The sequence below is a fragment of the Lysobacter enzymogenes genome (assembly GCF_017355525.1).
Lineage (GTDB): Bacteria > Pseudomonadota > Gammaproteobacteria > Xanthomonadales > Xanthomonadaceae > Lysobacter > Lysobacter enzymogenes_C.
Window position 1 is genome coordinate 3141108 of the sequence record NZ_CP067395.1, and the last position, 229080, is coordinate 3370187.

Sequence of the window (229080 nt, forward strand, 5' to 3'; positions counted from 1 at the left end):
CGCGCAGGTCGCCGGAGGATTCCAGGATGTGGCTGGCGAAGGAATGCCGCAGCAGATGCGGATGCACGCGCTTGAACAGGCCCTGGCGCTGGGCCAGATGGCGCACCCGCAGCTGCACCGCGCGCGAGCTGATCTGGGCGCCGCCGCGGCCGGGAAACACGAACGCGTCGTTGGCCGCGCCGGTCGACGCGCGCCATTCGGCCAACGCCGCGCGCGCGTGCGAACCCAGCGGCACGCTGCGTTGCTTGTTGCCCTTGCCGAGCACGGTGACCAGGGCGTCGTCGATGTCCAGGTCGCGCCAGCGCAGCGCGCACAACTCGCTCAGGCGCAGGCCGGAGGAATAGAACAGTTCCAGCAGCGCGCGGTCGCGCAGGCCCAGCGGCGCGTCGGTGTCGACTTCGACCAGGGCCTTGGCTTCGTCGGGATCGAGCACCTGCGGCAGCTTGCGCGGCGCCTTCGGCGCGCGGATCGGCGCGGCCGGGCTGGCCTCCAGCGCGCCTTGTTTGACTTGCCAGGCGTAGAAGCTGCGGCAGGCCGACAGGCGCCGTTGCAGGCTCTTGGCGGTGAGGCCGCGGCGGTGTTCGGCAGCGATGAAGCTGCGAACGTCCTCGACCTGCAAGGCGAGCACGTCGCCGCCGGCGTATTGCAGGGTCCACACGGTCAGCGCGTCGAGATCGCGCCGGTAGGCGTCGAGGGTATGCGCGGACATGCGCCTTTCCACGCGCAGGTGATCGAGGAAGGCGTCGACCGGATTCATGCCGCGCATCCTACTCCGCCGCGCGCGGATGCGGCGTGGCGGCGGCGAAGCCGCAGCCGCCCGGCCGCGGCCTCAATCGAAGCGACGCAGCGCCACCGCCAGCGACTCGCCCATCATGCGCAGGAACAAGGTGCCCATGCCGGGGAAGAAGCGGTTGGGGTCGCGGCTGCCGACCGCGATCAGGCCCACGCCCGGCAGCGGCAGCAGCGCGGTGGACTGCACGTCGGCGGCGCGGTCGCGGTACAGCACTTCGTGCTTTTCCGGCTGCAGGCGGCCGCACAGCGGTTCGCCGTCGGCGAGCGCGTCGCGGAACGGTTGCAGGCGCGCGTCGCCGTCCTCGATGGTCTGCAGCCATTCGCCGTCGGCGATGCCGTCGTAGCGGCGCAGCATGACCAGCCGGACCAAGTCGCCGTTGAAATCCTCGGCCAGGCTCGCGGCCATCGCGCGCAGGGTGTCGGCGGCGTTGCCCTGGCGCATCAGCGCCAGGGTCAGTTGATGGGTGCGCACGGCCAGACGTTCGTTCTCCTGGGCGTTGCCGAACAGCTCGTGCAGGCGGCGCGAGAGTTCGCGGTTCTTGTCGCGCAGCACTTCCAGCTGATAGCTGGCCAGCGAGGCGGCCGAGCCTTCCTCGCGCGGCACCACCAGGCTCATCGACAGATCGGGAAACTGCTGCAGGAAACGCGGATGGCGGCGCAGCCACGCGGCGATCTCGTGCGCGCCGGGCTCGGCCGGCTTGTCGCCGGATCGTTCGCTCATCGGTTCCACTCTCCTTCGAACACGAATGCGGTCGGCCCGGACATCGACAGCGGCGCGTCGGGGTCGGGCCAGGCGATGCGCAGTTCGCCGCCGGGCAGTTGCACGGCGACTTCGCGCTGGATGCGGCCGCGCTGCATCAGCACCGCCGCGGCGGCGCAGGCGCCGGAGCCGCAGGCCAGGGTTTCGCCGACGCCGCGCTCGTACACGCGCAGGCGGATGCGGTCGGGCGCCAGCACCTGGGCGAAGCCGACGTTGGCCGACTCGGGAAATTCGTGGCTGGACTGCAGCATCGGGCCGATGGTCTCGACCGGCGCGGCGTCGACGTCGTCGACTTCGATGACCGCGTGCGGGTTGCCCATCGACACCGCGCCGAAGCCGATCACGGTGTCGTGCACGTCGAGCACGTACTGGTCCTGGCGGCCGGAATAGCCGCGCAGCGGAATGCGTTCGGGGTCGAACTCGGGCCGGCCCATGTCGATGCGGAACGCGCCCGCGCCGAGCGGCGTGACCGCGTGGCGGCCGGTCGGGCTGTCGACGGCGAAGCCGCCGTCGGCCGCCGCGGCGCCGTCGCGCACCAGCCAGGCAGCGATGCAGCGCGCGCCGTTGCCGCATTGCTGCGAGGCCGAGCCGTCGGAATTCCAGATCCGGTACGACGCCACCGCGCCGGCGCTGAGCGGCGCTTCGATGGTGAGGATCTGATCGCAGCCGACGCCGATGTGGCGGTCGGCCAGGCGCCGGCACAGGTCCGGATCCGGCGGCGCGACGCCGCCGCGCAGGTCGAGCACGACGAAGTCGTTGCCGGCGCCGTGCATCTTGCTGAAACGCAGCGGCGCGCTCGCGGCGGCGGCCTCAGCCATCGCCTTGGCCGCTGGCGGGCACCGGCTCGGCCGGCTGGTCCGCGCCGTCGGACGAGTCGCTCTTGTCCGATTTCTTCTTGTTGGGATCTTGCTTGGCCGGGTCCTGCTTGGCGGGATCCTGCTGGGCCGGATCGGCGTTCTGCGCCGGCTGTCCATCGGTCGGCGGCGTCAGCATCTTGTCCAGCGACGGCACCGCCGAGGCTTTCTTTTTCGGATCGGTCGCCACCGGCGGCGCGTTGACGGTGGAGATGGTCACCGGCACCTCGCCGGGCTTGGCCTTCGGCGGCTCGGGCGGCGGCGGCGCGGTCGGCAGGACCAGCGGGCCCTTGTTGCCGCAGGCGGCCAGGGCCAGGGTCAACGCGGTCGGGATCAGGAACGAGGCGAGGCGTGCATTCATGGCTCGAAGTGTAGCCCGCGGGGGTGACCGAAACGAACCCTGCGCGAGGGACTGGGAACAGCGTCGGGGTACGGGTTCAGTCTGGGCCGCGGCCGGCGCCGCAGGCCGAATATGCGGCCGATCGCGGGCCCGGCCGAGTCGGCGACAGGCTGTCGTCAGCCCGGCGGCTCGGGCCGGCGCCACAGCCAGATCGCGACGACGCACATGATCGCGGTGCCGCTCGCGGCCATCCACCACTTCGGCGAAGTCAGGAACATGATCGCCGCGCACAGCGCCATCATCGACACCGCCAGGCGCTTGGCGCGGCGGCTGACCGCGCCGTGCGCCTGCCAGTCGCGGATCATCGGGCCGAACTGGCGATGCGCCAGCAGCCACGCATGCAGCCGCTGCGAGCCGCGCGAGGCGGCGAAGGCCGACAGCAGCACGAACGGCACGGTCGGCAGCCCGGGCACGACGATGCCGACGATGCCCAGGGCCAGGCTGGCGTAGGCCAGCAGCCACCAGGCCCAGCGCAGGCGGACGGGCCGCGCGGGCGGAGTCGGCTCGGCCTCGGTCGCGGCGGGCGGCGCCGGTGCGTGAACCGTGCTGTCCTCGGGCGGTGGGGATGCGGACATGGCGGCAGTATGCGCGGCGAGGGCCGCGGACGGTTCGGGCGATCGGAGAGGACAGCGTCGGGGCTGAAAGCCCCTCCCACAAGAGCGCCCGGCTGCAAGCGGCATCCAGCGGACGCTATGCGCAAGGTTGCGGGCCGGTGTCGGGCGATGGTCGGGAAAGAACTTCCGCCCCGACTCGAGCGGCGGTGTCGCAGGACCTTCAGCCCCGGCCGCATTCGGCTCCGACTCGAGCGGCGGTTGCAGCAGGGGCTTGCGCCCCGACGCCTTCGGCTCCGCCGCCGACGCCTGCCCACAAACGAACGGGCCCGGCTCGCGCCGGGCCCGTCGCTACGCTGCGATGCGGCGGCTTACTTCGCCGCGACCTCGTGGCTCACCTGCAACTGGTCGATCATGAACGCGAACATCTCCGACTGCTCGCGATAGCGGCGGAAACGCCCCGACTTGCCGCCGTGGCCGGCGTCCATGTTGGTGCGGAACAGCACCGGGAACTTGCCGGTGTCGAGCGTGCGCAGGCGCGCGACGTACTTGGCCGGCTCCCAGTACTGCACCTGCGAATCCCACAGGCCGGTGCCGACGAACATCGCCGGATAGGCCTGCTTCTTCAGGTTGTCGTACGGCGAGTACGACAGCATGTACTCGTAGTAATCCTTCTTCTCCGGATTGCCCCACTCGTCGTACTCGTTGGTGGTCAGCGGAATGCTGGCGTCGAGCATCGTCGTCACCACGTCCACGAACGGCACCTGCGACAGGATCACCCGGTACTTGTCCGCGGCCATGTTGGTGATCGCGCCCATCAGCAGGCCGCCGGCGCTGCCGCCGTACGCGGCGACGCGGTCCGGCGCGGCGTAGCCGGCCTTGACCAGCGCATCGGTCACGTCGACGAAGTCGTTGAAGGTGTTCTGCTTCTTGAACAGCTTGCCGTTGTCGTACCACTGCCGGCCCATTTCCTGGCCGCCGCGGATGTGCGCGATGGCGTAGACCATGCCGCGGTCGAGCAGGCTGACGTTGGTGCCGGAGAAGCTCGGATCCATCGACATGCCGTAGCTGCCGTAGGCGTATTGCAGCAGCGCCGCCTTGCCGTTCTTCTCGAAGCCCTTCTTGTAGACCAGCGACACCGGAATCTTGACGCCGTCGCGCGCGGTCGCCCAGAAGCGCTCGGTGACGTACTTCTCCGGGTCGTAGCCGATCACCGGCTGGCGCTTGAGCAGCTTGCGCTCGCCGGTGACGGTGTTGAGCTCGTAGGTGGTCGCCGGCGTGGTCAGCGAGGTGTAGCTGTAGCGCAGCCACGGCGTGTCGTGTTCGGAATTGATCGACAGGCCCATCGAGAACGCCGGCTCGTCGGCCTTGACGAATTCGTCCTTGCCGTCCTTCTTGATCAGGCGCAGGCGCTCGAGCGCGTCGGCGCGTTCGGACACGACGGTGAAGCCGTCGAACAGTTCGAAGCCCTCGATGAAGACGTCGTCGCGGTGGGCGATCCAGTCCTTCCATTCCTTGCGCGAACGCGCGCCGTCGGGCGCGGTGACGAGCTTGAAGTTCGGCGCCGGCTTGCCGTCGGCGCCGGGCGCGTTGGTGCGGATCACCCAGCGGCCGTCGAGGCGGTCGGCGTGGTATTCCACGTCGCGCTCGCGCGGCGCCAGCACCGCGAATTCCTTGGGATCGGCGGCCGGCGCGCAGCGCATTTCGCTGGACACGGTGCTGTGCACGTCGATGCACAGGTAGGCGTCGTCGCGGGTGCGGCCCAGGCCCATGTAGAAGCTGTCGTCCTTCTCCTCGTAGACCAGCGCGTCGCTGGCCGCCGGGGTGCCGAGCACGTGCTTCTTGACCCGCACCGTCAGCAGCGTTTCCGGATCGTTCTCGATGTAGAACAGGGTCTGGTTGTCGTCGGCCCAGACGATGTCGGTCGACGCGCCCTCGACGACGTCGGGATAGATCTCGCCGGTGTCGAGGTTCTTGAAGCGGATCGTGTACTGGCGGCGGCCGACCGCGTCGTCGGCCCAGGCCAGGATGCGGTTGTCCTGGCTGACTTCCATCGCGCCGACGCTGAAGTAGTCCTTGCCCTTGGCCATGACGTTGACGTCGAGCATGACCTGCTCGGCGGCGTCCATGTCGCCCTTGCGGCGGGCGTGGATCGGGTAGTCCTGGCCGGTTTCGAAGCGGGTGTAGTACCAGTAGCCGCGCTCGCGGTACGGCACCGAGCTGTCGTCTTGCTTGATGCGGCCGACGATTTCGCCGTAGAGCGTGTCCTCCAGCGGCTTGAGCGGCTTCATCGCCGCGTCGACGTAGGCGTTCTCGGCGTTGAGATACGCCAGCATCTCGGGATTCTTGCGCTTGTCGTCGCGCAGCCAGTAGTACTCGTCCTGGCGCTGCGCGCCGTGCGGCGCCTTGACGGTGTGCGGCTTCTTGGCCGCTTCGGGCGGCGCGGGCAGGCCGGCGGCGGTGGCGTTGAGGGTGGTGGTCATCAGAAGCGTGGCCGCTAAGGTGAAGAAAGTGGTTTTCATATGGGGTCCGCCGGATTATTCCTCAATGTCGCAGGGTGGAGCGCCGGGAAAACGCGAACGGCGGCGTGGATCGTGCGGCTCGGGGCCGCAGGCTGCGGATCCGCGCAGCGCGGCCGCAACGGCCGGCGCGCGGGAGCCGCCGCGCCGATGCGCGAACGGGCGCCCGAAGGCGCCCGTCCGAGGGTGGATCCACAGGCGCGCGGCCGGCCGGATCACTTGGCCAGCTGTTCCCACAGGAAGGTGTAGGCCAGCGCGTTCATGTGCGCGGCCTGGGCGTTGTTGGCCGCGCCGCCGTGGCCGCCTTCGATGTTCTCGTAGTAGCGCACGTTGCTCTTGCCGGCATCGAGCATCTTCGCCGCCATCTTGCGCGCATGGCCCGGATGGACGCGGTCGTCCTTGGTCGAGGTCATGAAGATCACCGGCGGATACTCGCGCTTGGCGTCGAACAGGTGGTACGGCGAGAAGGTCTGGATGAACGACCAGTCGGCGGTGTCCGGATTGCCGTACTCGGCCATCCACGAGGCGCCGGCGAGCAGATGGTTGTAGCGCTTCATGTCGAGCAGCGGCACCTGCACCACGATCGCGCCGAACAGGTCGGGGTACTGGGTCAGCATGTTGCCGGTCAGCAGGCCGCCGTTGCTGCCGCCCTGCGCGCCCAGGTGCGGGGTCGAGGTGATCTTGCGCGCGATCAGGTCCTGGCCGACCGCGGCGAAGTCCTCATACGCCTTGTGCCGGTTGGCCTTGAGCGCGGCCTGGTGCCAGCGCGGGCCGTACTCGCCGCCGCCGCGGATGTTGGCGACCGCGTACACGCCGCCCTTCTCCAGCCAGCCCTTGCCGATGCCGCCGGAATAATTCGGGGTCAGCGAGATTTCGAAACCGCCGTAGCCGTACAGCAGGGTCGGCGCCTTGCCGTCGAACTTGAGGTCCTTCGGCCGGACCACGAAATACGGCACGCGGGTGCCGTCCTTGCTGGTCGCGAAGTGCTGCTCGATCGTGTCCTTGGACGCGTCGAAGAAGCTCGGGTTGGTCTTCAGGGTTTCGGGCTTGCGGCCGATCTGCGCCAGCGCCAGCGTGGTCGGGGTCAGGTAGTCCGACGCCGACAGCCACACCGCATCGCTGTCGTCGGTATCCACCGGGGCGACCGAGACGGTGCCGAACGCCGGCGCGCCGACGAAGTCGCTGCGCTTCCACTCGCCCTTGCCCGGCGCCAGCACGCTGAGCTTGTACTTGACGTCGTCGAGCACGTTCAGCACGAGATGGTTGCGGGTCCAGATCGCGCTCGCCAGCGAGGTGGTCGCGGTCGGCGCGAACAAGGTCACGAAGTCGCGCTTGCCGGCCATGAAATCGTCGAAGCCGATCGCGATCAGGCTGCCGGCCGCGTACTGCTTGCCGCCGGCTTCGTAAGGATCGCGCAGTTCGGCCATCAGCCATTCGCGGTGGACGAACTTGCTGGCCGAGTTCGGCAGATCGATCTTGCTGAGCTTGCCGTCCTTGCCGCGCAGGTACAGTTCTTCGTTGTAGAACGCCAGCGCGCGGCTGACGAAGTCGCGTTCGAAGCCCGGGGTCGGGTCGCGGTAGGCGGCCACCGACATGTCGGTGTCCTTGCCCTCGTACACCGGCGTGGCCTGCGCCATCGGCGTGCCGCGCGTCCACAGGCGCACGGTGCGGGCGTAGCCCGAGGTCGTCATCGTGTCCTTGCCGAAATCGGTGGCGACGTAGACGTGGTCCTTGTCGATCCAGCTCAGGCTGCCCTTGGCCTCGGGACGGAAGAAGCCGTCCTTGATCCAGGTCTTGGAGCCCAGGTCGAACTCGCGGGTCACGTCGGCGTCGGAGCCGCCGCGCGACAGCGCGATCAGGCAGCGCTGGTAGTCGGGCTTGAGGCATTCGGCGCCGTGCCAGACCCACTGCTCGTTCTCCTCGCGGTTCAGCGCGTCAAGATCGATCACGGTTTCCCAGGCCGGCTTGGCCTTGCGGTATTCCTCGAGCGTGGTGCGGCGCCACAGGCCGCGCTGGTGCTGCGCGTCCTTCCAGAAGTTGTAGTAGTACCCGCCGATCTTCTCCACGCCGGGGATCTTGGCGTCGGAGTCGAGGATGGCGAGGATGCTCGATTCGAGCTGCTTGAACTGCGGGGTGGCGGCCAGTTCGGCCTCGGTCTTGGCGTTGCGCTGCTTGACCCAATCCAGGGCGCGCTTGCCGTCGACGTCTTCGAGCCAGGCATAGGGGTCGTCGGTCACTTTGTTCTCCTGGGCGGACGCCACGCCGGCGCTGGCGGCGATGGCCAGTCCGGCCGCGAGCAACAGGGACTGACGGGTCTGGGACATCGAAGGCATGGCGGTTCCGGGACATAGGAAGGCCGTCACGCTAACACAGGGCCACCGGGGGTCCGCCCTGTCCTTGGTCATGTAGGGAGTTGCCGGTTCTGGCGCGTTGGAGGCGCCCGGCGGCGGGCCTGCGGCGAGACCCGGCCGGAGCCGGTGCAGGCCGCGGCAGCGCGGCCGCGTTGCGCCCGCAGAGACAGCCACGCCGGCCTGTGCGGCCGGCGTGGCCGGAACAACGGCGGGCCGGCCGGTCGCGCCGGCCCGACCGCTCAGGCCACCCGCGGCAGCGGGCGCGCCGGATGCGCCGGGCGCAGCCGCCGCCGCGCCTGCATCGCCCCGCGCCGACGGCGCCGCGCCGGTGCCGCGGCCGCCGCTTCGGCGGCGTCGCGCGACCACGGCAAACGGAACCGGTGCAGCGCCCACCACGCCAGCGCCGGCATCGCCACCAGCCACAGCGGCAGCCAGCCCAGCACCGCATGGTGGCCGCGCGCGGCCGGCAGCATCAGCACCAGCAGCGCGCCGACGGCGACGGCGTAGCCGAGCGCGGTGTCGAGGTCGCCGCGCAGGTCGGTGGTTTCGGCGATGTCGCCGTCGAACTCGGGATCGACGCGGCGGGTGGTTTCGAGGACGCTCATGGCCGGACTCCGGAAGCGCAGAAGAAGGTGGAAAGAAGGCGACTCGTGGTGAGTCCAACTTCCCGCCGCGGCGTCTCAGAGGTTGCGATACCGGCGACCGCCCGTCGGGACCGGGTCGCGGCCGGCTCAGTAGCCGGCTTTGTCCAGCGCGATCTCGGCCTGCTCGCGGCCCAGTTCGATCAGTTCCTTGGCGCGCCAGAATTCATAGAACTGGCAGGCGTCGCGCGGAATGCGGATGACCAGTTCGGGCGGGTCCAGCGCCAGTTGCACGCGCGCGATCTGCGCCTGCATGGTGTCGAGCGAACGCGCCATCAGTTCGCTGAAGCTCAGCTCGTGCGGCGGCTGATCTTCGGGCCGGTCGACCGGCACCGGTTGGTTGCGGCGGAACCAGCGCATCAGCGGCGGCGGCTTGACCGACACCAGTTGCTCGGCCGGCACCGGTGCGTGCCGCGGCAGGTCGGCGTCGGCGTGGCGGCCGAGCGTGCCGGTCGGCTGGTCGGGCCAGCCGTGCATGTCGACCGCGATCAGCCGGTGCGCGTCGGACAATCGCGTGGCGGTGATCGGCAACGGCGCCAGCAGGCCGCCGTCGACCAGTTCGCGGCCGTGCAATTCGTAAGGGGTGAACACGCCCGGGATCGCGATCGACGCGCGGATCGCGTCCCACAGGTCGCCTTCGCGCAGCCACACCTCGCGCTGGCGCAGCAGGTCGACCGCGACCGCGGTGAACTGCACCGGCAGGTCTTCGATGCGCGGCTCGCCGATCAGCTCGCGCAGTGCGTGCATGAGCCGGTCGCCGCGGAACAGCGCCGGCTGGCCGAACACCGGGTCGAGCAGGCGCAGCATGTCGGTGCGGCTCATGCTGTAGAGCCAGTCGCGGTACACCGCCATCTTGCCGGCGGCGAACAAGCCGCCGACCAGGGCGCCGCTGGACGAACCGGCGACCGCGACGATGCGCAGCTTGCGCGCCTGCAAGGCCTCGATGACCCCGATCTGGGCCAGCCCGCGCGCGCCGCCCGCGCCGAGCACCAGCGCGACCGGCTCGCCGGGTTCGGCGTGGCCGGGAGAATCGCTGGCGGGTAGGTCGGCGCCTGCCATCAACGGCCGTAGTTGCTCAGCGCCAGTTCCAGCATGGTCTTGGCCTGTTCGCGCAGCACCACCGGCTCGACGATTTCGGCGTCGTTGCCGTAATGCATCACGTCCATCAGCAATTCGCGGCCGGCGCTGTAAGGCACCTTGAGCTCATAGCGGCCGTCCGGCAGGAACCGGCCCTGCTGCTGCGAGTGCCAGTGCTCGTCGGCGACCCAGCGCGCCGCCTTGGCGCTGAACAGGATCGTCGCCCAGCCCTTCGGCGCGCCGGAGAAGATGCCGTAGCTCGACGCCAGATGCTGGTCGAGCTCGTCGTCGGCGACGTCGCGCGCCGCCTCCTCGCCGATCTTGGCCGCGCTGATGCGGTCGACCGAGAAGCTGCGCAGCGCATCGCGTTCGTGGTCCCAGGCGTCCAGGTACCAGTTCTCGCGGTAGTGCGTCAGCCGCTGCGGCGAGACGCTGCGGCGGGTGCGCTCGTCGGTGGAGCGGGCGCGGTACTCGAAGGTCAGGCGCTTGCGGTCGAGCACGGCGGTGGCGACCGCGCGGAACGCGGTTTCGTCCTGGCGGCGGGTGCGGTGCGGGATCACCCGCACCCGCTCCACCGGCAGGCGGCGGCCGCCGGCGTGCTCGTCGAGCAGCTTCTCGATGCGCTGCTGCAACGGCGCCAGCGCGTTCGACAACACGCCCCCGCCGCTGCGCATCAGCAATTGCTGCGCGGCCAGCAGCGCGTGCAACTCCTCCGAGCTCAGCCACAGGCCGGGCAGTTCGAAGCGGTCGCCTTCGCTGGTGTCGTAGCGGAAACCGGCTTCGCCGTTGCCGACCACCGGTGCCATCAGGTAGTCGCGCAGGTAAGCCAGGTCCCGATAAACGGTCGCGCGCGAGCATTCCAGGTCCTCCTGGAGCCGCTGAACTGTGACCGGGTACCTGGCCGCAGTGAGAATCCGGTGCAACGCGTGAATGCGTTCGATACGTTCCATGTCGGCCGAGATGTGGTGGAGTCGGTAGGGACACAACTAGCATGGCATCGGCCGCTGTCCGGCCGCCACCATCGAACCTGAGGATCCTACGTGATCAAGCCCTCAATATCCGCAACACTGACCCCCGCGGTGCTGCTGCTCGGCCTGACCGCCTCCAGCCTGGCCTGCGCCGGGCCGAAGGAAGAAGTCGTCGCCGCGGTGGACAAGTTCCTGGCCGCCAAGAGCTACCACGCCACGATGAGCATGGGCCCCGGGCCCGCCACCGAGACCGACTTCGTCGCGCCGGACCGCATGCGCGTGAAGCTGGGCGCGGTCGGCGACCAGATCATGATCGGCAACACCCTGTACATGACCCTGCAAGGCAAGACCCGCAAGCAACCCGCGCCGAACGGCGGCGTCGCCGCCACGCGCAGTCGCGAGAAAGTGCTGGGCAACCTGCAGACGCTGAAGGTGGCCGCGCTGGGCGACGAGACCCTCGCCGGCGTGGCGACCAAGAAGTACAAGGTGGAGAACAGCCAACCGAACAAGACCTCCTCGACCTTCTGGGTGGCCGCCGCCACCGGTTACCCGGTGCAGGCGGTGAACGTGGCCGAGGTCGGCGGCAAATCCTACACCTCGACTTTGAAGTACTCGCGTTACAACGACCCCAGCATCAAGATCGAAGCGCCGGCGGTGAAGTGATATTTGACACCTGATGCGTCGCATCGACTGCGACCGCAAGGCCGGGCCGACGAGGCCCGGCCTTTTCGTTGGCGCCGAAGATCGGACGCGATTTTTCCCGAACGGTCCTTTCGCGCGTTGTCGCAGTGCGACAACGCGGCGGCGCGGCCGCACCGGCCAGCTTCGCCGGCGGATTTTGTGTTTTTTTGTCAGCCCTTGGCGACGGCCGCGGCGCGCGCCCACAGATGCGCGGCCGGCGCAAGCTCGCTCTCGCCGGGCGGGGTGGGCACAATGCCCCGCATGCCAGGCTCTCCTTCACGCCCAGCCGCCTCCGGCCCGCCCGCTCCGGTTGCGCCGGGCTCCGCCCGGTCCGGCGCGGACCGTTCCGCCGATGCGGCCCGCGGGCCGGCGCCGTCGGAACCGGCGATCGACCTGTCGCCCTCGCCCGGCGACGAGGTCAAGACCACGACCTGTTACATGTGCGCCTGCCGCTGCGGCATCAAGGTGTGGCTCAGCGACGGGCGCATCCGCTACATCCAGGGCAACCCCGAGCATCCGGTCAACCAGGGCGTGCTGTGCGCCAAGGGGTCGGCCGGGATCATGCAGCACTACTCGCCGGCGCGGCTCAGCAAGCCGCTGCTGCGGGTCGGCGAGCGCGGGCGCGGCGAGTTCCGCGAGATCGAATGGGACCAGGCGCTGGACATCGCCGCCGGCTGGCTCGGCGACATCCGCGCGCGCAATCCCGACGAACTGGCGTTCTTCACCGGCCGCGACCAGTCGCAGGCGCTGACCGGCTGGTGGGCGCAGCAGTTCGGCACGGTCAACTACGCCGCGCACGGCGGGTTCTGCTCGGTCAACATGGCCGCCGGCGGCTTGTACAGCCTCGGCGGTTCGTTCTGGGAATTCGGCGAGCCCGACTGGGAGCATTCGCGCTATCTGATGCTGTGGGGCGTGGCCGAAGACCACGACTCCAATCCGATCAAGCTCGGCCTCGGCAAGCTCAAGGCGCGCGGGGCCAAGATCGTCGCGGTCAATCCGGTGCGCAGCGGCTACGGCGCGATCGCCGACGAGTGGATCGGGATCCGGCCCGGCACGGACGGGCTGTTCGCGTTCGCGTTGATCCACGAATTGCTGAAGGCCGACCGCATCGACCTGGATTACCTGGTGCGCTACACCAATGCGCATTGGCTGGTGGTGCGCAATCCGGGCGGTGCGGACGATGGTTTGTTCGCGCGCGATGGCGAAGGGCGCGCGCTGTGTTGGGTGCGCGGTGGCCCTCACCCCAACCCTCTCCCGCAAGCGGGAGAGGGGGCTGAACCGTCCCCGCAAGCGGCAGAACCACACGCACCATCGCCCTCGCCCGAAGAACACCCTCTCCCGCTTGCGGGAGAGGGCCGGGGTGAGGGCAGCGCGCAACCCGCCGACACCATCGACATTTCCCCCGCAGTCGTCGGCGAATACCGACTCCCCGACGGCCGCCGCGCCGTCCCGGTGTTCCACCTCGTCGCCGAACGCTACCTCGACCCGCAGTACGCGCCCGACGCCGTCGCCGAACGCTGCGGCATTCCCGCCGACACCATCCGCCGCATCGCCCGCGAACTCGCCGAGGCCGCGTTCGAACATCCGGTGCGCCTGCCGATCGCCTGGACCGATGCGCACGGCCGCGAGCACGCCGAGATGCTCGGCCGCCCGGTCAGCCTGCATGCGATGCGCGGCATCAGCGCGCACAGCAACGGCTTCCACACCTGCCGCGCGCTGCACTTGCTGCAACTGCTGCTCGGCGCGGTCGATACGCCGGGCTCGTTCCGCTACCAGCCGCCCTACCCCAAGCCGATCCCGCCGCCGAACCGGCCCGGCAAGCAAAGCCAGGCCAACGGCGCGCTCGACGCCGCGCCGCTGGGTTTCGTCCACGGCCCCGAAGACCTCGTCGTCGACGAACACGGCAGGCCGCGCCGCATCGACCACGCGTTTTCCTGGGCCTATCCGCTGTCCGCGCACGGCATGATGCATAGCGTGATCCGCAACGCCTGGGCCGGCGATCCGTACAAGATCGACACGCTGATGATGTTCATGGCCAACATGAGCTGGAATTCGGCGATGAACACCCGCCAGACCATCGGCTGGCTGACCGACAAGGACGACAACGGCGACTACCGCATCCCGCACATCGTCTACGCCGACGCCTACGCGTCGGAGATGACCGCCTACGCCGACCTGGTGCTGCCGGACACGACCTACCTGGAACGCTTCGATGCGATCAGCCTGCTCGACCGGCCGATCTCCGATGCGGATTCGGCTTGCGATGCGATCCGCCATCCGATCGTCGACGCCGCCGAACAACGCCTGCGCGACGACGAAAAACCGCGCGACGTGCGCGGTTTCCAATCCGTCCTGCTCGACCTCGGCGCGCGCATCGGCCTGCCCGGCATGACCCTCGAAGACGGCAGCCCGCGCTACCGCGACTACGCCGACTACATCGTCCGCCACGAGCGCGCGCCCGGCGTCGGCCTGCTCGCCGGCTGGCGCGGCGAGCGCGGCGAACTCGAGGCCAAGGGCCCGCCGAATCCCGAGCAGTTGCAGCGCTACATCGACAACGGCGGGTTCTGGCGCGGCCACGTGCCCGAGGCGGCGCGCTACTACAAGATGTGCAACCGCGCGTACCTCGACTGGGCGCAGAAGCTCGGCTTCCTCGGCCATGCCGAACCGATCGCGTTGCAGCTGTATTCGGAGACCTTGCAGAAGTTCCGCCTCGCCGCGCAGGGCCACGGCGCGCAGCAGCCGCCGGATCGACACCGCGAGCGCGTGGCGACCTATTTCGACCCGCTACCGATCTGGTACGAGCCGTTCGAAGGCGCGCAGGTCGAAGACGGCGCGACCCGCTTCCCGCTCAGCGCGGTGACCCAGCGGCCGATGTTCATGTACCACGCATGGGGTTCGCAGAACGCTTGGCTGCGCCAGATCGCCGCGCGCAATTACCTGTACCTGCATCCGGACACCGGCGCGCGCCACGGCATCGCCGACGAGGACTGGATCGAGGTCGAATCGCACCTCGGCCGGATCCGCGTGCAGGCCAAGTTCGCCGGCAACGTCCAGCCCGACACGGTCTGGACCTGGAACGCCATCGGCAAGCGCCGCGGCGCCTGGAAGCTCGACAAGAACGCGCCGGAAGGCCGCGAAGGCTTCCTGTTGAACCACCTCATCAGCGACATCACCCCGCGCGGCGATTACGCCAACGCCGATCCGGTCACCGGCCAGGCCGCGTGGTTCGACCTGCGCGTGGCGATCCGCAAGGCCGACGGCGGCGAAGACGCGCTGTCGCAGCCGCAGTTCGATCCGCTGCCGGGCCCGGCCGCCGACGACCGGCCGCTGCGTTACGGCGTAGAGTTCCGGCGACGGCGATGACGCCGGGCACCACCGCACCAACGCCAGGGAGGCGAACGAACATGAGCGCATACCAGTCCGCAACGACGAGGACCGGCCGATGAGGGCGGCGCGCGTATTCGCCGGCATGCTCTGCATCCTGGCCAGCGTCGCGGTGACCGCGCTGCTGGGCTTCGGCACGCTGGACCCGGCCGCGCCGGCATCGGCGACGCCGGCGCTGGCGGCGCTGCTGCCGAGCGTCGCGCTGGGATTGTCGGTGTTCGCGCTCGGCCTGTGGCTGCTGTTCGGAGGACGCAAGCGATGACCGCGCTGCCGTCGCCGTCGAAGAAGAAACTCGGGCTGGTGATCGATCTGGACACCTGCGTGGGCTGCCACGCCTGCGCGGTCAGCTGCAAGGAATGGAACGCCGGCGGCTTCGCCGCGCCGTTGACCGACGAGCGGCCGTACGGCGACGATCCCAGCGGCGTGTGGTTCAACCGCGTGCACAGCTACGAGTTGGCGGCCGAACCCGCGAGCGCGGACGTCGCGAGCGCAAGCGCGGGCTGCGGCAGCGCCGCGGGCGCTGGCGCGGGTTGCGGCAGCGCAGCGGCGACCGGCGCGGCGCAACCGGCGATGACCCTGCACTTCCCGCGCTCGTGCCTGCACTGCGAGCAGCCGGCCTGCGTTACCGTGTGCCCGACCGGCGCCAGCTACAAGCGCGCCGAGGACGGCATCGTGCTGGTCGACGAAGACAAGTGCATCGGCTGCAAGCTGTGTTCGTGGGCCTGCCCGTACGGCGCGCGCGAGTACAGCGCGGTCGAAGGCGTGATGAAGAAATGTACGCTGTGCATCGACCGCATCTACAACGAGAACCTGTCCGAAGCCGAACGCCAGCCGGCCTGCGTGCAGGCCTGCCCGACCCGCGCGCGCCACTTCGGCGATCTCGGCGATCCCGAGTCGGCGGTGTCGAAGCTGGTCGCCGAACGCGGCGGCGTCGACCTGATGGCGCAGTTGGGCTACCAGCCGACCAACAAATACCTGCCGCCGCGGCCGCGCCGCGCCGAACCGGCGGCCGCGCCGGCGCCGCAGGAAACGCTGGACCCGCAGGCGCTGCCGACGGTGCTGCGCTGGCTCGACAAGGTGCTTTCGCGATGACGCCGGCCTGCCGCCGTCGCGCCGCACCGATGCGCGCGTTCGCCCGCAAATTCGGGTGTGTCTGACCGATGCATCCTGCGTTCTCGGTCATTTTCTTCACCGTCCTGTCCGGGGCCGGCTACGGCCTGATGGCCTGGCTCGGCGCGCTGGCGCTGCTCCAGCACGGCGGCGTCGACGGCGCGCCGGAACTGCCGCTGCGCGCGCTCGGTTTGGGCTTGCTGATCGCGCTGCTGGCGGCCAGCGCCGGCCTGCTCAGTTCGACCGCGCACTTGGGCAAGCCGCTGCGCGCGTGGCGCGCGTTCTCGCAATGGCGCACCTCATGGCTGTCGCGCGAAGGGGTGATGGCGGTGCTGACCTACGCACCGGCGCTGGCGCTGCTGGCGTGGTTGCTCGCCGCGAGCCCCGAACGCGCGCTGCCGCCGGCATGGCCAGCGCTCGCCGGCGCTGCGCTGACGCTGTGCGCGCTGCTGACGGTCGCGTGCACGGCGATGATCTACGCCAGCCTGCCGCCGATTCCGGCGTGGCGGCATCCGCTGGTGGTGCCGGTGTACCTCGCGTTCGCCCTGCTCAGCGGCGCGGCCCTGCTCGGCGCGCTGCCGGGCGCGTTCGCGGCCGGACACGCCGCGGCCTGGGCGGTGGCGCTGCTGGCGCCGCTGACCGGGCTGTTGAAGTGGCGCTACTGGCTCGCGATCGACCGCGATCCGCTGCCGTTCAGCCACGGCGATGCGCTCGGCCTGCCGGGCCGGCGGCCTTCGGTGTTCGAACGTCCGCATACGCAGGACAACTATCTGACCCGCGAGATGGGCTATGTGCTGGCGCGCAAGCATGCAGCGAAGCTGCGCTGGATCGGCGCGGTGTTGTTCGCCGCGGTGCCGCTGGCGTTGGCGCTGGCCGCGATAGCGCTGCCGGTGGCGAACGCGCCGCTGATGGCCGCGGCGGCGCTGTCGGTGCTGCTCGGCGCGGTGGTCGAGCGCTGGCTGTTTTTTGCGCAGGCGCGGCATTTGGTGACGCTGTATTACTGAGGCTTCGAGGTGCGGGCGAGACCTCGGGGGCGCGTCGTCGGTGAGGGTTCGCGGTCGCAGCTTGCGCAGCTCCTACAGGGGCTGACGTGCAGGGACGCGGAGGCTGAACGACCTGAATTTGTGATGATCTTCACACTAATCGATGCATAGTCGAAAAACCGCCGGGACCCACCGGCGGTTTTTTTTGTCCATCGATTCGGAGCCGTTCCATGCACAAGTTGTTCGCCGCCGCCGCGCTGTGCGCCGCGTTCTCGCCCCTCGTCCACGCCCAGGAAACCGCCCGCAAGGACGGCTGGAGCGGCAACGGCGAACTGGGCCTGGCCGTTTCCAAGGGCAATACCGACAGCCAGACCCTGATCGGCAAGCTCAACATCGCCAAGGAAGACGCCCGCTGGAAGCACTCGGCCGGCGCCTCGTTCCTGTACGGCAAGCAGGACGACAAGGAAAGCGCGCGCCGCTACGAAATCTTCGGCAGCAGCGGCTACCGCCTGGGCCAGCGCAGCTACGTGTTCGGTTCCGCGCGCAACGAGCGCGACCACTTCACCGCCAACGAATACCAGTGGACCGCCGCGGTCGGCTACGGCTTCGAGGCGATCAAGAACAAGGACACCCACCTGACCTTCGAGATCGGCCCCGGCTACCGCTGGGCCAAGCTGCAGGACCTGCGCGAGCACAACAACGAAGCCATCGCCCGCGGCTACATGGACTTCGGCCACAAGCTCACCGAGACCACCTCGCTGTACAACACCCTGCTGATCGAAGCCGGCAGCGACAACACCTACGCCCGCAACGACCTCGGCCTGCTGGTCAAGATGACCGACGCGCTGGCGCTCAAGGCCGGCCTGGAAGTGCGCCACAACACCGACGTGCTGCCGGGCACCAAGAAGACCGACACCCTGACCACGCTCAACGTGGTCTACGGGTTCTGAGTCCGGCGCGCCGTCGCGGTTTCGCACCGCGGCGGCGCGTTGTGTGGGTTGCGCGCGGTTCGCGGCGCGTTGTCCGGCGATTGCGCTTCGAAGCCGTCCATCGCCGCGTCGGTCGCGGGCCTGCCAGCGTGCGCGCGGCTCGAAGCGTGACCGCAGGCTGTCCGCCGGGTGCCGCGTCGCATACCTGTAATCGGTTTCATGGCATTATCCTGGGCCGTCCTTACAGCCCCAACCCAGACGATGCTCGGTGCAATCGGGCTCGCCCTGCTCGGCGCGCCCCTGGTCACATTGCCGACGCCCGCCTACGGCGGCGATCCCACGCTGATCGCGATCGCGAGCGATCCGGCGCAGATGCGTCTGTACTGTTTTTCGACCCGCTGCGGCGACGAGGAATGGCGCACCGCGATGGCGCGCACCCAGCGCCTGCCCGATATCGATCCGGCCGAGCTGCCGCCGCTGCGGCCCAACGTCGCCCTGCCCGGGCAGCAGCGCGTCGGCATCGGCGGCGTCAGCGCGCCGGCCAGCTCGCGCGAGAGCCGGGCGATGTATTCCAACGACTACCGCATCGGCACCCGCTACGGCGTCCAGGCCGTGCGCGACGGCCCGACCCAGATCGGCCTGAGCTTCGGCGCCGGCTACCGCCTGGCGCCGCTGTACGACGACGGCATCAACCGCACCGGCGCGGTGTTCCGCGGCGAACTCAACCTCGGCCAGCGCATCACCGACCGCGCCCGCTGGACCCAGCGCGTGCAGGTCGAAAGCGGCGGCGGCGACACCTTCGTCAAGCAGTCGGTGCGGCTGGACGTGGACGTGTATCCGAACTGGAAACTGGAAACCGACTTCGCCATCCGCCACGACAACAAGGGCGGCGGCGGCAGCGAGAGCGCGGAAAGTTCGATCGAGCTGATCCGGCGGTTTTGAGCCGCGGTCAAGCGCGGGTCGCAGGCGTCGCGTGGCGCCCAAAAGCGTCGGGCCTGAAGGCCCTCACACGCAGCGCTTCAGTCGTCCTCGCCACCACCGCCCAGCAACGACGCAGCGATGAACTCGCCCGCGCCCTGCTCCAGCAGCTTCTGCGCGACCTCGATGCCGAGGCACTGCGGCGCGTCGCCGCGGCCTTCGCCGTGCGCGCGCACGCTGCGGCCGTCGCCGGCGGAACCGACCTGCCCGTCCAGGCGCAGGTGTTCGCCGTCGAGCCAGGCGTAGGCGGCGACCGGCACGTGGCAGCTGCCGTGCAGGCTGCGGTTCATTGCCCGCTCGGCCTCCACGCAGGTGCGGGTGGCGGCGTGGTCGAGCGCGGCGCACAGCTCGCGGGTGGCGACGTCGTCCTCGCGGCATTCCACCGCGATCGCGCCCTGCGCCGGCGCCGGCAGCCAATGCGGCGCCTCTAGGCGGCGGCGGATGCGCGCATCCAGGCCGAGCCGCTGCAGGCCGGCGCAAGCCAGGACGATGGCGTCGTAGTCGCCGGCATCGAGCTTGGCCAGGCGGGTGTTGACGTTGCCGCGCAGGTCCAGCAATTGCAGGTCCGGCCGCAGCGCGCGCAACTGCGCCTGCCGGCGCAGCGAGGAGGTGCCCACGCGCGCGCCGGGCGGCAGGTTCTCGATGCCGTCGTGGTCGTTGCTGACGAAGGCGTCGGCGTAGTCGGCGCGCTCGAGCACGGCCGGCAGGGCGAACCCGGGTTCCAGCTCCATCGGGACGTCCTTGAGCGAGTGCACGGCGCAATCGGCCTCAAAGCGCTGCATCGCCAGTTCCAGTTCCTTGAGGAACAGGCCCTTGCCGCCGATCGCGGCCAGCGAACGGTCCAGCACCTCGTCGCCGCGGGTGCTCATCGGCACCAGGGTCACGGCGAGGCCGGGATGCGCGGCGCGCAGGCGGTCGGCGACGTGCTCGCTCTGCCACAGGGCGAGCGGGCTTTTGCGGGTGGCGATGCGCAGGGTCTTCATCCGGGCATTATCGCCGCTGCGGCGGGTTGGGGCCAAAGGGCGGGGCGATGCGTCCGGCGATGACCTGGGGCGCGGCTCCGCGCGGCCCCGCGTACGGCCGGGGAACGGCTGCGCCCCTGCCGCCGTCATCCCCGCGAACGCAGGGATCCAGGGCGTTATCCAGGCAGGACTCTGAAGCCTCTGGATTCCCGCGTCCGCGGGAATGACCGAGGACAGGGTGACGTCGAAGCATTCCGACTACACGAAAGCCCGCGTGACCACCCGCCGTCATCCCCGCGAACGCGGGGATCCAGGGCCTCATCCAGGCATGGCTCTGAAGTCTCTGGATTCCCGCGTTCGCGGGAATGACGCAGTGGGAGATGGCACTGAAGTCTCTGAATTCCCGCGTTCGCGGGAATGACGCAGGACAGATGGCGCGTTGCATCCGCCCGCGCCGCGGTCACAGATGCTTCAAGGTCTCGCGCAACGACGCCACGCAGCGGCGGCTCACTTCCAGCGGCTGCTTGCCGTGGCGCAGGATCGCCTGCACATGCCCTTCGGCGTTGCGCTTGAGTTCGACGATCTCGTGGCGCGCGACCAGGCAGTTGCGGTGGATGCGCACGAAGCGTTCGCCGAACTCGTCTTCCAGCGACTTCAGCGATTCCTCGATCAGGTCCTCGCCGCGGGCGTGGTGCACGATCACGTACTTTTCTTCGGCGTGCAGGTAATGCACGTCCTCGATCGGGATCAGCCGCAGGCTGCCGCGCAGGCGCGCGCACAGGTGGCTGCGCACTTGCCCGGGCGCGGTCTGGCCGTCGCCGGCGCGCTCGCGGCCGGCGGCGAAGGTGCGCACGCGCTCGAGCGCGGCGTCCAGGCGCTCGGGGCGCACCGGCTTGACCAGGTAGTCGATCGCTTCGGCTTCGAACGCCGACAGCGCGTGGGCGTCGTAGGCGGTGCAGAACACCACCGCCGGGCGCGGCTCGAACGCGGCCAGGTGGCGCGCGGCCTCCAGGCCGTCGATGCCGGGCATGGCGATGTCGAGCAGGACCAGGTCCGGCCGGTGTTCGGCGCAGGCGTGCAGGGCGTGATGGCCGTCGGCCGCCTCGGCCACGACCTCCACGTCCGGACGTTGCGCCAGCAAGCCGCGCAGGCGCTCGCGCGCCAACGGTTCGTCGTCAGCGATCACCACTCTCATGGCCAGCCTCGCACCCTTCATCGGCTCTGCGCCTCCACCCCGGTCGGCACGTGCAGTTCGCACAGATAGTAGCCCCCGTCCCATCCTGCGGTCATTCGCGCCGTGGGTCCATAGGCATAACGCAGGCGCTGGCCGATGCTGTGCTGGGCGTGGCGGGCGCCGCCGCGGCCGTCGGCGGGGGCCGGGGCGGGGTTGCGGATGCGCAGCAGCAGGTGGTCGCTGAGCTGGGTCAGCTCGATTTCGATCTCGCCGCCGCCGGGCAGGCGCGAGACCCCGTGCAGGACCGCGTTCTCCACCAGCGGCTGCAGCACCAGCCGCGGCAGCGGCATTTTCCACGGCAGCGGCTCGCGCTTGCGCCAGACCACCCGCAGGCGGTCGCCCAGGCGCAGTTGCTCGATCGCCAGGTAGCGCTCGGCCAGCTCGACCTCCTCGGCCAGGCTGGAGTCGCTCTTGGACGCGCCCAGCGCGGCCCGGAACAGATCCGACAGGTCCAGCACCGCGCGCTCGGCCACCGCCGGGTCGCTGCGCACCAGCCCGGCGATGGTGTTCATGCTGTTGAACAGGAAATGCGGCTTGATCCGCGCCTGCAGCGCCTCGACCTCGGCGCGGGCGTTGGCCCGCACCTGCGCCTTCCAGCTGTCGTTGACGTACAGGTAGCGCAGCACCACGCCGACCGCGAGGATGGCGATCGCGGCGGTGCCGCCGACGAAGCGGCCGAAGCCGGTGCCGGCCGGGATCAGGCCGATCCCGGTGATCGTGACGATGGAATGGGTCGCCGCGGCGACCGCGGCGGCGATCGCCGCGGCGGTGGCGGTGGCGATGAAGCCGCCGACCCCGGGCGGCAGCCGCGACAGTTGCCGGCGCGAGACGCACAGCAGCACCGAGATCGCCAGCGCCAGCCACAGGGCGAAGGCGCTGGAGGAGACGAAGCGGCCGAGGTTCCAGGAACTGCCGTCCGGCGCCAGCGCCAGCACGATCACGATCAGCTCGGCCATGCTCAGCATGACCACCAGCCGCGGCAGCCGGCACAGGTCCGGCAGCCAGGGCTCGGGTTCGCTGGCGGCGGCGCCGGTGCGCGGGTCGGCCATGGGCGCGCGGCTCGGGGCGGTCAGGCCGCGGCGAAGCGCCGGGCGATCCAGTCGCCGGCGGCGGCCAGTTCGGCGTCGCTGGCTTCGTGCTGGATCGGGTAGTCGCGCCAGTCCACCGCGAAGCCGCGCTCGCGCAGCTGCGCGGCGGCGGTTTCGCCGTAGCGGTACAGCACCAGCGGGTCGTGCAGGCCGTGGGCCATGAACACCGGCTGCGCGGCCGCGGCCGCGGACACCTGGGCGAGCTGCCGTTCCGGCGCGGGCAGGTAGCTCGACAGCGCCACCAGCCCGGCCAGCGGCGCGGTGCGGCGCGCGCCGACCGCCAGGGTCATCACCGCGCCCTGGGAGAAGCCGCCGAGCACGATGCGCTGCGGCGGCACCCCGCGTTCGGCTTCGCGCGCGATCAACGCTTCGATCAACGCCACCGATTCGTCGATGCCGCCCTGGTCGGCGCGGTTGTCGATGCCGCTGAAATCGGCGATGTCGTACCAGGCGCGCATGCGCATGCCCTGGTTGCCGGTGACCGCGCGCACCGGCGCGTGCGGCAGCACCACCCGCAGGGTCGGCCAGTTCGGCCGCGCCATCAGTCGTATCGCCGGTTCCCAGCCGTCGCCGCTGTCGCCCAGGCCGTGCAGCCAGAGCAGGGTGTGGGTCGGCTCGGCGCCGTTTTGCAGTTCCAGGGCGTCGAGGATGGGAGCGGAGGCGGTCGTCATGCGCGGCATTGTGGCCGCTCGCGCCGACCGCGCCAACCGCGCGGCCGGCGCCGCCGCCGCGCTCAGCGCTGCGGCAGCTTGAAGTTCAAGGTGCGGCGCGCGGCGTGGCTGTCGCCGCTGGGCTCGAAGCGCAGCCGCGCCACCGCGGCCAGCGCGGCGTCTTCGAACACCCCGGCCGGCTCGGCCGAGACCACTCGCGCCGCGCCGGTGCGGCCGTCGGGCTGGATGGTGAAGGCGACTTCGACGCTGCCTTCGAGCTTGCGGTTCATCGCGACCAGCGGATAGCGCGGGCTGGCGTCGGCGATCAGCCGCGGCATGGCCTTGGCCGCAATCTGCTTCGGCGGCGGCAGCGGCGCGGCGGCCTGCGCGGGCGGCGCAGGGATCGGCGCGGCCGGGGTCGAGGCGCGCGCGGCGGCTTCGTCGGCCGCGCCGGCGTTGGCGTTGGCCTGGGCCTTGAGCGCGGCATTGGCGGCGGCGCTGCGCTGCGCGGCCTGGGTGCGGGCCAGGGTCGCGGCGTCGTTGCGCGCGGCCGCGGCCCGCTCGGTGTCCTCGCGCGTGCGCTGGTCCTGCGCGGCCTGCGCCGTGCGCAGGCCGGCGCGCAGGCGCGGCAGCGCCGGCGCCTGCGGGTCCATGCGCGCGAGCAGGCCGGTCAGGCGCTGGGATTCGCTGAGGTCGGCGTCGGCCAGCGCCTGTTCGCCGGCGATCACCACGTACGGCTGCAACTCGGTCAGCGCGGCGGCGACATCGGCCTGGCCGGGGTCTTTGTCGCGCAGGGCCAGGTAGTAATCGACCGCACTGTCGCCGGCCGGGGTGTGGATGCGTTGCTCGCGCAAGGCCCGCGCCGCGCGTTCGCGCAGGCCGCCGGCATCGAGTTCGTCCAGCGCCGGCGGCAGCGGCGCGGCGGCGGGCGTTTCGGCGGGTGGGGCTTCGGCCGCTGCCGACGCCTGGGTGGCGGCGGGATCCGCCGGCGGTTGCCTGGAACCGCAGCCGGCCATCATCAGACTCAGCCCCAGCGCCGCGCCCCATCCGGCGACCGTCCGCTTCTTCGCGCCGCTTCGGCGCGCACCCGGGCCTTGGCCGGCGGCGGCGATGCGCCCCGGCTCGATCACAAACTTCACTGCAACCCCCTGTACCGCCGAACTGCGAAATGCGCGCGCAGATTAGGCCGGGGATGTGACGCGGTTACTGCATCGCCCTGTCCTGTCCTGCCGGATCGAGAGACTCCAGCGGCGCCTTCGGGCGTCCTGCCGCGCGGCGCGGATTATGGCGACGGCGCCGCGGCGGCGCGATGCGCAATCGGTCCACTGGGCCGCGAGCGACGGTGCCGCGCGACGACGCGGCGCGCGAGGTCCGCGTCGCATCCGCGACGATGCGACGCATGCGCGAGCTTGCAAGACTGAACGAAATACGCCCCGGTGAAATTGTATTGCGAGCGCACGGGCTCCTATGATCGCGCCATGCCCGGCCCGTCCGCCCTCACGAATCTGCTGCGCCACCTCGTCTTCGGGGTGCTCATCGTCGTGATGCTGGTCAAGCCGGTGCTGGCGTTCGCCGGCGAGATCGGCGAACTCGCCGACCTGCATCCGCAGGCCGCGCACGTGGTCGGCAACGACGCCGGCGCCGGCATTCCCGACCAGGACGGCTGCGGCGCCCGCCAGTGCCACGTCACCCATTGCTGCGCCATGCAGGCCGCCTTGCTGCCGCGCATCGAGCTGGGGCTGCTCGCCCCCTCCCCCGCGAGCCCCCTGCCGGCGCGCGCCGCGGCCTTGGCCGCAGCCGATCCCGTGCAACCGCTGCGCCCACCGATCCACGCCTGATTCGCCGCCGGCCCTGGCCGGCAGACACGACGTGCCCGGCATCCGTCCGGCACGCCACGCCGTGCGCGCAGCGCGCGACGGCTATCGCGATTCAGGAGACACCCCATGCGTTTGCGTCCGACGGCCCTGGCCGTCCTGACGGCTGCGCTGTGCTTTTCCGCACAGGCGCAGCCGCCCGTTGCTGCACCCCCGCCGCCCGGTTCGCCGCCCGGCGCGCAGGCCGGCACCCATGCCGAAGCCGGCGCCGCCGCGAGCGGCGGTTCGAAGCGCGCCGATTTAAAGCGTTCCGATTCCAAGCGCGCCGATTCCAAGCGCATTGATTCGACGCGGTCCGCTTCGGCCCGCATCGATTCGTCGCGCACCGCCTCGTTCTTCAGCCTCGACGACGCCTTCGGCCGGATCCAGGACAGCCACCCGGACCTGCGCCTGTTCGGCAACCAGCGCAGCGTGCTCGAAGCCGAGCGCGACATCGCCGCGCAGAAACCCGCCTACGTCGCCGGCGCGGCGATCGACAACGCGCTCGGCACCGGCGCGCTCAGCGGCACCAAGGCGGCTGAAGTCACCTTGAGCCTGGCCTCGGTGTTCGAACGCGGCGGCAAGCTCGACGCGCGCCGCGCGTTCGCCCAGAGCCGCATCGACGCGCTCGCGGTGGACCGCGAAGGCCGCCGCCTCGACCTGCTGGCCGAAGCCGCGCGCCGTTATCTGGCGGTGGTCGCCGAACAGCGCCGGATCGATCTGGCCGAGTTCGACATCGCCCAGCGCAAGCGCGCGGTGGCCGCCGCGCGCGTGCGCCTGGAAGCCGGCGCCTCGCCCGAGTCGGGCCTGTTGACCGCGCAGGCGCAGCTGGCCCGCGCCGAGCTCGACCGCAGCCGCGCCGAGCGCGGCCTGCTGGCCGCGCGCCAGTTCCTCGCCGCGCTGTGGGGCGAACGCGATCCGGGCTTCGCCGCCGTCGCCGGCGATCCGTACGCGCTGCCGCCGATCCAGGACGCGAGCGCGCTAGCGAACCTGCTGGAACGCAATCCGGAACTGACCCGCTTCGTCGACCAGCGCCGCATCGCCGAGTCGCGCGTGCGGCTGGCGCAAAGCCAGCAGCAGGCCGACATCGGTTGGCAGGTCGGCTTGCGCCGGCAGCAGGAGAACGGCGATTTCGGCTTCGTCGCCAGCGTGTCGATGCCGCTCGGCGCGGCCGCGCGCGCGCAGCCCGCAATCCGCGGCGCGCAAGCCGAACTGGCGATGCTCGAAACCGAGCGCGAGGCCAAAGGCTTGTCGCTGTATTCCACCCTGGTCGAAGCGCAAGGCCGCTACCGCCTCGGCGCGCTCGAAGCCGAGCGCCTGAAGCAGGACGTGCTGCCGCGCCTGGAACGCGCCGAAAAAGCCGCCGAGTACGCCTACCGCGCCGGCGCGATCAGTTATCTGGAACTGGCCCTGTTGCAGGCCGAAAGCGTCGCGGTGCGGCGCCAACGCCTGGACGCCGCGCTGGACGCGCAACTGGCGCTGATCGAAATCCAGCGTCTGACCGGCGAGCCCTTTCTCGCCGCACCCAATGCCCCCGCAGGAGCCACGCCATGAAGCCCGAACTGTTGATCGCCGCGGGCCTGCTGGCCCTGAGCCTGAGCGCCTGCGGCGGCGCGTCCGACAAGAACAAGGCCGCCCCGGCCGCAGCCGCGCAGGGCAAGGACGATCACGCCGACGAAGGCCATGCCGACGAAGGCAAGAGCGGCCACGCGCACAAGGAAGCCGCCGGCGCAGCCGGCCACGGCGAAAATGCCGGCGAAGAAAAGCCCGAAGCCACCACGATCCCGAACGAGATCGCGCGCCGCTCCGGCATCGTCGCCGCCGCGGTCGGCGCCGGCACCATCGCCGACGAGCACGACGTACAAGGCCTGATCACCCCGCTGGAAGGCCGCGTGGCGCGCATCACCGCGCGCTATCCCGGCCCGGTGCGTTCGCTGCGCGCCAACATCGGCGACCAAGTCAAGGCCGGACAGGCCCTGGCCACCATCGACAGCAACCTCAGCCTCACCACGTATTCGATTTCCACGCCGATCTCCGGCGTGGTGCTGGCGCGCAACGCCTCGGTCGGCGAAGTCGCGGTCGAAGGCACCGCGCTGTTCGAGATCGCCGACCTGTCGACGCTGTGGGTCGACCTGCACGTGTTCGGCGCCGACGCCTCGCACCTGCGCCCGGGCCTGCCGGTGACGGTGATGCGCATGGGCGAGGACAAGGGCGTGGACACCGTCATCGACCGGATCCTGCCCGGCACCGCCACCGCCAGCCAGAGCACGGTCGCGCGCGCTTCGATCAAGAACCCCGACGGCCTGTGGCGTCCCGGCTCGGCCGTGCACGCGCGGGTGACGGTGGAACAGCAGCCGGTGCCGCTGGCGGTGCCGCTGACCGCGTTGCAGCGCATGGACGACGGCGATGTGGTGTTCGTGCGCGACGGCGAGCGCTACAGCGCGCGTGCGGTCAAGCTCGGCCGCCGCGACGCGCAGCGCGCCGAAGTGCTGTCCGGGCTCAAGGCCGGCGAGCAGGTCGTGGTCGAGCAGAGCTTCCTGATCAAGGCGGACATCGAAAAGTCGGGGGCCTCGCATGAACACTGAACCCCTGCCGCAAGACCAGGCCGGGGTGCTGGAACGCATCATCGGCTTCGCCATCCGCCACCGCTGGCTGATGCTGGCGCTGACCGTGGCGCTGATCGGCGTGGGCGTGTGGAGCTTCACCAAGCTGCCGATCGACGCCACCCCCGACATCACCAACGTGCAGGTGCAGATCAACACCCAGGCGCCCGGCTATTCGCCGCTGGAGGCCGAACAGCGGGTCACCTTTCCGATCGAGACCGCATTGGCGGGCCTGCCGAAACTCGACTACACGCGCTCGCTTTCGCGTTATGGGCTGTCGCAGGTCACCGTGGTGTTCAAGGACGGCACCGACCTGTACTTCGCCCGGCAGCAAGTCGCCGAACGCCTGCAACAGGTGAAGTCGCAGATTCCCGCGGGGCTGGAACCGGAACTCGGACCGACCGCGACGGGCCTGGGCGAGATCTTCATGTACACGGTCGACGCCGACCCGAAGGCGCGCAAGCCCGACGGCCAAGCCTACACCGCGACCGACCTGCGCACGCTGCAGGACTGGGTGATCCGCCCGCAGCTGCGCAACACGCCCGGCGTCACCGAGGTCAACACCATCGGCGGCTTCGCCCGGCAGATCCACATCACCCCCGATCCGGCGCGGCTGATGGCGCTTAACCTGAGCCAGCGCGACATCGTCGCCGCGCTGTCGGCCAACAACCAGAACGTCGGCGCCGGTTACATCGAGCGCAACGGCGAGCAGTTCCTGGTGCGGGTGCCGGGGCAGATCGTCGACATCGAGCAGATCGGCGACATCGTGCTCGACCGCCGCGACGGCGTACCGATCCGCATCCGCGACGTCGCCACGGTCGGCGAAGGCCCGGAACTGCGCAACGGCGCGGCCACCCAGAACGGCCACGAAGTCGTGCTCGGCACGGTGTTCATGCTGGTCGGTTCCAACAGCCGCGACGTGTCGCTGGCATCGGCCGAGAAGCTCAAGGCCGCCAACGCCAGCCTGCCCAAGGGCGTCAGCGCGAGCCCGGTCTACGACCGCACCTCGCTGGTCGACCGCACCATCGCGACCGTGTCGAAGAACCTGGTCGAAGGCGCGCTGCTAGTGGTGGTGGTGCTGTTCCTGCTGCTCGGCAACTTCCGCGCCGCGTTGATCACCGCGCTGGTGATTCCGCTGGCGATGTTGTTCACCATCACCGGCATGGTCCGCGGCGGCGTCTCCGGCAATCTGATGAGCCTGGGCGCGCTCGACTTCGGCCTGATCGTCGACGGCGCGGTCATCATCATCGAGAACTGCCTGCGCCGCTTCGGCGACGCCCAGCACGCGCTCGGCCGGCAGATGACCCGCGCCGAACGCTACGACCTGACCGCGAAAGCCACCGCCGAGGTGATCCGCCCGAGCCTGTTCGGCCTGGGCATCATCACCGCGGTGTACCTGCCGATCTTCGCGCTCAGCGGCATCGAAGGAAAAATGTTCCACCCGATGGCGATCACCGTGGTGCTGGCGCTGACCGGCGCGATGCTGCTGTCGCTGACTTTCGTGCCGGCGGCGGTCGCGATCTTCCTCGGCGGCAAGGTCGACGAGAAGGAGAACAAGGCGATGGCCTGGCTCAAGCGCCGCTACGAGCCGATGCTGGCCTGGGCGCTGCGCAGCCGCACCGTCGTGGTCGCCGGCACCGCCGCGCTGGTGATCGTCAGCGGCCTGATCGCCACGCGCATGGGCACCGAGTTCGTCCCCAGCCTCGACGAAGGCGACGTGGCGGTGCAGGCCATGCGCATCCCCGGGACCAGCCTGACCCAGTCGGTGACGATGCAGAAGCACATGGAACAGGCGTTCCTGGCCATGCCCGAGGTCGAGCGGGTGTTCAGCAAGGTCGGCACCTCGGAAGTCGCCAGCGACCCGATGCCGCCGTCGGTCGCCGACACCTACCTGATCCTCAAACCGCGCAAGCAGTGGCCGAACCCGAAGAAGCCGCGCGACGCGCTGATGGAGGAGATCGAAGCCATTGCCGGCACCCTGCCCGGCAGCAACTTCGAATTCACCCAGCCGATCCAGATGCGCACCAACGAGCTGATCTCCGGCGTGCGCGCCGACGTCGCGGTCAAGGTCTACGGCGACGACCTGCAGCAGTTGCTCAAGGTCGCGCAGCAGATCGAAGCGGTCGCGCGCGCGGTGCCGGGCGCGGCGGACGTCAAGACCGAACAGGTCACCGGCCTGCCGATGCTCAGCATCGAGCCGAATCACCGCGCGCTGGCGGTGTACGGCCTGAACCCGGCGGCGGTGCAGGAAACCGTGGCGACCGCGGTCGGCGGCGAGGTCGCCGGGCAGTTCTTCGAAGGCGACCGCCGCTTCGACCTGGTGGTGCGCCTGCCGGAGAACCTGCGCCAGGATCCGGCCGCGCTGGCCGACCTGCCGATCCCGTTGCCGGCGAGCACCGGCGACCGCGACGAGTCCAGCCGCGACGCGACCTGGAGCGCCGGCGCGCCGCGCACGGTGCCGTTGCGCGAAGTGGCGACGATCAAGTCGGTGCTCGGCCCGAACCAGATCAACCGCGAGAACGGCAAGCGCCGCATCGTGGTGACCGCGAACGTGCGCGATCGCGATCTGGGCGGGTTCGTGACCGACATGCGTTCGCGCATCGACGCCCAGGTCAAGCTGCCGGAAGGCTATTGGATCGGCTACGGCGGCACCTTCGAGCAATTGATCTCGGCCAGCCAGCGTCTGGCGGTGGTGGTGCCGGTGACGCTGGTGTTGATCTTCGCGCTGTTGTTCATGGCGTTCGGATCGGCCAAGGACGCCGCGATCGTATTCAGCGGCGTGCCGCTGGCGCTCACCGGCGGCGTCATCGCGCTGTGGCTGCGCGGGATACCGCTGTCGATCTCCGCCGGCGTCGGTTTCATCGCGCTGTCGGGCGTGGCGGTGCTCAACGGCCTGGTCATGATCGCCTTCATCCGCAAGCTGCGCGAACAAGGCGACCCGCTCGACAACGCCATCGTCGACGGCGCGCTCGGCCGCCTGCGGCCGGTGCTGATGACCGCGCTGGTGGCCTCGCTGGGCTTCATCCCGATGGCGTTCAACGTCGGCGCCGGCTCGGAAGTGCAGCGGCCGCTGGCGACGGTGGTCATCGGCGGCATCGTCTCCTCGACCCTGCTGACCCTGCTGGTGTTGCCGGTGCTGTACCGCTGGCTGCACCGCAACGAGGACCGCGCCGACGACGGCGGCGACGCCCCCGCGGCGCTGCCGCCGGGCGAGCCCGCGCCGGCGCACTGAGGCGACACGCGCGGGCCGTCGCCGACGGCCCGCGCCCGTGGCGCGCCGCTCACAGGCGGCGCGCTTGAATGGGCCGCTGCCGTGCGGCGGCGGCCCGCACTGACGGAGAATCGACATGGGCAGCGGACACGACCACGGCACCACCGCGATCCGCCACGAACGACCGTTGTGGTGGGCGCTGGGACTGACCGGCGGCTTCCTGATCGCCGAAGTCATCGGCGCCTTCGTCACCAACAGCCTCGCGCTGCTGTCGGACGCGGCGCACATGGGCACCGACACAGTCGCGCTGATGATCGCGCTGACCGCGGTCCGGCTCAGCCGCAAACCGCCCGACGCCAAGCGCAGCTTCGGCTACGCGCGCATGGAGGCGCTCGGCGCGATGGCCAACGGCCTGATGCTGTTCGCGGTCGCCGCGTACATCCTTTACGAAGCCGTCGGCCGCTTCAGCCAGCCGCCGGAAATCGCCACCACCGGCATGCTGGTGATCGCCTCGCTGGGCCTGGCGGTGAACCTGATCGCGATGCGGCTGTTGCAGGCCGGCAGCGGCGAAAGCCTCAACATGAAAGGCGCTTACCTGGAGGTGTGGAGCGACATGCTCGGTTCGGTCGCGGTGATCGCCGGCGCGATCGCGATCCGCTTCACCGGCTGGACCTGGATCGACCCGGCGCTGGCGGTGCTGATCGGCCTGTGGGTGCTGCCGCGCACCTGGACCCTGCTGCGCGAGGCCGGCAACGTGTTGATGGAAGGCGTGCCCAAGGGGACCGACCTCAATGCGGTGCGCGCCTTGCTGAGCTCCAGCGCCGGCGTCGCCGGCGTGCACGACCTGCATGTATGGTCGCTGGGGTCGAGCACGCCGGCGCTGACCGCGCATCTGGTGGTGACGCCGGGGACGGACGGGGATGCGTTGCGGCGCGAGCTGACCAAGCTGCTCGACGAGCGTTACGGGATCGAGCATTGCACGTTGCAGATCGAGATCGAGGCCTGCGGCGGCGAAGTCTGCGACGTGCCGCATGCCTGATCTCGCTCCCTGTAGGAGCGGCGCGAGCCGCGACCGCGAAACCTCGCTTGCGTCGTAGGCGCGATGTAGCGGTCGCGGCTCGCGCCGCTCCTACAGGTAGATCGCGGAACTACTCAGCGACTCATCCCTTCGGGCAAGGCCCGCCGGCATCGGCCCAGGTCTTGAACGCTTCGACGAAGCGGTCGTGCGGCACCGGCACCGGCGCGCGCTTACCGCCCGGGGCCCAACCCCACAGCACCAGCTTGTCTTCGCTGACGTGCTTGATCAGCGCGGCGAAATCGCGGCCGCCGTTGCTCTCGCGATCCTTGATCATCGCGCACAGCTGCGGCGCCGGCAGGCCGATCCAGGCCATCTTGTGCTGTGGCGGCGGCAGCTGCCAATGCGGCGCGCCCGGCGGCGCGTCTGGGCCGTAGCTCGCCGACAGATTGGCTTCGCCGTGGCAGGTCGAGCACGGCAGGCCGGCCGCGCCCTTGCCTTCGGGCCCGCGCACCACGCCCTGCGCGTGCGGACGGCCTTCGTCGAACTGCAACGGCTGGTCGCCGGGGATGTGGCAGTTCTGGCAGCGCGGATGCTGGAATACTTTCTGCACGGTGGCGAACGCCGCCACCGCGCGCGCGTCGCCGGCGGCCGGCGCGGGTTTGGAGCCGGCGCCGAACACCGCCAGCAGCGGCGCCAGCGCCAGGGCGATCAGGATCGCGGGAGTTGCGCGCATCGTCGTTCTCCTCAGGCCGGCACGCGCAGCGGCAGCTCGCGCAGCCGCCGCCGGTTCAACGCGAACAGCGCATTGGCGACCGCCGCCGCGACCGGCGCGGTGCCCGGTTCGCCGGCGCCGCCCATCTTCTCGGCGCTCGGCACGATATGCACCTCGATCGTCGGCGCCTCGTCCAGCCGCAGCACGCGGTAATCGTGGAAGTTGGACTGCTGCACGCCGCCGTTCTTGAACGTCAGCTCGCTGTACAGCGCCGCGCCGAGGCCGAAGTTGATGCCCGATTCCATCTGCGCGCGCACGCCGTCGGGATTCACCGCCAGCCCGCAATCGATCGCGCAGACGAAACGGTGCACGCGGATGCGCTGGCCGTTGCCGGTTTTCTCCAGCGACACCTCGGCGACCTGGGCGATGTAGCTGCCGAACGATTCGTGCACGGCGACGCCGCGTGCGCGGCCCGGCGCAAGCTTCTCGCCCCAGCCGGCTTTCTCCGCGGCCAGGTTCAACGCGGCCAGGTGGCGCGGATGCGCGCCGAGCAGCGAACGCCGGTACGCGACCGGATCCTGCCCGGCCGCATGCGCGGCCTCGTCGATCAGGCTCTCCATGATGAAGGCGTTGTAGCTGTGCCCGACCGAGCGCCACCACAGCACCGGCACGCCGGTCTGCGGCTGGTGCACTTCGACGAAGTGGTCCTTGAGGTCCTTGATGTAAGGCGAATCGGCCACGCCTTCGACCGAGGTCGAGTCGACGCCGTTCTTGACCAGGGCTTTCTCGAACGGCGAGCCGATGATGATGGACTGGCCGACCAGCACATGCTTCCACGCCACCGGCCGGCCCTGCGCGTCCAGGCCGATGCGCGCGCGCTGCAGGTACATCGGGCGGTAGTAGCCGCCGCGCACGTCGTCCTCGCGCGACCACACCGTCTTGACCGGCTTGCCCGCGGCCTTGGCCACGTGCACCGCTTCGGTGACGAAGTCCGAACTCGGCGTGGCGCGCCGGCCGAAGCCGCCGCCGAGGAAGGTCGTGTGGATGCGCACCTGCTCGGGCTTGAGGCCGGTGATCTGGGCCGCGGCGATCTGGTCCATGCCCTGGAACTGGGTGCCGGTCCAGATCTCGCACGCGTCGGCGCCGATCTTGACCGTGCAGTTCAGCGGCTCCATCGGCGCGTGGGCGAGATACGGCACGTGGTACTCGGCCTCGATCACCTTCGCCGCGCCTTTCAGCCCCGCGTCCGCATCGCCGGCGCGCGCCGCGACCGCGCCGCCGCCGGCCGCGGCGAGGCGGGCGAATTCGGCGCGCAGCTTGGCGTCGTCCAGGCCCGCCGCGTTCGGGCCCGCGTCCCAGTCGATCTTCAGCGCATCGCGGCCCTGCTTGGCCGCCCAGTAGTGGTCGGCGATCACCGCGACGCCGCTGGGCACCCGGACCACGTCGCGCACGCCGGGCACCTTGCGCGCGGCGCTGTCGTCGAAGGATTTGACCGTTCCGCCGAACACCGGCGCGCGCGCGACCATCGCGGTCAGCAGCCCTTCGAACTGCACGTCCATGCCGAACTTGGCGCGGCCGTCGATCTTCTCCGGCCCGTCCAGGCGCCGGGTCGGCTTGCCGATGATCTTGAAGTCCTTGGCGTCCTTGAGCGTCGGCGGCGTCGTCGGCGGCGGCAGCTTGGCGGCATCGGCGACCAGTTCGCCGTAACGCAGGCGGCGCTGGCCCGCGACCACCGCGCCGTTGTCGGTGCGCAGTTGTTCGACCGGCACGCCCAGGCGCTTCGATGCCGCCGCCAACAGCAGCGCGCGCGCGGTGGCGCCGGCCATGCGGTAGCGCTCGAACTCGCTCCAGGTGCTGGTCGAGCCGCCGGTCATCTGCATGCCGAAGGTGGTGTGCGCATACGCCGGCGCGGCCGGCGCGTGTTCGACCTTGATCTTCGACCAGTCGGCGTCGAGGTCTTCGGCGACCAGCATCGCCAGCCCGGTCCAGATGCCCTGGCCCATTTCCGAATGCGACAGCAGCACGGTGACGGTGTCGTCCTCGCCGATGCGCAGGAACGCGTTCGGCGCGAAGCCCGTCGACGCCGCCGCGGCCGCGGCCGGCGCGGCTTCGGCGAAGCGTTTGGCTCCGGGTACGACGAAGCCGATCACCAGGCCGCCGCCGATCAGCGCGCCGCTTTTGAGGAATCGGCGCCGCGAAGGCGTGTCGAGGGTGTTCACAGCCACCTCCTTGCAAACGCGGTGCGGTCGCGGCGGATGCCGCGGCCGCGGAACGGGGTCAGGCGGTTTCGACGTTGCGCAGCACCGGCAGCGGCAAGGCCCGCGCGGCGTCTTCGGCCGGGCTGGTTGTCTGTGCGGTGGCCGCGCCGCCGGCGATCTGCGCGGCGCGATGGACCGCGGCGCGGATGCGCGGATAGGTGCCGCAACGGCAGATGTTGCCGGACAGCGCCTGATCGATATCGGTGTCGCTGGGCTGCGGGATTTTGCTCAGCAAAGCGGCCGCGGACATGATCTGGCCGGACTGGCAGTAGCCGCACTGGACCACGTCGATCTCGGCCCAGGCGCGCTGCACCGGATGCGGGCCGTCGCGGCCGAGCCCTTCGATGGTGAGGATCTTGCGGCCTTCCACCGTCGCCGCCGGGGTCACGCAGGCGCGGCGCGGGGAACCGTCGATATGCACGGTGCAGGCGCCGCATTGGGCGATGCCGCATCCGAACTTGGTGCCGGTCAGATGCAGCAGGTCGCGCAGCACCCACAACAGCGGCATGTCCGGCGGCGCGTCGACTTCGTGGTCGGCGCCGTTGACGTTGAGCTTCATCGGCATCCCTCGCGGCGGCTGGGGTCGTCGCTGGAGCCTACACCCGGTTTTGCCGGATTCGCCAGCGTCGGCGGGCGCGATTGCGGCAATGCTTGACGCGCGTCGCGGCTGCGCCGGCTTGCCGAAAACTGCGTGTCTGCATGGGTTGTGCCGACATGCGTTCGTCGCAGCATGAAACACATCGCGAAAAAACGCCGCCGCCATCGTCTGCGCGCGTCGCGCCCGCAGCGGCGCCGGCTTGCCTAAAACTGCTGTCGCGTGCGGCTGCGGCCGACACCCACCGCGCCGCCGCGTGCCGCACCGCCGCAGTCGTTCTAGACTCGATCCCACCCCGCTCACGGTCGCCGCCCATGGCCGATTCGCCGGAACCCAGCTCCTTGCCGCGCGCCGCGCCCGGCGGCGTGCGCGCGGTCGTCGAGGCCAGCGCCGCGGCCGCCGCGCGCGGCGATCCGGCGACCCTGGCGCTGGTGCTGGAGACCGAAGGCTCGACCTATGTGCGCGCCGGCGCGCTGGCGCTGTTCGGCGCGCGCGACGGCCAGGTCGGCTGGCTCAGCGGCGGCTGCATCGAACCGGAGATCGAACAGCGCGCGGCCGCGGCCGCCGCCGTGCGCGGCATCGACTGGATGGACATCGACACCCGCAGCGACGAAGACCTGTTCGCCGGTTCCGCGCCCGGCTGCCGCGGCCGCCTGCGGCTGGCGCTGCTGCCGTTGGCGGCGCTGCGCGAATGGCCGGCGCTGGTCGACGAATGGCGCCGCGGCCACGGCGACCTGCGCCTGGAGGTGCAGCCCGGCGGCGCGGTCGTCGCGACGGTCGGCGACGAGCGCCAGCGCTGGACCCTGCCGGCCGCGCCGCTGCCGTGGACCGCCGCCGAACCCTGGCGCGTGGAGATCGCCGCGCCGCCGTCGGTGCTGGTGCTCGGCGCCGGTCCGGAAACCCCGACGCTGCTGCCGCTGCTGCGCACGCTGGGCTGGATGACCACCCTGGTCGAACGCCGCCCGCGCTGGTCCGCGCTCGCCGCGCTGGCCGACCACGCCCTCGCCCGCAGCCCCGCGCAGGCGCTGGCGACCGCGCGCGCGCACGACGCCGCGCTGGTCATGCACCACCATTTCGAACTCGACCGCGAAGCGCTGGAGCACCTCGGCGGCGACGGCGGCGAGGCGATCGGCTACGTCGGCCTGCTCGGCCCGCAGCGGCGGCGCGAAGACCTGTTCCGGGTGCTGCCGGCCGCCGCGCGCGAATCGCTGGCGCCGCGGCTGCATTCGCCGATCGGGCTGGCGCTCGGAGGAGAAGGGCCGGAAGCGATCGCGCTGAGCGTAGTCGCTCAGTTGCAGCGCCACCGCCACGGCGGCGCATGAGCCTGCGCTTCGCCGCCGTGCTGCTCGCCGCCGGCGCCAGCCGCCGCCTCGGCCTGCCCAAGCAATTGCTGCGCCGCGACGGCGAGACCCTGCTGCGCCGCGGCGCGCGGCTGGCGCTGGCCAGCGGCGCGACGCGGGTGCTGGTCGTGCTCGGCGCGCGCGCCGACGCGCTGCGCGGCGAACTCGACGGACTGGCGGTGGAAACGGTGCTCAACCCCGACTGGCAGGACGGCATGGCCGCGAGCCTCGCCGCCGCCGCGCGCGCGCTCGACGGCTTCGACGGCGCGGTGTTGGTGCTGGCCTGCGACCAGCCGGCGCTGGAGCTCGCCCATTTGCAGGCGCTGCGCGACGGCGCCGTCGCCGCGGGCTGCGCCGCGACCGAACACGCCGGCGCGCTCGGCGTGCCGGCGCTGATCGCCCCGGCGCTGTGGCGCGAAGCCACCGGCCTGCGCGGCGACCGCGGCTTCGGCGCGGCCCTGGCGCAGGCGCCGGCCGACGCGGTGTGGCGCCTGCGCGCGCCGGAACTGGAGCTGGACCTGGACACCCCGGGCGATGTCGACGTAGCGATCGCGCGCGGCTGGATCGATCCGGCGGGCTGAGGCGATTCCGCATTCGCTGCGCAAAACCGTCCCTCAGCAAGCGCGACGCTCACCCACCACTCGGCCCGACCGTCCACGCAGCCACGCCTGCCCTGTAGGAGCGGCGTCCCACGGGATTTCCTTCGGTCACAAGCCGCGACCGCGACACCGCAACTACGACGCAACTGCCGCTTCGCCTGCGTCGATCACCCGCCACCGTCTCACCCCGGCCCAGGTCCCCCGGCAGCGGCGGCGCGAGCCGCGACCGCGACCTCGCCACGACGAGGTAGGCGATGTGTCGCGGTCGCGGCTCGCGCCGCTCCTACAGGGGCAGACGGAACTGTGCGGGCGGTTGGCGGCAGAACCGGTTCGAGTCATAGGCCGCGGCCGCTGGGGAGGGTCGGGGACGACCTTGGGGATGCGGCCGCGACCTATGACTGGAACCGGCTCGGACGCCGCGCATGCGGCGCGCCCGCCGCAATGGCGGGAACGGTCCGGGGGAGTTCGATGAGGGGGCCGAAAACAGAGGCCCGCGCCGCCCGGCCAGACTCCCTGTCAGCCGGGCGGCGCAAACCGCACGCCGGCCCTAGGGAACCAGCGTGCCAAACACGGGCTGCGAGTCGGCGTCGTAAATACGCAGCCACAGCCCTTTGCGAGCCTGTACCGCGTATCTCCGGGCCGAGGGCAGCACGGACTTCAGCGCCGCTTCGGCGCTGCGGTACTCCTGTTCGATCTCTGCGATCGCCACGGCCAGCGCGCGGTCGTCGCCGCCGCCGTCGCGCTGCTTCAGTTCGACGCGAAACATGGGTCATCCTTGTGGAAAGTCAGCCGGCCCGGTCTGGGGGATGTCCGCTTAGGCGGATCTATGACTCGGTGGTGCCGTCGAGCGATACCAAAGATGCTTGTTGCGCGTAAAGGAAACTGTCGTCGGAGTGCTCTACAGCGTGTAGGAATTTTCCTAATGCGACGTGTCGAACGTCACAGGTTTCAGACGTAACGGTGGACTTGAGATGCCATTTGTTCATGTGGACCTGCTTCACGGTTAGCAGGCCCGCGCAGCGCTAGGGCGCCGCAGCGGCGCTTTGCGCACGACCGGACAGCCACGGCTGCAGCTCGCGCAAGCCTTGGCGCAGCGCGTCGGCCAAGGCGCGCACGCGTTCGGTGCGGCGCAGATCCGGATGGCTGAGCAGCCACAGATCCGTGCCCATCGCCTCGACCGGCGCGCCGACCCGGACCAGCCCGCGCTCGCCGTCGCCCAAATAGCACGGCAGCACGGTCAGGCCCATGCCGGCGGCGGCGGCGTCGCGCAGCGCCAGCAGGCTGTTGGCGCTGAACACGGTGCGGCGGTCGTACTGCATGCGCCGCAGCCACTGCGCCATGCCGATGTGGGCGAGGTTGCCGCCGGGCGCGAGCCAGTCGTAGCCGTCCAGATCCTGCGGCCCGGCGCCGCGCGGCAGGCGCAGCGCGCGCGGACGGTAGACCGCGCTGGCCAGGCGCGCGACCTTGCGCCCGATCAAGCCCTCCGGCGGCTCGCCGCCGGGGCGCAGGGCCAGATCGGCTTCGTGCCGGCTCAGGTCCTGGGTGTGGTTGTCGGCGGTCACCTGCAACACGATCCCCGGATGCTCGCGGCGGAAGCGCACCAGCAGCGCCGGCAGCACGCCGTACAGCAGCGGATCGACCGTGGTCAGGCGGACCTTGCCGGTCGGGCGCGCGTCGAGCCCGCTCAGGCGGCGCTCGGCGGCGGCGATGCGCGCCTCGATCTCGGCCGCGGCGGCGATCGCCTCCTCGCCGTTCGGCGTAGGCGCATACCCGTCGCGCGCGCGCTCGAACAGGCGCACGCCGAGCGCGCGCTCGATCGTGTTGACGCGGCGGAACACGGTGGGATGGCTGACCGCCAGACGCTTGGCCGCGCCGTTGAGCGAGCCGGCGCGGCCGACCGCGAGCAGGAAGCGGTAGTCGTCCCAGGCCAGGCCGGCGGGGTCGGCGGCGGGCGCGGATGCCTTGTTCATCGGTGCAAACTCCGCTTGCGCGTATGGGGAAATGTATTTCAGCGATGAACATCCTAACGTGACGGCACCGCGTCGTCCGACGCACCCGAACAGGAATCCCCGATGTCCGCCCGTCTGGATTACAACAAGGTCGACCCGCGCGGCACGCAAGCGCTGCTGGGCCTGCGCAAGTACATCGAACACAGCGGCCTGGAGCCGTCGCTGATCGATCTGGTCAACGTCCGCATCTCGCAGATCAACGGCTGCGCGTATTGCATCCGCGCGCATACCGACGAAGCGGTGGCGCGCGGCGAAAGCCACACCCGCCTGCATCTGCTGCGGGTGTGGCCGGAAGGGCCCTTCAGCGAGCGCGAACGCGCCGCGCTGGCCTGGGCCGAAGCGATCACCGAGGTCGGCGATCCGCTCGATCAGGCGCCGGTCGACGATGCGGTGTACGCGCGGGTGCGCGAGCAGTTCGACGATTCGGATCTGGTCGCGCTGACCTACACGGCGATCGCGATGAACGCGTGGAACCGGTTGGCGATCGCGTTCCGCAAGCCGGATCCGGCGTTGGCGGCGGGTTGAGCCCGGGCGCGCGCTGGCGGTTTTGCCGTCGGCGCCGCGATGGACGTGCGCCGCAGTCAGAAGCGGTAGCGCACCACCCGCCCGAGGTCGCGCAGCCAGCGCGAGCGTTCGTACATACGGAACGCCAGCCGCTGCGTCCACGGCAACGCAGCCATTTCCGGCAGTTGCGAGTAGCGCGCCTCGTCGACCAATTGCAGGCGCGGATGCCACTGCTCCAGCGCGGCCGCGCCGCGCGCGTCCCACTCGCCGATGCGCGCGTCGGTGGCGCGGATCATGCGCGCATGCCGCAGCAGGCGCAGGGCGAGGCGGTTGTAGACGTCGCACAGCAACTGCCCGCCTTGCGGGAAATGTTCGATCAGCCGCAACACCAGTTCGCGCACGCGGTCCTGGTCGAGATACGGGAACAAGCCTTCGGCGATCACCAGCACCGGGCGGTCGTTGTCGAGCTTGCCGATCCAGTCCGGCTCCATCACGTTGCTCGCCAGGGTGCGGTACTTGCCCAGGCGCTGCGGCAGCAGTTCGCGCCGCAGCCGGATCACTTCCGGGAAATCGATGTCGAGCCAGTCCACGTCCAGGTCCGGATCGACCCGGTAGATGCGCGAATCCAGGCCGCAGGCCAGGTGCAGCACCAGGGTGTCCTGGCGCGATTGCAGCGCCGCGCGCGTCCATTTGTCGATCGCCAGGGAACGGAACGCCAGGCCGCGGATGTCGAGCGGGCTCAGGCCGAAGCGTTCGAAATCGTAGTCCAGGCGCCGGGCCAGATCGTCGGCCAGACGGTCGTGCAGGACCGGGTGCGCGCTGCGATTGTCCATCGCCTTGGCGTAGAGGGTGATCAGCAGGGTTTCTTGACTGCCTTCCAGGCGCATCGGCGGCTCCAGGGACTCGGTCGGGCGGCTCGGGCGCGCGACCACGGCGAGCGCGGAGTGTGCGCGGCGCGGCGTGACGCCGGGGCGTAGGCCGCGCGGCTGCCACTAGACCACCGGCGCTATTAATTCCCCGTCACGCGCGCGCCCGCCGCGACCGGCCATCGCGGGCCCGCACCCGCGGACTGCGCCCGCGCTGCGCGCTGGCCGGCACGCCGCCACCGGCGCAACGATCCGTGCCCGCGGCGCGATTGCGCCGCCCGCAGCGCGCGCGGAGACTGCACGCCATCGCCCGCGCCGTACCGGCGCCGCGCCGCTCCCCCGCCCCAAAACCGGCAGAACCCACCGATGGACGCACTGCTGCACCTGATCGAACACTACGGCCTGCTCGTGGTCTTCGTCTGCGTGCTGCTCGACCAGGGCGGCCTGCCGGTGCCGGCGTATCCGCCGATCGTCGTCGCCAGCGCGGTCGCGGTCGACCACCAGCCCAACCTGTGGCTGGCGCTGCCGCCGGTGCTGCTGGCCGCGGCGCTGGCGGCGCTGCTGGCCGACAGCGTGTGGTACTTCGGCGGCCGCCGCATCGGCGCGCGGCTGTTGCGGCTGATGTGCCGGGTGTCGCTGTCGCCGGATTCGTGCGTGCTGACCACGCGCAGCCTCTACGCGCGCTGGGGCGCGCCGTCGCTGGTAGTGGCCAAGTTCGTGCCCGGCTTCGCCGCGGTGGCGACCGTGCTGGCCGGCGAAACCGGCACCCGCCCGCGCCGCTTCGCGTTCTACGACGGGCTCGGCGCGCTGCTGTGGGCCGGCGTGGCGGTGGCGCTGGGCGCGGTCTTCCATCGCGCGGTCAACGAGGTGCTGGACCGGCTCGACACCCTCGGCCGCTACGGCCTGATCGTGCTGGCCGCGCTGATCGCCGCCTGGATCGGCTACAAGCTGCTCAAGCGCCAGTTGTTCATGCGCGAACTGCGCATGGCGCGGATCTCGCCCGGCGAACTCGGCCGGCTGCTGGCGGAAGGTTCGGAGCCGACCATCCTGGACGTGCGCAGCCACCAGCAGCGCGACGCCTCCGGCTGGATTCCCGGCGCGATCTTCGTCGCCACCCTGGCCGACGAATCGCTCAGCGGCATTCCGCCGGAGCGGCGCGAGGAAGTCATCGTCTACTGCGACTGCCCCAACGAAGCCTCGGCCGCGACCCTGGCGCGCGAGCTGCGCCGGCGCGGGTTCAAGCGGGTGCGGCCACTGGCCGGCGGGTTCGAGGCCTGGCGCGCGCAGGGGCTGGCCGTGGCGGTGAAGCAGGAGGCGTGAGCGAAAGCGCAACAGGCGCGAGCCCTGGGCTTTTCGCGCACGCCTCATTCCTCTGCGTTCACTTGCCGCTTTCGTAGAACTCGATCGGCAACCCGTCCGGATCGGCGCAAAACGTGAACCGGCGGCCGGTGTATTCGTCGACGCGGACCGGTTCGACCGCGACGCCGTGGGCGTGCAGGTGGGCGACGCAGGCGTCGAGGTCGGGCGTGGCGAAGGCCAGATGGCGCAGGCCGCAGGCTTCCGGGTACGACGGGCGCGGCGGCGGGTCGGGGAACGAGAACAGTTCGAGCTGGCCGCCGTCGGGCAGGGCCAGGTCGAGCTTGTGCGAGCGCCGCGCCTCGCGCCAGACCTCGGCCAGGGTGCGCAGGCCTAATACTTGGGTGTAGAAACGCTTGGAACGCGGGTAGTCGGCGCAGATGATCGCGACGTGGTGGATGGACGACAGCTGCATGCGGCGCTCCGGCGAGCGCGGGGGTGTCGCTCGCGATGGGCCGATTGTCGGATACTGCGCGCATCCTGTCGCGCCGCGACCGTCCCGCCTTGCCGCATCCGCGCTCGGCGCCCTGCCTTGGAGCCCGCTGATGACCGTCTACGTCGACGACGCCGTGTGGCCCTGGCGCGGCGAACGCTGGGCGCATCTGATGGCCGACACCCTCGACGAACTGCACGAGTTCGCCCAGCGCCTGGGCCGGCCGCGGGAGTCGTTCCAGAACAAGCTCAGCGGCTGCCATTACGACGTGACCGCGCGGATGCGCGAACGCGCGCTGGAACTCGGCGCGGTGGCGATCTCGCGCCATCGCGATCGCGCGCAGGTGCGCGCGATCATCCAGCGGGCGCGGGATCAGGCTGCGGGCCTGGCGCCGTGATCGGAGAGCCGCCGTAAGCGGGTGCGGGCGGGCCTTGAATCCGACCGCACAAGCCGCTCAGCGGCGCGCATCCACCGCCATGCGCACGGCCAATGCCGACAGCACGCCGCCCATGACCCAGCGCTGCGCCGCGATCCAGCGCGGCCGCCCCGACAGGAACGCGGCGATGGCGCCGGCGCCGGCCACGATCAACGCGTTGACGCCGAGGCTGATGCAGATCTGCACGCTGCCGAGCAGCAGCGACTGCGCCATGACGCTGTGCTGCGGGTCGATGAACTGCGGCAGCAGGGCCAGATAGAACACCGCCACCTTCGGATTGAGCAGGCTGGTCAGCAGGCCCATGACGAACAGCCGGCGCGGACTGTCCGGCGCCAGTTCGCGCACCTGGAACGGCGAGCGCCCGCCGGGCTTGACCGCCTGCCAGGCCATCCACAGCAGATAGGCCGCGCCGCCGATGCGCAGCGCGTCGTAGGCGTACGGCACGGCGAACAGCAGCGCGGTGATGCCGAACGCGGCGGCCAGCAGATAGAACACGAAGCCCACGCCGACCCCGGCCAGCGACACCAGGCCGGCGCGGCGGCCCTGGCAGATCGAACGCGAGACCAGGTAAACCATGTTCGGCCCCGGCGTCAGCACCATCACCAAAGCCAGGCCGGCGAACGCCAGCAACGACGAAAGCGCAATCACGCGAACCTCCCGCATCGGCACAGGCGCCCATCATCGCCGATCCGCCGCGCAGCCGGTAAGGCCGCCGCCGTACCGCAGCATCCCGCCGTTCGAACCCATAAAAAAAGCCGCGACGGCAAAGGCCGTCGCGGCTTCCGCGGCGCCCTCGGGAGGCGCCTATGGCTCAATCGCTCAGAACCGCAGCGAGTAACGCGCGTTGACGCCGTGGTCGTCGGCCTCGTCGGCGAACTGCCCGCTGTAGTTCAACTCCAGCAGACCGTTCGCGCTCAGGCGCGCGGCGATGCCGGCTTCTACCAGGGTGGCGTCGTCGGCCAGCGGCGCGCCGGCCGCGTCGAACGCCGCGCCGCCGCGCCACCACGCGACCTGGGTCACCGGAGTCAGGTCGCCGCTGGCGTGGCGGCGGCCGAGGCCGCCGCGCAGGCTCAGCCAGCTCTGCTCCTGCTGCGAACCCTTGAGGTCGAGGTTGAAGCGCACGCCCAGGGTCGACAGGTCGACCTTGCTCTGCTCGGCGCGGCCGCCGAGCGCCGCGGCGCCGCCGGTTTCGCGGAACGCCTCGGTCTTGGCCCGCACCTGCGCGACTTGCAGGTACGGTTCCAGGCCCCAGGTGTCGCCGCCGAAGCGGTAAGCGCCTTCGACGAAGCCCTGCTCGGTGCGGCCGTCGTAGGTCGCGCGGGTGCTGTCGCTGAAACCGTTGAAGCCGATCCGGCGTTCCAGGTTCAGCTCCTGGCTCGCGTAGGTGTAGCCGGCGCTGAGCGCGAAACGGCCCCAGTTCTGGCCGCCGTAGACGCCGAGCTGGGTGCTCTTGATGCGGCCTTTGTCGAGACGGTCGCTGTGGTTGTCGATGCGGCCGGTGCCGCCGAGCACGCCGATGCGCCAGCCATTGGCGAGGCGGTAGTCGTAACCGACCAGGGTCGCCGAGCCGTTGTACTCGTTGCGCGCGGCGTTGCCGTCGCCTTCGAACGTACCGCCGGACTTCAGCAACTGCACCCAGGCGCCGTTGGACGCGCCTTCGCCGTCGGCGGCGAATTCGCCGCGGCCGCTGCGCGCGCGCGCCAGCGCGGCGTCGCGGACGTGGCGGCTGTCGTCGATGGCGATCGAACGCAGGCTGGCGTGGCCTTCGCCGCTGAGCTGGTCGAGCGCGGCCACGGCCTGCGCCGGGAACAGCTGGGTCAGCGGCTGCGGGATGCCCTGGCCGAAGGCGAGCTGGTCGGCCGCGGCGGCGGCGGCGATCTGGTTCGGCGTGACCGCGGCCGAGGCCAGCGACGCGCCGCGGGTGACTTCCACGCCGACCTGATTGGCGCCGTAGCTCAGGCCGAACTTCAGGAACGGCGAGAACGCGGTCTGGTCGAGCTTGGCGAACTGGCCGCTGATGCCGCCGGCGGCGTTGATGAGGTTGAAGTTCTGGCCGAGGAAGTACTGGCCCGGCGCATGCAGGACCATCAGCGTGCCGCCTTCGAGCGTCGCCTTGCCGGTGACGTCGATGCGGTCGGACTGGCCGCCGGCCGCGAGTTCGGCGACGTAGGTCGAACCGACCGCCTGGGTGTAATCGCCCTGTACGGTCAAGGTGCCGATGGAATTGCCCGGCGACACCGCGCCTTCCACGCGCACATCGCCGACGATGCGGCCGCTGCCGCCGAGGCCGGCGCCGGCGCGCACCGGCAGCTGCGCGGTGGTCAGCGTGCCGTTGACGACCAGGGTGCCGCCGTCGACCTGCGCGGCGTAGGTGTTGTTGCCGGTCAGTTCCAGCACGCCTTCCTTGACGTGCAGGCCGCCGAAGCTGTTGTTGCCGCTCAGGCGCAGCCAGCCGATGCCGGACTTGCTGAGCACGCCGGTGCCGCCGATGTCGTTGCGCCAGTCGTCCCAGGCCTTGCCTTCCCAGACCTTGGCGCCGCCGGCGAGGCGGTCGACGATCACGTCGGTGTCGACGCGGATCTGGCCCGGGCCGTCGATGGCCTTCTTCAGATTGATCAGGCCCCAGCCGTAGACCTCGTCGACGCCGGGCGCGCCGAGGTCGGTGGCGGTGGTCAGCAGCACGTCGCGCACCTGCGCGCCGGTCATGTACGGGAAGCGTTCGAACAGCAGGCCGAGCGCGCCGGTGACGTGCGGGGTCGCCATCGAGGTGCCGCTCAGATCGCCGTAGCCGTATTCGGGCGTGCCGGCGCTGATCTCGAACGATTGCGAGCCGTCCGGGTTGCGCACCAGGCCGCCCTGCAGCGAGCCTTCGCCGCCGAGGTAAGTCGAGGTGATGTTCGAGCCCGGCGCGGCCACGCACCAGTTCGCGGTCTGCGCGCAACGCATCGAGAAATCGCTGAGGACCAAGTCCGGCGTCACGCTGACCACGCTGAGCCAGTACTGCTCCAGGTCCTTGTACGCGCGCGGCAGGCTGGCGTAGAGGCCGGCCTGCGGCGCGGTTTCGGGAGTGACGTTCTCGTTGTGGTTGCCGGCGGCCCACACCTGCAGCATGCCCTTGGCGCGCGAGGCGTCGCCGAACACGTTGAAGTAGGCGTCGTTCTCCGGATCGAACAGGTAGCCGTCCAGGTCTTCCAGGGTCGCCGGCTCGTCCGCCAAGCCCCAGCTGTGGTTGAGCGCGCGCACGCCCTGCGAGTTCATGTCGGCGTACATGCGGGCGATGGTGGCGTCGTCGGCGCTCGGGCGCGGGATGCGCACCACGTTGTAGCCGGTCGCGGTGCGCTGCCATTCCTGCACGCCGTTGAACGCCCACTTGGCCACGCTGAGGTCGGCGCCGAAGGCGACGCCGTGGGTGCCGGTGCCGTCGCGGTTGGCGGCGATGGTGCCGCCGACGTGGGTGCCGTGGGTGTTGAATTCCCAGCCCGGCTGCACGTACGGGCCGGACATGATGATGCGGCGGATGTTCTCCGGCACGTTGGCGTTGAAGCCGGTGTACTGGATCTGGGCCTGATCGCCGCGCGAGAAGAAGCAGGCGTTGTCGCCGGTCAGCACGCTGGTGTTGCTGCAGAAGCTGCCGTCGGCCAACTGCTCGGCCATGATCACGGCGCGGTTGTCCTTGCCGGCGAATTCCGGATGGGCCAGCGCGGTGCCGCTGTCGTACACGCCCAGGCGCACGCCCTTGCCGGTCAGGCCGCGGGCGTAGGCGTACTGGGCGTTGATCGCGCTCAGGCCCCAGTCGGCGTCGAATTCTTCGCTGTGCCAGCTGTCGGGATTGCCGGTCTGCCCGTTGACGCTCTGCGCCGACACGGCGCCGGCGGCGGCGAGCAGGCCGCAGGCGACGGCCACGCACAGCAGCGAACGCGAATGGGAGCGGCGCGGGAAAACTTCATTGCGCGTCAATGCGCGATTGGTGCCTTGCATCTTCTTGATGAACCCCTGTCATGTAGAAGACGTCCTTGCGGACGCCATCGGTCAATGGCGGATGCGGGTGCCGCATCGCAGACGAAACGGGCCGCTAGGACGGCCTCTACATGAAGTAACGCAATGTAAAGAATGCCTCCCTACCCGCAGTTTTGCGGAAACGGGCATGACCAAAGACACATGAAAGATCGGATTCGGCAAAGTCGCGTTGCTGCGCAAGGCGTTGCGCAGCCGCGATGGCTCCGTGCAGGAGCGGCGCGAGCCGCGACCGCGAAACAACGCTTGCGTCGCAGGCGCGATGTCGCGGTCGCGGCTCGCGCCGCTCCTACAGGGGGATACGCGACACCGTCGCGCGGGGCGGATCAGTCTTCGTCGCGCTCGCCCGACATCAGGCCGCGGCGCCAGGCGAAGGCGACCGCTTCGGTGCGGTCGGCCAGATGCAGCTTGGCCAGCACGTTGCCCAGGTGCGACTTGACCGTCTTCTCGCCGATGTTGAGCGCGGCGGCGATGCGCGCGTTGCTGCCGCCCTCGGCGAGCTTGCGCAGCACGTCGAGCTCGCGCTCGGTCAGGCAGGCGAACGGGTCCTCGCGCGGTTCGCGCTTGCGCCGCACCGCCTTGAGGATGCGCTGGGCGACGAAGGGATGGATCACCGCCTCGCCGTCGGCGATGCGGCGCAGGGTCGCCAGCAGTTCGTCGCCGAGCATGCTCTTGAACAGCAGCGACTGCGCGCCGGCTTCGATCGCGGCGAACGCCAGATCGTCCTGGTCGGTCGACGTCAGCACCGCGATCGCGCTGCGCGGGCTGAACTGCTTGATCGCGCGAATCGCCTGCACGCCGTCGACGTCCGGCATCATCAGGTCGATCACGATCAGGTCCGGGGCCAGATCGCGCGCCAGCGCGATCGCCTCGGCGCCGCCGGCGGCCTCGCCGACCACGTCGAAATCCTCGGTCAGCATCAGCAGGCTGCGGATGCCCTTGCGCACCACTTCGTGGTCGTCGACCAACAGCACCGAGGTGCTCATGCGGAATCTCCTTGCGCCGCGGGCAATGTGAAAGACACCGTCACCACCGTGCCGCTGGCCGAGCTGGCGATGCGGAAGCGCCCGCCCGGCAGGGTGCGCGCGCGCATGCGCATGTTGCCCAGGCCCATGCCGGTGGTTTCGTGTTCGTCGACGGCGAAGCCGCAGCCGTCGTCCTGGATGGTCCAGCCGTAGCGGTCGCCGGCGCTGTTGAGCACCACTTCGATCCGGCGCGCGCCGCTGTGGCGCAGGCTGTTGGCCGCCGCCTCGGTGGCGATCAGCAGCAACTGCCCGGCGTGCTGCGGATGCTCGCCGACGCCGCGCTCGGCCACGCCGTCGAGCAGCAACCGCCACTCGATGCCGCTGCCGCCGAGCAAATGCGAGTACGTGTCTTCGAGCGCCTTGCGCAGGCCCTGCTCGGCCACGGTCGGCGCGCTGAAGCGCTGGATCACGTCGGCCAGATCGCGCTGCAATTGCCCGGTCAGGCCGAGCGCAGCCTTGATCAGCGCGCCCTGGCGCGGGTCGCGTCCGCTCTCGCCGTCGCGGCCGTTGAGGTGGTCGAGCACGCTCAACTGCAGGCCCAGCGCGAAGCTGCGCTGCTTGGCGGTGTCGTGCAGGTCGCGCGCCAGGCGGTTGCGTTCTTCCGACACCGCCAACTGCTGGCGCACCTGCATCACTTCGCCGAGCGCGTCGGCCATGCGGTCGAAACGCTGCGCCAGACGCCCGAATTCGTCGCGGCCGCGGTCGTGGATGCGGTTCACCAGATCGCCTTCGGCCCAGGCGTCGGCGATGTGTTCGGCGTGGCGGATGCGCCGGGTCAGCAGGGTCGCCACCGCGACCGAGGCCATCGCGCTGATGACGATCAGGTAGATCGCCAATCCGACCACATCGCCCAGGGTCATGCGCATGAAGGTCGCGACCGAGCCGCCCGGATGCTGGCCGACGCCGAGGCTGGCGCCGGGCGCGGCGGCCAGCGGCACCGCGGCCACGCTGATCCAGTCGCGCTCGCGTTCGAGCCGGCGGGTCGCGGCCACGCCTTGCGCGCTGGCGGTCTGCCCGGCCTGCTCCAGCGCGCGCGCCAGCGCCGCGCCGGGGCGCGGCGGATACATGCAGGCGCGGCCTTCGCTGTCGCGGTAGCGGATCGCGATGCGGCCGTCTTCGGGACCGCCGGCGAAGCTGTACGAGTACATCCACTGCGGCGTGTCCATGCCGATCACCCGCACCAGCACGCCTTGCAGCAGCGCCTGGCATTGCCCCGGCGGCATCCGCGCCAGATCCGGCAACGGCCCGAGCCGCTGCAATTCGCGCTGCAGCGAAGCCTCCAGCACCTGCGGCGCCAGATCCGTGCGCAGGTCCTGCCGCAGCAGATACACCGCCAGCAGCGACAGCAGGCCGGTGCTGATCCAGCACGCGATCAGCATCGACAGCAGGCATTTCCAGAACAGCCGGCTCCACCAGCGCCGGGTCGGCACGCGTGCGGCCGGAGTCGGGCGGGCGGCGGTTTCGTTCATGCCGCCAGTATTCCAGTTTCTGGATTTATTTGATCCGCCAAACGGCCGGGATCCGCCCCGCCGCCGGCCGGATGCCGGCCGCGGGCGCGGCGCCGAGCATGCGCGCTGCTCCCCACCGGACAGGCCCGCGCATGAACGCCCTTCCCCGCGCCGCCGCGCGCATCGAACACCTCGACGCGCTGCGCGGCCTGGCCCTGCTCGGCATCGTGCTGGTCAACATCGGCGTGTTCGCTTCGCCGTGGTGGGGCCTGGGGCCCGATCCGGCGCAGGCCGGTCCGCTCGACCGCGCGCTCGACGCGCTGATCGCGGCCGTGTTCGAAATGAAGTTCTACCTGCTGTTCTCGTTTCTGTTCGGTTACAGCTTCAGCCTGCAACAAACCGCCGCCGAACGCGCCGGACAAGCGTTCGCGCCGCGCATGGGCCGGCGCTTGTTGGGGCTGTGGATCGTCGGCGCCTTGCACGCGACGCTGCTGTTCCACGGCGACATCCTCACCACCTACGCGGCGATGGGCGCGTTGCTGTTGGCGCTGAGCCGCGCATCCGAACGCGCGCAATTGCGCATCGCGCACGTGCTGATCGCGGCGACCGCGCTGGGCTGGGCCGCGCTCGGCGCGCTGGCGTGGATCGATCCGGCGCCGGCCGATGCTGCTGGCGCGGCGGCGCAGGCGCAGGCGATCTGGCGCGGTTTCACCGGCTCGCCCGCGCAGGTGCTGGCGGTGCGCTGGAACGAACTCGCAAATACCTGGCCGATCCTGCTGTTGCTGCAAGCGCCGTGCGCGTTGGCGATGTTCCTCTACGGCCTCGTCGCGGGCCGGCGCAAGATCGCTGCGCATCTGCACGACTACCGCCCGCTGCTGCGGCGCCTGCGCATCGCCGGCCTCGGCTTCGGCGCGCCCGCCGCGCTGGCGCTCGGCGCGAATGCGCTGTGGCCGGTCTCCGATGCGGTCGAGCTGTGGGTGCTGGCGCTGAGCGTGTCGACCGCGCCGCTGCTGAGCCTGGCCTACGCCGCGCTGGCGCTGCCGTGGTTCGAACGCGGCGGCGCGCGCATCGCGCGGTGGTTGGCGCCGGCCGGACGCATGGCCTTGTCCAACTACCTGCTGCAATCGGCGGTGCTGGCGTGGTCGTTCACCGGCTACGGCCTGGGCTGGATGGGACGGCTGACGCCGGCCGCGGTGGCGGCGATCGCGCTGGTCCTGTTCGTCGCGCAAACCTGGCTCAGCTACGCATGGCTGCGCCGCTACGCCTACGGCCCGCTGGAATGGCTGCTGCGCGCATTGACCATCGGCGCCTGGCCGCGGTCGCAGCGGCCGGCTTACGACGCATCGCGCTGAATCGTTCGTCGCGCGCATGAATGCGGCGCGCGCGAATCTGACGCCTGTCATCTGTGTCGCGAACCGTGACCCGCGTTGCGTCCCGCGTCGTAGCCAGCGCGACAGGCGCGGGCCACACTCAACGGCCGTTTCGCTGCAGCCGGGAGTTCGCGCAACGCGCTCGCCATGACCGTCGCATCGACCGTTTCCGTTCCGCCGACGCCGCGCGTCGCGCCGGCCGCGCAGCGCTGACGCCGGCGTGCACGGCCTGTTCCGCGAACAAGCGCTCGACGCGCGCCGGCAACGCTGGCTCGGCCGCATCCGCCTGCCGGTGTCGCGCATGGGCACGGCGATGGCGGCGATGGCGGTGGTGGCGGTCTCTGCGCTGGCCGCGTTGCTGTGCTTCGGCCAGTACACTAGCAGCGAGCCGGCCTACGGCCAGTTGCAACCGCGCGGCGGCCTGATGGCGCTGTCGGCGCCGGCCGCGGGCACGCTGCTGCGCAGCCATGTCGGCGAAGGCGAACGGGTGCGGCGCGGGCAGATCCTGGCGGAAATCTCGGCCGAACTCGACAGCCCCGCGTTGCGCGGCGGCGTCGGCGCGGCTGTCAACGCCGAACTCGTCGCGCAGCGCGCGCGCCTGCTCGCGGATCGCGACGCGCTTGCGCAAAGCGCCGTGCGCGCCGCCGCGCAGTGGCGCGAGCGCATCGCGGCCGCGCAGCGGCGCATCGATCTGGCCGAGGCTCAACTGGCCCTGCGCGAGCAACGCGCCGCGCAAGCGCGCGCGCTGTCGGCGCAGGTGCAGCCGCTGCGCGGCGGCAAGCTGCTCAGCGACGTGCAATGGCAGCAGTACGAAGCCGCGCGCATCGACGCCGAAGCGCGGGTGCAGGACGCGCGCCGCGAAGGCCTCGACGCCGGCCGCGAACTGGCCGAAGCGCGCGCCGCCCTGGCCGAGCAGCCGCAACGCGACGAACAGCAACGCCACCGGATCGAACGCGAACTGGCCGACATCGCGCAAGACGACGCCCGCAACGAAGGCCGCCGCCGCATCGCCGTGCGCGCACCCGCCGACGGCCGCGCGGTCGCGCTGGCCGCGATGCCGGGCCAGAGCGTCGCCGCCGGCCAGCGCCTGTTGTCGCTGGCGCCGCAAGGCGTGCCGATGCAGGCCGAGCTGTGGGTGTCCGACCGCGCCCTCGGCAGCGTCGTCCCGGGCACCCCGGTGGCGATGCGGTACGCCGGGTTCCCTTATCAGCACTACGGCGTGCAGCGCGGGACGGTGATCGCGATCGCGCGCGGCGCGCTGTCGGCCGAGGAAATCCGCGCCCGCACCGGCCTGCCGGCAGCGGCGCCGGCGTGGCGGGTGCTGGTCGCGCTGGAGCGCCAGCGCATCGGCGCGCGCGGCTTGAGCGCGCAGATGCGGGTCGACGCCGAATTGCAGCTCGAACGCCGGCGCTTGTACGAATACCTGCTGGCGCCGCTGCGCCCGGAAGGCGGCGACGCGCCCGTGCGCACCGCCGGAGCGGCGCCATGAGCCGGCGCCGTCCGCTGCCGGCGCTGCAACAGGCCGAGCTGGCCGAATGCGGCCTGGCGTGCCTGGCGATGATCGCGATCCATCATGGCCACGACACCGATTTGCCGAGCCTGCGCCGGCGCTTCCCGGTGTCGCCGCGCGGCGCGACTTTGGCGCGGCTGTTGCAGACCGCCGGCGCGCTCGGCCTCGACGGACGCCCGCTGCGCGCGGAAATCGAAGCGCTGGAGCATCTGCGGCTGCCGTGCGTGCTGCACTGGGACCTCAACCATTTCGTCGTGCTCAAGCGCATCCATCGCGGCCGCGCCGAGATCCACGACCCCGCGCGCGGCGCGGTGACGATGACCCTGGCCGAATTCGGCCGCCATTTCACCGGCATCGCGGTCGAGCTGAACCCGCGCGCCGATTTCGCGCCGATGCGCGAACGCCAGCGCCTGAGCATCGGCGCGTTGGCCGGACGCATCGACGGCCTGCGCCGCGCCGGCGCGCAGGTGCTGCTGCTGGCGCTGGCGCTGGAAACCTTCACCTTGCTGCTGCCGCTGGCGATGCAATGGGTGCTCGATCGGGTGCTGGTGTCGGCCGACGTCGAGCTGCTGCATCTGCTCGGGCTCGGCTTCCTGGCGGTGGTGGCGATGCAGGCCGCGCTCGCGGCGATGCGCGGCTGGCTCATCGCCGACCTCGGCGCGGCGCTGAATTCGCAGTGGTTGGCCAATCTGTTCGGCCACCTGATGCGGCTGCCGCTGGAGTTCTTCGAAAAGCGCCACGTCGGCGGGGTGATGTCGCGCTTCGTTTCGGTCCAGTCGATCCAGCAGACGCTCAGCGCCAGCTTCGTCGAAAGCCTGCTCGACGGCCTGACCGCGGCGCTGGTGCTGGGCCTGCTGCTGTTCTACAGCCCGCCGCTGACCGCGCTGGTGCTGGCCGGCTTCTGCGTCTACGCCGGCTTGCGCTGGGCCGCGCTGCGGCGGCTGCGCCGGCTCAAGGAAGAACAGCTGATCCAGGCCGCGCAGCAGCAGAGCCTGCTGATCGAATCGATCCAGGGCGCGCAGACGATCAAGCTCGGCAACCGCCTCGACGAACGCCGCGCGCGCATCGCCAACGCCGCGGTCGAGGTCGCCCATCGCGACGCCGCGATCGGCCGCACCAACGCGGTGTTCTCGGCGCTGTCGAAACTGGTCGCCGGCAGCCAGCGCGTGCTGCTGATCTGGATCTGCGCGTGGCTGGCGCTGCAGGGCCGCTTCACCGCCGGCATGCTGGTGGTGTTCGTCGCCTACGCCGACCTGTTCGCGACCCGCACCGCCAGCCTGATCGACAAGCTGGTCGACCTGCGCCTGCTCGGCCTGCACGCCCAGCGCATCGGCGACATCGCCCTGCATGCGCCGGAGCCCGATCTGCACGGCGACTACGCCGGGCCTGTGCCGGCCGCGCGGATCGAAGTGCAAGGCGTCAGCTTCCGCTACGGCGAGGACGAGCCGTGGATCCTGCGCGATTGCAGTTTCAGCGTCGAAGAAGGCGAGTCGGTCGCCATCGTCGGTCCCTCGGGGTGCGGCAAGACCACGCTGGCGAAACTGCTGCTCGGGCTGCTGCGGCCGAGCGAAGGCCGGATCCTGATCGGCGGCGTCGACATCCACCGCTACGGCCTGAGCGCCTACCGCGAACTGTTCGGCGCGGTGATGCAGGAAGACGCGCTGTTCGCCGGATCGGTGGCCGAGAACATCGCCTTCTTCGACCCGCAGGCCGACTTCGAGCGGATCCAGGCCGCGGCGCGCGCCGCGCGCATCCACGACGACATCGCGGCGATGGCGATGGGCTACGAAACCCTGGTCGGCGACCTGGGCCAATCGCTGTCGGGCGGGCAGAAGCAGCGCGTGCTGCTGGCGCGCGCGCTGTACCGGCAGCCGCGGATATTGCTGCTCGACGAGGCCACCAGCCATCTCGACGTGGCCCGTGAGCACGAGATCAACCGCGAGGTCGCGCAGCTGCGCATCACCCGCATCGTCATCGCGCATCGCCCCGACACCATCCGCAGCGCGCAACGCGTGGTCGCGCTGCGCGCCGGCGGCGCGGAGCAATACCCGAACACCCCGCATGCATCCGCGGGTCCGAATCTCGGCGACGCGTCCGTGTTGCCATCGCTCGTGCCGACGCCGGAACGGCCTTCTCTTTCCGGCAACCCGCGTTTCTAAGGAGACTTTCATGAGCAACGTGAACCAGCCTCAGAACGACATCGCCCGTCCGCTCGCCCGCATCGCCGCGCGCGAGCTCACCGTCGAGGAGATCGCCGCGATCTCCGGCGGCAAGGGCGATACCACCCACGCCACCGGCCCGAACGGCGACGACCCGGGCGATCCGGATCTCGTCTGAAGCCGCACCGCCGTTAAGCGCCGTCGGCCGAACCGCGCGCGAGCGACGCACGCGTAAGCCGTAAACGCTGCGGCCCCAGGCACGCCCCCGCAACGGGGCGTGCCTGACTTTCCGGGCGCGACCCGGCAACCCTTCCGCTCTCCTCGCTTCCCTCATTCCCCTCTATCGCGATGTCACGTCCCCTGATCCTGTCCTCGCTGCAACACGACATCCACGCCGCCGCCGTGCGCTGGGCGCTGCGCGCCGACGGCATCGACGCGCTGTGGAGCGGCTCGCTGGCCGATCCGGCGCTGGCGCCGATGTCGCTGCATTGCGACAGCGACGGCGGCCTGCGCATGGGCGGCGCGCTCGACGCGGCCGGCATCGGCGCGGTCTGGTACCGCCGTCCGCGCGATCCGGACGAATTTCCGCGCGCCCATCCCGGCGATGCGCCGTTCCTGCGCGGCGAATGGGGCCGGTTCCTGCGCAACGTGCACGCGCTGGCCGACGAAGGCGGCGCGCGGCTGTGGGTCAACCGCCCGGCTGCGGCGGCGAGCGCCGAGAACAAACTCGTGCAACTGCGCGCCGCGCACCGCTGCGGGCTGCGCTTTCCGCCGACCCTGGTCTCGCACGACCCGGCCGAAATCCGCGCCTTCGTGCGCCGCCACGGGCGCGTGGTCTACAAACCGTTCCTCACCCACACCTGGCAGGACGCCGAAAGCGGGCGCATGTTCAGCACCTACGCGCGCATCGTCGAGCCGCAGATGCTCGAAGACGACGCCAGCTTGCTGCAATGCCCCGGCATCTACCAGGCCTACGTCGACAAGCGCTGCGACCTGCGCGTGACCGTCGTCGGCGAGCGCTTCTTTCCGGCGCGGCTGCGCTCGCAGCACAGCGACGGTTTCGTCGACTGGCGCGTGCGCCAGGCGGTGCAAGGCCTGCAGGCCGAACCGGGCGAGCTGTCCGCCGGCGATGCCGACAAGCTGCGCGCGTTGATGCGCGAGCTGGGGCTGGCGTTCGGCTGCATCGACCTGGCGGTCGACGGCGACGGCCAGGCGCACTTCCTGGAAGTGAACCAGGCCGGGCAGTTCCTGTTCGTCGAGCATCTGGTGCCGCAGCTGCCGTTGCTGCGGGCGATGAGCGCGATGCTGGCGCAAGGGCGCGCGGATTATTCGCTCGATGCCGCCGCGCCGTTGTCGTACGCGGATTATCTGGCCAGCGAGGAGCATGCGCAGTGGTGGGCGCAGGCCAGCGAAGGGCTCAAGGATCGCAGCCCTGCGGCGGCGGGGATCACCTTGGAGTGACGCCGCGGCTGACGCAGCCGCGACCCGGCCTTCAGAACGCCCGGCTCACCGTAACGCTGCCGAACACCGGCGTCTGCTTCTGCCCCTCGAACTCGCGCGTGCTGTGGTAGCGCGCGAACGCGAACTTCCAGCGCCCGCGCATCAGCGCCACGCCGTAGCCGACCTCGCCGACGAACGGGCGCTTGTCGACGCTGTGGCTGTTGCGGAAGGTATTGCCGTCCAGGGTGATGTCGCGCAGCACCCAGCGCACGTCCGAGGTCAGGAACAGGTGCGCGGCGAACGGCCGGTCGCCGGTGTTGTAGTGGGTGGTCGGCGCGGTGTTCTCGCCGGCCGGGCGCAGCGGGGTGCTGCCGAAATCGTCGGGCAGGCGCAGGCCGAAGCGCACTTCCATGCCGGCGTTGGCGTAAGTGGCGAGGTTGCCGAAGCTGCCGCCGTAGTGGCCGACCGCGTCCCAGCCCCAGCGGCGTTCGTGCGCGTCGGCGGGAGCGAAGCGGCGCATGCGCTCGTGCACGATGCGGAACACCGGTTCGTCGTGCAGCTGGTTGTCCCAGCCTTCGAAGGTCTTGTCGCCGAGCGCGCGGTGGACCGCGTTCTGCACCTGCTTGCCGAGCGCCGAAGGGCCGACGATGCCGAACTGCAACTGGGTGGTGCGCAGGTAATTGCCGGTGCGCGCGTTGTAGCCCAGGCCCGCGAGCAGCGCGCCGGCGTAGGGCCGGTCGTCGCGGATCAGGTCGCGGCGGCTGTAGTCGGTGGGGGTGAAGATGCCCTGCGAAAACGTCGCGATCATGTTGCGCTGCTCGTAGCCTTGCGGCGGCTGCAGCGCATCGAGATGGCTGTTGATCCAGCGCGCCAGGCGCGGAATGCACGGGTCGTCGGTGTAGTCGGCGAGGTTCGGCGAGACCAGGGTCAGCTGTATACCGTTGCTGTAGCCCTGGTCCTGGCCGCCGAACAAGTCGTTGTCCAGGCGCAGGTTGACCGTCGGCGGCAGCCGGGTATGGCCGTTGGTGCAGGCTTCGCGGCCTTCCGCGGCGGCGGCGCCCGCGTGCAGGGCGGTGCCGGCGAACAGAAGGGACAGCAGCAAGTCGTTGGCGCGCATGGGCATCGGCAGGCGTGCGGCGCCGCGAACAGTGCGGCGGCCGGTGAGTGCGGCAGGAAGCGCCGCGAACCGTGGCGGCGACGGCGCATCGGGTGGCGCGGCCGCGCGGCTGGACAGGGCGCACAAAATCTCACGGATCCCGTGCGATGGGGCTCGCAGGGCCGCGACGGTTCGTCCCGCAGATGGTGCTTGAGATGGTCGGCGGCGTCTTTGCCGCTTGAGCCTGCTGGGTGCGGGAGTTCGGCGATCTGAGAAGAAAGCGCCGGACCCGAAAGACCTACCGCGATCGCAGCGCCGGGCCCGCCGCCGCTGTGCGAGGGCCTTCAGGCCCGCCGCACGGCGCTCGCAACGCGGCGCTCACTCCATTTCGGGCAACGCATACTCGAAACGGTAGAAGTGCGCCCCGCCCTCGCGGATGTCGATCGTCATCCGCCCGCTCAGGCCTTCGAGCTCGCCGGTGCCCGAATCCGGCACCACCACGACCGCCAGTTCGGCCTGGCCGCGGTTCATCAGCCCGCTGTGCAGCAACAGGAAACCGCCGCGCCGGCCGTCGAGCGCACCGTCGACTTTCTCCAGCGCGACGTAACCGGCCGAGCCTTTGACCGCGGTCATCGCCGCCAGCATCTCGCCGCGGCTGCTCGCGTCGAGCGCGCCTTCGAAGCGTTTGTCCAGCGCCATGCGCCCGAACATTCCTTCGGCGGCGGCGTGCACCGGCTGCGGGCTCAGTTCGACCCGGAACGGACCTTCGACTTGCGGCATGGCGGCGGCTCCGCGCGCGGCTGCGCCCCAACGGCGCGGCCCGAGTCGCGCATGCTAATCCGATTCGCGCCGCCGCGTTGCGCCGCGCTTGCGCTCGGCATGGCCGCAGTGCGGCAACTTGCCGCAGCCGGCCGCGGCGGCGCTGACCTAGCATCTGCGGCGGCTGCGGCCGTCCGCGCCTTTCGCGTTCCGATGCGCCGGCGGCGCGCTCCCCCCTCCCACCTTCGCGCGCCGCCGACGCCGCGCGCCTTCGCCGTCGCCCCTCGCTCATGCCGATTCTCCGTCCGCACCGCCGTTCCCGTTTCGCCGTCTGCGCCCTCGCCGCAGCGCTGTGCGCTGCCTTGCCGGCGTATGCCGCCGGATCGTCGAGCGCTGACGAGGCAGATCGGGCGGTGAACCTGGACGCGGTGCGGGTGCAGGCCGAACGCCGCGACGCGCGCGCCGCCTCGGTCGCCAGCGCCAGCCGGCTCGGACTCGACCCGGCCGAGATTCCGGCCACGCTCGACCTGCTCGACGCCGACGACATCCAGGCGCGCGGCCTGCGCGACAGCGTCGAGATCCTGCGCGCCATGCCCGGAGTGATGGCCGGCAACCTGCCCGGCCAGCCCGGCGTGGCATCGATGCGCGGCTTCGCGTCCGGCGCGGTGTCGTATCTGTTCGACGGCGTGCGCCTGACCAGTTCGGGTTTCTCCTCGCGCAACTGGGACAGCTTCCAGTTCGAACGGGTCGAGGCGCTCAAGGGCCCGGCCTCGGTGCTGTACGGCGAAGGCGTGCTGGCCGGGGCGATCAACTTCGTGCCGAAGAATGCGCAACTCGATGGCCGCAGCGGCGAGCTGCTGCTCGGCTACGGCAGCCGCCGCAGCGCCCGGCTCGGGCTGGACGGCAATGCGCCGCTGAGCGACACCGTGGCCGTGCGCGGCGTGCTCAGCGCCAACCGCAGCGACGGCTACGTCGACGACACCGCGTCGCAGGCGCAGGCCTTCAGCGGTTCGCTGCTGTGGCAGCCCGACGCGCGGCTGAGCCTGCGCGCGGCGCTGGACTACAACCGCGACGATTTCGACACCGCGTATTTCGGCGCGCCGCTGGTGCCGCGCGCAGTCGCGGCCGATCCCAGCGCGCTGGTCGGCAACCCGCTCGGGCTGGTGGTCGACAAGGCCGCGCGCGAGCGCAACTACAACGTCCGCGACGGCCGCATGGATTCGCGCTCGTGGTGGCTGCGCACGCGCCTGGACTATCGCCTGAGCGACGCCTGGAACCTCAGCAACGAGGCCAGCGTCTACGACGCGCGGCGGCGCTGGGACAACAGCGAAGACTTCACCTACAACGCCGTCAGCGGCCGGCTGGACCGCAGCGCCTCGCGCATCCACCACGACCAACGGGTGTGGAACCAGCGCCTGAGCCTGCGCCACGAAGGCCGCCTCGGCGGGCGCCGGCATCTGTTCGCCGCCGGTTTCGAATACAGCGACACCGACTTCTTCAACCTGCGCCGGTTCGGCCGCGCCGGCTCGGTCGACCTGCTGGCGCAAGAGCGCGGCACCCTGCCGCCCGACAACCCGCTCGACTACACCGACGGCCGCAACGATTTCAGCACCCGCGCCAAAGTCGCCGCGGTGTTCGCCGAGGACGCGCTGAACCTCAGCGAACGCTGGCTGCTGGTGGCCGGCCTGCGCCACGAGCGGATCGAACTGCGCCGGCGCAACCTCGACCTCGACAGCGGCCTGCGCAGCGGCTTCGGCCGCGAGTTCTCGCCGACCTCGTGGCGCCTGGGCAGCGTGTTCGAACTGCGCCCGCAGACCCAGCTCTACGCCCAGTACAGCAGCGCGGTGCTGCCGGTCAGTTCGTTCCTGACCATCAACCAGCGCAACAACGCCTTCGACCTCAGCCACGGCGAATCGGTGGAGGTCGGCTTGCGCAGCGAACTGTTCGACCGGCGCCTGCGCCTCAACGCCGCCGCGTACCGGCTGCGCCAGGACGACATCCTGACCCGCGACCCCTTGCAGCCGCAGATCAGCGTGCAGAACGGGCGCCAGTCGTCGCAGGGCGTGGAGCTGTCGCTGAGCGCGCAAGCCACCGCGCGCCTGCGCATCGACGCCAGCGCGGCGTTGCTGTCGGCGCGCTTCGACCGCCTGCGCGAAGCCGGCGGCGCCGACCGCAGCGGCAACCGTCCGTCGAACGTGCCCGAGCGCACCGCCAGCGTCGACGCGTGGTATCGCCTCGACGGCCTGCCGCTGAGTTTCCACCTGGGCCTGCGTCACGTCGGCGATTTCTACACCGACAACGCCAACCAGTTCCGGGTCCGCGCGCATACCGTCGCCGACGCCGCGGTCGACTGGAACGGCGCCAGCGGCCGCTACACCCTGCGCGTGCGCAACCTCGCCGATGCGTTCTATGCCGACTGGTCCGGCTACAGCGCGCGCCAGGTCTATCTGGGCGCGCCGCGCAGCGTCGAGCTGACCTACACCCGCGCATTCCGATGAACGACGCGGCGCGCCAGCGCGGGTTCTACCGCAGCGCGTGGCGCTGGCATTTCTACGCCGGCCTGCTGGTGATGCCGTTCTTGCTGGTGCTGGCGCTGACCGGCGCGGTGTACCTGTTCCACGACGAGATCGAGGACGCGGTGCACGCGCCGCTGCGCTTCGCGCCGCAGCGCCGCGCCGACCTGCCGCTGTCGCGCTTGCTCGACGCGGCGCGCGCGGCGTACCCGGGCGAGGTCACCCGCATCGACCTGCCCGCCGATCCGCGCCGCACCGCGCAGGTGTTCGTGACCCCGACCCGCGGCGAACCGCTGCGCGTGTTCGTCGACCCCGGCAGCGCGCGCGTACACGGCGCCTTCGTCTACACCCGCACCCTGGTCGGTTTCGCCGACACCATGCACGGCTCGCTGTTGCTGGGCCGCTTCGGCGACGCGCTGGTGGAAACCGCGGCGTGCTGGGCGCTGCTGCTGGTCGCCACCGGCGCCTACCTGTGGTGGCCGCGCGGGCGCGGCTGGCGCGCGGCGCTGTGGCCGGACTGGCGCGCGCGCGGCCGCGGCTTCTGGCGCAGCCTGCACGCCAGCGTCGGCGCGTGGACCGCGGCGCTGATCGTGTTCCTGATCCTGACCGGCCTGCCCTGGGCCGGGGTGTGGGGCGAGTTGCTGCGCGCGGGCTTGCAGCCGCTGGGCCTGGGTTATCCCGCCGAACACCGCCACCATGCCGCCGCCGCACCGCGGGTCGGGCAGGCGGTCGGCGATGCGCCGTGGACGCTGCGCGACGCGCCGCTGCCGGCCTCGCACGCTCACCACGGCGCCGGGCACGGCGCCGGTCATGACGCGAGCCGCGGCGCGGCCGCCGACATCGGCATCGACGCGGCGGTGCGCACGCTGGCCGCGCACGGCCTGCGCGGCGACTATCGACTGTCGCTGCCGCACGGCGCCGACGGCGTCTACACCGCGGTGGTCTATCCCGACCGGCCGCAAGGCCAGCGCACCGTGCATGTGGACCGCTACAGCGGCGCGGTGGCCGGCGACACCGGCTTCGCCGACTACGGCCTCGGCGCCAAAGCGGTGGAACTCGGCGTGCAGCTGCACATGGGTCGCTACTTCGGCCGCGCCAACCAGATCGTCATGCTGCTGCCGTGCCTGGGCATCGTCGCGCTGAGCGTCAGCGGCGCGTGGATGTGGTGGAAGCGCCGCCCGCGCGGGCGCCTGGGCGCGCCGCCGGCGCCCGCGCCGGCGCGGCTGCGCACGGTCGCGGCGATCGCGCTGGCCTGCGCGATCGCGTTTCCGCTGCTCGGCGCGTCGCTGCTGCTGGTGGCGGCGCTGGACCGCTGGGTGATCGCGCGGGTGCCGCGCTGGGCGGCGTTCCTGCATTGAGCCGGTAGCGGCGGCGTTGCGTACGCCGCCGCCGCGAACTCAGCGCGACCCGGCCGGCGCGTCGTCGCACCAGACCGTTGCCGCAGGCGCGGCCGCGCCGGAACGCGCCAGCGCCACCACCGGCGCGCGGCGCGGCTTGGCCTTGCCGCCGGCACCGCGCGCGGCGACGCGCTTGGACTTGGACAACGGCCGCGCCTTGCCGCCGCGCTGGACCAGCTTGCGCGTGGGCGCCACCTGCTTCGCCGGACGCAGCTTGCATTCGCCGAAGCCAGCGCCGGCTTGCGCGCCCAGGCCCGCGGCCGCTGGCGCTGCGGACGACGCCGGCGCACTGGCGCGCGCCGGCGACACCGCCTCGCCGGCGTTGTCGCCCGCTGCGAGCTTCGTACCCGCCGCACCCGCACCCGCGGCAGCGGCAGCGGACGCGGAGGTGGTTCGCGTCGCCGTACTCGCCGGCGACTGCTTCGATGCGCTCGTCGATGTATCGGCCGATGCGATCTTCGCCGCATTCGCCGCATTCGTAGACGGCTTCGTAGACAGCTTCGTCGACGCATCCGTCGTCGCCTCCATCGCCGTCACCCGCCCGGCCGCTGCCGCTCCCGCCGCCGCATCCCCCGCGACCGGCGCCGGCCGCGCCCGCGCCGCCGCCGACGCGCCCCAGCCCAGGCGCAGGCCCGCATTGAGCGCGTGCACGCGATCCTCGCGGCCGAGCTCGCCGCGATACTCGACGAACGCGCTGCTGGCCGGACCGATCCGGTACTGCACCCCCAGCCCGACGTTCCAGCGGTTGCGTTCGGCGGCGAACCCGACCACGTCGAAGCCCGGCGTGGCGGCGCCGACGAAACCGTTGCGCGCGCGCGGCCGCGAGCCGTCGAGATCGTGCAGATAGCGGATATCCGCGCTCGGGCTCCACTTGCGCTCGCCCGGGCCGAACGCCGGGGTCAGACGCAGACCGACCCCGACGGTGGCGACGTCGTAACCGCCCGTGCGCACCCAAAGATCGGCATCGCCGGCGCCGCGTTCGCGGAACCGCGCCGATTCGACCTTGGCGTAGTACACGCCGAGCAACGGCTCCATCCGCACCCGCAAACCGTCGAAGCGCAAACCGGCTTCGAGCATCGCGTAAGCGCCGTCGTTGCCGAAATCGGCGCGGGCGCGGCGGCGGTAACCGCCCACCGTCACCTCGCGCTGCGCCTGGTAGCGGCCGTAGCTGTAGCCGGCTGCGCCCTGCGCCCACCACCGCCCCGGCGCGTACAGGCCGTGCACGCCGAGGTTGAACAGATCGCTGTCGATCTTGTCGTCGCGGCGGCCGGTCTTCGACGTCGACCGCGCCGCGCCGAGATGCGCGCCGAAGCGCCAATGCGCGGCGGGCGAGCCTTCCACGCCGATCGCCAGGCCGCCGAGGTCGTGGTCGATCCCGTCCAGCCGCCCGCCGTCGAATTCGGCGCGGCCGCCGTAGGCGCTCGCCCACGCCGTACCGAGCGTGCGTTCCTCGTCCACGCCGCGGTCGCGCGCCAGATCCAGCTGCGCCGCGACGCTGCGCTGGAACTGCACGGCGTGGTAGCGCTGGGCGCTGGCGAGCGAGGCATAGGTCTCGCCGCTGAGGCTGTCGAACGCGCGCGGCGCCTGCGCCGCGCTGAGCCCGCGCGCCGCCGCCACCGCGTGTGGCAAGACCGCATCGTCGACGCTGGCGGCCTGCAGGGCGCCGGCCGCCGCACGCTGGTTTTCGCTCAAGCCCGGGAATTGTTCGAAGCGCAGGCCGCCGCCGTCGAGGTGGCGGGCCAGGCGCAGGAACACGTCGTCGCCGCGCCGCAGCAGGCTGGCGTCGAGGAACGGCAGCACGCTCTGGCTGACGCTTGCGAACGCGCCGCTGAGCGCGGACGCATCGACGATGCGGTAATCGGTGATCGGCGCGTAGTCGCCCGGCTGCGGCATCGCCACCACCACGCCGCCGTTGAGCGTGGCGGCGCCGGCGACGGTCACGCTGTCGCTGCGGCCGTCGGCGCTCTGGCGCAGTTGCAGGATCGCGCCGGGGTCCACGGTCAGGCTGGCGACGTTGAGCGCGACGCCGGCCGCGCCGGTGCCCGCGGCCGCGCCGCCGGCGCCGGCCAAACCCGAAGGCGCGAGCGTGCCGGCCAGCGTCAGCGCGCCGGCCAGCGCGCCGCCGCCGACCAGCGCGCCGCCCGCGGCGACCGCGGCGCTGCCGCCGAGCGTGCCGTCGAGCACCAGCGTGCCGCCGATGCTGCTGCGGTCGAACGCGCCGCTGGCGCCGCCGGCGAGCACCAGGGTGCTGCCCGGCGCCAGCGACAGGTTTTCGAAACCGCTCAGGCCGCTCGCCGGCAGCACGCCGTCGCCGCTGCCGCCGACCGCGAAGGTGTCGTTGCCGGCGCCCGCGGCGATGCTGCCGGTGACGCCGCCCAGATAGCCCACGCCGATGCTCAGCGCGTCGTTGCCGCCGCCGAAATCGACCGCGCCGGCGATCGGTCCGGTCGCGGTCAGGACATCGTCGCCGTCGCTGAAGCTCGCCTGGGTGCCCGGCGCGGAACTCAGCCCGGTGACGATGGGGCGGCCGACGTCGAGCGTGCCTTGCAGGATCGACAGCCCGCCGGTGAAGCCGAGCACGTGGCCGTCGAGCCGCAGTTCGCCGTCGCCGCGCTTGATCAGGGTGCCGCTGCCGACCAGGGTGCCGCTGAGGTCGAGGCTGTTGTCGCCGATCAGGTCCAGGGTGCTGCCCGCGGCGATATGCACGTCGTTGCCGAGGTTCAGCCCGGGCACGGCCGCGGTCAGCACGGCCTGGCCGGCGATGGTCAGCAGCCCGGTGCCGAGCGCGCCGTTGTCGCCGAGGCTCAGCGTGCCGCTGTTCAAGTTCATCCCGCCGGCGAACAGATTGGCGCCGGGCAGCGACAGCGTGCCGGTGCCGCTGAAGCTCAGGCCGCCGCCGCCGCGGATCTGGCTGCACAGGCAGGTGTGGCCGTCGCCGCCGATGCCCAGGCGCGCGCCGGCGGCCAGATCGATCGGGTTGCGCAGGGTCAGGTTCGGCACGGTCGCGACCAGACCGGCGTTGCCGCCGACCTGCAGCGCGCCGCTGCCGAGCGCGAGGTCGTTGCCGAGCCCGAGCGTGCCGGCGGCGAGCGCGACGCCGCCGCTGAAGCTGTTGGCGCCGAGCAGGTCGAGCCGGCCGTCGCCGGTCATCGCCAAACCGCCGGCGCCGCCGATGAGCCCGCCGAGCGAGAGATCGTTGCTGCCGGCGATGCCCAAGGTGACGCCCGCGCCGAGGTTCACCGCATTGCCGAGGACAACGCCGGTCGCGAGCGTGCTGAGGCTGGCGTTGCCGCCGACATTCAGCGCGCCGCTGCCGAGCGCGGTGCTGCCGGCGAGCGCGAGACCGCCGCCGCCGAGCGCGAAGCCGCCGGAAAAACTGTTTGCGCCGGCGAGGGTCAAGGTCGACGGCCCGTTGAAGCTGAGCCCGCCGCTGCCGCCGATGACGCCGTTCAAGCCCAGGTCGACGCCGCCGCCGAGGCTCAGCCCGGCATTGAGGTCGATCGGGTTGTTCAAGTTCATCGCCGCGGCGACGTTGAGCGCCGCCGCGCCGTCGACGGCGAGCGCGCCGCTGCCGAGCGCGGAACCGTTGCCGAGCGACAGCGTGCCGGCCTGCAGGCGCACGCCGCCGCTGAAACCGTTGACGCCGTTCAAGGCCAGCGTGCCGGCGCCGATCTTGATCAGCGAACCGCCGCCGCCGATGCCGCCGCCCAGCTCGACATCGGTCGCGCCGCCGAGCGTGAGGCCGGCCCCCGCGCCGAGGTTGAACGCGTTGCCGAGCTTCAATTTCGAACACGGGCAGCCCAGGCTCGCGTTGCCGGTGAGGTTGAGCGCGCCGAGGCCGAGCGACGCGTCGCCGCCGAGCAACAGACTGCCCGCGCCGAGGTCGACGCCGCCGGCGAACGAATTGCTGCCGCTCAAGCTCAGCGTGCCGGCATCGCGCTTGATCAGCCCGCCGCTGCCGGCGAGCGTGCCGCTCAGGCTCAGGTCGTAACCGCCCTGCACGGTCAGCCCGCCGGCGCCGAGGTCGATGTCCTGCGCGAGCGCGAGCCCGCCGACCGTCGCCTGCAGCGCGCCGCCGTTGCCGCCGAGGCGGCCGCTGCCGAACGCGGCGGCATCGTCGAACAAGGCGACGCCGCCGTTGAGCGTGGCGCCGGCGGACGCGACCGCGCCGTCGAGGGTCCAGGTGCCGCTGTTGATCGTCAGCCGTTCGAAACCGCGGTACTGCGCGGCCGCGATCGCGCCGGCGCCGCCGCTGCCCGCGCCGCTGCCGGTGGCGGCGTTCTGCAGCACCAGGGTGTCGTCGCCGCCGCCGGCGTCGACCTGGCCGGTCGCGGCGAAATTCAAGATCGCGCCCGACGGCGTCGCCATCGTCGTCGCGGCGGCCGGGAACGCGTCGCTGGCGATGCTCGACCCGGTCACCGCGACGAAACGGTCGTCGCCGCCGCCGAGGCCGACGCTGCCGTCGATCTGCCCCGCGTTGACGAACGCATGCCCGCCGCTGGCCGCGTCGGCGAACGCGATCCGGCCGACGATGCTGCCGGTGTTGCTGAAATCGACGTTGCCGCCGCCGTAGACGCCGACCGCGAACTGGTCCTGCGCGCCGATGCCGCCGAGCCCGGCGTTGCCGATGGTGCCGGCGTTGCCGATGCGGGTCGCGCCGGCGTTGGCCACCAGCATCGCCGTGCCGGACAGGTCGAAACTGGAATAGCTGCCGAGGATCGAGCCGCTGTTGTCGATCGCGATCTGGCCGCTCGCGGGCGCGGCGAGATTGCCCACGCTCAAGCCGCGGGTCAGCAACAGGCCGTTGGCGGCGGTGGCGTCGATGCTGCCGAGGTTGTTGAGCGCGACGTTGGAACCGCTCAAGGCCATTGCGGTGCCGCCGATGTTGGCGCCCACGACCGCGCCGGCCGCCACGGTGACCGTGAGCCGGTCGGCGCCGCTGGCGAACGCGTTGGGATCGGACGGAAACGGGGTCGGCGCGCCCGTGCACAGCACTGTGGCGCCGTCGGGCGGCGCCGCCGGCGTGCATGCCGCGAGCGCGACATCGCAATACCCCTGCAACGCCAGCAACACCGGAATCGCGCGGGCGACGCCGAGGCTGAGCGGATGGAAACGGATTCGGTTCGGCGATTGGAGCGAGTCTGCGCGCATGGACGGTCCTTGTTTTGTCCGGTTTCCCTGGGCCGCGCCGTCGCGATGCGGCGCGAACGCGGGCGCCGGAGCGGCCGCGCCGGTTTCGCCCGCAGGCGCGGGCGTGCAGGCGCCCGTCGCGTCCGGGCCGTTCCGGTCGCGCTCTGCGAAGCGACACGATGCGAGGGAAGAATCGGTGAGGCGATACGACGAGCCGGCTTGGCTCGCGCCTAGAGAAGTACAGATTTCGTTCGCGAGTCTGTGCGATTCGTTAGCAATTCGTTTCGCCGTAATGCAGCCATGATTTACCTAAAAAAAGCCTAAAATTACGGCGTTTTACAAGCACAGACGGCATGCATCCAAGTGAGTGTCAGTACTTCGTTCGCACCTTATGTGTCCGATGAAATCGAAGGTATGAAATCTGGTGGTTGCACGCGTATCGCGACTGCATCGCATGGCACTCGCAGCCAGAACTTAATTTCGCCGCGAACGGCCGTCGCGGCGCGCGCCGCAGTCTCGGCGCGGCAGTCCCGACGCCGGAACCCGCCGGCCGCGCGGCGCGTCGAGCCGGCAACGGCGGACGCGGTCCGCGTGCGGCCGGGGGACGGGCCGCGTGCGCAGCCGCCACCGCGCACTGCCCCGCATCGCGCCCGCACGCCACGGCGCGCGGCGGCCGCAAACAAAAACGGCACCGCCGCTCGCGCGGCGATGCCGTCCCCTGCTTGTCCACTTCGAACCCAGCCCGGACCAAAGCGACTACCGACCCCGGTCCAGCGCACCGGAGCCGGTAGCGCCACCCGTCCGGCGGCGCTGATGCTTCCGAACCGGCGTTACGGCGTCCGGATCGGAGCCTCGTCGCACCACGTCGTCGGCTGGGTCACCGCGCCCGACGGAGGGGCGGAGCGCGGTGTCGCGGCGGCCAGCTGCGTCAACGGACGACGCGGCTTGGCCTTGCTGCCGGTGCCGCGCGAGGCGACACGCTTGTTCTTGGAGATCGGACGCGCGCCGCCGCTCTTGGCCTTGGCGATCTTGCGCGCCGGCGCGGCCTTCGCCGCCGGACGCAGCTTGCACTGGCCATAGCCGCTGCCCGCCGCCGTGCTGGCGCCGCCGGCGTTGCCCGCCGCGGCACCCGCGCCGGCGCCGGCCAGCAACGCCGCGCCCGCCGCGTCGGAGGAACCCGACGAAGTCGAACCCGATGCGGACGACGCAGCACCGGCCGCGGCACCGACGGCCGCCGCCGCGCCCGCCGCCTTCGCCGCACCGCCGACCGAACCCGAACCCGAGTGCGAGGTCGCCGCAGCGCCGCTTCCCGACGCCGCGCTCGCGGCCGCCGCGCCGCCGGCCGCGGCGGCCGCACCCGCCGCAGCCCCGCTCGACGCACCCGCCGCCTTCGCCGCCGACGCGTTCGCGCCGGCCGTCGCACCCTGCGCCGCAGGATCGTTCGCCGCTCCGCTCTGCGCGGTCCAACCTGCCGCCGCCGGCGTCGCCAGCGGCGCCGCGCGCGCGGCCGCCATCGCCACCGGCCCGCCCCAGCCCAGGCGCAGGCCGGCGTTGAGCGAATGCGCGCGATCGTCGCTGCCGATGTCGCCGCGGTATTCGATGAAGCCGCTGCTCGCCGGGCTGATCCGGTATTGCAGGCCCAGGCCGACGTTCCAGCGGTTGCGCTCGGCGGCGAAACCGGTGGTCGCGAAGCCCGGCACGCTGGCGCCGGCGAAGGCGTTGCGCGCCAGCGGGCGGTCGTCGTTCAAGTCGTGCAGGTAACGGATGTCGGCGGTCGGGCTCCACTTGCGCGCGGCATTGCCGGGCACGCCGGTGAAACGTACGCCGATGCCGGCGGTGGTGACGTCGTAGGCGTCCACCGCGACCAACAGGTCGGCGTCGCCGGCGCCGCGTTCGCGGAACTTCACCGACTCGACCTTGTTGTAGTACACGCCCAGCAAGGGCTCGACCCGCACGCGCGCGGCGTCGATGCGCCAGCCGGCTTCGAGCATCGCGTACACGCCGTCGTTGCTGAAGTGCGCGCGGGTGCGGCGGTTGTACACGCCGACCGCGATCTCGCGCTCGGCGTCGAAGCTGCCGTAGCTGTAACCGGCCGCGCCCTGGGTCCAGAACGAACCCGGCGCGTACAGCCAGTGGATGCCGAGGTTGTACAGATCGCCATCGACCTTGTCGTCGCGCACGTCGGTGGTCATCTTCGAATGCGCCATGCCGACATGCGCGCCGAAGCGCAGATGCTCGGCCGGCGAGCCTTCCAGGCCGATGGCGAGGCCGCCGACGGTGTTGTCTATGCCGTCCAGGCGCTCGCCGTCGAACTCGGCGCGGCCGCCGTACGCGGTCGCCCACAGCGTACCCAGGGTGCTTTCCTCGTCGACGCCGTTGTCGCGCGCCAGATCCAGCTGGCGCGACACGCTGCGCTGCAATTGCTCGGCGTTGTAGCGCTGGGCGCTGGCGATGGAGGCGTAGGTCTCGCCGCTGAGCGTGTCGAACGCGCGCGGCGCCTGCGCCGCGCTGAGGCCGCGCGCGGCGGCGATCAGCACCGGCAACTGGCCGCTGTTGCTGTCGGCGATGGCCTGCAGGGCGTTGGCCACGGCTTGTTGGTTGCCGCTCAAACCCGGGAACTGGTTGAAGCGGATGCCGGTGCCGCCGGCGTCGTGCTCGCTCAGGCGCAGGAACACGTCGTTGCCCTGCACGAACAGCGCCGCGTCGAGGAACGGCAACGCGGTCTGGCTGACGCCGGTGAAGGCGCCGGTCAGCGAGCCGGCGTCGAGGATGCGGTAGTCGGTCACCGGCGCGTAGCTGCCCGGCAACGGAATCGCCACCACCTGCCCGCCGCCGACCGCGGCATTGCCCGCCACCACCACGCTGTCGGTGGCGCCGCCGCCGTTCTGCCGCACTTGCAGGGTCGCGCCCGGGTTCACGGTCAGGCTGGCGACGTTGAGCGAAGCGCCGGGCGTGCCGTTGCCCGCGGCCGCGCCGCTGGCGCCGGCGAGGCCCGAAGGCGCGATCGTGCCGCCGAGGGTCAGCGCGCCGGCCAACGCGCCGTCGCCGATCAGCGCGCCGCCCGCGGCGACCGCGGCATTGCCGCCGAGGTTGCCGTCGAGCACCAGATTGCCGCCGATGCTGCTGTTGTCGAACGCACCGGTCGCGCCGCTGGCGAGCACCAGGGTGCCGCCCGGCGCCAGCGACAGGTTTTCGAAGCCGATCAGCCCGGCCGCCGGCAAGATGCCGTCGCCCGTGCCGTTGACCGCGAACGTGTCGCTGCCCGCGCCGGCGTTGATCGTGCCGGTGAGGCCGGCCAGGTTGGCCAGGCTCGAGGTCAGCGAATCGCCGCCCGCGCCGAGGTTGACCGCGCCGGCGACCGCGCCGGTGACGGTGAGGTTGTCGGCGCCGCCGCTGAAGTTCGCGGTGGTGCCCGCGGCGCTGGCGAGTCCCGCGGTGATCGCGTTGGCGACGTTGAGCGTGCCGCCCTGGATCGACAGGCCGCCGGTGAAGCCCAGCACCGGCCCGTTGAGGCCGAGCGCGCCGCTGCCGTTCTTGACCAGCGTGCCGCTGCCGGCCACGGTGCCGTTGAAGTCGAGGCTGTTGTTGCCGTTCAAGGTCAGCGCGCTGCCGGCGGCGAGGTTGACCGCATTGCCGAGCGCCAGCCCCGGCAGCGCCGAGGTCAGCGCGGCGTTGCCGCCGATGTTCAGCGCGCCGGTGCCGAGCGCGGCGTTGTTGCCGAGGCTCAAGGTGCCGGCATTGAGGTTGACGCCGCCGGCGAAGGTGTTGGCCGCGCCCAGCGCGAGCGTGCCGCTGCCGTTGAAGCCGAGGCTGCCGGCGCCGCCGATGACGCCGCCGAGGCTGAGGTCGTTGCTGCCGCCGATGCCGAGCTGAGCGCCGGCGCCGAGGGTGATGGCGTTGCCGAGCGCGATGCCGGGCGCGGTCGCGCTGAGCCCGGCGTTGCCGCCGACGTTGAGCGCGCCGGTGCCGAGCGCGGTGTTGGCGCCGACGCCGAGCGAACCGGCGTTGAGCGCGACGCCGCCGCCGAAGCTGTTGGCGCCGCCGAGGTTCAAGGCGCCGCTGCCGTTCATGGCCAAACCGCCGGCGCCGCCGATCGCGCCGCCGAGGCCGAGATCGTTGCTGCCGCCGATGCCGAGGGTGACGCCCGCGCCGAGGTTGACCGCATTGCCGAGCGCCACGCCGGGCGCGCTGGCGTTGAGGCCGGCGCTGCCGCCGACGTTCAGCGCGCCGCTGCCGAGCGCGGTGCTGGTGCCGACGCCGAGGGTGCCGCCGCCGAGCGCGACGCCGCCGGCGAAGCTGTTCGCGCCGCCGAGGGTCAGCGTCGACGGCCCGTTGAAGCTGAGCCCGCCGCTGCCGCCGATGGCGCCGTTCAAGCCGAGGTTGGCGCCGCCGCCGATGGCCAGGCCGGCGTTGAGATCGATCGCGTTGCCGAGGTTCACCGCCGCGCCGGCGTTGAGCGTGGCCGCGCCGTTGACGCCGAGCGTGCCGGTGCCGAGCGCGGTGTCGGTGCCGACGTTGAGCGTACCGGCCTGCAGGTTCAGACCGCCGCCGAAGCTGTTGTTGCCGTTGAGGCTCAACGCGCCGGCGCCGGTCTTGATCAGCGAACCGCCGCCGTCGATGGCGCCGCCGAGGGTGATGTCGGGCGCGCCGCCGAGGCTCAGCGCGGCGCCCGCGCCGAGGTTGACCGCATTGCCGAGATTCAACGCCGCGCCGGTGCTGCCGAGGCTAGCGTTGCCGGTGACCGCGAGCGTGCCGGTGCCGAGCGAGGCGCTGCCGCCGAGCAGCAGGTTGCCGGCGCCGAGCGCGACGCCGCCGCCGAAGCTGTTGGCGCCGGTCAGGGTGAAGTCGCCGCTGCCGTTGATCGACAGCCCGCCGCCGCCGCCGATCGCGCCGCCGAGGTTCAGCGCGTTGGCGCCGGTGAGGCCGAGAGTGACGCCGGTGCCCAGGTTGATGGCGTTGCCCAAGGCGATGCCGGGCGCGCCAGCGGTGAGCCCGGCGCTGCCGCCGACGTTGAGCGCGCCGGTGCCGAGCGCCAGGTTGTTGCCGACGCTGAGCGTGCCGCTGCCGAGATTGACGCCGCCGCCGAACGTGTTGGCGCCGTTGAGCGCGAGCGTGCCGGTGCCGTTGAAGCCGAGCCCGCCGCCGCCGCCGATGACGCCGCCGAGGGCGAGGCCGTTGCTGCCGCCGATGCCGAGCGTGGCGCCGGCGCCGAGGTTGATCGCGTTGCCGAGGTTGACGCCCGCGCCGCTCGCGAACAGGCCGGCGTTGGCGCCGACGTTGAGCGCGCCGGTGCCGAGCGAGGTGCTGGTGCCGACGCCGAGCGTGCCGGCGTTGAGCGCGACGCCGCCGCCGAACGTGTTGGCGCCGCCGAGGTTCAAGCTGCCGCTGCCGTTCATCGCCAGCCCGCCGGCGCCGCCGATGGCGCCGCCGAGGCTGAGGTTGTTGCCGCCGCCGATGCCGAGCGTGGCGCCCGCGCCGAGGTTGACCGCATTGCCGAGCGCGATGCCCGGCAGGCCAGCGCTGAGGCTGGCGCTGCCGCCGACGTTGAGCGCGCCGGTGCCGAGCGCGGTGTTGCTGCCGACGCTGAGCGACCCGCCGCCGAGCGCGAGCCCGCCGCCGAAGCTGTTGTTGCCGTTCAAGCTCAGCGTCGACGGGCCGTTGAAGCTGAGCCCGCCGCTGCCGCCGATGGCGCCGTTCAAGCCGAGGTCGACGCCGCCGCCGAGGGTCAGCCCGGCGTTGAGGTTGATCGCGTTGTTCAAGTTCATCGCCGCGCCGGCGTTCAGCGTGGCCGCGCCGTCGACCGACAGCGCGCCGCTGCCGAGCGCCGAACCGTTGCCGAGCGACAAGGTGCCGGCTTGCAGGCTCAACCCGCCGGTGAAGCCGTTGGTTCCGTTCAAGGCCAGCGTGCCGGTGCCGCTCTTGATCAGCGAACCGCCGCCGTTGATGCCGCCGCCGAGGCTCAGATTCGCCGCGCCGCCGAGAGTGAGCCCCGCGCCCGCGCCGAGATTGATCGCGTTGCCGAGGTTCAAGGCCGCGCCGGTGCTGGCGAGGCTGGCGTTGCCGCCGACGTTGAGCGCGCCGAGGCCGAGCGAGGTGTCGGTGCCGAGCAGCAGATTGCCCGCGGCGAGGTTCACGCCGCCGCCGAAGCTGTTGGCGCCGCCGAGGGTGAAGCTGCCGGCGCCGTTGATCGACAGACCGCCGCCGCCGCCGATGGCGCCGTTGAGGCCGAGCGAGTTGGCGCCGCCGAGGCCGAGCGTCGCGCCCGCGCCGAGGTTGATGCCGTTGCCGAGATTGATCCCGGCGACGCCGGCGTTGAGGTTGGCGTTGCCGCCGACGTTGAGCCCGCCGAGGCCGAGCGCGAGATTGTTGCCGACGCTGAGCGTGCCGCTGCCCAGGTTCACGCCGCCGCCGAACGTGTTGGCGCCGTTGAGCGCGAGCGTGCCGGTGCCGTTGTAGCTGAGCCCGGCGCCGCCGCTGATGAGGCCGCCGAGGGCGATGTTGTTGCCGCCGCCGATGCCGAGCCCGGCGTTGAGCACTACCGCATTGCCGAGGCTCACGCCGGCGTTCGAGTTCAGCGTCGCCGCGCCGTTGACGGTCAGCGCGCCGAGGCCGAGCGAGGTGTTGGTGCCGACGGTCAGACCGCCGCCTTGCAGGTTGAGCCCGCCGGCGAAGCTGTTGGCGCCGCCGAGCGTCAGGTTCGCCGCGCCGTTCTTGGTCAGCCCGCCGAGGCCGGCGATCGTGCCGTTGAGCGCGAGGTTGTTGCTGCCGCCGAGGCTGAGCCCGGCGTTGAGGTTGAAGTTGTTGGCCAGGCTGACCCCGGCGTTGGCGTCGAGGCTGCCCGCGCCGCTGACGGTGACCGCGCCGGTGCCGAGCGCCAGATTGTTGCCGACCGTGAGCGCGCCGCCGCCGAGGTTGAAGCCGCCGGAGAAATTGTTGGCGCCGTTGAGCGTGAGCCCCGAGACCCCGGCCATGCTGAGCCCGCCGGCGCCGCTGATGGCGCCGTTGAGGGTCAGCGCGCCGCCGCCGGCGCCGAAGTTCAAGGTGTTGTTGAGCACGATGTTGTTGCCGAGCGTGACCCCGGCCGCGCCAGTGAGCCCGGCCGCGCCGTTGACGGTCAGCGCGCCGGTGCCGATCGCGGCGCTGTTGCCCAGGTGCAGCGAGCCGGCCTGCAGGGTGGTGCCGCCGGTGTAGTTGTTGGTCCCGTTGAGGATCAGGTTGCCGCTGGCCAGGTTCAGCGAACCGGCGCCGTTGATGTTGCCGCCGAGGGTCAGCGCGCCGGCGCCGTTCAAGGTCAGCGCGCCGTTGAGCTGGACCTGGTTGGCGAGCGTGCCGGTGAACGCGGTGTTGAGCTGGGCCGGCCCGCCGACCAGGAACAGGCCGGTGCCGAGCGAACCCGCCGTGCCCAGGGTCAGGCCGCCGCCGTTGAGCGCGAAGCCGCCGGCGAAATTGTTGTTGCCGGCCAGGGTCAGGGTGCCGGCGCCGTTCTTGATCATGCCGCCGGCGCCGCTGATGGTGCCTCCAAGCGTCAGGTTGTTGCCGCCCTGCACGATCAGCCCGCCGGTGAGGTTGACGTTCTGCGCCAGGGTCAGCCCGCCGACCGATGCCTGAATCGCGCCGCCGTTGCCGGTCAAGGTGCCGGTGCCGAACGACAGCGCGTTGTCGAAGATCGCGGTGCCGCCGTTGAGCGCGGCGCTGCCGCTGACGACCGCGCCCTGCAAGGTCCAGGTGCCGCTGTTGAGGGTCAGGTTCTCGAAGTTGAGGTATTGCAGCGCCGAGATCGTGCCCGCGCCGCCGTTGCCCGAGCCCGGGCCGACGGCGGTGTTCTGCAACACCAGGGTGTCGTTGCCGCCGATGCCGGCATCGACCGTGCCGCTGCCGGCGAAGGTCAGCACGCTCGGCGGAATCGACGGCGTCGGAATGGTGACGCCCGGCAGCGGCACCAGCCCGCCGTTGATGCTCGAACCGGTCACGGCGACGAAAGTGTCGTTGCTCAGCGTGGTGCCGAGCGAGACGCTGCCGTTGATGGTGCCGACGTTGACGAAGGTGTTGCCGCCCGCGGTCGGGCTGGAGAACCCGACCCGCCCGGTGATGGTGCCGGTGTTGGTGAAGTTGACGTTGCCGCCGCCGTAGATGCCGACCGCGATCGAGTTGATCGGATCGAACAGGCCCAGCGCGCTCATGCCGATGGTGCCGGAGTTGGTGATGGTGGTGGTGCCGGTGTTGGCGACCACCATCGCCGAGCCGAGCAGGCCGAAGGTGCCGTCGAAGGTGCCTTCGATCAGGCCCTGGTTGTCGATGACGACGTTGCCGTTGCCCGGCGCGATCAGATTGCCGACCGCCAGCGCGCGCGCCAGCACCAGCGAGCCGGCCGCGTTGGCGTCGATCGCGCCGAGGTTGGTCAGGTTCAGGCCGTTGCCGCCGAAGGTCATCGCGGTGCCGCCCGGCAGCGTGCTCATGATCGCGCCGTTCTGCACGGTGACGTTGAGGTTGTTGGCGTTGCTGAGGAAGGAGTTCGGATTCGGCGGCAGCAGGATCGGTACGCCGGTGCAGCTCACCGTGGCGCCGTCGGTCGGCACGGCCGGCGTGCAGGCCGCGGACGCGCTGCCGCTGTAGAACTGCAAGGCCAGCAACAGCGGGATCGCCTGGGCGACGCCGAGGCTGAGGGGATGGAAGCGAAGACGACGACGTTGCGCGCGTGCGGACATGACCGATCCTCCGTTTTTTTCCGATCTGCTTGGTGCGACCTGCAGCCCGGGGCATGCGGTCGGATGGCGGAACGGGCGGACGGCGAAGGACGAGGACCTCCGCGATGCACGGCGTCGCGCTCGTGCCGGCGATGGACCGGGCTGCAGGTTTCCCGGTGCATCCGACAGCGGCGGAAACAGCTATCGACAGCGTTGCGGAGCGCTCGGCTCCGGTTGGGGGAAACGACGGAAACGCGTGGGCTGGGTGGACAGACGGCCGCAGTGTATGAGCAGAAAAAAAACGTAAAACTCACCGTCGCTCACGTCTTGCTGAGCGCATTCATGCGCCTGTACGGGGCTCACGCACGCTCACCGGATGTCATGTCCGCGAGCAAGGAATTTGCTGCGCGTTTCCCGATTCGAAATTGCCGGCGGCAGCGCTCTTGCGCCGCCGCGCCGGCGCGGAAAAACGAAACCCCGGACGCTCGCGCGTCCGGGGTTTTGTGAGCCTGGGCAAATCGCGGCGCGACTTCGCGCGGCGGCGGCCGCCGCGCGCCCGGATCGAAGTCCGGTCCCGACGCGATCAGCGCACGATCAAACCAAGGTCAAGGTCACATCGATGTTGCCGCGGGTCGCGTTCGAGTACGGGCACACCACGTGGGCCTTCTCGATCAGGTCCTGCGCCTGTTCGCGCGGCAGGCCCGGCAGCGAGATCTTGAGCTCGGCCTGGATGCCGAAGCCGGTCGGCAGCGGGCCGATGCCGACGCTGCCGTCGATCGCCGCATCGGCCGGGAACGCGATCTTGTCGCGGCCGGCGACGAACTTCATCGCGCCCATGAAGCAGGCCGAGTAGCCGGCCGCGAACAGCTGTTCCGGGTTGGTGCCGTCGCCGCCGCCGCCGCCGAGTTCGCGCGGGGTGGTCAGCTTGACGTCGAGCACGTTGTCCGAAGACACGGCGCGGCCGTCGCGGCCGCCGGTGACGTGGGCGTGGGCGGTGTAGAGGACTTTTTCGAGGGACATGGCTGGATTCCTTTGGGTGGGTGGCGGACGTTGGAGGTTCGGGGGGAGCGAGTAGCAGCGGATTTTCGGTTGCCCGCTACTGCATAGCGCACTACTTTTTTGTTGCGCGTCGATGTCTCGGACGTTGTTTCAGGAATGGGCGATCAGGCTGGCGCGCAGGGATTCGAGCTGGGCCTTGAGCGCGGTGAGCTCGTCGATGCTGCAATCCTCGAGCGCGCAGCCCATGCCCTCGGGCACGCTGCGCGCCTTGGCCTTGAGCGCCCGGCCGGCCTTGGTCAGCTCGATCACCACCTGGCGTTCGTCGCTGGCGGCGCGGGTGCGGGTCACCAGGCCGGCGGCCTCCAGGCGCTTGAGCAGCGGCGTCAGCGTGGCCGAGTCCAGGAACAGGCGCTCGCCGATTTCCGACACCGTGACCGCGTCGCGCTCCCACAGCACCATCATCGCCAGGTATTGCGGGTAGGTCAGCTTGAGCTTGCCGAGCAGCTTGCGGTAGACCTTGTTGAGCGCCAGCCCGGTCGAATACAGGGCGAAGCACAACTGGTCGTCGAGCAGCAGGGTCGGCCGCGGGGGCTGGGACTTGGCGCTGCGGGCGGCGGGGGCGGCGGGCTTCTTCATGGGGCGCAATTTACATAGTGCGCTATTTAATAGCAAGCATTCGGCGACGGGCGGCGGCGGGCCGGAGCGTTCTGCGGGTGGGGCGAATCGGTTTTGCGGGGGTTCGGCGCGATCGGGCGGGTGCGCGGTCGCGGCTCGCGCCGCTCCTACAGGGGGCCGGCGTGGCCGCGTATCCGACTGTAGGAGCGGCGCAAGCCGCGACCGCGACACGACGCCTACGGCGCCCGCACCGGACTGCCCGGCAAATACAAAGCCGCGATCTGCAACGCCGTGCGGTACGGCTCCGGATCGTTGCGATTGCTCAGCATCACCACCGTCAACCGCCGCTGCGGCCAGCGCACGATGACGTTGCGGAAGCCCATCGACTCGCCCGAATGCCACAAGGTCTCGCCGGTGATGCGCCAGCCGTAGCCATAGCCCACATCGGGCGCGTCGGTCGGCGTGTGCGCGGCGAACGCCAGCGCGCGCGAGGCGTCGCTGAGCAGGCGCGCGTCGTACAGCGCCGCGTCCCACCGGGCCAGATCGTCGATCGAGGAATAAATGCCGCCGTCGCCGAGCGTGGCGCTGGTCGGGCTCTGGTCGGTGCGCCGCCACTGCCCGTTCTCGTAGCTGTAGCCGTAGGCGCGGTGCGCGACCTGCGACACGCCGCGCTCGTAGGCGACGGTGTCGCGCATGCCCAGCGGCATGAAGATGCGCTCGCGCAGGAATTCGGCGAAGCCGCGCCCCGAGGCCTTGGCCACGGTCAGCGCCAGCAGCGAATAGCCGCTGTTGCTGTAGCGATAACCGCTGCCCGGCGCGAAGTAAGTGCGGTCCTGGCCTTCGAGCACCGCCAGCACATCGGCGTCGTGCATCTGATGGGCGTCGGCGTCGAAGCTCGCCGGCATCACGTCCTCGTAATCGATCAGCCCGGACTGGTGGCTGAGGATCTGCCGGATCGTGATCGCGTCGCAGGCCTTGGGCAGGCTCGGCAGCCAGCGCTTGATCGGATCGTCGAGCCCCAGCTTGCCGTCCTGCGCCAGCAACAGCACCGCGGCGGCGGTGAACTGCTTGCTGACCGAGGCGAGCCGGTAATTGGTCTGCGGCGTGGCCGCCGTGCCGTCTTCGAGCACCGCCATGCCGTAGCCGCGGCGCAGCAGCGGCCGGCCGTCGCGCAACACCAGCACGCTGGCGCCGGGCACGCGGCCGCGGTAATCGGCGAGCAAGGCGTCGACCGCCTGTTCGGCCTGCGCGTCGGCCGCGGCGCCCTGCCCCGCTTCGCGCTGCGGCGCCGTTGCGCACGCCGCCACGCCCAGGCAAACGGCGGCGACCGCGGCGAAACGTCCGCCGCCCGCCCGCGTCGCGGTTTCCGGCGGCGGTGCCGCGCGCATCTTGTCGCTCATCGTCCAGTCTCCGACAACAGACCATCGCTATCTGCGAACTCAAAGCAGGAACCAACGCGCCGCTGCCGGCTGCCCGTTCCCCGCACGTCTTCGTTGCCCCGCTTCCCCGCTGCGATCACTTCACCGGAAAATCGAACGCCACCCCCGGCGTCGGCTCCGGCTTGAGCGTGTAATGCCACCACTCCAGCGGATAGTTCTCGAAACCCTCGCGCTGCATCGCCGCGCGCAGGCGCTCGCGGTGGCCGCGCTGGGCCAGGCTCGCGCGCGGCGAATCGGTGTGGGCGAGTTCGTCGAAGAAATCGAAACCGGTGCCCATGTCCAGCGGCTCGTAGCCGCCGCCGCGGCGCTCGAGCAAGGTCAGGTCGAGGGTGGCGCCGCGGCTGTGGCCCGAGGTCGGCGAGATGTAGTCGCCGAGCAGCCGGCTCTTGTCCAGCCCGGGGTAGTAGCGCGGCTTGGTCTTCTGGTCGTCCGGGTCGGCGGCCCAGGCGACGAAGTCGCGCACCGCGCGCACCGGGCGGTAGCAGTCGTAGATGCGCAGGCGCAGCCCCTGCGCGCGCAGCTCGCGTTCGACCCGCGCCAGCGCTTCGGCCACGCTCCGGTGCAGGTAACAACCGGCGCCGAGGTAGCCGGCGACCGGGCGGCCGACGAAGTTGTCGCTGCCGGCGTAGCGGATCTCCAGATCGATGTCGGGCACGAGCGAACGGATCTCGACCATGCCCGCGGCGGCGGCGTCCTGGGCGGTGGAGATGGTCGGCGCGACCGCCGCCAGCGGCGCGGCCGCGGCGGCCGGCGCAGGCGCCGGCCCGCTCTGCGCCTGCGGCGAGCGCACCGCGGCGACGCAGCCGATCAGCACCAGCAAGGCGCAGGCCTCAACCGCAATCGCCGACGCGCGCGAACGCCAGGTCTTCATAGTCGTAGCTGAAATCGGCATCCGGATCGAGCTTGCTCATGCTGAAGGCGGCTGGCTCGGCCGCGGCGGCGAAATCGATCCAGGCCTCGGCGTCGACTTCCTCCGCGTCCCAGTCGACCAGCAGGCGCGGCCCGACCCGGACGATCTTACCGGTCATCAGCGGCGACTTTCGCGAGGCGAATTCCACTTCGCCGCCGCGCGCGCACAGCCCGACCTCGCCGAACCACGGATCGCGGTAGACGCCCAGGCGCCCGCGCAGCTCGTCCGGCTTGAGCGGCCGGCGCGCGGAGGTGTCGGGCGCGCGGCTGGCGGCCGGCGCGGCCGCCTCGCGCTCGATCGCGTCGGCGTACCAAGCCACGCCGCGCTCGCTGCGCGGCTGTGTGTAGCGCTGGGTCAGCATCTGGTCGAACACGCTGCGCGCATCGCCGGCGTCGCCGTTGATCAGCACCACGAAGCCGGCCTTGCGCTCGGGCAGCAGCGTGGTCAGCGAGTACATGCCCATCAGCGTGCCGGTGTGCGAGACCTTGAACTCGCCGTCGAAGTCGCTGAGCCGCCAGCCGTAGCCGTAGGCGGCGAAATGGGTGCCCGACCACTCGCGCTGGCGCCGGCTCGGCGTCATCGGCATCTGCGCGCGCCACAGTTCGCCGCGTTGCTGCGCCGACAGCCACGGCTGGCCGTCGCGCGCCGGCGCGGCCGGGTCGAGCCAGGCGCGCAGCCAGCGGGTCATGTCGTTCAGGCCGCAGCGCACGCCGCCGGCCGGGTCCATCGGCGTGGCGGCGACGGTGTCGCCGTCCTCGCGCACCGGCACGTAGCGCCCGTCGCGGCGCGCGTGCGGCTGCGCCAGCGGCGCGGCCTCGCTGCGCGCGAAGCCGCCGATGCGGCAGCCGTCCATGCCGAGCGGCGCGAACACCTCGCGCCGCAGCAAATCTTCGTACGCCGCGCCGCCCGCCGCGGCGGCGACTTCGCCGGCGACGATGTACAGCAGGTTGTCGTAGTCGTAGCGCGAGCGGAAGCTGTGCACCGGCTTGAGGTAGCGCAAGCCGTGAATCACGTCGCTGCGGGTGAAGCGGTTCGGCTCGGGCCACAGCATCAGGTCGCCGGCGCCGGCGCGCAGGCCGGAGTTGTGGATCAGCAGGTCGCGGACCTGGATCTCGCGGGTGACCCAGTCCTCGTGCATGCGGAAGTTCGGCAAGTACTTCGTCACCGGATCGTCCCAACGCAGCTTGCCGGCATCGACCAGCCGCGCCAGCAGCGCGGTGGTCATCGACTTGGTGTTCGAGGCGATCTTGAACAACGAATCCGGGCCAACCGTTCGCCCGGATCCCGCCAGCAACTCGCCTTGGGTCTTCGAATAGACCACCTGGCCGTTCTCGACCACGGCCACGGCGAAACCCGGCAGGCGATAACGCGCCTGCACTTGCTCGACGATCCGCTCCAGGCCGGCATCGGCCGGCTCGGCCGCGACAGCCGGCCACAACGAAGAAAAGAACAGGGCCGCGCAAAGCGAACCGATGCAGCGCATCGGCACGGGCCCTGTCGAGGTAGAGGAACGCCGGCCCCTGCGTGCAGGGGCCGGCGCGAGGCGCGAGGCGGAGTCGGGCGTCACGTCGGCAGGCGTCGCTCAGGCAGGCTTCGCGCCAGCATGCATCAGAAATCCACCGACACGGTCAGCTGCGCGTAGCGCGGCGTCTGATAGCCGGTGCCCAGGCCATAGAACTCGTTGACGACGCCGACGCCGGTTTCGTAGGAATCGTCGACTTCCAGCGCGCGTTGACGGTTCAGCAGGTTGTAGACCGCCAGCTTGACCCGAAGATCGGCGGCGCCCAGCGAACGCTGGTAGCTGAGGCTCGCGCCGAGATCGAACGTCCACGGCGTGCGCCCGCCGGAGCCGCGCTTGCGCAGTTGGTAGGTGCGCTGGGCGAAGTCTTCCGCGGTGCAGTTGGCCACGCACACGTAGAAGCTGTGGTAGACGGTCGGATCGTACGGATTGCCGAGGCCGAAGGCGTTGATCGGACGCCCGGACTGGGCGTTCAAGGTCGCGCCCACCGTCCAGTTGTCGTTGAGCGCATACGCGCCGCGCAGCTTGATCTGGTGGCGGCGGTCGTTCGGCAGCGGGCCGTCGCCGTTGAGGTTGACGAAGGGATCGTCGAACGATTCGGTGCGGCCGGTGTTGTCGAATCCGAAGTCCGAGTTCGACGGCCCCTCGACGTTGCCCTCGCTCTTGGACCACGTGTACGAGGCGTTGAACATCCACTTGTCGTCCCAGGCGCGGTCGAGCATGAACTCCAGCGCGCGATAGGTGCGCTTGGGCTTGACCCAGCCGCGCTCGCCGACGTAATTGCCGTCGGCGTCGTACAGCGCCCAGCCGGCGCGCGAGGTGTCGATGTCGACGTAGCCGTCCTTGACCCCGTCGCAGTTGGTGTCGGTGTACAGCTTGACCTTTTTGCCGGGGTTGCCCATCACATAGCCGATGCCGCCGGGCTCGCCGTTGCACAGGATGCCGTTGGAGGTGATCTCCATGTCGTCGATGGCGTTGTGCAGGCGGCGGTAGATGCCGCGCACGCCCCACGACCAGGTATCGCCGAACATCGCCTGATAGCCCAGGATCACCTCGTCCTGGTAGACCGGATCGATATCGCCGTCGACCTTGCTGCGCTGGTCCTGCACGGTGCCGTCGCCCTGGCTGTTGTCGACCGGGCCGATCTGCGCGCCGAGGATCGGCCGGTAATAGGTCGCGCCGTTGCGCTGGAACGCCTCCAGCCCCTGCAAGGCATAAAAGGTGCGCTCGTCGAGGAAGGCGCCGGCCTGCTTGACGTTGATCTGGTTGACGATCGGCAGGAAGTAGCGGCCGATGTTGCCGAACACCTTCGAGCGCCCGTCGCCGCGGAAATCCCAGGAGAAGCCCAGGCGCGGCGCGATCATGTCGTCGATCTTGATGTAGGTCTTGCCGGCGCCGTTCTTGTTGTTGAAGGCTTCCACGCGCACGCCGCCGTTGAGCATCAGGTCCGGGGTGATCTGCCAGTTGTCTTCGATGTAGTACGCCGAGTTGATCGTCTCGAAGGTGCCGGTGACCTCCTGCTGGCGCGCGCGCACGTAGGCGTTGACGCCGGCCGGGACCACGCCGCCGTTCTCCAGGGTGGTGCCGGGCACGGTCGGGTAGATCTGGTAGAACTTGCGCGAGGCGCCGGGATAGAAGCTCTCGTTGTCGGAGGTGTTGACCTCGCGGTCCAGGCCGAAGCGCAGCAGGTGGTCGCCGAGCTGCCATTCGAAGTCCAGGCGCGCGGCTTCGCGCTTGTCGGCGCCGTTCTCGATCTGCGCCGAGGACACGCAGCCGATCTGCGGGTTGCCGGCCACGCGCCGGTCCTGCACCGCGTCGCAGTCGCGGTCGTTGAGGCTGCTGGCGATGCGGTCGCGCTTGTTCTCGCCGTACAGCGCCTTCATCGAGAAGTTGTCGCTCAGGTAGCCGGTGTAGGTCAGCGCCCAGTTGGTGCCGCCGACCTCGCTGTACTGGGTGTTGCTGCGGGTGCCGCGGGTGCCGCGGGCGAAGTCGTACTGGTAGTTGTCGGTGGTGGTTTCGTTCTTGTCGGAGAACGCCAGGAATTCCAGCAGGTGGCTGTCGTTGATCTGCCAGTCCAGCTTGGTGCCCCAGAAGCCCTTGTCGGCCTTGCCCTTGAAGAAGGTGCTGCCCGAATCGTTGGTGCTCTCGGGCCGGTAGTCGCGGAACTCGTACATCGCGTAGAAGAACAGCTTGTCCTTCACGATCGGCCCGGAGGCGTGCACGTTGAGGTTGGTGCGGTCGTACTTGTCGCGGCTGGCGATGCGGAACGGATCGCCGTTGCGGTCGTAATGGTTGTCGCCGCCGGATTGCAGCGACTTGGGCTCCCACACCAGCTCGGCGCCGTACTTGAATTCGTTGCCGCCGGACTGGGTCACGGCGTTGATGACGCCGCCGGTGGTGCGGCCGAATTCGACCGAATAGCCGCCGGTCTTGACCTGGAATTCCTTGAAGAAGCCGAACGGAATGCTTGAGAAGCCGACCCGCTTGTAGAAGTCGGTGACGTTGAGGCCGTTGATGTAGACCGCGTTCTCCGACACCGAGGAACCGCCGAACGAGGCGCCGCCGTACTGGCCCTGGATCACGCCCGGCGCCAGCAACGCCACCGCCTGCGCGTCGCGCGCGATCGGCACGCGTTCGAGCTCGGCCTTGGTGATGTTGGTGGCCGATTCGGTCGAACGCACGTCGACCGGGGTGATCACGCGCGAGCCGATCACCTGCACCGCGGCCAGATCGGTGGCGCCGCCGAGATTGACGTTGGCCTCGTTGCCGAGGCTCACCACCACCTGCAGCGGCTCGCCGACGCGCTGGCCGTCCTTGCTGGCCTGCAGCTCGTAAGTGCCGATGGGCAGGAACGGGAAACGGTAATTGCCCTGGGCGTCGGCCTTGACCGTGCGGGTGAAGCCGGTGTCGGCGCTGCGCACGGTGACCTCGGATCCGGCCGCGACGCGGCCGGACAGCGAACCGTCGGTGTTGGCCGCCAGCGCGGGCAGGGCCATCGATGCGAGGCAGATCCCCATCGCCGCGCACAAACCGGACTTGCGAAAGCTCTTGCCTTTCATTGCCGCACTTCCTCCCCTGAACGATATGGGCGGAGCTGCGCCGGGCGATTACTCCGTCGGCAGCACCTGCGCGTTGTAGTCGTAGTCCCACTGGTCGAAGTAGAGATTTCCCCCTTCCCACTCGACCTCGCCGCGTTGCGAATCCACGGTCTCGGAACGATCGAACCGCTTGGCCGGCGCGAACGCGCGGCCGTAGTCGTCGTTGTAAGCCACCCGGTACGCGTCGAGGCCGCCGAGATAGAAGCCGGCCAGCTGCGGATCGGGCGATTCGAAGCGGCCGGTGGTGACGTCCACCGGCAGCCAGCCGTACGGGGCCAGATACATCCAGGCCCAGTCGTGCATGTTGGTGTAGCCGTCGTCGCCGAACACCCAGCCGGACTGCCAGCGCGCCGGAATGCCGTTGAGGCGCAGCAGCGCCATCAGCAGCAGGGTCTGCTGGCCGCAGTCGGCGTGGCCGGCGTGCAGGGCGTAATCGGAGATGTTGGAGATCGTCGAGTACTCGCGCGCGCCGGCCCACGGGATCGCGTCGACCGCGGCGTAGAGCTTCTGCGCGACCCGGTACGGGTTTTTCTCATCGCCGACGACCTTGCGCGAGAACGCGCGCAACGCCGGAGTGAAGACGATGTGCGGCGCGCGCTCGCCCAGGTACGGTCGGGTCTGCGCGTTGTCCGGCGCCGGCACCACCTTGTCCGGATCGATCGCGCGGTACTGGCCGTACACGGTCAGCTCGTAGCTGACTTCGAACCGGGTCGGCTTGCCGGCCTGCGCGGTCTGTTCGAGATACACGGTGCGCTGCAGCGTCGACGCCGGCGCGATCGCGTGCTTGGCCGGCGCGCTGGCGAGAAAACGGATGTCCTGTTGCTGATGCGGCAATTCGCGCGGATACGGCAGCCACGCGCGCAGCGTCTTGCCGGCCGGCACCGCGTCGGCGCGCACGCTCAGCGATTGCACGATGCGCACCCGTCGCGGCGCGCCGTAGCCGCGTTGCAGCGCGGCGTCGCGCACTTCGCGCTGATGCTCGTTGAGCGTTTCCATCGGCCCCGCGCTCAGCGGTTTGGCATCGGCGCGGCGGCGCGCCAGCGCCTGCGCGCTGAGCCGGAACAGGTTCGACGGCGCGCGCTGGAAATAGCGTTTCTCGCCGTCGATGTTCATCGATTCGAGCAGGCCCTGGCGGTCCCAGGCGTCGAACTCGGCCGGGGTCAGATCGGGAATCTGCGTGCGCAGCTTCTGCTCCGCCTGGGCGCGATCGAGGCTGAAATCCAGGCGGATGCGGCGCATGCGCTCGCGCTGGAATTCCAGCGCCGCGCGCGCTTCGTCGCGCAGGCCGCGCTGTTGCAGCGCCGCATCGATTTGCGCGCGCGCTTCGCCGAAACGGCCGGCGTCGACCGATACCACCACCGCGTCGAGCGCGCGCGCGGCGGCTTCGTCGGCGGCGCGCGCCTGCGCTTGCGCCGGGCCGACCGACACGCGCAAGCCCAGTACCAGCGCCGGCAGCGCGAAGATCAGGCCGAGCGCGAGCGCACGCGTGCGCCAGCGCCCGGCGGGAGAGACGATGGCCCTCGCGCGGGGAGCGATAAACAGCAGGTCAGTCACGGGATCCATACCTGTGTCACCCACGCGGGGCCATCGGTTCATGGCTGTGTAACATGTGGATGTCAGGTGGTCAATAAATTATTCCGTATCTATTTTTATTAGGAAGCATGTATTCTCCGGACGACCCCGGAGGCGCCGTGGCGCGTCCGGGTCGGTGTCGGAGGTCCGGCATCGGGCCTGTGAGGGCACGCCGCAGCGCGCGCCCGCCGGAGCATGACGCGATGGGTACCGCCTCGAGCCGCCGCCATCCCACCCGCCGCCGCGCGCTCGCGCGTTGCATCGCAGCAAGCGTGTTGCTGCCGGGGTTGCTCGCGCTGGGTCCGCTGCAAGCGCGCGACCGCGGCATTCCTCCCACCGGCGTGATCGGCATCGAGGAGAGGCAATTGAACGCCGACTACTGGACCCGGCAACTGGCCAAGCCCGACGCGGTGATCCTGGATGCGCGCGCGATCGCCCGGCAGAACGCGCGGCTGGCCGAACTCGATCCGTCGGTGCACGACATCGAACGCCTGCCGGCCAGCCTGAGCCGCGAACGCGTGCAAGGCTGGATCGAAGCGATTTCGCAGCCGCGCGACGAACCCTTGTTCGACGAACGCGGCGAGCCGGTGGCGGCTGCGGTGCTGCAAGGCCTCGACGCCGATCTGGCGTTGGACAAGATTCCCGCGCAGCAGGCCACCCGCTACGGCATGGTCGTGCGCCGCGCCGACCTGCGCACCTTCCCGACCCGCCTGCGCGTGTTCAATTCGCGCGGCGACACCGACATCGACCGCTACCAGGAGAGCGCGCTGTTCCCGGGCACGCCGGTCGCGGTGGCGCACGAGAGCCGCGACGGCCGCTACTGGTTCGTGGTCAGTCCTTTGTATGCGGCCTGGGTCGAGAAGGACCGGATCGCGCTCGGCGACAAGGCGCCGGTGTTCGCCTACACCCGCAAGACGCCGTATCTGGTCGTGACCGGCGCGACCGCGCGCAGCGTGCACACGCCCGAGCAGCCCGGCGTGTCGGACGTGCAGTTGGAGATGGGCGTGCGCGTGCCGCTGCTGGCCGACTGGCCGGCCGACGAAGCGGTCAACGGCCAGCACCATTACGCTTCGCACGTGATCGAGCTGCCGTACCGCGCTGCCGACGGGACGCTGAGGTTCTCGCCGGCCTTGCTGCCGCGCACTTCGGACACGTCCTCGGACTACCTGCCGCTGACCCAGGCGAATCTGGTCCGCCAGGGCTTCAAGTTCTTCGGCGAACGCTACGGCTGGGGCCATTCCTACAACACCCGCGATTGCAGCGGCTTCGTCTCCGAGATCTACCGCAGCTTCGGCGTGCAGCTGCCGCGCAACACCCGCGACCAGGCGGTCAGCCCGGCCTACAACCGCATCGATCTGGACGAGACGCTCGGCCACGACGAGCGCCTGAAGATCGTCAAGAGCCTGGAAGTCGGCGACCTGATCTACATCCCCGGCCACGTGATGATGGTGGTCGGGCACCAGGACGGCTGGCCGTACGTGATCCACGACACCACCGGCATCACCTTCCGCGACCGCACCGGCGACCTGACCCGGGTCCACCTCAACGGAGTCTCGGTGACGCCGCTGGTGCCGCTGCTGTTCAACAAGGAACAGCCGACGGTGGACCGGATCACCAGCATTCAACGTATTCGTCCATGAGCCCGGCCACGATGCGTCCTGCTTTGGCGGGAGGACCTTTGGGTCCGGTGCGTTCCGCCCAGGTCGCCGCGGCCCGGAACAAAAGCGCCGGTCCCGAAGGCCCTCCCACATAAAAGCGGCCCGCCGCGAAACGGCGCTCGCCTCCGCGACCGGACCGGCTTACCTTCTTCCATGGCGCCCCGCGCCTCACCCGAACACGACGCATCCCACGACACCATCGACACATGAAGATCACCGACATCCGTTTCGGCATGCTGCGGGTTCCGCTCAAGACGCCGTTCAAGACCGCGCTGCGCACGGTCGACACGGTCGAGGACATCGTCGTCACCGTCCACACCGACACCGGCCACGTCGGCTACGGCGAAGCGCCGGCGACCGCGCCGATCACCGGCGACACCCACGGTTCCATCGTCGAGGCGATCCGCAAGTTCATCTCGCCGCGCCTGATCGGCCAGGAGATCGCCAACCTCAACCGCATCACCGGGCTGATCCAGGGCGCGATCGAGAAGAACTCCAGCGCCAAGGCGGCGGTCGAGATCGCGGTCTACGACCTGTTCGGCCAGCTCTACGGCGCGCCGCTGTACAAGATGCTCGGCGGCGGCGACCCGGTCATCACCACCGACCTGACGATTTCGGTCGACTACATCGAGAAGATGGTCGCCGACTCGATCGACGCGGTCGACCGCGGCTTCGAATCGCTGAAGATCAAGGTCGGCAAGGACATCGGCGTCGACATCGAGCGGGTCAAGGCGATCTACGCCGCTGTCGAGGGCCGCGCCCTGCTGCGCCTGGACGCGAACCAGGGTTGGACCGCCAAGCAGGCGGTGTACGCCCTGCAGACGCTGGAAGACGCCGGCGTGCGCCTGGAACTGGTCGAGCAGCCGGTCAAGGCGCAGGACCTGGAAGGGCTCAAATACGTCACCGACCGCGTCCACACCCCGATCATGGCCGACGAAAGCGTGTTCGGCCCGGCCGAGGTGATCGACCTGATCCGGATGCGCGCGGCCGACATCATCAACATCAAGCTGATGAAGACCGGCGGCTTGTCCAAGGCGATCCAGATCGCCGACATCGCCGCGATGTACGGGGTCGAATGCATGATCGGCTGCATGATCGAGACCTCGATCTCGGTCGCCGCGGCGGTGCACCTGGCGGTGGCCAAGTCCAACGTCATCACCAAGGTCGACCTCGACGGCCCGTCGCTGTGCGCGTTCAATCCCGTCGACGGCGGGGTGATCTTCAACGAATCGGAGATCACCGTCACCGATGCGCCGGGCCTGGGCATCCGCGAGATCCGCGGTCTGGAAGCGCTGGCCGCCGCCTGACCTGCGCGGCGGCGCGAAGCCGGCTACGCTGTAGCCTTCCGCCGCGCCCGGGACCGGACCCCTGCCGATGTCGCCCCTGCTCAAGATCCGCTCAGAACGCGACCAGATGTCGGCGATCGAACGCCGCATCGCCGACTACCTGCTGGAGAACGCGCACCTGCTGCGCGACTATTCTTCGCAACAGCTGGCCAACGCGCTCGGGATCAGCCAGTCCAGCGTGGTCAAGTTCAGCCAGAAGCTCGGCTTCAAGGGCTATCCGGACCTGAAGTACTCGATCGGCGAAGCGATCGCGCGCGGCGACCGCCACGACGACCACGGCGACGCCCAGGCCGCGCCGGCCGACCCCAACCTGGCCCTGGCCGAGCGGCTGTGGCACGGCAAGGCCCGCGCCGAGGAAGAAACCCGGCTGATCAACCCGCCCGAGCGCATCGAGGCCATCGCCGAGCTGATCCAGCACGCGCGCCGGGTCTACGTGATCGGGCTCGGGGAAGACGGCATCGCCGCGCGCGCGCTGTCGATGAAGCTGGCGATGATCGGCATCCTCAGCGTGCACCATTTCGACCCGGTGCTGATGGCCGCCAGCACCGCCAGCGCCGGCCCCGACGACGTGCTGCTGGTGCTGTCCGAACAGGGCAAGCTGACCGCGCTGTGCCACCTCGCCCGCACCTTCGGCGAGAGCGGCGGCAGCGTGGTCTCGGCGACCCGCCACACCCCCAACCCGCTGCGCGCGCACGCCGACCACGCCTTGCTGGTGTCGGCGCACGACGAGCGCGCGCACATGGAGCCGCTGCTGTACCACAGCGCGCTGCAGCACCTGATGGACCTGATCTTCGTGCTGCTGTGCGAGCGCGGCCAGGACCGTCTGCGCCAGCTCGACAACCATGCCGAGCGGGTGCAGGACATGCTCGATATCTGAGCCGCGATGTCGCGCGACCGCCTCGTCCGACATCCGACCACGACGCCGCGCGCGCTTCCTGTAGGAGCGGCGCGAGCCGCGACCGCGACACCTCGCTTGCGGTGCGAGCTTCGCCGTAGTTGCGTTTTCGCGGTCGCGGCTCGCGCCGCTCCTACAGGGGCAAACGCGACCGCAATGCACACGTGTACGACCGACTTCGCAGGAACCCGACCGCCATGCTCCGCTACGCCGCCGTGCTGATCGCCGCCGCCATGACCCTCACCGCCTGCGCCACCCGCGCCGACCGCGCCGGCGACGACGCGGTGCAGCCGCAACTCGTGCTGGTCACCACCGCCGATTGGAACGCCACTCAGGGACGCTTGCAGCGCTACCTGTTCGAAGGCGGACAGTGGCTCGCGGTCGGCGCGCCGGTCGAGGTCAGCATCGGCCGCAACGGCGCCGCCTGGGGCCGCGGCCTGCGCGCCGCGCCGGACGACGGCGGCCCGCGCAAGAAAGAAGGCGACGGCCGCGCGCCGGCCGGGCTGTTCGCGGTCGGCACCGCGTTCGGTTACGGCGACAGCGCGCAGACGGCGATGGCGTACGCGCCGATGAGCGCCAGCCACTACTGCATCGACGTGCCCGATTCGCCGCTGTACGACCGCATCGTCGATGCGCGCCAGGTCGGCAGCGAAGCGGTCAAGGGTTCCACCGAGCCGATGCGCCGCGACCTGCACGCCGACGGCGATCCGCGTTATCGCCTGGGTTTCGTGATCGCGCACAACCCCGCGCACATCCCCGGCGCCGGCAGTTGCATCTTCGCCCATTTGTGGCGTACGCCCGGCGAACCGACCGCGGGTTGCACGGCGATGGACGAGGCGGCGATGAACGAGTTGCTGGCGTGGCTGCGGCCGCAGGCGCGGCCGTTGTTCGCGCTGTTGCCGCAGGCGCAGTATCGGGCGGTGTGGAAGGACTGGGGATTGCCGGCGCCGGTTGCGGAGTAAACGTCGGCGGCGAGGTTATGCGGCAGTCGCGCGTCGTTGCGACGAGCTATTACGCCCCCCCGTTCGTCATTCCCGCGAAAGCGGGAATCCAGGGCTTTATCGCGACATGGCTCTGAAGTCTCTGGATTCCCGCTTTCGCGGGAATGACGACTGGGAGGGCGACGCATCGGTCTTGCAGCGGCTTCGCCCACAGCGCAGGAACGAAACGCTACCCCACTCCGCCCCGCCTCAATCCTTCTTATCTTCCTCCGCCTTCCTCGCCGCCTTCTTCGCCTTCGCCTCCGCCGCCTTCACCCGGCTTTCGTCGATGAAGCGATCCACCCGCCGCTCCAGCACCGGCAGCGGCACCGAGCCCAGCGCCAGGATCGCGTCGTGGAAGGCGCGGATGTCGAAGTCCGCGCCGAGCGCCTGCTCGGCCTTGGCGCGCGAGCGCTCGATGCTCATCTGGCCGAGGTAGTACGACAGCGCCTGCGCCGGCCAGCCGATGTAGCGGTCGACTTCGGTCTCGACCTCGTGCTCGCTCAGCGCGGTGTTGTCGCGCAGGAACGCCAGCGCCTGCTCGCGGGTCCAGCCCAGGTGGTGCACGCCGGTGTCGACCACCAGCCGGCTCGCGCGCCACATCTGGTAGGTCAGATAGCCGAAGTAATCGTACGGCGTGTCGTACATCCCCATCTCGATGCCGAGCTTTTCGGTGTACAGCGCCCAGCCTTCGCCGTATGCGGAGATGTAGGTGTAGCGGCGGAAATCCGGCAGCCCCTCGTGCTCGGCCGCCAGCGACTGCTGCAAGGAATGGCCCGGCGAGGATTCGTGCAGGGTCAGCGCCGGCAGGTTGAACAGCGGGCGCGACGGCAGGTCGTAGGTATTGAGCAGATAGACGTCGCGGCCGCCGCGGCCGGCGGTGTAGAACGGCGCCAGATCCGCCGGCACCGGCTTGATCGCGAACCGCTGGCGCGGCAGCAGGCCGATGTAGTTGCCGATCTCGCCGTCGACGCGCTTGGCCAGCCACGACGCGCGCATCAGCAGTTCTTCGCCGCTCTTGGGATAGAACTTCGGATCGGTGCGCAGGTAGTGCAGGAATTCCGGGAACGTGCCCTTGAACCCGGTCTTGACGATGGTCTGCTCCATCTGCGCGCGGATCTTCGCGACTTCCTGCACGCCGATCTCGTGGATCTGCTGCGGGGTCAGGTCGAGCGTGGTGAACTCGCGGATCTTGGCGCGGTAATAGTCCTCGCCGCCGGGCATCTTCTCCGCGGCCAAGGTCTCGCGCGCCTGCTGCATGTATTCGTCTTGGATGAACTTCAGCAGCTTGCGGTACGCAGGCAACACCGACGCGTCGATGGCTTTCGCCGCCTCGGCGCGCAGCCGCGCCTGTTCGTCGGCGGGGATGTTCGCCGGCATCTTCACGAACGGGGTGTACAGCAGATTGTCTTCGAGCTTGGCGTCGATGACTTCCTTGATCGATACGTCGCGCCCCTTCAGCGTCACCCGCGGCACGCTGAAACCGCGCTTGAGGCCGACCCGCATGTTGGCGATCTGCTCGTCGAAATAGCGCGGAATGTCGCGCAGCTGGCCGAGGTAGCGCTCGTAGCCCTCGACGTCGCGGATCGGACGGCGCGCAGTGAAGCCCAGATTGGTCCAGAACGCGCTGTCGCTGTTGAACGGCATCTCGTACTGACGCACGCGCTGGTTGGCGAGCAGGCTCTGGACCTGCTGGCGGAACACCTCGGCGTTGACCAGGTCTTCGCCGCCGAGCTGCTTGAGGTCGATCGCGTCGAGTTCCTTGAGCACCTGCGCCCAATAGCGCTCGCGCATCGCCTGGGTGGCCGGGTCGACCTTCGGCAGGCGCGCGGCCGGCTGGCCCTGCGGGCCGTCCTCGTCGTCGCCGCCGGCGAACTGGGCCTGGCGCCATTTCCATTCGCGCGTGTACAGCGCCTTGAAGCGCGCCGCGACGCCGGTTTCGTCGGCGGGCTTTGCGGCCGCGGACGCGGTCGCTTCGGCGGCCTGCGCAGATATCGGGGCCAAGGCGATCGCCAACCCCAGGGACAGCGCAGCGACGGACAGCGCGGCCAGCGGCGCGCGCGCGGAGACGGAACGGATCGAAGGCATCGCGGGACTCTGCGGTGACGGGCTCAGTCCCGGAATCATGCGGCAATCGCGACGCCGGCGGATATGCCTTTTGGGCTAGAAACACCGGGCTTCGACGCAGGTTGCGCGCCGCCGCGACGCCGGTCGCCGCGCGTACACGGCAACCGGCAAGTTCGGACAAGTCGCCGCCGCGCTCAGGGCACCGGCTGGAAGTTCGGATAGGCCGGGCTGCCGGTCTCGAACAGACGCGTCGGCCGCCCCTTCAGATGCAGATCGAAGAACGCCCGCGCATAGGCGCGGGTGCCCGCCACCGCCTCGGCCTCGGGCAGCGTGCCGTAGGTGCCGGCGGCGAAATCCGCCGGCACGGCGTCGCCGAGCTGCGGCAGGATCGCCGGGAAATCGCTGAAGGTGAAATGCGCGCCGAGCGGCAGGTGCACATCGCGCTTCCAGCCGCGCTGGTTGCTCCAGAACTGCGGCCACGACGGATCGAACGAATCCAGATGGGTATGCCCTTGCGCGCCGATCAACAGGAACGGCCGGTCCAGGCCGAAACGCGCGGCCCGGGTCGGCCCGTACGGCAGGTCCTGCGGCGGGCCGTAGGTGGTCGACAGGCGGCCGTCGAAATCCAGGCCGGCATCGACGCGGCGATCGAAGAACATGGTTTCCGCCGCGGTGGTGCCGCCGTAGGAATGGCCGAAGAAACCAATCCGCGACAGGTCCAGGCCGCCGCGCCAACCCGCCGGCAAGCGGCCGGCGCCAGCGCCGGGATAGAAGCCGCGGTCGGACAAGGCCAGCGCGTCGAGCAGATAACGCGCATCGCCGACGCGCGTGTCCAGCCACATCTGGGTCGATTCGACGGTTTCCACCAGATCCTGCCCGCGCACCACGCGGCCGCCGGGAAACGCGGCGTAGAACGCTTCGTGGGTGTGGGTCATCGATGCGACCACATAACCGTGGCTGGCCAGATCGTCGGTCATCGAACTGTAGAGCTCGCGGAAGAACTGCAGGCCCGGCGAGAACAGCACCACCGGCCAACCGTGCGGATGGCGCAGCAGCGGCGCGTTGCGCAGCGCCGGCCGGCGCGCGCTGCCCCAGTCCACCGCGCCCGGCACGAAGCCGTAGCCTTGCAGGGTGGCGCTCCATTCCGGCACCAGCACCGGCTCCAGCCACGGCGCGCGCGGGCCGTGCGCGTTGCGCGCGACCGGATAGGTCACGGTCACCATGTACTCGCGCGCGCCGCCGACGAAGCGGTCGGTGCGCGAACGGTCGATCAGATGCAGGGTGAAGCTGGCGACCTGGTACGGGCCGGTGGTCGGCGGCAGATCGAAGCGCTTGGGCGGCGCGGCGGCTGCGGGCGCGGCGAGGCCGAGCGCCAACAGCAACACAGCGGCGTAACGCAACGGCGTAGCGAGCCAGGAACGAGGGACGGCGCGGAACATGCGAACCTCCTTGGACGGCGTGTTCGGGATGCGCGCCGCGACTGCGGCGCGGCCGTCAGCGAAGCGCGAAGCCGGCGCGGGGCGCCAGTGCCGCAAGGGCTACCGCAGTGCGTAGCCCGTGATCGGCCGCGCAGATGCACAGTTCGGCGCAACCAAAACGCCTGCCTGGGCTACCTGTAGGAGCGGCGCAAGCCGCGACCGCGCCAATGCAATCGCCGACGTCGCCGGGATCGAACGCGGCTCGGTTCCGCGAGCGGACGCAGGTTTCGTCGTTGGCGAAATGCCGCGGTCGCGGCTTGCGCCGCTCCTACAGTCGGGAACGAAACGCTGACCTCAATCCGCAAACGGCCGATCGATCGCCGGCGACGGCTCGGTGAACCAGCGCGCGCCGTCCTCGCTGACATGGAAATGATCCTCCAGCCGCACGCCGAAGCGTTCCGGCACCACGATCATCGGTTCGTTCGAGCAGCAGTTGCCCACCTCCAGGCCGAGGCGATTGCCGCGCACCAGGTACGGCGATTCGTGCACGCTCATCCCGCAACCGTGGCCGGTGCGGTGCGGCAGGCCCGGCAGCCGGTAATCCGGCCCCAGCCCGCCGCGTTCGAGCACCGCGCGTGCCGCATCGTCGACCGCTTCGCCGCTGACGCCGGGCCGCACCGCGTCGAACGCCGCGCGTTGGGCCGTGTGCTCCAGGTCCCAGATGCGCCGCTGGTCGTCGCTGGCGCGGCCGCAGATGTAAGTGCGGGTGATGTCGGAGTGATAGCCCTGCACCGAACAGCCGGTGTCGATCAGCACCAGTTCGCCTTCGCGCAGCGTCTGTTCGCCCGGAATGCCGTGCGGGTACGCGGTGGCATGGCCGAACTGGACGATGCAGAAGGTCGAGCCGTTGTCGGCGCCGAGCGCGCGGTGCGCTTCGTCGATGAAACGGCGCAAGGCGGTTGTGGTGACGCCTTCCTCGGCCAGGCCCGCGGCCAAGCGATGCGCGTGCAGGGTCATCGCCGTGGCTTGGTACATCAGCGCCAGCTCGGCCGGCGACTTGCGCCCGCGGCAGCCGTCGACGATCGCCGCGGCATCGCCGAACTCCAGCTGCGGCGCGGCCGCGCGCAGGCCGGTGTAGACCGCGAACGCCGCGCCCGGATCCAGCGCCAGCCGGCGTGCGCCGCGCTCGCGCAGCGCCGCGGCGACCAGCGCATACGGGTCTTCGTGCTCGTCCCAGAAACGCGGCTGCGCCGGAATCTTGAGCACGTGCGAAAGCGAGCCGGCCTCGAACGCCGGGCAGATCAGCAGCGGATCGCCGTCGAGGGTCAGCAGCATCGCCACCAAACGTTCGTTCGCGCCCCACGGCACGCCGGCGAAGTAGCGCAGCGACGCGCCGGCGGAGATCAGCAGCGCATCGAAGCCGCCGGCGCGCATCAGCGCGCGGGCGCGCTCGATGCGCTGCTGGTGCTCGCCGGCGTCGATCGCCGGCGCGCGCTGCGACCACGGCGCCAGCTGCGCGCGCGCCTGATCCAGGGTGAGTCCGCCGATCTGCACGCTCATGCCGTCGCTCCGATGTCGTCCAAGGTCCAGCGCCCGTCGATCCAACGCGACAGCCCGCCGGGGTTGCGGTCGCGCAATTCCTCCGGCAGCGCGTCGACGCGGACGTGATCGTAGCAATGCAGCGCGGCGAATCGGCGGATCGCGCTCGGCATGCCGACCGCGGTGAACCCCGGATGGCCGGTGCTCGGATACGGGCCGCCGTGATTCATCGCCGCGCTGACCGCCACGCCGGTCGGCATGCGGCCGTCGATCAGCCGGCCCACGCGCGGACGCAGCGCGCCGGCGAGGCGGCGCCAGTCTTCGTCGTCGCCGGCTGCGTCGCCGCCGTAGATGGTGCCGGTCAGATTGCCTTCCAGCGCCGCGGCGACGCGCAAGGCCTCGTCGATGCCGTCCACGCGCACGATCAGGCTGGCCGGGCCGAAGGCCTCGCCTTGCAGGCGCGGATCGGCGACGAACGCCGCTGCGTCGCTGCTCAGCAACGCCGGGCGTACCTTGTAGCCCTCGCCGTCCGCGGCAGCGCCGCCGGCGACGAGCTGCGCGCCGGCCTCGCGCCACGCGGCGACGCCGGCGTGCAGGTGATCGAGCACGCCGCGCGAAAACATCGTGCCCGCCGGCGCCGCGGCGAAGCGTTCGGCCGCGGCGGCGACGAAGCGGTCGCCGGCCTCGCCGCGCGGCACCACCACCACGCCGGGGTTGGTGCAGAACTGGCCGACGCCGAGCGTGCACGAGGCGAAGAACTCCTGCGCCAGCGCTTCGCCGCGTTCGCGCAGCGCGCCTTCGAGCAGGAACACCGGATTGACGCTCGACAGTTCCAGATACGCAGGCACGCCCGCGGCATCGGCCGCGGCCTTGAGCGCGAGCCCGGCGCGGCGGCTGCCGGTGAACGCCAGCGCGCCCAGGCGCGCGTCTCCGGCCAGTTCCAGGCCCAAGGCCGGGTCGAGTTGATACAGCACTTGCAGCGACTGCGCCGGCAGGTCCGCGTCCAGCAGCGCGCGATGCGCCAGCTGCGCCAGCCGCTGGCTGGTGCCGGGATGCGAGGGGTGCACCTTGGCGATGACCGGATTGCGCGCGGCGATCGCCGAGGCGAAATCGCTGCCGGCCACGGCGTTGAACGCGAACGGAAAATTGTTCGGGCCGAAGATCAGCACCGGTTTGCGCAGCGGCGCCAGATGCGAGCGCAGGCCGGCGGCGGTGTCGATGATCGGCTGGGTCCAGTTGCGCTCGCGCGCCGCGCGCGCGGCCTGACGCAGTTGCGCGGTGGTGCGCGGCAGCTCCACCTCGGCCAGCCGCGGCTTCGCCGCCAGCGCGGTTTCGCGCTGTGCGAGTTCGACCAAGGCTTCGGCATCGCTTTCGATCGCCGCGGCGTAGGCCTCCAGGAACGCGGCGATGCGCGCCGGCGCGCACGCGGCCAGCGCATCGGCGGCCGCGCAGGCCGAGGCCAGCGCGGCCTGCGCGTCGCGCGCGCCCGACACCGGAAACGCCGCGCCGACTTCGACCGCGCGGGTCGGATCGAAGGCGCGGAACTCGCCGGCCGCGTCCAGCGACGGCTGCCAACGGCCGCCGATCAGGACGGGCTCGCGCACTGCCGGTTCGGGCGCGCTCATCTCAAAGCTCCGGACGCTGCGCCTGGGCGCGCTGGATCACCGCCAGCGCCGCCTCGCGCTCGGCGCCGGTCAGCGCCAGCCGCGGCGCGCGCACGTGCTCGGCGCCGAGGCCGACCTGCGCCTGCACCAGCTTGATCAGCTGCACGAACTTGGGCACGGTGTCGAGCCGCAGCAACGGCAGGAACCACGCATACAGCGCCGCCGCCGCCGGCGCGCCGCCGTCGCGGGCGAGTTCGAACAGGCGCACCGATTCCTTCGGATAGGCGTTGACCAGACCGGCGATCCAACCGGTCGCGCCCATCGCCACGCCTTCGACGATCGCATCGTCCATGCCGACCAGCAGCTCCAGGCGCTCGCCGAGCAAAGCGCGCAGCGCGGCGAAGCGGCGCACGTCGGCCGAGGATTCCTTGACCGCCTGCACGTTGGCGAATTCGCCGGCCAGTTCGGCGATCTGTTCGGGCGAGAAGTCGGTTTTGTACGCGACCGGGTTGTTGTAGATCATGCACGGCAGCGAGGTCGCGCCGATCACCGCGGCGACGTGCGCCTTCATTTCGCGCCAGTCGGTGGAATACACGTACGGCGGCAGCACCATCAGGCCGGCGCAGCCGATCTTCTGCGCTTCTTGCGCCAGCCGCACGGCTTCGTCGGTCGACAGCGCGGCGATGCCCGGGATCACCGGCGCGCGGCCGGCCAGGGCCTGGGTCAGCGTGCGCAGGATCGCCAGCTTGTCGTCGAAGCTCAGCGTCGCCGCCTCGCCGAGCGAGCCCAGCGGGACGATGCCGGTGCAGCCGGCGTCGATCAGCTCGCGCGCGTGGCGGGCGAGGAAGTCGTGATCGATCGAACCGTCGGCGTGGAACGGCGTGGTGATGGCGGGAATGACGCCGCGCCAGATGGATGCAGTGCTCATGGAACGGTTCCTTGTGGGGCTGAGTGCGTGATCGGTGCCGGCGATGGCGCGGCCGGAAGAAGCGGTTCGTCGTGCGCATGCGTCGCGGCCAGGGCCGCCAGACGCACGGGAAACAGCGGCGGCCGCGCACGTGCGGCGGCCTGGGTGGATTCGGAAACAGCCGGCGCGAAGCGCGGCCCGCGCAGTTGCGCCAGCGCCGCGCCGCAGATGCGGCCCTGGCAACTGCCCATGCCGCAGCGGGTGGCGAGCTTGGCCGCGCGCCAGTCCGTGTAGGCGTCGAGTTCGCCGAGGCGCACGTCTTCGCAGCGGCAGACCACGCTGTCGGCGCTGGCCGCGGCGGCGATCTGCTCGCGCAAGGCGAAATGCTCGGGCAGCAAGCCGGCGAACGCGCGCGCGCGCCGGCGCCGCGTCTGCAACGCCAGAGCCGCCTCGGGCGCGCCGGCGGCGGCGTGGCCGGCCATCTCGCCTTCGATCAGGGCGCAGTCGCGTCCGCCGATGCCGCAGGCTTCGCCGGCGGCGTAAACGTCGGCGACGCTGGTGCGCATCGCCGCGTCGACGCGCACGCAGGCATGGGCGCCGTGCGCCTGCAACTCGCAGCCCAGGCGCTGGGCCAGTTCCAGGTTCGGCACCAGACCGTAGCCGACCGCGAGCTGGTCGACCGCCACGCGCTCGACTCCGCGCGCGCCGTGCAGCTCGACCTCGGTCACGCGGCCGTCGCCGTGCGCGGCCGCGACCCAGGTGTCGGCGCGATACGCCACCGCGGCCAGCCGCGCGCGCAGCGCCGCGGCCTGCGCCAGCTTGCCGGGCCAGCGCCACAGCTTCGTCGCGAACGCGCGCAGCTGCGGCGCCGGCGTTTGTTCGCAGATCGCGACCACGCGCGCGCCGTGACGGCGCGCGGTGTCGGCGGCGGCCAACAGCAGCGGGCCGCTGCCGGCGATCAGCACGCGCTTGCCGGCGATCGGCCAGCCTTGCTTGACCAGCGCCTGCAGGCCGCCCGCGCCGGTGACGCCCGGCAAGGTCCAGCCCGCAAACGGCAGCAGCAGTTCGCGCGCGCCGGTGGCCAGCACCAACGCGCCGTACGCCAGTTCGTAAGCCACGCCCGCCTGTTCGACCAGCACGCATCCGCGCCCGGCGGCGACAACCTGGGTCTGGCCGAGCCAGCGCACGCGTTCGCCGTCGAGCAAGTGGTCGAGGCGATCGCGCGCCGGATCCGGCCACGGCCGGCGCACGTCGCGCCGCCACACCTGCCCGCCCGCGCTGGCCTGCATATCGATCAACACCACATCGGCGCCGTGCGAAGCCGCCGCGCGCGCCGCGGCCAGACCGGCCGGCCCCGCGCCCACCACCAGCACGTCGCAGCGCTCAGTCATCGCAGACCACCTGCATGCCTTCGCGTGCCGGCACCAGGCACGAGCGCTGATGCTCGACGCCGTCGATGCGCACCCGGCATTCGAAGCACACGCCCATGCCGCACAGCGGCGCGCGCGGCTGGCCGCTGCGCGAGCGGCGGAAATGCGGCGCGGCCAAGGCCACCCCGGCGGCGACGCTGGCGCCGGCCGGCACGTCGACCTCGCAGCCGTCGACGGCGATGCGGATGCGCGGCGCGTTCATCGCAGCGCCCGGCTCGGCGCGTACGGCGCCGGGTCGATGGCCGGAGTGCGGCCGAGCAGTTGTTCGATCAGCAATTGCGCGGTGCCCAGCGCGGTGGTTACGCCCAGGCCTTCATGGCCGGCGGCGACCCAGGTGTGCGGCCGCGATTCCAGCGCGCCGATGTACGGCCGCCCGTCCGGCGTGCACGGGCGGAAGCCGGTCCACACCCGCAGCGCTTGCAGGTCGCGCAGCATCGGCACGAACGCGAACGCGCGCTCGAGCATGCGCCGCAGCATCGGCGCCGACACCGCGGCATCGTCCTGGCCGAACTCGCGCGAGGAGCCGATCAGGATCTGCCCGGTCGGCCGCGGCTGCACGTTGAACGCGACGCTGCTGTCGGCGTCGCCGTGGGCGCTGTCGGCGTAGCCCAGTTCCAGCAGTTGGTGACGGATGCGCTCGGGGTAGCGCTCGGTGATGACCAAGTGGCCCTTGCGCGAGCGCATCGGCAACTGCGGCAACAGTTCGGGCAAGGCGCAACCGGTCGCGACCAGCACCGGGCCGACGAGGTCGCTGCCGTCGTCCAGGCGCGCGCCGCGCGCGTTCAACGCCACCGCGCGGCGGCCGAGGTAGCAATGCGCGCGCAGTTCGCGCGCTTGCTGCAACAGGTATTGGGCGACGCGCGGCGGATACACCACGGCTTCCTGCGGCACCCGCATGCCGCCGCACAGGCCAGGAGTCAGATGCGGTTCCAGTTCGTACAATTCCGCCGCGTCGATCCGCTGCGCCATCACGCCGGCTTCGGCCAGACGCGCGACCTTGGCCGCGACGCCATCGAGTTCGCGCGGCTCGCGCGCGATCCACAAGGTCCCGCAGCGGCTGAATTCGGCCAGCGGCAGATCGGCGAAACGTTCCCACAACTGCAGCGACAAGCGCGACAGCGCCAGTTCGGCCGGATCGTCGTCCATCGCCACCAGATGCCCCATCGCCGCCGCGGTGGCGCCGCCGCCGACCGGACCCGGCTCGACCACCGCCACGCGCAGGCCCTCGCGCACCGCGCGTTCGGCGCAGGCCGCGCCGACGATGCCGGCGCCGAGGACGATGAGGTCGTAGCTGGCCATGCCCGCGGACGCGCGCTCAGCGCGCGCCGATGCCCCAGGCGAACGGATCGGCGTCGTCGATCAGCAACTGCGTACGCGCGGTGATGTGGGCGCTGCCGGTGATGGTCGGATGCACGCCGCGTTCGCCGACCCGATACTGCCCTTCGAACACGCTGCCGAGCACGCTTTCCTGGCGCCACACCTGCCCCGGCGCGAGCTTGCCGTCGGCGGCCAGGCAGGCCAGCTTGGCGCTGGTGCCGGTGCCGCACGGCGAGCGGTCGTAGGCCAGGCCCGGGCACAGCACGAAGTTGCGGCCGTCGATGCCCGGCGTGGACGAAGCGGTTTCCAGTTCGATGTGATCGATCTCGGCGCCGTCGGCGCCGGTGATCCGCGCCGCGACCAGGGCCGCGCGGATCGCTTCGGACAATTCGCTGAGTTCGCGCACGTGGGTCAACGCGATCGCCCGCGCGACCTTGGCGATGAAGAACCAGTTGCCGCCCCAGGCCACGTCGCCGCTGACCGCGCCGTAGCCGGGCACGTCGAGCTTCACCTGCGCGGCGTGGCGCCAGCTTTCGACGTTGTCGACCGAGACCCGGCCGTCTTCGTGCAGGCGCGCGCCGACCGTGCCGACCGGCGTGTCGATGCGGTGCTCGCCCGGCTCGATCCGGCCGAGGAACTGCAATGTGCGCACCAGGCCGATGGTGCCGTGCCCGCACATGCCCAGGTAACCGACGTTGTTGAAGAAGATCGTGCCGGCGCAGGCGCCCGGCGTCTGCGCCGGCAGCAACAGCGCGCCGACGACCGGGTCGGAACCGCGCGGTTCGCAGGCCACCGCGCTGCGCCAGCGGTCGAACTGCCGGCCGAAACGCTGGCGCTGTTCGGCGAGGCTGCCGCCGCCGAGGTCGGGGAATCCGGCGACCACCACGCGGGTCGGTTCGCCGCCGGTGTGCGAGTCGATGATGTCGAGGCTGTGCATGCCGCCATGCTCGCGGCGCGGGGGCCTGGGGGTCTAGACGGGCTTGCCGGACACCGATGCGGAATTCGGCATAATCGGTTCCGCCCTCCGCTGCCCGCGCCGCCGCTGCCCACATGGCCCCTGCCCTGCCCGCCGCCACCGCCGATCCGGTGCGGATCGACGCCGAACTGATGCAGACCCTGTGCGACGCGCTCGCCGACGTGGTGTTCTTCGTCAAGGACGAAGCCGGCCGTTACACCCACGCCAATCTGACCCTGGTGCGCAGGCTCGGCCTGAAGCGGCGCGAGGACGTGATCGGGCGCGAAGTCGCCGAAGTGTTTCCGGCCCGCCTCGCCGCGCGTTACGCGCAACAGGACCGGCGCGTGCTCGACGGCGGCACCATCGAAAACCAACTCGAAGTGCATCTGTACCCGAACCGTCGCCCGGGCTGGTGCCTCACCGGCAAGCGCCCGCTGAGCCTGCCCGGCGGCGGCCGCGGCCTGGTCGGCCTGTCGCGCGATCTCGGCGCGCCGGACGGCCGCGATCCCACCTACGAACGCCTGCGCCGGGTATTCGAACGGATGCAGCTGCATTTCGCCGAACCCCTGCGCATCGCCGCGCTGGCGCGCCTGGCCGACCTGTCGGTGGCGCAGCTGGAACGGCATTTCCAGCGCGTGTTCCAGCTCACCCCGCAGCAGACGCTGACCCGTCTGCGGATCGAAGCGGCGATGCGCGAACTGCACGGCGAGGCCAGCATCGCCGACGTCGGCCTGGCCTGCGGGTTCACCGACCAGAGCGCGTTCGCGCGGCAGTTCAAGGCGATGGTGGGGATGGCGCCGCGGGATTATCGGGCGTTGCACCGGGACGGGCGGTGGGGCGGGCCGGGCTGAGCGCGCGGCGCGGGCGCTCACGCCAACGCGATCGCCTCGATCTCGATCCGCCACGCCTCGTCGTAGATCCCCGTCACCACCACGCTCACCGACGGCTGCGCGATGCGCCGCAGCAGCGCGTGGCGCACTTCGCGTTCGCGCCGGCGGTCTTCGGCGCGGGCCAGGAACACCGTCACTTTGACCAGGTGGCGAAGCTGCATGTCGGCCGCGGCCAGTTGCGCCTCGACGTTGCGCCACGCCAGCCGGCACTGTTCGGAGAAATGCGGCGGTGTGGTGCCTTCGGCGTCGGCCGGCACTTGGCCGCTGATGAACAACAGGCGCGAATGCGCGCCGATATGATGGGCGGCGCTTGCTGCGCCGCGGGTTTCGCCGACGGTTTCGTTGTCGCCGTCGGCCGCGCCGCCCGCCACCAGCAACACCGCCGCAGCGCCGCCACCGAGGAAATCGCGCCGCCGCATCGCCGCGGCCTCAGCGCGCCGCGCGCGGCGACGGCCAGCGCCCGCTGTCGGCGAACGCGCCGGCGATCGCAGCGGACAACCCGCGCGCATGCGACCCGTCCGGATCGAGCTCAGGATCGAAGATCGTCAACTCCAGCCCCACCGCCTTCGGGCTGGCCAGCAGTTGCGCGAGCATCGCGCGCAGTTCGGCGAACTCCAGTCCGTCGGGATTCGGCGAATCGACCGCGGGCATGATCCGCTGCGCGAGCACGTCGGCGTCGATGTGGATCCAGAACCCTGCGGTCGGCATCGCCTCCAGGCGAGCGCGCGCCGCGCGGCCGGCGGCCGGCGCGCCTTCGCGGCGGATCGCGTCGGCGTCGATGCTGTGGATGCCGGAACGCTCGAAGGTCTCGAACTCGTAGCCGCGCTTGTCGTCTGGCGTCACCACCAGACCGAGGTGGACGACGTCGCCGGTACGGAAGTACGGCGATTGTCCGCGCAGATCGGCCAGCGCCGCCGGCCCGTGGCCGGTGGCCAGGCCCAGATCCAGCCCGGCGGCGGTGAAATAGCCGTGGTAACGCTTGCGGTCGCGCACAAACGAGAAATCGTCGTGCGCATCGATGAAGGCCAGCCCGTAGCGGCCGCGCTGCTTCAACGCGAGTCCGCTGCCGAGCAGCACGCTGCAATCGCCGCCGAGCACCAGCACGAAGTCGCCGCTGCGCAGCAACGGTTGCAGGCGGTCGGCCAGACGCTGGCTGTAGTCGCGCAGCGCGGCGCCGTTGCGGAATCCGACGACCGGATCGGGCCGCGGCGAATACACCGGCGGTTCGACCCGGCCGGCGTCGCGCGCGCCGAGCGCCGTCAGCAGCCCGGCGCCACGCAGCGCTTCGGGCAAACGACGTACGCCGGGTTCGTGGCCAGGACGCGGCGGGCGAAGGCCGAGATTGCTCGGGGCGTCGATGGCGACGATGCGCGCGGGCGGCGACGAGGCGGATTCGCCCGCGTTCGCGGGTCCGCACAGGATCGCGGCGCCGACGCCCAATGCCAGCAGGCAACCCCCGCCGGCGGTTCGCAAGGACGAGGTCGAAGCGCGCATTTCAAACCCCTTAAATGTTTTATACAGGTTATGGACGAGGTTCCAAACCTGTCAACATCACTTGAAAGGTTAGCCGACGAACGGCCCGCGCCATCCGCTCGCATCGGCTTTCGCCGCTGCGCTAGGATCGCCGCTCATCCGCGCCGCGCCGGCGCCTTCCGGACCACGCGATGCCCGCCGACCGCGTCAACATCGCAGGCACGATCCCGGCCTTGGCCTGTGCGTTATGGCTGGCGACGGCCGCCGTACCGGTGCGCGCGCAGACCGCGCCGGCGCCGGCGCAACAGGCGCCGGTCGAAGCGCGCATCCCGTGGGCGCCGGCCGCGGTCGCGGCCACCGACGGCCGCGCGCATCTGGCCTACGAACTGCATCTGAGCAACTTCTACGCCGCCACCGGCGCCCTGCGCATCGTCCGCCTGGAGGTCTATGCCGACGCGGCGCAAGCGCCGCTGGCGCGGTTCGAAGGCGAAGCGCTGCTGCGCCTGGGCAAGACCAGCGGCGACGAAACAGCGCAAACGCCGCGCAAAGACATCGCCATCGACGGCGGCCAGCGCACGGTGCTGTTCGTCTGGCTGGACTTGGCCCAGGACGCGCCGACGCCGAAGACGCTGCGCCACCGCATCGAATTCGTCGATGCGCGCGGCGCGCGCACCTGGATCGACGGCGCCGCCGTCGCGCTGTCGACGACGCCGCCGGTGCGCTTGGGCCCGCCGCTGGCCGGCGGGACCTGGCTCGCGTACGAAGGGCCGTCCAACGCGCAGTCGCACCATTGGGGCAGCGTGGTCGCGGCCAACGGCGAGGCGACGATTCCGCAGCGCTATGCGCTCGACCTGATCGGCCTGGACCGCGCCGGCCGCGCCGTGCGCGCCGGCGCCGGCGAACTGGCCAAGACCCGCCATCGCGACTGGGTCGGCTACGGCGCGCCGGTGCTCGCGGTGGCCGACGGCACGGTCCGCGCCGCGCGCGACGGCGAACCCGAGCGCGCGCCGCTGGCGCCGCAGCCCGAGCCGGCCGCGCTCAGCGCCGACGATCTGTACGGCAACTATGTGATTCTGGAAATCGCGCCGCAGGTGTTCGTGCACTACGCCCACCTGCAACCGGGCAGCGTCGCGGCCAAGGCCGGCGAGCGCGTGCGCCGCGGTCAGGCGCTCGGCCGCCTCGGCCAGTCCGGCAACGCCGGCGGGCCGCACCTGCACCTGCATGTGTCCAACGCGGCGACCTTCGAACAGTCCGAAGGCCTGCCGTTCGTGTTCGAGCGATTCGACATGCTCGGCCGGCGTTCGATCGGCGAAGCGCTGGCGCCGGATTCGCCGTTCGCGCCGGCGCCGCAGACGCGGCGGGCGCAAATGCCGCTCGACGGCGACGCGATCGGCTTCGATCCGCCGCGCTGAAGCCGGCGGCCGCCGTCGCGGGGACGGCGGCGCGGCGCGGACTCAATAGCGGTCGTCGAACGCGAAGATCGGCTTGCGGTCCTTCCACTTGCCGTCGGTGAAGTCCGGGAACTCGAGCGTGCGGTGCTCGGCGATGGACTGCTCCGACAACGGCGTGATCGCGCTCCACGCCACCGCGTCGAAGATGTCGATCGGCATCGGCGCATCGGCCTTGAGCGCTTCGACGAAGGCGTTGACGACGAACCAGTCCATGCCGCCGTGGCCGGCGCCCGCGGCGGTGGCGCCGTGACGCTTCCACAACGGATGGTCGTACGGCTCCAGCCAGGTTTCGGCCTTGTCCCACTCGTGCGGCTTGCTCTTGCCTTCGATATGGATCGAATCGTTGACGTCCATCCACAAGCCGTCGGTGCCCTGCACGCGGAAGCCCAGCGAGTACGGGCGCGGCAGCGAGGTGTCGTGCTGAAGCAGGATGGTCTCGCCGTTGGCGCAGGCGATCTGGGTCGTCACCAGGTCGCCGAGCTTGAACTTGACCTTGGCGTTGGGATGGTCGGCGCCGCCCTTCTTGACGATGTAGTCGTGCAGGCCGCGCGGCTTGCTCGAGAACGCGCTGAGGTGGGTGAAGCGGTTGCCGCGATGGATGTTGACCGCCATCGCGCACGGGCCGATGCCGTGGCTGGGATACAGGTCGCCGTCGCGCTTGACCGAATGCTCGGTGCGCCAGCGCGCTTCCGACCACGCCTTTGGACCGAACTCCACGCCGCTGCCGTACGGCTGGTCCGGATTGCCGCTGTTGAACTTCACCGCGCGCAGGTCGTGCTGGTAACCGCCCTGCAGGTGCACCAGTTCGCCGAACAGGCCCTGACGGACCATGTTGAGCACGGCCAGCACGTCGCGGCGGTAGCACACGTTCTCCAGCAGCATGTACGGCGTGCCGGTCTTGAGCTGGGTGCGCAGCACCTGCCAGTGGTCGTCCAGGCTCAGCCCGGCGACCACCTCGCAGGCGACCGGCACGCGCGCCTGCATCGCCGCGATCGCCATCGGCGCGTGGTATTCCCACGGCGTGGCGATGACCACGCCGTCCAGCCCGCCCTTTTCCAGCATCTTGCGGTACGCGTCGACGTCGCCGCCTTCGCCGAACGTCGCAGGCTTGGCCTTGCCGGCCTTGTCGATCATCGCCAGCGCGCGGCCGAGCATGATCGGCTCGATATCGCACAGGGCGACGACTTCGACGTCGTCGCGGCGCACCAGTTCCTTGAGCAGCACTTGCCCGCGCATGCCGGTGCCGATCAGGCCCAGGCGCAGCTTGGAGCGCTTGCGCGCGAGCGCCGGAGCGAAGGCGTTGGCGGCCAGCAGGGTGCCCGCAGTGGCGGAGCTGGCGAGGAAATCGCGTCGTTTCATGCAGGTGCCTCGGTGAGTGCGGTACGGATGCGTGGAAGGGTCAGCCCGGCAACGGGCGGTAGGCGATGGCTTCGATCTCGACTTTGCAATCGACCATCATCTGCGCGCGCACGCACGAACGCGCCGGCGGGGCGGCGTCGAAGTATTCGCGGTAGACGCGGTTGAAGCTCCAGAAATCGCGGGTGTCGTCGAGCCAAACGGTGACTTTGACCACGTGCGCGAGCGTGCAATCGGCCAGGGCCAGCGCGCGCCGCAGGTTCTCCAGCGTGCGCCGGGTCTGCGCTTCGATGCCGCCGGCGACGATCTCGCCGCGTTCGTCCATCGCCACCTGGCCGGACACGTAGACGAAGTCGCCGGCGCGCACCGCCGGCGAGAACGGCAACGGCTGGCCGCCGGCGCCGCCGGGTTGCAGGCCATAGCGAATGATCCCGTCGTTGTCGCTCATGCGCGGTTTCTCTGGGTGGTCCGGGCGCGGCCCGGGCGAGTGCGCGGACGCGATGCGCGCGCTCCGCAAGACCGTCGCCGGCGGTCCTTGCGATGCCCGGCGCGATTCGATCGTGAAAATATATTACAAATATTCAGAACGCATTTTGCAGCGCACAATGCCTGAAATTGCCGGTTTTATTAGGCTATATCCCGAAGCCCGCCGCAAATCGAAAGTTTCTGTTTGAAAATTACAAGGAATCGAAAGATGTCCGCCGGACGCCCCTCCGCGCTGCGCTCGCTGTACGCCTATCCCTGGGACGTGGCCTCGCGCGGTGCGCGCGAGTTCGCCGCGCAGGCGGCGCAGCTGGGCCTGTCCGGCGCGACCCTGGCGCTGAGCTGCCGCGCCGGCAGGTTCGTCAGCCCGCAACACCGCGGCAGCCGGGTGGTGTTTCCCGAAGACGGCGTGGTGTATTTCGAGCCCGATGCGCGCGGCTATGGCGAGATCGCGCCGCAGGCGCACAGCGACCCCGCGCTGCGCCACGTCGCCGAAGACCTCGCCGCCGACGGCGCCTTGCAGCTGCGCGCGTGGACCGTGCTGCTGCACAACCGCCGGCTCGGCGCGCTGCATCCGCTGCACGTGGCCCGCAACGCCTGGGGCGACGCCTACGCTTACAACCTGTGTCCGTCGTCGCCGGCGGTGGCCGAGTACGCGCTGGCGCTGTGCGCCGACATCGCCCGCCTGCCGCTGCGCGGGCTGGTGCTGGAAACGCCGAACTGGCTGCCGTACGCGCACGGCCATCGCGACGAGTTCGCCCAGGTGCGCGGCAATCTCTGGCTCGACACCCTGCTGGGGCTGTGCTTTTGCAGCCATTGCCGGCGCATGGCCGGCGACGCCGATCTCGACGCCGACGCGCTCGCCGCGCGGGTGCGCGCGCGCGTCGACGGCTATCTGGCCGCGCCGGTGGACGCGGCGCCGGATCAGGCCGCGGCGTGGCTGCTCGCCGATCTGCTCGAGCTGCCGCAGTTGTCGGCGTATCTGAAACTGCGCCAGCAGCGCGTCGCCGACTTGGTCGCGGCGATCCGCGCGCGGGTGCCGCGCGACCGCGAAGTCTGGGTGATGCCGAGCGTGCAGCGTCCCACCGCCAACGCCTGGATCGAAGGCAGCCAGCTGGCCGCGCTGGCGCGCGCCTGCGACGGCGTGGAAGTGCCGTTCTACGAAGCCGACGCCGCGCGCGTGGCCGCCGACGCGTTCGACACCGTGCAGCGCGTCGGCGATCCGGCGCGCGTGCGCGCGGTCCTGCGCCCCGGCCCGCCGGATCTGGGCGACGGCGCCGAGCTCGGCGCCGCGATGGACGCGCTCAAGACCGCCGGCATCGGCGATATTGCGTTCTACAACTACGGCCTGCTGCGTCCCGATCGGCTACGGGCGCTAGGCGCGCAGTTGCGCGCCGAAGCCGTCTGAGCCCCGCCCGAGGAACCCGCCCGCATGAGCGCTTCCCGCCTGACCTTGATTACCGGCGCCGCCGGCGGCATCGGCCGCAGCCTGGTCGCGCGCTTCGTCGACGGCGGCGACCGCGTGCTCGCCCACGACCGCGATGCGGCGGCGCTGGCCGAACTGGCCGCGCAGCATGCGCCCGGCCGCGTAGTCGCCGCCGCGTCCGAGCTCACCGACCTCGACGCCTTGCGCGCGGCGCTGGCGCCCGCGATCGCCGCGCACGGCCCGATCGGCGCGACCGTCGCCAACGCCGGCAGCGCCGAAGGCGTGAGTCTGGCCGGCACCGCACCGGACGCGTGGCGGCGCGATATCGAACAGAACCTGCACGCCGGCTATTGCACGTTCCAGGCCGCGCTCGACGGGCTCGCCGCCTGCGCCGGCAACATCGTCTTCATCGGCTCGGTCAACGGCCTCGCCGCGCTCGGCCATCCGGCCTACAGCGCGGCCAAGGCGGCGCTGATCAGCTACGCCCGGTCCATCGCGGTCGAGTACGGGCGGCTCGGCGTGCGCGCGAACGTGGTCTGTCCCGGCACGGTCAAGACCCAGGCCTGGCAGGCGCGCGCGGCGCAGAACCCGCAGGTGTTCGAAGATCTGAAGAAGTGGTATCCGCTCGGCGATTTCGCCGCGCCGGAGGACGTGGCCGAGGCCGCCTGGTTCCTGGCGTCGGCGCAGGCGCGGATGATCAGCGGCGCGGTGGTGCCGGTCGACGGCGGCTTGATGGCCGGCAACCGGGTGATGGCGTCCGAACTTACCCTGGAGGCGTTGTGAGCGCGAACCCGTCACTGCTTGCCTTGCAATCGCAGACGCTGCTGCCCGGCGTCAAAGGCCTGCCGCTGCAGGCGCCGCTGCGTCAGGACCAGATCGCCGCGCAAGGCTACAACGTGCTCGACGGCCGCCTGTCGTATCCGGTCGCGGTGTTGCGCCGGTCCACGCTCGAACACAATCTGGCCTGGATGCGCGGATTCGCCGAGCACGCCGGCGCGCTGCTGGCGCCGCACGGCAAGACCACGATGAGCCCGCAACTGTTCCAGGCCCAGCTCGACGCCGGCGCCTGGGCGATCACCCTGGCGACGATTCCGCAGTTGCGCGTGGCCCACCGCTTCGGGGTCAGGCGGGTGTTGCTGGCGAACCAGCCGGTCGCTTACGCCGATATCGAAAGTCTCGCGGCGCTGCTGCGCGACGACGCCGGATTCGACGCCTGGGTGCTGGTCGATTCCAGCGCCGGCGCGGCGCGCTTGAACGAGGTCATGGCGCGGACGGCGCCGCAGCGGCGGCTGCCGGTGCTGGTCGAACTGGGCCTGGACGGCGGCCGCACCGGCGCGCGCGGCCTCGACGCCGGGCTGCGGCTGGCGCGCGAAGTCGCCGCCGCGCCGCAGCTGCGGCTGGCCGGCATCGAAGGTTACGAAGGCCTGTGGACCGGCGCCGACCGCGCCGCCGATCTGGCCCGCGTGCACGCGCTGCTGGCGCAGATGGTCGAGCTGACCCGCGAGTGCGACCGCGCGGGACTGTTCGACGGCGACGAGATCCTCATCAGCGCCGGCGGCTCGGCTTACTTCGACTTCGTCGCCGACGCGTTCGCCGCGCTCGACGGCTTGTCGCGGCCGTTGAAGCGAGTGCTGCGTTCGGGCTGCTATCTGACCTCCGACCACGGCCTCTACCATGGGTTGCAGCAAGAGATGCGCACCCGCCACGGCGCCGAATTCCGCCACGGCCTGCAACCGGCGCTGGAACTGTGGGCGATGGTGCAGTCGCGCCCGGAACCGGGGCTGGCGCTGCTGACCCTCGGCAAGCGCGACGCGTCCTACGACGTCGAACTGCCGCGCCCGCTGCAATGGCACCGTCCCGGCGAAGCCGCGCCGCGGCCGCTGCGCGAGGCGCGCATCGGCAAGATGAACGACCAGCACGCGTATCTGGAACTGCCGCCGGAGCATCCGCTGCAAGTCGGCGACCTCGTCGCCGTCGGCATCTCGCATCCGTGCACCACCTTCGACAAATGGCCGCTGATGCTGCTCAGCGACGACAGTTACGGCGTGACCGGCGCGATCAACACGTTCTTCTGAGCGCACCGGCCCGTCCGAGGTTCCTCCGCAATCCCTTTCAGCCAGGAGCGCGCCGCCCGTGTCCGACAACTTGATCTCAGCGATCCGCGGCGCGCTGGCGGAACTTCGCCCGGCCGAACGCAAGGTCGCCGAAGGCGTGCTGGCCGACCTGGACTTCGCCATCCACGCCAGCATCAGCGAACTGGCCGCGCGCGCCGGTGTGTCCGAGCCCAGCGTGACCCGGTTCTGCCGCGCGGTGGGTTGCGAGAGCCTGCGCCAGTTCAAGGTGCAGCTCGCGCACAGCCTCGCCGCGGGCGTGCCGTATCAGGCCGTCACCATCGACAAGGACGACGACACCGGCACCTTGGTGCACAAGGTCTGCGACAGCATCGCCGCGGCGCTGCAGGACGTGCGCGAACGCACCGACCCGGCCGCGCTCGACGCCGCCGCGGCGCTGATCGCCGGCGCGCGCCGGGTCTGCTGCATCGGCGTCGGCTCGGGCTCGGGCGTGGCCGCGCAGGACGCGTTCCTGCGCCTGCTGCGCCTGGACATCGCCGCCAGCGCGCACAGCGACGGCCACCTGCAACGCCTGGCCGCGGGCATGCTCGGCGAACAGGACGTGCTGCTGGCGATCTCGTTGTCCGGGCGCAGCCCCGAAGTCAACGACAGCGTGCGCATCGCCCGCGAGCACGGCGCCAAGGTCATCGCATTGACCCAGACCGGCACGCCGCTGGGCTGGGACGCGCACGTGCCGCTGCTGCTGCCGCCGTCGAGCGCGGCGACGGCGTATTCGCCGGGCGTGTCGCGGCTGATGCAGTTGGCGGTGATCGACATGCTCGCGATAGCGGTCGCGCTGCGCCAGCAACCCGCCGTGCTGGAGAAGGCGCGCCGGGCCAAGGCCGAGGTCGAGCGCGCGCAGGCGCCGGGGCGCTCGTGAGCGCAGCCGTCGCTTCGTTCGACGCGGTGATCGCCGATGCGCTGGTCTACGACGGCGACGGCGGCCCCGGCTACCGCGCCGACGTGGCCGCGCGCGACGGCCGCATCGCCGCGATCGGCGCGCCGCGCTCGCTGCGCGGGCGCATCGAGGAAGACGCGCGCGGCCTCGCGCTGGCGCCGGGCTTCATCGACGCGCACGCCCACGACGACCGCGCCGCGCTCGACGACCCGGCGATGTTCGCCAAGCTCAGCCAGGGCGTGACCACGGTGATCGCCGGCAATTGCGGCATCAGCCTGGCGCCGTGGCGCGCCGGGCGCGAGCCGCCGGCGCCGCTGTCGCTGATCGGGCGGCGCGGGGATTTCCGCTTCGACGCCTTCGCCGACTACCTCGACGCGGTCGACGCCGCGGCGCCGGCAGTGAACGTCGCGGCGCTGGTCGGCCATTCGACCTTGCGCGTGGCCGAAGTCGCCGACCTCGACCGCGCGGCCGACGCCACCGAGATCGCGCGCATGCGCGCCCGCGTCGGCGAAGCGATGCGCGCCGGCGCGCTGGGGTTGTCCAGCGGCTTGTTCTATCGCCCCAGCCGCGCCGCGCCGAACAGCGAGGTGATCGCGCTGGCCAGCGAAAGCGCCGCGCACGGCGGCGTCTACGCCTCGCACATCCGCGACGAGTACGACGGCGTGCTGGCCGCGCTCGACGAAGCCATCGATGCCGGCGAGGCCGCGCGCGCGCCGGTGATCCTGTCGCATCACAAATGCGCCGGCCCGGCCAACTGGGGCCGCACCGTGCAGACGCTGGCGCGCATCGACGAACGCCGGCGCCGGCATCCGGTCGCGCTCGACGCGTATCCCTACACGGCCGGTTCCACCGTGCTGGATCCGGACTACGTCGACGGCGTCATCCGCATCCTGGTGAGCTGGTCGCAGCCGCATCCCGAACAGGCCGGGCGCGATCTGGCCGAGATCGCGGCCGAGTGGAACCTCGATCAAAAGCAAGCCGCGCAACGCCTGCTGCCGGCCGGCGCGGTCTATTTCCAGATGCGCGAAGACGACGTGCGCCGGGTGCTGAGTTTCGACGCGACCATGATCGGCTCCGACGGCCTGCCGCACGACGCGCACCCGCATCCGCGCCTGTGGGGCGCGTTCCCGCGCGTGCTCGGCCATTACTGCCGCGAGCAAGGCCTGTTCGATCTGCCCGAGGCGATCCGGCGCATGACTTCGCTGACCGCCGACACCTTCGGCCTGCGCCGCCGCGGCCGCATCGCGCCCGGGTTGGCCGCGGATCTGGTGCTGTTCGATCCGGCCGCGATCGCCGACCGCGCGAGCTTCGCCGAACCGCGCCGGCCGGCCGCGGGCCTGCATGCCGTGTGGGTCGCCGGGGTTTGCGCGCTGCGCGACGGCGTCGCCACCGGCGAACGCCGCGGCCGGGCCTTGCGCCGTCAACACGAGCGTTACCAGGACTTCGAACATGTCTGACCCGAACGGATCGGGCATCGCCCTGATCGGCGTGGATTGGGGCTCGACCCATCTGCGCGTGCACGCCTTCGACGCGCGCGGCGGCGTGCTCGCCACCCGCGCCAGCGCGCGCGGCATGGCCTCGCTCGCGGCGCCGGCGGAATTCGCCGACGCCCTGGGCGAACTGCTCGGCAGCGAACTCGACGACGGCCGCGCGCCGATCCTGCTGGCCGGCATGGCCGGCGCGCGCGCGGGCTGGCAGGAAGCGCCGTACGCGCCGCTGCCGACCGATGCGGCGACGCTCGCCGCGATGCTGCAACCGCTGCAGTTCCGCGGCCGCCGCGCCGCCATCGTGCCCGGCGTCAGCGGGCCCAGCGACGGTTTCGTCGACGTCATGCGCGGCGAGGAGACGCAGGCGCTCGGCGTGCCGCCGGGAACGGCTCGGGTCGTTGCGCCGGGGACGCACAGCAAGTGGTTGCGCTTGGACGCGGGCGTCGTGGTCGGGTTTTCCACGTATCCGACCGGGGAGATCTACAGCTTGCTGCTCGAACGCAGCTTGCTTGGACGCGGCCTGCCCGCGAACGCGTGGTCCGAGCGCGGCTTCGTGCTCGGCCTGGACACCGCGCGCGAACGCCCGGACTGGCTGCACCAGTTGTTCGGCGTGCGCGCCCGCAACGTCCGCGACGCGGCGCCGGCCGAGGAACTGCCGGCGTTCCTGTCGGGCCTGCTGATCGGCTACGAATGCCTCGGCGCCAACCGCATCGATAAAGCCGACGCGGCCGAGGTCTGCGATGGCGAGATCGCGGTCATCGGCGGAGCGCGCGTGGCCGCGACCTATGCGCTGGCGCTGCGCCGCTACGGCCTGCCGCACTACATCATCGAAGGCGACACCGCGTTCTGCCACGGGCTGTGGCGCATCGCCCAAGCGGCCGAATACGTATGACCGAGACGACGACGAGCCGCGTCGCGACGCCGTCCGCCCTCGCGCCCTGGCTGGCCCGGGCGCCGTTCGTCGCGATCCTGCGCGGCATCACGCCCGACGAAGCGGTGCCGGTCGGCGAAGCGCTGTGGTCGGCCGGCTGGCGCATCGTCGAAGTGCCGCTGAATTCGCCCGACGCCTTCGTCAGCATCGAACGGCTGCAACGGCGTTTCGGCGATGCGATCCTGCTCGGCGCGGGCACCGTGCGGCGTTTGCACGAGGTCGACGCGCTGGCGCGGCTCGGCGCGCGCCTGATGGTCTGCCCGCACACCGACCCGGCGCTGATCGCGCACGCCAAGGCGAGCGGCCTGCTGGCCCTGCCCGGCGCGGCCACCGCCAGCGAATGCCTGAGCGCGCTCGACGCCGGCGCCGATGCGCTCAAGCTGTTTCCGGCCGACATGTTCAGTCCCGCCGCATTGGCCGCGTTGCGCGCGGTGTTGCCGGGCAGCACCGCGGTGCTGCCGGTTGGCGGCATCCGCGCCGAACGGCTGACGCCGTGGCGCGCGGCCGGCGCCGACGGCTTCGGCATCGGCAGCGCGCTGTACCGGCCCGGGCGCAGCGCCGACGAAGTCGCGCGCATCGCCCACCGCTTCAACCTCGCCTGGAATTCGCCGTGACCTGAGCCCGAGGCGGGATCGAACAAGCCGGCGATGGAGGAACCCGCAACGGCGCGAAACGCCGCTCGTCGCCTTCGCTCCGTGTTACTCGCCCTTCCCTTCGGCGCGATGCGCATAGCTGATCACGCGCGTCACCCGCCATTGGCCGCCTTCGTGGCGCCACAACATGACGAACTCGCCACGCCCCTCGCAAACGCCGCCGTCGGGCGCGCAGAAACGGTGTTCGCCGATCTCCATCGCGCCGAAGTCCGGCAACGGATAGACGCGCAAGGTGCCAGGCACCAACTCGCGCCGGATCTTTCCGCAGACGTTGCGGCGCGTGTTCTCCAGCATCGTGTCGCGGGTCCAGGTGACGCCGCCGCGGTCGTGATAGAACTCGACGTTCGGGTCGAACAGCGCGGCGTGGCGGGCCAGTTGGGCCGGGTCGGCGCAGCGGTTGAAGGAATCGAACAATTGCGCGTCGAGCCCGGCGACGCGATCGGTCAGCGCCTGGCCCTGCAGCGCGGCTTCGCTGCCTGCCTCGGCCTCGGCCTTGTCCGCGCCGGGTCCTGCGGCTGCGGCCGTCGACGACATCGCCGCGATCGCCAGCGCCGAGCATGCCGCGATCCTGAGCGCCTTGCCTGCGTGTCCCTTCATCGAAACCGTCCTGTCGCATCCGCGCCATCCGCGTGCGCCGCAGCCTAGCGCGGACAGCGCGGCGCGGCCGGGGCCAGAGGTCATTGGGCCATCCGTCATGGCCGCGCCGCGGCGCGGCCGGCGAGGTCGCGCGGACCGGGCCGGGTCAATCCTGCGCGTCGTCTTCGTCGTGCGCCGGCGGTTCGGCGTCGACCAGCGCCAGTTGCGGCCGCGCCCGCGCTTCGGCTGCGCCCTGCTCCTGAGCGGCCCGCTCCTGCGCCGCCGGCGCCTCGACGATGGCCTGGCGGATTTCCGCCAGCATCGGCAACAGGTTGTAGAACGAATTGGCGACCGCCTTGCGGCCCATCGCGGTGTAGCGGTCGCCTTCGCACAACGCGAACCAGGTCGCGTTGTGCAGGGCCTGGATCGCGCGGTCGGCCTGCGCGGCGGAAACGGTGTGGGTGCTCATGGCGGACTCCCATCGGCTGATGGCGTGCAGCGATGAGCCAATCTAGCCGAGCCCCGGTGCAGCGCCTGCGACGGCGTCGAGGAATACGCGGTCGAACAACCGGCGCGTTGTGCTGGCGATCAGTTTCGTCCTCTGCGACGCGGCGATGGAATCCTGTGCCCGCTCCGACCGGCGCGCGTCGCGCCGGTCCAGACCGCACGCATTCGCATGCGGCACATCGGGAACGTCCGCATGACCGATCTCATCGATCAGGCCCAACACTACGAAGCCATCAATCTGGCGCAGTCGCTGCAGGCGCAACAGCGCCGGGCCGAAACCTCGCAGCGCCCGGCCGCGCGCGGGCATTGCCTCAATCGCGAATGCCTGGAGCCGTTCGAGCCGGCCGCATCGGCGCGCCTGTTTTGCGGCCCGGCCTGCGCCGAGGCGCATCAGCGCCAGATGGCGTTGGCGCAGCATCGTTCAGGCCGCTGAAGATGAACGACACAACCGATGCGGGTCACAAAAACGGCGCGTTGTCCACATGAAAAGGCTGAACAGAAACCGCCGGTCAGCCGACGAACGATGCTTGACCCAGTCCGCATCTGAACCAAGTCTAAAGTCTCATTTCCTCGTGACGAAAAGTTAGGATATCGTCAAACCATTGCGCTTCACTTTTCCTTCACATTTGTGAATCAGTACAGGGATGTAACCGCATCATGAACGCCGCTTTCGACTTCGCCGCCCTCACGGCGCGGCATCAGCGCCTGCAGCAGTACCTGCAAGCCGATCCCGACAACACCGGCCTGCTCGCCGACGCCGCGTCGGCCGCGTTCGAGGCGCGCCATTTCGACGATTGCGACGCGCTGATCGCGCGCTACGCGCAGCACGCGCCGCTGCCGCCGACGCTGCGCAACCTCGCCGGCCTGTCGGCGATGTCGGCCAGCCGCTTCGATCAGGCCGAGTCGCTGTTCGCCGGCCTGCTGGCCGAATTCGACGACGCCCACCTGCGCTACAACCACGCCTACTCGGTGGCGATGCAGCAGCGCTACGCGCAGGCGCTCGACGGGCTCGACGAGGCGGTGCTGGAACAGGCGCCCGAAGCGGTTTCGTTGAAGATGCTGTGCCTGCATCACCTCGGCCAACTCGATGAAGTGGTCGCGCTCGGCGAACGCTACGCCGCGCATCCGCAGGTCGGCGCGCAGGTCAGCGGCCTGCTCGCGACCGCGCTGTTCGACGCCGACGACTTCGAACGCGCCCAGCATTACGCCGCGCTAGCGCCCGACTCGGTCGGCGGCCTCACTGTGCAAGGCCTGCTGGCGCTGCACGAGGACGACGTGGCGACCGCGCGCCAGCGGTTCGCGCTGGCGCTGGAAGCCGATCCCGGCAGCGGCCGCGCCCAGCTCGGCGAAGGCCTGGCCTGTCTGGCCGATCACGATTTCGCCGCGGCCGCGCCGCGCCTGGACCGCGCGGCCACGCTGCTGCGCAGCCACGCCGGTTCTTGGCTGTCGGCCGGCTGGGCCTATCTGATGGCCGGCCAGCCCGAGCAGGCGCGCGAGCGTTTCGAACGCAGCCTGCAGACCGACCGCGGCTTCGCCGAAGCCACCGGCGCGCTGGCCGTGGTCGATGCGATGCAAGGCCACGACGAGTCGGCCGGCCACCGCGCTGAAGTGGCGCTGCGCCTGGATCCGAACTGCCTGTCCGCGACCTACGCCCGCAGCCTGCTGCTGGCGCGTTCCGGGCGCGAGCAGGAAGGCGCCGCGCTGTACCAAGAGCTGTTGCAGCACCCGCTCGGCCAGGACGGCCCGAGCATCGCCCAGTTGATCGCACGCCGTGCCTCGCACGGCGCGATCGACTGAGCGACCGACTGCTTCCACAGGGGGACCCATGTCGGCCGACCAAGCCTTGCAGCTGATGGAACAGCTGTTCTGGAACAGTTTTCTGATCGCCGCGCCGATCCTGATCGCCACGCTGCTGGTCGGCGTGCTGATCAGCGTCTTGCAGGTGGTGACGCAGTTGCAGGAGATGAGCCTGAGCTACGTGCCCAAGCTGGGCGTGGCGGTGCTGATCGTGGTCGTGCTCGGCGGCTGGATGCTCGGGCGGCTGACCGGATTCGCCACCGAACTGTTCAAGAGCATCGCCAACCTCGGCTGACCCGATGAACGCCTACGTCGCCGCGATCGCCCTGCTGACCCTGCGCATCGGGCCGGTCTTCGTACTCTCGCCTCCGTTCTCGCTGGTGCGCGTGCCGCAGCGCGTGCGCGTGTGCCTGGTGCTGGCGCTGGCGGCGTTGCTGGCGCCGGTGCTGCCGATGGCGTTGCCGGCGAACGAAGGCGCGTTCGTGCTGTCGGCGCTGTCGGAGCTGTTGATCGGCCTGACCTTCGCGGTGTCCCTGCAAATGGCGTTCGCCGCGCTGTCGTTCGCCGGGCGCGTGCTCGACGTGCAGGCCGGCTACGGTCTGGCGCTGGTCATCGACCCGTCCACGCGCGCGCAGTCGCCGCTGTTCGGCACCCTCTTCGCCCTCGCCGCGGCGGCGATCTTCTTCGCCAGCAACGGCCATCTGGAACTGGTCCGGGTGCTGGCCGCCAGCGCCCACGCCATGCCGATCGGGCTGCCGGTGATGGCCGGCTCGCCGCAGGCGCTGATCGGTTACCTGAGCCTGCTGATGAGCACCGCGTTCGGCGCGATCGCCGCGGTCACCGTGGTGCTGTTCCTGATCGACGTCACCATCGCCCTGCTGTCGCGCGCGCTGCCGCAGATGAACGCGCTGATGCTCGGCCTGCAGGTCAAGACCATCGCCACCCTGCTGATGCTGACCGTGTCCTCCGGCCTGCTCGCGCCGGTGGCGCTGCGGCTGATCCGCCACGCGCTGGACTTCATGGCCGCGCTAGGCCCGGGGAGCGCGCCGTGAGCGAGAGCGACCTCAACAAATCCGAGCAAGCCACGCCGTACAAGCTCGAACAGGCGCGCAAGAAGGGCATGGTCGCCAAGAGCCAGGAGCTCGGCCTGGTGATCTCGCTGGCTTGCGCCGGCGGTTATCTGTACGTGCGCGGCGACGTCCTGTTCGCCCGCCTCGGCGAGCTCAACGCGCGCGCGCTGGCCGAGGCCGCCGCGCTCGACGGCGGCGGCCGCGCGTTGCTGCACTGGATGCAGCGGCTGATGCTGGAAACCGCGGCGGCGCTGGCGCCGTTGATCGGCATCGTCGCGCTCGGCGCGCTGCTGTCGAGCGTGGCCCAGACCGGCCTGCTGTTCGCGCCGGCCGCGGTCAAGCCGGACATGTCCAAGCTCAATCCGATGCAGGGCCTGAAGCGGGTGTTCTCGCTGCAGACCCTGATCGAAGCGGTCAAGGCCTGCTTCAAGATGCTGGTCTACAGCGGCCTGTGCGGGCTGCTGATCTGGCAGGCCGCGCGCGCGCTCGCCCACGCCGGCGGCGACGCCGGCCGCATCGCGGTCGCGCTGTCCGCGCTGGGCCTGAAGCTGCTGCTGTGGTTCCTGCTCGCGGCGGCGGTGTTCGCCGCGATCGACCAGATCCTGGTGCGGCGCATGTTCGCCCGGCGCATGCGCATGAGCAAGCACGAGGTCAAGCAGGAATACAAGCAGCGCGAAGGCGACCCGCGGATCAAGCAGCGGCGCAAGCAGTTGCAGCGCGAGCTGCTGCAACGCGCGCAGAGCATGCGCTCGGTGCGCGGCGCCGACGTGCTGATCACCAATCCCACCCATTACGCCATCGCGCTGAAGTACGAGCCCGCCAAGATGCTTGCTCCCACCGTCGTCGCCAAAGGTTCCGGCGAGTTCGCCCTGCGCCTGCGCAAACTGGCCTTCGTCTACGGCGTGCCGGTGATCGAATCGCGCGCGCTGGCGCGGCAGCTGTTCCACAAGACCCCGCTGGAACGCGAGGTGCCCGACGCGCTGTACCGCGACGTGGCCCAGCTGTACCTGCGCCTGCGCCGCGGCGCGGAGGCCCGCGCATGAGCGCGCTCGCTTCGAAAACCTGGCTCGGCAAGCTCGGCCGCCACGCCGATCTGGCCCTGGTCGGCGCGGTGCTCGGCATCCTGCTGATCCTGTTCATCCCGATCCCGCCGGCGCTGCTGGACCTGCTGATCCTGGTCAACTTCGCCTTCGCCCTGTCGATCCTGCTGATGACGTTCTACGTCGCCCGGCCGGTCGACTTCTCCACGTTCCCGTCGCTGCTGCTGATCGCCACGCTGTTCCGGCTCGCGCTGAACATCGCCGCGACCCGCCTGATCATGTCCGGCGCCGACGCCGGCAACGTGATCCATTCGATCGGCGACTTCGTGGTGCGCGGCAACTACGTCATCGGTTTGATCGTGTTCTTCATCCTGATCGTGGTCCAGTACGTGGTGGTCACCGCCGGCGCCCAGCGCGTGTCGGAAGTGGCCGCGCGCTTCGTGCTCGACGCCATGCCCGGCCAGCAGATGAGCATCGACGCCGACCTCAACATGGGCCTGATCGACCAGGACGAGGCCAAGCGGCGGCGCAAGGAACTGGAAAAGGAGGCCGGCTTCTACGGCTCGATGGACGGCGCCAGCAAGTTCGTAAAGGGCGACGCGATCGCCGGCATCGTGATCCTGCTGATCAACATCTTCGGCGGCTGGGCGGTCGGCGTGGCGCAGATGGGCATGCAGTGGCACGACGCGCTGCGCACCTTCACCCTGTTGACCATCGGCGACGGCATCGTCACCCAGGTGCCGGCGCTGGTCATCTCGGTCGCCACCGGCATCATCGTCACCCGTTCCTCGTCCGACAACGAGCTCAGCGCCGAAGTGGTGCGGCAGATGGTGCGCTTCCCCAAGATCCAGCTGATGGTGGTGCTGGCGCTGATGGGGCTGTTGCTGCTGCCGGGCATGCCGAAGTGGCCGCTGCCGATCCTGGCCGCGGTGGCGCTGGCGATCTGGCTGCTGTTGCGCAAGATCCAGCGCGCGGCCAAGAGCGAGCCGGCCGCCGAAACCGAGGACGCGCCGGCCGAAGCCGCCGCCAACGGCGCGGTGGCGCCGATCGAGATCGCGTTCGGCCCGGCCCTGGCCGCGGCCTGGATGCCGATGCGCAGCGTGCTGACCGACCGCATCGCCTCGTTCCGCAAGCACTATTCCAAGGACATGGGCGTGACCGTGCCGGCGGTGGCGTTCCGCGAAGAAGCCATGCCGGGCGCCAACGACTACCGCATCTACCTGTTCGGCGACCGCTTCGCCGACGCCAGCGTGCACGCCGACAAGACCCTGGCGATCCACGCCTCGGACAAGGCCGGCAAGCTCGCCGGCATCGCCACCAAGGATCCGGCGTTCGGCTTGCCGGCGGTGTGGATCGACAACGAACTCGCCGCGCAGGCGCGCCAGCTCGGCTACACCCCGATCGACCCGGTGACGGTGCTGACCACCCACGCGATCGAAGTGGTCAAGGCCAACATCGCGTCCTTGCTGACCCGCGCCGAGACCATGGCGCTGCTGGAAGGCGTGCGCACGCGCCAGCCGGGGCTGGTCGAGGAACTGGTGCCGAACGTGCTCGCGGTCAGCGACGTGCAGCACGTGCTGCAAGGCCTGCTGGAAGAAAACGTGTCGATCCGCAACATCGACCTGATCGTCGAAGTGCTGGCCGACACCGGCCGCCACGAAAAAGACCCGGCGCGACTGGTCGAAGCGATCCGCCGCCGCCTCGGCCACGGCATCTGCCGCGCGCTGCAGGGCGAGCGCGAATCGCTGTCGGTGCTGACCCTGGACCCGGCGGTCGAGAACCGCATGCTGCAAAGCCTGGCTCAGGCCGGCGACAGCAGCCACGGCTTCGTGCTCGATCCGCGTCTGGCCGAAAGCTTCCTGGCGCGGCTGCTCAAGCTCAACGAAGCGATGATGCGCAAGAACCTCACGCCCGCCTTGCTGTGCCGGCCGGAAATCCGCCGCGCGCTGCGCCAGTTCACCCGTCGCGTCGCACCGCGCCTGGCGGTGCTGTCGATGAGCGAAATCCCGCATTCGATCAGCCTGAGCTCGTTCGGCACCGTCGGCGCCGACCTGCCGCCCGCGCCGGGCGAAACGCCCGCGCCCGCCGCCGCTTCCTTCAAACCCGTCGCCGCCTGAGGATCGCCATGGACAATCTGATGCTGACGGCCACCCAGATGATCGCGCGCGAATCGCAGCGCGTGGAAGTCTCAGCCAATAACATCGCCAACGTCGCCACGCCGGGCTTCAAGCGCGAACTCGCGTTCCAGAGCGTGCTCGGCGCCGAAGCCGCGCAGCAGTTGCAGCAGCAGACGCTCGACGCCGCCACCGGCGTCGCCCCGGATGCCGGCCTGCGCGAAGGCGCGACGCAGGCGCCGGCCGCGAGCCGGGCGATGCGCCGCGCGACCGACTTCGCCGCCGGCAAGTTGCAGCACACCGGCAATCCTTACGACCTCAGCGTCACTGGGCCCGGCTTCCTGCAACTGGCGACCGCGCGCGGCTACGTCTACGCGCGCACCGCCGCGCTGCACCGCGACGGCGAAGGCCGCCTGGTCACCGCGCAAGGCTGGCGCCTGCAGGCGGCCGGCGGCGGCGACGTCACCGTGTCCGGCGAGAACTGGAAGCTGGAACGCGACGGCACCGTGCTCGATGCCGGCAATCCCGCGTCGGCGGTGCGGCTGGTCGAGTTCGAACAGCTCGACCGCCTGACCCGCGCCGGCGGCAACGCCTTCCTCGCGCCCGACGACGCGCGCATGAGCGAGCGCTTGCCCGGCGCGCAGGGCCCGGCGCTGGCCAGCGCGGTGCAGCAAGGCTACCTGGAAGCGGCCAACGTCTCGGTCGGCGACGACATGGTCCAGATCATGGAAGCGATGCGCCGCATCGAATCCGCACAAAAGCTCGTCCATGCCTACGACGACATGGTCGGCAGCGCACTGCAACGCCTCGGAGGCATGTAAGCGATGAACGGAATTTTCTATATCGGCGCGACCGGGCTGGACGCGCAGGGCAAGGCGGTGGAGACGGTCGCCAACAACGTCGCCAACATCAACACCGCCGCGTACAAGCGCGGCACGGTGTCGTTCTCGGAACTGCTCAGCGCCAGCCCGACCGACGCGGCCGCCGGCGACAACGTCGCGCGTTCGGCCGCCGGCGTCATGGCCAACCCGACCCTGCACGTGTTCGCCCAGGGCGACCTGCGCCCGACCGGCAACGACATGGACCTGGCCGTGCAGGGCGAAGGCTTCCTGGAACTGGCCGGCGGCGACGGCCGCACCACGCTGTGGCGCGGCGGCACCTTGCGGGTCGGCGCCGACGGCTATCTGACCGCGGCCAACGGCATGCCGCTGGCGGCGATGATCTCGGTGCCGGCCGATGCCGAGGCGATCCACATCGGCAAGAACGGGCTGGTGACCGCGAACCTGCGCAACGAACGCACGCCGGTGGAGATCGGCCAGATCGAGCTGACCGTGCCGGCCGACCTGCAGCGCATGGAATCGCTCGGCGACGGGCTGTACGCGCTGCCGGACGATGCGTTGTCGGCGACCCGCTCGATGCCGGGCGAGGACAAGGCCGGGCTGCTCGCGCAGGGCTTCAGCGAAGCCTCCAACATCAAGCTCGCCGACGAGATGGTCAGCCTGATGATCTATCAGCGCGCCTATGCCTCCAGCGCGCGGCTGGTGCAGATCGGCGACGAGCTGATGGGCATCGCCAACGGGCTCAAGCGCTGAGCATGGCCGTCGTCGTGCGCCCGCCGTTCGCCTTCCGCTTGCTGTCGCCGCGCGCGTGCGCGGCGCTGCTGCTCGCCGTCGCGTGCGCGCCGGCGGCGGCGGGCGTGCGCCTGGATCGCGCCGCGGAGGCCGACGCCGATGCGCCCGCAGCGACCGAGGCCGCCGACGCGCGGGCCGACGCCGGCGCGCGCGCCTGCATGCGCGTGCTGCGCCCGGTCGCGCGCGCCCAGGCCTTGCTCGCCGCCGATCTGCGCCGCGAGTCCTGCGGCGACAAGGAACCCGTGCAGCGCGCGCACTACGACCGCGACGCGGGGTTGGTGCGCGCGCCGGCCGACCTCGCCGCGGGCGACGCGCTCGCCGCGATCGCGCCGAGCCTGCTCGCCGATCTGCGCCAGGGCGACAAGGTCGCGCTCATCTACCGCGACGGCGCCATCGCAATATCCCGCGACGGCGTCGCCGCGCGCGACAGCAAGCCCGGCGCGCCGGTGCGCGTCGTCCTCGCCGACGGCGCATTCGTAACCGCGCCATCGGCGGGCGCCGCGCCCGCTTCGCAGACGCCCGCATCGCTTCAACCTTCTTCACCTCCGTCTTCGTCCCGCTCCGGGGAAACGCCATGAACCGCCGCAACCGCGCGCCGCTGTCCGGCGCGCTGCTCGCCCTGCTGATCGCCGCGCCCGCCGTCGCGCCCGCCACCGCGGCCGACCTGTACCGCGAGGAGACGTTCCAGCCGCTGACCTCCGACCGCCGCGCCCAGCGCGTCGGCGATCTGGTCACCATCCTGGTCTACGAAAACTCCAGCGCGCGCAACACCGCCGACACCACCACCAAGACCGACGTCAGCATCGGCGGCAACATCAAGACGCTCGGCGACACCAGTTCCGACTTCACTGTCGGCCTCGGCGACCGCTACGGCGGCCGCGGCCAGATCCAGCGCAGCGGCAACCTGCTCGCGCAGATCAGCGCGACCGTCACCGGCACCTTTCCGAACGGCGATCTGGCCATCTCCGGCGAGCAGCGCATCAACATCAACGGCGAGAAAACCCAGATCCGCCTGACCGGCAAGGTCCGGCCCAACGACATCGGCCAGAACAACACCGTGCTGTCGAGCCGCATCGCCGACGCGCGCATCGACTACACCGGCGACGGCTACGTCAGCGACCGCACCAAGCCCGGCTTGATCCCGCGCATCCTCGGCTGGCTGGGGCTGTGGTGAACCTCATGACCCAGACTTCCCTCTCCCGCCGCGCGCTCGCCGCGCTCGCCCTCGCCGCCGCGCTCGCCGCGGCCGCGCCCGCCGCGTTCGCCGCCGAAGACAGCGCCGCCGGCGCGGTGCGGCTGAAAGACCTCGGCCGCTTCCTCGGCCGCCGCGACAACATGCTGGTCGGCTACGGCATCGTCACCGGCCTGGCCGGCTCGGGCGACGCGCCGCGCAACCAGGCCACCCGCCAGGCGATGCAGAACCTGCTGTCGCAGTTCGACCTGACCGTGCCGCTGGAGCAGATCCAGAGCCGCAACGTGGCGATGGTGATGATCACCGCGACGCTGCCGGCCACCTCCAACATCGGCGACAAGATCGACGTCAACGTCACCTCGACCGGCGATGCGCGCAGCATCGCCGGCGGCACCCTCATCATGAGCGCGCTGCGCGGGCCGGACAAACGCGTCTACGCGCTGGCGCAAGGCCCGATCACGGTCGGCGGCTACCGCTTCGACGGCAACGGCAACCTGCGCCAGAAGAACCACCCGACCGTCGGCGTGGTGTCCGAGGGCGCGACCGTCGAAGTGCCGGTGCGCGCGCAGATCGCCGCGCGCGACGGCAAGCTCGACTACGTGCTCAAGAACAGCGACGCGGTCACCTCCGAACGCGTCGCCGCGCGCATCAACCAGGCTTTCGGCGCCGGCGCGGCGGTGTCGCTGGATCCGGAAACCGTCAGCATCCGCGCGCCGCAGGATCCGGGCCGGCTCAACGCTTACGTGGCCTCGATCGAAGCGTTGGCGGTGGTGCCCGACGTGGCGTCGCGGGTCATCATCAACGAGCGCACCGGCACCCTCGCCGCCGGCGGCGACACCCGCATCTCGCCGGTGACGATCTCGCACGGCGACCTGCGCGTGTCGATCGACACCGAGTACACCGCCTCGCAGCCGAACTTCATCGGCATCGCCGACGACTCGGTGCGCAGCCTGATCGTCGGCAACAGCCGCCTGGACGTCGACGAAGCCGGCCAGCACGTGGCCCAGACCTACAAGCAGACCACCGTGTCCGAGCTGGTCGCCAGCCTGGCCAAGGCGCGGGTCAGCACCCGCGACGTGATTTCCATCCTTCAGGCGATCAAGGCCGCCGGCGCGCTGCACGCCGACCTGATCGTCCAGTAACCGCCACGCCGCACCGAATCCACAGGGGAAGAACCATGACATCGCCGGTACTCGAAGCGATCGTAAGCAAGGCCCTGGACGGCCTGCACCTGCGCGAGGTCGCCACTTCGCACAACGTCGCCAACGCCTCCTCGCCCGGTTTCGTGCCGGTGCGGGTGAGCTTCGAAGGCCAGTTGCAGGAGCTCGCCCAGGCCACGGCCGGGCTCGCGCCGCAACAGCGCGCCGAACAGTTCGCCGCGTTGCAGCCGCAGGTCGCCGCGTCGGCCGACCCGGCCGAGCGCAGCGTCAAGATCGACCAGGAAATCGCCATCGCCTCGGAGACCTCGGTGCGCTACGCGATGCTGATCGGCATGCTCAACCGCAGCCTGCAGATCCAGCAGCTGGCGATCCGCGGGAGCTGACGGCCATGAGCGACACGCTATTCGCCATCGCCCGCTCCGGCATGGACGTCGAACGCCTGCGCATGGAAGTGATCGCGCAGAACCTGGCCAACGCCGGCGCCGCGCGCCTGCCCGGCGGCGAGGGCTACCAGCCGATGCGGCTGGTGTCCGGCCCCAACGCCGTGTCCGGCTTCGAGCAGGCGCTCGGCGACGCCGCGCGCGGCTACACCGTGCACGCGCCCGAAGCGCTGGCCGGCACCCGCAGCTACGGCGTGCAGGCCACCGCGGCGCCGCCGCGGATCGTGCACGAACCGGCCAATCCGCTGGCCGACCAGGACGGCAACGTCGCCTACCCCGGCGTCGACCACGCCGGCGAGATGGCGCTGATGGTGCAGACCCAGCGCATCTACGAGGCCAACGTCGTCATGTACAACTCCGCGCGCAGCATGTTCATGCGCGCGATGGATATCGGAGGCAACAGCCCGTGAGCATCGACGCCATCGCCGCGCTGAGCGCGGCGCAGATTTCCGCCACCGCCGCCGCAGCGGCGCCGCAAGCCGCCGCGCCGCAAGCCGCGGGCCAGAGTTTCGGCTCGATGCTGCTGGCCAACGTCATGCACGCCGACGCCTCGGTGCAGGCCGCCGAACAGGCGGTGCAGGCGTTCGCCGTCGACGGCCAGGCGCCGCCGCACCAGGTCATGCTCGCGCTGGAGGAGGCGCGCATGTCCCTGCATTTCGCCCTGCAGGTGCGCAATCGCCTGGTCGAGGGTTACCAAGAACTGATGCGCATGCAGCTCTGACATGGACACCGCCACCCAATCTCCCGCGCCCGACGGCTTGCTCGCGCGCCTTCCCGGCGACCCGCGCCAGCGCCAGATCCTGGTCGCCGTCGCCTTGTCGCTGCTGATCTTCGCCCTGCTCCTGGGCGGCTACCTGATGCTGCGCCCGAACTACATCGTGCTGTTCCGCGGGCTCAAGCCGCTGGACGCGGCGGCGGTGGTGAAGGAGCTGGAGAAGGAGAAGATCCCTTACCGCTACGACGAAGCCGCGAACGCCATCCTGGTGCCGGAAGGCGAGTCCAAGGCCGCGCGGATCAAGCTCGGCAGCGCCGACCTGCGCCTGCAGGACGTGGTCGGCCTGGAACTGTTCAAGGACTCCGACCTGGGCCTGACCGAGTTCGCGCAGAAGGTGAACTACCAGCGCGCGCTGCAGGGCGAGGTCGCGCGCACGCTGATGTCGCTGGAAGAAGTCGACATGGCGCGGGTCCACCTGACCCTGCCGGAGTCGTCGATCTTCCGCCGCGACCAGGCCAAGCCGAAAGCGTCGGTGACGATCTTCCCGAAGGGCGAGGCGCCGCTCGGCGAGGACAGCATCCGCGGCATCCAGAAGCTCGTCGCCGCGTCGGTGCCGGGGATGACGCCGGCCGACGTGATCGTGCTCGACCAGCGCGGCGCGGCCGCGACCGCGGACGAGATCGGCGAGGTGTCCGATCCCAAGTTCGCGCTCAAGCAGGCGATCGAGCGCAGCTACGAGAAGAAGATCGCCGAGCAGCTGGCGCGGGTGCTGCGCGAGACCGGCGCCACCGTCAGCGTCAACGCCGACATCAATTTCGATCAGGTCCAGACCACCCGCGAAACCGGCGTGGCGCCGCCGGCCGAGGCCGCATCGCGCGCGCTGCCGCCGTTGCCTGCGGTGGCCGGCGCCACCGCCGCGCCGGGCGCGGCCGATCCGTTGCCGCCGCTGCCGGCGTCCGCCGCGGCGCCGGTCGCGCCGGTGCGCACCAACCGCGTGCTCGAGCAGATCGTCAGCGCGCCGGGCACGGTGCGCCGGCTCAGCGTGGCGATCGTGCTGGAACAAGAGCCGCCGGCCGAGCTCGTGGACAAGTTGCAGGCGGTGGTGACGGCTTCGGCCGGCATCGACAGCAAGCGCGGCGACGTGGTGTCGATCGTGGTGCGCGATCCGGCGCTGCCGGTCGCGGCCGCGGCGACGCCGGTGCGTGCGCTGCCCGCGCTGGCGTCGGCGCGCGCGCAGGAACGGCCTGCGCCGGCGTTCGCCGCCAAGGACGCGGCGCTGATCGGCGTGGCCGCGCTGCTGCTGTTGCTCGGCGTCGTCGCCTGGCGCGTGCTGCGCCGGCGCGATCCGGCGCCGCGCCGGCTCAGCGCCGCCGAGCGCGAGGAATTCGCCGCGCGGCTCAAGCGCTTGCTCGACGCACAAGGAGAGGCGCATGTCCGCCCCTGACGCAGCACGTCCCAAGTCCGAACGCGACCTGCGCCGCGCGGTGGGCCAGCTCAGCCAGTACGCGATCGAGGACATCGAAGCGATCTGGTCGCAGCTGGATCCGCGCGAACAGGCGCAGTTGCGGCCGTTGCTGGCGCAAGCCAGCGGCTCGCTGCCCGGTTCGGCGCTGAGCGCGTTGCCGGCGGCGCCGGCCGCGCGCGAGACGCCGGTCGCCGCGGCGCTGCCGCCGGGACTCGGCGGCTACCTCGCACGCCTGCCCGAAGCGGTCGCCGCCAGCGTACTCGCCAGCTTCGATGCCAGCGCGCGCGACGCGGCGCTGCAAGCGCTGCCGGATCCGGCGCGACGCGAAACCCTGCGCGCCGCGGCCGCGCCCCTGCGCCTGCGCCCGGCCGCGCGCCGCGCCTTGCAGGCCGCGGCGCTGGCCGCCGCGCGCGAGGCCGCCCCGACGGTCGAAGCGCCGGCCGCAATCGAAGCGCCGCGCGGCCTGTCGCGGCTGTGGCGGCGGAGCGCGCGCGCATGAGCGGGCCGAAAGCGGGCGTCATCAAGGCCGACACGGTCATGGTCAGCGACGAACGCCGCTCGACCTTGCGCGAAGCCACACCCGCGCTCGCGCCGACGCCGGCCGCGCCCGCGGCGGACGCGCAAGCGCTGCGCATCGCCGAACTCGAACGCAAGCTGGCCGCCGCGCAGGCGCAGCTGGCCGCCCAGGCCAAGTCGGCCGAAACCCTGGAAAAGCAGGCCTTCGAACGCGGCCGCAGCGAGGGCGCGCAAGCCGGCCAAGCGGCTGCGCAAGACCGCTACGACGACCGCGTGCGCGCGCTGACCGAAGCGGTCAGCGGCGCGCAGGAACGCTTCGAAACCCAACTGGCCGACGTCGCCCGCGACTGGTCGCTGCAACTGGCGCAGGCCGCGCTGGCGCGCATCGTCGGCGATGCGTCCGCGCACGCCGACCTGATCGCGCGCAGCCTCGCCCATCATCTGTCGGCGCTGAGCCAGGACAGCGTGCTCGCGGTGGAAGTGTCGGCGCTGGATTTCCCCGACCGCGAGTTCCCCGACCAACCGTCGCTGCGCGCCGCCCTGTCGCGCCACGGCGCGCTGCCGCCGTGCCGGATCGACACCGATCCCGGCCGCGCCGTCGGCACCTGCATCGTCCGGCTCAAGCTCGGCCGCCTCGACCTGGGCCTGAAATCGCAGCGCCAGCGTCTGAACGCCGCGTTCGCGCAGCTGCGGGAGCGAGACTGACATGGCCGTGCGCGCGCTGCTCGATGCGATCGGCCGGGTCGACACCGCGACCCGGCTCGGCACCGTGACCCGGATCATGCCGACCTTCATCGAGGCCGACGGCCCCGGCGCGCCGCTGGGCTCGCTGTGCCGCGTGCGCGCCGGCGGCCACGGCGGCGCCGAGCTGCTGGCGGAAGTGGCCAAGGTCGAGACCGGCCGCATCACCCTGGCGCCGTACGGCCCGGTGTCGGCCGCGCATGTCGGCGACACGGTCGAAGCGCTGCGCGTGGGCGCGACGTTCCCGGTCGGCCCGCAATACCTCGGCCGCGTCGTCGACCCGATGGGCGCGCCGCTCGACGGCGGCCCCGCGATCGGCGACTGCGAACGCGACTGGCCGCTGAGCGGCGCCGCGACCGCCGCGCTGGATCGGCTGTCGCCGCGGCAACCGCTGCACAGCGGGCTGCGTGCGATCGATGCGCTGCTGACCCTCGGCGTCGGCCAGCGCGTCGGCATCTTCGCCGGCAGCGGCGTCGGCAAGACCACGCTGCTGGCCGATCTGGCCGGCAACGTGGAGGCCGACGTGTGCGTGCTGTGCCTGGTCGGCGAACGCGGCCGCGAGGCCGACGACTTCTGGCGCCACGCGCTCGACGAACGCGCGCGCCAGCGCTCGGTGATGGTGGTGGCGACCTCCGACCAGCCGGCGATCCTGCGCGCGCGCAGCGTGCTGGCGGCGCTGTCGCTGGCCGAGTATTTCCGCGCCCAGGGCAAGCACGTGCTGCTGCTGTTGGATTCGATCACCCGCTACGCCCTGGCCTTGCGCGAAATAGGTTTGGCCGCCGGCGAGCCGCCGACCGTGCGCGCCTACACCCCGAGTGTGTTCGCCGCCCTGCCCAAGGCGATCGAACGCTGCGGCGCGCTGCGCCAGGGCGGCGCGATCACCGCGCTGATGACGGTGCTGGCCGAAACCGACGACATCGACGATCCGATGACCGAAACCCTGCGCGCGCTGCTCGACGGCCACATCGTGCTGACCCGCGCGCTGGCCGAACAAGGGCATTACCCGGCCATCGACGTGCCGCGCAGCATCAGCCGGGTGTTCGCCCAGGTCACCCAGCCCGAACACCGCGCCGCGGCCAAGACCGCAGTCGCGCAGCTGTCGCTGTACGACAGCTCGCGCACCCTGGTCGAATCCGGCCTGTACGCCGACGGCAGCAATCCCGAACTCGACCGCACGCTGCGCACGCGCCCGGCGCTGATCGATTTCCTGCGCCAGGACAGCGGCCGCGCCGACACCGCCGCGGCCAGCGTCGAACGCCTGCGCGCGCTGCTCGCCGCCGGCGAAGGGGTCGCGCGATGAGCCGCGAGCGCCTGCGCCAGCTCGAAGACATCGCCCAGTTGCAGCGCCTGCGCCTGGACCGGGCGCAGCTGCGCGCCGCCGGCCTGCGCCGCGATCTGCAAAGCGCGCACTACGCCTGCGAACTGGCCGCGGCCGAGCGCGGCCGCATCGACGCGCAATGGCGCGCCGCGCTGGCGCGCAGCGAAGCCCTGGACCTGGCCGCGATCGCCGGCTGGCGCTCGCTGGCCGGCGACGCGCAAGGCCGCTGCGAACAGTGCGAGGCCGAACACCAGCGCGCGCAGGACGCGGCGGATGCGTTCGCGCACGAACTGCTGCGCGTGCGCACCCAGTCCGAGCGCGCCGACGAGGACGCCGCGCGCGAACGCGCCGCAGTGGCGCGCAAGCGCGAGGAAAAGACCGCCGACGCCGTACTCGAACGCCACAACGCCATCGGAGCCGCGCCATGAAGATCGCCGCACCGCCTGCGCCGCCGCTGCCCGCGCCCGCCGCGGGCGCCGCGCCGCGCGGGCAAGAGCGCGGACAGTTCCAGCAGCTGGTGCAGCAGCTGGAGCACGACATGTGGTCCGGCGCCGCAGCAGGCGGCGCGCCCGGCGCGGCGTCGCAGCCGCGCGCCGGCGCGGCGCGGCCGCTGGTCGCGCAGCCCGCACCGGCAGTGGTGCGGCCGCTGGCTCACCTGCGCGATCCCGAACTGCCCGCAGGCGGCGCCGAACCCGCGCCGCGCTACGACCTGCGCGACATCGTCGAAGCCGCCGCGCTGCCGACGGCGCCCGTATTCGCGACGACGAAGGCCGGCACGAACCCCACGTTCGCCGCGTTCGTCGCGCCGACGCCGACGCCGATGCGAACCAACGCCGCGAACGCGACCGACAGCGCCGCCGCGCCGACACGCGCCTTCGCCCTCGCCACGCCGCAACGCGAAGAACCCGCCGGCGAGCGCCTGAGCCTGCTGGCCGCGCCGTCCGGCTTCGGCGTCGCCCTGCGACTGCGCGAAGACCGGCCGCTGGACGCGGACCTGCTCAAGCGCGCCCTGGCGCGGGTGCTGCACGAACACGGCGCGAGCCTGATGCGCCTGACCATCAACGGAACCGACGCAAGCCTTTTCCAAGGGGAAACACGACATGGCGATTAGTCCCATCAGCGGCGGCGGCAACGCCGGCACGTCGCAACGCATCGAGTCGCTGGGCCTGGACATGCAGTCGCTGCTGCAGATCATCCTGACCCAGCTGACCTACCAGGATCCGCTCAAGCCGGTCGACAACTTCGAGTTCGTCTCGCAGCTGGCCCAGTTCACCTCGCTGGAACAAAGCCGTCAGCTCACCGACAAGATGGATCAGCTGCTGGGCGTGCAGTCGGCCACCCAGACCCTGGGCCTGCTCGGCCGCAGCGTCGACGTGCAGCAGGGCGAAGGCCTGATCTCCGGCGTGGTCAAGAACGTCTCGTTCAAGAACGGCGCGCCGGAGCTGACCATCACCACCGTCGGCGGCGAGTTCCTCGCCAACGCCTCCCTGTCCCAGATCGTGCAAGTGCGCTGAAGGAGATCGACATGCTGGACAGCATCTACATCGGCATGAGCGGCCTGACCGCCCATTCCAAGGGTCTGCAGACCATCAGCAACAACGTCGCCAACCTCAACACCCCGGGCTTCAAGACCACCACGCCGCGGTTTTCCGACCTGTACTACGGCCAGCAGTTCTTCGGCCAGGGCCCGGATTCGGCGCGCGTGGCGACCGCCGGCAGCGGCGTGGAATACGACTACGCGGCGCTGAACTTCAAGCAGGGCGAGATCCGCCGCAGCGACGGTCAGCTCGACCTGGCGATCGAAGGCCCGGGCTTCCTGGCGCTGCTGGAAGACGGCAAGGTGCGTTACGCGCGCACCGGCCAGTTCATCATCGACGACGACGGCAAGGTGCGCGAGAAGGGCAGCAAGCTGCAACTGACCACGCTCGGCCCCGACGGCACCCTGCAGCCGATCACCATCGACAAGCTGCGCTCCAGCGCGCCCAAGCCGACCTCGTCGGTCAAGATCGACGGCTCGCTGCTGTCGATGGGCAGCGCCGGCAGCGGCGGCACCAATCCGCCGACCACGGCGGAGACGTTCTCGATTCCCAACGTCGAGCTCTACGACGGCTCCGGCGCCAAGATCGTCGCCACCATCAAGCTGACCCGCGACACCGTTTCGCCGCCGATCGGCACCAACGGCGCGCGCTGGCAGGTCGTCTTGCTGGACAAGGACTCCAAGACGCTCGGCCAGGGCGAGATCCGCATGATCGGCAGAACCCCCGAGCCGGGCGCCGACCGCATCACGGTCACCCTGACCTCGGCCAACGGCGTCGCCAGCAGGCTCGATCTGGATTTCTCCAGCATCCAGTACCTCAGCGGCAACACCAACAACTCCGGCCTCAAGGTCTCCAAGATCGACGGCTACGGCGCGGGCACGATGTCGGCGCTGCGCGTGGACGACAAGGGCGCGCTGGTCGTGGACTACTCGAACGGCCAGAAGGAAGAACTCGGCACGGTGGCGATGGCCGACTTCGCCGACCCGCAGCGGCTGGTGCAGCTCGGCGACGGTGTGTTCGACGCCTCGCAGCTGCCGCCGCCGATCTTCGTCGGCAGCAAGCAAGGCGCCGGCACCTTGTCGTCGGGCGTGATCGAGGCCTCCAACGTCGACCTGTCGACCGAGTTCGGCCGCCTGATCCTGATCCAGCGCGGCTTCCAGGCGTCTTCGCAAGTCATCAGCACCGCCAACGAAATGATCATGCAGCTGTTCCAGATGAAGAGCGGCCAAGGATGAGCGCCGCGACTGCAACGTCTGCACGCGAAAGCGCCGCGGCGCCGCGCTGGCGGCCGCTCGGACAAGCCGATGCCGACTGGCTGCGCGAACGCGCAGCCGCGGCGTTGCGTGCGTGGCAGGACGACTGGCTCGACGCCGGCGCGTTCGAAGTGCTCGACGCGCAGGCCTTCGCTTCGGGCCAGCCGGCCTCCGCCGGCGGCGCCTGCTGGCGCGCCGGCGCGCAGCTGACGGCGCGCACCGAGCCCGGCGCGTGGAAGCGCCACGCGCTGGCGGCGATGGCCTTGTCGGCGCAGGCCGAGGCGGTGCCCGACGAGTTGCTCGAACCGGTGCAGGAGCAACTGCTCGACGCGCTGCTCTCGCGCCTCGCCGCCGCGTTGCTGGACGGCGCCGCGGACAGTCTCGCCGCATTCGAACGCGCGGCGCCGGGAACCGACAGCGGTTTCGCCGCCGGCGGCGTGCGCCTGCGCATCGGCACCGCGCGCGATCCGCAACTGCTCGACCTGGATTGCGCGGCCGAACTGGCGTGGCGGCGGCCGCTCGCCGCCGCGCCGGCGGCGAAGCGGGCCGAGCCCGCCGCGCGCGCCGCCGCGCTCGGCGACAACACCGTGCAGCTCTCGGCCGTGCTCGGCAGCTGCGAACTCACCGCGCTGCAACTCAGCGAACTGGCGGTCGGCGACGTGCTGACCACCGCGCAGCTGTTGCACGAACCGATCCAGCTGCGCCTGCACGCCGACGGCGCCGCGCCGCGCACCATCGCCCACGGCCGGCCGGGACGCGCGCAACAGCGGCTCTCGATCCAGCTCACCACCCTTCAGCAGAAGTGAACCCCATGAATACCCCGCTCGGCGTCAGCAAGATCGACATCATGCAGATCGACCTTCCCGAACACGCGGCCGCCGCGCCGGTCGCCGGCGACAAGCCGGGCCAGCGCATTCCGCTGGACATGCTCGGCGAGATCGCGGTCAAGGTCGAAATCCAGCTCGGCACGGCCCGGCTCACGGTCAAGGAACTGATGGCCTTGCAGGCCGGTTCGATGCTGACCCTGGACCAGCACCTGTCGCAGGACGTGGACGTGCTGCTCAACGAACGCGTGGTCGCGCGCGGCGAAGTGGTCGCGGTCGGCGATCACTTCGGCGTGCGGATCAAGCAGCTCGGCGCCGCCTGAGCGCCCCGTCCGCCGCGGCGGACGGACCGGAAACGACGACATGTCCATGCAAATCGATTACCTGCGCGTCGCGCTGTCGCTGGCCTTGTGCCTGGGACTCGGCGTGGCCGCGATCTTCCTGCTGCGCTCGCGCTTCCGCGGGCTCAGCGTCGGCCCCGCGCGCGATCTGGCGTTGCTGGAAAGCCTGCGCGTGGACCCGCGCACGGCCGTGCACGTGCTCGCCTACGGCAACGAACGGCTGCTGCTGACCACGCGCGACAACGCCGTGCACGTGACCGTGCTGCCGGCGGGCGCCGCGCCGCGCGCGCCTGAGCCGGCGGCCGTCCCGCAAGACGCGGGTGCAGCGCCCGCCACACACGACGCCCGCGACGGAGCGCCCGCGCCATGACCGATTTCTTCGTCCGCCACCGCCGCCTGCTGTTGCTGGCGCTGCTGCTCGGCGTGTTCGCCGCCGCCTCGGCGATGGCTGCAGCGCCGCCGCAGGCGCCGAGCGTACCCGACCCGTTCGCCCAACAAGGCGCCGTGCTCGGCGCGCTCAAGGGCGGCACCAGCGAGAGCGTGCGCATCGCCACCGTGCTGACGATCCTCAGCATCGTGCCGGCGCTGGTGATCTCGATGACCGCGTTCATCCGCATCATCATCGTGCTGTCGATGATCCGCCACGCCTTCGGCATGCCCGAGACGCCGCCGACGCCGGTGCTGATCAGCCTCGGCCTGTTGCTGACCGTGTTCACCATGTTGCCGACGCTGGAGAAGGTCAACACGCAGGCCTATCAGCCTTTCATGAGCGGGCAGATGACCCTCGACGTGGCGCTGGAGAAAGGCAGCGCGCCGGTCAAGGACTTCATGCTGCGGCAGGTGCGCGAGGACGAGCTCAAGCTGATGTACGAAATCTCCGGCAAGCCGCTGCCGGACGAACCCGCGCAGGTCGGCCTGTTGCAGCTGACCTCGGCCTTCATCCTCAACGAGCTGCGCGTGGCCTTCCAGATCGGCTTCGTGATCCTGCTGCCGTTCCTGTTGATCGACCTGGTGGTGTCGAGCGTGCTGCTGTCGCTGGGCATGCTGATGGTTCCGCCGGCGACGATCTCGCTGCCGCTGAAGGTGCTGATGTTCGTACTGGTCGACGGCTGGAGCCTGATCCTGCAAGGCGTGGTGCTCAGCTTCAAATGACCTGGCCGACCGCCCTCGCCCTCCACGACGACGACCCCGCCGCGCCCGCCGCGGAAGCGTCGCTGTGGGCGGCGTTGCGGCGCGACGGCTCGACCGCGGCGCGCGAAGCGCTGTTCCTGCGTTATCTGCCGTACGCGCAAGCGCTGGCCGCGCGCATCTACGGCGGCCGCCACAGCCGCGAGGTGGAACTGCGCGACTATCAGCAACTGGCCTGCATCGGCCTGCTCGATGCGCTGGACCGCTACGACCCGCAGCATGGCGCGAGCTTCAAGACCTTCTGCACGCCGCGCATCACCGGCAGCGTGCTCGACGGCCTGCGCGCGCTGAGCGAGGCGCAGGAGCAGATCACGCTCAAGCGCCGCCTGCAGCGCGACCGCTTGAGTTCGCTCAAGGACGGCGGTGCCCGCGACGGCAAGCCGGCCGCGCGCAAGCTCGAAGCGCTGTCGGAACTGGCGGTCGGGCTAGCCATCGGCCATATGCTCGAAGGCACCGGCATGTACGCCGACGAGCTCAGCGCCAATCATCACGACGGTTATGCTGCGGTCGCGTGGCAACAGACCTGCCGCAGCCTGCGCCAGGCGGTGGACCGACTGCCGACCGATATGGCCAAGGTCATCGGTTACCACTATTTCCATTCGCTGCCGTTCGAACAGATCGCCGGCATCCTCGGCCTGAGCAAGGGCCGCATCTCGCAGATCCATCGCGCCGGGCTGCGCCTGCTGCGCGAGAAGATCCAACCCCATTCCTGATCCGGACCACGACATGAGAGACGACCGCTACCCCATCGCCTGCGACGACGACCGCATCGACGCGATCAAGGCCGCGATGAACCGCTCCGACGACGAAGCGCTGGCCCTGCTCGACGCCGCCGTCGCCGAATTTCCGGCCGATGCGCGTCTGGCCCTGCTGCGCGGCTCGGTCTACGCCAGTCTCAACGCCTATCCGCAGGCCTTCGCCGACCTGAGCCAAGCCGTGGTGATGGCGCCGGAACTGCACGCGGCGCGCTTCATGCTCGGCTACCTCGAGCTGTGCCACCGCGGCGCGGCGCAGGCGATCGCGGTGTGGCATCCGCTGACCCGGCTCGGCGAGAACGAAGCGCTCGGCGATTTCGCCCGCGGCCTGACCGCGCTGGTGACCGGCGAACCGGAGCAGGCGCGCGCCTACCTGCAGCGCGGGTTGGAGGCCAATCGCGATCATCCCGAGCTGTCGCCGTTCGTGCAGTCGCTGATCGAGAAGTCGCACGAGATCGTCGCCGATGCCGCGCTGTCGCCGGTGCCCGGATTCGCCGCGCCGCCGGTGGCCGATGCGGCGGCGGACGAGCAGGACGACGACAACGCCGGCACGGGCAGTCATCTGCTGCTCGGCGGCTACCTCGACCGTCGCGATCACTGATGCGTCCGCACCGTCTCCTGTCGTCGCCGCGCACCGCGGCGTTGCTGCTGGCTTCGGCGTTTTCGCTGGCGGCCGCGCCGGCCGCGGCCGACTGCATCGACGACGCCGCACGCTACCAGGGCGTGCATCCGCACGTGCTGCGCGCGATCGCGTTCCACGAATCGCGGATGAAGCCCGAGACTGTCAACCACAACAAGAACAGCACCCGCGATATCGGGCTGATGGGCATCAACACCGTGCATGGCGGCGAGTTGTCGCGTTACGGCATCGGCCAGGACCGGTTGTTCGATCCTTGCGTCAACGCGTATGTCGGCGCGTGGCTGTTGCGGCGCAAGGTCGACAAGTACGGCGCCACCTGGAAAGCGGTGGCGGCGTATCACTCGGAGACGCCGGAGATCGGTGAGGCGTATATGCGCCGGATTCAGGACGTGATGCGGCGTTGGGGGTTGTTGCCGGCGTTGGCGGCGGCGAAGCCGGCGATAGCGAACGCCGCGTCGAGCGCAGCCGCGGGCGTGGCGCAGAACGGTGGCGGCGAGCTCGACGCGTTGGCGACGATTCGCTGAAGGGATCGCGTCGACGGCGATCCGCCGACCTGTTCAATTCGATGACGATCTGCCGACGCACCTGCGCGGATTTCGATCGGCCCGCACATTCACCCTGATATCGGCCGACGCGCGTCGTCTGCGCCTCGCTGGACCGTTCGCGCACACTGCGCGCTCAGGCTTCCTCGACGCAGGCCTTGCACAGCGCCCAGGCTTCCGCATCTTCGGCCAGCACCGACACGACCACGGCAATGGTCTGGTGGAACTCGGCCGAATTGGCCAGCTCGTCGCCGAACTCCTCGGCCAGCAAGCCTTCGACTAGGCGCCCGACCAGCACCTTCTCGTCGCCGACCCCGGCCGCCTTGAGCGCCTGCACGGCCTGCAACGGCGACTGCCGCCCAGCCTCGCGCGCCGGCGCGCCTTGCTCGCGCGGCTGCCGCGCGGCGGCCACCCCGCCTTGTTTGCGCAAATGCACGCGCAGTTGCGCGATCAGGCGGTCGAGGCGGGAAATGTCGGTCATCGCGGGAATCGGAATCCAAAGACGGCGGGAGGAAGCGGCGGGAAACCGCAGCCGTACACTGCAACGGCCGGATCGCAGCGCCTGCGGCGCTAGCGCCGTGGCGTACGCGCATTATGCTGCATGGCTTGGTGCAAAAACCGTTGCTGGCGCGTGTCTGGCCCAGCGCTGCGGGGATAAATGGCCCTGTCTGCGGGCCGCCGGAGCGGGCACCGTTGAGGCCCGTCCGAGCGAGCTGCCCGCATGTCCACGTCCGCGTCCCCTTCGCGCCGCCGTCTCCTCGCAGACGCGCTCGCCGGCGCCGCCGCGCTGAGCCTAGCGCCGTTGGCGGGCGCCGCCGCTCGCTCCGCAACCGCGACGCTGCCCGGCACCGACATCGCCCTGCCCACCGGCGACGTCCACGACTTCGACTTCTTCGTCGGCGACTGGACCTTCCGCAACCGCCGGCTCAAGCAGCGCTGGATCGGCAGCCAGGACTGGGACGAGTTCCCCGCATCGCTGCGGTGCGAGAGCCGCATGGGCGGCATCGTCAATCTCGACGAAGGAGTGTTCCCGACCAAAGGTTGGCAGGGCATGACCGTGCGCGTGTTCAACCTGCAGGAAAAGCGCTGGTACCTGTACTGGATCAACAGCAGCACCGGGCAACTGTTCCCGCCCGTGGCCGGCGGCTTCGACGGTGACCGCGGCGAGTTCTACGGTGACGATACCGACGATGGGCGGCCTATCAAGGTGCGCTTTCGTTGGACCCGCGTCGATGCGGATCATGCGCGCTGGGAGCAGGCGTTTTCGCTGGATGGGAAGGCGTGGGAGACGAACTGGACGATGGAGCACACACGGGTTGGAGCGTGATCCTGCGACGGTAGACGGGCGCAGGCCACGGCAACCGGGCTGACCGCGCCTCCCCAAGCCGTCATCCCCGCGAACGCGGGGATCCAGAGCCTCAAGCGCCATGCCACGATTTCACGTCAGTAAGTCCAGGCGGCGCCGGCCCACCACGTGACATCCCTCATGCCCCGCCCTCACGCGAACGGGCTACCCTACCGGCATGGCCAAACACGCCGGTTCCGTATTCAGCGTCGACGTCACCGGCCTGGACCGCGACGCCGGCCAACCCGCCTACGCCCGCATCAGCGAGCGTATCCGCACCGCGATCCTCAGCGGAGCGCTGGTGCCGAATGCGCGCCTGCCGTCGGGCCGCACGCTAGCCCGCGACCTTGGCGTGTCCCGCAACACTGTCGACTGGGCGTTGGATCAACTCGTCGCTGATGGGTACATCGTGCGCCGCCGTGGCGCCGGCAGCTTCGTCGCCGCGCAATTGCCCGAGCGCGATTCGGCGCCGCTGCGGCCCGAGCGCAGCCTTATCATCGTTGCCGACACCGCTCCACGTCGCATCTCGCGACGGGCCGAGGCGTTGCGCGCTTATCCCGGCCACTACGAGCCGGCCAGTTCTGTACCGTTTACACCATCGTTGCCGCCGATGGGTTTGTTTCCCCGCGATGTCTGGAATCGGTTGTTGCAACGCGAAGCTGCGAAGCCTGGCGACGACTACTGGCATTACGGCGCAAGCAACGGCTTGCCCGCCTTGCGTCGCGCCATCGCCGCGCACGCGTCGGCAATGCGTGCGGTGCGGTGTTCGCCCGAGCAGGTGATCGTGGTGACCAGCACGCAGCAAGCGGTCGAATTGGCGGCGAAATCGCTGGCCGATTCGGGCGATCGCGCGTGGTGCGAATTGCCGGGTTACCCGCCGGTGCGGCATGGCTTACGCAATGCGGGCTTGGAGGTCGTTGATGTACCGGTGGATGACGATGGCCTGGACGTCGCAGCGGGGCTAGCCGCTGCGCCGGATGCGCGTTTAGCCTATGTGACACCCGCGCATCAGTATCCTTTGGGGGTCGAACTCTCGCTGGCACGTCGCCACGCTCTTCTCGACTGGGCGCATGAACGCGATGCTTATGTGCTCGAGGATGATTACGATGGCGACTATCGCTACGAGGGCCGGCCCATCGCGTCGCTGCAAGGAATGGACGAGCGTGGGCGGGTGATCTACATCGGCAGCTTCAACAAGATTCTGTTTCCATCGTTGCGTATCGCTTATGCGATCGTGCCCGAGCCGCTGGTGGATGCAATCGTTGGCGCAAAGCATATCGCGGACGGGCATACGGCGCTGCTAATGCAGGGAGTGCTGGCGGCTTTCATTGATGAAGGCCACCTGGGACACCATCTGCGCAAGACCCGATCAATCTACGACCAACGAAGACAAGCGTTCCTGGAAGAAGCGAAAATGCTGGAGCACTGGCTGAACTTCAGACGCGCCATTTCCGGAATGCATATAACCGCCCGCTTTAACGAAGCGGCCATAAGAGTAGAAGACCGCATTGTTGCCGAGATTTGCTTCGACGAAGGACTGATAGTGCATCCGCTATCAAGATACGGAGAGGCTTCGAACCCTGGAGGCCTGGTATTCGGCTTCGCGGGAAGCGACCGAGAGCAAATTCACGATAAGCTGAAAATCGTGAAGGCGGCGCTGTCGAAACTCGACAAGCGCCCGCGCGGACGATGATAAGACCCCAAACAGCCGTCGAGAGGATACGACTCGTCTGCGTAGAAGCCCTCACAAAGAACTCGATGAGCGCTTCGGCAAAATGATCTTCGTGGCCGCTATCGCTCCAGGCGAGAGGAAAACCTCTCGATGAATTTTTGAGCGACCTCACTCATGTCCCGAAGCCCTTCGCTCGACACCGAGTACCAAACCCCCTTTTCCTCATAGCTTTTTATGAACGCGCCGATCTGAGTCCTTATCTCCAGCGGCAATTCATCGAAATCCGCGAGACTTCCTCCTTCGGACAGGTACTCAAGAGCGATTGCAGCCACGGTAGAAGGCGGAATAACACCATCCCCCATCAAGGCGAGATACTTGTCGAGCAATGGAATAGCCATCACAACCCTCTCTTCTTCATAGCCTTGACAAGGTCATCGCCGAACGCCACCGCACGCGTATGCGCATTTTCCCCACCCGACGACGGAGAGACCAGAGCGTTGTAGTCCTTAACGCGCATCATACCGCCGGAGCGCTGGAACTCGGCCTCCAGCTCCCATATTTCCGATGTCTCATGACCGAAGATGGCGACAATCGCCCTATCGCTGTTGAGAACTGATTTCCGGAAAAAAACTGGCAATCTCCCGTCGCTGTCCAGAAGAGAAATTTTTCCAGGACGACTTTTCCAGCTCACGATCTCATTCAAAGCCACATTGTCTAACCGGCCATAGGTCGCGTCTGAATTCGGCATTCCAACGCCCCTGGAACCTCCGGTCCCGAAGTACACGTCATCTTCCAGCGGGATCAGCCTGACGTAGTCGGGCACATCGACACCGTTGTCTTCCGCTATTTTCAAAGCCTGCTCCAAGGATCTGGGGCCATCGGCGTTCGGTATCCAATCGGCCATAGTCTGATGGGCGCTTGCGTTCCCGTAAACGTTGTGCAGCGCCCAATCCTCGCGTGCCTTGAAACCTCTGAAGCGCAGGGCATCCTCCGCCTCATAAACCAACCCCGCCTTTCGCGCCAGCCCCCCGCCGTACTCGAGCGCCTTAGCTGTTGCTGCCTCGACCCCGAGGCCCGCCAGGTAGGTGCCGGAGGCAGCGCCTACTTTGCGCCACATCTGATCGGAAGGAAGCCCAAAGAAGTCAGACGTGCTCATGACTGCTTTGTTGTACAAATCCATGGGCTTTGTACTGCCCAACCCGATAAGTCCGCTCTGAAACTCTCGCTGCGACTGCCGATCCGTAGCCAAAGCAAAAACGCTACGCGCCCCGGTGTACAGATTCGCCGTAACATCGGCCAATAGCATGGCTTCGTTCGCGCGGATGTCTCCGTAAAGGCTGTCGCCACGGAACGCATCGGTCACGTTCTTGATCGTATCCAGCAGTTCTTCGTGATCTCGCTGAGCTACCGTCAGCGCGGAGTCGACCGTGATGCGTTTTTGGGCATAACCCGCTTGCAGCCAATGGTTGTAGCTGACCAACGCTTCCGGCTGATCGACTCCCGGCGGGGTGGGCAGGAAATTCCCAATTACGTTCTGATAGGCAACCCACGCAGACGTATCGAGAGACAACTGAGCCAGCTTACGCCCACCATCTGGATTGCGATCGATCAGTACCTCTTCATAATTTCGAGGCACGTAGTAACCGTATCTTCGGTCACTCATGGAAGCACCTGGAGTCTTGGAGAAGATGTCTCCGTTGGTTCCAACGACTCCGGTCGGTGAACCGATACCGATGCCGCCCCCATTGGCGCCGCCGGAAAGAGCCGATCCCGAGCCATCGCTTGATCCGGCGGCCAGAACATCGCCGCCCGACCAAGCCCGAGCTTCACGATCCCAAAGTCGATCAAGCATGGCGCCAGCGTCCATTGCGCCTGTACCCAGCCCCTTCCAGGGCGCGCTCTGCTTCGCCATTTGGGAACTGACGGCATGGCCTATTGTCGTGGCCGCAGCATTCAAGCCGATGCTCGCCAAAACACTGCTCGACAAGTTTCCGCGAGCTGCGGCGGTGGTTACATCGGAAGCAAAGCTTGCACTGAAGTCCGCGAATCCGTTGATGGTCCGATCACCCCACTGACGCGCCGAGCCGAAGGCCTTGGCCTTGTCTCCAACCCATCGGCCGACGCTCGCGCTCACTGCTGAAATTGCAGCGCCCTTCCAATCGAACCCGTTCTGCACACCCAACGCCACGGCGACGCCCTGTGACGCCACGTTGCCAGCCACCGCGCGAGCTGCTGTCTGAGCCCACTCGCTTCGGATACCCACCCGGCTCAATGCGGATCCAAACCCGGACGTAGCCATGCCCGCGCTGATTGCGCCTCCAGCAGCGCCCAAAGCAACGCCCTTCCAATCAAATTTGTCCTGGACACCACCTGCGATCAATACTGCCTGACTAGCAATACTGCCGACTGCACCGCCGATAGCCGCAGCGCCAACCAAAGCTCCTGCTCCCAGGCCGCCGACTGCCGTACCACCCAGCACGCTCAGCCCCGCGCTCATCGTTGCGCCGATTGCACCACCTGTGCTCAGTGTGGCCGACATCGCCGCAGCGGCAGCGCCCGCAGTGTAAATCGTTACGACGACCGCCACGACGATCGCGAGCACCTGCACAAACCCACCACACCCCTTCTTAGCCGCCGGCGGCGGCGGCGGCTCCGGCGCCGTCGGGCTCGTATTCCCCATCGCCGAGCCCGCGTCGTACGGCTTGAACGTGCTCGCGTTGTTGTGGATGTTGGTGACCTTGTTCGGCACCGTCAGCACGGTGTTCGGAATCAAGGGCTGGTTCGGCGCCAAGCCGTTCGCGTCGGCTAGCAGGTACCACATCGCTGCGTCGCCCCACAGCGCGGCGGCGATGCCTTGCAGGGTGTCGCCGGACTTGACGATGTAGCTGCCCGGCGCGGCGGTCGGGTACAGGCTGTTGATCGGCTGGTAGTTCTCGTCGAAGTTGGCGCCGGCCACGGGGGTGAAGCGCTTGTGGCGGTCGTCGTTCTTGGCGCCGGCCTGGGCTTCGTTCTGCGCCAGTTCCTTGGCGTAGTCGATGCGGTCGATGCCGTCGTTGCCGACGTTGCCGATCTGCCGGTCGTCGAAGAAGTAGTAGCTGTGGTGGCGGTTCTGCTGGGCGTTGACGACGTTGCCGTTGGCGTCGACTTCGCCGCCGATCAGTTCGTCGCGCTGCAGGATCCGGCCTTCGCCGTCGACCTGGTAGGCGAAGCCGCGGTTGCCGGCCTGGTCGTAGGCCAGCTTGATCCGGCCCTGGCTGTCGTAGACGTAGCGCGAGAAGCCCGGCGCCCAGTTCTTCACGTCCTGGTTGGACGCCTGGACCATGATCTGGCTTTGCTTGGCGCTGTCGAACCACTCGTAGGTGTAGCTGGTTTTGACCGTGGTTTCTTCGCCGTAGGTCTCGGTGAAATCGACCGTGCCGTCGGCCAGGCGATAGGTCTCCGTGCCCTTGTTGGCCAGATTGTCGTGCTCCAGCATCAACAGGCTGTCGTTGTCCCAGGTGCGCGACGAGCTGTTCTTGAGCGTGCCGTTGGCGTCGTACTCGTAGTAGTCGCCGACGCGGCCGGCCAGGTCGTTGACGCGGCGGGCGCGCAGCACGCCGTCGATGACGGTGTCGGTGAGATAGCCGCGCGCGTCGTAGTCGTAGCGCTCGGTGTGGCCGTCGCGGCCGTACTTGGCCATGCGCCGCTGGTTGGCCTGGTCGTAGGCCAGCAGCACGCCGTCTTCGTTGCCTTCGTACACCCACACGCTGTTGTCGCTGGCGCTGGAGCCACGGGTCTGTCCGTTGCCGCTGAGCTTGCCCATGGTCACGGTGAAGCGGTTCATGCTGTCGTACTGGTACCAGTACTCCTGGACGCGGCTGGCGCCGTTGAGACCGTCCTTGTACAGCGAGTGCATGCGGATGCGGTTGCCCTGCGCGTCGAACTCGTAGGTGATTTCGTAGCGCGGGTCGTCGACCTTGATCAGGCGGTTCAGCGCGTCGTAGGTGGCCTTGGACTGCTGGAACGCCCAGTTGCCGTCCTTGCCGGTGAAGCCCTCGAAGGTGCGGTTGCCGTTCTCGTCGTATTCGTAATAGGCCTTGATACCGCTGCCGGCATCGTTCATGCGCTTGATCAGGCCGTTGGCGTAGTACTCGTACACCGTGGTGCCCGAACTGCTCAGCAGGCCGGCGTGGTTGTACTCGTAGGTGAACCAGCGATCGCCCAGATCCTTGTGCATGAACTTGCGGCCGAACGCGTCGACGTAGTCGATCAGGCTGCGGCCGTTGGCGTCGGTCATGGTGCGGATCCAGCCGGCGTGGTTGCCGGTGATCGCGTCGCTCCACACCGACGAATACGTGGTGGTGCGGCCGCCCGCGGTCACCACGCGGCTGACTTCGCCTTCGATGTTGAAGTCGGTGGTGGTCGCGCCGAGCAGGCTGCTGGTGTGGCGGATGCGGCGGTCGAGTTCGTCGTAGGCGTAGCTGTCGACGATCTCGCCGGTTTCGCCTTCGCCCTTGGGCCGCTGGATCGAGACCAGACGGTTGCCGCGGTCGTAACCGTAACCGGTGGTGCGGCCGAGTTCGTCGACCGACACGCGCTGGTTGCCGAACACGTCGTACTGGAAGCGCTTGAAGCCGCCGTCGGCATGCCACTCGCCGACCAGGGTCGGCTTGGCGCTGCCGTAGTTCCAGGCTTGCGTGGTCAGGTTGCCGTTGGCGTCGCGATAGGCGACGACGTTGCCGGCCAGATCGTTGACGTACTGGGTGAACGGGTTGATTTGCTCGCGGAAGCCGTTGGCGCGGGTGACCCAGACCAAGGGATCGGTCTTGCGGGTCAGCTTGCCCAAGGTGTTGTAGCTCAGCGCGGTGGCGTTGCCGCGGCCGTCGATCTCGCGTGCGATCTCGCCGAAGGCGTTGTATTCCTGGCGGCGGTGGATGGTCAGCGACGACGGCTCGAAGTTCTTGATCTCCCAGCTGGCTTCGGTGGCCGGGCGGTCGTTGTCGGGCCAGAAGTAGCCGCTGTTGCGCACCAGGCTTTGGCTGCCGGCCGGGTTCTGCGCTTCGGCCAAGGTACGGAACACGTCGTAGAAGTATTCGTACGTCGCTTCCTTGTTGAGGCCCAGGCTGTCCCAACGGAACTTGCCGTCGGCGCCGCGCAGGATCACGACTTCCTGGAACGGCGTGTTGACGTTGCCCTCGGGGCGATAGTGCAGCACCAGCACCTGGCCTTCGGGCTGCTTGGGATCGAGGTTGAGCGTGTAGAGGTGGCGATCGACCTGGATCACCGCCTTGGGTTCGCGCTGCGGACCGACTTCGATGCTGCCCACGGCGTTGTAGCTGCTCGGCGGCACCACCCGATTGTCGGTGAAGGTCAGCTTCATGCCGTAGCGGCGCACGCCGTCGCCGGCGGCGGCGAGGATCTCTGGCGGGATCGGCCAGTTCAGCGCGCCGTTGGCGATCGACAGGCCTGCGGCGGTCCAGGCGACGCTGCCGTCTTCGTTCAACAGGGTCAGATCGACCGCGGACGCGTTCGGCGGCAGGTTGCTCAGGCGCACGACGTCGGCGTCGTGGGCGAAGTCCAGGGCGACGCGCGGATTGGCGCCGACGCTGACTTCGCCCTTGATGCTGTCGAGCAGCGTGTCGTTGTCGCCGAGCAGCTTGAGCACGACTTCGTAGTCGCCGTTCAAGCCAGTGGTGTCCCAGCGCACGCTGCCCGGCGTGGCCATCGGCGGCAGGCCGGGGAGCCCGTTCGTGCCGCCCCACGCATCCTGGCTGCCCTTGCGGCGATACTCGACCACCACCTTCTTCGGCACCTGGCTGCGGTAGGTGAGCAAGTTGCTCATGTCCAGACCGTTGCTGGTCCAGACGAAGGTGCCCAGGCTGTTGGTCTGGAAGGTGTTGTCCAAGGTGTCGGGCGCGCGGGCGATGGATTGGGTCGACCCGACGACAAGGTCGTACTTCTCCCGGCGCATCAGCGCGCCGTCGGTTCGGGTGGCGACGTAAATCATGTCGTACGGCCCGTCGGCGAGGCCGGCCACATCCACCGTCGCCTTGCCCTGGCCGAAGTCGCGCTGCAGCGGCAACAGTTGGTACGGGCCGCTGGAGCCCTTGGGCCGCACATACACCTGCGGCGACACGTCCGAACGATAGGCGTCGCCCGGCATCTGGATCACGTGACCGGAGAATTCCGGGGGCAGTTCGCCGGTGGTCGCGGTGGCCAGCGAACCGGACATCAGATCGACTCGGCCGTTGTGATCCCAACTACGGTCCCACTTGATCTCGGCGCCCTTGCCGTCGGGGCCGACGTTGCTGGCGCTGCCCACAAGAATCTCGCGTCCGCCGCCGCTGCCGCGCGGAGTGACGTAGACCTTGACGGTGAAATACAGCGTAGCCCTGCGTTCCTCAGTCGCCACATTGCGCAGGAAAATCGGCACCTGCATATCCGCCGCGACGCTGTTCTGGTCGCCGACGAACTGGCCGAGCAAGGAATAGACAGGCAACGGCTTGTCCATGTCCTCCCAGCGTCCCGAATGGGGACCGGCCTGCTGCCCTTCCAAAACCACCCGCACCTGGTACTCGCTGCCGAACGCGCTGCGGTAGTCGGGAATGTTCAACCGGTAGGTCATCGCGGTCGGCGGAGTGCTGTCGCCGCCGCCTCGCCAGTCGAACGGCACCGCGTTGCCGGACAGGCTCGGTACGGTATTCGCGTTCGTCGGCGCGATGGTCGGCACGCCGTCCTCCGGGCGCGATACCTGATCGCGAGCCTTTTGGCCCAGTCGTCCGCCTACCGACGACTGGATCGCGCCCGGCACGATCGGACGCACCGTCACGGTCTTCAAGCCAAGGCGCTCGCCTTCGGCCGACATCGACGCCTGGATCACGTCGATGGCCTGGTTGCGCCCGTCGTACAACGTCAGCGTCAGCGACAACTTCTCCGCATCCGCGTCCGACGGCTCCAGCACGCGCGCGAGCGTCCATTTCGACAAGTCTTCGGCGCGCGACTCGATCCGCACCGCCGCGTTGCCCGCGCCGTCGTAGACGTGGACGCGGGTGATGCCGCCGTCCATGTTGGTGCGCAACACCCGGCCGGCGTAGTCGTACTCGGCGAACTCCTGCCAACCGGTCGGGCCGGTGCCGCGCCCGGTCACATCGCCGAACAAGTTGTAGTCGGTGCGCCGCTCGACGCTGCGGCTGCCGTCGCCGCCAACGGTAACGCGGCTGACCTCGCGGTTGTTTTGATCGTAAGCGACCTGGATGGTTTCGGTGCGCTGGCCGCCGGCGGAATCGGTCCGCAGGTAGCTCATCGCGGTCATGTTGCCGGACGCGTCGTAGCCGAAACGGGTGGTGAAGTTGAGCGCGTTGGTCTTCGACAACAATCGGCCGCCGGCGCCGTAGACGTAGCTGTCGACCTGATCCTGGTCGCTGCCGACGCCGCGGCGGGTCTCCTTCACCACCTGGTTGAGGCCGTTGTAGCTGTACTCGGTGCGCGCGGTGACGCTGCGGCCGGAATAGTCGACGAAGCCCGGCAGGATGATCGCGGTGTTGCGGCCGGCCTTGTCGTATTCCCAGCCGAACACGCTGCCGTTGGCGTCGGTGCGGCGCAGCAGATTGCCGGCGGCGTCGTAGGCGTAGGCGGTGGTCGCGGTGGCGAAGCCTTCGCTCAGGCGGCCGGTGGCCGCATCGACGCTGCCGTAGGCCACGCTGAGGCGCGACTCGGTCAGGCGCCGGCCCATCTTGTCGTAGCTGTAGAGGGTGACGCGGTCGTCCGCACTGGTCGGCCAGCTGGAGATCAGTTGCTCGGCTTCGTCGTTCGCCGAAGCCGCCAGCAGGGTCTGTGCGGGCGGCTGCTGGCGCTTGGCGTAGCGGGTTTCCTTGAGGACATTGCCTTCGGCATCGCGCTCCCACGCGACCGCGTAGCCTTCGCCATCGATTTCCAGGCGCTTTTGCCCCAACGCGTCGTAGAACGTACGCACTACATTGCCGGCGCCGTCGACGTGCGCGATCGCGCGGCCGTTGGCGTCGTAGGACCAGGTCTCGACGATGTCGCGCGCGTCGATCTTGTAGCTGCGCTCCGGGTTTCCGTTCTGATCGACGCCGTTTTCGAGAATGCCGTGCGCTACGCCCTTCGTGCGCGACTCGATGCGGCGGCCGTTGGCGTCGTAGGCGAAGCGGGTCTCGCGCACTTCGTCGGGCTTGCCGGTGGCCGGATTCAGCGGATCGGCCGGCAGCGTCCAGCCCGCGGGCAGGGCCACCGCACGAACGAAAGCGAGGGTACGAACGAGATTTCCGGCGGCATCGTACTCATTTCGGGTCAGCAGGCCGTTGGGACCGACCTGGCCGGACAAACGATTGGCCGCGTCGTAGTAATAAACGGTTCGGGCGCCGTTGACGGCGATCTTTTCGATCAGGTTTCCGCGCGCGTCGAACGAACTCTTTTCGACCGCATTGACGGTGGCCTGGCCCGTCGCCACGGTCTCGGTGGCGGACGTGCGGCGGTTCAGCGCGTCGTAGGCGAAAACGGTGATCCGCTCCTCGGCCGACTGCACCGCTTCGACCCGTCGGACCAGGTTGCCTCTTGCGTCGTAACGGCTATCGATCCGCAGGGGCCTTGCGGCCCCGTTGAAACGATCGACCACGGAGACGTCCAGATAGGTCTCCGACGTCACCCGACCGAGCTTGTCGCGGAAGTACGCGGTCTTGGCCCCCAGCTTGTTGGTGAACAAGCTCATGTAGCCGAACTGATCGTACCCGTACAACTCACCCTTGCCTTCGGCGTCGGTGGTTCCGATCAACGCACCGGCGGCGTTGTAGGTCATGCGGGTTTCCGAAACCGCCCCGGCCGGGATAGACGGCAAGGCGTTCGGCGAAACCTGGCCGGACACGCGATTCGCATAGCGGCGCACCACCGTCGCGTTGCCGCGATAGTCGTACTCGGTGACGGTCAGGTATCCCTCGGGATCGACCTGATGGGTAACGTTGCCTTTGGCATCGAAGTAGAAACGGCCGACATTCCCGCCCGCATCCCTGACTTCCACCGCATTGCCGAAACCGTCGTACGTGCGCGTGACGACGCCACCCAGCGCATCTATCGACTGCGACAAGCGCCCGGACGCGTCATAGACCGACCGACTGGTGTACAGCGCGAGCAGCGCCTCCTTCTGGGCGGCGCTCAGACTCGCGACGACCAGCGCCGCGCCGGTCTCGTTCCTGTAGCCGAGCGACCAGCGCAGTTCCAGGGCCCAGGGCGAATCCAGCTCGACAAGCTCCACGCCGCGCGGATCGACGGTCGAAACCAATTGGCCGAACGCGTCGTAGGCGTAGCGCGTATGCGAGGCCTGCGGCGTATCCGCGGCTCGCGTTTCCTCCGTCATCCGCCCGACCGCATCGTAGCGCCGGCGCACGGCAACCTGATCCGGCGTGCCCCATGCCTGGAATTCCGCGACCACCTGCCCCAGCGAATCGTATTCGTAGCGGGTCACCCCGCCCAGCGCGTCGATCTTGTCGCGCACCCGCCCGGCGGCGTCGTAACGGTACGAGGTCGACGCACCCGCGCCGCCCGCGGCCTTGGCCGCGACCGACGCTGCGGTGTCCGCATCGGTGATGGTGTCGGTCGCGCCGTAGTAGGCCGGCCATTGCTTGTCGTACTGGACGGTTCGCTCGAGATTGCCCCGAGCGTCGTACCGCGTCTCGACAAGATAGCCCTCCGCGTTGAAAGCGAACACCTCGCGCCCGGCGGTATCGTAGAACCACAAAGTCGCCGGGTTGACGAAGGGCGCATCGCCGCCGGAGGTCCTCGCCGCCCAGGCCCGCATTCCGGCATCGGTGTACTCGGCGGGCTTGGTGTACGGGTACTCGGTGCCTTCCTGATATTGCGCGCGCCGGGTCCGATGCCCCGCCGCGTCGTAAACAGTCCGCGTCACGTAACCCCGGGCGTCGATCTCCCAGGTCAGGCGATTGGCGGCATCGTAGATCCAGCGGTCGCGCGAAATCGGCGGAGAAGCGGTGTTCTCGTTGCGATCGGCCCAGACGAGCAGATCGCTCAGGCCGGTCGCCGCGTTGGCCGGATACGGCCACATGTAGCGGACGCGCCCGATCAGATTGCCGTTGGCATCGTAGTTGTTGCGGGTGAGATAGCGGCCCGGGTCGAGCTGGAACACGGCACGCCCGGCCGCGTCGTACACGAACAGCGAGCTGCGGTCGCCGAGGTGGGCTGCGCTGCCTTGCGCCGCCAGCGCCGCGCTCACGGCTGCGACCGTAGCAGCCACCGTCGAAGCGATCGGCGTCGCATAGGCGATGGAGCGGACGACATTTCCGGTGTTGTCGTAAATCGACTCGACCACCGAGCCGCTGGCGTCGACCACATAACGCAGGCGGTTGTCGCGGTCGTAGGCGTAGCGTATGGTCCGGTCGTTGTTCGTATCGGCCCGAACGAGAGCATTGATGTCGCTGAACTTCAGCTCCAGCGCCAGCCCCGTCGTCGCGGCGGGATTTGCGTAGGCCGTCCGCGAAAGCAGGCGGCCGTCCTGATCGTAAACCTGCCGGGTAATTCCACCGGCCGCATCGACCGTACTGGTCAAGCGATGCGCTGTGTCGTAGACGAAGCGGGTAATAGCGCCGCTTGGATCGGTCTTCGCGACCAGATCGTTGAGCTTGTTGTAGGTGAAGACCGTCTTCAACGCCAAGCCGTCGGGATCGACGGTTTCGCTGATCTTCCGACCTAGCTTGTCGTAGCTATAGGCGGTGACCTTGGCGGCGGCGGTGCCGTCGCCCGCAACCACTTTCACCAGTTGCCCAATCGCGTCGTATTCGTACCGGGTAGCCAGATTGAGCCGCCCGTCGCCGGCATCGACGACCACCAGAGTGCGTTGGCCCTTGAGGTCGTAGCGGAACTCGGTGGCCACCCCGTTGGGGTCGACGGAACGAACCATCAGGCCTTTGGGGTCGTACTCGAAACGTTCGACGATGGCGAGCCCGTCGGGATCGACAGTGCGGCTCAAGGTCCGGCCTGCGCCGTCGTATTCGTAGACGGTCCGCACGCCGCGCGCATCGCGCGTTTCGATGACCTGACCGGCGCGATCGTAGGCCACTCGGCTTTCGCCGGCCGGCGAGGTGGTCCGGATCAGGCGCCCGTCCAGATCGTACTCGTAAACGGTCTTGTTGCCGCGGCCGTCGGTGAGCTCGACGACCTGACCGTGCTCGTTGTAGCGGGCCAGGGTCTCGATGCCTTCCGCGGAAACGGTACGGATTTCGCGATTGAACGCGGTGTAGCTGTACAGGGTGGAGTTGCCCGCGCGATCGGTCTTCTTGATGACGTTGCCGAAGGCGTCGTAATCGCTGACTTCCGAACTCGTTCCGTTCTGGATCTGATAACCGACCACGCGGTCGTTTCTGTCGTAGCGCCAGGCGCCTTGCAGCTCGCTGTTGAGCATGATGGAGTTCAGCCGGCCGAACGCATCGACGTAGCGACCCGTTTGGCTGTTGAAACTCCAGATATCCCGCGCGTTGTTGAAGCCGATCCCTGCGAAATCGTAGTAGATCGCGTCGACGATTCTGGTAGCGTCGGATCGGACCAGCGAGGTCCAGCGGGTACTCTGTGTTTCCTGGCCGTACGCGTTGTAGAGATACTCGGTCCGCCCCCCGTTCTCATCGGTAGCCTGCTCCAGCAAGCCGACGAGGTTGTACTTGCGCGAACTCTTGCTCGCCTGAGCGTCGTCGATGGAGGCGATCACCGAACGAACAGCGTCGGTCAGTGTTCCGCCGTGCATCTGCCCCAGCGAAAGCGAAGCGATCCGCTTGGCATAGGCGATGACCTGCTCGGCCTCGCCGAAGACGTTGTAACGTTGCTCGACCGCTTCGCCCGTCGGATTGACGGTCAATACCAGTCGGCCCGAGGCATCGTAGTAGAACAACGTCGAACGTCCGAGCGCATCCACCATCGCGGTGCGCCGGCCCGCGGCGTCGTATTCGTAACGCTGGCCCCACTGGTTCCAGACCGCGTTCACCGCCGCTTGCGCAGGGTTGGCGCCCAATGCTTCGAGCGCGCGTACGCCCTCGCCGCTCAGCTGGGCGGTGAGGCGGCCCTGCAGATCGTAACGGCTCAAAGCCTTGCGATCGGCGGTTCGCGCGGCGACCATCTGTCCCAGGCTGTCGTATGCGTAACTCGACTCGATGTTGCCGCTGCTCGAGAAGTCGGTCTTCTTGAGCAGCCGGCCTTCGACGTCGTACTCGTAATCCGACCTTTGCACGAGCCCCGGGGTCTGGACCAGACTGGCCAGCGCATCCAGGGAAGCTACCGACCAGCGCATCGCACCACTGCCGCTGAAGCTCTGCGCCCCCGAAGGACGAACGCTCGGCGTTCCCGCGTTTTGTCCGTCTCCGCCGGCTTCCCACGCGACCCTGCCGGTGGCGTCGAAAGCAACACCGGCCAGGTTGGCCTGGGAAAGCTCGATCGTCCGCCCGTCGCCAGGCACCATCACCAGCGAAACACGATGATTGGCGCCGGCCAGCACCTGCGCGGTGAAGCTGTAGCTGGTATCGCTGGCCGAATCGACCGAGACCGTTTTCACCTTGACGCCGTCGACCCACACCTCGACGGTCGGCATCGGCTGGGACGCCGTACCGGTCATACGCGCCTTGAAGCTTCCGGTTACGGACACCGGCGCGTCCAGCACCCCAGGGGCAAGGCGTTCGCCCTGGATTCGGCGGGCGACGTTGCCGACGCTGTCGTACCGATAGCGGGTGATATAGCCTTCGCCGTCCACTTCGGCGGTCAAAAGCCCTCGCGCATCGTAGAAGGCGTACGCATTCTTGTCGAAGATCGTGGTTTGCGGCCTGATCTCGTCGAGCGTCCCGGCCGCGCGCTTCGCGGCCGGCACCGCGAAGTAGTATTCGATGGTCTTGGTCTTGCGCCCCATCGCGTCGTAGCGATGCTCGACCATCGCGCCGTTGGCGTTCAACGTCGCCAGCAACTGGCCATCGGCGCTGTAGAAATAGCGGTCCAACCGGTCCGCTGCCGATGGCTGGATCAGGGAATTGAGCTTTTCCAGCGTAGGCGCGATCCGGAACGCCCCTACGGAGATCTTGTTGCTGTGGGCGACGGTCGCCACGAGTCGCGAAGCGGCGTCGTAACGGTATTCCACGGCGGCGCCAGCGGAATCCAAGGTTTTGATCAGACGACCGGCCTTGTCGTAGAACCGCCATGCCGAACGGTCGTTGTTCACGTCCGCGATCGGACGTAAGCCTGAGTTGGCCAGAGTCAGCGCCGCCTGCTGACCGTTCACTGCAATCGTCTGCTTCGGCTTTCCGTTGGCATCCAGCAACGACGCCAGTCCCGTTGCGCTCACCGCGCTGGCGTAAACGGTCGTCTTCGCTACTTGATTGTTGCCGTCGTAGACATACTCCGTCAGCGCGCCAGCGGCATCGATTTCACCGACCCGCCGCCCTGCCTCGTCGTACAACACATGCGTCTTCGCCCCGAGCGCATCCTCGCTCATGCGCAACCGCCCGTCGGCGTCGTAGTGGTAGCGCACCTGCGACAGCAGCGTGCCGCCGCTGTCCGATTCGGCCAGCGCGATCAGCTCGCCGGCGTGGTTGTAGATCGAGGTGCGCACCAGCCCGTTGGCCAGCGTCGTCACCGTGCGCCGCTGCGCGTCGTCGTACTGGGTGACGGTCACCGCGTCGTTGAAGCCGGTGACCCGGATCGTCCGGCCCAGGCCGTCGTAGACGAACTGTTCGACTTCCGGCGCCGCGATCGGGCCGACGTAACGCTGCAACAGCCGGCCCTGCGCGTCGTAGACGAAGCGGGTGCGGATGACCTGGTCGTCGAGCACGCCGCTGCCGTCGGCGGCCAGCGTGGCGTAGCGGGTCACCTGGCTCAGGTTGCCGCGGAAGTCGTACTCGCTGTCGGTGCGCTCGCCGATGCGCGCGGTGGCGCCGGCCCACGCGGTCAGCGCGGCCTCGGTGAACGTGCTGCCGGCGTAGTTGCCTTCCGAGTAGCCCAGCGTCGCGATCAACTGGCCGGCGGCGTTGTAGCGCAGCTCGCTGACGCGCCCCTCGGCGCTGACCTTGAACCGCAGATGCTGCTCCGCGTCGTACACATACCGCGTCGTCGCCGTGGCCGTGTTCGGCCCCGATACCGTCTCGCTCAGCAGTTGGTTGTCGCTGCCGAAGGTGCGCTCCACCACCGTGCCGACCGCGTCTTCCTGCTTGATGAGGTTGCCGGCTGCGTCGTAGGTGTATTTGACTTCGTTGCCCAGCCCGTCGCGGATCGTCGCGACTTGCCCGGCGGCGTCGTAGGTGAAAGTCTGGGTCTGGTGCGCGCCGTTGACCATTGGGCTGCTGGTCTGCAACAGCCGGCCCTGCGCGTCGTAGCTCAGGATCGTGTCCTGGCCGAGCGGGTCGACGATGGTCGTGCGGCGGTTCGCGGTGTCGTAGCTCAGCGTGGTCGTGCGCAGCACGCCGGCGTCGCTGGTCTGGGCGATGCTGACCACGCGGTACTGGCCGTCGATCAGCTGGTAGCCGAACGCGACTTTGGCGCCGTCGGACTGGGTGATCGAGGCGATCCGGCCGCTGCTGCCGTCGTAGCCATACGTCGTGGTGAACACCTTGCCGTCGGCGACCGAATTGTCGTCCGGGCTCAGGTCCAACGTCACCGTGCCCAGCCGGCCGGCGCTGTCGTAGCCGTAACGCACCGCGGTTGAGGTCTGAGTGCCGTTGGCGGTCTGGGTGACGGTGCGCAGCTGGCTCAGGCGGCCGTTGGAGTCGTAGTCCAGGTAGGTCGTTTCGCCGTTGGCGGTGACGACCTGGCTGAGCGCGCCGGCGCCGTTGTAGACGTAGCTGACCGCATTGCCGTCGCGGTCCACGCTCTCGATCAGGCGGCCGCTGTTGGCCGCGTCGTAGCGCTCGATCAGCTGGCTGCCGCCCTGGGTCCAGGTCCAGCGCTGGTTGCCGCCGTCCCAGGCCAGGGTGTCGCGGGTGCCCGCGCCTTCGCTGGCGACGTACAACGAACGCGCCGCGTCCCAGGCGTAGGCGATGCGGCTGCCGTCCCAGTCGGTGCGATAGACGCTGCTGCCGGCCGCATTGACCGTCCCGGTCAGACCGCCGACCTGCTTGCTGACGCCCGCGCGCCAAGTCTCGCCGACCAGCTGCGCCTGGCTGTTGTAGGCCCGGTACAGCTCGGCGTCGACGCCGCGGCCCATCAGCCATTGGTCGCGGTCGCGCAGGATCAGGTTGCCGGTCGCGGCGTTGACGAACGCCTGCTCCCCGGTCTTGCCGACCCCCGCACCGCCGATCTGCCCCCGCCCGCCCAGACCCAGCGCCGAGGAGGCCTGCAGACCCAGTCCGTTCCCTGTGACGATCGCGACCATGTGCCTTTCCCGTTTCGGTTAGCCGCCAGGGGGCGGCTCTCTAACGGACTTCTCGGCACATCTGAAAAAAAGTTTAGCGGCGTTCTGAATAGCGTGAACGCTGTCGCAAATCAGCCCCGGACGAAGCCGGGCTCGGCTAGATTGCCACTTCGCCCGCGGTCGCCTGCTGCACCGTCACCCGGTCGCGTCCGCCGGCCTTGCTCGCGTACAGGGCCGCGTCGGAGCGCTCCAGCAGTTGCTCGAAGCTCTCGCCGGGCCGCAGTTCGGCCACGCCCATGCTCAGGCTCAGGTTGAGCGCGCGGCCGTGCACGCTCGGCGGGTTGGCGCCGACCGCGCGGCGCAGGTGTTCGGCCACCACCAGGCCTTGTTCCAGGCGGGTGCCGGGCAGGCCGACCAGGATTTCGTCGCCGCCGTAGCGGCCGCACAGGTCGGTCGAGCGCAGGCGCTGGCGGGTGCGTTCGGCGACGGTGCGCAAGGCCTCGTCGCCGGCGCTGTGGCCGTGTTCGTCGTTGATGCGCTTGAAGTGGTCGATGTCGAAGAACACCACGGTCAGCGGGCGGCGGTTGCGGTGGGCCTCGAGGATCGCGTCGCGCAGCGCCTGCTCGATCGCCTGCCGGTTCATCACGCTGGTCAGGCGGTCGTAGGTGGCGCGGTGCTTGGCGGTGTCGTGGTCCTCGCGCAGCTTCTGCAGCTTGGCCGCCAGGCCCAGCAACAGGCCCAGGCCGCCGAACACCAGGCCGACCGGGTAGGCGTATTCGAGCCAGGCGAACATCGGCCACCAGCGCTGGAAGCCGCCGACCAGCACCACCAGCACCGCCAGCAGCGGCGTCCACGCGCCGACCAGGAAGTAGGCCTCGCTTTGACGCTGCGCGATCGCCATCGCGCAGGCATAGACCACCGCGAAGATCACCACCAGCAGCATCACGTTGCCGAAGCTGGCGCTCAAGCTCCAGGTATGCACCAGCGAGACCAGCAACAGCGCGCCGAGGATCCAGCTGCAGACGTTGAGCACCCGCGCCACCGCCGGCTGGGTCGCGCGCAGGTCCAGATAGAACACCAGGAAGCGCACGCTGGCGATCACCGCGGCGGTGTTGAGCACGACGTTGGTGCGGCGGTTCGGCAGCACCTCGTGGAACCACGGCAGCATGCGGATCTCGCCGCCCTCCACCGCCAGGTTCACGGTCTGCACCAGCAAGGTCAGGCACAGGTAGGCGTAGCCGCGCTCGCGCAGGCCGACCCAGAAGCCGAACGCGAGCACCGCGGTCGCGCCCAAGGCGGTCAGCACCACGCTGCGCAGGGCGACGTGGCTCATGTCCTGGCGATGGACCTGGGCCAGCGGCTCGATGCGCAGGCTCGACGGAGTGAACTCGGTCGCCCAGGTGCGCAGGTAGATCACCTCGCCCTTGCGCACCCCGCCTTCCAGCGGATACACCACGAAGCGCGAGGAATGCTGGAACTCGCTGCCGCGGCCGTGCAGCGCGCGCCGCACCGGGTCGACGTCGCGGTGGCGCCAGATGTCGAAGAACTTGCGGTAGGGCTGGTCGATCACCAACTGCGGCAGCTGGTCCTCGCCGACGTCGGCGGTGGCGACCAGGCGCACCCACTGCGGCCTGCGGTCGGGATAGACGATGCGCCCGTCGGGCTGCGGCGCGAAGCGCGCGTCGAGGCGGCCCGACAGCACCTGCGCCAGCGGCGGATCGGCGCCGGGCCCCAGCCGCGACACCGCGAACGGCTGCGCGCACGCCAACGCCGCCGCGCCCAGACCCAGCAGGGCCAGCAGGGTCTGCCAGAGTAAGCGCCAGGACCGATCCATTTCCTTAGCTGGGTGTAGTGAGCCGTGGAGGATAGCCCAACGTATACGGCCGCCCGGCCGGCGCCGCGACCGCGGGCGGCGGGGCGAACGCGGAACTGCGACGCCGATTCCGAACGCGGCATCCGCAGCGCCTGTTCACCCGCGCCGCCGCGCCGCGCACGGGTTTTGTAAGCAACGGTCAAGTTGAGAACTCGGCCCGGTTTCGGCGCCGACCGCGCCGCGATGCTGGCGCCCCTCGGTCGGGCCGCAGTCGCGTCCCCGCCGCGGGCGGCCGGCATGCGGTCGCGCGGCGCTTGCCCGCGCCGCGTCCGCATGCAGGCCGCGCACCGCCCTTCCATCGCGCGCGGACGCAGGACGCCGGCAGGAGCCGCCGCGCGCGATACCGGTGCCGTCGGCGCCGTCCCCGATCCCCTCATCGAGCCGCCCGGCGCCGCGCGCGACCGGCGCGGCCGCGACCGGACCGCCGCTGGCGCGCGGCGTACCGGCATGGGACGCGGACGCCGACGCGGCGCCTTCGTCGTCCATATCCCCCTTAAGCCTTCTGGAGACGCAATGAACAAGTCCGCTTTCACCGCCGTGGCGCTGGCCGCCGCGCTGTGCGCCGCCGCCGCGCAGGCGCATTCCCCCGCCGCGCCGGCCCAGACCGCCGCCGCGCCGACCTGGAAACCGCTGACCCCGGGCACCACCTGGAACTGGCAGCTCGACGGCCGCACGGTCAATTCCGCCGTGCTCGACGCCTCGACCAATCCGAAGAAGATGCTCGACATCGACCTCGACGCGACCCCGGCCTCGACCATCGCCGCGCTCAAGGCCAAGGGCATCTACGTGGTGTGCTACACCGAAGTCGGCAGCTACAACGAAGAACGCGAAGACGCGGCCGAGTTCCGCAAGGTGCCGGGCCTGATCGGCAAGCGCATGGACGGCTTCGAGCACGAGTGGTGGATCGACGTGCGCAAGACCGACGCGCTGATGCCGATCATGACCGCGCGCCTGGACAAGGCCAGGAGCAAGGGCTGCGACGGCGTCGAACCGGACCTGGACGATTCGTTCAACCAGGGCGCCGACAAGACCGGCTTCGATCTGACCATGGAAGATTCGCTGTACTACCTGCAGCTGCTGGTCGACGCCGCGCACGCGCGCGGCATGTCGATGGGCCTGAAGAACGGTCCGGAAATGGCCAAGGACGCGGCGCTGTTCGCCGACTGGGCGCTCAACGAGGAATGCAACCAGCACAGCGAATGCGGCGGCTACAAGGAGTTCGTCAAGCGCAACAAGGCCGTGTTCCAGGTCGAGTACCGCTCCAACGGCACCCGGGTCAAGGATTTCTGCCCGGCCGACAACAAGAACAACTTCGACGGCCTGCTCAAGGACGCCAGCGAGTTGTTGCATGCCTTGCCGCGCGATGCCTGCCGCAACGGCTGATTGAGCGACCGTCGCGACGGGACACGACCCGTCGCGACCGGGCCGGCTCCCGCGGGAGCCGGCTTTTCGCCGGTTGCGCGCCAGCGCGCGCGCTCACGAGTTCCGCCACGCCGTCCCCGCCCGCGCGCGCCCTTCCGTGCGTTCGAAATCGCGCCCCAGATAGGCCTTGCAACGGAACTGGTCGATATCGTTGATGCGCAGGATGTTGCGCTTGCGGCTGACCAGGCCGCTGCGGTGCCAGGTCTGCAGTTGCGCGTTCAATTTCGGCCGGCTGGCGTTGACCATCGCCGCCAGGATGCTCTGGGTCGGCGGCAGCGCCACTTCGAAATCGCCGCCGCGCGCGTGCGGCTGGTCGTGCATCAGCGACAGCAGATAGCGCGCCAGGCGCGATTCCAGCCGGTGCAGGCACATCGTCTCCAGGCTCTCCACCGCTTGCCGCAGGCGCAGGCACAGCGAGGCGTGGGCGCGTTCGATCACCACCGGATCGTTGGTCAGGCTGGGAAAATGCCGGCGCGGCAGCAGCAGCACCCGGGTCGGGCTGTACGCCACCGCGGTGAAGGTGTGGGCGTGGGTGTCCAGCAGCGGGGTTTCGTCGACGGTCTCGCCGCCGTCGATGGTGTCGACGATCAGCTCCTGGCCGTCGGGCCCGTACAGCAGCTTGTAGATGCGGCCGTGGACGACGAAGGCGAGGAAATCGCTGGGATCGTTCTTGAAGAACAGCGCGTCGCCTTCTTCGAGGTTGGCCTCGCTGCTGTGGCGCGCGATGTGCTCCAGCAGCGTGGTGGGCAGGCCGCGCAGCAGCGCGCAGCGGTCCAGGCCCCAGCGGCGCCGGCGCACCGCGACGCCGTCGTCGGGCTTCAGCGCCATGCGCCCGGCCGCGCCGGCGGCGCGGCGGTCCGGCCGGCGCGGCCGGCGGCGATGCGGCCGCGCGGGCGGCCGGTGGCAGGATTCATAACGCCCCCTGTGGACGTCGGCATGGCGCGGCGGCGACGCGGCGCGCGGCGCGCGGCCCGGGCGTTGCGCCCTGTCCGCCGCGGCGTCCGACGCGATGCGGCGCGCAACGATGCGGCGCAGAACGATGCCGGCGCCGCGCGGCGGACCGGCATCGCATGGCGCGTGCCTTACGGGCCGTACGGATTGCTCTTGAACGACTGCAGCACGGTCAGCAGGCTGGTCAGGTTGTCGGCCACGCCGGTCTGGGCGACCTTCTCGGTCGCGCCGGCCGCGGCGGTGGTGTCCAGGCTGTAGATCTGCATCACGCCCTGGTTGGCCGCGGCCTGCGCCAGCGAGGTCTGCTGCTGCTGCGAGGCGATCGCGTTTTCGAACAGCAGCCCGGTGGAGTGGGCCGCCGACTGGTACATCGAACCCATCGCGAACGCGGGGCCCTCGGCGATGACCTTGACGTTCGACTGGGTGACGGCGTCGGTGATCTGATTGTTGACTGCGGTGGGATATGCCATGGATCTGTCCTCAGTGACGGATTGGACCAACTGCGGTTAACTCGGCTCCGCGACGCCGGCCGGACCCGCCGGCCGGCGCCGCACGGCCCGATCGCAAGGATCGGGCGCTGCGCATTACTTGAAGGCGCGCAGCACGGTCAGCAGGCTGGTGAGGTTGTCGGACACGCCGGTCTGGGCGACCTTCTCGGTCGCGCCGGCGGCGGCGGTGGTGTCGAGGCTGTAGATCTGCATCACGCCCTGGTTGGCCGCCGCCTGCGACAGCGAGTTCTGCTGCTGCTGCGCCGCCACGGCGTTTTCGAACAGGATGCCGGTGGAATGCGCCATCGACTGGTAGATCGAACCCATCGCGAAGGCCGGCGCCTCGCCGATGACCTTGACGTTGGACTGGGTGACGGCATCGGTGATTTGGTCGTTGACGGCGGTCGGGAATGCCATATCGAAGCTCCTTGGAGTTTGAAGTACGGCCGCTGCCGTACATCGCTGAGTAACGAGTCGTCAATTGTTTTGTGAAGCGGCCGGACCGTTCGCTTGCGCGGCGCTGTTGGGATTGTTGTCGCGGTCGGGGCGAACGGCGGAATCGCCGTCGCGGCCGGTTGCGCGCGACTCGTCGGCAGGCGCGGAACCGGTGGGTTGGGGCGGCAGCAGGCCGCTGGATTGGGCGGCGCCGATCACGTCCTGCAACTGGCGCGCGAGCGGTCCGATCTGACGCTGGAAACATTCGTCCACTTCCTGCCGGACCAGAACGGCCAAACGCAGCGCGATCTGTTCCATCGGCGTGGGCGCGACGGCGGCGGCGCCGGGCACCGGCTTGGCCGGCATCAGATCCTGCAGCGATTGCGCGCGTTCGACCGCGCCGAGCACCGCAGTTTCGGCCGCGCGTTCGGCGCGCGCGTTGCCGTCGACCGCGGCCTGGGCGCGGCCCAGGTTGAGCCGGATCACTTCCTCGATCTGACGGCGCCCGTTCTCGAGCGCACCGGCGGCGCCGCCGGATGGCGGCGGAGGCGGTTCGGGCGGCGGCGGCGATTGCGCGCCGATCATCGCCACGTACGCGCTGAGCATGCGCTGCTCCTCGCCGAGCAAGTCGCGACCGAGCTGGGCGCGGGCGAAGTCGCGCACGACCTGGTCGAGTTCGGCGAGCACCGATACCGGTGCGGGCGATGGCGCAGATGCGGGCGGCGATTCGGGTGCGGGCGATGGCGCGGATACGGGCGGTTGCTCGGGCGCGGGCGCGGGCGATGGCACAGACGCGGACGGCGGCTCGGACGCGGGCGATGGCGCAGACGCCAACGGCGGCTCGGACGCGGGCGATGGCGCAGACGCCAACGGCGGCTCGGGCACGGACTGCGACGCGACCGGCGGCGCGGGCGGCGGCGCTTGCGGCGCGGGCGGCGCCGGGCTTTGCGGATTCTGCGGCGGTTGCGAGGCGTACATCAGCGCGTCTCCAGCAGGCGCGCCAGCGCCGCGAACACTTTGGGATCGTGCAGGCGCCGCGCCAACAGGCGGGCGACGTCGCTGTGCGGCGTCGCCGACGCGGCGGACGCCGGCGCCGATCCGGGCGTCGGCCTGGCCGCGGATGCGGATCCGAGCGCCGGCCACGCCGCGGCGCGCCGCACTGCGCCGCGCCGGCCGGCGCCGGTCTCGCCCGGCGGGGCGAACAGACCTTCCAGTTCGTCGTGCAGCAGGCAATCGAGATTCTCGTCCATCGCGAACTCCGGTCTTACACGTGATGCGATACGCAATGAGGGCGCCGATCAGGCCGGCGGCGGGGTCGCGAGGGCGCAGGCGGCGGCCGCGCGCGCGGCACCGGCGCACGCGCGCGACGGCGGACAGGGACGGCGTGCGCGCGGCGCGCGCCTGCGGCGGCTTACGAACCGCCGCTGTTTTGCAGGACCGAGGCGTACTTGGCGATGCTCTGGTCGATGCTGTCGATCGCGAACTTGGCCGACTCGGCCTCCATCGCACCGGCGCCGGCCGCGACCGCGGCGGCCACCGCCATGAACACATCAGTGGCGAGGATGCCGAGCGCGTCCTCGGCCGCCTTCTTGGGCTGGTCGGCGACGATGTCTTCGGTCATCTGCTTCATCAGCACGCCCTGGCTGGCCAGCGCGATCTTGGTGACGCCGTCGAAATAGACCGCGGCCGACTGCGCGACCAAACCGGCGGCCTGGCTGATCAGCATGTCGGCGGTGGTGGCGATCTGCGCCGGCGCGTACGACGCGGTCTCGGCGTTGCTGAACTGCACCGCCTGCACGATCTGCTGGTTCAAGGCGCCGGTAGCCGGCGCGGCGGCGGCGTTGCGCGCGACCGCGAGGGCGCGCGCAGCGGCCAGCGGCGACTTGGGCGTGCTGTTGCCGCTACCGCTGCTGTCGCCGTTGTTGCTGCCGCTGCCGTTGCCATTGCTGCCACTGCCATTGCTGCCGGAGCCACCGCTGCCATTGCCATTGCCATTGCCGCTGCCGCCGCTGCCGCCCGCGCCTTGACCCGCGCCGGCCGCGCTGTTGCCGTCGCCGGCCGCGCCGGAACCGCTGCCCGGATCCTGACCCGAGCCGCCGCTGCCGCCCGAGCCGCTGCCGGAGCCGCTGCCCGAACCATTGCCCGAGTCGTTGCCCGAATCGCCTCCAGAGCCGCCGCCCGAGCCGTTGCCCGAACCGCTTCCAGAACCGCTCCCGCCCGAACCCGAGCCGCCACCGGCGCCGGCCGCCGCCGCCGCCGCGCCAGCCGGCGCACTGCCGGCATCGCCGTTACCGCCGGCGCCCACGCCGGCGCCCTGCGGCGACGAGCCCGGCGCGGCGCCGCGGCCCGGCCCGCCGGTGGCGTCGCGCCCGGCACCGACCGCGCTGTCCGCGGCCGCATCCGCATGCCCGGCCTGCGCCGAAGCCGCGGCGGCCGCCGCCGCCGCCGACGCGGCCGCGGCAGCCGCGCCCTGCGCCGCGCCCGTCTGCGCGTCCTGCTCGGGCGCGGCGCCCGCGTTGTTGTCGTCCAACCGCTGTTGCGTCATCGCTGTTCTCCGTAGCGTGCGTCCGTCGTCTCATCGCCCCGCAACGCCGCGCGCTACGGCTTGTCGCCCACGGCCATGATCAGTTGCACCGCCTTGGACACCACCGCGCTGGAAATCTGGTTGAGCACCTGTTGGCTGTGCACCGCGTTCTGCAGCGCCAGGCCGGTGGAGTGGCTGGACACCTGGTACAGCGAGGCGATCGCCTGCGCGGGCGCCTCGGCGACGACCTTCACGTTGGTCTGGGTGACGGCGTCGGTGATTTGCGAATTGACGGGCGTATCGGTCATGAGCCTGTCCCTGGAGTGGGTTTTCGTTGCGGGTCTAATGCGGTGGAACGCGAGCCCGAGAGGCTTGTGAACCCGGCCGCGCCGGCCGCCGCGAGGCGCCGACGCGGCGGCGGGTCATTCCCGCCCCACCGCCAGCCGCAGCCGGTTGCGCAGCAGCTCGACCCGCTTGCGCGCCAGCGGCTGGTTGATGTGCAGCTTCTCGGCTATCACTGGATACGGCAGATCCTCGATAAAGCGGTAAGCGAACAGCCGCCTTTGCTCGCGGCTCATCCGCGCGACCGCCGCGACCACCCGCTCCAGCTGCTCGTCCAGCTCCAGTTTCTGCAGCGCCGACAGGCCCTCGTGGGCGAAGCCGCCGCCCTCGCCGTCGACCTCGCGGTGGCGGTCGAACACTTCGCGGTCGCGCCCGCGCCGGCGCACGCTGTCGAGGAACACATGGCGCAGCACCACGAACAGGAAGCCGCCCGGGTCGGTGATGGTGTGCGGCGCGCGGCGCATGAACAGCAAGGCCTTGATCGCGGTGTTGCCGAGCAGTTCCTCGGCGCGGTCGCGCTGGCCGTCGGCGAAGCGGCGCGCGCGCGCTTCCAGTTCCGGCAAGTTGCTGCGCCAGGCGCCGGCGAACATTTCGTCGGCGAGTTTGAAATCCGCGCACGGCGCGGCGCCGCGCCATGCCTGCGCGCGCTCGTCCGGCGCGCAGCGGAAGCTGTTGCAGTCGGCGCGTTCGCGCCCGTCGGCATCCATCACGTTCCCCCTCCTTCGTCTGCGGTGCAGGCGAGTCTGGGCAGGGGGGGTACGGATGGCTGTTACTTGGGTGACACGCACGGCGTGCATGCGCGCAGGCAACTGCGCATCCCGTCGCGATACCAAAAAATAGCGGCTTTTCCGCGGCTTTTTTCGCCCTCGCTCGGCGCGAAGGCATGCGCTGAAGATTGCGCGCGACGTCGTTTAAAGCATGCGGGCGCTCACATTCGTCCCGCTGCGGCGTTATCGGTGCATGCGCGAGTTCAAGCCGGACGCGTCGGCGCGCCCGGCTCCAGGCCGATCGCGCGCGCGATGCCGCTCCAGCCCCAGGTCGCCAGGCAGCACGCGCCGGCCAGCGCGAGCCACGACGCGCCGCCTGCGGGCAGCAGACGCAGCGGCGCGAGCAACGCCGGCCACCACGTCGGCGCGCTGCCCAGCGCCGCGCCGACGCCGGCCGCGATCAGGCCGAACAACAGCAACTGCTGCAACCAGCGCTCGACCTGATCGCTGCCGTCGGCGGCGGCGGCGGCGCGGCGCGCGACCTGTTCGGCGAAACCGTAGGGAACCGGCTCCATCGGCGGCGCGCGCAAGGCCCGGCTCAGCAAGCGGTACTGGCCCAGGCGCGGATCGCCCTCGCTCATCGGCGCGCCGAGGCGTTCGTGCTCGCGCGCGCGCTCCTGCAAGGCCCATTCGCGGGCCACGGCCGGATCGTCGAAGCGCGGGTCGGTGTCGTGTCGATTGCGGTTCATGCGAATTCTCCCAGCCGCGCTTCCAGCCGCTGGCGCAGGCGCGCCCGGGTCCGGAACAGGTGGCTCTTGATGGTGCCCTCGGCCAGGCCGGTCATCTGCGCGATCTCGCCGATGGGCACTTCTTCCAGGTGATACAGGGTCAGCAAGGTGCGCTGCAACGGCGGCAGCGCCTCGATCTCGGCGTGCAGGCCGGCGGCGATCTCCTCGTCGGCGCAGGCCGCTTCCAGGTCGAAGCCGTCGCTGACCGACTCCAGCAGCGACGGCGCGTCTTCGTCGGCGGCCGCCTCAAGGATCGGAATGCGCTTGCGTTCCAGATGGCGCTTGGCCACCGAATAGGCGACCTGGCCGATCCACGACTTCAGCGCGCTCTCGTAGCGGTACTGGTGCAGGCACTGGTGGATGCGCAGGAAGGCTTCCTGGCACAGCTCGCGGGTGTCGTCGGGATGCCGGACCATGCGCTGGACGATATGCCAGCACAGCCCCTGGTACTCGCGCACCAGACGCTCGAACGCCCCCGGCTGGCGGGAGAGGACGGCTTCGACCAGGGCGCGGTCGTCGTTCATGGGCTGGAACCGGTCATCCCGGCGAGGATGCGGGCAAGGCGCGCGCGGTTGCAGTGGCGGGCGCACGCACCGCGCTGTGACGAGTGTCACCCCGCCGCCCCGCGCCGGCCGCCGCGGCTGCAACCGCCCGGACCCGGGCCGTATCTCTTGCCCCGAAGCCCGGCCACCGCCCCCATCCACCCGCCCACGGACCCGACCCCGTACCGCACCCGCCCGAGGAAACCGCCGCCATGCCCCAGTCCCTGGTCCCCATCACTTTGTTCGTCTGCATCGTCTTCGCGATCAAGATCGTGGTCGAAGCGCGCTTCCGCATGAAGCTGCTGCAAGCCGGCGACGCCGACGAGATGCTGCGCTCGGTGGCGCGCGACGAAGACCAGCGCCGCCGCCACGGCGCGCTGCGCTGGGGCATCGTCATGGTGCTGCTGGCCTGCGCGTTCGGCGTGATCGAAGCCGCCGGCTGGCGCGACCTCACCGCCGGCACCCTGGCCGTGCTGATCGGCGCGGTCGGCCTGGGCAACCTCAGCTACTATTTCATCGCGCGCAAGTTCGGCTGAGGCCGCCGCTAAGCGGCGCACTTCCCAAGCGGCGCTTAAACGGCGCCCCGCGCCGAGCGCCGGACTAGGACCTAAGTCGCTGGTCAGGCCGGGCCGCGCCGACGATGATCGGCGCAGTCCCGACCGGAAGCCCGCATGCGCCCGTCCGTCGTCCTGCGTTGCCTGCTCGCCAGCGCGCTGTTGTCGCTCGCGCTGCCGTCGTTCGCCGCTGCCGCTTCGGCCAAACCGGGCAAAGCCGCCGCCGCGGCGCCAGCACCCGACCGGCGCATCGCCCTCACCGTCGACGACCTGCCGTGGGTGCAGCTGCCCGCGGTGACCACCGAATCGATCATCGACGAACATCGCCGCCTGATCGCGGCGATCCGCAAGGCCGGCGTGCCGCTGACCGGCTTCGTCAACGAGGGCAAGCTCGAAGACCGGGGCGCGCTGCAGCCGGCGCGGCTGGCGATGCTGCGCGACTGGCTCGACGCCGGCGCCGAACTCGGCAACCACAGCTACAGCCATGCCGACCTGCACGCGGTCGGGCTGGCCGCGTACGAGGACGACATCCTGCGCGGCGAGCGCCAGCTGCGCCCGCTGCTGCAGGCGCGCGGGCAGACCCCGCACTGGTTCCGCCATCCCTACCTGCGCGCCGGCCGCAGCGCCGAGGACAAGGCTGCGCTGGCGCGCTTCCTCGACCAGCACGGTTACCGCATCGCCCCGGTCACGGTCGACAACTCCGACTGGATCTGGGCCGCCGCCTACCTGCGCGCCGGCGAACCGCACCCGGGCAGCCGCTACCGCGGCAAGCCGCACACCGAGGGCATCAAGACCCGCCTGCGCCGCGACTACATCAAGTACATGGGGCGCAAGCTCGACTACTACGAACGCCAGTCGCAGGCGCTGCTCGGCTACAACCTGCCGCAGATCTGGCTGATCCACGCCAACGCGCTCAACGCCGACACCTACGGCGAGCTGATCGCGATGGCGCGCAAGCGCGGCTACCGCTTCATCGGCCTGGACGAAGCCATGCGCGACCCGGCCTACCAGCGCGCCGACGCCTACACCGGCCCGGCCGGCCCGAGCTGGCTGCACCGCTGGGCGATCGGCGAGAAGAAACCGGCCAGCTTCTTCGCCGGCGAACCGGAAGTCCCGGAATGGGTCTTGAACCTCGCCCGCCTCGATTCCGAATGACGTCTGTGCTGTAGCAGCGGCGTCCCGCGGGTATTTGCTTCGGTCACAAGCCGCAAGCGCGCAACCACAACCGCCTGCGCCCGCTACAACCGATCCAACACCGTCCGCAACACCGGCACGGTCGTGACATCGTCCACGCCCTTCAACCCCGCGACCCGCTCGCGCACATCCGCCAGCTCGCCCGGCGAACCCGTTTCCACCAGCACCATCAGATCGATCTCGCCGGCCACGCTATGCGCCAACCGCACCTGCGGCAACGCCGCCAGCGCCGGCACCACGTCGTCGCAACTGAAACCCTCGGCGTAGCGCAGCAGCAGCCATGCGCGCAGCGGATCGCCGCCGCTGCCCAGGCGCACCGTGTACTGGGCGATCACGCCGGCCGCCTCCAGGCGTTGCAGGCGCTCCTGCACGGTGCTGCGCGATAGGCCGACCGCCTTGGCCAACGCCACCGTCGACAGGCGCGCGTTGTCCTGCAACAACGCGATCAGTTTGCGGTCGACCTCGTCGAGAGTTTTCATCGGTAGCCTGGCATGCCGGCGCGGCGCCGGCCGGGACCGTCATTCTGCCGGGTTGAGACCGGCCGCGGCGAGCGGCCACGATGGCGCACCCCTCCTTCTCCCGCCCGGTTCGACCATGACCGCTTCCATCGCCCTGATCCCCATCGACGTGCAACGCGGCTTCGACTACCCGCCGTGGGGCCGCCGCAACAATCCGCACATGGAAGACAACGGCCGGCGCCTGCTCGCGGCATGGCGCGAACGCGGCTGGCCGCTGCTGCACGTGCGCCACGATTCGGTCCAGGCCGGCTCGACCTTGCGCCGCGACCATCCCGGCAACGCGTTCCGCGACGGCTTCGAACCGCGTGCGGACGAAGCGGTGATCGGCAAGTCGGTCAACTCCGCCTTCATCGGTACCGACCTGGATCTGCGCTTGCGCCGGCTCGGCGTCGATACCGTAGTGGTGTTCGGCGTGAGTACCGACATGTGCGTGTCGACGACGGTGCGGATGGCGAGCAATCTCGGTTACCGCGTCATCGTCGTCGGCGACGCGTGCTTCTGCTTCGATCTCGACGACGGCGCCGGCGGGACGATCGCGGCCGAGGCGATCAGCGCCGCGCATCTGGCGACCTTGCGTGCGGAATTCGCGCAGGTGATGGATACCGCCGAGTTGCTGGCGCACATCGACGCATCATGATCGCACCCTCTCCCATAACGACGTAACTGCTCCCTCTCCCGCTTGCGGGAGAGGGCCGGGGTGAGGGCAGCGCGACTGTGTTCGTTGCTTCGTCGAATCTTGAGTTCCCTCACCCCAACCCCTCTCCCGCAAGCGGGAGGGGGGCTTGATGCAGCATCGCCGTTACACGGCGCTCGAACATCCGCACGAAAAAACCCGCTCGCAAAACGACGAACGGTCTTGCAACCGAAATTTTCCGCGCGTACAGTTCGCGCCCATCTTCTTCAATCTTTCCGACCGCCTTCTCATGCGCATCGAAACCAAAATCGCCAAGCTGGACGTGCAAGGGCATGACTGCCCTGCGACGTTCGCGTGCGCATCGGTGCGACGCGGTCGCGACGGTAGCTTGCACACCCCGTACTGATCTTCCCCTCCCAGGAAGATCGGTCGCCCCGATCTTCCGAGGAAGCAGACGCCCTCGGACTTCAACTCCGGGGGCGTTTTCGTTTCGGGCGTCGGCAAAGGATTTTCTGCAAAAAACCCCATAAAAATCGCTATTTCGCGTACACCCCCGAAGCATCCGAGACGAAGGGGATTAGCCGTCGAGGCGTAGGCCACGCTGTGCTCCGGTGCTTCGGCACGGGCGGCGCGTGCGCGAAAACAAGCACATGGGCGTTCGCGCCCGATCGTATCGCCGTCCGGAGACGGGCGACGATTGGCAGCACCCGATGAAACGCATCGCAGCGGCGCCGATTCGCAACCGGCCCGGTGCGCACGGCCCTGCCGTAGCGTATGCCGCGATGCGTCGAGGGGCTCCAACCGGGAAGGTAGCTCAGAGGTAGAGCGGCGTTGTATGCGCGGGTCGCCGGTTCGAATCCGGCCCTTCCCTCGGATATAGCTCAGAACGGTAGAGCGCAGCACAAGATGCTGTTGTCGCGGGTTCGACTCCCGCTATCCACTGTCTTGAAACGACAGTCGTTGCAACCGGAACGAAAGTTCCGACCCGGGAAACGCTCCGCGCGGCGTCCGCCTGCGCATCGCTTTCACAGGATGCGCCGACGAACGAAGCAGCGGCGACACCGCCGGCTTCATGCCCGGCGGGCGATGGAACGGCGTCGCGCGGTATCGGCCACAACGGACGTGGCGATGCCGGCGACGACGATGCCACGCCCGCCGCGCATGCGGTCCGCGATGACGGCGCCAGGGGCGTTCCCACCCTATTTCGCTTGGCTGCATTTGCGCAGCACGGCATCGAAACCGGCATCGCCGCGCTTGCGCGCTGCGCCACCGCCCGCGTCGCCGACGCGACCCACCGCGCCGCCGCGACCATCCGATTCGGTCGCAACGGCCCACACCACGGATCGGACCACCGGAACTTCAAGGAAAAAGCCATGTTCTGGATGAAGAAGGTCGTGGTCGGCGATGCCGAGCGCGCCCTGGTTTACCGCGACCGCCGCATCGAGCGCGTGCTCGGCCCGGGCGTCCACACCTTGTGGGACGTGCGCGACCGCATTCGCCTGAATCACTACGACATCGCCAACAGCGCCTACGCCGGCAACGACAGCGAAGCGCTGATCGCCGGCCTCGGCGAGCGCCTGTCCGACCATTTCGTTCTCGCCGACATCGGCAACGACGAAGTCGGTCTGGTCCTGCGCAACGGCCGCTACGCCGAAGTGCTGGCGCCGGGCCTGCGCCGCCTGTACTGGAAGGGCCTGGCGCAGATCGAGGTGCGCGCGCTGACGCTGAGCGCGGGCCTGGCGATCGAGCGCGAGGTCGCCGACGGCCTGCGCCAGATCGCCCAGCTCGACCGCGTCGCCGTGCACGGCAACGTGCCGACCGAATCGGCCGGCCTGCTGTTCGTCGACGGCACCTTCGTGCGCACCCTGGCCCCGGGCGCTTACGCGTTCTGGAACCTGCGCAAGAACGTAGTCGTGGAAACCGTGGAACTGCGCGTGCAGGCGGTCGAAGTCTCGGGCCAGGAACTGCTGACCCGCGACAAGGTCACTCTGCGCGTCAACCTCGCCGCCAGCGTGCGCGTCGTCGATCCGGTCGCCGCGCGCACCAAGGTCTCGCGCTACAACGAACAGATCTATCGCGAACTGCAGTACGGCCTGCGCAAGGCGGTCTCGTCCAAGACCCTGGACGAACTGCTCGGCGACAAGGCCTCGCTCGACGCGGACATCCTCGCCAGCGCGCGCGAAGCCTGCGCGTCGATCGGCGTGGAAGTGCTCGGCGTCGGCGTCAAGGACGTGATCCTGCCGGGCGAGATGAAGGACATCCTCAACGCGGTGGTGCAGGCGGAGAAGACCGCCCAGGCCAACACCATCCGCCGCCGCGAGGAAGCCAACGCGACCCGCAGCCTGCTCAACACCGCCAAGCTGATCGAGGACTCTCCGGTGCTGATGCGCCTGAAGGAACTCGAGGCCTTGGAAAAAATCACCGAAAAGATCGACAAGCTGACCGTCTTCGGCGGTCTGGAGGGAGTCATGAAGGAACTCGTCAGCCTGAAGGCCGACGGCTGAAACGCAGGACCGGGCGGCCTCGCGCCGCCCGGGTTCCGATAGCGCGAACGCCGCGAGCCTGCGCGAACGCCGCCTCCCGAGGCGGCGCGTGGCCGCATGCGCGAACGAATCCGCGCGCGGCCGACTATCGGATACGAAATCCTCTATGCGAAACGATATGTACAAAGTGATCGTGGAACGGCCGCGCCGCGGCGGCGGCTGGACCAAACCGGGACGCGAACCGCGCGAGCCGGACGACCGTCCCGCCCACGAAGGCATCCGCGAGCGGCTGCGCGGAGGCAGGAAATGGCTCAACGAAAACCTGCGTCCGCTGCAGCGCTGGCTGGATCGGCAGGCGGGCCGCCGTTGGGACGCGGTCTACGCGGAACTGTGCAAGCACGTGGATCGGCGCAACACCGTGCAGCAGCACATCCATGTGCATCTGCGCGATTTCGTCGAAATCGACGTGTACGAAAGCGACGGCCGGCTCTACGCCATCCGTCGCTGGCGCGGCACGGCCCCACTGGCCGACAGCTACTGCGACCTGTATGTGGACCCGCGCAACGGCTGCCTGATGCGCAACGAAGCCGCGTTCGCCGCCCGCGTGCGCCGACGCGCCGAGCACCGTCTTGCGGTGCATGCGCGGCAAGCGGGCTGGCGCGAAGGCGTGCGGGTCGTCGACGGCGAGGTGCAGCTGCATCGTCTGGACGGCATCTGGTACCGGATCGAACTCGCGCCGGTGCCGAAACCGCGGCCGTCCAAGCGCAAGGCCGGCGTCAGTTTGCCCGGGCGCGCGTTCGACGCGGTGTTGCATGCGCAGGTCGGCGAGTGCGCAAGCAAACGCTTGAACCTGTACGGCCGTTGCGGCGTGTATGCGCGCAGCAAACGGCAGTTGAATCAAGCCGAGCTGATCGCCTGTCGGCTGCGCAACGGCGACGGGCCCGACCCGTTCGACCCGCGCGCGCTCGCGGCGGCGGCGCTTGCGGCCGGCCGCAAGCGCCGCTCGCCGTGGCGCACCGGCGCACCCCATTAAGAAGGACGAAGCACCATGACTACCTCAAACTACCAACTACTCCACGCCGACGAAGGCGTGGCCCCGGTCAAGGCCTGGATCCGCGGGGTGCCGGTCGACGACAGCGCCAAGCATCAGCTGCGCAACATCGCCGCCCTGCCCCACGTCGGCCCCTGGGTCGCGGCCATGCCCGACGTGCATCTGGGCAAGGGCGCGACCGTCGGCTCGGTGGTGCCGACCCGCGGCGCGATCATCCCGGCCGCGGTCGGCGTCGACATCGGCTGCGGCATGGCCGCGGTGCGCACGACCCTGCGCGCCAGCGACCTGCCCGACAGCCTGGCCAAGCTGCGCTCGGCGATCGAGCACTGCGTCCCGGTCGGCAACGGCCGCGGCGGCGAACACCGGCGCCTGCCCGACAGCCACGCGACCCGCCTGGCCAAGTCCGGGTTGGCGACGCGGCTCGACGCGATCCACGCCAAGCACCGCCGGCTGCGCACCGACAAGCTCGACAAGCAGATCGGCACGCTCGGCGGCGGCAACCACTTCATCGAGGTCTGCCTCGACGAAGCCGGCGCGGTGTGGGTGATGCTGCATTCGGGCTCGCGCGGCACCGGCAACCTCATCGGCAGCTATTTCATCGAGCTGGCGCGGATGAAGCTGGAAAAGCGCACGCTCGGCTTCCATCTGCCGGACAAGGACCTGGCCTTCCTGCTCGAGGGCGAGCCCTTGTTCGACGACTACGTCGAAGCGGTCGGCTGGGCCCAGGACTACGCCCGCCACAACCGCGAGGCGATGATGGAACGCACGCTGCACGCGATGCGCATCCAGCTGCCGAAGTTCAAGCTCGACAAGACCGCGGTCAACTGTCACCACAACTACGTGCAGCGCGAGGACCACTTCGGCGAATCGCTGTGGGTGACGCGCAAGGGCGCGGTCAGCGCGCGCGAGGGCGAGCTCGGCATCATCCCCGGCAGCATGGGCGCGCGCAGCTACATCGTGCGCGGCAAGGGCAACGCCGACAGCTTCCACAGCTGCAGCCACGGCGCCGGCCGGGTCATGAGCCGGGCCGAGGCCCGGCGCAGCATCACCCTGAAGGACCATCGCGCCGCGACGGCGCATGTGGAATGCCGCAAGGACGCGGCGGTCATCGACGAATCGCCGGCGGCGTACAAGCCGATCGAGGCGGTGATGGCGGCGCAGTCCGATCTGGTCGAGGTGGTGCACACCTTGCGCCAGGTGGTCTGCATCAAGGGTTGAGCGCCTTCGGGCGCTGTTTCGGCGCCGTCCGCGAGGGCGGCGCTTTTTTTATAGGCGCGCGGACGGCTCAGTCGGCCAGCACCAGCCGCCAGGCGCCTTCGACATCGCCCTCGACCTGGTTCCACGCCACCTGCTCGGCGCCGCGCAGGCGTTCCCAGCCGCGCGCGAGTTCGTCGCGGATGTCGTCCCAATGGCGTTCGCCGTGGTGCAGGCGCGCTCCCAGGCCGTAGGTAATGGCCAGTTCGCGGGCGCGGTGGGAGACGCTGGAGGAATGCTGGGCGGCGGCCGATGCGGGGTCGGCTTCGCGGGCCTCGTCGGCGATGAAGCTGCTGAGCCAGTCGACGTTGCGTGGCGGCATGAACGAATCCGTTGGCATCCCTTTTGCATCACGACGATAACGTTTTTTTCATCGCCGGGGACCGCCAAAAGTCTGAAGCGCACGCGCAAACCGCGAGCGTTGTCGCAAACACGCATCAGGGTTTCGCGTCGCTCGCTCGTCGGCGGTGAAGACGCGCCGCGATTCATCTATACGAAGCCCGCTCGTTACTGAATGTGCGTGATGTCATTCACAGCTGCGGGCCGCGACAAATCCCGCCGGCGCATCCTTGCGCCGCCCGCACCGGCGCAACCGCCGGTCTGGTCCGCTGTCGGGCGGAACGGTTCGAGAAAACGTTGAGTGGGGCGACGCTCACGCGCGCGCCGGTTGCGGCCGCCGCCGCCACTGCCATTTGAGATTGACGCCGAGCGTGCCGAGCACGATCAGGGCCACGCCGAGGCTCTGCACCGGCGCCAGGGTGTGGCCGTAGATCGCGTAGTCCAGCGCCAGCGCGACCACCGGGTAGATGAAGGCCAGCACCGCGATGGTGGCGACCTGCAGGCGCGGATAGGACGAATAGAACAGCACGTAGCACACGCCGCTGTGGATCAGGCCGAGGCCGGCCAGCCAGAACCAGTGCGCGCCGGGCTGCGCGACCCGGGCGTAGTCGGCGAACGGCGCGAGCATGGCCACGCCGACCAGGCACTGGATCAGCACCACCGCGAACGGCCGTTCGCGGCTGATCCGCCGCGACAGCAACAGCGAGGCGCCGCACAGCACCGCGGCGACGAAGGTCAGGCCGACGCCGATCAGATAGCCGCTGTCGGCGCTGCGCAGCAGCTTGAACGGGTCGGCCGAGCACAGCACGCCGACGAAGGCGATCGCGGTCCAGCCGATGTCGGCGGCGCGGGTGCGCTCGCCGTAGAACAACGCGGCCAGGCCCAGGATCACGAACGGGAAGAAGTGGTAGACCATCGTCGCCACGCCGATCGAGGAGCGCTGCATGCCGGCGAACAGGGCGACCCAGTTCAGCACCAGCAACACGCCGCTGAAGATCGCCGAGCGGATCAGCGCGCGCTCGCCGAGCAGGCCGCGGAACAGGCCGCGCGCGCAGCCCCAGACCAGCAGGAAGGCGACGCCGAACACGCAGCGGAACAGCACCGCGGTGATCGCGTCCTGGCCGCTTTCGTGGACGAACACGCCGACCGAGCCGATCAGCAGTTCGGCGATCAGCAACTGGATCAGCGCCTGGCGGGAGTCGGCGGCGGGTGCGGCGGCGGCGGTGCTCATGGGGGGAGGGAGCGCGCGACGGGAGGAAGGGGACGCTCAGGTTAGGCGCGGGCTGTGGACCGATACAGATTCAGTTAGGATGAATTTCGACCGGTACAGTTCTGCCTGTTCTCCTGCCTCTCCCTCTGCTTTGCTTTTGCTCCCTCTCCCGCTTGCGGGAGAGGGCTGGGGTGAGGGCAGCGGGCGCCGAAGGCGCCTGCCGCTTTGCTCCGCGTTCTGGCCGGCCCTCACCCCAACCCCTCTCCCGCAAGCGGGAGAGGGGCTTCGATACCGCGAGGTTCGCCATGACCCAGGACCTGCTCTACGAACGCCTCGCCGAGCGCATGCGCCGGCAGATCCAGCGCGGCGTGCTGCGCGCCGGCGAACGCCTGCCGTCGCTGCGCCGGCTCGGCCGCGACCAGCGCATCAGTCTGGCGACCGCGGTCGAGGCGTATCAGCAGCTCGAACGCGAAGGCCTGATCGAAGCGCGTCCGCGCTCGGGCTACTACGTGCGCGCCGCGCCGGCGGCGGCGCCGCGCAGCCATCGCGCGCGCCACCTCGCGCGCGCGCCGACGCCGATGCGCAACCCGGCCCTGCTCGGCGTGCTCGACGTGCAGTCGCGCCGCGACCTGATCCCGCTGCACGCCGCCACGCCGGCCGCGGCGCTGCTGCCGAGCGCCGCGCTGGCCGCATCGGTGACCCGGGCGATGCGCCGCGATCCCGAACTCGCGCTCGGCTACACCGTGCCGCAGGGCCTGCCGGCGTTGCGCGAGCGCATCGCCCAGCGTTATGCCCAATGCGGCGTGGAGATCGATCCCGACGAAGTCATCGTCACCGCCGGCGCGATGGAGGCGATCAGCCTGACCCTGCGCACGCTGACCCGGCCCGGCGACATCGTGATCCTGGAAACGCCGACCTACCATGGCTTGTTGCAGGCCGTCGCCGCGCACGGCCTGCGCGTGCTGGAAATCCCCAACCACCCCGGCCGCGGCCTCGACCCCGCGCAACTGCGCGAACTGCTGGAGCGCCACGCGGTGCGAGCCGCGCTGCTGGTGCCGAACTTCAACAACCCGCTCGGCAGCCTGACCGGCGAGGCGGCCAAGCGCGAGATCGTCGCCGCCTGCGCCGCGCACGGCACCGTGTTGATCGAAGACGACCTGTACGGCGAGCTGGCCTATTCCGGCGAACGCCCCGCGCCGCTGCGCCGTTACGACGACGGCGAGCACGTCATCACCTGCGGTTCGTATTCGAAGATCCTCGCGCCGGGCTTGCGCGTGGGCTGGATGATCGGCGGGCGCCGGCGTTCGGAACTGCTGCGCACCAAGAGTTTTTCCACCGTCGCCACTGCGACCTTGCCGCAGCTGGCGCTGATCGATTTTCTCGCCCGCCACGACATCGAGCGCGGCTTGCGCCGCCTGCGCCGCGCGCTGGCCGGCAACGCGCAGGCGTATCGGCAGGCCTTGCTCGACTACTGGCCCGACGGCATCGCCGTGGCCGAACCGGCCGGCGGCATGACCTTGTGGGTGGAGCTGCCCGAGCGCATCGATGGGCAGGCGCTGTTCGAAGCGGCGCTGGCACGCGGGATCGGCATCCTGCCGGGGCATTTGTTTTCCAACCGCGGCGACTACACCCATCACGTGCGGCTGAGTTGCGGGCAGCCGTGGGATCGCAAGATGGAGCAGGCCTTGAAGACGCTGGGCGAATTGGCGAAACAACTGCTGCGTTAGTTGCGCAGCATCCCTGTAGGAGCGGCGCGAGCCGCGACTGCGACAATGCAACTACGCCGCAACCTTCGTCGCGGGCGCGTTGTCGCGGTCGCGGCTCGCGCCGCTACTACAGGGAGAAACTCACATTCGCGGGCGCCGAAACGAGACGAGCCGCGATCGGATCGATCGCGGCCCGCTTCGGTCTCGCACGCGCCTCAGGCTTTCGCCGTCAGCAAACTCGGCAAGAACTGGTCCAGCGCCGCCTTGACCTGTTCGACGGTGAGGTCGGACTGGCAGATCGCGCGCATCGCCAAGCCTTCGATCAACGACTGCAGGATCAGCACGCGGGTGGCGACTTGTTCCTGCGGCACGCCCAGGCCGCCTTCGGCGGCGCTGCGCGCGAACCACGACGCCAGATCCGCGCGGAACACCTTGTCGGAGGCGTGGGTCGCCGCGGCGATTTCCGGATCGCGCGTGGCCTGCGCCGTCAGCTCGAGGAACAGGGCCGCGTTGGTAATGGCGGGATCGTTGGCCTGCCATTGCTGGAAGACTTCGGCGATCCCGCCGACCAGATCGCTGCTGGAATGCAGCTTGGCCACATCGGCCCGGGCCTCCTCGAGCTGGCGCTCGATGATGGCCAGGATGATGTCGTTCTTGCCCTTGAAGTAACGGTAGATCAGCCCCGCGCTCATCCCGGCCGTCTCGGCGATGTTGGCCATGCTGGCGGCGTGGAAGCCGTGCACGACGAAACACTGCTGAGCCGCGACCAGGATGCGCTCGCGCTGGGCCTGGGCGCGCGCGGCGGCCTTGGCGCTGGGCTTGGCGGTCGGATTGCCCGGGGTGCTCATTGGCTGCGCTCGTTCCAGCCACCTCCGAGCACTTTGTAGAGCGTGACGCGGTTGGCCTGCTCGGCCAGCCGCGTGGTCACCAGCCCCTGCTGCGCGCCGTACAGCGTGCGCTGGGCGTCGAGCTGGTTGAGGTAGCTGTCGCGGCCGGCCTTGTAGCGCGCGGTCGACAACTGCTCGGCGCGGCCGGCGGCCTCGACCAGCGCTTCCTGCGCCTGACGCTGTTCGGCCAGGGTCTTGGTCAGCGCCAGCGAATCGGAGACGTCGCGGAAGCCGGCCTGGATCGCCTTTTCGTACTGCGCCAGCGCGATCTTCTGGTCGGCCTTGGCCGAGGCCAGGTTCGCGCGCAGGCGGCCGCCCTGGAAAATCGGGATGTTGAGCACCGGAGTGACCGACCACAGGCGGGTGTTGCTGTCGAACAGGCCCGACAGTTCGTTGCTGGCGCTGCCGAAGAAGCCGGTCAGGCTGATCGACGGGAAGAACGCGGCGCGCGCGGCGCCGATGTTGGCGTTTTGCGCGCGCAGCAGGTGCTCGGCCTGGAGCACGTCGGGACGGCGCAGCAGCACTTCCGACGGCAGGCCCTGGGGCAACGCCGCCAGGCCGGTGACGCCGGAGGTGAGCTTTTGCGGCAGCAGGGCCGGATCGACCTGCTCGCCGACCAGCAGGTTCAGCGCGTTGATGTCCTGCGCGACCTGCCCGGCGTAACGCGCCGCATCGGCGCGCGCCTGCTCGACCTGGGTCCGGGCCTGGCTCAGCTCCAGCCCCGACACCGCGCCGAGTTCGCGGCGCTTCTCGGTCAGTTCAAAGGCCGACTGCTGGTTCTTCAGCGTCGCTTCCGACACCGACAGCAGTTCGCGGTCCGCCGCCAGGGTCAGGTAGGCGTTGGCGACTTCGGCGATCAGACTCAGCTGCGCGGCGCGGCGCGCCTCCTCCTCGGCGAAGTAACGCTGCAACGCCGACTGGCTCAGGCTGCGCACGCGGCCGAACAGGTCGAGTTCGAAGTTGGCGATCGAGGCGCCGGCCTGGTACTCGTCGGTGATCTGGTCGGGCGTATCGGTGCCGGTGCGGCGCAACTGCCCGCCGACGCTGAGCGACGGCAGCCGGTCGGCGCGCTGGATGCGGTACTGCGCGCGCGCCTTCTCGACGTTGAGCACCGCCACGCGCAGGTCGCGGTTGTTGTCCAGCGCGCGGCCGATCAGTTGTTCCAGGTTCGGATCGGCGAAGAAATCGCGCCAGCCGACGTCGGCGACCGCCGCGGCGCCGCCCGCGGGCGCCTCTTGCGAGGCGCCCGGGTCGGAGGTCAGCGGTTGCGCGCCGACGAAGGACTGGGTGGTCGGCGGCAGCGGCCATTGCGCCGGGATGCCGGCTTCCTGCGGCGGCAGCTTGGGCGCCAGGCTGACGCAGCCGGTCGCCGCCAAGGCGATCGCCAGCGCCAGGGCGTGGGTCGAAAACTTACTCATGGCTCTGCGCTCCTTGGGCGCTGTGCTCAGCGGGCGCGTGCTTCTTTCGGACGAAGATCTTTTCGACCACGACGAAGAACAGCGGAACGAAGAAGATGCCGAGGAACGTGCCCACGACCATGCCGCCGAGCACGCCGGTGCCGATCGCGCGCTGCGCGCCGGAACCCGCGCCGGAGGCCAGGGCCAGCGGCAGCACGCCGAGGCCGAACGCCAGCGAGGTCATGATGATCGGGCGCAAACGGTCGCGGACCGCAGCCAGCGTGGCCGAGATCAGGTCCATGCCCTTCTCCAGGTTCTCCTTGGCGAACTCGACGATCAGGATCGCGTTCTTGCTCGACAGGCCGACCGTGGTCAGCATCGCCACCTGGAAGTACACGTCGCGCTCCATGCCGCGCAGCCAGGTCGCCAGCACCGTGCCGAGGATGCCCATCGGCGCGATCAGCAGCACCGAGGTCGGGATCGCCCAGCTTTCGTACATCGCGGCCAGACACAGGAACACGATCAGCAGCGACAGCGTGTACAGCAGCGGCGTCTGCGCGCCCGCCTGGCGTTCCTGGAACGACAGGCCGGTCCACTCCAGGCCGATGCCCGGCGGCAGCTTGGCCACCAGCTTCTCGACCTCGGCCATGGCCTGGCCCGAGCTCACGCCCGGCTTGGCTTCGCCGTTGATTTCCAGCGCGGACACGCCGTTGTAGCGCTCCAGGCGCGGCGAACCGTATTCCCAACGGGTCGTGGCGAACGCCGAGAACGGCACCATCTCGCCCTTGTCGTTGCGCACGTACCAGCGGTTGAAGTCGCTGGGCACCATGCGGAACGGCGCATCGGCCTGCACATAGACGCGCTTGACCCGGCCGCGGTCGACGAAGTCGTCGATGTACTGGCCGCCCCAGGCCGCCTGCAGGGTCGAGTTGATGTCGGCGATGCTCAGGCCCAGCGCGGCGGCCTTCTGGTTGTCGACGTCGACGCGGAACTGCGGGGTGTCCTCCATGCCGTTCGGGCGCACGTTCTGCATCATCGGGCTCTGCGCGGCCATGCCGAGGAACTGGTTGCGCGCGGCCACCAGCGCTTCGTGGCCGAGCGCGCCGTTGTCCTTGAGGTAGAACACGAAGCCGTTGGAGTTGCCGAGTTCGAACACCGCCGGCGGCGCCAGCGCGAACACGAACGCGTCCTTGATCTGCATGAAGTTGCCCATCGCGCGGCCGACCACACCGTTGACGCTGTTGTCCGGCGCCGGGTTCTTGCCGAAGCTCAGCCACGACTTGAAGCGGTCGCCCCAGCTGGTGGCGCGCTCCTCCCACGGCTTGAGCTGCGAGAACGCCATGCCCGCGTTCTGGCCGTTGCCGGCGAAGCTGAAGCCTTGCACGGTGAACAGCGAATCCACGGCCGGGTCGCTGAGGAACTGCTCCTCGACCTTCTTGAGCACTTCGCCGGTGCGTTCCTGGGTCGCGCCGACCGGAGCCTGCACGATGGTGAACAAGAAGCCCTGGTCTTCCTGCGGCAGGAACGACGACGGCAGGCGGAAGAACATCACGCCCATCAGCACCGCCATCGCCGCGAACACCACCATGAAGCGGCCGGCGCGGGTGACGATGCCGCGCACCACGCCCTGGTACTTGAGGTTGCCGCGGTCGAACTTGTCGTTGAACCAGCCGAAGAAGCCCTTGTCGGACGCGTGGTGGCCCTTCTCGATCGGCTTGAGCATGGTCGCGCACAGCGCCGGGGTCAGCACGATCGCGACCAGCACCGACAGGAACATCGCCGAGACGATGGTCACCGAGAACTGGCGGTAGATCACGCCGGTGGCGCCGCCGAGGAAGGCCATCGGCACGAACACCGCCGACAGCACCAGGCCGATGCCGACCAGCGCGCCGGTGATCTGGTCCATCGACTTGCGCGTGGCTTCCTTCGGCGAGAGGCCCTCCTCGCTCATCACGCGTTCGACGTTCTCGACCACGACGATGGCGTCGTCGACCAGCAGGCCGATCGCCAGCACCACCGCGAACATGGTCAGCATGTTGACCGAATAGCCGAACAGCGCGAGCAGGCCGAAGGTGCCGAGCAGCACCACCGGCACCGCGATGGTCGGGATCAGGGTGGCGCGGAAGTTCTGCAGGAACAGGTACATGACCAGGAACACCAGCACGATCGCTTCGAGCAAGGTCTTGATCACTTCCTCGATCGCCACGCGCACGAACGGCGTGGTGTCGAACGGGGTCACCGCCTTGAGGCCCTTCGGGAACGAGGGCTTGAGCTGCTCCAGCTCGGCCTGCACCGCCTGCGCGGTGGCCAGCGCGTTGGCGCCGGTGGCCAGCGAGATGGCGATGCCGGTGGCCGGCTTGCCGTTGAAGCGGGCGATGGTGCTGTAGTCCTCCTGGCCGAGTTCGACGCGGGCGACGTCGGACAGCTTCAGCACAGCGCCGGAGCTGTTGGCGCGCACCACGATGTTCTTGAACTGCTCGGCCGTCTGCAGGCGGTCCTGCGCGGTGATGGTGGCGTTGAGCTGCTGGCCCTTCACCGACGGCGTGCCGCCGAGCTGACCGACCGCGACCTGGGCGTTCTGCGCGCGCAGGGCGTTGATGACGTCGGTCGGCGTCAGCTTGTAGGTGTTGAGCTTGTCCGGATCCAGCCAGATGCGCATCGCGTACTTGGTGCCGAACAGCTGGGTGCTGCCGACGCCGTTGACGCGGGCGAGCGGGTCGACCAGGTTGGCGGCCACGTAGTCGGCGATGTCGGCGCCGTTCATGCTGCCGTCCTCGGACACGAAGCCGATGACCTGCAGGAACGACGAGTTCGCCTTGGACACGCTGACGCCCTGCTGCTGCACGATCTGCGGCAGCAACGGCGTGGCCAGCTGCAGTTTGTTCTGCACCTGCACCTGGGCGATGTCCGGATCGGTGCCGCTCTCGAAGGTCAGCGTGATCGAGGCCTGACCGTCGGCCGAGCTGGTCGCCGACATGTACATCAGGCCGTCGATGCCCTTCATGTTCTGCTCGATGATCTGGGTCACCGAGTTTTCGACGGCCTTAGCCGAGGCGCCGGGATACGACGCGTTCACCGACACCGTGGGCGGCGCGATGGTGGGATATTGCGAGATGGGCAGCTGGGTGATCGCGATCGCGCCACCGAGCATGATGATGATCGCCAGTACCCACGCGAAGATGGGGCGATCGATGAAGAACCGTGCCATGAATGTCTCCGATTACTGCTTCGGCGCGGCGGCGGGGGCCGCCGGCTTGGCCGGGGCGGCGCCCTTTTCGGTCGCGTCCACCGGCATGCCGGGGCCGATCTTCTGCAAGCCTTCGACGATGACCTTGTCGCCGGCCTTCAGGCCGCCTTCGACCAGCCACTTGTCGCCGAGCGCCTGACCGACCTGGACCTCGCGCGGCTCGACCGCGCCCTTGGCGTTGACCACCATCGCGGTGGCGTTGCCCTTGGGATCGCGGGTCACGCCCTGCTGCGGAACCAGCAGCGCGTTCTGGCGCACGCCGGTGCCGACCAGCGCGCGCACGTACATGCCGGGCATCAGGATGTTGTCGGGGTTCGGCACCACCACGCGCAGCAGGAAGCTGCCGGTGCCCGGATCGACGGTGACTTCGGAGAACGCCAGCTTGCCGTCGTGTTCGTACTTGGTGCCGTCCTCGAGCAGGATCGACACCGGCGCGCTGGCTTCGCTGAGCGTGCCGGCGGCGATCTGCTTGCGCAGCGCCAGCAACTCGGCGCTGGACTGGCTGATGTCGACGAACACCGGATCGGTCTGCTGCACCACCGCCAGCGCATCGGCCTGCTGCGCGGTGACCAGCGCGCCGGCGGTGACTGCCGACTTGCCGATGCGGCCGCTGATCGGCGAGACGATGCGCGCCCGGCCCAGCACCACGCTGGAGCTGGCGACCTGAGCGCGGCCGGAGGCGACATCCGCGCGCGCCTGCTTCAGCGCGGCGGTCGCGTTCTCGTCGTCCTGCTTGCTGACCGCGTCGATCTTGACCAGCTCGCTGGAACGGCGCGCGTTGAGCTGCGCCGAATTCAACGACGCCTCCGCGCGCGCCAGCGTCGCCTTGGCGTTCTCGGCATCGGCGGCGTAGGTCTTGTCGTCGAGCTGATACAGCGGCTGACCGGCCTTGACCAGCCCGCCCTCGGTGAACAAGCGCTTCTCGACGATGCCGTTGACCTGCGGCCGCACCTCGGCCACCAGCGACGCGCTGGTCCGGCCCGGCAGCTCGCGGGTCAGGGTCACGGTCTCGGGCTTCAGCGTCACCACCGTGACCTGGCCCTTCTGCCCGCCGGGGCCACCCGGCCCGCCTTGTTGATCGCCGCCCTTGCCACAGGCCGCGAGGGCCAGCGCAAGCGCGGAAACGGTGAAAATTGTCTTATAGGACATGGACTTGCGCGACGGCATGGGGAAGCCTCAGGTATGGGTGCGGCCGGGACGGACTGCGGGCGGGGCGTAGAATGAACGATCATTCTCTTTTTTTGAGTGTGAACGTTCCATCAACAGGAAGCTCTGGAGCGCCCGGTTTCGGGGGTCTGGAGTCGATTGGATGTGTTTTTTTGTGCGGAGCAGCAACGGGTCGGCCGATTCGGCAAAGTCCACATCCATTCGCCCATCCACAGCCCCGCGCGGACCGGTGCGGCCCGACCTATCACGAATCGGACTCAACGCTTGTCCGAGCAGTACGCCGAGCCGCTGTCTTTGCCGTTGCGCACCAACGACACGGAGTAGTCGGTGCTCCCCGCAGACGACCACGCTTTCAGCTCGAACCCGGTTGCGTCCTTGCACAACAGCATGGAGCGGGTACCGCCGCTTTGGCTGTCGGGCCGGATCAACGTCCAGCCGTCTCGATCCAGTTGCGCACGGTAGTAACGCACCAGCTCGTCGATCGAATGCGACGACCGCAGGTATCGGATAGCGCTCACCGGGCCGCCGTGATTGAACAGCAGCATCGCTGAGGCGTCCCGATCCCCTTTCGGGACGGGAAACACCAGAAGCCGCTGCCGCAACTCTTGCAGCAGTGGACCATTGACTCTGTCCCGATGGCGCTGACAACCCTCGCTCAGCGCGTAAACGAGCGCGACCGCGATGGCGAAGCGAATCAACGCAGCGATCATTTTCTTCGGCTCAGCATCCATTCCGGTCGTCCGTTGCTGCTCTGTCGAGATGGAAGATCTGGAGCGCTTCGCCGCTCCATCTGAGCGGTCGAATGCGATCCGAAGGCCTCAGAAGATCGCGAAGATCATTATCAAAGCTGCAATGGAAACAGACGCGACGAGATCGAACCTACCTTCTTTCTTCACCAACAAAGCGCACAACATCGGAATCGAACCGAGATGGATCCGCAACGCCTGCCGCACGAAAATCTCGACCCCCAGATGCTCCTTGGACTCATATCCGAGTCTTGCGGCCATGACGAAGTAAGCGCCAAAAACAGACCAAGAGATCGCCAGCAGAAAGCCCGCCGCCGCAAGGACGACCAGCACTCTGCTGGATGTTTTTCGCGCGCACAACCAGCTCACCAGTCGCAAGCACATATAGCTTGACGCCAGCAGATACATCGGCATCAATCCCGCCACAAGATAGCTTGTCGGCTGCTCAAGTTCCGCTCCGACAAGAAATCCGCTCGCGAGAAAGACCGTTGCCGCCATGACAATCGCCGCGACCCAGCGGCCCGCCTCATTCAGGCGGAAATCCATTGGCGCCTCCCAAGTTCGGCGATCGTGGCCGCTGCGAACTTTGCGATCGGTACTTCAGCTGTGCCGGCCATTCTCATGTCGGTATCTGAGCGTGTTTCGTATAGGTCACTAACAGTACCGCTCGCTGCGCACCTGGTTCGTCCAGGTCAGATCGAGCACGTAGTCCACGCCACCGTTCTGCGGCTCGGCTCGAATAACCAAGCTGACACGGTCTTTGCAGAACCGCTCTTGCCGATCCGATGTCCGCTTCTTGGGCGTCCATCCCCTCGCTTTGGCAAGCGACTCGTAATAATTGGAAATTTCCTGTGGCGTGCCGTCGGCATGAAACCAGGAAGACACGCTCGTGAGCACATCCCGGTCGAGCGCTTCGTCTGCGGAAAGTTTCGTCGAGCCTTGCCACACGGGGAACGATTTCAGCTCCCGCATAAGCGCCACTACCGTTACCTTCGACGAATCGTCGTCGACCAGGCTTCGCCTCAACGGGCCATCCATGAGGACTACGGCCGCGAGCACAGCAGCGAGGCCGGTCACAACTATCGACGCGGGCTCTGATAGTTTCATTTTTCGCGCGGCCATATCTGGCGGTTGTACTCGGAATGCGCCGAAATCCCCGGTGTACCGATCCCGAATTCAAGCGCTTTGCCTGTAGCGTTGGCGCTGAATCCACCACCGATATAAAAGAATCCGTTGGCGCCGCCAGACCATCCAGGCAGGAACTTGTCGATCTTTTCCGGTTCGCCAGATTTGGGCAGCTCCGGGCACGTCAAGAATCCCGCCACGGCGGAAAAGGCGATCGGCCTAGTTCCACCGGTGAGCAGATCCTGAATCGAGCCATTAGAAGCCCCGTATCCAAAGTAGACACTACCGGTTCTCGATACGGTAAGAGAAGCCGAACCGAGGTAACTGGAAATCGATCCCTGATAGTAGTCCGGTATTCGCGACGGGCCAGACTCCCACGACAGCTTATACCCTCCGTTATTGAACGAACCCGGAGACTCCAGACCAAAAGGATCGATGAATGATATGGGATTCGATCCAACATAGGCGTAGGTACTTGGGCCGCCCATCAAACCGATAGGATCACTTTGAACATACCGTCCGGTAAGCGATTCGTAGTCTCGGAAGTAGTTGTAATTGGTCTCGCTCCGCATATCGAAGCGTTGCCCAGCAAAGCGCATGTTCATTGCGAACTGTTGCCCGTCCAGATCGGGATCCTGGTTCGGCGAACTGTTGCCGAACGCATCGACCTTCGCGTTCCAAGCCCAGATCGCGGTGCTGCGACCAGGATCGACCACTGCGCGAGGCGTACCAATACGGTCTGACTGGACATACATCAGGGATTGCCCAGCCCCATTACCCACGGTCAATCCCACAGGGAAGTCGCCGAACCACACAGCCTGCTGCTTGGCCGCACCGGCGCCGTCGTAGTCACCGATCCAATTACCCGTTTCGTCATACAACGTGAACGTGTCGACCGCGCTGGCGCTCGGACCGGCGGCGACTCGCTCACCGAGCGCGTTGTAGCGATAACCAGCCTTAACCACACCAGCCTGCTTGAACTGGCTCAATCGCCCGTCAGCGTTATAAACGAACTCCTTGGCGGCGCCGCCGATGCTGACGGTATTGCCAGCCGCGTCGTAGCCGCGGGCTACACCGGCCACGCTGCTCAGGCGGTGGCTCGTGGCCGGATACACATAGGTATCGGTGATACCGCCATGTAACAGGCTTTTGCGATTGCCGGTTTCGTCATAGGTATATGTCTCCAGCGGATTGGACGAGCCGTCCCGAGTGACGGTCAGCCGGCCAATCGCGTCGTAGTCGTACTTGGCCTGCACCACACTTTGCAGCCCATCCTTCAACTCGGTCATCTCGCCAACCGCGTTGTAACCGTAGCTCAAGGACAAGCCGCCACTGGCGTTGTCGAGAATCGTCTTCGCACGATAGTCCAAATCGTACGTGCGGCTCAGGACGCGACCATTGCCATAAGTCCAGCCGCTGACCGGGCCAGCGGGTTCGTATGTCGCATTGTTGAGCAGCACCGTGCGGGCGCCGCCGCTGGGCCGGACGCCGATCTCCTTGATCCGAGCCTGCGCATCGCGAACGTAGTCCACCACCGTGCCGTCGGGGTACGTCACGGTGTTGAGCCGACCCGCGACGGTGTAGGTGTAACTCAGATTGAAGCTCTTGCCCGCAACAGTCTGGACCTTGCGCACCACTTGCCCGAAGCGGTCGTAGCAGTACTTAAGTTCGGTCCCGTCTGCGCGCATCGCAGTGACGCGGCCCGTAGCGAATGTTTCGCCGGCTGTGCACGTGCCGTTGACCGTGTCGTAGTCGTACTGCACGTCGGCCGGCCCGCTCGCCGTGTAAGACACGGTCTTGGGACGACCCAACGCGTCGTAGGTGTAACGATGCGGCTCCGGATCGTTCGCATCCTGCTTGGTCGCGACATCGCCCGCGGCGTCGTAGGTGTAATTGGTAATGCCCGTATCGGGGCTGGTCAGACGAATCCGATCGCCGAAACCGTTGTACGCATAGACCGTATCCAGCCCCTTAGGGTCGGTCACCTTGGTCACCCGGTCGAGTGCGTCGTACTCGAACTTGGTTTCTACATTGAGCCCGCCGACGTCCTGCAAGGTGCGCAACAACCTGTTTAGAGGATCGTAAGACTGATCGGCCAAGCGACCGAGTGCGTCGGTGGTTCGATCTTGATTGCCCCGGCCGTCGTAACGAAAGACGGTGGCGTTTTGCGAGGCGTCCTTGTTCGCCTGCAGCTGACCCAACGAGTTGTAGACACGGGACAAAGTCCGCTTCAAGGTCCCGGTGGACGTCTTGGTCTCTTCCTTGAGGCGCTTATCGTCGTTGTCGAGCGTGTAATGAATGGTGTTGCCGTCGTTGTCCGTAATATCGGTCAACCGCTGTGCGGCATCGTAGGCATAAGTTAGCGACGCGCCGTCGGGCAGCGTCGATTTCTTGATCCGACCGGTGGGCCAATACTCGAAACGGGTGATGCGATCGTCGGCTTCGCTGTTGTTGTCGGCGCCACGGATCTTGGTCGCCAGCAGCCAGCCCCGCGTCGAGTACTCGTTGTCGGAAACGACGCCGTTCACGTCCTTTCCGGACAGGAGCCGGCCAGCGGAGTCGTATCGGAGCATTTCGGTCGATCGCCCGAGCGCATCGGTGATCTTCCAAAGGTCGCCCTTGCGATAGTCGCAGTTCGCGGGCGTAGTGGCGCAGCCAACGGCGTCGGCCTGGTAATAGGTAAACCGCGTCACATCCACCACATCGCTGCGCGGTCCATCCACCGCAATCAATTGGCCGAGGATGGGGCAACGGCCCGCATCTACATCGGGCTGTTCGCAATAGGACCTGGTGGTGATGCGTTCCGCACCGCTTGCCGGATCGACGGCAGTAGCAACCGTCGGCTGTCCGCGCCCGTTGTAGCTCCACTTGTCTTTCTTAACCGCGGCGCCTGCGCTATCGAGCGTGCGTTGTTCGCTGGGTTCATTGTAGGCGGCGTTCCAATCGGTTTGAACGGTCCGCGTCCACGGCGTAACCGCCCCGGCTTCCGTCAGCCCCTCGGTGCGAGCGGTCAGATTCAATCCGGCATAGCTGTAGTTGGTGCGCGAACCGCCCGCGGCCGCGTCGTAAGCGATGCGCCAGCGGCTCTCGTAGCCTCTGGACAGCGATTGCGGAACCGTTCCCGCGCCACCTGTCGTGGTCGAGCCTTGCAGCCGCTTGAACTCGGCCGCTTCGTAGCTGAAGGTTCTGACCGCACCGGACGGCAGCGTGACCCGCGTTTGTTGCATCGAGGGATATTCGAGCGTGACCTTGCCGACACCGCCCGCATGCTCGCTGATCGTCACCCAGCCGTGGTCGTCGTAGGAGTACGTCGCCAGCCTGGTTCCGGACTCGTCCACGACGCCGGTCAGGTGGCTGGGGAAGCTGGCCGGATCGCATCCGGAAATCGTGGCACCCGCGGCATTACGGCACAGATAAGCGGTTTCGCCATACAGATAGCTGCGCCCTGCCCCGGCGACGCCGTCGTGCCACGCAGAGACTATGCGCCCCTTGGCATCGTGGTCGTACTCCATCAGCACGCGTCCCTCGGACTCGATCCGCGCGAGCCTGGGCTGTTGCTGATCGCCCGGAACGACCGTATAGCTGAACTGAAGGACGCGGCCGCGCGAGTTGGTGGCGCGGCGGACCAGATTCGGGAACGGGCATTCGTCGCTGCCCAACTCGGTAGCGCTGCAATAGGCCAAATCGACCCAATGGCTGGCGACTTGCTTTCGCACCAGCGTGCCGCTCGCATCGAACCAAATGACGTTCTGGCCCGGCTTGCTGAGTTTCCAGACGCCCGCCACCGGATCCGAAGGTGTCTTGACGGGTTTGCTCAGCGCGAGATTCGGCGAGCTATGGGACAGATAGGTTCCCTGTCCCGGCACAACTTCGTATAGGCGCTCGACGTAACCGTCCGAGCGGACCCAGAAGGTCGCATATCCCGAACCATCGAAGGTCAGGCGATCCGAGAAGGAATGGGACCAGTTGTCGCCCAGTCCCGACGACAGGGGGAAATCCGCAATCGAGTTGTAAGCGCGTCGGAAATCGAAACCGTCCCATGCGAAATCGTCTTCGCGGTACTCCTTATTGCCGTAGTCCGCCGAACAAGGATTGCCTACTCGGTCTTTCAGCGGTTCGGCGGAGATATTCGAGTTGCAGCCCGTCGAATAAGACGCCCGCTGGCTCAGCCATTTGGTGATAGAACCATGTGCGCCGTTGTTGCAGACCAACGGCCAAATACCATAACGGGGTTCGCCATACGTATTGTTGCTGGCCGTGAACAGTTCCGGGCAGCGATATTCGTCGACGCGATCGATGCGATAGGCATATGAGTCTCCGCTCGCCGAAGTCGCGACGATGCGACGTTCGTTGGGAATGGACCCGCCGTTGTAATGGATTGCATTCATCGTCACCAATGCGCTGCGGCCGGCGTTGGCGCTTGAGCTCGACCACATCGTGTAAGGCGGCGACAGATAGGCGCCGGACAACACCGGGGTGTAATTGTTGTTGAGCGGATAGGCCCGCATGCTCGCGGCAACCATTTCCTCCTCGCTACGGCATTTCATACCGTAGCAATCGGTGTAATTGGACGTCGCATGCCCGTCGTAGTAGCCCCCCTGATAGGACTCGTACTTACGAGAAGGCACGGTGTAAGTGAGCTCGACCCTGCTATGACCGAGATCGCGCACGCTTGTCTTGCGCAGGAATTTGTTGCCGATCGGCGTCGGAGTGGGTTCTTCCCTGATAAAAGCCTCGGCTTCCTCCAGAGTGCTGAAATCCCTCCATTCAGCGTTCGGCATGTACCGCGTGGCACTGAAGACGTATTCAGCCGGAGTTTGCGCGTTGACGTTTCCGCAGCAAACGAGCGCGGCAAACACGCCGCACCGCACCGCCCAAAGCATTCCCTTCATCTTGAACTCCCAATTCCCCGGTCGACGACGACCGCGATTCGCGACGCTTGTTTGAAGGCCGAACGATCTGCCCGGCCCTATCTTGCATCGACATACCTACAGCGCTGATTCCGGCAATGGATCCAGCATTTCCCTCGCAATTCCATCTCACGCCAAGCATGCCCGACTCGGGCCGAACGGGTTCGAATGGGCGAACACTAAAGCAGCTGAACTCGCAGGCAGAACCACCCGTGGACGACCGTTGACCCCGCATCGGAGCAAACGCCCCCTGTCAACTGCACTGAAGCTGGCTGGCACGACCATCCATAGCGTGGCGGGGCTGCGAGACATAACGCAACGCTTTCTTTGTAACTTTGCAGCGCAGATGCGTCGCTCCATCGGCTCGCTCAACGATAAGGATTGTACGTATACGCCCCACTCACCGCCTCCGGGATCCGAAAGTAATTCATCGTCAACCCCACCGGATCCGTAGCCAGCGCCCCGCGCCCCGGCCCGTCGTTGCTGTCGTCCCACCCCCACGGCGCGTTCGCCGCGTTGGTGCTGCACCCGATCGCGCCGCTGCCGCAGCCGCCGCTCTTGTCGCCGGCGAAGCTGCCGTAGCTGGCGAACAGCGCCGGATTGTTGCGCTGCGCCCACATGCCGCCGGCTTCGAAAATATCGATCAGCTTGTACTTGACGTCGCGATCGTCGGGCCCCGACGGCACTTCGGCGGTCGTCAGCGACGGGTAATAAATCACGCCATCGCCCTTGATGTCGTACGCAGGCCAGGCCTTGAGGCCGTGGCCTTTGGCCTCCTGCGCAGTCACCGGATGCGGTGCGCCCAGGTAAGTAAGGAACGACAAGGACCCATCGACGTTCTCGGCGTTGCCGGTCCAATCGCTACCTGCGGGCACGAATGAGAAGAAATCGGTGTGGGCAACGGTCACTGCAGCCTTGAGCGTGCCGTAGGCGCTGCCGTCGCGGGCGACAGCGAACATCACGCCTTCGGCGTCGTTCTCGTGTTCGGTGTCGAAGAACGAATCACTCCAGTCGCGCGGGTGGAAGAACAGGTAGGTGATGTACCAGTGGGTCGCGGTTTCGACCACCGAGTAGTAAGCGTGCGCGGTCAGCGGGTAGGCGCTCTGGCCGGCGCGGTCCCAGTTGTTGCGCGCGTCGAGGTCGCCGTCGAAGTTGTAGCGGGCGATGTAGTCGGCGGCGCCGCCGAGGGCGTGGCTGCCGGTCTGGTCGACGTCCTGGTAATGCACCGGCGCCCAGCGCAGGGCCAGCGCGGCGCGGTCGGCGGCGACGGCGGCGGAGAGGCCGGCGGCGCTCGCGGCGGACGCGGCGAACAGGCCCGCGCCGAGGCAGGCGAGGCGCACGGCGGCGCGAAGGCGGGCGTCGGGGAGTCGGAGCATGGCGGCGGTCCTGGCTTGGGCGAATCCAGGAGCTTGCGGCGGCCGCGATGGCAGCGATGTTGCAGCGCCGGCGGCGATGCGGCCGGCGCTGCGATCCGTTGGAGATGTCTCGTGGGGAATGCGGCGTGGGTCACCCGCCGATGCGAGTCGGCGACGGCGGATGCTGCGTCGCGGATGGACGTTGCGCCGGCCGCGGGCTCAGCGCACGCCGCTGTGCTCAGCCGCGCGCCGCGCCCTGCGCCGCGATCTGCCGCAACGCCGCCTCGAACTGCTCCACCGGCTGCCCGCCCTGGATCAGATGCCGGTCGTTGATGATGACCGACGGCACCGCGCTGATGCCGGCCTCCTGATAGAAGCGTTCCTGCTGGCGCACGTCCTGCGCGTACTCGTCCGAGTCGAGCACGGCGCGCGCGCGCTGCGCGTCCAGGCCCGCCTCGCCGGCCACCGCCGCCAGCACGTCGCGCGAAGACACGTCGCGGCCGTCGGTGAAGTACGCCTTCAGCAGCGCGTGCTTGAGCGTGCGCTCGGCGTCGGCGCCTTGGGTGCCGGCCCAATGCAGCAGGCGGTGGGCGTCGAAGGTGTTGAAGATGCGGTCGCGCTCGCCGAAGCGGAAACCGACCGCGGCGCCGCGCTCGCGCAGCGCTTCGCGGTTGCGCGCCAGTTGCTCGGCGCCGAGGCCGTACTTGTGCGCCAAGTGTTCGTCGATGCGTTCGCCTTCCGCCGCCATCTGCGGGTTGAGTTCGAACGGCTGGAAATGCAGTTCCACCTCGACCTCGCCGTCGAGCCGGGCGATCGCCTGCTCCAGCGAGTTCAGGCCGACCGCGCACCACGGGCAGACCACGTCGGACACGAAGTCGATCTTGACCTTGGGGATGGGGTTGGAAGCGGTCGAACTCATGGCAAGGCTCCGCGCGGGGCGCAATTCGGGATGGCTTCCACCATGCGGCCGCGGCCGGCCGCCATCAAGGCGCGGCCGGCGGCACCGGCGGATCGGTGCGTTCCACCGCCCCGCCGGGCCGGCGTCGCAAACGCGATGCTGCGCGGGTCACAAAAATCGGCGCAAAATAGGCCGGCGTCCGGCCGGGGCGCCCGCTGCGGGCGGGCCGGACGCCCCGCCGCGGCCGCGCGCCGCGCCACCGATCAATGGGGACAACATGGACTCGATGTATCCGGCCGGACCTGCGTCCGTGCCCGCGCAATTGACTGCACCCACCGCCGCTTACCGCCGCCACGCCTGGCTGGCCATGCTCGGCCTGCTCGGCTTCGTCGCCGTCTACTTCGCCCTGCTGGTCTGGTTCGGCTGGACCGCGTGGCGTTTGTTCGCGGCCCTGGTCCAGGGCAACGGCGACAATTTCATCGCCAACGGCCTCACCGGCGCCTGCGCGGCGTTCCTGTGCGTGTTCATGGCCAAGGCGCTGGTGTTCAAGCGCCGCGGCGCCGGCGACGAGGACCTGGAACTCAAGCCGGCCGATCAGCCCGAACTGTTCGCGTTCCTGCACCGCCTCGCCGACGAGGCCGGCGCGCCGCGTCCGCATCGGGTGTTCCTGTCGCCGCGGGTCAACGCCGGCGTGTTCTACGACCTGTCCCTGCTCAACCTGATCCTGCCGTCGAAGAAGAACCTCGAAATCGGCCTGGGCCTGGTCAACGTGCTGAACCTGGGCGAGCTCAAGGCGGTGCTGGCGCACGAGTTCGGCCACTTCGCCCAGCGTTCGATGGCGGTCGGCCGCTGGGTCTACGTCGCCCAGCAGATCGCCGCGCACATTATCGCCAAGCGCGACGCGTTCGACGATTTCCTGCGCGGGCTGTCTCGCTTCGACTTGCGCGTGGCCTGGGTCGGCTGGCTGCTGTCGCTGGTGGTGTGGTCGATCCGCTCGCTGGTGGAGATGGTGTTCCGGCTGGTGGTGCTGGCCCAGCGCGCGTTGTCGCGCGAAATGGAATACCAGGCCGACCTGGTCGCCGCTTCGCTGACCGGCAGCGACGCGCTGGTGCACGCCCTGCACCGCCTCGGCGCCGCCGACGACGCCTGGACCCGGACCCTGAGGTTCGCCAACCGCGAGTACGCCAACCAGCGCCCGGTCGCCGATCTGTTCGCGGTGCAGAGCCGCATCATCGAGCACCTGCGCCGGGTGTTCGCCGACGCCGAATACGGCGAGCCGCCGCAGTTGCCGGCCGACGGCCGCGAGCAGCATCGCGTGTTCAAGAGCGAACTGGCGCAGCCGCCGCAGATGTGGTCCACCCACCCGGCCAACAGCGACCGCGAGCGCAACCTCAAGCGCAGCTACGTCGCTTGCGAGATCGACCCGCGCCCGGCGCTGAGCCTGTTGCGCGACGCGCAGGCGCTGAAGGAGCGGATTTCGCGCGACATGATCGACAGCGCCGAGCCGCTGCCGCCGGCGCCGATCGACGAAACCCTGGAGCGGGTCGACCGCGACTTCGACGACCTGGCCCTGGACCGCCGCTACCGCGGCACCTATCTGGGCCGTTCGATCGTGCGCGACTACGACCGCGCCGACGAGCTCTACTACGCGGTTCCCGTCGACGCCGCGCTCGATGCGCATCTGTCCGGCCTGTACCCGGCCGAGCACGGCGACGCGCTGGAGCGCCTGCGCGAACTGGAATCCGAGCGCGGCACCCTGGAAGCATTGCGCGAAGGCCACCTGCGCGCGCCCGGCGGCGTGGTGCGCTGGCGCGGCGACGAGCTGCCGGCGAAGCAACTGCCGAAGGTGATCGCGCAGATCGACGGCGAACTGGCGCCGCTGCGCAAGCAGGTGCGCGAACACGACCGCCGCTGCCGCAGCGTGCATCTCGCTGCGGCGCGCGCGCTCGGCGGGCCGTGGGAGGCGCTGCTGCGCGGGCAACTGGCGGTGCTGCACTACGCCGACCACAGCCATGCCGACGTGCTGGACGCCAACCATCTGATGGTCAATACCTACGAGGTGGTCACCGCCGACCGCCGGGTGTCGTCGGACGAGCTCAACCGTCTGGTCGCTTCGGCCAATCAGCTGCACCGCACGCTGCAAACGCTGTACGCGCACGCCGGCCAGGTGCGCCTGGACCGCCGCATCGCCGGGTACCTGAAGGCCGACGACTGGGCGCAGGTGCTGGGCGAGTTCAATCTGCCGCCGGCCGACCGCGACAACATCCAGCAATGGCTCGGCGCGATCGACACCTGGGTGCGCGGCACCGCCGGTCCGCTGGCGGGTCTGCGCGATGCGGCGCTGGAAGCGTTGCTGGCGACCGAAGATGAGGTCGCGCGCGAGCTGCGCGGCGGGGAGCGCGACGACGCGGATGCGCAGATGCAGATCGCGGCAGCGCCCGATGCGGCCGCGCACGACGATGCCGGCATCGCCGCAGCGTCCGTCGCGCACGAATCGATGAGCGAATCGGCGGCCGACCACGCCAAACGTCGCTTCGCCGCGACGACCGCCGACTCGGCCGCCGCCGCGCCGCAGGACTACGCCCGGCTCAAGCCCGGCAGCGCGCGCAAGCGCCAGACCAAGCTCGGCTGGTGGGACCGCTTCCAGACCGCCGACGGCCTGCTGCCGTCGCTGTCGCGCGTGGCCGCGGCCGGCGGCATCGTCGGCGCGGTGCTGTTCGTCGGCGCGTCGGTCGGCGTGGCCAAGCTCACCGTGCTCAACGGACTGGCCCAGGCGATGCGGGTCGAGGTCGACGGCCTTACGTTCGACGTGCCGCCGTTGCAGAACGTCACCGTCGATCTGGCCGACGCCAGCCGCCATCGCGTCGTCGCGCGCACCGCCGACGGCGCCACCGTCGAGGAGTTCGACAGCGACGGCCCGGCGCACGCCTCGCATTACGTCTACAACATCGCCTCGGCCGCGCCGCTGGTGGAGTGGACCGCGGTCTACGGCGCGGTCGCCGAAGTGCCGGAGAACAAGCTCGGCACGCCGCGCTGGATCGCTTCCAGCGCCGATCACATCTTCGAGCGGCCGCCGGAACAGATCAGCACCAAGGGCGAAGGCGGCCGCCGCCGGGTGCTGCAGGGGTTCGCCGAACTGTCGCCGTCGGATCAGTTGGCGCTGGCCGGCAGCGACGACGAGAGGCACGCGTTGATCGCCACCCACCTGCGCTGGGACGCCGGCGATTCGCGCTACCTCGCCGAATGGCTGAGCCTGGCCGTGCGCCAGCCGGACGCCGCCGGCCTGATCGGCGCGCGCCTGCAACGCGCGCCGGCCGAGGTGATCGCGCTGCGCGCCGAGCAGGATGCGGCCAAAGGCAAGCCCGGCCACGCCGAGGTCTGCGCGCGCCACCGCGCCCTGTCCGCACGCACGCCCGATTCGGCCGACCTGAGCTACATCGCCTTGCGCTGCGCGCCCGACGACGAGGCCCGCGACCGCGCGTTCGCCGCCGGCCACGCGCGCTGGCCCGAGCACGGCTGGTTCGCGCTCGCCGCCGGCCACGCCGCCAACGAGCGCGCGCAGTGGAACCAGGCGCTGCCGCTGTTGCAGCAGGCCGCGAAGATGCCGCAGGCGCGCGAATGGCTGGCGTTGGAGGTCGCGCGTACGCAGCGCGCGATCGGCGGCGAATCGGCGGCGCTGGAGTCCGGCGATTCGAGCCAGTTGCAGACCTTGCTGGAGATCGAACGCGGCGCGGTGCCGCGCGAGTCGCCGCACTGGGCCTTCGTCGCGCTCAAGTCCGGCGATCTGGCGCGCGCGCAGCAAGCGGCCGACGGCGCCGCGGGCCTGCGCGACTACCTGCAGCGCATGGTCGCCGCGTCCGAAGGCGCGCCGGCCGATGCGGTCGCGCAGGCGCTGGCGCAGAAGGACCAGGCCGACGAAGATCCGGCCAGCGCCTGGGCGCTGGCCGCGCTGGCCGAACGCGAGCACGACGCCGGCGCCGCGCGCCGGCGCGAGAACGCGATGCGCGCCGATCCCGACGATGCGGCCAGGATCGCCGCGTTCTTCGACGCGGTCCGCAGCGGCGGCGCCGGCGCGTCCGCGCAGGCCGAGCGCGCGCTCGGCAACGTCGGGCCGCGTTCGCGCGGCATCGCCTACGCCGCCGCGGTGGTGATGCTCGGCCGCGACTGCCCGCAGCGCTGGCGCGATGGCGCCAAACGGCTGTTGTTCGCCACCGAGCGGCCGTACTTCGGCTGACGCCGAAGCGGCGGGCGCGGCCAAGGCCGCGCCCGCCCGGTCCACTCGATACGCGGCCTTGCCGCGCTCGTTCGATTCAGCTCGTAGCGCGGCCTTGCCGCGTCTGCCCGATCCATTCCGGCCCGCGGATCCAGCGCAGCCCGCGCTGCGCAACCCTCCCGCAGCTTCGCGCCGACACCGCGACTTTGCCGCAACTGACCGTTGCCCCACCGGCGCTGGCGCCCGCTGCGCGCAGTGGCCACACTGTCGCCTGAGTTGCTCCCCCGCCTTCCCCCGCCTTCCCCCGCCAGCGCGCCCCACGGCGCGCCGCACGAACGACGCCCTTCGCGCCCGTGCGCGGCCTCGCGGCCGCGCCGTTCGTCGTATTCCCGACTCCGCCGCCCCACCATCGAAGCCATCCGCCATGAGCGCCACCGCCGCCCCCGCTTCCGCCGTCCGCCCGCTCTGGCAAGGACGCGCCTGGGTACTGGCCGGCATCGTGCTGTCGGCGTTCACGCTGCGCACCGCGGTGACCTCGCTGACGCCGCTGCTGGACGCGTTGGGCCGCGAATTCGCGTTCGGCGCGACCATGACCGGCGTGTTCGGCATGGTGCCGACCGCCGCGTTCGCGCTGTTCGGCGTGGCCACGCCGATGCTGGCCCACCGCATCGGCCTGGAACGCGCGGCGCTGCTGGCGATGGCGGTGGCCGCACTGGGCCTGCTCGCGCGCGGCTTCGTCGGCGACACCGGGCAGTTGCTCGCCGCCAACGCGGTGGCGCTGGCCGGCATGGGCATCGGCAACGTGGTGTTGCCGCCGCTGGTGAAGCGTTATTTCGGCGACCGCGTCGGCGCGGTCAGCACCGCCTACATCACCGTATTGCAGCTCGGCACGATCCTGCCCGCGCTGAGCGCGGTGCCGCTGGCCCAGGCCGCGGGCTGGCGGGTGTCGCTGGCGTCGTGGTCGCTGGTGGCGGTGGCCGCGGCGCTGCCGTGGATCAGCGTGCTGTGGATGGAAGCGCGCGGCCGTTCCGCGCAAGCGCGCGAACTCGCGCACACGCACGACCGCGCCGTGGCCGTCGGCGACGAAGCGCCGGAACTGGCGACGTCCGCGCCCGCCGCGCGCGGCAAGGTCTGGCGTTCGCCGGTGGCCTGGGGCATGACGCTGATGTTCGGCATGACCTCGCTGGTGACCTATTCGATGTTCACCTGGCTGCCCAAGCTGCTGGTCGAAGCCGGCGGCAGCCCGACCCTCGGCGGCGCGATGGTGGCGCTGTTCTCGACCCTGGGCATGATCAGCGCGCTGACCATGCCGGCGCTGGCGGTGCGCATCGCCAATCCGTTCCCGATCGTGCTCGCCTGCGTGCTGTGTTATCTCGGCGGTTTCGCCGGCCTGCTGCTGGCGCCGATGCACGGCACCTTCGTCTGGGTCGCGCTGATCGGCCTGGGCCCGAGCACCTTCCCGCTGGCGCTGACGCTGATCAATCTGCGCACCCGTTCGCCGGCCGGTTCGGCCGCGCTGTCGGGCTTCATGCAGGGCCTGGGCTACACCTTGAGCTGCGCCGGCCCGCTGCTGTTCGGCTGGCTGCACGAACGCAGCCACGGCTGGGTGTGGCCGTTCGCGATGCTCGGCGCCTGCCTGCTGGTGTTGATCCTTGGCGGGCGCATGGCCTGCAAGCCGCGTTACCTCGAAGACAGCTGGTAAGCCGCGGCGGCATGCGCCGCAAAACATTGAACGCCGTCGCTGTTCCCGCAGCGGCGGCGTTTTCGCATGCGCGCTAGCGCATATCGCGTTGCGCTCGCCACCGCCCGCGCAACGCGCGCGGCGCGAGTCGCGCCGCATCGAAACCCGCGCACGTTCGTTCACCAGCGTGAACCGGACACCGTGCCGCAGATCAAACGCCGGATATGGAAACGCGGGCACAGATCGATTTGTCATCAGGCGACGGTTTCCGGCAAGCGATCACGTAACGCGCGTGCTCGGTCAAGACAATGAACCTACGGGATCCATGCTTGCCATGCCAATACGCGACCGTTCGCGGCCGCGTCCGAAGGAGATCGTCCGATGCATTCGCACATTCTCGCCGCAGCCGTCGGCGGCGCCTTGCTGTTGGGTTCGCTCAGCGCCGCCGCGTCGCCCGACGCCGCCGCGCTGCGCCTGGAACTGGATCGCGGCAACGCCCTGGTCGCCGCGCAGGTCGCGCGCGCGGCCTATCCCGAGTATTTCCGCCGCGCCTACGCGCGCTATCCCAATCTGCCGGCCGGCTCGCTGGAAGCCATCGCCTACAGCGAAACCAACTGGGTGCACGTGCGCCCCGAAGCGCAGAACCCGCACGACCTGCACATGCCGCGCTCCTACGGCGTCATGGGCCTGTATCACGGCGGCGGTTTCGCCGACCAGGTCGGCGACGGCGCGCGCCTGATCGGGCGCAGCGCGCAACAGGTGATCGACGACCCGGAAAGCAACATCCTCGCCGCCGCCGCGCTGCTCGATCGCGCGCTCGCTGCCGGCCAGCCCGACAAGCGCAGCCGCGCGCTCGGCCGCGCCGAAGACATGGCGCCGGTGCTGGCGCGCTACGCCGGCTACGGCGCCAGCAACGGCGGCATCGCCGACTACGCGCGGCAGAGCTTCGCCTACGGCGTGATGCAGACGCTGCAACAAGGCGTCGATGCGCAGGGCGTGAAGATCCAGCCGCAGCGGCTCGAACTCGAACGCGCCTTCGATGCCGGCCAGTTGCAGAAGCTGCGCGCGCCGGCGCTGCTGATGAACGCCGGCGACGACAGCGTGCGCGCGAATCCCGCGCTGAGCCGGGACATCGCGCGCGCCGCCGCGCCGGCCACCGACGTCGGCGCCAAGGCGGTCGACTTCGGCGAAGCGATCTGGAACCCGGCCAGCTCCAGCAACTACAGCACCGCGTCCAATCAGACCAGCGCGGTCGTCATGCACACGATGGAAGGCTCCTACGCCGGCTCCATCTCGTGGTTCCAGAACCCGAGCGCGCAGGTGTCGGCGCACTATCTGATCCGCAAGTCGGACGGCCAGATCACCCAGATGGTGCGCGAATACCATCAGGCCTGGCATGCGAAGAACCATAACTACTACACCATCGGCATCGAGCACGACGGCCGCGCCGCCGACGCCGGCAACTGGTCGGCGGCGATGGTCAACGCATCCGCGCGGCTGACCAAGAGCATCTGCGCGCGCCGCGGCGTGAACTGCGCCAGCGCGTGGAAGGGGCCGGGCTACGACACCTTCCATTTGGTCCCCGACAGCGTGCGGGTCAAGGGCCACGGCATGCTCTCGGGCAACGAGAACCGCTACGACCCGGGCAAGTACTTCCCGTGGGCGAACTACTACAACCTCATCAACGGCGGCGGCGGCAATCCGAATCCGCCGGGCAAGTACTGGGTCGACACCTTCGCCAACGCCACCGGCTACAAGTGGCCGTCGACGCTGACCCCGGTCGGCACCTTGAACCAGGGCACCAACTACGTCTATTGCAAGGCCTGGGGCGAAGAAGTGCGTTCGGGCAGTTCGTTCAACCACTACTGGCTCAAGACCGATCTCGACGTCGGCCCGGCCGGCGCCTGGGTCTCGGCCTACTACCTCAGCCGCTGGGGCAACGACGAAGCGCGCGACAACAGCGGCGCGGTCATTCCCGATTGCTGATGCCGCGCTGACCGTTCCAAGGCCCCTCTCCCGCGTGCGGGAGAGGGGTTGGGGTGAGGGCCCCACCCCGCAACGTTTCCGCCTCCCCACACGAGCCCTCCGATGAAACGCAAAATGATGCTGTGCGAACGCGTGATGTACGTGGATCGCGACACCACCTTCACCATCGTCCAGGCCGCGCGCGTGCGCGGCGCGCTCGACGAACAGCGGCTGCGCGACGCGCTCGTCCGCGTCCAGCGCAAGCACCCGATGCTGCGCTGCTCGGTCGAAGACGGCGACCCGCCGACCATGGTGCTGGAAGACGATCCGCTGCCGATCCCGCTGCGCATCGCCGAGCGCGTCGACGACGAGGAATGGCAGCGCCAGTCGCACATCGAACGCGAAACCCGCTTCGACGCCACCCGCGCGCCGCTGATGCGGCTGACCTGGGTGCGCGGCCGCGACGCCCAGGGCGAGGTCGGCGAACTGGTGCTGGCCTGCCATCATGTGATCTGCGACGGCATGTCGATGCTGACCCTGCTGCGCGAAATCTTCGCGCTTTGCGGCGATCCGAGCCTGGACATCGGCCATCACACCGGTTTCAACGCGCTCGAGGACATCCTGCCCGCCGATGTGCTCGCCGACCGCCGCGTGCGCCGCGGCGCGGCCTGGAAAGCGTTGGCGATGCGCCTGTTCTTCAGCCTGCGGCGCAGGCGCAAGCCGGTGCCGCAGGGCGAGTTCTTCGTCCAGCACTGGAAGCTCTCGCGCGAGGAAACCGCGGCGCTGGCCGCGCGCGCCAAGGCCGAAGGCGTGACCGTGTTCGCCGCGATGAGCGTGGCGTTCTCGCTGGCGTTCCGCACGGTCAAGGGCGCGGCCGCGAGCGGCAAGATCTTCTCGCCGGTCGACATCCGCAAGTTCCTGCCGTCGATCCGGCCCGACCAACTGTTCTCGGCCGCGCCGGGCACCATCGTCGCGCTCGACACCGACCTGCCGCCCGAACAGGTCGACGACGCCGCGTTCTGGGAGCAGGCGCGGACCTTCAAGGGCCGGCTCAACCAGAAGGTCGAGCGGATCAGCCGCAACGTGCACGAGTACTTCGTCGGCCTGGAGATGATGCATTCGATCTTCGCCCAGTTCGTCGCCGAGCGCCGCTCCGACCTGGACAAGTTCGACACCACCATCTCCAACATCGGCCGCATCGACATTCCCCAGGACTACCCGGGCTTCCGCGTGGAAACCGTGTACAGCCCGACCGCGCGGCTGCCGTGGCGCAGCACCACCGCGATCCTGAGTTCGGGTTACGCCGGCGAACTCGACTTCGTGTTCACCTGCGACACCGCCTCGCTGTCGCGCGCCCAGGTCGAGCGCATCCGCGAGATCGCGATGCGGCTGATCCGCGAGCGCTCGCACGCGCCGGCCGCCGCCGTCCCCGCCTTGCAGGCAGCGGCATGAACGACGCCAGCGTCTTCGCGGCCGGCGAGCGCGCCGAGGACACCGCCGCCGCCGCGCCTGCGCCGATCGATCCCGACAGCTTCGGCGCGGTGGTGGTGCTGTGGCAGCCGCGGCCCGAGCACGTCGATCATCTCGAACGCGTGCGCGGCGCCTGCCGTCACCTGCTCGCGGTCGACAACTCGCCGCAGGCCGACGCTGCGCTGCATGCGCGGCTGCGCGCCAACGGCATCGAGGTGCTGCACAACGCCAATCGCGGCGGCATCTCCGGCGCCTACAACGTCGGCGCGCGCGCGCTGTTCGACGCCGGCCGGCAAGTGGTGTTCCTGCTCGACCAGGACTCGCAGCTGGGCGCGGACTTCTTCGCCGGGATGATGCGCGCCTGCGCGCGCGCCGGCAGCGACGCCTTCATCGTCGGGCCCAAGGTGTTCGAGGTGAACCTCGGCCGCTACCTGCCGGTGTTCTCGCCGCAGCTGCGCCTGCCCAAGCCCGAATCCATCGAGGACCGCACCCAGGGCCTGGTGCCGACGCTGTTCGTGATCTCCTCGGGCTCGGCGATCTCGGCCGCGGCATTCCGCCGGGTCGGCGAGTTCCGCGAGGACTACTTCATCGAGTACGTCGATATCGAATACGGCCTGCGCGCCACCCGCAACGGCGTGCCGGTGCTGGTCAACACCGAAGTGCAGATGCGCCAGCAGGTCGGCGAGTACGTCAAGCGCGGGATTTTTTCGACCAGCAACCACGTGGCCTGGCGCCGCTACTACGCCTCGCGCAACGCGGTGCACGCGCTGCGCTCCAACGCCTCGCGCTGGTCGATCCACTGGCTGATCGAACTGCTGACCCTGCACCAAGTCGCCTGCGTGCTGGTGTGCGAGCAGCACAAGCTGCGCAAGGTGGTGGCGATCGCGGTGGGCTACTTCGATGGCCTGTTCGGCAAGCTCGGGACGTTCGAGCAACGGCATCCGCGGGTGGCGGCGTTCTGCAAGCATTGAGGCGGCGCGGCGGCGGCGCGGAAGGCGTCGGGCCTGAAGGCCCTGCCACGAAAGCCGAAGCCTTGCTGCAAAAAACGAGGCCCTCCCATGGATGTGGGAGGGCGTTTTTGTGCGGGGGCCTTCAGGCCCGACGCGCTCGTACCTGCTGAGCCGGACTCAGAACGCCTCGCTGCCCGGCTGCACATCGATCCCCAACCCGGACGCCACCGCCTTCATGTTCTCGTCGTCGCGCCGCAGCGCGATCCAGCCGGCATAGGCGTCGCCGCCGGTGTCGTAGTTCCACAGCGTATAGCCGTGTTCGCGCAGCCGGTCGTAGGCGATCGACATCAGCTCGGGCACGTCGGTGCCGTCGAGGAAATCGTCGTCGGACGGATCTTCCACGCCCCACTCGATGCGCAGGTTCCAGCGCGCGGCGAGCTGGTCGATCACGTCGACGAAGCTCGCGGTGTCCTTCCAGTCGACGTAAAAGCCGGAGATCCAGTCGATCGCCTCCTGCACGGTCTCGACCGGCTCGCGCTCGTCGCCGCTGTCCTCGCGCGCCTCGCGGTAGCGGGCGAACTGCTGCAGCGCGGTGTCTTCGTCGCCGGGATTGATCAGCAGCAGCAACTGCCAGACCAGGGCTTCGTCGTCGAGCGTCTCGTCGTCGTCGTTGTCGCTGGCGAAGTCGTGGCCGTCGTCTTCGTAGTCGGACTCGTTGTCGGGCAGCATGGCGACGCTCGCGGGCTCGGGGCGCTTTATGGTCGCGCCGGCGGCGGGCAAAGAAAAGTACGCGGCGCGTCGGCTGCGCGGGGCCGCGCAACGCCCGCGCCGGCACGCGGCCGCGCGGACGGCGCACGCGCAAAAGAAAAGCCCGGCTTGCGCCGGGCTTTTCAAATGCTTGGGCGGACGAACCGCCTGAGCTTGCCTACTCAGGCAACCGCTATTACAGCGGCTGGACCTGGTCGGCCTGCAGGCCCTTCTGGCCCTGGGTCACGACGAACGAGACCTTCTGGCCTTCCTGGAGGCTCTTGAAGCCGTTGCCGAGGATGGCGCGGAAGTGCACGAACACATCGTCGCCGCTCTCGCGGGAGATGAAGCCGAAGCCCTTAGCGTCGTTGAACCACTTGACGGTGCCGTTCTCACGATCAGCCATTTTTGCTAACTCCTTGAAACATATACGTTGATGTACCGCTTTCGCGGCGTTGGAGCTGGTCGCAAGGAGGAAGCGTGGAACGATGGAGTGGATCTGTGAATCGACGATCTACGGCATCGGGTCACGACCTACGGTGACCCTTGACTAACTCAGCACGCACACCGTAGTGGCGTCCGCAGGGAAAATCAATTGGTCTGGGCAAGCAAATTCATCCGGCCGCGTCGGCCGGGCCGCTTCGGGCCGCCTCCGGCGGCCGTTCCGGGGCCCGGCCAATACCACTAGCCGATTGATTTTTATGGACTTTGGCGTTAGCCCCATGCCGTTGCCCCGTTCAGCGAGGGCCGCAGCCGGCGACCGTCGCTGAACCGGCCCGCGATCACGTCCAGGCTGCGATCCGCGTCCATCCGCGCGCGAATGGGCGCGGACGGCTCAGCCGCCCTCGCCGCTCTCGGCGTCGGCGCGGGCCTGAGCGCGCTTCCAGATCGCGTACTCGGCGCGGTTGAGGCGGAAGTCCTGCAAGGCCATCGCCGCCGCGCCACGGTCGGCGGCGGAACCGGCCGGGTCGGCGGCGATCGCCAGCAACGCGTCCTTGAGCCGCTCGCTGCGCGCATGCGAACCGGACACGGCGACGATCGCCTTGCTGCGCACCGTCGCGGCGGGATCGAGCAAGGCGCGGTGCAGCGCCTCCTCGGCCTGCGCGGGCTCGGCCCACTGCGCCAGTTGCGCGACCGCTTCGCCGCGCACTTCCGGGTCGGCGTCGCGGGCGAGCGCGCCGAGCCGCTCGACCACCGGCGCGGCGTCCTCGTCGGGCATCGCCGCGGGCGTCAGCATGCGGATCAGCTCGGCTTCGCGCTGCGGTTCGCCGCCGGCGCGCAGCTTGGCCAGCAGCGTCTCGCGCACCTCGGCGCGTTCCAGCGAATAGCCGCCGAGCAGGTCCAGGCCGACGCGTTCGTCCTCGGCGCGGGTGCTGGCGGCGCGCGACAGCGCGTAGCGCAGCACGTCGTCGCCGCCGACCGCATGCAGCAGCGCCAGCAGTTCGCCGCGCGCGTCGGCGGCGGTTTCGTTGCCGTAGCGCTGCAGCAAGTCTTGCAGGAACTTCGGATCGCGCTGGGCGCGGCGGCGCAGGGATTCGAAGCTCACCGGCGCGGCGCCGCCGAGCGAGAGGTATTCGGGATAAGGCGAAGCTGCGGCAGCGTGGTCGTTGGCGTGTGCCGCCGTCGCTACGGGCGCGGCCGTGCGCGCGGGCGCAACGTCGGCGCGGTCGCGGCGGGCGACGTAGGCGCCGCCGGCGAGCGCGCCGATCAGGGCCGAGACGACCGCGATCGGCACGGCTTGCCGGAGATTCATGCGGGGCAAGTGGGTGAGCGCATGCGGGCAGGATAGCGGCTTGCGGGAGGCGCGCGTTTCCGGCTTCGGCGCGTGCCGCCGCGAACGCCCGCTTCGCGCGCGAAGCGGGCGTCCGGCGCCGTCAGCAGTCCGGCGCGACCCGGCCGTCGGAGCCGGTGTAGGTGTAGGCGTCGGGAATGAAGCGGCCGCTGCCGATCCGGTTCCAGATGTTGCTGGTGCCGTAGGTGCCGGTCACCGAGGTGCCGGTGGTCTGGCACTGGATCGTCACCTTGGCGCCGTTGGCGAGGCTGTCGACGATCGAGTACGAGGTGCCCGGGCCGGAGCGCACGTTCAACGGCGTGCCGTTGGTGCCGACCGTGCCCGACGCGCCGCCCCCGCCGCCGCAGGAATTGCGGCTGGTGTAGCTGGCGCTGCCCCAGTAGGTGATCTGCGCGCCGTTGAACTTGATCTTCTGCGCCGAGCCGTTGAGGCGTTCTTCGAAATGCAGGTGCGGGCCGGTCGAGCCGCCGGTGCTGCCGACGGTGCCGATCGACTTGCCGATCGCCACGTTCTGGCCGACCGAGACCGAATAGCTGTTGAGGTGCGCGTACAGCGTGCTCCAGCCGCCGCCGTGGTCGATCACCACGTACTTGCCGTAGCTGGTGTCGCCGAGGTTGCGGACCACGCTGACGGTACCGGCCGCGGCCGCGACGACGGTGTCGCCTTCGTCGTTGGCGCGGTTGAAGTCGACCGAGTTCTGCGGGTTGTGGTTGGTGCGGGTCTGGCCTTCCCAGACCTGGCCGCACGGGAACGGCATCTGGAAGGTCGGCGCGGCCTGGGCGGCGGTGCCGAACAGCGAGGCGAAGCTCAGCAGCGCCAACGCGCTGCGCAAGTGCTTGGGTTGTTTCACGGACGTGGCTCCAAGTGGAAGGCCGCCGTAACGGCGGCGGGAACGTTGCGGGTCAATGCACGATCTGCACATCGTCGAGGTAGAGGTTGACGTCGAAGCTGGTCTGTTCGCGCAGCAGCCAGACCGCGTCCAGGCGCACGCCGGCGGCGTCGATCTGGCCGTTGCTGGCGCCGGCCCAGGCGTTCCATTGCGCCGGGTCGTCGAGCGCCCATTCCAGGTAGGTCCATTGGTTGGCCGGGATCGCGCGTTCGATGCCGCGCTCGCTGCCGTCGCTGTCGTCGACGCTCAGCGAGGCGCGCAGGCCGCTGCCGCCGGTGTAGATCCAGAAGCCGACCTTGCCGCCGGCGCGCAGCAGCTCGACGTTGTTCGCCGGCGTGCCGCCGGCCGACAGCAGCCGTACCGCCCAGGCGGTGGCCACATTCGGATCGTCCTTGAGCAGCACCCGCAGCGAACACGCGCCGTTGCGGCGGGTGGCGCAATCGCGCTGCGCCAGCGAGGTCGCGGCGATGCCGACGGTGCTGCCCGAATACGTCGGCGCGCTGTCGAAGCGGCCGACGCCGCTTTCGAAATCCTCGAACACCACCGCGCCCGGGCCCGGGCCGGCGCCGTCGTTGGCCAGGTAGGCGTTGCGCTGGCCGCCGGGCGCGTTGTTGCCGTTGAAGTAGTGGTTGGCGATCCAGCGCCAGTCGCGGCCGTTGTTCGCGGCCCAGCGCTGCGTGCCCCACTGGCTCATGCCGCGGCCGTGGCCGAAGCAGCCGCGGCCGCGCCCGACTTCGTCGGACAGGCACGGCCAGCCGTTGCGCGGCGAACCGTTGCGGCCGTTGCCGCAGCTCAGGTCGGTGTTGACGCAGGACAAGCCGTCGGACGGATCGTCCCAGGCGTTGTTCTCCGAGGAGTATTCGCTGAAGGCGGCGCTGGCTCCGTCGCGGGTCAGCACCACGCCGCGGGTCGCCGCGGCCGCGGCGACGGTGGCGGCGACGCTGTCGTTGTCGAAGGCCTGGCACGAGGTGCTGGCGCAAATGTCGTAGCGGCTGTTGACCGGATGGGCGACGTAGTACGCGGCGTAGCTGCGGTAGGCGACCGCGCCGGCGGCGAGCGACTGCGGGTTCCACGAGGGAATCCATTCTTCGTCGAGGCCGCGGCCGACGTAGTCCTCGAATGCGTAGACCGAGACCGAGCTGCATGAGCGGCCGGAGCAATTGGTGCCGACGCGGATGCTGGCCGGCACCGGCACGTTGGCCGACTGCGCCGCCAGCGCTTGCGCGCGCGCAGCGGTCTGCGGGCGCGCGGGGTCGAGCGCATCGGCGGCTGCGGCCGCGTCGGCGCGCGCCTGCGCGGCGTCGGCGGCGGGCATCGGCCGTTGCAGGTCGTCGCGCAGCCGCGCGCGTTGCTGCACGTGGCGGCGGTCGCTGCGGCTCAGGCCCTGGCCGGGTTCGAGATCGACGATCACTGCGCGCGCATCGTTGAGCAGCGGCAGACCGGCGAGCTCGCGGCCACGGTAGCCGGCGGCTTCGATGGTGAGATCCAGCGTCGGCGGCAACGCATCGGCGGCGGCGCGCGCGGCCGGCAACTGCGCGCTCAGTTCGAAGCGGCCGTCGGCGTCGCTGCGCGTGCGCGCGCCCTGGCTGCTGCGCACCGTCGCGCCCGCCAGCGGCGCGCCGCTGGCGGCGTCGAACACGCGGCCGGCGTAGCGCGCGCAGCGCGCGCAGGCCGCGGCTTGCAGGGCCAGGCGGTCGAGCGCGTCGGACGACACCGTCGGCGGCAGCCACACGGTCAACGGCAGCGGCTGCGCGGCGTCGATGCGCACGCGCGTGCTGAGGGTCTGGTGGCCGGCGGCGCCGATGCGCAGTTCGTAGTCGCCGGCGGCCAGGGTGGCGTTGCGCGCGCCGCGCACGGCCGGGTCGCGCGCGAGCGCGCGCACCTGCGCGGCGGGGTCGAGCGGGTGCACGCTGAGGTTGGCTTCGAGCGCGGCGCCGTCGACGCTGTCGCGGACGCGGATGCGCAGCAGGCGCTCGGCGGAACCGGCGTCGGCCAAGGCGCGCGATGGCGGCGACGGCGCTGCGGCATCGGTCGCGGCGGCGACGCGGTCGCGCAACCATTGCGCGGATACCGCTGCGGCGAGCAGCAGGACCAGGAGCGCGGGCCAGGTCGGCGTGCGGCGCAGCGTGGGCGAGGTCGGCGATGGCGTAGCGGTCATGCGCGTTTCCCGATGAGGGAGGTTCGGCCTGGGCGGAGCGGAAAGCGCCGGGCCTATAGGCCCTCCGGCCACAGCAGGCCGCTGCGGTCGGAACGAAGTCGCAACGGCATGCGTCGCAACCGGAACATCGACGACGAGAACCGGCGCGCAGGCCGCTGCGGGATTGCCGCCTGCGCGCCGGACGCTCAGTTCTTCACTTGCACATCGTCGACGTACAGGTTGACGTCGAACGAAGTCTGGTCGCGGTAGAACCACACCGCGTCGAGCTTGACCGTGGCGGCGGTGATCGCGCCGTTGGCGCCGCCGACCCAGGCGTCCCATTGCGCGTCGTCGTCCAGGCGCCACTCCAGGTAGGTCCAGGTGTCGACCGGAATCGCGCGCGCCACCGAGCGCTCGGTGCCGTCGCTGTCGTCGACGCCGATCGCCGCGCTGACGCCGCTAGCGCCGGTGTAGACCCAGAAGCCGACCTTGCCGTTGGCGCGGGTCAGCGCCGCGTTGCTGCCGGGCGTGCCGCCGGCGGACAGCAGCCGCACCGCCCAGGCATTGGAACTTGCGGCGTCGTCCTTGAGCAGCACGCGCAGCGAGCACTCGCCGTTCTTGCGCGTGGTGCAATTGCGCTCGGCCAGCGACGCGGTCGAGATGCCGGTGGTGCTGCCCGAATACGCCGGCGAGGTATCGAAGTGGCCGACCGAGCTTTCGAAGTGGTCGATCACGCTGCCGCCGCCGGGCGTGCCCGGGTTCAACAGGTTGTAGTAACGCGCCCAGTCCCAGTACTGGCCCGGGTCGGTGTGGGTCTGGCTGCTGTAGTGCTGGTGGCCTTTGACCTTGACGCTGGCCGGCAGCACGTTGATGCCGGTGCCGCCCGGGCCCTTGAACGCGCTGGCGCAGTTGATCGCGCCGTAAGTCGCGCAGAAGTGCCGGGTCAGCGCGGCCGAGGCGTTGTACATCGCCGCGGTGTACCAGCTGGCGTTGGCGATGAAGCCTTCGTGCTCGATGCCGAGCGTGGTCTTGTTGTGCACGCCGACGTGATGGGCCGCGCGGTTCTCGCGCACCATCTGGGTGATCTGGCCGTCGGAGCTGCGGATCAGGTAGTGCGCGCTGACGCTGTAGGGATTGTTCTGGAACCAGGAGATGCTGCCGGCGTAGTAGCCCTCCATCGTGTGGATGGTGACCGAGTCGTACGAGGTGCGGTCGGAGTGGTACGGCGACGCCACCCACAGCGCGGGCCCGTAGTCGGTGCTTTTCTCCGCCGCCGCGGCCGCTTCGGTGCGCGAACCGGCCGGCGCGCGCAGGGTTTCGTCGCGCGGGTCGATGCGGAAGCCGCCGTCGGCGCCCAAGGCTTCGACCGTGTCGGCGGCGACGTTCAGGCGCACGAACGGCGCGCGCAGGCGCAGCAGCGCCGGTGCGTCGAACGCGCGTTCCCAGCGCACCGGGCGCTCCGGCACGACGATGCCGCGGTCGTTGACGCCCTTGTCCTGCGCCGACAGCACGTCGAAGGCGAAGCTGGCGCGCGCGTGCGACTGCACCGCGCTCTTGGCCGCGCCGCCCGCGGCCGGGGCGAAACCGGCGTAGCGCTCGAGCGCGGCGCGGGTGGCTTCGACCGGCGAATGCGCGTCGACGCCGTCGGCGCGCAGTTCGCGGTCCAGCAACGCGGCCGCGGCGAGGATGTTCGCCGCCGGATCGCGCAGCACGCGCTGCGCCGGCACGCCGAGCAGGCGCGCGCCGTCGCCGGCCTGATCGGCGAACCCCTCGCCGTGGTAGAGGCCCATGACGCCGTAGGCGCGCGGCATGTGCTGGTGCGAATCGGCGGCGCGCGCCGGCTGCAGGTTCTGCCAGCGGGTGGTGACGTAGGCCATCGCTTCCAGGGTGCCGCGCGGAATCGACGGATAGCGCGCATAGGCCTGGCCGAAGTACGCGGCGTAGAGCTGGCGGTCGATGCGCGCCAGCGATTCTTCCAGACGCAGCCGCTGCGCCAACGCCGCGTCTTCCGGCGCCGCGGCGGGCGCGGCCGACGCGGGCCAGGCGCAGGCGACGATCAACGCGAACGGCAGCAGCGACAACGAGGCGCGCGACAACGGCGACCGGCGCAGGCGCCGGCTGACGGAATATTCGTTCATGCTGTTTATCCCCGAGAGAATTAAAAATTCCCGCGCCGCCCTTTTACTGCTTTTTCCTGGCACGCAAGTGCTGCCCGCCGCGGTTTGCGCCGCGGATGTTCGGTTCCGCGATGGCAATCACTCCGGGAGTGCGTGCTGGGGCGAGTCCAGCGCCGGCTGCGACGGCGCTTGGGGTGCGGTGCGGCATGGAGCAGGAGCGGGGTTGGGGGTTAGGGGTTGGGGAACTGAAGACTCGAAGCGTTGGAGCCCACCGCCAGGAACCCGCCATCGCAGCCAGAAAGACGCGGAACGCTCCCGCCCCTGCGCATCCCCAGTTCCCCAATCCCGCTCCCCCCTTCCCGCTCCTGCCTCTCCCCTGCACCTGTCTAGGGTCGCCCCCAGTTACCCGCCTGAACGCACGCTCTTATCGTGACCGCCTGGACGCATCGGGGCGTCCGTTTGCCAACGAAGGATCAGTCATGAGCGGAATCGACGGCGTCAATTACCAGATGCTGCGCAACCTGCCTCCGGAAGACCGGCAGGCCATTCTGGACGGCGCCAAGACCCAGGCCGCGCCGGCGCCGGAACCTCCGCCGCCGCCCCCGCCTCCGCCGCCCCCGCCGCCGCCGAAGGACGCCAAGACGCCGGAAGAAGCGGTGCGCGCGATCCATGCCTTGCCGCTGCCGAAGAACAGCGATCTGTCCTCGGGCATGCCGTCGGAGGTCTACAACTCGATCTACGGCCCGCGCGTGACCGAGTTCAACGGCACCCGCCGCAGCGAAGCGCAGGCAGCGCTGGACCGGATGGAGCCCAAGCTCGAGGAATACCGCAACAGCGGCCTCAACGGCGCCACCGCCAACTACGAGTACCAGCAGTCGCGCGACGCCTTCAACAGCAATCCTTACGTCAAGGAATTGCAGCGCATCGTCAAAGAGTCGACCGACAAGCCGGCCGAAGTGCCGGCGTACCTGACCAACCAGGACGCGCCGGTCGGCGCCAGCGCGGTGTCGAACCTCAAGCTCGACAGCGTGCGCACCGCGCTCGACACGCTCGGGGTGAAGCTGCCCGACAACCCGAGCCCGGAGCAGATCGCCGCCGGCTATGAACTGCTCGGCACCATGCCCAACGACGTGCTGTCGTACGCGATCAATCCCGGCATGTCGGTCAGCTATTCCACGCCGGTGATCGGCGCGAGCACGCCGTCGATGATTCCGGTGCGCGCCGAAGCGCAGGTCACGGTGGAAGGCAAGGTCGAGCTGTCCGACGTGCAGACCGGCGTGGATTTCCAGCAGAGCCAGCAGTTCAAGGCCTCGGTGCAGGTGCAGGGCGAGGCCGGCGTGGACGTGGGCAAGACCCCGCTCAACAAGCTCTATTCGTGGGGCACGCGCCTGGGCGCGGTGTCCGACGAAACCAAGCGCATGATCGAGAGCTCGCCGCTGCTCAAGAACGCGGTCAAGGGCCTGCCGGTGTCGGGCCACTACACCGAGTTCGAAGGCACCCGCCTGAGCTATGAGGCGACGGTGACGCCGCAGCAGGGTTCGCGACTCGACAAGGGCGACATGAGCGCGATGCCGAGCCCGCTGGATCCGCTGGCGATGCCGGAAGGCACCTCGGTGCTGATGCGTGGGCAGAACCTGACCGGTTCGGACTTCGCCATCAACTACAAGTTCATCGCCGGCATCGGCGGCACCCACACCGAACTCGACGGCGCCGGTTTCGGCGTGCGCAAGATGGAAGGCTCGGTGGTCGAGGTCTACGCCGGCCCGATGCAGACGGTCGAGAACGCGACCATGTTCGGCCTCGGCAAGGTCGGCACGCTGTCGGTCGGCCTGAGCGTGGAGACCAGCGCCGAGAACCGTTCGTTGCAGACCGCGCGCATCGATCTGTCGACCCAGGAAGGCCGCGACGCGTACCAGGCGTTCATCAGCGGCGGCAAGGTGCCCGACTGGAATCCGCCGGGCGTGCAGCGCTCGGGCACCAGCGAGGTGTTCAACGCCGAACACGCCGCGCGCCTGGGCATCGACGCCGGCCCGATCTCGCTGGGCATCGGCAACAGCAGCCAGCTGACCATCACCCGCAACGTCTGGCAGGACGGCACGGTCGACCAGACCAACAGCTACCAGTCGATGGGCCAGACCACCGACGTGCAGTTCCAGATCGGCGCCGACGGCAAGCCGGTGCCGGACTCCACCGAGTGGACCCTGGTGCTGCCGAACACCAGCGACGTGGCCGCGTCCTACTTCAACTCGTCGTACCACCCCGACCAGATCAACAAGAAGTTCGACGGCGACCAGCACCTGCAGTTCGAGTTCACCGACAAGGACCTGCTGGCCCTGCGCGACCGCGCCCGCGAGAGCGTCGGCAACCTCGGCGGCGACGAGCACGGCGGCGAGCGCCTGCGCGACCTCGACTCGGGCCGGGTGACGCCGTTCCCGAACGACGTGACCGAGCAGATCGCCATCGCCAAGACCCCGGACGAAGTGTTCGCCGCGATCTCGCGCAGCGGCCAGGCCGGCTGCGAGGACTTCGTGACGATGATGATGTGGGGCGACAGCCGCAATACGGCGCTGCCGGGTACGTTCAAGATGAAGGATGCGGGCTGAGGTTCGCTCGCGTTCGCGCTGAAGACGAAAACGCCCGGCTCGCGCCGGGCGTTTTCTTTTTTCCGAAGCCCCCTGTAGGAGCGACGCGAGTCGCGACCGCGACAACGCAACTGCGGCGAAACCCGCGGCGCGAGCCGAAACCCCGCGGTCGCGGCTCGCGCCGCTCCTACAGGCAGGTCGCCCGATCGCGTCAGACCGGGGAAGGATTGCGCTCGGCGAAGCCGCTCTGATGCCAATACGGATACGCCTTGTCGCGCGCGCTGGCCGCGTCCAGTTTGGCGACCTGCTCCGCGCTCAGGTTCCAGCCCACCGCGCCGAGGTTCTGCTTGAGCTGCTCCTCGTTGCGCGCGCCGATCACCACCGTCGCCACGGTCGGCCGCTGCAACAGCCAGTTCAACGCGATCTGCGGCACGGTCTTGCCGGTTTCCGCCGCGATTTCGTCGAGCGCATCGACCACGCGGTACAGATACTCCTCGTCCACCGGCGGCCCCTTGTCAGCGGTGACGTGCAGGCGGCTGGTTTCCGGCAGCGCCTGGCCGCGGCGGATCTTGCCGGTCAGCCGGCCCCAGCCCAGCGGGCTCCACACCACCGCGCCGACGCCCTGGTCCAGGCCCAGCGGCATCAGCTCCCATTCGTAGTCGCGGCCGATCAGCGAGTAATAGGCCTGATGGGCGACGTAGCGGCTCCAGCCGTAACGCTCGGCCGTGGCCAGCGACTTCATCAGATGCCAGCCGGAGAAATTCGACACGCCGAGGTAGCGCAGCTTGCCGGCGCGGACCAGATCGTCGAGGGTGGACAGAGTTTCCTCGACCGGCGTGCGCGCATCGAAGCCGTGCAGCTGGAACAGGTCGATGTAGTCGGTGCCCAGCCGCTTGAGCGCGGCGTCGACGCTGCGCAGCAGGTGCTGGCGCGAGGAGCCGACTTCGTTCTCGCCGTCGCCGAAGCGGAAGGTGGCCTTGGTCGAAATCAGATAACCGTCGCGCGCGCGGCCCTTGAGCGCTTCGCCGAGGATCGATTCGGCCGCGCCGTTGGAATAGATGTCGGCGCTGTCGAACAGGTTGACGCCGGCGTCGAGGGCCACGTCGAGCAGGCGGCGCGCCTGCGCCACGTCGGTCTGGCCCCAGGCCTTGAAGAAGTCGCCCTGGCCGCCGAAGGTGCCGGTGCCGAAACTGAGCACCGGCACGCGCAGGCCGGAGCGGCCGAGATAACGGTGGTCCATGCCGCACTCCTGAAATTAGGGGGAGGCGGCCATTGCACGCCATCGCCGGCGCCGGCTCAACCGCGCGGGCGGGACGATGCGTTGTTCTGAGAGGCGGGCGGCGGCGGGAGGACCTTCAGGCCCGACGTTCCTGTTCGGACCGGCGCGGCCGGAACGAAAAATGTCGGGCCCGCAGGCGCCGCCGCGCTCAAGGCCGCGCCGCGACGACGAACTTCACATCCGACGGCGACACCATCGGCAGCATCTGCACCGTTTCGCCGAGCTCGCCGCTGGCCGGATCGCGCGCGATCACCACCAGGTTGCCGCTGTGCTGGTTCGCCACCACCACGAAGCGGCCGTCCGGCGCGAGCGCGAACTCGCGCGGGCCGCGGCCCTCGCTGGCGCGGCGCTGCACCGCACGCAGGCGGCCGTCGCCGGGATCGACCGCGTACACCGCGATGTGGTTGTCTTCGCCGCGATTGCTGACGTAGAGAAACCGCCCGTCGCCGGACAGGTGCAAGGCCGCGGCGGCGTTGCCGTCGCGCCGGCCCGGATCCAGCGCCAGCGTCTGGATCGCGGTCAGCCGGCCGTCGGCGTGATCGAGCGCGACGATTTCGCCGCTCATCTCCAAAGTCAGATACGCATGGCGTCCGTCGGCGGAGAACAGCAGATGGCGCGGCCCGCTCGCCGGCGGCAGATCCAGCCACGGCGTCGGCGCGGCCTGCAGCGGGCGTTCGGCGCTGCGCGCGGGATCGTAGCGATAGGCATACACCTTGTCCGCGCCGAGATCGGCGGCGAACACGTAGCGGCCGTCGGGCGATGGCGTCGCCGCGTGCACGTGCGGGCCGAGCTGGCGCTCGCGATCGGCCTGGCTGGCGCGATGGCCGAGCACCTGCACCGCCGCGCCGAGGCGGCCGTCGGCGCCGACCGGCAACACCGCCAGGCTGCCGCCGGGGCTCTGCGCGCCGGAGTAGTTCGACACGAACAGATAGCGCCCGTCGCGGCTCAGCGCGGCGTGGGCGGGATCGTCGCCGAGCGTGTTGGCCTGCGACAGCCGCTGCGAGCGCTGCGCGCCGCGGCCGAGCGCGAAGCTGCTGGCGCGGCCGACCGGATCGGGCGAGGCCGGGCCGTTCTCGTTGACCGCGAACGCGCGCGCGCCGTCGGGCGACACGGTCAGCCACGACGGGTTATCGGTTTCGATGGTTTCCAGCGGCTGCGGATCGATGCGCCCGCTGGCCGGATCGAAGCGGTAGCGGCCGATGCCCCGGCACTGCGCGCCGGTGTAGCAGCCGACCAGCAGCTCGGTCGTCGCGGAGTCGGCCTGGGTGTGGGCGTGGGCGGAGGTGGCGCTCATGATCAGGCTCCAGGCTAGCAGGGCGGAACGCAGGGGCATCGTCGGCTCCGGTAGGCGCGAAGGCTCGATGCTGCCTTAATCGCGGCGCGCGACCAAGGACGGGGTTTGGCGTTCGGGCGTGTGCAGCGCGATCCGCGACAACAGCGTCGGGCCTGAAGCCCCGCCCGCAAAAGCTCGCGCGCCGGGCCGTTCGCTGTCGTGGGAAGGCCTTCAAGCCCGACGCTTTCGTGCCCGGACGCCGCCACTGCCCGGACCGCGCCGGCGCGGGCTGGGCCGTACCGACCCGCCCGCGTATCCTAGGCGCCGCACCGGTCGCGTCCGCGCCGGCGCGCCATCCACACCGCACGAGCGCCACCATGACCGATACCCCGCCCGACCGCCTCTCCAACGATCCGCGCAGCCCGTTCTACGCCCCGTCCGTGCTCGAACGCGGCATCGGCATCCGCTTCAACGGCGTGGAGCGCAGCAACGTCGAGGAATACTGCATCAGCGAAGGCTGGGTGCGTCTGCCGGTCGGCAAGGCGCTCGACCGCCGCGGCAATCCGATGACGATGAAGCACAAGGGCACGGTCGAGGCCTATTACCTCACCGCCGCGCCGGACGCCGAGTAAGCGCCGCGCGCAAAGCCGGGGCGGCGCGTCACAACGCCCCGGCCTGGATCGTCGAACCTGCAAACGCCCCGCAACCGCGCGGGGTTTTCGACCTCCAGGAGTCCGCCATGTCGCTCGCCCTCAGCCTAATCGTGTTCAAGTTCGTCCTGCTCGCGGGCCTGGCGGCCTGGCTCAGCGTGGTCGCGTTCAACAACCTGCGCGCGTTCGGCAACGGTGCGTTCGCGCTCGGCCAGCTCATGCGCATGGCGCCGCTGCAACAGGCGCCGGCGATCCAGACGCCGCTGCTGGCGCGGCGGGTCGAATCGGTGTTCTGGCACCGCGCGGTGCTGGCGCTGGTGCTCGCCGCCGAACTGGTCAGCGCGGGCCTGCTGTGGTTCGCCGCGGCCGCATTCGCCGGCGCGGCGGCGGAACCGGCGGCGTGGGCCAACCTCGCGCTGGCGGCGTTCATGGCCACCTGCCTGCTGATGTTGCTCGGCGGCAGCTGGTTCGCCTACTACATCCGCCAGGACAACGTGCAGCTGCTGCACTTCGTCCTGATCGGCGTGGCGGTGGCGGCGATGATCGCGGTGAACCTGCGCGCCTGAGCCGCGCTCAGGCCGCGGCGGTCTCGCTCCAACGGCCGAGCAGGCGGCGCATGTCGGCGGCCAGCTCCGGCACCGGCTGCGGCAGCCGCAACGCGGATTCGATCAATACGCAGGCGCCGGCGGTGTCGCCACCGGCCGCGGCGTGCAGCGCGCGGGCGTAGTCGCCCAGCGGCGCCGGCGCGTCCAGCACCGGTTGCAGCCACTCGCTCGCATCGCCTGCGGTGTCGCGCATCAGCAACAACTGGGCCAGCTGAAACCGCGCGACCACGAACTGCGGCACCCGCGCCAGCACCGCGCGCAGGCGCTGTTCGGCGCGCTCGTACAGGCCGAGCTGGGCGTGCTGGATCGCCAGCAGGTACTGCGCGTGCAGATTGTCGGGATCGCATTCCAGCACCTGCTGCAACAGCCGCACGGCCTCGACGTCGCGCGCATCGGCGATGGCGTCGTGGGCGCGCTTGAGCAGCGCGGTCAGTTCGGAATGCGGTTCGGACATACGGCGATCGGGGGCCGGCCGCGCGCTTCCCCCGCGCGGCCTGGTTCAGCGGAATTCAGGGCGCCCATTGTGCCGCGCCGGCGGCCGGGGAAAAACGACTTGCGTCATAACGAAAAGCGAAGACGCGCTGTTGTAGCGTCGTCTCGCTGCCGCGCAAGGACGGCTGCGCTCCCGGCCGGAGGCCGCGGCGCGGCCTGCACGCAGCGGCGGCCACCGCTACCGACGCACAACCGATCATCGGAGGATCACCATGTCGTCGCGTTCCCACACCCCTGCCCGTCCCGTCCGCCGCGCACGCTTCCCGGCATCGCGCGCCCTGCTCGCCGCCGGCTTCACCGCCGCGCTGGTCCTGTCCGGTTGCAACCGCGAGGTCCAGCACTCTGAAGCGCCGGCCGCGGACGCAGCGGCGCCCGCCGAGGCGAAGGTGCTGTACCTGTCGCAGGCGCCCAAGCCCAACACCGAGCATTACGAAACCATCGCGCCGAACCCGATCTACCGTACCGCCGAACAACCGGTGTCGACCTTCTCGATCGACGTGGACACCGGCAGCTACGCCAACGTGCGGCGCATGCTCGCCGCCGGCGAGCTGCCGCCGAAGGACGCGGTGCGGATCGAGGAGTTGCTGAACTACTTCGATTACGGCTACCCGCGCCCCGAGTCCAAGGACGTGCCGTTCAAGGTCAGCACCGAACTCGCGCCGGCGCCGTGGAACGCCAAGCGCGTGCTGTTGCAGATCGGCATCCAGGGTTACGAGGTCGAGCACGAACAGCTGCCGCCGGCCAATCTGGTGCTGCTGGTCGACACGTCCGGTTCGATGGACGAACCCGACAAGCTGCCGCTGCTCAAGCGCGCCTTCGCCCAGCTGTTGCCGCAGCTGCGCGCACAGGACCGCGTCTCCATCGTCGCCTACGCCGGCAGCGCCGGGCTGGTGCTGGCGCCGACGCCGGGCGACCACGGCGGCGAGATCATGGACGCGCTGGAACGCCTGCAAGCCGGCGGTTCGACCAACGGCGGCGAAGGCATCCGCCTGGCCTACGCCACCGCGCGCCAGGCCTACATCGACGGCGGCATCAACCGCGTGCTGCTGGCCACCGACGGCGATTTCAATGTCGGCGTGTCCGACCAGAAGGCCCTGGAAACCCTGGTCGCCGACCAGCGCAAGAGCGGCATCGCCCTGAGCACGCTCGGCTTCGGCAGCGGCAACTACAACGATGCGATGGCCGAACGGCTGGCCGATGTCGGCAACGGCAACCACGCCTACATCGACAGCGCGCTGGAGGCGCAGAAGGTGCTGGTCGAGGAAATGGGCTCGACCCTGTTGACCATCGCCGGCGACGTCAAGGTGCAGGTCGAGTTCAATCCGGCCGTGGTCGCCGAATACCGCCTGATCGGCTACGAGAACCGCCTGCTCAAGCGCGAGGACTTCAACAACGACAAGGTCGATGCCGGCGAGATCGGCGCCGGCCACGACGTCACCGCGCTGTACGAACTGGCGTTGGTCGGTTCCGGCGGCGAGGCCAGCGACCCGCTGCGCTACGCGCAAGGCGAAGCCGCCAAGCCCGCCGCGGGCGTCAAGCCCGACGAACTGGCGCTGCTGAAGCTGCGCTACAAGCGCCCCGGCGAGAACGACAGCCGGCTGATCGAAACCGCGCTGATGCGCCGCGACATCGCCGCCCGCCCGGGCGAGCGCCTGCGCTTCGCCGCGGCGGTGGCCGGCTTCGGCGAACTGCTGCGCGGCGGCGAGCACCTCGGCGGTTTCGGCTGGGATGGCGTGATCGATCTGGCCCGCAGCGCGCGCGGCGACGACCGCAACGGCTATCGCGGCGAGTTCCTGCAACTGGCGCAGACCGCGCGCAGCCTGCAGGCCAAGGCGCCGGCCGGCGCCGAGGCCGCAGCGGGCGGCGCCGAATGACAGGCTGAGCGCCTTGCGCAAAACGCAAACGGCGCGGTCGGGAACGACCGCGCCGTTTTTTGTCGGGTCGGGAACTCCCGCCGCGCTTACGCCACCGCTTCGCGCCGATGGAAGCCCAGCGCGTAGAACAGCACCGTCAGCAGGATCAGGAACGCCGGCCCGATGATCAGCGCCACGCGGGTGTCGGGGAAATACGCCATCAGCCCGATCACCAGCACCAGGAACGCCAGCGCGATCCACGAGCCGACCGGGAACATCGGCGCCTTGAACGCCAGCGCGTCGCGCTCGGCGGCGCTGAGGCGGGCGCGGAACTTCATGTGCGCCACCAGGATCACGCCCCAGGTCCAGATCGCGCCGAAGGTGGCGATCGAGGTCACCCACACGAACACCTTGGCCGGCGCCAGATAGTTCGCCGCCACGCCGAACAGCAGCGCCACCACCGACACCAGGATCGCCGCGCGCGGCACGCCGCCGGGCGAGGTGCGCGCGAACAGCGCCGGCGCCTGCTTCTGCTGGGCCAGGTTGTAGAGCATGCGCCCGGTGCTGAAGATGCCGCCGTTGCACGAGGACAGCGCGGCGGTCAGGACCACGAAGTTGATGATGCCGGCGGCCTCGCGGATGCCCAGGCGCTCGAAGGTCAGCACGAACGGGCTGCCGGTGGTGCCGAGCTCGTTCCACGGGTACAGCGACAGGATCACGAACAGCGCGCCGACGTAGAAGATCACGATCCGCCAGAACACCGAGTTGATCGCATCGGGAATCGACTTGGCCGGGTTGGCCGCCTCGCCTGCGGTCAGGCCGATCATCTCCACGCCGAGATAGGCGAACATCACCATCTGCAACGACATCAGCACGCCCTGCGCGCCATTGGGGAAGAAGCCGCCGTGCGTCCACAGGTTGGAGATGCCGGTGGCCACGCCGCCGTTGCCGAGGCCGAACACGATCATCGCCAGGCCGCCGAGGATCATCGCGACGATGGTCACCACCTTGATCATCGCGAACCAGAATTCGAATTCGCCGTAGGCCTTGACCGTGATCAGGTTGACCGAGCCCATCGCCACCAGCGCGGCCAGCGCCCACGCCCATTGCGGCGAGCCGGGGAACCAGACCTGCATGTACACGCCGACCGCGGTGATCTCGGCGACGCACGTCACCAGCCACAGGAACCAGTAGTTCCAGCCGGTCAGGTAGCCCGACAGCGGGCCGAGGTAATCGCGCGCGTAGCGGCTGAACGAGCCGGCGACCGGGTTGTGCACGGCCATCTCGCCGAGCGCGCGCATGATGATGAAGATCGCGCCGCCGCCGAGCAGGTAGGCCAGCAGGATGCCCGGGCCGGCGAGCTTGATCGCGTTGGCCGAACCGAGGAACAGGCCGACGCCGATCGCGGCGCCCAGCGCCATCAGGCGGATATGCCGCTCGCTGAGGCCGCGGTGAAGTTGCTGGTGGTCGTTGGGCATCCGCACGTGCTCCGGCTGCGGTCCGGCGCGACGACCGCGCTGCGCTCAGCGCGGCCGGGCCGGGACCGGCGCAGCATACTCCGCGGGTTGGGTATACGGCAGGGTTCGGTTGGGACGACGGCGTCGACTGCAGCGAAATTCGCGCCTGCGGCGCTTATCCCCTCACCCTAGCCCCGCCCCGGCCCCGAACGCATAGCGTTCGGGCGTTCGATGCTGCGCGAGCCAATGGCTCGCAAGCGCAGCCCCTCACCCCGCAAGCGGCAGAGGGAACGCATTCGCAGCGGCACTTGAAAGCCCCTCTCCCGCGTGCGGGAGAGGGGTTGGGGTGAGGGCACGCGCCAACCGCCTACGTCGCCGCTCTCAACTCTTGAGCTTGTACCCCGTCCGGAAAATCCACCAAACCACGACCAGGCACAGCACCATGAACCCCGCCGTCATCCCCACGCTGAGCCCGATATCCACATCCGATTTGCCGTAGAAGCTCCAGCGAAACCCGTTGACCAGATACACCACCGGATTGAACAGCGACACCGAGCGCCAGAACGGCGGCAGCATGTCGATCGAGTAAAAGCTGCCGCCGAGGAAGGTCAGCGGCATCACGATCATCATCGGGATCATCTGCAACTTCTCGAACCCGTCCGCCCACACCCCGATGATGAAGCCGAACAGGCTGAAGGTGACCGCGGTCAGAATCAGGAAAGTCACCATCCACAGCGGATGGACGATGTCGAAATCGACGAAGCAGCGCGCGGTGACGAGCATCAGCGTGCCCAGGATCACCGACTTGGTCGCCGCCGCGCCGACATAGCCGCAGATCGTCTCGACGAACGACACCGGCGCCGACAGCAGTTCGTAGATCGTGCCCGACCACTTCGGCAGGTAGATGCCGAACGAGGCGTTGGAGATGCTCTCGGTCAGCAGCGACATCATGATCAGGCCCGGCACGATGAAGGCCGCGTAGCTGATCCCACCGATCTCGACCATGCGCGAACCGATCGCCGAACCGAACACGATGAAGTACAGCGAGGTCGACAGCACCGGCGTGGCGATGGACTGCATCAGGGTGCGGAAGGTGCGGTGCATCTCGAAGAAATAGATCGCCTTGATCGCATGCAGGTTCATGCCCGCGCCTCCGTCGCCGCGCGCGGCTTCTTGACCAGGTTGACGAAAATCTCCTCCAGCGAGCTTTGCGCGGTCTGCAGGTCCTTGAACTCGATCCCCAGCTCGGCCAGCCGCTTGAGCAACGCGGCGATGCCGGTGTCCTCGGCCTGCGCATCGAAGGTGTAGACCAGTTCGTTGCCGTCGCCCGACAGGCTCAAGGCCGCGTCCGCCAGTTCCGCCGGCAACGCCGCCAGCGGCGCCCGCAGTTGCAGGGTCAGTTGCTTCTTGCCGAGCTTGCGCATCAATGTGCGGGTGTCTTCGACCAGCACGATCTCGCCCTTGTCGATCACCCCGACCCGGTCGGCCATCTCCTCGGCCTCCTCGATGTAATGCGTGGTCAGGATGATGGTGACGCCGTTGTCGCGCAGGCGCGAGACCATCGCCCACATCTCGCGGCGCAGTTCCACGTCGACGCCGGCGGTGGGTTCGTCGAGGAACAGGATCCGCGGCTCGTGCGAAAGCGCCTTGGCGATCAGCACGCGCCGCTTCATGCCGCCGGACAGCGCCATGATCTTCTCGCCGCGCTTGTCCCACAGCGCCAGCTCGCGCAGCAGGGTTTCCAGATAGGCCGGATTCGGCGGCTTGCCGAACAGGCCGCGGCTGAAGCGCACCGTGTCCCACACGGTTTCGAACGCATCGGTGTGCAGTTCCTGCGGCACCAGCCCGATCGCCGCGCGCGCGGCGCGGTAGTCGCGCACGATGTCGTGGCCGTCGGCCAGCACCCGGCCCTCGCCGGGGTTGACGATGCCGCAGACGATGCTGATGAGGGTGGTCTTGCCGGCGCCGTTGGGGCCGAGCAGGGCGAAGATCTCGCCGCGGCGGATGTCCAGGTCGATGCGCTTGAGCGCCTGGAAACCGCCGGCGTAGGTCTTGGTCAGGCCCTGGATCGACACGATGGCATCGCCGGCGCGGGACGCCGACGACGGGGAAGCGTTAGGTTCTGGCGGCATGGCGGCTCCGCGATGGCCGCGCGCGGCGCGGCGGTGGCTGTGGCGAAACGCCGGAACGGCGCGTGGGGCGATGGTAACGGCGCGCGCCGCGGCGATGTTGTGCGGACACCGCGCGCCGGCAAAACGAACCGTTCGGAAAACGCTGCGCCGCGACGAGCGGGCGAAACGCCGACAACCGCGAAGCCTCGCCGTCCGCGCCCGACAGCGCGGACGGCGCGCGCTCAGCGCTCGGCCAGATACGCGTCCACGCGCTCGAACGAATCGCTCCAGCCCGGCACGATGCCCTGCTCCTGCGCGCGCTCGCGCTCGTCGCGGTCGGGGAACGCGATCGACACGGTCAGCCGCGTCTCCTCCGGTCCCACTTCGACGAAATCGACCGTCACCTCCGACGGCTGCGGCGCGCGTTCGTCGTCCCAGTCGTCGGTGTAGACCAACCGCTCGGGCGCGACGATCTGCCGGTACAGCCCCTTGATCGGATACTCGGCGCCGTCCGGGCCGACCATGCAGATGCGGAACTGCCCGCCGACCCGCACGTCCATCTGCCGCACCACGCTGCGGAAACCGTGCGGCCCCCACCAGCGGGCGACGTGGACCGGGTCGGTCCAGGCCAGGAACACCAAGTCGCGCGGGGCGTGGATGATGCGTTGCAGAACGATGCTGCGTTCTTCGATGCGGTGGGTCGTGCGCGCGGGCGCTACCGCGAGCGTGCTGGAACCGTCGGACATCATGTCGGAACTCCTGGGAGGAAACGCCGCGCCGCGGCCTCCCGCGCGGGCTCCGGGCCGTGAGCCGGAAACCGAAAGGGAACCGAAGCCGGGCGGCACGGATCGAAAGAGTTGGATCGATCTTATGTAGAGCTGGTTTATGGGTGTCGCAGTAGTTAACCGGTTGGGAAACTAGCGCTGCGGCCACGCTCCGTCAAGGCAACGGCCAAAAGCATGCACGCCGGGATCGCAGGCGGTGAGACCTTACGCCAGCCGCCGCTCACGCGCGCGCCGGCGGCCGTCGCGGCCGCTTCGGACCCGGCGCGGAATGGGCGCCCTGGGCGGCGTCGATCCGATCGATCCAGCCCGCGCGCGAACCCGCGAACGCATCGGCGTAAGGCACGTACGGCTTGATGTCGAGCACCGGCGTGCCGTCGAGCAGGTCGACCCCGCGCAGCACCAGCGCGCGCTCCTCCACCGCCACCAGTTCCACCGCCGACAGCCCGAGCGGATTGGGCCGGTGCGGCGAACGCGTCGCCAGCACCCCGCGCTTGGGCCCGCCGCGCGGCGGTTTGACCTGCGCGTTCCAGCCCTGGCTGCGGTGAAAAGCGAAGATCAGCCAGATCCGCTCGAACCCGGCCAGATCGGCGTAAGCCTCCATCGGCAGGCCGTCGACGAACTCCAGCCGCGCCTCCACCGCGGCGCCGCTTTCGGTGCCGGCCACCACCGTGGACTGGTGCGGCGCGTCGATGCGCTGGGCGTACGGCGAGCGCAGGTAGGCGATGGGGCGGCAGACGAATTCGGCGGACATCGGCAGTGGCGAGCAGGCAAGGACCCATGAGGGGCGAAGAAGGAGCCTCGGCCCCCGACGATTTCGCTCAAGCCGCGCCATCTTCCCACGCCGCCGCCGCCGGAACGACACGCGGCCGCGCCGGCCCGGCCCCGCCGCCGACCTGAATCCGCATGCGTTTTGTCACTGCATCGCCCTGCGCCGATGGCGCTATCCTGCCCGGCGAACGCCCCGCCCCCGCTGCCGAGGTCACGAATGAAGTATTTGGTGATGATCTACAACGACGACGAGTTGATCGAAGCCCTGCCCGACGGCGAGTACGCGACCATGATGCGCGGGTGCATCCAGCACGCCGACGAGATGCGCGCGGAAGGCAAGCTGCTGGATTCGCAGATGCTCGGCCCGCCGGCGAAGGCCACCTCGCTGCGCACCCGCAACGGCCGCACCACCTTCATGGACGGCCCGTTCGCCGAAGCCAAGGAATACCTCGGCGGCTTCAACCTGATCGAGGCCGCGGACATGGACGAGGCCCTGCGCATCGCCGAACAGTTCCCGTGGAGCCGCACCGGCCGGATCGAAGTGCGACCGGTCATGGACTTCGAAGCGGTGCGCAAGCACTTCGACGCGTAAACCGGGTCGCGCGCGCACCGCGCGCAACCCCGCCGGGCCCTCCAGGACGTTGAGGGCAGTCACCCCGCCTCAAGGACGAACCGCATGAACGCACCGCCGTTGTTCACGCCCGCCCGCGCCTGGCCGTTGGCGGCCGCGCTGTTGTTGGGCGCCTGCCAGCCCGCGACCGCGCCGCCCGGCGGCGCCGCGATCGCGGACGCCAAGCCCAAGACCCTCCCGGCCTTCGCCGACGACAAGGCGCTCGGCGCCGTGTTCGCGCGTCGGCGGGCCGCCGCTCGCGCGGACATCGGCTCGGCGGTCGGGCCGGACGACGCGCTCTCGGTGCCCGACGCGCCGATGGCCGCGGAAGCGCCCGCGCCGATGGAGCCGGCGCCCGCCGCCGCCAGCGACGCCATCACCAACGTCCAGACCGCCGGCGTCGACGAAGGCGACATCGTCAAGAAACAAGGCGACCGCCTGATCGTGCTGCGGCGCGGCCGCTTGTTCAGCCTCGACATCGGCGGCGACGGACTGCGCGCGGTGTCGTCGGTGGACGCGTTCGCGCCCGGCAGCGATCCCGACGGCACGTGGTACGACGAAATGCTGGTCGCCGACGGCCAGGTCGTGGTGATCGGCTACAGCTACGCGCGCGGCGGCACCGAGATCGGCCTGTTCGACCTCGGCGCCGACGGCGGCCTGCGCTACCGCGCCACCTACCACCTGCGCAGCAACGACTACTACTCGGCCAGCAACTACGCCAGCCGGCTGATCGGCAAGCAGCTGATCTTCTACTCGCCGATGCACGTCGGCGGCTACGACGAGCAACACCCGGAAGCCTCGCTGCCGGCCTTGCGCCGCTGGCACACCGGCGCGAAACCGGAGGAATTCGAACGCCTGCTGCCGGCGCAGCGCATCTACTACGGGCCCGAGTCGCTCGACGCGCAGGACCCGACCCTGCACACGGTCACGGTCTGCGACCTCGGCGGCGCGCGCATGCAGTGCCGCTCCAGCGCCGCGCTCGGCGAAGCCAACCGCAGCTTCTACGTCGGCCCCGACGCGGTCTATGTATGGACGCTGCGCGCGCAGTACCAGATGCCGGCCAAGGGCGCGCGTCCGCTCGCCACCGTGTTCCGCATGCCGCTCGACGGCAGCGCGCCGAGCGCGCTGCGCGCCGACGGCGCGCCGATCGACCAGATGTCGTTCCTCGAACGCGACGGTTGGCTCAACGTGCTGGTCGCCAGCGGCGGCCACGGCGACGGCATGTGGGACTCGCAAGCGCCGGCCGGCGATCTGGCGCTGCTGCGCGTGCGCCTGGGCGAGTTCGGCGACGGCCAGGGCATCGCCGCCGGCTCGGCCTATCGCGCGCTGCCCGAAGCCCGCGGCCAGGCCGGCGCGCTGCACGCCCGCTACATCGGCGACTGGCTGGTGTTCGGCTTCGGCGACGGCTACTGGGGCAACGACCCGGCGCAACGGCCGCGCGGCGCCTACGCCTTGCGCTACGCCGAGCGCGGGCCGGTCGCGGTGCTGCCGCTGCCGCACGCGGTCGAACGCGTCGATGCGCTCGGCGACCATGCCATCGCGATCGGCCCGACCCTGCCGCCGCCGGCCAAGCAGGTGTCGCTGCCCGAACCGCCGACGGCGGCGAGCGCGAACGCGGACACCGCAGCGGCCGCAGCGCCGGCCGTGCCGCTGGAAGAAATTTCGATTCCGCCGCTGCCGCCGATGCCGGGCCCGGCGGTCGAAACCGACCTGCACTTCACCACCCTGCGCCTGGGCGCCGACGCGCGCGTCGCCGGCGACTACGTGCTGCCGCACGCGGCCCAGGCCGACCAGCGCAGCCACGGCTTCTTCTACCGCCGCGACGACGCCGACCGCGGCACGCTCGGCCTGCCGATCCTCGGCAGCGACGCGCGCGGCCGGCTCAACGCGCGGGTGCTGTATCTGCACAACCAACATCTGGCGCTGAGCCCGGCCGGCGAGCTGGCGTCCAAATCGCCGGCCGGCTCGGACCAGGACGACGGCTGCGTCGCCAGCTGCGTGGACTGGTACGGCAACGCCCGCCCGATCTTCGTCGGCGACCGCGTGTTCGCCCTGCTCGGCTACGAACTGGTCGAAGGCCGCCGCGACCGCGGCCGCATCGTCGAACGGCGCCGGGTCGACTTCACCCCGCGCGTCGCGGTCGCGCGCTGAGGCGAACGCGCTGTCCGCTTCCCGTCTCCCGCCGCGTTGGCGCGGAGACGGGGGGACGCGATGGACCGGATCGAACGACGGCGCGCAGGCGCCGCAATGGCCGCGGCGCTGGCGCTGTTGCTGGCCGCCGCGCCGCCGCCCGCACGAGCGCACGGCGGCGGGCTCGACAAACACGGCTGCCACCACGACCGCAAACGCGGCGGCTACCACTGCCACCGCGCGGCCGCGCCGGCCGCGGCGCTGGGCTCGGCGCCGCAGCGGGCGAATCCCGCGCCGCAACGGCGCGCCGCACGCCCGGCGCCGGGCGCTGCGGCGCTGGATTTCGGCTCGTCCGCCGAAGCCTATTACCCCAATTGCAGCGCCGCCCGCGCTGCCGGCGCGGCGCCGATCCTGCGCGGCGAGCCGGGTTACTCGCGTCGCCTGGACCGCGACGGCGACGGCCGCGCCTGCGAATAGCGCGCGCGAACGGCCGACGGCGGCGTTGCGGCGAGCATCGTGAACTGCCGCCAACGCCGGCCCCGCCGCACTGGCCCGCGGCCCGGCGCAGGCGGAGAATCGGTGCCCTACCCGATCGCGGAGAACGCCATGAAACTGCGGACCGCACTGTTGGCCCTGGCCACCGCCGCCGTCCTGGCGAGCGGCGCCGCCGGCGCCAAGTCCCGTGCCGTCACCGACCCCGAGGCGCCGCGCGCGCTGCCCGAACAGGGCGCCGTCGACGTACGCTGGGACAACCCCGAGCAATTCAGCGAAATCCGCCAGAGCCGCAACCGCTTCGAAGCGCGCCGCGGCAACTGGGTCGAGCAACTCGCCCAGTACGTGCGTAAGCGCACCGAAGCCCAGTTGCAGCCCGGCCAGCGCCTGAGCATCGAGATCACCGACATCAAGCGCGCCGGCGATTACGAGCCCTGGCACGGCCCGCAGTTCGACGACACCCGCTTCATCCGCGACATCTATCCGCCGCGCATGGACCTGAAGTTCACCCTCAGCGACGCCAACGGGCAGGTCATCGAGCAAGGCGAGCGCACCCTGCGCGACATGAGCTTCCTGATGGGGCTCAACCGCACCGCCAGCGCGACCGATCCGCTGCGCTACGAGAAGCGGATGATCGATACCTGGGCTTATCGCGAGTTCAAGGCGGATCAGCGCAGCGCTTCGCGATGACGCGCGAGCGGATCGGAAAGCGCCGGGCCTGAAGGCCCTCCCACAACCAAGGCCCCGCAATGCGGGGCCTTGGTTTTTTTACGATACGGCTTCAGCGCCGGGGCTTTCGAGCCCGCGCGCCTCAGCCGCCGCGCGGCCTCAGGCCTGCGCTTCGCCCTGCATCGCGTTGGGATCCATGTGGAAGATCTCCCAGGTGTTGCCGTCCAGGTCGTCGTA

The 229080-nt window shown here is 69.8% G+C and carries 185 protein-coding genes, 2 tRNA genes and 1 pseudogene (2 of these 188 running past the window's edge); 90 read left to right on the top strand and 98 right to left on the bottom strand.

What is annotated here, in order from left to right; translation table 11 throughout:
- The 10 genes from xerC to JHW38_RS13235 all read right to left on the bottom strand — a co-directional run.
- A protein-coding gene (xerC, locus tag JHW38_RS13195; RefSeq protein ID WP_207521786.1) for a tyrosine recombinase XerC crosses the window boundary here: on the bottom strand, positions 1–757 show its 5' portion. Its footprint begins 128 nt before the window's first position; only the first 757 of its 885 coding nucleotides appear in the window; it begins with the start codon at positions 755–757; the stop codon falls past the left edge of the window.
- 72 nt (positions 758–829) lie between these two features.
- On the bottom strand, positions 830–1513 hold the full coding sequence (locus JHW38_RS13200; protein WP_207521787.1) for a DUF484 family protein: 684 nt from the start codon (positions 1511–1513) through the stop codon (positions 830–832).
- Positions 1510–2370 (bottom strand): diaminopimelate epimerase, encoded by an 861-nt coding sequence (gene dapF / locus JHW38_RS13205; RefSeq protein WP_242690934.1) that lies wholly within the window; start codon positions 2368–2370, stop codon positions 1510–1512. Before dapF ends, JHW38_RS13200 begins: the two co-directional genes overlap by 4 nt.
- Positions 2363–2767, bottom strand: a complete 405-nt coding sequence (gene lptM / locus JHW38_RS25535) for an LPS translocon maturation chaperone LptM (protein ID WP_242690935.1) — start codon at positions 2765–2767, stop codon at positions 2363–2365. Before lptM ends, dapF begins: the two co-directional genes overlap by 8 nt.
- Positions 2768–2922: 155 nt before the next feature.
- Positions 2923–3381: a YbaN family protein gene (locus JHW38_RS13210; RefSeq protein WP_207521789.1), complete on the bottom strand. Its 459-nt coding sequence runs from the start codon at positions 3379–3381 to the stop codon at positions 2923–2925.
- A 347-nt stretch (positions 3382–3728) separates the two neighbouring features.
- Positions 3729–5879 carry a S9 family peptidase gene (locus tag JHW38_RS13215; RefSeq protein WP_207521790.1) on the bottom strand — a complete coding sequence of 717 codons (2151 nt, stop codon included), beginning with the start codon at positions 5877–5879 and terminating at the stop codon, positions 3729–3731.
- 212 nt (positions 5880–6091) lie between these two features.
- Positions 6092–8200, bottom strand: coding sequence for a prolyl oligopeptidase family serine peptidase (locus JHW38_RS13220; RefSeq protein WP_207526360.1), 2109 nt, complete (start codon positions 8198–8200; stop codon positions 6092–6094).
- Between the two features lie 266 nt (positions 8201–8466).
- The gene (locus JHW38_RS25765; protein WP_343225420.1) at positions 8467–8832 is read right to left on the bottom strand and encodes a hypothetical protein; all 366 of its coding nucleotides are present in this window, start codon (positions 8830–8832) and stop codon (positions 8467–8469) included.
- Positions 8833–8958: 126 nt separating this feature from the next.
- Positions 8959–9927, bottom strand: a complete 969-nt coding sequence (locus JHW38_RS13230) for a patatin-like phospholipase family protein (RefSeq protein ID WP_207521791.1) — start codon at positions 9925–9927, stop codon at positions 8959–8961.
- Positions 9927–10895, bottom strand: a complete 969-nt coding sequence (locus JHW38_RS13235) for a helix-turn-helix transcriptional regulator (RefSeq protein ID WP_207521792.1) — start codon at positions 10893–10895, stop codon at positions 9927–9929. Before JHW38_RS13235 ends, JHW38_RS13230 begins: the two co-directional genes overlap by 1 nt.
- A gap of 90 nt (positions 10896–10985) precedes the next feature.
- Between JHW38_RS13235 and JHW38_RS13240 the strand changes: the two genes are divergently transcribed.
- The 7 genes from JHW38_RS13240 (at position 10986) to JHW38_RS13270 (ending at position 18942) form a co-directional block, all read left to right on the top strand.
- Positions 10986–11576 carry a hypothetical protein gene (locus JHW38_RS13240; RefSeq protein ID WP_207521793.1) on the top strand — a complete coding sequence of 197 codons (591 nt, stop codon included), beginning with the start codon at positions 10986–10988 and terminating at the stop codon, positions 11574–11576.
- Positions 11577–11855: 279 nt separating this feature from the next.
- Positions 11856–14957, top strand: a complete 3102-nt coding sequence (locus tag JHW38_RS25710; protein WP_278249795.1) for a molybdopterin oxidoreductase family protein — start codon at positions 11856–11858, stop codon at positions 14955–14957.
- A 79-nt stretch (positions 14958–15036) separates the two neighbouring features.
- Positions 15037–15240, top strand: a complete 204-nt coding sequence (locus JHW38_RS13250) for a hypothetical protein (RefSeq protein ID WP_207521795.1) — start codon at positions 15037–15039, stop codon at positions 15238–15240.
- Entirely contained in the window at positions 15237–16070 is an 834-nt protein-coding gene (locus JHW38_RS13255; protein WP_207521796.1) for a 4Fe-4S dicluster domain-containing protein, read from the top strand. The genes JHW38_RS13250 and JHW38_RS13255 overlap by 4 nt, the downstream gene beginning before the upstream one ends.
- Before the next feature lie 68 nt (positions 16071–16138).
- A complete protein-coding gene (locus JHW38_RS13260) occupies positions 16139–17092 on the top strand; it encodes a dimethyl sulfoxide reductase anchor subunit family protein (protein ID WP_207521797.1) in 954 nt (317 codons plus the stop codon).
- Positions 17093–17301: 209 nt separating this feature from the next.
- Positions 17302–18021 carry a DUF481 domain-containing protein gene (locus JHW38_RS13265; RefSeq protein ID WP_207521798.1) on the top strand — a complete coding sequence of 240 codons (720 nt, stop codon included), beginning with the start codon at positions 17302–17304 and terminating at the stop codon, positions 18019–18021.
- A 240-nt stretch (positions 18022–18261) separates the two neighbouring features.
- Positions 18262–18942 (top strand): DUF481 domain-containing protein, encoded by a 681-nt coding sequence (locus tag JHW38_RS13270; RefSeq protein WP_207521799.1) that lies wholly within the window; start codon positions 18262–18264, stop codon positions 18940–18942.
- A 77-nt stretch (positions 18943–19019) separates the two neighbouring features.
- Here JHW38_RS13270 and hemC read toward each other — a convergent pair whose 3' ends face one another.
- From hemC to JHW38_RS13295, 5 genes are all read right to left on the bottom strand, one after another.
- Positions 19020–19961 carry a hydroxymethylbilane synthase gene (gene hemC, locus JHW38_RS13275; protein ID WP_207521800.1) on the bottom strand — a complete coding sequence of 314 codons (942 nt, stop codon included), beginning with the start codon at positions 19959–19961 and terminating at the stop codon, positions 19020–19022.
- Between the two features lie 439 nt (positions 19962–20400).
- Positions 20401–21135 (bottom strand): LytR/AlgR family response regulator transcription factor, encoded by a 735-nt coding sequence (locus JHW38_RS13280; RefSeq protein WP_207521801.1) that lies wholly within the window; start codon positions 21133–21135, stop codon positions 20401–20403.
- A 17-nt stretch (positions 21136–21152) separates the two neighbouring features.
- Positions 21153–22223 (bottom strand): sensor histidine kinase, encoded by a 1071-nt coding sequence (locus JHW38_RS13285; protein ID WP_207521802.1) that lies wholly within the window; start codon positions 22221–22223, stop codon positions 21153–21155.
- Between the two features lie 20 nt (positions 22224–22243).
- Positions 22244–22942, bottom strand: a complete 699-nt coding sequence (locus JHW38_RS13290; RefSeq protein ID WP_428995242.1) for an alpha/beta hydrolase — start codon at positions 22940–22942, stop codon at positions 22244–22246.
- A 53-nt stretch (positions 22943–22995) separates the two neighbouring features.
- Positions 22996–24051, bottom strand: coding sequence for a TonB family protein (locus JHW38_RS13295; RefSeq protein WP_207521804.1), 1056 nt, complete (start codon positions 24049–24051; stop codon positions 22996–22998).
- A 339-nt stretch (positions 24052–24390) separates the two neighbouring features.
- Here JHW38_RS13295 and JHW38_RS13300 point away from each other — a divergent pair, with 339 nt between their 5' ends.
- From JHW38_RS13300 to JHW38_RS13320, 5 genes and pseudogenes are all read left to right on the top strand, one after another.
- Positions 24391–24750, top strand: a complete 360-nt coding sequence (locus JHW38_RS13300; RefSeq protein WP_207521805.1) for a hypothetical protein — start codon at positions 24391–24393, stop codon at positions 24748–24750.
- Between the two features lie 105 nt (positions 24751–24855).
- The gene (locus tag JHW38_RS13305; RefSeq protein WP_207521806.1) at positions 24856–26319 is read left to right on the top strand and encodes a TolC family protein; all 1464 of its coding nucleotides are present in this window, start codon (positions 24856–24858) and stop codon (positions 26317–26319) included.
- On the top strand, positions 26316–27350 hold the full coding sequence (locus tag JHW38_RS13310; protein WP_207521807.1) for an efflux RND transporter periplasmic adaptor subunit: 1035 nt from the start codon (positions 26316–26318) through the stop codon (positions 27348–27350). Before JHW38_RS13305 ends, JHW38_RS13310 begins: the two co-directional genes overlap by 4 nt.
- A 25-nt stretch (positions 27351–27375) precedes the next feature.
- The gene (locus JHW38_RS13315) at positions 27376–30600 is read left to right on the top strand and encodes an efflux RND transporter permease subunit (RefSeq protein WP_207526362.1); all 3225 of its coding nucleotides are present in this window, start codon (positions 27376–27378) and stop codon (positions 30598–30600) included.
- Positions 30601–30715: 115 nt separating this feature from the next.
- Positions 30716–31609 (top strand): annotated as a pseudogene (locus JHW38_RS13320) (cation diffusion facilitator family transporter); the annotation flags it as partial.
- Positions 31610–31739: 130 nt separating this feature from the next.
- On the opposite strand, the gene JHW38_RS13325 reads toward JHW38_RS13320, so the two are convergent.
- From JHW38_RS13325 to JHW38_RS13335, 3 genes are read right to left on the bottom strand one after another with little or no spacing between them, the layout of a single operon-like run.
- Positions 31740–32330, bottom strand: coding sequence for a hypothetical protein (locus JHW38_RS13325; RefSeq protein WP_207521809.1), 591 nt, complete (start codon positions 32328–32330; stop codon positions 31740–31742).
- A gap of 11 nt (positions 32331–32341) precedes the next feature.
- Positions 32342–34528 carry a xanthine dehydrogenase family protein molybdopterin-binding subunit gene (locus JHW38_RS13330; protein WP_242690936.1) on the bottom strand — a complete coding sequence of 729 codons (2187 nt, stop codon included), beginning with the start codon at positions 34526–34528 and terminating at the stop codon, positions 32342–32344.
- Positions 34529–34586: 58 nt separating this feature from the next.
- Positions 34587–35126 (bottom strand): (2Fe-2S)-binding protein, encoded by a 540-nt coding sequence (locus JHW38_RS13335; RefSeq protein WP_207521811.1) that lies wholly within the window; start codon positions 35124–35126, stop codon positions 34587–34589.
- A 350-nt stretch (positions 35127–35476) separates the two neighbouring features.
- On the opposite strand from JHW38_RS13335, the gene JHW38_RS13340 reads away from it, so the two are divergent.
- Together JHW38_RS13340 and JHW38_RS13345 are read left to right on the top strand one after the other, a co-directional pair.
- Positions 35477–36484, top strand: a complete 1008-nt coding sequence (locus JHW38_RS13340) for an XdhC family protein (protein WP_207521812.1) — start codon at positions 35477–35479, stop codon at positions 36482–36484.
- The gene (locus JHW38_RS13345; protein WP_207521813.1) at positions 36481–37083 is read left to right on the top strand and encodes a nucleotidyltransferase family protein; all 603 of its coding nucleotides are present in this window, start codon (positions 36481–36483) and stop codon (positions 37081–37083) included. The genes JHW38_RS13340 and JHW38_RS13345 overlap by 4 nt, the downstream gene beginning before the upstream one ends.
- Before the next feature lie 565 nt (positions 37084–37648).
- Here the strand turns inward: JHW38_RS13345 and JHW38_RS13350 are convergent.
- On the bottom strand, positions 37649–37867 hold the full coding sequence (locus JHW38_RS13350; protein ID WP_207521814.1) for a hypothetical protein: 219 nt from the start codon (positions 37865–37867) through the stop codon (positions 37649–37651).
- A gap of 256 nt (positions 37868–38123) precedes the next feature.
- Positions 38124–39071 (bottom strand): LysR family transcriptional regulator, encoded by a 948-nt coding sequence (locus JHW38_RS13355; protein ID WP_207521815.1) that lies wholly within the window; start codon positions 39069–39071, stop codon positions 38124–38126.
- Positions 39072–39173: 102 nt separating this feature from the next.
- Between JHW38_RS13355 and JHW38_RS13360 the strand changes: the two genes are divergently transcribed.
- Positions 39174–39635: a carboxymuconolactone decarboxylase family protein gene (locus tag JHW38_RS13360; RefSeq protein ID WP_207521816.1), complete on the top strand. Its 462-nt coding sequence runs from the start codon at positions 39174–39176 to the stop codon at positions 39633–39635.
- Positions 39636–39691: 56 nt separating this feature from the next.
- Here the strand turns inward: JHW38_RS13360 and JHW38_RS13365 are convergent, their stop codons facing one another.
- Positions 39692–40501 (bottom strand): class I SAM-dependent methyltransferase, encoded by an 810-nt coding sequence (locus tag JHW38_RS13365; protein WP_207521817.1) that lies wholly within the window; start codon positions 40499–40501, stop codon positions 39692–39694.
- A 345-nt stretch (positions 40502–40846) separates the two neighbouring features.
- Here JHW38_RS13365 and JHW38_RS13370 point away from each other — a divergent pair, with 345 nt between their 5' ends.
- The gene (locus tag JHW38_RS13370; protein ID WP_207521818.1) at positions 40847–41800 is read left to right on the top strand and encodes a rhodanese-like domain-containing protein; all 954 of its coding nucleotides are present in this window, start codon (positions 40847–40849) and stop codon (positions 41798–41800) included.
- A 58-nt stretch (positions 41801–41858) separates the two neighbouring features.
- On the opposite strand, the gene gloA2 is transcribed toward JHW38_RS13370, so the two are convergent.
- Positions 41859–42251, bottom strand: coding sequence for an SMU1112c/YaeR family gloxylase I-like metalloprotein (gloA2, locus tag JHW38_RS13375; RefSeq protein ID WP_207521819.1), 393 nt, complete (start codon positions 42249–42251; stop codon positions 41859–41861).
- A gap of 130 nt (positions 42252–42381) precedes the next feature.
- On the opposite strand from gloA2, the gene JHW38_RS13380 reads away from it, so the two are divergent.
- Positions 42382–42666, top strand: coding sequence for a DUF4031 domain-containing protein (locus JHW38_RS13380; RefSeq protein WP_207521820.1), 285 nt, complete (start codon positions 42382–42384; stop codon positions 42664–42666).
- A 57-nt stretch (positions 42667–42723) separates the two neighbouring features.
- Here the strand turns inward: JHW38_RS13380 and JHW38_RS13385 are convergent, their stop codons facing one another.
- From JHW38_RS13385 to JHW38_RS13400, 4 genes are all read right to left on the bottom strand, one after another.
- On the bottom strand, positions 42724–43353 hold the full coding sequence (locus tag JHW38_RS13385; protein ID WP_207521821.1) for a LysE family translocator: 630 nt from the start codon (positions 43351–43353) through the stop codon (positions 42724–42726).
- 171 nt (positions 43354–43524) lie between these two features.
- Entirely contained in the window at positions 43525–46683 is a 3159-nt protein-coding gene (locus JHW38_RS13390) for a S8 family serine peptidase (protein WP_207521822.1), read from the bottom strand.
- A gap of 362 nt (positions 46684–47045) precedes the next feature.
- Positions 47046–47705 (bottom strand): response regulator, encoded by a 660-nt coding sequence (locus JHW38_RS13395; RefSeq protein WP_207521823.1) that lies wholly within the window; start codon positions 47703–47705, stop codon positions 47046–47048.
- Entirely contained in the window at positions 47702–49213 is a 1512-nt protein-coding gene (locus JHW38_RS13400) for a sensor histidine kinase (RefSeq protein WP_207521824.1), read from the bottom strand. Before JHW38_RS13400 ends, JHW38_RS13395 begins: the two co-directional genes overlap by 4 nt.
- 131 nt (positions 49214–49344) lie before the next feature.
- Between JHW38_RS13400 and JHW38_RS13405 the strand changes: the two genes are divergently transcribed.
- The 5 genes from JHW38_RS13405 (at position 49345) to JHW38_RS13425 (ending at position 55692) form a co-directional block, all read left to right on the top strand.
- A complete protein-coding gene (locus JHW38_RS13405) occupies positions 49345–50544 on the top strand; it encodes a DUF418 domain-containing protein (RefSeq protein ID WP_207521825.1) in 1200 nt (399 codons plus the stop codon).
- 238 nt (positions 50545–50782) lie between these two features.
- The gene (locus tag JHW38_RS13410; protein WP_207521826.1) at positions 50783–52051 is read left to right on the top strand and encodes an HlyD family secretion protein; all 1269 of its coding nucleotides are present in this window, start codon (positions 50783–50785) and stop codon (positions 52049–52051) included.
- A complete protein-coding gene (locus tag JHW38_RS13415) occupies positions 52048–54231 on the top strand; it encodes a peptidase domain-containing ABC transporter (protein ID WP_207521827.1) in 2184 nt (727 codons plus the stop codon). The genes JHW38_RS13410 and JHW38_RS13415 overlap by 4 nt, the downstream gene beginning before the upstream one ends.
- A 10-nt stretch (positions 54232–54241) precedes the next feature.
- Entirely contained in the window at positions 54242–54409 is a 168-nt protein-coding gene (locus tag JHW38_RS13420; protein ID WP_207521828.1) for a hypothetical protein, read from the top strand.
- Positions 54410–54579: 170 nt separating this feature from the next.
- On the top strand, positions 54580–55692 hold the full coding sequence (locus JHW38_RS13425) for a hypothetical protein (protein ID WP_207521829.1): 1113 nt from the start codon (positions 54580–54582) through the stop codon (positions 55690–55692).
- Positions 55693–55723: 31 nt separating this feature from the next.
- On the opposite strand, the gene JHW38_RS13430 is transcribed toward JHW38_RS13425, so the two are convergent.
- Both JHW38_RS13430 and JHW38_RS13435 read right to left on the bottom strand, forming a co-directional pair.
- On the bottom strand, positions 55724–56794 hold the full coding sequence (locus JHW38_RS13430) for a lipid A deacylase LpxR family protein (RefSeq protein WP_428995243.1): 1071 nt from the start codon (positions 56792–56794) through the stop codon (positions 55724–55726).
- Between the two features lie 351 nt (positions 56795–57145).
- On the bottom strand, positions 57146–57547 hold the full coding sequence (locus tag JHW38_RS13435) for a DUF3224 domain-containing protein (RefSeq protein ID WP_207521831.1): 402 nt from the start codon (positions 57545–57547) through the stop codon (positions 57146–57148).
- A gap of 392 nt (positions 57548–57939) precedes the next feature.
- Between JHW38_RS13435 and JHW38_RS13440 the strand changes: the two genes are divergently transcribed.
- Entirely contained in the window at positions 57940–60024 is a 2085-nt protein-coding gene (locus tag JHW38_RS13440) for a TonB-dependent receptor (protein ID WP_207521832.1), read from the top strand.
- Positions 60021–61397, top strand: a complete 1377-nt coding sequence (locus tag JHW38_RS13445; protein ID WP_207521833.1) for a PepSY-associated TM helix domain-containing protein — start codon at positions 60021–60023, stop codon at positions 61395–61397. Before JHW38_RS13440 ends, JHW38_RS13445 begins: the two co-directional genes overlap by 4 nt.
- A 39-nt stretch (positions 61398–61436) precedes the next feature.
- On the opposite strand, the gene JHW38_RS13450 is transcribed toward JHW38_RS13445, so the two are convergent.
- From JHW38_RS13450 to JHW38_RS13490, 9 genes are all read right to left on the bottom strand, one after another.
- Positions 61437–66587: an autotransporter outer membrane beta-barrel domain-containing protein gene (locus JHW38_RS13450; protein ID WP_207521834.1), complete on the bottom strand. Its 5151-nt coding sequence runs from the start codon at positions 66585–66587 to the stop codon at positions 61437–61439.
- Positions 66588–67396: 809 nt separating this feature from the next.
- The gene (locus JHW38_RS13455) at positions 67397–75271 is read right to left on the bottom strand and encodes an autotransporter outer membrane beta-barrel domain-containing protein (protein ID WP_207521835.1); all 7875 of its coding nucleotides are present in this window, start codon (positions 75269–75271) and stop codon (positions 67397–67399) included.
- A 573-nt stretch (positions 75272–75844) separates the two neighbouring features.
- Positions 75845–76270 carry an organic hydroperoxide resistance protein gene (locus JHW38_RS13460; protein WP_207521836.1) on the bottom strand — a complete coding sequence of 142 codons (426 nt, stop codon included), beginning with the start codon at positions 76268–76270 and terminating at the stop codon, positions 75845–75847.
- Between the two features lie 129 nt (positions 76271–76399).
- Positions 76400–76885 carry a MarR family winged helix-turn-helix transcriptional regulator gene (locus JHW38_RS13465; protein ID WP_207521837.1) on the bottom strand — a complete coding sequence of 162 codons (486 nt, stop codon included), beginning with the start codon at positions 76883–76885 and terminating at the stop codon, positions 76400–76402.
- A 215-nt stretch (positions 76886–77100) separates the two neighbouring features.
- Positions 77101–78264 carry a serine hydrolase domain-containing protein gene (locus JHW38_RS13470; protein WP_242690937.1) on the bottom strand — a complete coding sequence of 388 codons (1164 nt, stop codon included), beginning with the start codon at positions 78262–78264 and terminating at the stop codon, positions 77101–77103.
- Positions 78265–78379: 115 nt separating this feature from the next.
- Positions 78380–79174, bottom strand: a complete 795-nt coding sequence (locus tag JHW38_RS13475) for a M15 family metallopeptidase (RefSeq protein WP_242690938.1) — start codon at positions 79172–79174, stop codon at positions 78380–78382.
- Positions 79134–80696, bottom strand: a complete 1563-nt coding sequence (locus tag JHW38_RS13480) for a serine hydrolase domain-containing protein (RefSeq protein ID WP_207526364.1) — start codon at positions 80694–80696, stop codon at positions 79134–79136. The genes JHW38_RS13475 and JHW38_RS13480 overlap by 41 nt, the downstream gene beginning before the upstream one ends.
- A gap of 125 nt (positions 80697–80821) precedes the next feature.
- Positions 80822–83791 (bottom strand): TonB-dependent receptor, encoded by a 2970-nt coding sequence (locus JHW38_RS13485; RefSeq protein WP_207521839.1) that lies wholly within the window; start codon positions 83789–83791, stop codon positions 80822–80824.
- Positions 83792–83839: 48 nt separating this feature from the next.
- Complete coding sequence (locus JHW38_RS13490; protein ID WP_428995244.1) at positions 83840–85384, bottom strand: transglutaminase-like domain-containing protein; 1545 nt, start codon at positions 85382–85384, stop codon at positions 83840–83842.
- Positions 85385–85605: 221 nt separating this feature from the next.
- On the opposite strand from JHW38_RS13490, the gene JHW38_RS13495 reads away from it, so the two are divergent.
- Positions 85606–87042, top strand: coding sequence for an SH3 domain-containing protein (locus JHW38_RS13495; protein WP_207521841.1), 1437 nt, complete (start codon positions 85606–85608; stop codon positions 87040–87042).
- Here the strand turns inward: JHW38_RS13495 and JHW38_RS25990 are convergent.
- Complete coding sequence (locus JHW38_RS25990; RefSeq protein WP_428995245.1) at positions 87014–87361, bottom strand: DUF6053 domain-containing protein; 348 nt, start codon at positions 87359–87361, stop codon at positions 87014–87016. The genes JHW38_RS13495 and JHW38_RS25990 overlap by 29 nt on opposite strands.
- Here JHW38_RS25990 and JHW38_RS13500 point away from each other — a divergent pair.
- From JHW38_RS13500 to JHW38_RS13510, 3 genes are all read left to right on the top strand, one after another.
- Positions 87267–88367 (top strand): dipeptide epimerase, encoded by a 1101-nt coding sequence (locus JHW38_RS13500; protein ID WP_207521842.1) that lies wholly within the window; start codon positions 87267–87269, stop codon positions 88365–88367. The genes JHW38_RS25990 and JHW38_RS13500 overlap by 95 nt on opposite strands.
- A gap of 67 nt (positions 88368–88434) precedes the next feature.
- Positions 88435–89283 carry a MurR/RpiR family transcriptional regulator gene (locus tag JHW38_RS13505; RefSeq protein ID WP_207521843.1) on the top strand — a complete coding sequence of 283 codons (849 nt, stop codon included), beginning with the start codon at positions 88435–88437 and terminating at the stop codon, positions 89281–89283.
- Between the two features lie 215 nt (positions 89284–89498).
- Entirely contained in the window at positions 89499–90263 is a 765-nt protein-coding gene (locus tag JHW38_RS13510) for a L,D-transpeptidase family protein (RefSeq protein WP_207521844.1), read from the top strand.
- A 228-nt stretch (positions 90264–90491) separates the two neighbouring features.
- On the opposite strand, the gene JHW38_RS13515 is transcribed toward JHW38_RS13510, so the two are convergent.
- From JHW38_RS13515 to JHW38_RS13555, 9 genes are all read right to left on the bottom strand, one after another.
- Positions 90492–92369, bottom strand: a complete 1878-nt coding sequence (locus tag JHW38_RS13515; RefSeq protein ID WP_207521845.1) for a DUF885 domain-containing protein — start codon at positions 92367–92369, stop codon at positions 90492–90494.
- Between the two features lie 173 nt (positions 92370–92542).
- Positions 92543–93787, bottom strand: a complete 1245-nt coding sequence (locus tag JHW38_RS13520) for an alpha/beta hydrolase family protein (RefSeq protein WP_207521846.1) — start codon at positions 93785–93787, stop codon at positions 92543–92545.
- A 333-nt stretch (positions 93788–94120) separates the two neighbouring features.
- Positions 94121–95326, bottom strand: a complete 1206-nt coding sequence (locus JHW38_RS13525; protein WP_207521847.1) for a M24 family metallopeptidase — start codon at positions 95324–95326, stop codon at positions 94121–94123.
- Complete coding sequence (locus JHW38_RS13530; RefSeq protein WP_207521848.1) at positions 95323–96930, bottom strand: aldehyde dehydrogenase family protein; 1608 nt, start codon at positions 96928–96930, stop codon at positions 95323–95325. The genes JHW38_RS13525 and JHW38_RS13530 overlap by 4 nt, the downstream gene beginning before the upstream one ends.
- Before the next feature lies 1 nt (position 96931).
- Positions 96932–97837: a dihydrodipicolinate synthase family protein gene (locus tag JHW38_RS13535; RefSeq protein WP_207521849.1), complete on the bottom strand. Its 906-nt coding sequence runs from the start codon at positions 97835–97837 to the stop codon at positions 96932–96934.
- Positions 97834–99207 carry an FAD-dependent oxidoreductase gene (locus JHW38_RS13540; protein ID WP_207521850.1) on the bottom strand — a complete coding sequence of 458 codons (1374 nt, stop codon included), beginning with the start codon at positions 99205–99207 and terminating at the stop codon, positions 97834–97836. Before JHW38_RS13540 ends, JHW38_RS13535 begins: the two co-directional genes overlap by 4 nt.
- Positions 99200–99448: a 2Fe-2S iron-sulfur cluster-binding protein gene (locus JHW38_RS13545; RefSeq protein ID WP_207521851.1), complete on the bottom strand. Its 249-nt coding sequence runs from the start codon at positions 99446–99448 to the stop codon at positions 99200–99202. The genes JHW38_RS13540 and JHW38_RS13545 overlap by 8 nt, the downstream gene beginning before the upstream one ends.
- On the bottom strand, positions 99445–100545 hold the full coding sequence (locus tag JHW38_RS13550; RefSeq protein ID WP_207521852.1) for an NAD(P)/FAD-dependent oxidoreductase: 1101 nt from the start codon (positions 100543–100545) through the stop codon (positions 99445–99447). Before JHW38_RS13550 ends, JHW38_RS13545 begins: the two co-directional genes overlap by 4 nt.
- 16 nt (positions 100546–100561) lie before the next feature.
- Positions 100562–101500, bottom strand: coding sequence for a 4-hydroxyproline epimerase (locus JHW38_RS13555; RefSeq protein WP_207521853.1), 939 nt, complete (start codon positions 101498–101500; stop codon positions 100562–100564).
- A gap of 170 nt (positions 101501–101670) precedes the next feature.
- Between JHW38_RS13555 and JHW38_RS13560 the strand changes: the two genes are divergently transcribed.
- A complete protein-coding gene (locus JHW38_RS13560; RefSeq protein ID WP_207526365.1) occupies positions 101671–102369 on the top strand; it encodes an AraC family transcriptional regulator in 699 nt (232 codons plus the stop codon).
- Positions 102370–102386: 17 nt separating this feature from the next.
- Here the strand turns inward: JHW38_RS13560 and JHW38_RS13565 are convergent, their stop codons facing one another.
- Entirely contained in the window at positions 102387–102827 is a 441-nt protein-coding gene (locus JHW38_RS13565; RefSeq protein WP_207521854.1) for a RidA family protein, read from the bottom strand.
- A 10-nt stretch (positions 102828–102837) separates the two neighbouring features.
- Positions 102838–103902, bottom strand: coding sequence for an arginase family protein (locus JHW38_RS13570; protein WP_278249796.1), 1065 nt, complete (start codon positions 103900–103902; stop codon positions 102838–102840).
- Positions 103903–104072: 170 nt separating this feature from the next.
- On the opposite strand from JHW38_RS13570, the gene JHW38_RS13575 reads away from it, so the two are divergent.
- Complete coding sequence (locus JHW38_RS13575; protein WP_207521856.1) at positions 104073–105293, top strand: M23 family metallopeptidase; 1221 nt, start codon at positions 104073–104075, stop codon at positions 105291–105293.
- 42 nt (positions 105294–105335) lie between these two features.
- On the opposite strand, the gene JHW38_RS13580 is transcribed toward JHW38_RS13575, so the two are convergent.
- On the bottom strand, positions 105336–106691 hold the full coding sequence (locus JHW38_RS13580; RefSeq protein WP_207521857.1) for a Gfo/Idh/MocA family protein: 1356 nt from the start codon (positions 106689–106691) through the stop codon (positions 105336–105338).
- A gap of 40 nt (positions 106692–106731) precedes the next feature.
- On the bottom strand, positions 106732–107136 hold the full coding sequence (locus JHW38_RS13585) for a RidA family protein (protein ID WP_207521858.1): 405 nt from the start codon (positions 107134–107136) through the stop codon (positions 106732–106734).
- Positions 107137–107382: 246 nt separating this feature from the next.
- On the opposite strand from JHW38_RS13585, the gene JHW38_RS13590 reads away from it, so the two are divergent.
- The 7 genes from JHW38_RS13590 to JHW38_RS13620 are packed head-to-tail and all read left to right on the top strand — an operon-like array spanning position 107383 to position 114638.
- Positions 107383–108579 (top strand): hypothetical protein, encoded by a 1197-nt coding sequence (locus tag JHW38_RS13590; protein ID WP_207521859.1) that lies wholly within the window; start codon positions 107383–107385, stop codon positions 108577–108579.
- A gap of 24 nt (positions 108580–108603) precedes the next feature.
- Positions 108604–109380, top strand: coding sequence for an SDR family oxidoreductase (locus JHW38_RS13595; protein ID WP_207521860.1), 777 nt, complete (start codon positions 108604–108606; stop codon positions 109378–109380).
- Positions 109377–110672, top strand: coding sequence for an amino acid deaminase (locus tag JHW38_RS13600; protein ID WP_207521861.1), 1296 nt, complete (start codon positions 109377–109379; stop codon positions 110670–110672). Before JHW38_RS13595 ends, JHW38_RS13600 begins: the two co-directional genes overlap by 4 nt.
- A gap of 58 nt (positions 110673–110730) precedes the next feature.
- Positions 110731–111588 (top strand): MurR/RpiR family transcriptional regulator, encoded by an 858-nt coding sequence (locus tag JHW38_RS13605; protein ID WP_207521862.1) that lies wholly within the window; start codon positions 110731–110733, stop codon positions 111586–111588.
- Entirely contained in the window at positions 111585–113063 is a 1479-nt protein-coding gene (locus JHW38_RS13610; protein ID WP_207521863.1) for an N-acyl-D-amino-acid deacylase family protein, read from the top strand. The genes JHW38_RS13605 and JHW38_RS13610 overlap by 4 nt, the downstream gene beginning before the upstream one ends.
- Positions 113056–113985 carry a 2-dehydro-3-deoxygalactonokinase gene (locus tag JHW38_RS13615; RefSeq protein ID WP_207521864.1) on the top strand — a complete coding sequence of 310 codons (930 nt, stop codon included), beginning with the start codon at positions 113056–113058 and terminating at the stop codon, positions 113983–113985. Before JHW38_RS13610 ends, JHW38_RS13615 begins: the two co-directional genes overlap by 8 nt.
- Positions 113982–114638, top strand: coding sequence for a 2-dehydro-3-deoxy-6-phosphogalactonate aldolase (locus JHW38_RS13620; protein ID WP_207521865.1), 657 nt, complete (start codon positions 113982–113984; stop codon positions 114636–114638). The genes JHW38_RS13615 and JHW38_RS13620 overlap by 4 nt, the downstream gene beginning before the upstream one ends.
- A gap of 84 nt (positions 114639–114722) precedes the next feature.
- Here the strand turns inward: JHW38_RS13620 and JHW38_RS13625 are convergent, their stop codons facing one another.
- The 3 genes from JHW38_RS13625 to JHW38_RS13635 all read right to left on the bottom strand — a co-directional run bounded on the left by JHW38_RS13625 (position 114723) and on the right by JHW38_RS13635 (position 116178).
- On the bottom strand, positions 114723–115274 hold the full coding sequence (locus tag JHW38_RS13625; RefSeq protein WP_207521866.1) for a nuclear transport factor 2 family protein: 552 nt from the start codon (positions 115272–115274) through the stop codon (positions 114723–114725).
- Between the two features lie 145 nt (positions 115275–115419).
- On the bottom strand, positions 115420–115722 hold the full coding sequence (locus tag JHW38_RS13630; RefSeq protein WP_207521867.1) for a hypothetical protein: 303 nt from the start codon (positions 115720–115722) through the stop codon (positions 115420–115422).
- Between the two features lie 42 nt (positions 115723–115764).
- Positions 115765–116178 carry a hypothetical protein gene (locus JHW38_RS13635; protein ID WP_207521868.1) on the bottom strand — a complete coding sequence of 138 codons (414 nt, stop codon included), beginning with the start codon at positions 116176–116178 and terminating at the stop codon, positions 115765–115767.
- A 239-nt stretch (positions 116179–116417) separates the two neighbouring features.
- Between JHW38_RS13635 and JHW38_RS13640 the strand changes: the two genes are divergently transcribed.
- From JHW38_RS13640 to JHW38_RS13775, 28 genes are read left to right on the top strand one after another with little or no spacing between them, the layout of a single operon-like run.
- Entirely contained in the window at positions 116418–117557 is a 1140-nt protein-coding gene (locus JHW38_RS13640) for a tetratricopeptide repeat protein (protein WP_207521869.1), read from the top strand.
- Between the two features lie 28 nt (positions 117558–117585).
- On the top strand, positions 117586–117852 hold the full coding sequence (locus JHW38_RS13645) for a flagellar biosynthetic protein FliQ (protein WP_207521870.1): 267 nt from the start codon (positions 117586–117588) through the stop codon (positions 117850–117852).
- Between the two features lie 4 nt (positions 117853–117856).
- Positions 117857–118609 carry a flagellar biosynthetic protein FliR gene (locus JHW38_RS13650; protein ID WP_207521871.1) on the top strand — a complete coding sequence of 251 codons (753 nt, stop codon included), beginning with the start codon at positions 117857–117859 and terminating at the stop codon, positions 118607–118609.
- Positions 118606–119670: an EscU/YscU/HrcU family type III secretion system export apparatus switch protein gene (locus JHW38_RS13655; protein WP_207521872.1), complete on the top strand. Its 1065-nt coding sequence runs from the start codon at positions 118606–118608 to the stop codon at positions 119668–119670. The genes JHW38_RS13650 and JHW38_RS13655 overlap by 4 nt, the downstream gene beginning before the upstream one ends.
- Entirely contained in the window at positions 119667–121784 is a 2118-nt protein-coding gene (locus JHW38_RS13660; RefSeq protein ID WP_207521873.1) for a flagellar biosynthesis protein FlhA, read from the top strand. The genes JHW38_RS13655 and JHW38_RS13660 overlap by 4 nt, the downstream gene beginning before the upstream one ends.
- Positions 121785–121792: 8 nt before the next feature.
- Complete coding sequence (locus tag JHW38_RS13665) at positions 121793–122602, top strand: flagellar hook-basal body protein (protein ID WP_207521874.1); 810 nt, start codon at positions 121793–121795, stop codon at positions 122600–122602.
- A 3-nt stretch (positions 122603–122605) separates the two neighbouring features.
- Positions 122606–123373 (top strand): flagellar hook-basal body protein, encoded by a 768-nt coding sequence (locus JHW38_RS13670; RefSeq protein WP_207521875.1) that lies wholly within the window; start codon positions 122606–122608, stop codon positions 123371–123373.
- A 2-nt stretch (positions 123374–123375) separates the two neighbouring features.
- Complete coding sequence (locus tag JHW38_RS13675; RefSeq protein ID WP_207521876.1) at positions 123376–123990, top strand: hypothetical protein; 615 nt, start codon at positions 123376–123378, stop codon at positions 123988–123990.
- Positions 123987–124586, top strand: coding sequence for a flagellar basal body L-ring protein FlgH (locus JHW38_RS13680; RefSeq protein WP_207521877.1), 600 nt, complete (start codon positions 123987–123989; stop codon positions 124584–124586). Before JHW38_RS13675 ends, JHW38_RS13680 begins: the two co-directional genes overlap by 4 nt.
- Before the next feature lie 5 nt (positions 124587–124591).
- Entirely contained in the window at positions 124592–125746 is a 1155-nt protein-coding gene (gene flgI, locus JHW38_RS13685; RefSeq protein ID WP_207521878.1) for a flagellar basal body P-ring protein FlgI, read from the top strand.
- Between the two features lie 35 nt (positions 125747–125781).
- A complete protein-coding gene (locus JHW38_RS13690) occupies positions 125782–126147 on the top strand; it encodes a flagellar basal body rod protein FlgB (RefSeq protein ID WP_207521879.1) in 366 nt (121 codons plus the stop codon).
- Positions 126148–126152: 5 nt separating this feature from the next.
- Positions 126153–126614: a flagellar basal body rod protein FlgC gene (locus JHW38_RS13695; protein ID WP_207521880.1), complete on the top strand. Its 462-nt coding sequence runs from the start codon at positions 126153–126155 to the stop codon at positions 126612–126614.
- Positions 126611–126925 (top strand): flagellar hook-basal body complex protein FliE, encoded by a 315-nt coding sequence (fliE, locus tag JHW38_RS13700; RefSeq protein ID WP_207521881.1) that lies wholly within the window; start codon positions 126611–126613, stop codon positions 126923–126925. The genes JHW38_RS13695 and fliE overlap by 4 nt, the downstream gene beginning before the upstream one ends.
- Before the next feature lies 1 nt (position 126926).
- Complete coding sequence (gene fliF, locus JHW38_RS13705) at positions 126927–128363, top strand: flagellar basal-body MS-ring/collar protein FliF (protein WP_207521882.1); 1437 nt, start codon at positions 126927–126929, stop codon at positions 128361–128363.
- Positions 128350–128883: a hypothetical protein gene (locus tag JHW38_RS13710; RefSeq protein WP_207521883.1), complete on the top strand. Its 534-nt coding sequence runs from the start codon at positions 128350–128352 to the stop codon at positions 128881–128883. The genes fliF and JHW38_RS13710 overlap by 14 nt, the downstream gene beginning before the upstream one ends.
- On the top strand, positions 128880–129605 hold the full coding sequence (locus JHW38_RS13715; protein ID WP_207521884.1) for a hypothetical protein: 726 nt from the start codon (positions 128880–128882) through the stop codon (positions 129603–129605). Before JHW38_RS13710 ends, JHW38_RS13715 begins: the two co-directional genes overlap by 4 nt.
- A gap of 1 nt (position 129606) precedes the next feature.
- Entirely contained in the window at positions 129607–130941 is a 1335-nt protein-coding gene (locus tag JHW38_RS13720; protein WP_207521885.1) for a FliI/YscN family ATPase, read from the top strand.
- Positions 130938–131387 carry a hypothetical protein gene (locus JHW38_RS13725; RefSeq protein ID WP_207521886.1) on the top strand — a complete coding sequence of 150 codons (450 nt, stop codon included), beginning with the start codon at positions 130938–130940 and terminating at the stop codon, positions 131385–131387. Before JHW38_RS13720 ends, JHW38_RS13725 begins: the two co-directional genes overlap by 4 nt.
- Positions 131384–132070 (top strand): hypothetical protein, encoded by a 687-nt coding sequence (locus tag JHW38_RS13730; protein ID WP_207521887.1) that lies wholly within the window; start codon positions 131384–131386, stop codon positions 132068–132070. Before JHW38_RS13725 ends, JHW38_RS13730 begins: the two co-directional genes overlap by 4 nt.
- Positions 132060–132473 (top strand): flagellar hook capping FlgD N-terminal domain-containing protein, encoded by a 414-nt coding sequence (locus tag JHW38_RS13735; RefSeq protein WP_207521888.1) that lies wholly within the window; start codon positions 132060–132062, stop codon positions 132471–132473. Before JHW38_RS13730 ends, JHW38_RS13735 begins: the two co-directional genes overlap by 11 nt.
- Positions 132474–132484: 11 nt before the next feature.
- Positions 132485–133732, top strand: a complete 1248-nt coding sequence (locus JHW38_RS13740; protein ID WP_207521889.1) for a flagellar hook-basal body complex protein — start codon at positions 132485–132487, stop codon at positions 133730–133732.
- Positions 133729–134556 (top strand): FliM/FliN family flagellar motor switch protein, encoded by an 828-nt coding sequence (locus tag JHW38_RS13745; protein ID WP_207521890.1) that lies wholly within the window; start codon positions 133729–133731, stop codon positions 134554–134556. Before JHW38_RS13740 ends, JHW38_RS13745 begins: the two co-directional genes overlap by 4 nt.
- 5 nt (positions 134557–134561) lie before the next feature.
- Positions 134562–134897, top strand: coding sequence for a flagellar motor switch protein FliN (gene fliN, locus JHW38_RS13750; protein WP_207521891.1), 336 nt, complete (start codon positions 134562–134564; stop codon positions 134895–134897).
- Positions 134898–134937: 40 nt separating this feature from the next.
- Positions 134938–135285 (top strand): hypothetical protein, encoded by a 348-nt coding sequence (locus JHW38_RS13755; protein WP_207521892.1) that lies wholly within the window; start codon positions 134938–134940, stop codon positions 135283–135285.
- The gene (gene fliP / locus JHW38_RS13760) at positions 135282–136067 is read left to right on the top strand and encodes a flagellar type III secretion system pore protein FliP (protein WP_207521893.1); all 786 of its coding nucleotides are present in this window, start codon (positions 135282–135284) and stop codon (positions 136065–136067) included. The genes JHW38_RS13755 and fliP overlap by 4 nt, the downstream gene beginning before the upstream one ends.
- A complete protein-coding gene (locus JHW38_RS13765) occupies positions 136064–136816 on the top strand; it encodes a sigma-70 family RNA polymerase sigma factor (RefSeq protein ID WP_207521894.1) in 753 nt (250 codons plus the stop codon). Before fliP ends, JHW38_RS13765 begins: the two co-directional genes overlap by 4 nt.
- Before the next feature lie 13 nt (positions 136817–136829).
- Complete coding sequence (locus JHW38_RS13770; RefSeq protein WP_207521895.1) at positions 136830–137459, top strand: tetratricopeptide repeat protein; 630 nt, start codon at positions 136830–136832, stop codon at positions 137457–137459.
- Positions 137459–138022 carry a lytic transglycosylase domain-containing protein gene (locus JHW38_RS13775; protein ID WP_207521896.1) on the top strand — a complete coding sequence of 188 codons (564 nt, stop codon included), beginning with the start codon at positions 137459–137461 and terminating at the stop codon, positions 138020–138022. The genes JHW38_RS13770 and JHW38_RS13775 overlap by 1 nt, the downstream gene beginning before the upstream one ends.
- 154 nt (positions 138023–138176) lie before the next feature.
- On the opposite strand, the gene JHW38_RS13780 is transcribed toward JHW38_RS13775, so the two are convergent.
- Positions 138177–138521, bottom strand: coding sequence for a hypothetical protein (locus JHW38_RS13780; RefSeq protein WP_207521897.1), 345 nt, complete (start codon positions 138519–138521; stop codon positions 138177–138179).
- Positions 138522–138761: 240 nt separating this feature from the next.
- Between JHW38_RS13780 and JHW38_RS13785 the strand changes: the two genes are divergently transcribed.
- On the top strand, positions 138762–139367 hold the full coding sequence (locus tag JHW38_RS13785; protein WP_207521898.1) for a hypothetical protein: 606 nt from the start codon (positions 138762–138764) through the stop codon (positions 139365–139367).
- Between the two features lie 196 nt (positions 139368–139563).
- Positions 139564–141078 carry a PLP-dependent aminotransferase family protein gene (locus JHW38_RS13790; protein WP_207521899.1) on the top strand — a complete coding sequence of 505 codons (1515 nt, stop codon included), beginning with the start codon at positions 139564–139566 and terminating at the stop codon, positions 141076–141078.
- Positions 141079–141176: 98 nt separating this feature from the next.
- On the opposite strand, the gene JHW38_RS13795 is transcribed toward JHW38_RS13790, so the two are convergent.
- The 4 genes from JHW38_RS13795 to JHW38_RS13810 form a co-directional block, all read right to left on the bottom strand.
- A complete protein-coding gene (locus JHW38_RS13795) occupies positions 141177–141455 on the bottom strand; it encodes a hypothetical protein (protein ID WP_207521900.1) in 279 nt (92 codons plus the stop codon).
- Complete coding sequence (locus JHW38_RS13800; protein ID WP_207521901.1) at positions 141455–156400, bottom strand: LysM peptidoglycan-binding domain-containing protein; 14946 nt, start codon at positions 156398–156400, stop codon at positions 141455–141457. Before JHW38_RS13800 ends, JHW38_RS13795 begins: the two co-directional genes overlap by 1 nt.
- A gap of 136 nt (positions 156401–156536) precedes the next feature.
- Complete coding sequence (locus tag JHW38_RS13805) at positions 156537–158213, bottom strand: sensor domain-containing diguanylate cyclase (protein ID WP_207521902.1); 1677 nt, start codon at positions 158211–158213, stop codon at positions 156537–156539.
- Positions 158214–158348: 135 nt separating this feature from the next.
- Positions 158349–158738, bottom strand: coding sequence for a hypothetical protein (locus tag JHW38_RS13810; protein ID WP_207521903.1), 390 nt, complete (start codon positions 158736–158738; stop codon positions 158349–158351).
- Positions 158739–158765: 27 nt separating this feature from the next.
- Between JHW38_RS13810 and JHW38_RS13815 the strand changes: the two genes are divergently transcribed.
- Complete coding sequence (locus JHW38_RS13815) at positions 158766–159635, top strand: endo alpha-1,4 polygalactosaminidase (RefSeq protein ID WP_207521904.1); 870 nt, start codon at positions 158766–158768, stop codon at positions 159633–159635.
- Positions 159636–159728: 93 nt separating this feature from the next.
- Here the strand turns inward: JHW38_RS13815 and JHW38_RS13820 are convergent, their stop codons facing one another.
- The 10 genes from JHW38_RS13820 to JHW38_RS13865 form a co-directional block, all read right to left on the bottom strand.
- A complete protein-coding gene (locus JHW38_RS13820; protein ID WP_207521905.1) occupies positions 159729–160502 on the bottom strand; it encodes a Crp/Fnr family transcriptional regulator in 774 nt (257 codons plus the stop codon).
- A gap of 254 nt (positions 160503–160756) precedes the next feature.
- Positions 160757–161095: a RebB family R body protein gene (locus JHW38_RS13825; protein WP_206410142.1), complete on the bottom strand. Its 339-nt coding sequence runs from the start codon at positions 161093–161095 to the stop codon at positions 160757–160759.
- Positions 161096–161209: 114 nt separating this feature from the next.
- The gene (locus JHW38_RS13830; RefSeq protein ID WP_074861650.1) at positions 161210–161530 is read right to left on the bottom strand and encodes a RebB family R body protein; all 321 of its coding nucleotides are present in this window, start codon (positions 161528–161530) and stop codon (positions 161210–161212) included.
- Positions 161531–161590: 60 nt separating this feature from the next.
- On the bottom strand, positions 161591–162235 hold the full coding sequence (locus JHW38_RS13835; RefSeq protein WP_207521906.1) for a hypothetical protein: 645 nt from the start codon (positions 162233–162235) through the stop codon (positions 161591–161593).
- 290 nt (positions 162236–162525) lie between these two features.
- The gene (locus JHW38_RS13840) at positions 162526–162798 is read right to left on the bottom strand and encodes a hypothetical protein (protein WP_207521907.1); all 273 of its coding nucleotides are present in this window, start codon (positions 162796–162798) and stop codon (positions 162526–162528) included.
- A gap of 161 nt (positions 162799–162959) precedes the next feature.
- On the bottom strand, positions 162960–164093 hold the full coding sequence (locus tag JHW38_RS25550) for a hypothetical protein (protein WP_242690939.1): 1134 nt from the start codon (positions 164091–164093) through the stop codon (positions 162960–162962).
- A gap of 53 nt (positions 164094–164146) precedes the next feature.
- Positions 164147–164380 (bottom strand): RebB family R body protein, encoded by a 234-nt coding sequence (locus JHW38_RS13850; protein ID WP_074861646.1) that lies wholly within the window; start codon positions 164378–164380, stop codon positions 164147–164149.
- 114 nt (positions 164381–164494) lie between these two features.
- A complete protein-coding gene (locus tag JHW38_RS13855; protein ID WP_242691397.1) occupies positions 164495–165121 on the bottom strand; it encodes an RNA polymerase sigma factor in 627 nt (208 codons plus the stop codon).
- Positions 165122–165384: 263 nt separating this feature from the next.
- On the bottom strand, positions 165385–165870 hold the full coding sequence (locus JHW38_RS13860) for a hypothetical protein (protein ID WP_207521909.1): 486 nt from the start codon (positions 165868–165870) through the stop codon (positions 165385–165387).
- Entirely contained in the window at positions 165867–166433 is a 567-nt protein-coding gene (locus tag JHW38_RS13865) for an RNA polymerase sigma factor (RefSeq protein ID WP_207521910.1), read from the bottom strand. Before JHW38_RS13865 ends, JHW38_RS13860 begins: the two co-directional genes overlap by 4 nt.
- 230 nt (positions 166434–166663) lie before the next feature.
- On the opposite strand from JHW38_RS13865, the gene JHW38_RS13870 reads away from it, so the two are divergent.
- Positions 166664–166987, top strand: coding sequence for a DUF6249 domain-containing protein (locus tag JHW38_RS13870; protein ID WP_207521911.1), 324 nt, complete (start codon positions 166664–166666; stop codon positions 166985–166987).
- Between the two features lie 135 nt (positions 166988–167122).
- Entirely contained in the window at positions 167123–168160 is a 1038-nt protein-coding gene (locus tag JHW38_RS13875) for a polysaccharide deacetylase family protein (protein ID WP_207521912.1), read from the top strand.
- An 83-nt stretch (positions 168161–168243) separates the two neighbouring features.
- On the opposite strand, the gene JHW38_RS13880 is transcribed toward JHW38_RS13875, so the two are convergent.
- Entirely contained in the window at positions 168244–168678 is a 435-nt protein-coding gene (locus tag JHW38_RS13880) for an Lrp/AsnC family transcriptional regulator (protein WP_207521913.1), read from the bottom strand.
- A 115-nt stretch (positions 168679–168793) separates the two neighbouring features.
- Here JHW38_RS13880 and JHW38_RS13885 point away from each other — a divergent pair, with 115 nt between their 5' ends.
- Positions 168794–169354 (top strand): cysteine hydrolase family protein, encoded by a 561-nt coding sequence (locus tag JHW38_RS13885; protein ID WP_207521914.1) that lies wholly within the window; start codon positions 168794–168796, stop codon positions 169352–169354.
- 109 nt (positions 169355–169463) lie between these two features.
- On the opposite strand, the gene JHW38_RS13890 is transcribed toward JHW38_RS13885, so the two are convergent.
- Positions 169464–169685, bottom strand: a complete 222-nt coding sequence (locus JHW38_RS13890; RefSeq protein ID WP_207521915.1) for a hypothetical protein — start codon at positions 169683–169685, stop codon at positions 169464–169466.
- Positions 169686–170154: 469 nt separating this feature from the next.
- Between JHW38_RS13890 and JHW38_RS13895 the strand changes: the two genes are divergently transcribed.
- The 5 genes from JHW38_RS13895 to JHW38_RS13915 all read left to right on the top strand — a co-directional run bounded on the left by JHW38_RS13895 (position 170155) and on the right by JHW38_RS13915 (position 174103).
- Positions 170155–170222, top strand: a tRNA-OTHER gene (locus tag JHW38_RS13895).
- 1 nt (position 170223) lies between these two features.
- Positions 170224–170291: transfer RNA gene (locus JHW38_RS13900), tRNA-Leu, on the top strand.
- Between the two features lie 433 nt (positions 170292–170724).
- Positions 170725–171855, top strand: a complete 1131-nt coding sequence (locus tag JHW38_RS13905; RefSeq protein WP_207521916.1) for a slipin family protein — start codon at positions 170725–170727, stop codon at positions 171853–171855.
- A gap of 88 nt (positions 171856–171943) precedes the next feature.
- The gene (locus JHW38_RS13910; RefSeq protein ID WP_207521917.1) at positions 171944–172867 is read left to right on the top strand and encodes a hypothetical protein; all 924 of its coding nucleotides are present in this window, start codon (positions 171944–171946) and stop codon (positions 172865–172867) included.
- Between the two features lie 15 nt (positions 172868–172882).
- Entirely contained in the window at positions 172883–174103 is a 1221-nt protein-coding gene (locus tag JHW38_RS13915; protein WP_207521918.1) for an RtcB family protein, read from the top strand.
- Between the two features lie 67 nt (positions 174104–174170).
- Here the strand turns inward: JHW38_RS13915 and JHW38_RS13920 are convergent, their stop codons facing one another.
- Both JHW38_RS13920 and JHW38_RS13925 read right to left on the bottom strand, forming a co-directional pair.
- Positions 174171–174461 (bottom strand): hypothetical protein, encoded by a 291-nt coding sequence (locus JHW38_RS13920; protein WP_207521919.1) that lies wholly within the window; start codon positions 174459–174461, stop codon positions 174171–174173.
- A gap of 330 nt (positions 174462–174791) precedes the next feature.
- On the bottom strand, positions 174792–175709 hold the full coding sequence (locus JHW38_RS13925) for a DMT family transporter (RefSeq protein WP_207521920.1): 918 nt from the start codon (positions 175707–175709) through the stop codon (positions 174792–174794).
- 284 nt (positions 175710–175993) lie between these two features.
- Between JHW38_RS13925 and JHW38_RS13930 the strand changes: the two genes are divergently transcribed.
- On the top strand, positions 175994–177415 hold the full coding sequence (locus JHW38_RS13930; RefSeq protein WP_207521921.1) for a PLP-dependent aminotransferase family protein: 1422 nt from the start codon (positions 175994–175996) through the stop codon (positions 177413–177415).
- 194 nt (positions 177416–177609) lie between these two features.
- Here JHW38_RS13930 and JHW38_RS13935 read toward each other — a convergent pair whose 3' ends face one another.
- The 10 genes from JHW38_RS13935 to JHW38_RS13980 all read right to left on the bottom strand — a co-directional run bounded on the left by JHW38_RS13935 (position 177610) and on the right by JHW38_RS13980 (position 193147).
- A complete protein-coding gene (locus JHW38_RS13935; protein ID WP_207521922.1) occupies positions 177610–178242 on the bottom strand; it encodes a TetR/AcrR family transcriptional regulator in 633 nt (210 codons plus the stop codon).
- On the bottom strand, positions 178239–179699 hold the full coding sequence (locus JHW38_RS13940; protein ID WP_207521923.1) for an efflux transporter outer membrane subunit: 1461 nt from the start codon (positions 179697–179699) through the stop codon (positions 178239–178241). Before JHW38_RS13940 ends, JHW38_RS13935 begins: the two co-directional genes overlap by 4 nt.
- Positions 179692–182886, bottom strand: coding sequence for an efflux RND transporter permease subunit (locus tag JHW38_RS13945; protein ID WP_207521924.1), 3195 nt, complete (start codon positions 182884–182886; stop codon positions 179692–179694). Before JHW38_RS13945 ends, JHW38_RS13940 begins: the two co-directional genes overlap by 8 nt.
- A 12-nt stretch (positions 182887–182898) precedes the next feature.
- Positions 182899–184074 carry an efflux RND transporter periplasmic adaptor subunit gene (locus JHW38_RS13950; RefSeq protein WP_207521926.1) on the bottom strand — a complete coding sequence of 392 codons (1176 nt, stop codon included), beginning with the start codon at positions 184072–184074 and terminating at the stop codon, positions 182899–182901.
- 275 nt (positions 184075–184349) lie between these two features.
- On the bottom strand, positions 184350–184823 hold the full coding sequence (locus JHW38_RS13955; RefSeq protein ID WP_207521927.1) for a hypothetical protein: 474 nt from the start codon (positions 184821–184823) through the stop codon (positions 184350–184352).
- An 87-nt stretch (positions 184824–184910) separates the two neighbouring features.
- Entirely contained in the window at positions 184911–185384 is a 474-nt protein-coding gene (locus JHW38_RS13960) for a hypothetical protein (RefSeq protein ID WP_207521928.1), read from the bottom strand.
- A gap of 108 nt (positions 185385–185492) precedes the next feature.
- Positions 185493–185864, bottom strand: coding sequence for a hypothetical protein (locus tag JHW38_RS13965; protein WP_207521929.1), 372 nt, complete (start codon positions 185862–185864; stop codon positions 185493–185495).
- 77 nt (positions 185865–185941) lie between these two features.
- On the bottom strand, positions 185942–190855 hold the full coding sequence (locus JHW38_RS13970) for an RHS repeat-associated core domain-containing protein (RefSeq protein WP_207521930.1): 4914 nt from the start codon (positions 190853–190855) through the stop codon (positions 185942–185944).
- Positions 190856–191241: 386 nt separating this feature from the next.
- Positions 191242–192249 carry a hypothetical protein gene (locus tag JHW38_RS13975; protein ID WP_207521931.1) on the bottom strand — a complete coding sequence of 336 codons (1008 nt, stop codon included), beginning with the start codon at positions 192247–192249 and terminating at the stop codon, positions 191242–191244.
- Between the two features lie 217 nt (positions 192250–192466).
- Positions 192467–193147: a DsbA family oxidoreductase gene (locus JHW38_RS13980; RefSeq protein WP_207521932.1), complete on the bottom strand. Its 681-nt coding sequence runs from the start codon at positions 193145–193147 to the stop codon at positions 192467–192469.
- Positions 193148–193493: 346 nt separating this feature from the next.
- On the opposite strand from JHW38_RS13980, the gene JHW38_RS13985 reads away from it, so the two are divergent.
- The 5 genes from JHW38_RS13985 (at position 193494) to JHW38_RS14005 (ending at position 203426) form a co-directional block, all read left to right on the top strand.
- On the top strand, positions 193494–197360 hold the full coding sequence (locus JHW38_RS13985) for a M48 family metallopeptidase (protein WP_207526367.1): 3867 nt from the start codon (positions 193494–193496) through the stop codon (positions 197358–197360).
- A gap of 403 nt (positions 197361–197763) precedes the next feature.
- Positions 197764–199041 carry an MFS transporter gene (locus tag JHW38_RS13990; protein ID WP_207521933.1) on the top strand — a complete coding sequence of 426 codons (1278 nt, stop codon included), beginning with the start codon at positions 197764–197766 and terminating at the stop codon, positions 199039–199041.
- A gap of 360 nt (positions 199042–199401) precedes the next feature.
- Complete coding sequence (locus tag JHW38_RS13995; protein WP_207521935.1) at positions 199402–201006, top strand: N-acetylmuramoyl-L-alanine amidase; 1605 nt, start codon at positions 199402–199404, stop codon at positions 201004–201006.
- 102 nt (positions 201007–201108) lie between these two features.
- Entirely contained in the window at positions 201109–202437 is a 1329-nt protein-coding gene (locus JHW38_RS14000; RefSeq protein ID WP_207521936.1) for a condensation domain-containing protein, read from the top strand.
- Positions 202434–203426: a glycosyltransferase gene (locus JHW38_RS14005; protein WP_207521938.1), complete on the top strand. Its 993-nt coding sequence runs from the start codon at positions 202434–202436 to the stop codon at positions 203424–203426. The genes JHW38_RS14000 and JHW38_RS14005 overlap by 4 nt, the downstream gene beginning before the upstream one ends.
- Before the next feature lie 156 nt (positions 203427–203582).
- Here JHW38_RS14005 and JHW38_RS14010 read toward each other — a convergent pair whose 3' ends face one another.
- The 6 genes from JHW38_RS14010 to JHW38_RS14035 all read right to left on the bottom strand — a co-directional run bounded on the left by JHW38_RS14010 (position 203583) and on the right by JHW38_RS14035 (position 211108).
- Complete coding sequence (locus JHW38_RS14010) at positions 203583–204131, bottom strand: DUF6630 family protein (RefSeq protein WP_207526368.1); 549 nt, start codon at positions 204129–204131, stop codon at positions 203583–203585.
- 217 nt (positions 204132–204348) lie between these two features.
- Positions 204349–204558 (bottom strand): cold-shock protein, encoded by a 210-nt coding sequence (locus JHW38_RS14015; RefSeq protein WP_074861621.1) that lies wholly within the window; start codon positions 204556–204558, stop codon positions 204349–204351.
- Between the two features lie 429 nt (positions 204559–204987).
- Positions 204988–205905 carry a HEAT repeat domain-containing protein gene (locus JHW38_RS14020; RefSeq protein ID WP_207521940.1) on the bottom strand — a complete coding sequence of 306 codons (918 nt, stop codon included), beginning with the start codon at positions 205903–205905 and terminating at the stop codon, positions 204988–204990.
- A gap of 121 nt (positions 205906–206026) precedes the next feature.
- Entirely contained in the window at positions 206027–206794 is a 768-nt protein-coding gene (locus JHW38_RS14025; RefSeq protein ID WP_242690940.1) for a M23 family metallopeptidase, read from the bottom strand.
- 52 nt (positions 206795–206846) lie between these two features.
- The gene (locus tag JHW38_RS14030) at positions 206847–208991 is read right to left on the bottom strand and encodes a SpoIID/LytB domain-containing protein (protein ID WP_207521942.1); all 2145 of its coding nucleotides are present in this window, start codon (positions 208989–208991) and stop codon (positions 206847–206849) included.
- A 185-nt stretch (positions 208992–209176) separates the two neighbouring features.
- Positions 209177–211108 (bottom strand): N-acetylmuramoyl-L-alanine amidase, encoded by a 1932-nt coding sequence (locus JHW38_RS14035; RefSeq protein WP_207521943.1) that lies wholly within the window; start codon positions 211106–211108, stop codon positions 209177–209179.
- A gap of 458 nt (positions 211109–211566) precedes the next feature.
- Between JHW38_RS14035 and JHW38_RS14040 the strand changes: the two genes are divergently transcribed.
- A complete protein-coding gene (locus JHW38_RS14040) occupies positions 211567–213690 on the top strand; it encodes a hypothetical protein (protein WP_207521944.1) in 2124 nt (707 codons plus the stop codon).
- Between the two features lie 190 nt (positions 213691–213880).
- On the opposite strand, the gene JHW38_RS14045 is transcribed toward JHW38_RS14040, so the two are convergent.
- Together JHW38_RS14045 and JHW38_RS14050 are read right to left on the bottom strand one after the other, a co-directional pair.
- Complete coding sequence (locus tag JHW38_RS14045; RefSeq protein WP_207521945.1) at positions 213881–214909, bottom strand: aldo/keto reductase; 1029 nt, start codon at positions 214907–214909, stop codon at positions 213881–213883.
- 187 nt (positions 214910–215096) lie between these two features.
- Complete coding sequence (locus tag JHW38_RS14050) at positions 215097–216281, bottom strand: lactonase family protein (RefSeq protein ID WP_242690941.1); 1185 nt, start codon at positions 216279–216281, stop codon at positions 215097–215099.
- Positions 216282–216598: 317 nt separating this feature from the next.
- Here JHW38_RS14050 and JHW38_RS14055 point away from each other — a divergent pair, with 317 nt between their 5' ends.
- Both JHW38_RS14055 and JHW38_RS14060 read left to right on the top strand, forming a co-directional pair.
- On the top strand, positions 216599–216853 hold the full coding sequence (locus JHW38_RS14055; protein WP_207521947.1) for a DUF3297 family protein: 255 nt from the start codon (positions 216599–216601) through the stop codon (positions 216851–216853).
- 107 nt (positions 216854–216960) lie between these two features.
- Complete coding sequence (locus JHW38_RS14060; RefSeq protein WP_207521949.1) at positions 216961–217437, top strand: DUF2165 family protein; 477 nt, start codon at positions 216961–216963, stop codon at positions 217435–217437.
- A gap of 7 nt (positions 217438–217444) precedes the next feature.
- Here the strand turns inward: JHW38_RS14060 and JHW38_RS14065 are convergent, their stop codons facing one another.
- Entirely contained in the window at positions 217445–217930 is a 486-nt protein-coding gene (locus tag JHW38_RS14065; protein WP_207521951.1) for a tetratricopeptide repeat protein, read from the bottom strand.
- 250 nt (positions 217931–218180) lie between these two features.
- Between JHW38_RS14065 and JHW38_RS14070 the strand changes: the two genes are divergently transcribed.
- Positions 218181–219842, top strand: coding sequence for a vWA domain-containing protein (locus tag JHW38_RS14070; RefSeq protein ID WP_207521952.1), 1662 nt, complete (start codon positions 218181–218183; stop codon positions 219840–219842).
- Between the two features lie 86 nt (positions 219843–219928).
- Here JHW38_RS14070 and JHW38_RS14075 read toward each other — a convergent pair whose 3' ends face one another.
- The 5 genes from JHW38_RS14075 to tsaA form a co-directional block, all read right to left on the bottom strand.
- On the bottom strand, positions 219929–221299 hold the full coding sequence (locus JHW38_RS14075) for an amino acid permease (protein WP_207521953.1): 1371 nt from the start codon (positions 221297–221299) through the stop codon (positions 219929–219931).
- 360 nt (positions 221300–221659) lie between these two features.
- Positions 221660–222421, bottom strand: coding sequence for an ABC transporter permease (locus tag JHW38_RS14080; protein WP_207521955.1), 762 nt, complete (start codon positions 222419–222421; stop codon positions 221660–221662).
- A complete protein-coding gene (locus JHW38_RS14085; RefSeq protein ID WP_207521956.1) occupies positions 222418–223410 on the bottom strand; it encodes an ABC transporter ATP-binding protein in 993 nt (330 codons plus the stop codon). Before JHW38_RS14085 ends, JHW38_RS14080 begins: the two co-directional genes overlap by 4 nt.
- Positions 223411–223631: 221 nt before the next feature.
- Positions 223632–224138: an SRPBCC domain-containing protein gene (locus JHW38_RS14090; protein ID WP_207521958.1), complete on the bottom strand. Its 507-nt coding sequence runs from the start codon at positions 224136–224138 to the stop codon at positions 223632–223634.
- A 256-nt stretch (positions 224139–224394) separates the two neighbouring features.
- Entirely contained in the window at positions 224395–224925 is a 531-nt protein-coding gene (gene tsaA / locus JHW38_RS14095) for a tRNA (N6-threonylcarbamoyladenosine(37)-N6)-methyltransferase TrmO (RefSeq protein WP_207521959.1), read from the bottom strand.
- A gap of 234 nt (positions 224926–225159) precedes the next feature.
- Here tsaA and JHW38_RS14100 point away from each other — a divergent pair, with 234 nt between their 5' ends.
- The 4 genes from JHW38_RS14100 (at position 225160) to JHW38_RS14115 (ending at position 228864) form a co-directional block, all read left to right on the top strand.
- Positions 225160–225534 carry a YciI family protein gene (locus tag JHW38_RS14100; RefSeq protein WP_207521961.1) on the top strand — a complete coding sequence of 125 codons (375 nt, stop codon included), beginning with the start codon at positions 225160–225162 and terminating at the stop codon, positions 225532–225534.
- Between the two features lie 84 nt (positions 225535–225618).
- Positions 225619–227703 (top strand): beta-propeller domain-containing protein, encoded by a 2085-nt coding sequence (locus tag JHW38_RS14105; protein WP_207521962.1) that lies wholly within the window; start codon positions 225619–225621, stop codon positions 227701–227703.
- 96 nt (positions 227704–227799) lie between these two features.
- Complete coding sequence (locus JHW38_RS14110) at positions 227800–228159, top strand: excalibur calcium-binding domain-containing protein (protein ID WP_207521964.1); 360 nt, start codon at positions 227800–227802, stop codon at positions 228157–228159.
- Positions 228160–228288: 129 nt separating this feature from the next.
- Positions 228289–228864, top strand: coding sequence for a DUF3016 domain-containing protein (locus JHW38_RS14115; RefSeq protein ID WP_207521966.1), 576 nt, complete (start codon positions 228289–228291; stop codon positions 228862–228864).
- Between the two features lie 138 nt (positions 228865–229002).
- On the opposite strand, the gene JHW38_RS14120 is transcribed toward JHW38_RS14115, so the two are convergent.
- Positions 229003–229080 carry the 3' end of a VOC family protein gene (locus JHW38_RS14120; protein WP_207521968.1) on the bottom strand. 342 nt of this gene lie beyond the right edge of the window, so only the last 78 of its 420 coding nucleotides appear in the window; its start codon lies beyond the right edge, outside the window; its stop codon occupies positions 229003–229005.

What these genes read in the sequence shown, in the direction of transcription:
- JHW38_RS13200 (WP_207521787.1), bottom strand. Translation starts at nt 1,513, where the DNA reads ATGAGCGAACGATCCGGCGACAAGCCGGCCGAGCCCGGCGCGCACGAG.
- dapF (WP_242690934.1), bottom strand. Translation starts at nt 2,370, where the DNA reads ATGGCTGAGGCCGCCGCCGCGAGCGCGCCGCTGCGTTTCAGCAAGATG.
- lptM (WP_242690935.1), bottom strand. Translation starts at nt 2,767, where the DNA reads ATGAATGCACGCCTCGCCTCGTTCCTGATCCCGACCGCGTTGACCCTG.
- JHW38_RS13210 (WP_207521789.1), bottom strand. Translation starts at nt 3,381, where the DNA reads ATGTCCGCATCCCCACCGCCCGAGGACAGCACGGTTCACGCACCGGCG.
- JHW38_RS13215 (WP_207521790.1), bottom strand. Translation starts at nt 5,879, where the DNA reads ATGAAAACCACTTTCTTCACCTTAGCGGCCACGCTTCTGATGACCACC.
- JHW38_RS13220 (WP_207526360.1), bottom strand. Translation starts at nt 8,200, where the DNA reads ATGTCCCAGACCCGTCAGTCCCTGTTGCTCGCGGCCGGACTGGCCATC.
- JHW38_RS25765 (WP_343225420.1), bottom strand. Translation starts at nt 8,832, where the DNA reads ATGAGCGTCCTCGAAACCACCCGCCGCGTCGATCCCGAGTTCGACGGC.
- JHW38_RS13230 (WP_207521791.1), bottom strand. Translation starts at nt 9,927, where the DNA reads ATGGCAGGCGCCGACCTACCCGCCAGCGATTCTCCCGGCCACGCCGAA.
- JHW38_RS13235 (WP_207521792.1), bottom strand. Translation starts at nt 10,895, where the DNA reads ATGGAACGTATCGAACGCATTCACGCGTTGCACCGGATTCTCACTGCG.
- JHW38_RS25710 (WP_278249795.1), top strand. Translation starts at nt 11,856, where the DNA reads ATGCCAGGCTCTCCTTCACGCCCAGCCGCCTCCGGCCCGCCCGCTCCG.
- JHW38_RS13250 (WP_207521795.1), top strand. Translation starts at nt 15,037, where the DNA reads ATGAGGGCGGCGCGCGTATTCGCCGGCATGCTCTGCATCCTGGCCAGC.
- JHW38_RS13255 (WP_207521796.1), top strand. Translation starts at nt 15,237, where the DNA reads ATGACCGCGCTGCCGTCGCCGTCGAAGAAGAAACTCGGGCTGGTGATC.
- JHW38_RS13260 (WP_207521797.1), top strand. Translation starts at nt 16,139, where the DNA reads ATGCATCCTGCGTTCTCGGTCATTTTCTTCACCGTCCTGTCCGGGGCC.
- JHW38_RS13265 (WP_207521798.1), top strand. Translation starts at nt 17,302, where the DNA reads ATGCACAAGTTGTTCGCCGCCGCCGCGCTGTGCGCCGCGTTCTCGCCC.
- JHW38_RS13270 (WP_207521799.1), top strand. Translation starts at nt 18,262, where the DNA reads ATGCTCGGTGCAATCGGGCTCGCCCTGCTCGGCGCGCCCCTGGTCACA.
- hemC (WP_207521800.1), bottom strand. Translation starts at nt 19,961, where the DNA reads ATGAAGACCCTGCGCATCGCCACCCGCAAAAGCCCGCTCGCCCTGTGG.
- JHW38_RS13280 (WP_207521801.1), bottom strand. Translation starts at nt 21,135, where the DNA reads ATGAGAGTGGTGATCGCTGACGACGAACCGTTGGCGCGCGAGCGCCTG.
- JHW38_RS13285 (WP_207521802.1), bottom strand. Translation starts at nt 22,223, where the DNA reads ATGGCCGACCCGCGCACCGGCGCCGCCGCCAGCGAACCCGAGCCCTGG.
- JHW38_RS13290 (WP_428995242.1), bottom strand. Translation starts at nt 22,942, where the DNA reads ATGCCGCGCATGACGACCGCCTCCGCTCCCATCCTCGACGCCCTGGAA.
- JHW38_RS13300 (WP_207521805.1), top strand. Translation starts at nt 24,391, where the DNA reads ATGCCCGGCCCGTCCGCCCTCACGAATCTGCTGCGCCACCTCGTCTTC.
- JHW38_RS13305 (WP_207521806.1), top strand. Translation starts at nt 24,856, where the DNA reads ATGCGTTTGCGTCCGACGGCCCTGGCCGTCCTGACGGCTGCGCTGTGC.
- JHW38_RS13310 (WP_207521807.1), top strand. Translation starts at nt 26,316, where the DNA reads ATGAAGCCCGAACTGTTGATCGCCGCGGGCCTGCTGGCCCTGAGCCTG.
- JHW38_RS13325 (WP_207521809.1), bottom strand. Translation starts at nt 32,330, where the DNA reads ATGCGCGCAACTCCCGCGATCCTGATCGCCCTGGCGCTGGCGCCGCTG.
- JHW38_RS13335 (WP_207521811.1), bottom strand. Translation starts at nt 35,126, where the DNA reads ATGAAGCTCAACGTCAACGGCGCCGACCACGAAGTCGACGCGCCGCCG.
- JHW38_RS13340 (WP_207521812.1), top strand. Translation starts at nt 35,477, where the DNA reads ATGGCCGATTCGCCGGAACCCAGCTCCTTGCCGCGCGCCGCGCCCGGC.
- JHW38_RS13345 (WP_207521813.1), top strand. Translation starts at nt 36,481, where the DNA reads ATGAGCCTGCGCTTCGCCGCCGTGCTGCTCGCCGCCGGCGCCAGCCGC.
- JHW38_RS13350 (WP_207521814.1), bottom strand. Translation starts at nt 37,867, where the DNA reads ATGTTTCGCGTCGAACTGAAGCAGCGCGACGGCGGCGGCGACGACCGC.
- JHW38_RS13355 (WP_207521815.1), bottom strand. Translation starts at nt 39,071, where the DNA reads ATGAACAAGGCATCCGCGCCCGCCGCCGACCCCGCCGGCCTGGCCTGG.
- JHW38_RS13360 (WP_207521816.1), top strand. Translation starts at nt 39,174, where the DNA reads ATGTCCGCCCGTCTGGATTACAACAAGGTCGACCCGCGCGGCACGCAA.
- JHW38_RS13365 (WP_207521817.1), bottom strand. Translation starts at nt 40,501, where the DNA reads ATGCGCCTGGAAGGCAGTCAAGAAACCCTGCTGATCACCCTCTACGCC.
- JHW38_RS13370 (WP_207521818.1), top strand. Translation starts at nt 40,847, where the DNA reads ATGGACGCACTGCTGCACCTGATCGAACACTACGGCCTGCTCGTGGTC.
- gloA2 (WP_207521819.1), bottom strand. Translation starts at nt 42,251, where the DNA reads ATGCAGCTGTCGTCCATCCACCACGTCGCGATCATCTGCGCCGACTAC.
- JHW38_RS13380 (WP_207521820.1), top strand. Translation starts at nt 42,382, where the DNA reads ATGACCGTCTACGTCGACGACGCCGTGTGGCCCTGGCGCGGCGAACGC.
- JHW38_RS13390 (WP_207521822.1), bottom strand. Translation starts at nt 46,683, where the DNA reads ATGCAAGGCACCAATCGCGCATTGACGCGCAATGAAGTTTTCCCGCGC.
- JHW38_RS13395 (WP_207521823.1), bottom strand. Translation starts at nt 47,705, where the DNA reads ATGAGCACCTCGGTGCTGTTGGTCGACGACCACGAAGTGGTGCGCAAG.
- JHW38_RS13400 (WP_207521824.1), bottom strand. Translation starts at nt 49,213, where the DNA reads ATGAACGAAACCGCCGCCCGCCCGACTCCGGCCGCACGCGTGCCGACC.
- JHW38_RS13405 (WP_207521825.1), top strand. Translation starts at nt 49,345, where the DNA reads ATGAACGCCCTTCCCCGCGCCGCCGCGCGCATCGAACACCTCGACGCG.
- JHW38_RS13415 (WP_207521827.1), top strand. Translation starts at nt 52,048, where the DNA reads ATGAGCCGGCGCCGTCCGCTGCCGGCGCTGCAACAGGCCGAGCTGGCC.
- JHW38_RS13420 (WP_207521828.1), top strand. Translation starts at nt 54,242, where the DNA reads ATGAGCAACGTGAACCAGCCTCAGAACGACATCGCCCGTCCGCTCGCC.
- JHW38_RS13425 (WP_207521829.1), top strand. Translation starts at nt 54,580, where the DNA reads ATGTCACGTCCCCTGATCCTGTCCTCGCTGCAACACGACATCCACGCC.
- JHW38_RS13430 (WP_428995243.1), bottom strand. Translation starts at nt 56,794, where the DNA reads ATGCCCATGCGCGCCAACGACTTGCTGCTGTCCCTTCTGTTCGCCGGC.
- JHW38_RS13435 (WP_207521831.1), bottom strand. Translation starts at nt 57,547, where the DNA reads ATGCCGCAAGTCGAAGGTCCGTTCCGGGTCGAACTGAGCCCGCAGCCG.
- JHW38_RS13445 (WP_207521833.1), top strand. Translation starts at nt 60,021, where the DNA reads ATGAACGACGCGGCGCGCCAGCGCGGGTTCTACCGCAGCGCGTGGCGC.
- JHW38_RS13450 (WP_207521834.1), bottom strand. Translation starts at nt 66,587, where the DNA reads ATGCGCGCAGACTCGCTCCAATCGCCGAACCGAATCCGTTTCCATCCG.
- JHW38_RS13455 (WP_207521835.1), bottom strand. Translation starts at nt 75,271, where the DNA reads ATGTCCGCACGCGCGCAACGTCGTCGTCTTCGCTTCCATCCCCTCAGC.
- JHW38_RS13460 (WP_207521836.1), bottom strand. Translation starts at nt 76,270, where the DNA reads ATGTCCCTCGAAAAAGTCCTCTACACCGCCCACGCCCACGTCACCGGC.
- JHW38_RS13465 (WP_207521837.1), bottom strand. Translation starts at nt 76,885, where the DNA reads ATGAAGAAGCCCGCCGCCCCCGCCGCCCGCAGCGCCAAGTCCCAGCCC.
- JHW38_RS13470 (WP_242690937.1), bottom strand. Translation starts at nt 78,264, where the DNA reads ATGAGCGACAAGATGCGCGCGGCACCGCCGCCGGAAACCGCGACGCGG.
- JHW38_RS13475 (WP_242690938.1), bottom strand. Translation starts at nt 79,174, where the DNA reads ATGAAGACCTGGCGTTCGCGCGCGTCGGCGATTGCGGTTGAGGCCTGC.
- JHW38_RS13480 (WP_207526364.1), bottom strand. Translation starts at nt 80,696, where the DNA reads ATGCGCTGCATCGGTTCGCTTTGCGCGGCCCTGTTCTTTTCTTCGTTG.
- JHW38_RS13485 (WP_207521839.1), bottom strand. Translation starts at nt 83,791, where the DNA reads ATGAAAGGCAAGAGCTTTCGCAAGTCCGGTTTGTGCGCGGCGATGGGG.
- JHW38_RS13495 (WP_207521841.1), top strand. Translation starts at nt 85,606, where the DNA reads ATGGGTACCGCCTCGAGCCGCCGCCATCCCACCCGCCGCCGCGCGCTC.
- JHW38_RS13500 (WP_207521842.1), top strand. Translation starts at nt 87,267, where the DNA reads ATGAAGATCACCGACATCCGTTTCGGCATGCTGCGGGTTCCGCTCAAG.
- JHW38_RS25990 (WP_428995245.1), bottom strand. Translation starts at nt 87,361, where the DNA reads ATGTCCTCGACCGTGTCGACCGTGCGCAGCGCGGTCTTGAACGGCGTC.
- JHW38_RS13505 (WP_207521843.1), top strand. Translation starts at nt 88,435, where the DNA reads ATGTCGCCCCTGCTCAAGATCCGCTCAGAACGCGACCAGATGTCGGCG.
- JHW38_RS13510 (WP_207521844.1), top strand. Translation starts at nt 89,499, where the DNA reads ATGCTCCGCTACGCCGCCGTGCTGATCGCCGCCGCCATGACCCTCACC.
- JHW38_RS13515 (WP_207521845.1), bottom strand. Translation starts at nt 92,369, where the DNA reads ATGCCTTCGATCCGTTCCGTCTCCGCGCGCGCGCCGCTGGCCGCGCTG.
- JHW38_RS13520 (WP_207521846.1), bottom strand. Translation starts at nt 93,787, where the DNA reads ATGTTCCGCGCCGTCCCTCGTTCCTGGCTCGCTACGCCGTTGCGTTAC.
- JHW38_RS13525 (WP_207521847.1), bottom strand. Translation starts at nt 95,326, where the DNA reads ATGAGCGTGCAGATCGGCGGACTCACCCTGGATCAGGCGCGCGCGCAG.
- JHW38_RS13530 (WP_207521848.1), bottom strand. Translation starts at nt 96,930, where the DNA reads ATGAGCGCGCCCGAACCGGCAGTGCGCGAGCCCGTCCTGATCGGCGGC.
- JHW38_RS13535 (WP_207521849.1), bottom strand. Translation starts at nt 97,837, where the DNA reads ATGAGCACTGCATCCATCTGGCGCGGCGTCATTCCCGCCATCACCACG.
- JHW38_RS13540 (WP_207521850.1), bottom strand. Translation starts at nt 99,207, where the DNA reads ATGACTGAGCGCTGCGACGTGCTGGTGGTGGGCGCGGGGCCGGCCGGT.
- JHW38_RS13545 (WP_207521851.1), bottom strand. Translation starts at nt 99,448, where the DNA reads ATGAACGCGCCGCGCATCCGCATCGCCGTCGACGGCTGCGAGGTCGAC.
- JHW38_RS13550 (WP_207521852.1), bottom strand. Translation starts at nt 100,545, where the DNA reads ATGGCCAGCTACGACCTCATCGTCCTCGGCGCCGGCATCGTCGGCGCG.
- JHW38_RS13555 (WP_207521853.1), bottom strand. Translation starts at nt 101,500, where the DNA reads ATGCACAGCCTCGACATCATCGACTCGCACACCGGCGGCGAACCGACC.
- JHW38_RS13560 (WP_207526365.1), top strand. Translation starts at nt 101,671, where the DNA reads ATGCAGACCCTGTGCGACGCGCTCGCCGACGTGGTGTTCTTCGTCAAG.
- JHW38_RS13565 (WP_207521854.1), bottom strand. Translation starts at nt 102,827, where the DNA reads ATGCGGCGGCGCGATTTCCTCGGTGGCGGCGCTGCGGCGGTGTTGCTG.
- JHW38_RS13570 (WP_278249796.1), bottom strand. Translation starts at nt 103,902, where the DNA reads ATGCGCGCTTCGACCTCGTCCTTGCGAACCGCCGGCGGGGGTTGCCTG.
- JHW38_RS13575 (WP_207521856.1), top strand. Translation starts at nt 104,073, where the DNA reads ATGCCCGCCGACCGCGTCAACATCGCAGGCACGATCCCGGCCTTGGCC.
- JHW38_RS13580 (WP_207521857.1), bottom strand. Translation starts at nt 106,691, where the DNA reads ATGAAACGACGCGATTTCCTCGCCAGCTCCGCCACTGCGGGCACCCTG.
- JHW38_RS13585 (WP_207521858.1), bottom strand. Translation starts at nt 107,136, where the DNA reads ATGAGCGACAACGACGGGATCATTCGCTATGGCCTGCAACCCGGCGGC.
- JHW38_RS13590 (WP_207521859.1), top strand. Translation starts at nt 107,383, where the DNA reads ATGTCCGCCGGACGCCCCTCCGCGCTGCGCTCGCTGTACGCCTATCCC.
- JHW38_RS13595 (WP_207521860.1), top strand. Translation starts at nt 108,604, where the DNA reads ATGAGCGCTTCCCGCCTGACCTTGATTACCGGCGCCGCCGGCGGCATC.
- JHW38_RS13615 (WP_207521864.1), top strand. Translation starts at nt 113,056, where the DNA reads ATGTCTGACCCGAACGGATCGGGCATCGCCCTGATCGGCGTGGATTGG.
- JHW38_RS13620 (WP_207521865.1), top strand. Translation starts at nt 113,982, where the DNA reads ATGACCGAGACGACGACGAGCCGCGTCGCGACGCCGTCCGCCCTCGCG.
- JHW38_RS13625 (WP_207521866.1), bottom strand. Translation starts at nt 115,274, where the DNA reads ATGAAGGGACACGCAGGCAAGGCGCTCAGGATCGCGGCATGCTCGGCG.
- JHW38_RS13630 (WP_207521867.1), bottom strand. Translation starts at nt 115,722, where the DNA reads ATGAGCACCCACACCGTTTCCGCCGCGCAGGCCGACCGCGCGATCCAG.
- JHW38_RS13635 (WP_207521868.1), bottom strand. Translation starts at nt 116,178, where the DNA reads ATGCTGCGCCAACGCCATCTGGCGCTGATGCGCCTCGGCGCAGGCCGG.
- JHW38_RS13640 (WP_207521869.1), top strand. Translation starts at nt 116,418, where the DNA reads ATGAACGCCGCTTTCGACTTCGCCGCCCTCACGGCGCGGCATCAGCGC.
- JHW38_RS13645 (WP_207521870.1), top strand. Translation starts at nt 117,586, where the DNA reads ATGTCGGCCGACCAAGCCTTGCAGCTGATGGAACAGCTGTTCTGGAAC.
- JHW38_RS13650 (WP_207521871.1), top strand. Translation starts at nt 117,857, where the DNA reads ATGAACGCCTACGTCGCCGCGATCGCCCTGCTGACCCTGCGCATCGGG.
- JHW38_RS13660 (WP_207521873.1), top strand. Translation starts at nt 119,667, where the DNA reads ATGAGCGCGCTCGCTTCGAAAACCTGGCTCGGCAAGCTCGGCCGCCAC.
- JHW38_RS13665 (WP_207521874.1), top strand. Translation starts at nt 121,793, where the DNA reads ATGGACAATCTGATGCTGACGGCCACCCAGATGATCGCGCGCGAATCG.
- JHW38_RS13670 (WP_207521875.1), top strand. Translation starts at nt 122,606, where the DNA reads ATGAACGGAATTTTCTATATCGGCGCGACCGGGCTGGACGCGCAGGGC.
- JHW38_RS13675 (WP_207521876.1), top strand. Translation starts at nt 123,376, where the DNA reads ATGGCCGTCGTCGTGCGCCCGCCGTTCGCCTTCCGCTTGCTGTCGCCG.
- JHW38_RS13680 (WP_207521877.1), top strand. Translation starts at nt 123,987, where the DNA reads ATGAACCGCCGCAACCGCGCGCCGCTGTCCGGCGCGCTGCTCGCCCTG.
- flgI (WP_207521878.1), top strand. Translation starts at nt 124,592, where the DNA reads ATGACCCAGACTTCCCTCTCCCGCCGCGCGCTCGCCGCGCTCGCCCTC.
- JHW38_RS13690 (WP_207521879.1), top strand. Translation starts at nt 125,782, where the DNA reads ATGACATCGCCGGTACTCGAAGCGATCGTAAGCAAGGCCCTGGACGGC.
- JHW38_RS13695 (WP_207521880.1), top strand. Translation starts at nt 126,153, where the DNA reads ATGAGCGACACGCTATTCGCCATCGCCCGCTCCGGCATGGACGTCGAA.
- fliF (WP_207521882.1), top strand. Translation starts at nt 126,927, where the DNA reads ATGGACACCGCCACCCAATCTCCCGCGCCCGACGGCTTGCTCGCGCGC.
- JHW38_RS13710 (WP_207521883.1), top strand. Translation starts at nt 128,350, where the DNA reads ATGTCCGCCCCTGACGCAGCACGTCCCAAGTCCGAACGCGACCTGCGC.
- JHW38_RS13715 (WP_207521884.1), top strand. Translation starts at nt 128,880, where the DNA reads ATGAGCGGGCCGAAAGCGGGCGTCATCAAGGCCGACACGGTCATGGTC.
- JHW38_RS13720 (WP_207521885.1), top strand. Translation starts at nt 129,607, where the DNA reads ATGGCCGTGCGCGCGCTGCTCGATGCGATCGGCCGGGTCGACACCGCG.
- JHW38_RS13725 (WP_207521886.1), top strand. Translation starts at nt 130,938, where the DNA reads ATGAGCCGCGAGCGCCTGCGCCAGCTCGAAGACATCGCCCAGTTGCAG.
- JHW38_RS13730 (WP_207521887.1), top strand. Translation starts at nt 131,384, where the DNA reads ATGAAGATCGCCGCACCGCCTGCGCCGCCGCTGCCCGCGCCCGCCGCG.
- JHW38_RS13735 (WP_207521888.1), top strand. Translation starts at nt 132,060, where the DNA reads ATGGCGATTAGTCCCATCAGCGGCGGCGGCAACGCCGGCACGTCGCAA.
- JHW38_RS13740 (WP_207521889.1), top strand. Translation starts at nt 132,485, where the DNA reads ATGCTGGACAGCATCTACATCGGCATGAGCGGCCTGACCGCCCATTCC.
- JHW38_RS13745 (WP_207521890.1), top strand. Translation starts at nt 133,729, where the DNA reads ATGAGCGCCGCGACTGCAACGTCTGCACGCGAAAGCGCCGCGGCGCCG.
- fliN (WP_207521891.1), top strand. Translation starts at nt 134,562, where the DNA reads ATGAATACCCCGCTCGGCGTCAGCAAGATCGACATCATGCAGATCGAC.
- JHW38_RS13755 (WP_207521892.1), top strand. Translation starts at nt 134,938, where the DNA reads ATGTCCATGCAAATCGATTACCTGCGCGTCGCGCTGTCGCTGGCCTTG.
- fliP (WP_207521893.1), top strand. Translation starts at nt 135,282, where the DNA reads ATGACCGATTTCTTCGTCCGCCACCGCCGCCTGCTGTTGCTGGCGCTG.
- JHW38_RS13765 (WP_207521894.1), top strand. Translation starts at nt 136,064, where the DNA reads ATGACCTGGCCGACCGCCCTCGCCCTCCACGACGACGACCCCGCCGCG.
- JHW38_RS13770 (WP_207521895.1), top strand. Translation starts at nt 136,830, where the DNA reads ATGAGAGACGACCGCTACCCCATCGCCTGCGACGACGACCGCATCGAC.
- JHW38_RS13775 (WP_207521896.1), top strand. Translation starts at nt 137,459, where the DNA reads ATGCGTCCGCACCGTCTCCTGTCGTCGCCGCGCACCGCGGCGTTGCTG.
- JHW38_RS13780 (WP_207521897.1), bottom strand. Translation starts at nt 138,521, where the DNA reads ATGACCGACATTTCCCGCCTCGACCGCCTGATCGCGCAACTGCGCGTG.
- JHW38_RS13785 (WP_207521898.1), top strand. Translation starts at nt 138,762, where the DNA reads ATGTCCACGTCCGCGTCCCCTTCGCGCCGCCGTCTCCTCGCAGACGCG.
- JHW38_RS13790 (WP_207521899.1), top strand. Translation starts at nt 139,564, where the DNA reads ATGGCCAAACACGCCGGTTCCGTATTCAGCGTCGACGTCACCGGCCTG.
- JHW38_RS13795 (WP_207521900.1), bottom strand. Translation starts at nt 141,455, where the DNA reads ATGGCTATTCCATTGCTCGACAAGTATCTCGCCTTGATGGGGGATGGT.
- JHW38_RS13800 (WP_207521901.1), bottom strand. Translation starts at nt 156,400, where the DNA reads ATGGTCGCGATCGTCACAGGGAACGGACTGGGTCTGCAGGCCTCCTCG.
- JHW38_RS13805 (WP_207521902.1), bottom strand. Translation starts at nt 158,213, where the DNA reads ATGGATCGGTCCTGGCGCTTACTCTGGCAGACCCTGCTGGCCCTGCTG.
- JHW38_RS13810 (WP_207521903.1), bottom strand. Translation starts at nt 158,738, where the DNA reads ATGGACGACGAAGGCGCCGCGTCGGCGTCCGCGTCCCATGCCGGTACG.
- JHW38_RS13815 (WP_207521904.1), top strand. Translation starts at nt 158,766, where the DNA reads ATGAACAAGTCCGCTTTCACCGCCGTGGCGCTGGCCGCCGCGCTGTGC.
- JHW38_RS13820 (WP_207521905.1), bottom strand. Translation starts at nt 160,502, where the DNA reads ATGGCGCTGAAGCCCGACGACGGCGTCGCGGTGCGCCGGCGCCGCTGG.
- JHW38_RS13825 (WP_206410142.1), bottom strand. Translation starts at nt 161,095, where the DNA reads ATGGCATATCCCACCGCAGTCAACAATCAGATCACCGACGCCGTCACC.
- JHW38_RS13830 (WP_074861650.1), bottom strand. Translation starts at nt 161,530, where the DNA reads ATGGCATTCCCGACCGCCGTCAACGACCAAATCACCGATGCCGTCACC.
- JHW38_RS13840 (WP_207521907.1), bottom strand. Translation starts at nt 162,798, where the DNA reads ATGGACGAGAATCTCGATTGCCTGCTGCACGACGAACTGGAAGGTCTG.
- JHW38_RS25550 (WP_242690939.1), bottom strand. Translation starts at nt 164,093, where the DNA reads ATGACGCAACAGCGGTTGGACGACAACAACGCGGGCGCCGCGCCCGAG.
- JHW38_RS13850 (WP_074861646.1), bottom strand. Translation starts at nt 164,380, where the DNA reads ATGACCGATACGCCCGTCAATTCGCAAATCACCGACGCCGTCACCCAG.
- JHW38_RS13855 (WP_242691397.1), bottom strand. Translation starts at nt 165,121, where the DNA reads ATGGATGCCGACGGGCGCGAACGCGCCGACTGCAACAGCTTCCGCTGC.
- JHW38_RS13860 (WP_207521909.1), bottom strand. Translation starts at nt 165,870, where the DNA reads ATGAACCGCAATCGACACGACACCGACCCGCGCTTCGACGATCCGGCC.
- JHW38_RS13865 (WP_207521910.1), bottom strand. Translation starts at nt 166,433, where the DNA reads ATGAACGACGACCGCGCCCTGGTCGAAGCCGTCCTCTCCCGCCAGCCG.
- JHW38_RS13870 (WP_207521911.1), top strand. Translation starts at nt 166,664, where the DNA reads ATGCCCCAGTCCCTGGTCCCCATCACTTTGTTCGTCTGCATCGTCTTC.
- JHW38_RS13875 (WP_207521912.1), top strand. Translation starts at nt 167,123, where the DNA reads ATGCGCCCGTCCGTCGTCCTGCGTTGCCTGCTCGCCAGCGCGCTGTTG.
- JHW38_RS13880 (WP_207521913.1), bottom strand. Translation starts at nt 168,678, where the DNA reads ATGAAAACTCTCGACGAGGTCGACCGCAAACTGATCGCGTTGTTGCAG.
- JHW38_RS13885 (WP_207521914.1), top strand. Translation starts at nt 168,794, where the DNA reads ATGACCGCTTCCATCGCCCTGATCCCCATCGACGTGCAACGCGGCTTC.
- JHW38_RS13890 (WP_207521915.1), bottom strand. Translation starts at nt 169,685, where the DNA reads ATGCCCTTGCACGTCCAGCTTGGCGATTTTGGTTTCGATGCGCATGAG.
- JHW38_RS13905 (WP_207521916.1), top strand. Translation starts at nt 170,725, where the DNA reads ATGTTCTGGATGAAGAAGGTCGTGGTCGGCGATGCCGAGCGCGCCCTG.
- JHW38_RS13915 (WP_207521918.1), top strand. Translation starts at nt 172,883, where the DNA reads ATGACTACCTCAAACTACCAACTACTCCACGCCGACGAAGGCGTGGCC.
- JHW38_RS13920 (WP_207521919.1), bottom strand. Translation starts at nt 174,461, where the DNA reads ATGCCGCCACGCAACGTCGACTGGCTCAGCAGCTTCATCGCCGACGAG.
- JHW38_RS13925 (WP_207521920.1), bottom strand. Translation starts at nt 175,709, where the DNA reads ATGAGCACCGCCGCCGCCGCACCCGCCGCCGACTCCCGCCAGGCGCTG.
- JHW38_RS13930 (WP_207521921.1), top strand. Translation starts at nt 175,994, where the DNA reads ATGACCCAGGACCTGCTCTACGAACGCCTCGCCGAGCGCATGCGCCGG.
- JHW38_RS13935 (WP_207521922.1), bottom strand. Translation starts at nt 178,242, where the DNA reads ATGAGCACCCCGGGCAATCCGACCGCCAAGCCCAGCGCCAAGGCCGCC.
- JHW38_RS13940 (WP_207521923.1), bottom strand. Translation starts at nt 179,699, where the DNA reads ATGAGTAAGTTTTCGACCCACGCCCTGGCGCTGGCGATCGCCTTGGCG.
- JHW38_RS13945 (WP_207521924.1), bottom strand. Translation starts at nt 182,886, where the DNA reads ATGGCACGGTTCTTCATCGATCGCCCCATCTTCGCGTGGGTACTGGCG.
- JHW38_RS13950 (WP_207521926.1), bottom strand. Translation starts at nt 184,074, where the DNA reads ATGTCCTATAAGACAATTTTCACCGTTTCCGCGCTTGCGCTGGCCCTC.
- JHW38_RS13955 (WP_207521927.1), bottom strand. Translation starts at nt 184,823, where the DNA reads ATGGATGCTGAGCCGAAGAAAATGATCGCTGCGTTGATTCGCTTCGCC.
- JHW38_RS13960 (WP_207521928.1), bottom strand. Translation starts at nt 185,384, where the DNA reads ATGGATTTCCGCCTGAATGAGGCGGGCCGCTGGGTCGCGGCGATTGTC.
- JHW38_RS13970 (WP_207521930.1), bottom strand. Translation starts at nt 190,855, where the DNA reads ATGAAGGGAATGCTTTGGGCGGTGCGGTGCGGCGTGTTTGCCGCGCTC.
- JHW38_RS13975 (WP_207521931.1), bottom strand. Translation starts at nt 192,249, where the DNA reads ATGCTCCGACTCCCCGACGCCCGCCTTCGCGCCGCCGTGCGCCTCGCC.
- JHW38_RS13980 (WP_207521932.1), bottom strand. Translation starts at nt 193,147, where the DNA reads ATGAGTTCGACCGCTTCCAACCCCATCCCCAAGGTCAAGATCGACTTC.
- JHW38_RS13985 (WP_207526367.1), top strand. Translation starts at nt 193,494, where the DNA reads ATGCTCGGCCTGCTCGGCTTCGTCGCCGTCTACTTCGCCCTGCTGGTC.
- JHW38_RS13990 (WP_207521933.1), top strand. Translation starts at nt 197,764, where the DNA reads ATGAGCGCCACCGCCGCCCCCGCTTCCGCCGTCCGCCCGCTCTGGCAA.
- JHW38_RS13995 (WP_207521935.1), top strand. Translation starts at nt 199,402, where the DNA reads ATGCATTCGCACATTCTCGCCGCAGCCGTCGGCGGCGCCTTGCTGTTG.
- JHW38_RS14000 (WP_207521936.1), top strand. Translation starts at nt 201,109, where the DNA reads ATGAAACGCAAAATGATGCTGTGCGAACGCGTGATGTACGTGGATCGC.
- JHW38_RS14005 (WP_207521938.1), top strand. Translation starts at nt 202,434, where the DNA reads ATGAACGACGCCAGCGTCTTCGCGGCCGGCGAGCGCGCCGAGGACACC.
- JHW38_RS14015 (WP_074861621.1), bottom strand. Translation starts at nt 204,558, where the DNA reads ATGGCTGATCGTGAGAACGGCACCGTCAAGTGGTTCAACGACGCTAAG.
- JHW38_RS14020 (WP_207521940.1), bottom strand. Translation starts at nt 205,905, where the DNA reads ATGAATCTCCGGCAAGCCGTGCCGATCGCGGTCGTCTCGGCCCTGATC.
- JHW38_RS14030 (WP_207521942.1), bottom strand. Translation starts at nt 208,991, where the DNA reads ATGACCGCTACGCCATCGCCGACCTCGCCCACGCTGCGCCGCACGCCG.
- JHW38_RS14035 (WP_207521943.1), bottom strand. Translation starts at nt 211,108, where the DNA reads ATGAACGAATATTCCGTCAGCCGGCGCCTGCGCCGGTCGCCGTTGTCG.
- JHW38_RS14040 (WP_207521944.1), top strand. Translation starts at nt 211,567, where the DNA reads ATGAGCGGAATCGACGGCGTCAATTACCAGATGCTGCGCAACCTGCCT.
- JHW38_RS14045 (WP_207521945.1), bottom strand. Translation starts at nt 214,909, where the DNA reads ATGGACCACCGTTATCTCGGCCGCTCCGGCCTGCGCGTGCCGGTGCTC.
- JHW38_RS14050 (WP_242690941.1), bottom strand. Translation starts at nt 216,281, where the DNA reads ATGCCCCTGCGTTCCGCCCTGCTAGCCTGGAGCCTGATCATGAGCGCC.
- JHW38_RS14055 (WP_207521947.1), top strand. Translation starts at nt 216,599, where the DNA reads ATGACCGATACCCCGCCCGACCGCCTCTCCAACGATCCGCGCAGCCCG.
- JHW38_RS14060 (WP_207521949.1), top strand. Translation starts at nt 216,961, where the DNA reads ATGTCGCTCGCCCTCAGCCTAATCGTGTTCAAGTTCGTCCTGCTCGCG.
- JHW38_RS14065 (WP_207521951.1), bottom strand. Translation starts at nt 217,930, where the DNA reads ATGTCCGAACCGCATTCCGAACTGACCGCGCTGCTCAAGCGCGCCCAC.
- JHW38_RS14070 (WP_207521952.1), top strand. Translation starts at nt 218,181, where the DNA reads ATGTCGTCGCGTTCCCACACCCCTGCCCGTCCCGTCCGCCGCGCACGC.
- JHW38_RS14075 (WP_207521953.1), bottom strand. Translation starts at nt 221,299, where the DNA reads ATGCCCAACGACCACCAGCAACTTCACCGCGGCCTCAGCGAGCGGCAT.
- JHW38_RS14080 (WP_207521955.1), bottom strand. Translation starts at nt 222,421, where the DNA reads ATGAACCTGCATGCGATCAAGGCGATCTATTTCTTCGAGATGCACCGC.
- JHW38_RS14085 (WP_207521956.1), bottom strand. Translation starts at nt 223,410, where the DNA reads ATGCCGCCAGAACCTAACGCTTCCCCGTCGTCGGCGTCCCGCGCCGGC.
- JHW38_RS14090 (WP_207521958.1), bottom strand. Translation starts at nt 224,138, where the DNA reads ATGATGTCCGACGGTTCCAGCACGCTCGCGGTAGCGCCCGCGCGCACG.
- tsaA (WP_207521959.1), bottom strand. Translation starts at nt 224,925, where the DNA reads ATGTCCGCCGAATTCGTCTGCCGCCCCATCGCCTACCTGCGCTCGCCG.
- JHW38_RS14100 (WP_207521961.1), top strand. Translation starts at nt 225,160, where the DNA reads ATGAAGTATTTGGTGATGATCTACAACGACGACGAGTTGATCGAAGCC.
- JHW38_RS14105 (WP_207521962.1), top strand. Translation starts at nt 225,619, where the DNA reads ATGAACGCACCGCCGTTGTTCACGCCCGCCCGCGCCTGGCCGTTGGCG.
- JHW38_RS14110 (WP_207521964.1), top strand. Translation starts at nt 227,800, where the DNA reads ATGGCCGCGGCGCTGGCGCTGTTGCTGGCCGCCGCGCCGCCGCCCGCA.
- JHW38_RS14115 (WP_207521966.1), top strand. Translation starts at nt 228,289, where the DNA reads ATGAAACTGCGGACCGCACTGTTGGCCCTGGCCACCGCCGCCGTCCTG.